We start from the raw sequence: 221155 nt of genomic DNA, 5'->3' as shown, positions 1-221155 counted from the left end.
GCAATCTTTCTGAGTCACGCTCATCTTCGGGTGAAGGAGGGTGTGACAATGATGATTCAGCAAAATAGTCCAATGATCACAGCATCTTTGCTCATGGCGCAATCCGATGCGGCCCGCGCCGAAGTCACCCGGCAGCAGGACGACGGGCCCAGCACCACAAGCACCGTGGAGGCTCTGCGCCGCGAGAAGGCTGTGGCCCAGAAAGATTACATGGCCGACCGCGATGAGCGGTATGAGGCCCGTGAGATCATAACCAACGATCATGTGGACGATTCGGTCAATCTGGTCGCCGAGCGGTACCGCCAAAAGGCGCTGGAGCTGATGAAGGCTTTGGTCAAACTGTCCGGCCAAGACGACAGCGCGGCACCCATTGACCCGCAAAACACCGAGGAGCCGGATATCGGGACCACCATGGCCGACTTTGTTCGGGCGAACATCGACACCATCAGCCGCGCGGATGCCAGGCTCACGCTCGAAACCGAATATGTCGAATATGCCACCGGTGACGGCAATGACGCTGTCGCGGTCACCGATGACACCGTGAGCGGGATGCGCACCGGTGATGGCAGCGACGCCGTCAGCATCAGCGCCGATCGGGTCTACAGCGTGCACACGGACGCGGATCGGGCCACGATGGCGCATATTGTCGGCGATGGCTTCGGTGGCGGCCATGGCGGCCAGCGCCGGTACAGCAACGCCGACAGTCTTTCGATCCAAGCGCGTGATGTGCAGGATATCTGGACCGGCGGCGGCGCGGATTCCATCGCGGTCCAGTCCCGGCTGGTCAACGGCGTGCACGCGGGCGCGGGCAATGACGCCGTGGCGATCAACGGCGGCCTGGTGGAATATGTGAATGGGGATGAGGGCCATGACAGTATTGCCGTGAAGGCGGTGCTGGCCACCCGGATCGACGGGGGCGCGGGCGACGACGTCATCTCGGTGGACGTCGAGCAGGGCAATCGACCGCTCGACACCATTTACACGCCGCGCGCCGAGGGATCGGGTCGCGAGCTGAGGTTCTCCTCACTGAGCAACGCTGATGTGCAGGGCGGTGCGGGCAATGACACCCTGAACATCCGTGCCGACCGACATATCTCTGTCGACGGCGGCCTCGGTGACGACCGGATGCACCTCGAGAGCGGGACCGTCGCACTCAAGTACCGCAGCGGTGACGGACAGGATCATGTCTCGCTTGGCAAGGGCGTGTCTGTCCTGGTCGATCTCGACAGTTCCGCCCGCTACACCGTCGACAAGACCGACGGGCTTCTGACGCTCAGTTTCGAGGATGGGGGCGCCATCACCTTCGAAGGGGTCGACGACGCGGCCAATCTGATTGTGCGCAATGGCGACGGCACGCGGTTTTTCCAGCAGGACGGAACGTTTGACGCCCCCGGCCAGCAGACCGCCCCGATGCGCAGTATAGACCTGCGCGCCTAGCGCTCAGTTGACCGGCGATGTTCAAGACAGGGGCACGTCGCCAGCGCGCGGGCTATTCGACCGTCTCGATGTACAGCTTCACGGCTGCGTACCAATCCGCATAGGCGCGGATCTCTGCGTCGGTCAGTTCCGCGGCAATGCCGCTCATGACCTCATGGGTCCGCTTGCCCGACCGGAAGGCCTTGAGCTGCGTGTCGATGTAGATGTTGGTCTCGCCCGCGAGATTGGGAACATCGTCGGCCAGATGCATCCCGTCCGCGCCGTGACAGGCCACGCAGAGCTCCGGCGCGCCAGCCGGGTCTGCCGTCAACTCCGCCCGCGCCTCATGACCCCCATACCAGGCTGCCAGATCAGCGATCTGCTGATCGCTCAGGTTCGCGGCGACAATCGTCATCATCTCATGTTCGCGCGTCCCGTCGCGAAAGGCGGTGAGCTGGTCGCGCAGATAGCTCTCGGGCTCGCCACCGATATGCGGCGCAATTGGGATCGCCGCGTAGCCATCCGCGCCGTGACAGGTGCGGCATTGGCCGGAAATCTTGCGGCCTGCATCGCGGTCGCCCACGATCTCGGCGGCGAGGGGTCCGGCGCATAAAAGCGCGCCGGACAGGGCCATCACAAACCTCACCGCGTGTAGGCGATGCGCCAGATCGCACCGGCGAAATCATCTGAGACGAGCATGGAGCCGTCCTTCAAGAAGGCGATATCCATCGGGCGCCCGCGGTATTCGCCAGTCTCTTCGTTGAGCCAGCCATCGGCAAAGACCTGCGCCTCGACCGCATCGCCCGTCTCGGGATCAAGGGCGGTGAACATCACCCGCGCGCCCACTGGCGTGGTGCGGTTCCACGAGCCGTGCTGCGCCCAGAAGATGCCGCCGTGATACGCCTCGGGAAAGCTCGACCCTTCGTAGAACTTCATGCCGAGGTCTGCCGCATGGGCGGTCAGCTCCAGCTGTGGCTCGATGAAGCTCACGCCCTCGGGGCGTGGGTGCTCGCTTTCGGACATGATCTCGACACGGCTGTTGGTCCAGGGAAAGCCGAAGTGCTGGCCCGCTTCGGTCTGGCGGTTCAGCTCACCCGGTGGGATGTCATCGCCCATGCCGTCGACCTGATTGTCGGTCCACCACAACTCACCTGTCTCGGGGTGGAAGTCCTGGCCCACCGAATTGCGCACCCCCCGGGTGAAGACCTCGCGGCCCGTGCCGTCCGTGTTGATGCGGATGATGCCACCGATGCCGATCTTGTCATACATGTCGACCTTCTCTGCCGGCTGCACGTTGTAGGGCTGGCCCAGCGAGATATAGAGCTTGCCGTCCGGGCCCACGTCACAGACCCGCGCCGTGTGGTTGAAGCTTTCCTCTTCCACGGGCACCAGATCGCCCTGTTCGACCACAACGGCCACGGCCGGGTCGGGCCCTTCAAAGAAGAACTCCGCGGCGGGGAAATTCAGCACCCGGTTGCGCTCGGCAATGAAGAGAAAGCCATCCTTCGAGAAACACGGTCCGTTCGGAATGTCGAAGGTGATCGACGGCGCGAAATCCTTCACCTCATCCGCCACACGATTGCGATCCCGGTCCACGACCGACCAGACCTTGTCCTTCCGCGTGCCCACAAAGGTCACCGTGCCCTGCGGCGCAACCGCCATCGAGCGGGCATCGGGCACGACCGCATAGAGGCTGACCTCGAAACCATCGGGCACATTGATATGCGGGATGATCTCCTTCAGGGCGTCGGCGCGCGCACCGGTCTGTTCGATGTGGGTAAAGGTCGCATCTGTGCGCTGCATGTTGGACAGCTTGTCCATATTGTCCTGCGCAACAGCCGCACCGGCTATTGCGGCGCCAAGAACGGCGCCCGTGGTGATTTGCATCACTGTCATGAAATTCCTCCCAGATTTCGAGTGTCAGAGTTGCTGCTCGGTCAGGTTGAGCCTCCCTTTTGGACCGCCGTTCGAATATGACAGCAACAAAGGTTAACGCTGTCAACAACCGCCACGTGTGACTGACGCCGGCGAAGTGCAGACTTTGGTCGCACTGGCGCAGGCGGATCTGCGCGCTAATGGCTGCGAAAAAACGACCTGTCTAAGCGAAAGGGCGCGCCTTTGTGCAGGGCCCGCGATGTCATGGCCCAGCGTCACGAATGGCGCTGCGGCTGCGGTCGCCTTATTCCGCCGCGTAGGTGCCGTCGTAGATCGGGCTGAGCGTCTCGGCTTCGAAGAGGGAGGAGACCGAGGTGCCGCTCCAGATGTTCAGGATCGCCTGGGCGAAGACCGGTGCGGTGGGCACGATACGGATGTTACGGGCTTTCTGAACGGCCTCGGTGGGCGCGATCGAATCCGTGACAACGAGGGATTTCATGACAGAGTTGGTGACACGCTCGACCGCCGGACCAGAGAGCACGCCATGCGTGATGTACGAGTGGACCTCCTTCGCCCCGTTCTCCATCAGCACCTCGGCCGCTTTGCAAAGCGTGCCGGCGGTGTCGCAGATGTCGTCCACGATCAAGCAGGTCTTTCCTTTCACATCGCCGATCACCGTCATTTCCGCGATTTCGCCGGGTTTTTCGCGGCGTTTGTCCACGATGGCCAGCGGGGAATTGATCCGCTTCGCAAGTTCCCGCGCGCGCGCCACGCCGCCAACGTCCGGCGAGACGATCATCAATTCATTCATACGCTTCTTGAAGGTCGTCTGGATATCCAGCGCAAAGATCGGCGAGGCATAGAGGTTGTCGACGGGAATGTCGAAAAACCCCTGGATCTGGGCGGCGTGCAGGTCCATTGTCAGAACCCGCTCGATCCCCGTGCCGACCAGCATATTGGCCACCAGCTTGGCGGTGATGGGCGTGCGCGCCTTGGTGCGCCGGTCCTGCCGCGCATAGCCGAAATAGGGCAGTACCGCCGTCACGCGCGCCGCTGACGAGCGCCGTAGCGCGTCCGCCATGATCAGCAGCTCCATCAGGTTGTCGTTGGCCGGGTTCGACGTGGACTGAAGGATGAACATGTCCTCCCCGCGCACATTCTCGAACACCTCGACGAAGATCTCGCCGTCGTTGAATCGCTCGACCCGAACATCCACCAGACCGACCTGTCTGCCCCGGTGCATCGACATCCGCCGCGCGATGGCGTTCGCCAGGGGCATGTTGGAATTGCCTGCGATCAGTTTGGGTTCTTGCAGTTGAGGCATGGGGGATTTCCTGGAGCGCAGCGGGAACGGAATTGTGACAGATTCGTGATGTTGACTCCCCCTACCACGGCCTTACCAATCGGCAAAGAACCCACACCTGTCAGGAGCCGCAAAATGGCGCATATCGATCTCTTTTTCTCCACTCTGTCGCCCTATGCCTACCTGGCCGGGAACCGGGCCGAGGAGGTCGCGGCCAAACATGGCGCCACATTGACCTACAAACCCTTCGACATCTTGGCGCTTTTCCCACGCACCGGCGGGACACCGCCCAAGGATCGGCATGTCTCCCGCATCGAGTACCGCGCGCAGGAGCTGCCGCGACAGGCGAAGAAACTGAAGATGCCCTTCAACCTCAAGCCCGCGCATTGGCCGACCAACGGCGCGCCGTCGTCTTACGCCTTCATTGCTGCACAGAACACGGGCGGAGGCGATCTGGGCAAGCTGATGCACAGCATTTGCCGCGCGGTCTGGGCCGAGGACAAGGACATCGCCGAGGATGCGGTTGTCCGCGCCTGCCTGGAAGAGGCGGGCTTTGATCCGGGCCTTGCCGACAGCGGGCTGCTGCAAGGGGCCGAGACCTATGCGGCCAATCTGGAAGAAGCGGTGGAGCGCGGCGTCTTCGGCTCACCTTTCTACATCACCGATGACGGGCAGCGCTTCTGGGGCCAGGACCGCATCGAGGATCTGGACCTGCACCTCTCCGGAGCTCTGTGACCGCTGCCTGTCACACCCATGTCCGGAGGTTTGGGGCGGGGCGGCTGCCGGCACTCGCCCTGCATTGCACGCTGGCGCATTCCGGCGCGTGGCGTGCTCTCGGGGCGGCGCTTGCGGGTGATCTGACCCTGCATGCCATCGATTTGCCGGGGCACGGTCAAAGCGACGATTGGGATCCGGCGGGGGACTTGCATGACCAATGCACCGAAGCGGCGCTGGCGCATCTTGACGCGCCGATGCACCTCATCGGCCACTCTTTCGGCGCAACCGTCGCTTTGCGGGTCGCCGTCGAGCACACCGCTCTGGTGCGCAGCCTGACGCTGATCGAACCGGTCTTCTTTGCGGCGGCTATGGCGGATGCGCCGGACAAGATGCGGGCGCATGAGCGCGAGGCGAAACCCTATTTCGATGCGCTCGCGCGCGGCGACCACCCGCGCGCTGCGCGTCTCTTCAACCGGTTCTGGGGGGACGGGACGCGGTGGGACGATATGCCCGCTGGCACAAGGGAGTATCTGGCCCGGAGAGTTCACCTGGTGCCCGCGCAGGCCTCCGCGATTGTCGAGGACCGGGCAGGTCTTCTGGCCCCCGGTGCGCTGGCGCGGATTGAGGTGCCCAGCCTGCTGATCCAGGGGGATCAGACGGCGGAGATCATTGATGTAATCAGCGCCAGCTTGGCGGCGCGCCTGCCGCACGCCCGCCGTGCCTGGATTGCGGGTGCAGGGCATATGTCTCCGCTCACCCACCCGGCGCAGGTCGCGGCCGAGATCAGATCACTCGTCGAAATGGCTGAGAAATAGGTCGATCTGCGCAGCCTCGGTCGACCAGTCGCAGACCAGCCGGGCCGTCAGCCTCTCGTCTGGGTCGTCGCCCTCGAGCGCCCCCTCCCAGATGTAGTAGACGGCGCCTGCATCATGCAGGCGCTGGTGAATGCGGCGGGGGAAGCGCGCGAAAATCATGTTGGCCTGAGGCGGATGGATCATCTCGGCCGTCCGGGCGCGCAACCCCTCGGCAAGCTGCGCGCAGCTGCCATTGGCCGCCCGGGCGGCCTCCAGCCAGGTGTCGCCCTCCAGGTAGCCCGCCATCTGCGCCGACAGGTAGCGGTGCTTTGAGAAGAGATGTGCTGCGCGCTTGCGTCGAAGCTCGAACTCCCAGGCCTTGGCAGGGTCGAAGAAGATCACCGCCTCAACGCCGAGGCAGCCGTTCTTGGTGCCGCCGAAACACACCACATCGACACCCGCCTTCCAGGTCATCTCTGCCGGGCTGCACCCCAGCGCAACCTGCGCATTGGCAAAGCGCGCACCGTCCAGATGGACGGGCAGGGCGAAACCCCGCGCGACCTCTGTGAGATCACGCAATTCATCCAAGGTGTAGACCTGACCGCGCTCGGTCACCTGCGTGATCGAAACGGGCCCGCGCTGCGGCCCATGCACACCACGCCTTTCCTCGGCGTCGATCCGGGCGCGCAGTGCATCAGGGGTCATCTTGTCGCCGCCCTCCACGAGGCTGAGCTTGGCGCCCCCGGTGTAGAACTCCGGCGCGTTGCATTCATCCTCCTGGATATGCGCCACGTGCGTACAGAACACCGTCTGCCAGGGTTGGGTATAGCAGGCCAGAGCCAGCGCATTGGCTGCCGTCCCGGTGGCGACCAGATAGACCGCCGCCTCGGGCGCCTCGAAAACCTCGCGCAACTGATTGCGTACCTGCTCCATGATCGGATCCGCGCCGTAGGAGGCCATGTAGCCCGCATTGGCCCGCTCAAGGTGCCGCATGACGTTGGGGTGGGCGGGTCCGGCATTGTCCGAGGCAAACAACATCAGACCGGCTCCTCGATGACATGCTCTTCCCAGTCGTCTTCGGGCACGTCGAACTCGCTCAGCGTCCAGCCTTGCACCGAGACGCCGGCGTCATGCACCGACTGCGCCGTGCCGCTGATGAGCGGGTGCCAGTCGTAGAGCGGCTTGCCCTCCCACAGCAACCGATAGGCACAGGTCGCGGGCATCCAATAGGCGTGCGTGTCGAGGTTGTCGGGCTTCAGCACGATGCAGTCGGGCACGAATTGATGCCGGTTCTCGTAATGCGCACAGCGGCATGTGGAATCGTCGAGCAAACGACAGGCGATGCGCGTCAGAGCGACGGTCCCGCTGTCCTCGTCCTCGAGCTTGTTGAGACAGCATTTGCCACAGCCGTCGCAGAGCGCCTCCCACTCACGTTGGCTCATCTTCGCAAGCGGTTTGCGTTCCCAATACCTCGGCGCAAGCCCGTCTCGGTCAATGGGATCGCTCACAGCGCCTCCAGGATCTGGCGGGCCTCAGCGCTGTCCGCATCCATCTGGGAAATCAACGCATCCAGCCCCTCAAACTTGGCTTCCGGGCGCAGGTGGTCGACCAGGCCGACCGACAGTGGCGTGCCATAGAGGTCGCCCTGGAAGTCGAAGAGGAAGGTTTCAAGGTTCGGCCGGTTTTCCCCGAACATCGGGCGCACGCCCAGCGAGGCAACCCCGTGATAGCTGCCTCTGTGCGGGCCTTCGAGCACATCGACCAGCACCGCATAGACGCCGAAGGCCGGTGGATGCAGCCCCTCGATCGACATATTGGCCGTGGGATAGCCCAGCTCGCGGCCGCGCTGCTCGCCGCCGATCACAGGGCCCTCGATGCGGTGCCAGTGGCCCAGCATCTCGGCCGCAAGCCGCGGGTCGCCATCGCTCAGCGCCTGCCGGATCGCCGTGGACGAGACGGTCTTGTTTGTATGCGCCATCAGCGGGGCGATGGTCACGCCGAAGCCCATGCGTTGCCCGAAGTCCTGCATATCTTGCGCCGTGCCCGCCCGGCCCTTGCCGAAGCAGAAGTCAGCCCCCACCACCACGTGACGCAGCCCGAAGCCGTCCGCAATGACCTTCTGCGCGAAGGCTTCGGGCGACAGGGCGGCAAGGGCTGCGTTGAAGTTCAGCTCGTAAAGCCGCTCGACACCGAGTTTTTCCAACCGGTGCGCGCGGGCCGCCCGCCCCATCAGGCGAAAGGCAGGGGCGCCGGGTGCAAAATAGCTGCGCGGGTGCGGCTCAAAGGTGACGATCCCGAGCGGCGCATCCGGTGCCGCACGGCGGGCCAGGTCGATGACCGATTGATGCCCCAGGTGCACGCCATCGAAATTCCCGATCGCGGCGCTGGCGCCTCGGTGCTCCGGTGCCACGAACTGGTAGTCACGGATGGTTTCCATGCCGCCTTGCGTAGCGTTCGTGCGCGCAACACGCAAGCGGCGTGGGCGGGCTCAAACCGCTCGGTGCGGCTTTGGCAGGATCAGTCGAACTTGCGCGAAGGCGCCATAACCATGGCTTCGCCGACCAGAACCTTCTTGCCGTCCACTTCGCAATGGCAGTCCAGCTTCACGCGGCGTTTGGAAACGTCGATGTCAATCACCTTGACCTCCGCATGCACCAGATCACCGGGGCGGACGGGGGCGAGAAATTTCAGCGACTGCCCCATGTAGACGGTGCCGTGGCCCGGAAGCTGTTCGCCGATCACCGCCGAGATCAGTCCCGCGGTGAGCATGCCGTGCGCGATGCGCCCTTCGAAGATCGTGTCGCGGGCATAATCGTCGTCGAGATGCACCGGATTCCGGTCGGTCGAGATCTGCGCGAACATCTCGATATCCTCATCGGTCACCACCTTTTGCAGGTAGCGCGACATCCCCATCTCGATATCTTCGATGCAGATGGTTCCGCGCGGCAGATTGTCCAACATGATGACCCTTCCGGTAATTTTCTAATCATTACGACACAGCTGTTGAAACTTAATTACTTCGCAATTGCAGAAAATCAAGCGAAAAATAGGTCAGCGCAGGTGCCCTATCACATAGGTCGGACTGGACATTTCCTTTTGAAGATAGGCGCTTAGAGCATCCGGGTCGGGCTGTGTCGAGGTCTTCGTTTCCGCCGCAGCCAGACCGCCCGAAATGAAAAGCGAATCGATGTCTTCGCCCATGGCGCCTGCGATGTCGGTCAGCACCCCGTCGCCAATCGCCAGAATCCGGCTGTCCGGCACATCCACGCCAAGTGCAGAGAGCCGCCGCCGCGCCAGATCGTAGATTGGCGGATGCGGCTTGCCGAAGTAGAGGCTCTCCCCGCCCATCTCGGTGTAGAGCTTCGCCAAAGCCCCTGCGCACCATTCGCGCTGCTCTCCGCGGTCGACGATGATGTCGGGGTTGGCACACAGCAGTTTCAGTCCGCGCTGCTTGGCCATCAGGAATTCAGGTCGCATCACCGACGGGTCGGCCAGCGGGTCGCGCGGGCCGGTACAGACGATGCCTTCCGCTTGATCCAGCGGCACCGATTGCACGTTGACCGGGTTCTGCACCACACCAATGGGCTCGAAGAATCGCTCGTCACCCGGATAGCCGATGTGCCACACCTTCTCACCTACCACACCGCGGAACATGGCCGAGCGCGCGCTGTCACCGGAGGTGGCGATGGTGTCCCAGCTGTTGTCAGGTACGTTGAAGGCCTTCAGCTGTTTCTCGACACCAAGGCGCGGGCGCGGCGAGTTGGTGACCAGCACCACCTTGCCGCCGCTCTCGCGATAGGCTTGCAACGCGGCGACCGCCTCGGGCAGGGCACTGACGCCGTTGTGCACGCAGCCCCACAGATCGACAAAGAGCGCGTCGTATTGGGTCGCGATCTCCGCAAGATGGGTGATGATCCGGGTCATGGAGGCTCCTTCAGAAACAGCAGACGGGCCCATGGGCCGGTGGTGCCCGCCGCATGTCTCAGCGGGCCGAGGCGCTCAGACCTTGAGGTTCGGGATGATCTGCTTCTTGCGGCTCATGATGCCGGGTAGCACCACGGTGTCGCCGGCGACTGAGGCGCCAAAGCTCTTCTCAGCCACGGATTTCACAAGGTCGTTCGGCACGAGCAGCGTGGCCTCCTCGTTCAGAATATCGACGACGAAGAGCAAGACCTGATCGGCCCCATCGTCTTCTGCCACGCCGGGCATCGCGGCCATCAGCGCATCCTTGCGGTCGAGCACCTGCGCGGGCGACGTGGTTTCGAGCACCGAGACGCGGAACTGCTTGCCGCCGACTTCATATTCCTTGCTGTCCATGCGCAGAAGCTCGGTTTCGGAAAAGGCGGACACATCGGATTTCGCCGCGAACATCTCGGCGGCGTATTCGGCGATATCGACGCCCAGATCCTTGGCCAGATCATGCGCGATGGCGGTGTCTTCCTGCGTGGTGGTGGGGCTGCGGAACTCCAGCGTGTCGCTCAGGATGCAGGAGAGCATGGCGCCTTTGATTTCGGTGGGCGCCTGCGCCATGTCCTTGCCGATCATCTTCCACATGATGGTCGCCGTACACGCCAGTGGCTCGATCCGGATATCGATGGGGCCCTTGGTTTCCAGCCCGCCCACCAGCTTGTGGTGATCGATGATGCCCTGGATGTCGGCGTCGTTGATACCGGCGGGCAGCTCGGCGGGGTTATTGGTGTCCACAATCACCACGGGCGTGTCGGCAGCCACCTCCGAGATGATCTCGGGCTTTTCCAGCGACCAGCGCTTCAGCACGAAGAGCGCCTCGGTATTGGGTTCCCCCAGCAGCACGGGCTTGGCCTCGACGCCCCTGATCTGGTTGAGGTACCACGACCAGATGATCGGCGATCCGGTGCTGTCGGTGTCGGGAGATTTGTGGCCAAAAACGAGCGTCGTCATACGGTGTTCCTGCGATCTGAAGGGTCGATTTGGGCGCCTTATAGGAGCGCGGACGGGGGTTGTCACGCCCTGCGCGTGGCTGGTCTGGCCCGCGTTGCCGCTTGGCGCGGCGTGTTGCGCGGTGTTAGGCTGCGCGCATGTCGAAGCTGCGTGAAACGGACCTCTACCCGCCGATCAAAACCTTCCTGCAGGACCAGGGCTATGTGGTGAAATCCGAGGTCGGTGCGGCGGACGTGGTTGCGCTACGCGGGGCAGAACCGCCCGTGGTTGTCGAGCTCAAGCTCGGGTTCTCGCTGTCGCTCTTTCATCAGGGCACCGCGCGCCAGTCCTTGACCGATGCTGTCTACCTCGCGGTCCCGCATCAGCCGGGCAAGCGGTTTGCAAAGGCTATCAAGGACAACCTGAAGCTGGCGCGTCGCCTTGGCCTTGGGCTGATCACGGTGCGGCTGTCGGACGGGCTGGTGCAGGTGCATTGCGACCCCGGCCCCTACCGGCCGCGGATTGCCAAGGCCCGGCAAGGCGCGCTGCTGCGGGAGTTCGCTCGGCGCCAAGGGGACCCGAACGAGGGCGGTCAGACGCGCTCCGGGCTGGTCACCGCCTACCGTCAGGATGCGCTCAAGCTCGCGCTCTATCTGTTTGAGGCGGGTGCCACGAAGGGCGCCGAAGTGGCGCGCGAAACCGGCGTGGACAAGGCGACGCGGATGATGGCGGACGACCACTACGGCTGGTTCGAACGCGTGGACACCGGCGTCTACGGCCTGACCCCCGAGGGGGCCGCGGCTGCGCGCGACAGTGCAGCTTTTCTTGGGGCAGACTAGGTCGCGCGCCGATGCTGCACAGCAGCGGAAAAAAATCGCGCAAAGCCCCGAATTTTCACAAAACCATCGGTTGACAGAGCGCCGGGACTTCCCTAGCTATGCGCCGTTAGCACTCAGAAGTGTTGAGTGCTAACGATCCGGGTCACGGGAATCGGCGGCCCGGATCAAACGGGAGTAACTTTGAGCTTAGGGAGCTGCAAAGATGGCATTCAAACCACTTCATGACCGGGTGCTGGTGCGCCGTGTTGAAAGCGAAGAAAAAACCGCTGGCGGGCTGATCATCCCCGATAGCGCTAAGGAAAAACCATCCGAAGGTGAAGTCGTTGCTGTTGGCGCTGGCGCGCGGAAAGACAGCGGCGAGCTGATCGAGATGGCCGTCAAGGCCGGTGACAAGATCCTCTTCGGCAAGTGGTCGGGCACTGAAGTCACCCTCGACGGCGAAGAGCTGCTGATCATGAAAGAGAGCGACATCCTTGGGATCATCGAAGCGTCGGCGGCGGCGAAAGCGGCCTGAACGCCCCGGATCGTCTGATCTTATCTGAAATTTTCAAAGAACGGAGAGACAAACATGTCTGCAAAAGACGTCAAGTTTGATGCCGATGCCCGCAACCGGATGATGAAGGGTGTCAACATCCTCGCCGACGCGGTCAAAGTCACGCTGGGCCCCAAGGGCCGCAACGTGGTTCTCGACAAATCCTTCGGCGCACCGCGCATCACCAAGGACGGTGTGTCCGTGGCCAAGGAAATCGAACTGGAAGACAAGTTCGAGAACATGGGTGCGCAGATGGTCAAGGAAGTGGCCCAGCGTACCAATGACGAAGCCGGCGACGGCACCACAACCGCGACCGTGCTGGCCCAAGCCATTGTCAAGGAAGGCATGAAGTCGGTTGCTGCGGGTATGAACCCGATGGATCTCAAGCGCGGTATCGACCTGGCAACCACCAAGGTCGTCGAGGCTATCAAGGCAGCGGCCCGCGATGTCAGCGATAGCGCCGAAGTCGCCCAGGTTGGCACCATTTCCGCCAACGGCGAAGCTGAAATCGGCCGGCAAATCGCAGACGCGATGCAAAAAGTCGGCAACGAGGGTGTGATCACCGTCGAAGAGAACAAAGGCCTGGAAACAGAGACCGACGTCGTCGAAGGCATGCAGTTCGACCGTGGCTACCTCAGCCCTTATTTCGTGACCAACTCCGACAAGATGACCGTCGAGCTGGAAGATGCCGTTGTGCTGCTGCACGAGAAGAAGCTGTCTTCGCTTCAGCCGATGGTGCCGCTGCTCGAGCAGGTGATCCAGTCGCAAAAGCCGCTGCTGATCGTCGCCGAAGACGTCGAGGGCGAAGCACTGGCGACCCTCGTGGTCAACAAGCTGCGCGGTGGTCTGAAGATTGCCGCCGTGAAGGCACCCGGCTTCGGCGATCGCCGCAAGGCGATGCTGCAGGACCTCGCGATCCTGACCGGCGGTCAGGTCATCTCGGAAGATCTGGGCATGAAGCTCGAGTCCGTCACTATGGACATGCTGGGTTCGGCCAAGAAGGTGCAGATCACCAAGGACGAGACCACCATCGTGGACGGTGCGGGTGAGAAAGCCGAGATCGAAGCGCGTGTCGCTCAGATCCGGACTCAGATCGAAGAGACCACTTCCGACTACGACCGTGAGAAGCTCCAGGAGCGCGTTGCGAAACTCGCGGGCGGCGTTGCAGTGATCCGCGTTGGCGGTATGACCGAGGTCGAAGTGAAAGAGCGCAAAGACCGTGTGGACGATGCTCTGAACGCGACCCGTGCAGCGGTGCAGGAAGGCATCGTTGTCGGCGGTGGTGTTGCATTGGTGCAGGCGGGCAAGGCGCTCGACGCACTGAAAGGTGCCAACAACGATCAGAACGTCGGCATCGGTATCGTGCGCAAGGCGCTGGAATCGCCTCTGCGTCAGATCGCCGAGAACGCAGGCGTCGACGGGTCGGTGGTCGCGGGCAAGATTCGCGAAAGCGACGACATGAAGTTCGGCTTCAACGCGCAGACCGAAGAGTACGGCGACATGTTCGCCTTCGGTGTGATCGACCCGGCCAAAGTGGTGCGGACCGCGCTGCAGGACGCCGCCTCGATCGCAGGACTTCTGATCACAACCGAAGCCATGGTTGCGGACAAGCCCGCCAAAGAGGGCGCAGCCGCCGGTGGCGGCATGCCCGACATGGGCGGCATGGGCGGCATGATGTAAGCTCGGCCGGTCCGATTGACACAGCGGGGGCGTACCATCCGGTGCGCCCCTTCTTCCTTCGTCAGCCCCGAACCGCTCCGGCGTTGAAGCAATTCGGCCAAAACCTGCATCATCTAGCATTGCCTGACTTCAATGAAATCAACGCAATAGGTGAGACACGCTGTTTCAGCTCAAAGGCGAAACGCTCTAGGCGGGCAGTTCGACGATCCGCGAGTAGCTGCCCAGCATCTCCAGCGCCTTGGCGAAGGTCTCTCCGGGATTGTCTTTGACGAGATAGCCGGCCACGTTCTTGCTATAGGCTGACCGAATGTCGCCCGGCATGTCCGAGGTCGTGAAGACGAAGACCACAAGGCGATGGAGCCGCGGGTCGGCCCGGACGGCTTCGAGGAATTCGAGCCCGTTCATCCGCGGCATGTTGAGATCGAGCGTGACGATGAAGGGTGGCAGCCTGTTGCCGGCGACCTCCGCGGCGGCGCGCAGGATGTCGAGAGCCTCCTGGCCATCCTTCGCGACCAATGTCTCGTTCACGATCTTCAGTTTCTTCAGCGCGCGTTTCATGGCCATGATGCTGATGGCATCATCGTCGACGAGCAGAAATGTCGCGGCCTCCGTGATGTCCTGCGTCACTCTCTGTGTGCTCCTCGATCCGGTTCCGTCAGGCCGCATTGGCCTGCGCGGTGGCGTCTTCGTCGATGATCTCTTCGGCCGGTAGATCGAAGCGGAAGGTGGCGCCGCGGGCAGTCTCCGGGTTTGATTGCAGCGTAAGCTCGGAGCGATACCGGTCGAGGATCTTGCGGATGATTGCGAGGCCAAGGCCGCTGCCCTCGACCTCATCGCGCGGTTTCAGTGTTTGGAAAAGCTCGTAGATCCGATCTTGATAAGCCAGGGGAATGCCGGGCCCGTCATCGGTGACTTCGACCATCAGGCGCCCGCCCTGAAAGGCAGCTGACACGGTGATCGAGCCGGTGGCCCGATCATGATGCTTGATCGCGTTCGAAATCAGGTTGATCAGGATCTGCTTCAGTGGCGTGGCGTAGGTTCGGGCGCCGCGCGCGGGCCCCGTAAACCTCACGGTCAGTCCGTGGGGCGGCGCAAGCATATGTGTCACTTGCTCCACGAGGGCGGCGAGATCGACCTCACCCAGATCTTGCTGCTCCTGCCCGGCACGTGCGTAGTCCAACAGATCGACCAGCAGCCGGTCGAGCCGGTCTGTCCTCGCCTGCATCATCAGCAAATAAGACCGGCTTTCATCGGTCAGCACGTTTTGATCGTCCTCGAGCGTCCATTCGCTGAGGTCGTGAACTGCGCGCAGGGGGGCGCGCAGATCATGCGCGGCCACATAGGCAAATCTTTCAAGATCAGTGTTCGACCGCCTCAATTCCTCCGCATTCTGCTTAAAGACATGCAGCGCCCGGGCGATGTCGCCGAACTCGTCATTGCCGCTGACGTCGATCGGATGGTCCAAATCACCATTCGCGATGGCCTTGACGGCATCGTTCAGGCGCGCCACCCGACGGTTGATCTGCTGCTCGATGATGACGGTGTGTCCGATCAGCGTCGTTGTGGCCGCGAGGAAGAGGCAAACCATGAGGATGATAGAGAGCAGCCGCGTGGCCTCATCGAGATTGCGCGACCGCTCCGCGACCGAACTCAGCGCATCGGAAAGCATCTCGTCAATGAATTGAGACACGTCGCCAGACATCTCGAGCTTCGACTGGCGGAGCGCCAGCACGTCGTTCGCCTGACGCAGCCGCGCTTCCGCAATCGCGATCAGCCCGTCCTGCTGCAGAACCAATTGCTTCAAGTCACCCATCAGACCCGCAAGATCGGCGCTGGGGTCGAGTCGAGCGAGCAATTCTGCCGTTCCGGTCAGACGGGCTTCGACCTCATCGCGCATCTCGTTAAAATCGCCTGAGGTTTGAAGCTGTTGGTCACTGCGTGACAGGGTCAAGATGGCATCGATTTCGGCTGAGAGACCTGTCAGGCTGCGTGCGGCCAGAAAGAGATCCGAGAACGGCTGCCTGCTACCTCCGGCCCCAGGCCCCGTGCCGGATCGCAGCTCGCCCATCACTGCCTCGATCTGCGCTTCTGTAGCAACGCGCAGCCCTTCCAGCGCGTCCCGAGCGGCAGCACCGGCGCGCATCAGGTCCGCGTCGAGCGCTGCGATCCGGTCTTCGGCTTCAAAGAGAAGGTTCTGGTGCGCAAGCAATTGCCCGACGGAGGCGTCCAGTCGCGCAAGTTCGGCCTGCATCCGCAGGCTCACCCCTGCGCCGCGTTCGGTTCGCGTCACGCCGATGACGCGCTCGCGCACGGTCTCGATCTGCTCGATCAGATTGTGCTTTGCCACGATCAATTGTGCTGCGCCCTGCGCCGAGTTTGCCCGCTCAAGCGCGATAGACAGGTCGCTGAGATCACGCTCGACCGATTGCGTCTGGATGAGAACCGGCAGCGCGTCCTGTGTCAGGGCGCCATGGGCGGAGGAGATCTCGCGCAGCTGTGTGAATCCGGCGAAACAGGCCGCAACAGTCACCCCGCCGGCCACCAGCAAGAGCAGCCGCAAGCGGGCGACGATCCCGGAAAGCGGGCTGCGTTTTGCAGAAAGGAGTGTCCTTGGCTCAATCACACGCCACAAATAAGCCCTAAGAATTAAGTCCAGCTTAAGTGCAGCCCGCCGGACTCAGGGTTGTCGGGCAGGACCCAGTGGCCATCCCGTGCCCTGATACAGTCCTGCCGCTGAAGCCCGGCAAGCGGAAGGTCTCTAGGGCCCTGCGCTGCGTCGAGGATTGCATTGATACGCCCGGCGCGCAGTCTCTTCGCACGCTTTTCTCGGTGAGCGCTGACGCGTCGAGCCGGGCGGCCGTGCCGCGCAGATCGAGCCATGACACGAGTTCCGCGACACCCATCCGCTGCCCATACCTCAGAACCTCCGAGACCAGCGCCCCCGACTGCGACTGATCTTAACGCTGTCTTCAAGGGTCGCCGATAGTCTTCCGGCGATGCAGTCAGATCAGGATATAGTTGCATGACATTCACCGCTCGTCCGACCAGCAACGCCGCAGTGGCCGATCATGACCCCGCCGCGCCGGTCTCCGGTGATTTCGAGGAGTTCATCTATCTGATCAGCCACGATGTGCGCAACTCCGTGCGCGCGTTGATCGAGTTGCCGCAGTGGATTTCCGAAGATCTGGCTGAAGCCGGTGTGCCGCTCGACGGGTCCGTGGGCGAGAGCATCGAGTTGATGAACCGCCACACCGGACGGCTCGATCGGATGCTGGTCGATTTGCTGACGTTTTCGCGCGTCGGACGGATGCAAGCCATCGTCGAGGTCGATCTGCAGCAGGCGCTCGACGAGGTGCTCGACGAGATTGCAGTTCCCGCCGGGTTCACCGTCGAACGCGATCTGTCTTGCGACCGCTTCCGGCTGGGAGAGCGGGACGTTCTCACGCTGCTGACCGCGCTGTTGTCCAACGCGATCAAGCACAATGACCGGACGGTTGGAAAGATCGCCGTGAGCTGCAGGACGGAGGGGGCCGAGGTGGTTCTATCCGTGGAAGACAACGGACCGGGGATACCGCCCAAGTTTCACGATCGCATCTTCGGCGCGATGACCACCTTGCGGCCGCGCGATGAAGTCGAGGGCAGCGGAATGGGGCTCGCCATCACCCGCAAGATCGCCCAGCTTTACGGCGGCGATGTGGCGATCCTCGACACGGGGTCTGCCCGCGGCAGCACCTTCGAGGTGCGCTGGCCGGTCTGAGCTGCATCACCGACGATCGAACGCATCGCGTGTTGTCTCTCGCAAATCCGGGTCTGAAGATCTTGTCTCTTGTTGTCCCGCTTCGGAAGGGCGATCCCTTGATCGCCAAAAGGTCATGCGGGATGGCCTCCGCGACAGGAAGACCATGACGAGATATATCGCTTTGCCGCATCCGTCAGCAGACCTTGGCGGAGGATCCTGATCGCGCTGGGGGCCAAGCCGATCGGTTCCGTTTGAGACGGGCTCGACAGCAAGGGTTGGCGCGCTTCATCAGACAGGATATGGCGCGTCAATGCAGCTCTTTTTGCTCACCACCGTGACGATGATGGCTTTTGCCTCCAATTCGCTTTTGACGCGCCTCGCGGTGGATGGCGGCCATATGGATCCCAACAGCTTTGCGATCGTTCGCGTTCTCGCAGGCGCCGTGACGCTCGCGTTGATCCTGAAGGCCAGGGGCGGGCAGATCGAAATTGGTCAAGGCCGCCGGGTCATCGGTGCGATCAGCCTCGCCATCTACATGGCCGGCTTTTCGCTGGCCTATCTGACGCTCGATGCGGGGCTGGGCGCCCTGATCCTCTTCGGTGTGGTGCAGATCTCGATGTTCGGCCATGCGGCAGCAACCAAGATGCAGCCGAGCGCGCGGCAGATTTTCGGGGCGAGCATCGCGTTCGTCGGGCTGCTGCTCGCGCTCTGGCCCGGTCCCGGCGGCCAGTCCGACATCCTGGGGGCGGGCTTCATGACACTGGCCGGACTGGGCTGGGCCGCCTACACCGTGTCGGGCCGTGCCGAGGCCGACCCGCTCGCCGCGACCACAGGGAACTTCATCCTCTGCCTGCCGATCGTCGTTGTTCTGCTGCTTGCCTTCGCAACCCAGACAAGCGTGACCGGATGGGCTTTGGCGGTGCTGTGCGGTGGTGTGACGTCGGGGCTGGGGTATGCCATGTGGTACACGGTTCTGCCGCGACTGCCGCAGAACGTCGCCCCGGTCGTGCAGCTCAGCGTGCCGATCATCGCTCTGGTCGCCGGCGCCCTTCTGCTGGGCGAGGAGATCAGCCTGCTTGTCGCCGGTGCCGCGGCTCTCGTGATCTGCGGGATTGCTCTGGCCATCACCACTGGTGCCCGCTCCAAGCGCACGCCCTGATCGGGCGCCTCGGGTGACCTGCAGTCTCAGACGGGCGCTGCAGGTCTCATCGTTCTGCGAACCCTGAGCCTCAAACGGCCGGGCCCATCCCTCAAAACCGTGCCAAGCCGGATCTTTTGCCGCTTGGGCGTGACGTTATGCTTTTGTCAGGCCGACAATGCCACTATCTCCGAAGATATGAACACGCTGTCGAGGACACTCCTGGCCGCTCTGGCCTTCGCCTTCTGGGCAGGTGCAGCCGATGCGCGCTGCGCGGTGCTGCTGCACGGCCTGGCACGAACGGAGTTCTCCTTTGCGCTGATGGAGGCCGCGCTCAATGCCGAAGGCTACACGGTTGTGCGCCCCGGCTACCCCTCAACCCAGGCGCCAGTCGCAGAGCTTGCTGCACAGGCGCTGCCGAAGGCTGTCGCGCGCTGCGGCCCCCGCGAGACTATCGATTTTGTCACCCACTCGATGGGCGGCATCCTCCTGCGGCAGTGGGTCGCTGAAACCTCGCCGGACCGGGTGGGCCGGGTGGTCATGCTCGCGCCGCCAAACCAGGGCAGCGAGGTGGTGGACGCCCTTGACAACATCGAGGCCTTCGACTGGATCAGCGGGCCAGCGGGAGCGCAGCTTGGTACGGGCCCGGACGATCTGCCGCGCAGCCTGCCGGCGGTCACCTTCGATCTTGGGGTGATCGCGGGCGATCAGTCTCTGAACCCTTACTTTTCGTCGCTCATCCCGGGCCGGGACGACGGCAAGGTCTCGGTCGCCTCGACGCGGGTCGCTGGCATGAACGACCATATCGTTCTGCCCGTGACACATACCTTCATGATGAACAACCCGCGGGTCATCGCGCAGACCGTCGCCTTTCTGAACACCGGCCGGTTCGATCGCTCGCTGACGTGGTTCGATGCGGTGCTGTCCCAGCTCGGCTGCCCCGCCGGCAGCTGTGTGCTCAGCATGGGTGAGATGATTGGCCGACCTTGATCTGCAAGGCGCGCAGGTGCTGGGACCGGAAGGGCTCGACCGGCAGGCGCTGCACATTGTCGGTGGTCTGATCAGCGACGCGCCGGCGGGACGACCTGTGTCGCTTGAAGGTTATCTCGTGTTACCGGGGATCGTCGATGCGCATGGCGACGGATTTGAGCGGCACCTTGCACCGCGACGGGGCGCCATGAAGCAGATGGGTGAAGGGCTGATCGCGGTCGAAGCGGAGCTCGCCGCGAATGGCATCACAACGGCCGTGCTGGCTCAGTTCATCAGTTGGGAAGGCGGGCTGCGCGGGCTCGAGTTCGCGGACGAGGTCTTCCAGGCGATTGCCGAAACGGCGCCGACGCTGGTGACGGACCTGCGGCCTCAGCTGCGATTCGAGACCCATCTGCTCGACCTCTACGACAGCTTGCCCGAGCGTCTTGCGCGCTGGGGCGTCGATTACATCGTGTTCAACGATCACCTGCCGCATGCCCGGTTGGCCGACGGTCGCACACCGCCGCGTATGGTGGGGCAGGCCCTGAAAGCGGGCCGCAACCCGGAGGATCACTTCGCCCTGATGCAGCGCCTGCATGCGCAGCGACACAAGGTGCCGGGGGCGCTCGACGCACTCTGCACACAGCTTGGGTCACGCGGGCTGCGCCTGGGCAGCCACGACGATACCACCGCGGCGGAGCGTTTCGAATGGCACGAACGCGGTGCGACCATCGCCGAGTTCCCCGAGACCCAGGAGGCGGCAGAGGCCGCCCGGACCCATGGCGACGGTATCGTGCTGGGCGCGCCGAACGTGGTGCGGGGTGGGTCGCATAATGGCAATGTGTCGGCTCTGGACCTCATTGCGATGGGGTTTTGCGATGCGCTGGCTTCCGATTACCACTACCCGAGCCCACGGCGGGCCGCGCTGATGCTGGCGGACAGCGGGGTGGTTGACTTCGCCACCGCCTGGCGGCTTGTGTCCGAAGGGCCCGCGCGGCTCCTTGGGCTGGAAGACCGCGGCACGCTCGTCCCGGGGCAATGCGCCGACATCGTGGTGCTCGACGCCACGACATACCGCGTGGCGGCCACCATGGTGCGCGGACGGTTCAGCTATCTTTCGGGTGACATTGCAGAGCGCGTCTTCGCCGCCTAGAGCGTTTTGCCTTTGCGCGAAGTCCGGCGCACCAGGTTTTCAAGGTCAAGGCGAGGTGTTTCAGCTGCTGGGCGATCCGGTGATCCGGTTCACATGCCCCATCTTCCGGCCCGGCTTGGCCTCGGCCTTGCCGTAGAGATGCAGCGCCGCATCGGACTCTTTCGCCAATGCGGCGACGTTCTCGACATCGGCGCCGATCAGGTTTTCCATCGTCACATCGGCATAGCGGCTGCCGTCGCCCAAGGGCCACCCCGCCACGGCACGGATATGCTGCTCGAACTGATCCACGGCGCAGCCATTCTGCGTCCAGTGCCCGGAATTGTGCACGCGCGGGGCAATCTCGTTCACGATCTGGCCCCCGTCCGTCACGAAGAGCTCAACCCCGAGGACCCCCACATAGTCGAGCGCGTTCAGGATTTTCGCCGCAATCAGGACCGCATCGGTCCTTTGCGCAGCGCTCAGCCGAGCGGGCACAGTCGTTTTGTGCAGGATCCCATTGCGGTGCAGGTTTTCGCCGGGGTCGAAGCAGGCGACCTCACCCTGCGCGCTGCGCGCCGCGATGACCGAAACCTCCCGCGTGAAATCGACAAAGCCTTCGAGGATGGCGGGTTGGGCCGCCATCTGCGCCCAGGCGTGGTCGATATTGTCCGCGGATGTCAGCCGCGCCTGGCCCTTTCCGTCATAGCCGAAGCGGCGCGTCTTCAGGATGGATGGCACCCCGATGCGTGCCACAGCTTCGGTCAGCATGGCCTGGTTCGTCACATCGGCGAAGGGGGCGACCGCAAGGTCAAGATCTTGGAGGAATGTCTTTTCGGTCAGCCGGTCCTGGCTCACCCGCAGCGCCTCCCGCCCCGGGCGGATCGGCACAATCGCCTCGATCACATCCAGGGCGCTCGTGGGGATGTTCTCGAACTCATAGGTCACCACATCGACGCTTTGCGCGAAACCGGTCAGCGCGGCCGTGTCGTCGTAGTGCGCGGTTGTCAGTGCTTGGGCGACATGACTCGCCGGCGGGTCCGCGCCGGGCTCGAAGATATGGGTCTTGAGACCGAGCCGCGCGGCCGCCACCGACAGCATGCGCCCCAGTTGGCCGCCGCCGAGGATCCCGATGGTTGCGCCCATCGGCAGGGCTTCAGTCATCGCTGGGCTCCTCCGGAATGGAGGCGGAGAGGGCGGCGCGCCAGGCCTCCAGCCGCGTCGCAAGATCGGCATCCTGCAGGGCGAGGATACCGGCAGCCATCAGCCCGGCATTGGCCGCGCCTGCGCTGCCGATGGCCATGGTCGCCACCGGGTAACCCTTTGGCATCTGTACGATGGAGTACAGCGAGTCGACACCAGAGAGCGCTTTGGTTTGAACCGGGACGCCGATGACGGGGAGCCGTGTCTTGGATGCCATCATGCCCGGCAAATGCGCCGCGCCGCCCGCACCTGCAATGATGACCTTCAGGCCCCGCTCTACGGCCGAACGCCCGTAGTCCCAAAGGCGGTCTGGCGTGCGATGCGCGGAAACGATGCGTTTTTCGTGGGGAATCCCGAGGTCGTCCAGGACTTTGGCCGCCTCCGACAGCGTGGGCCAGTCCGATTGGCTGCCCATGATGATCCCAACGGGGGGTGTGGTCATTTCAAAGGCTCCCTCGGCCCGACGTCTGGAAGCGGCACTATAGCCAAACGCCGCGCATGGGCAATGCGCCCGCCTGTGCTTTGTCGGGGATCTCAGGCGATGATGTCAGGGGTCAGACGGTCTTCGATCTGGGCGATGATGTCTTTCAGACGAAGCTTGCGCTTCTTGAGCCTCTGGAGGGTCAGCTGATCGCCCATGCCCTTCTCGGCCAGGGCCTGGATCGCCTCGTCCAGATCCCGATGCTCGCGCTTGAACACCGCGAGCTCCACGCGCAGCACGTCGTCGGTTTTCATCGACAGGTCGGTGGGGGCGTTCATGCGATCATGATTCCGTTGCTCTCTTCCCCCTATAATAAGCATTCACCTTCGCACCGCAAAGCCCTTGCGTCCGGTGCCTTTGCTTCCCATATTTGCTGTGCGGGCCGCCGAAACGGGACCCGCAAGAGACTGTCGCTTGACTGATAAGGACGTGTCGCATGACGAAAATGACCCTGGCTTCCTACCCCCATATGTTGGGGTTCGAGCAGCTTGAACGCCTACTGGAACGTACGGCCAAGTCCGGCAACGAGGGCTATCCGCCCTTTAACATCGAACAGACCTCTGACTACTCCTACCGGATCACCCTGGCCGTGGCTGGCTTTGGTGAGGATGATCTGTCCATCACCGTGGAGGACCGCCAATTGGTGATCAGGGGGCGACAGTCCGAAGACACCGAAGGACGCGTCTTTTTGCATCGCGGCATCGCTGCGCGGCAATTCCAGCGCAGCTTCGTGCTGGCCGATGGTGTCGATGTCGGCGAGGCGATCATGGAGAACGGCTTGCTGCACGTGGATCTGAGCCGCGCCAAACCGCAAACCGTCGTTCAGACGATCAACATCAAGAAGGGGTAAGCATATGCGAGAACAGTTCGAAACAATGCCCGCGGAAAACCGCATCGTTTACGTCAAGGCCGTTGATGTGACCGATTTGCCAAGCCAGGTGCGCGATCAGGCCGGCGATCTGAGCCAGCTTTACGCTGTCCACGATAGCGACGGTCAGCAATTGGCGCTGGTGGCCGACCGAAATCTGGCCTTCCGTTTGGCGCGGCAGCACGACTATGCGCCGGTCCCGGTTCATTGACGCGGGCCTGACAAACAGCGATCCTGATCAGGGGCCGCGCCGGGGTGCGGCCTTTCGTGTCTGAGGAGGCCGCGTTTGAAGTTCGATTTCGATTGGGTGGATGCCTTTTCCGACCGCGCCTTTGGCGGAAATGGATGCGCCGTTGTCCATGGCGGTGCCGGGGTGCCGGAGGACGTCTGCATGGCCTATGTCCGCGAGACGTCACTGGTCGAGTGCACCTTTACCGGCCCGTCGGACTCCGCCGATCTGCGCGTGCGGTACTTCCTCGCCAGCCGGGAAATTCCGTTTGCAGGTCATCCGACGGTCGCAACCGCCGTCGCGGCCCGCGCCCGCGGTCTGATTGAGGACGGTCCGCTGACGCTGGAGACAGGCGCGGGCATCATCCAGGTCGAGGTGTCCGGGACAACCGTCAAGATGACGCAGATAGCGCCCGTGTTCGGGCCCACCGTTCCTGCCGACATCGTAGCGGCAGTGGGCAGCATCACCGCATCGGACATCGTTGCGCCGCCACAGGTTGTCTCGACCGGGCTGCCGTTCTGCATCACCGTCTTGAAGGATCGCGCGGCGCTGGAGCGTCTGCGCCTCGACGTCGAGGCCCTCGCGGCGTTCGGTGCCCACCTCGCGCAACCCGACCTCAACATGCTGGAGCCCTTCTGGGTGACGCTGGACGGCGCGACCGCCGCGGGCGACACCTACAGCCGCCTGCTGCTTGCGCCGCCCAGCCCGGCCGAAGATGCCTTCACCGGCTCGGCCACCGGCGCGATGGCGGCCTATCTGTGGCGTCACGGCCTGATCGACACGCCCGAGGTCGTGGCCGAACAGGGGCATGGGATGGGCCGTCCGGGGCAGGCGCAGGTCCGCGTGCTCGGCCCGCGCGATGCCATTACAGGCGTCGAGGTGTCCGGTCAGGGCGTGATCGTGATGTCCGGCACGGTTGATCTGCCTGACGCGGTCTGACGCGCCCGGCGAAGGCCTGTTTGGTTGGCGATGCAGGTCTCAGGCGCGGCCGGCGATCAGCCCCATGCTTTCGAGCTTCAGCAAGACCTGATGCGCGCAGCTGTCGACATCGACATTCTCTGTCTCCACACGCAACTCCGGGTCCTTCGGAATATCGTAGGGGTCGGAGATCCCTGTGAATTCCTTGATCTTGCCTTCCCGCGCCAGCTTGTAGAGACCCTTGCGGTCGCGCCGCTCGCATTCCTCGATGGAGGTCGCCACATGGACCTCGACGAAAGCGCCGAAGGCTTCGATCTCCTCGCGCACCGCACGCCGGGTCGTCGCATAAGGCGCGATGGGTGCGCAGATTGCGATACCGCCATTCTTGGTAATCTCGGAGGCCACATAGCCGATGCGCCGGATGTTGAGATCGCGGTGGGCCTTGGAAAATCCGAGTTCCGAGCTGAGGTTCTTGCGCACGATGTCCCCATCAAGCAGCGTGACCGGACGCCCGCCCATTTCCATAAGCTTGACCATGAGCGCATTTGCGATGGTCGATTTGCCCGACCCGGAAAAGCCGGTGAAGAAGACGGTGAAACCCTGCTGGCTCCGCGGCGGGCGGGTGCGGCGCAACTCGGCCACCACTTCGGGGAAGGAGAACCATTCGGGGATCTCCAGACCTTCAGCGAGACGCCGGCGCAGCTCCGTGCCTGAAATGTTCAGGATGGTGACCGTGTCCTTGTCCATGATCTCGTCAGAGGGCTCGTACTGCGCGCGCTCCTGGACCCACACCATATGTTTGAAGTCCACCATCTCGATGCCCATTTCCTCCTGATGCTCGCGGAAGAGGTCCTGTGCGTCGTATGGCCCGTAGAAGTCTTCACCGGCCGAGTTCTTGCCGGGGCCCGCGTGATCCCGGCCGACGATGAAATGGGTGCAACCGTGGTTCTTGCGGATGAGCCCGTGCCAAACCGCCTCACGTGGGCCGGCCATGCGCATCGCCAGGTTCAGCAGCGACATCGACGTGGTGGCCGCCGGGTACTTGTCGAGCACCGCCTCATAGCAGCGCACGCGCGTGAAATGATCGACATCTCCCGGCTTGGTCATGCCGACGACAGGGTGGATCAACAGGTTCGCCTGGGCCTCGCGGGCGGCGCGGAAGGTCAGCTCCTGATGCGCGCGATGCAGCGGGTTGCGCGTCTGGAAGGCCACGACGCGCTTCCAACCCACCTTGCGAAAGAAGGCCCTGAGCTCGTTCGGAGTGTCACGGCGGGCGCGGAAATCATAATGCACCGGCTGCTGAATGCCTGTGATCGGGCCGCCCAGATAGACAGGGCCAGCCTGATTGTGCAGGTAGTTCACGGCCGGGTGGGCGTCGTCATCTGCGCCAAAGACTTTTTCGGCCTCGCGCGCCTTGTCGGGCGTCCACCGGTCCGTGACGGTCAGTGTCGCGAGGATCACGCCCTCCTGATCGCGCAGCGCGATGTCCTGCCCGATCTCGAGGGTTTCGGCGAAGTCCTCACTGACGTCGAGCGTGATCGGCATCGGCCACAGCGTGCCGTCCGCCAGGCGCATGCTCTCGACGACGCTGGTGTAGTCGGCCTCGGACAGGAAGCCCTTGAGCGGGTTGAAGCCGCCGTTCATCAGCAGTTCGAGGTCGCAAATCTGGCGTGGGGTCAGATCCCAGCTGACGAGGTCGCCGGCTTCCGCCTTGAGCTTTTGCGCGGACTCATACGAGACGTAGAGTTCGGGGATCGGAGAGAGATTGGCAGTGGTCATCACGTCACTCGCTTAAAGACTGGCGCGGCAGCTCCCCCCAAGATGTCGCCCGCTGGCCTTTACCGCGTGTCACGCGGTTCTTTCAAGCACAGAGTGCCCCGGTCCTGCGCGATTCCCGGTCCGTGTGCCGCAATCTGCCGACCCGGCACCGGCTCAGAGCGGCTGAAGCGTGATATGCAAGCCGCCTTTCGGTTTCGGGATCGGCATCCGCTGCCATTGCGGGGCAGGGCCTGCCAGTTGGACCCGGTGCTTCCGCAACAGCGTCGCAACAAAGAGTTTCACCTGGAGGGTCGAAAAATGCATGCCAATGCATTTATGCGCGCCGCCGCCAAAAGGGGTCCAGGCGAACTTGTGGCTCTTGTCCTCGGCACGATGTGGCGCGAAGCGATCAGGGTCGAAGGCCGTGGGGTCGCTGAAGTATTCGGGCGAGAGCATCGTCACGCCCGGGTTCAGCGCGATAGAGGTTCCGGCCGGAATGTCGTAGCCCCTCCAGTGGAAGTCGCGCGTGGCCTGGCGCGGGATGAACGGCACCGGCGGAACCAGGCGCAGGGCTTCGCGGAAGACGTTGTTGGTCTGGCCCATCTTCCCAAGAGCGTCGTCATCGAGAGCGCTTTCGCCAAGGCCCGCCACTTCCGAGATCAAGCGCTCCTGCCAGTCGGGGTGCGAAGCCAGCGCCTCGACCATTACCGACAGCGCGGTTGCCGTGGTGTCATGCGCGGCCATGATCAGCAGGTTGAACTGGTTCAGGATTTCGTCTTCGGTCCATCCTCGGCCGTCTTCGTCACGGGCCAGGCACATTTGTGAAAAGAAGTCGTCCCCGCCCTTGGCGCGTCGCTCGGGGATCAAGGCGCGGAAGGTCTCGCGCAGAAAGTCCCGACCGCGCACGCCGCGCCACATCGGCGTCAGCGGGATCGGCCAGCGGATCACGGCAAGCGAGGCGCGGATCTCGTCCTGGATGGCCTGATTGACGCGCTTTGCCAGCGGCCCATCCAGCGGCAGCCCCATGAACACCGCGCCGCCCAGGCGCAGCGTCAGATCCTTGATGGCTGCGTAGAAGTCGAAAGCTTGATTCGCGGGCCAGCTCGCGAACAGCTCCGCCATGGCGCCGGTCATACGCAGGCGATAGTCCCGGATGGCCGAGGCCCGGAAGGCCGCCTGCATGATCCGGCGGTTGGCGCGATGCGCGTCGAAGTCCTGAAGCAGCAAGCCTCCGGGATAGATGCGCTTCAGCGCGTCCCATCCCCCTTCGGAGGAGAACAGATTTTCCCGGTCCAGAAGGACCCGCTCCATCGCATCCGCACCGCAGAGATTGACCCGCCAGACGCCGAGCATATTGGTCTTGTAGACCGGGCCGTACTGGCGGATGTACTCCTGCTGGGTCCCATAGCTGTCGCGCGCGATCGTGAGCGTATGACCGATCAGCGGCAAGGCGGGAGGGCCGGGAATATGCGCAAGCGCGGCTTTGGTGGGCATGAAGAGACCTCGCGGACTGTTGGGCAATGCGCCAGGCACGGCGCAGACCGACTTATCCCGTTCCGAGGTTTGGGGCTCCTTAACCCACCGCGCGCACGCAACACCCACGCCCGGGCGTGGCATCGTGCAGCGCGAATATGCGTTTCATCTCAAAGGGCTGTCGCGGCGCCGCTATTCAGCCGCGCTGTTGGCAACCTCTGCGCCATAGCCCAGTGGCAGGGAGGTTTCACCCTCGCCCTGTTCTGCGAGAAATCGCTCCGCCTCCAGGGCAGCCATGCACCCCATCCCGGCCGAAGTCACCGCCTGCCGGTATTTGTGATCCGTCAGATCACCGGCCGCAAATACGCCGGGGATCGACGTTTCAGTGCTGTCGGGTTTGGTCACCACATAGCCGCCCATATGCGTCTCCAGCACATCCTTGACCAACTCGTTGGCCGGCGCGTGGCCGATGGCCACGAAGACGCCCTTGGCCGGGATTTCCGTGATCTCGCCGGTCTTGCTGTGCCGCAGGCGCACGGCCTCGACGCCCAGCGGGTTCTCGGTTCCGACGACCTCTTCGAGTTCGTGGAACCACATGGGCTCAATCTTGGGGTTCTTCATCAGGCGGTCGATCAAGATCTTCTCGGCGCGCAGCTCGTCCCGGCGGTGCACCAGCGTCACCTTCGAGGCGAAGTTGGTGAGAAACAGCGCCTCTTCCACTGCGGTGTTGCCGCCGCCGATCACCACGATTTCCTGCCCGCGATAGAAGAACCCGTCGCAGGTCGCACAGGCGGAGACGCCGAAGCCCTTGAATTTCTCTTCCGACGGCAGGCCAAGCCACTTGGCGCGCGCGCCCGTCGCCAGTATGACCGCATCGGCGATATAGGTGGTTCCGCTGTCACCCTTGGCCGTGAAGGGGCGCTTTGTGAGGTCAAGGTCGGTGATGATGTCCCCGATGATCTCGGTCCCCATCGCCTTCGCGTGGGCCTCCATGCGGACCATCAGGTCGGGGCCTTGCACTTCGGTGTCGCCGGGCCAGTTTTCGACCTCGGTCGTGGTTGTCAGCTGCCCGCCGGGTTCGATCCCCTGCACGAGGATGGGGTTCAACATCGCGCGGCTGGCATAGACACCGGCGGTATAGCCCGCAGGACCCGAGCCGATAATCAGCACGCGTGTTTCTCTCGTCTCGGCCATGGCACTCCCCAATCCTTTTCAAAGCAGCGTTTGAGATATAGAGCGTCAGCGCGCGCGCTGAAACCCCCGTCGTTGCGGCAGTGCGTGCAAGTCCGGGTTGTGCGTGCGTGAGGACTTAGAAAGAATCTTGCGCCCAGGCGAAATATTATTGCGCGTGCTGCGGCGGGTGGTATAACAACCGAAAAATCCGGGGGCGAAATGGCTATAACGCGACTAGATCTGATTGACCGAAAGATCCTGGCAGAGCTGCAAGCCGACGGGCGGATGACCAATGTGGAACTGGCCAAACGGGTCGGAATCTCTGCGCCGCCCTGTCTGCGGCGCGTCCGGACCCTTGAGGAAGCGGGCTACATCAAAGGCTACCATGCGGAGGTCGATGCGCGCGAGTTGGGGTTCGAGGTTCAGGTTTTCGCCATGGTCGGGCTGGCCAGCCAGGCCGAAGCAGATCTGACGGCATTCGAGAATCGCTGCCGCGCCTGGCCCTTGGTGCGTGAGTGCCACATGCTCAACGGCGAGGTGGATTTCATCCTGAAATGCGCAGCCCCGGACTTGTCCAGCTTCCAGCGGTTCCTCACCGGCGAGCTTCTGACCACACCAAACGTCGCGAGTGTGAAGACCTCGCTGGTGATCCGCTGCGCGAAGGATGAGCCCGGCGTCCCCTTCGAAGTTCTGGAGGAACGCCTCAGCACCTCGGCCTAAGCCGCGTCCATGTTTGCAGCCTCAGCTGTGCGCTCGTAGCGCAGCGGACCGAAGTCGCGCAGATCGGTCAGTTGGGGAAAGACGGAGAGCAGCACGGGCTTCAGGGTGTCCGAGAGGTGCCGTTCAAGATCCGAACCAGGGTGAAAGCTTTCGACCTCCAGCCCACCGGCGATCACCGCCGCATGCTCTGCCAGGCAGAGGTGAAACATCTGCACTGGCATCTGCGGCAGGACATTGATCGCGTTGACCCCATCGACGAATGCACTTGCCGGGGTCATGATGCGGCGTTGGCCCGGTACGGCGCGCCGATCTGGTGGTGTCTGCAGCACCCGTGCCGCGGGACCAAGGGTCAGAAGACGCCCCGGCCGCTCGACACCGAAGCTGTCGGGCACGACCCGCGTCAACAGACGACCGTCCCTGACATCGGCCCGTGAAAACGTGGCTGAGCCGATCCAGACGATCTGACAGGGTGGACCGTCGACCGTCAACACCAGATTGCCCGGCCTGAGGTCTTCGATGGCCACCGGCCCTTGCGGTGTCTGCAACGGCGTGCCGCGAGCCAGAGCCGAAAAGGCACTGTCAAAGAGCGGCAGCGCCGGAACCTTGCGCTGGCCGATCGCGAGGCTGCCGTCGGGCCGCACGGCGGCGACATCAACCGTCCGGATCCGTGGGGCGCGCCGCGGTGTGGGCCGGGGACCCGCAAGCAGGGGGGCAGGCGGTCTGCTGCCGTTCGGCGGGATCGTCATGTGGGCCTCTTTCGGTCGGCCGCAATCCGTGTCGGCCCCCACCGACGATCACGGAAAGGGCAGGTCTGCGCTTTCCTGGAGTGATGCCGCCACCCTGGCGCGACAAAGCCGCAGCTGTCAAAGAATGTGGTCGATTGATGCGGATCTCGCGCCAAACGATCAGAATAGCCGGGCATTGTTTCCGCAATTGTGACCGAGCGAACAGTCCCTTCCGAGAGCTCGTCCGGCAAGCACCGAATCATTTTGCGGATTGCGTCAGCGTGCGGCCAACCGACGGCGGCGCGCCCGGCGCGACCACGGCATGATGATCCTGGCGTCTCGCGAGGCGCGCACTATTGACCGAATGAAGTGCGATTGAGGTTCCATATCTTGCCGCCAAGTAACGTTGCATAGGTATCGGTTTGGATTGCCAGCATGGGCGAGCAATCTGGCGGCATTCGGGCCGTTCGAGGGAAAACGGAAGAAACTCCGTTCCATTTTCGTCAAAAGCAAGGAGTTTGCTGCAGCCGCCGCCGACTATGGATTTCGAGGGTCAATTGATCGCGCTGCTGGTGTCAATGTGCCCACGTGCCGCTTGTCGGGCCGATAGTGGGTCGGCATTGGGCCGCCTCGAGATCGCCAGCGCCTCATTCCCGCCTAAGGGCGGCAGCGTCACAACGCAATGGCAGCGATAAGGCGCCCGTAGTCGGCCTCCTTGGCGTGGGTGGCGCGGCGGTAGGAGTAGAAGCGCGCGGCGTCCGTGTAGGTGCAATGCCGGGTCCACTCGGCAACACCGACACCGGCTGCGCGCAGACGGTGCAACCCGAAGGCGGGCAGATCGAAAAACATGCGATCGCCTTCGCCCCCTGCGAAGAAGCGGGCATTCTGCGGATCATCCATCATGAAGGTATCGAAGAATTCGGGGCCTACTTCGTAGGCGCGCTGCGAAATCGAAGGGCCGATGGCAACCGCGATGCGCTCGCGCTGGGCGCTCAAGGCGCACATGGCATCGATGGTGGCCTCAAGCACGCCCTCCAGCGTGCCCCGCCACCCGGCATGGGCGGCCCCGATCACCCCGGCCTCGGCATCGGCAAAGAGCACCGGCTGGCAGTCGGCGGTCAGAACCGACAGCGCGAACCCCGGCTTGTCGGTGACAAGGGCGTCTGCCTTCGGCTTGTCCGTAAACGGTTCGGTGACGGTGACGACGGTTGGCGAATGCACCTGATGCACTCCGACGAGGTGGTTCGGCGCGACACCCATGGCCTGGGCCGCGCGGGCGCGGTTGATCGCGACGATCTCTGTCTGATCCGAACTGCCATGCCCGCAGTTCAGTCCGGAGAATACGCCGGACGAAGCGCCGCCGCGACGCGTGAAAAAGCCGTGACGCACACGAGAGAGGACATCCGATGTGAGTATTTCAAGCGTCATGCTTCCAATCCCGGCGGTGGGGTGCCGTCGGTCGGAAACAACCCCATCACTTTGAACAGGTTTCCCATTTCGTCCGGGTGCGTCAAGCGCCGATGCGCGGCGATATGCGCCTCAAGCGCCGATCCGCGAAGACCTGCCGCGAGCGTCTGCGCCCGGTGCGTAATCCCCAGCCGCTCGAGGAAGACGCCCTGGGGGGTCAGACGGCTGTGGGCACAGGGGCAGGCCGCAGCGAGGGCCTCGAAATCCACATGCGCGGTGAGGTCGGCCTGACCGGGATTGGCCAGCGGATCGACCGCCTGATGTCCCTGGACCGCCTGAAAGGTGTCGCCCAGACTGCGCCAATCCCCGTAGTCGATGATCAGCGCCGCGCCGCCGTATGTCTCGATGCGCCGCCCGATTGCGTCGATGATCGGCGCGGCTCCCGGTGCGTATTCGATGACGTCGCCGGGCTCGGTCTCTGCCCGGCGCGCCTCGAGGGCCGGTTGCGGCAGATCGGGGCCGAGCCCGCGGACCAGGCTGCCGGAGGCCAGGCTGATGTGCGTCTCACGCCAGTGACGCGGCCCGCGCGTGAACTGCCGGATCGGAAGCGCGTCGAAAAACTCGTTTGCCAGGAGGAGAAGCGGTTGCTCGGGAAGCTCTTCCACTGTCGTGCAATGGGTGACCTCGAACCCTGCAAGCGTGTCACTTTGCTGCTGGCGCAGCGAATCCGACGCCTCGATCAGGATGATCTCTGCTGCCTCGTGAAAGCCCGGAACAGCGCGCGTTGCGCGCAGCGCATCGGCCATGAGCGTACCGCGCCCGGGCCCAAGCTCGGCCAGGGTGACTGGCGCGGTTGCGCCTTGGTCCATCCAGCTCTGCGCCAGACAGAGGCCCAGCAGCTCACCGAACATCTGGCTGATCTCGGGCGCGGTGGTGAAGTCGCCATCGGCGCCGAAAGGCGCGCGGTTGGTGTAATAGCCCTCGGTTGGATGCAGCAGACACTCGGCCATATACTCGGCGAGCGAGATAGGCCCGGTCTGCGCGATCCGCGTGCAGAGACGGCCCCGCAGACTCATGCGCGTCGGCGCGCCTGTGCCATCAGCCACACCCCGAGCGCGATCATCGGCAGGCTGAGGATCTGCCCCATGGTCAGGCCCCAGCCCCCGACATGCCAGGCGAGACCGAGCGGATTGCCGTCGCTGATGAACTGCGCATCCGGCTGGCGGACGAATTCGACAAGGAAGCGCGCTGCGCCGTATCCGGCAAAAAACATGCCCGCGACCCGTCCAGGTGTCTTCAGCGCGCCGAGACGCCAGACCATCCAGATCAGCACGGCGCCCAGCAACAGCCCCTCGAGACCCGCCTCATAAAGCTGCGAGGGGTGACGCCCGCAGATGCCCACGACATCTGGACAGGTCTGCGCGGCTTCGGTCGGGAAGGCCACGGCCCAGGGCAGATCGGTTGGCCGGCCCCACAGCTCGGCGTTGATGAAATTGGCGATGCGCCCCAGAAGCAGCCCGGGCGGGACGCCAAGCGCCATGATGTCTGCGGCGCTGAGCCGCGGGATCGCATGACGCCAGGTGTAGACCAGACCGGCCACGACCACGCCGAGCAGACCCCCGTGAAAAGCCATGCCACCTTGCCAGACCGCCAGGACTTCGCCGGGGTTCTGCAGGTAGTAGGCGGGCTGGTAGAACGCAACATATCCCAGCCGCCCGCCAAGGATCACACCGATGATCACCCAGGTCAGCAGATCTTCGATCTGCGCCTTCGTCATCACCGGCGTCTCGCCCGGCCAGAGCCGTGGGGTCTGCACCGCCAGGACGACCAGCCGCCAGCCGAGAACGATGCCGACAATGTAGGCCAGCGCATACCAGCGGAGTGCCAATTCGACCCCGAACAAAGAGATGGAGAAGATCTCGGGCGAGATGTCCGGGAAGGGAAGGAGCGCGTGCATGCCGCATCCTTTCCAGCGCGGGGCGGGGGAAGTCAACCTTGCAGCAGGCGGTCTTTCGCACCATATGTGTGCTAGGACTAGCCGGAGGCGACCAATGCAAACGCGAAACAAGATCTTCGATGACATCTCCCAGCTGATGACCAACGCAATGGGCGTGGCACAGGGCGCGCGTGATGAAGCCGAGACGGCGATCAAAGGCATGATGGACCGCTGGCTGGCGGATCGTGATTTTGTCACCCGCGAGGAGTTCGATGCCGTCCGCGCCATGGCCCAGAAGGCCCGCGAGGAGAACGAGGCACTGAAAGCGCGACTCGACGCGCTCGACGCCAAGGACTGACGCCTCCGACAGCCAACCGGGGCAGCGGCGCGGGACTGCTTTCGCGCCTTTTTCTATTAACATTCAGTTAATTCCGCTCACCAATGGTTACGATTGGTGGTATTTTGCGGCGTATCTCCTCTGATCCACAACTTATTGCGGCCCTACACAAGAATAGGGGTTGCCACAGGCGGTTTCACACCGCACCATATCTTGTATAGGCGCGGGGGCTCGCCCCGGTCTGTAGAGCAGGCACCTAGCTTTGGGGGCCATACGTGGCCCGGCCGCTAGTGCAAAACAAGAGGTGGTACCATGGCCCTGTCCGAGCAGTTTCTTGAAGACGACATTCACCCCATCGACATCGTTGAGCATCTGGCAAATCACCACGAGTGGGATTTCGACCGGATCTCGGACGAACAGATTGCGATGGCCGTGGAAGGCCAGTGGCGGACCTACTCGCTGACCTTGGCGTGGTCTGCTTTCGACGAAACGCTGCGCATGATCTGCACCTTCGATATGGAGCCTCCAGAAGAGAAAAAATCCGAGCTCTACGAGTTGCTGAACCATGTGAACGATCAGTGCTGGGCCGGCTCCTTCACCTATTGGGATGAGCAAAAGCTCATGGTGTATCGGTATGGCCTGGTTCTGGCCGGTGGGCATGTGGCCAGCGCCGATCAGATCGACACGATGATCGGTGCCGCCGTGATGAGTGCCGAGCGCTACTATCCCGCGATGCAACTGCTGGCCTGGGGCAACCAGACCCCGGCCGAGGCGCTGCAGGTCGCCATTGCAGAGGCGTACGGTCGCGCGTAAACCTTCCCCCCGAAGCAACTGAGTTTCGGGGGGACAGGCATCATGCAGGACAGCCGCATCGCGCGAGACGGCCTCGTTCTCCTGGGCTGCGGTAAGATGGGCTCTGCGATGCTGGCCGGCTGGCTGGCGCAGGGGCTGCCCGCGTCGTCCGTCTGGGTGCAAGATCCCAAGCCGTCGGAGTGGCTCGCAACCACAGGCGTGCGCCTGAACGAAGAGCTGCCGACAGCGCCGGCGGTTGTTCTGATTGCCGTGAAGCCACAGATGATGGCCGAGGCGCTGCCGACGCTGGCGGCCATGGGCAACGCAACAACCGTTTTTATAAGTGTTGCCGCCGGGATCACGCTCGCCCGGCTGGCCGAGATCGTCGGCACCCGGACACCTATCGTCCGCGCGATGCCCAATACGCCCGCCGCCATTTCACAGGGCATCACCGCAATCGTGGGCAATGCCCATGCCGATGCTGCCGCTCTGGATGAGGCCCAGGCGCTTCTGGCCGCGGTCGGCGAGGTGGTGCGCCTGACCGATGAGGCGCAGATGGATGCTGTGACGGGCGTCAGCGGGTCGGGTCCGGCCTATGTCTTTCATATGATCGAAACGCTGGCCGCGGCCGGCGCGGCGCAAGGGCTTGCGCCCGAGCTGGCGATGCAGCTGGCGAAGGCGACCGTCGCCGGGGCCGGAGCCTTGGCGCAGGCGGCGGAAGAAGACCCCGCGCAACTGCGGATCAACGTCACCTCGCCCAATGGCACCACGCAGGCGGCCCTCGAGGTGCTCATGGATGCCGAACAGGGGTTTCCGGCCCTGCTGAAGCGCGCCGTGGCCGCCGCAACGCACCGATCGAAAGAGCTCGCCGATGGATAACATCAGTTTTGACCACTTCAAGAAGGTGGATGTGCGCTGCGGCACCGTGCTGCGGGCCGAACCCTTCCCCGAGGCACGCACGCCAGCAATCAAGATGTGGATCGACTTCGGGCCGGAGATCGGCGAACGGAAGACCTCGGCGCAGATTACGGCGCACTATGATCCGGAGGCCCTGATCGGCAAGCAGGTTCTGGCGGTGGTGAATTTCCCATCGCGGCAGATCGGGCCGTTCATGTCCGAAGTCCTGGTTCTGGGATTGCCGGATGAGACCGGCGCGATCGTCCTGATCAGCCCGGATCGACCCGTGCCGCAGGGAGGGCGGATGCATTGACCAAAGTTCTCATGACACGCCCGCTGCCGGACAAGGTCCAGGCAGCGGCGCGCGACAGTTTCGATCTGACCGTACGGCCCATGACATCGCCGTTGACGGTCGAGGAGATGCGCAGCGCCCTCAGCGAGTATGACGGGGTCGTCCCGACGCTGGGCGATCTGTTCTCTGCCGAGATTTTCGCGGCGGAAGAGAGCTGGCGCTGCCAGATCCTTGCGAACTTCGGCGTCGGCTACAATCACATCGACGTGCAGGCGGCACAGGCGTCGGGGATCAGTGTCACCAACACACCCGGAGCGGTCACCGACGCCACCGCGGACGTCGCCCTGACCCTCATGCTGATGAGCGCCCGCCGGGCCGGCGAGGGCGAGCGGCTCGTCCGTGCCGGTCAGTGGGAGGGTTGGCATCCCACACAGCTTCTGGGCATGCACCTCGGCGGCAAGACCGTCGGTATCGTGGGCATGGGTCGCATCGGCCAGGCCATTGCGCGGCGCTGCCACTTCGGCTTTGGCATGACGGTCGCCTATCACAGCCGGTCGCCCAAAACCCTGGATTTTCCCGCCGCGCGCAAGGACAGCCTCCTCGATCTGGCGGCGGCAGTCGATGTCCTGGTGCTGGCGGTGCCGGGTGGCGACGAGACCCATCACCTGATCGACGCGCAGGTCCTGGAGGCCATGGCGCCGCACGCGCATCTGATCAACATCGCACGCGGGAACGTGGTGGAAGAAGCGGCTCTCATCCGCGCTCTTCGCGAGGGCCGGATCGGTGGTGCGGGGCTGGATGTCTACGAGTTCGAACCGGCGGTGCCCGAAGCGCTCTGTGCCATGGAAAACGTCGTGCTGTTGCCCCACATCGGCACCGCTGCGCTTGAGGTGCGTGAGGACATGGGGTTGATGTCGGTGCGCAACCTGCAAGCGTTCTTTGCCGGCGAGACGCCTCCGAACCTCGTCTAGAGCGGAGGTCGACCTCATTGCGGTTCAGGCGGCCTCAACTCTCGCCGCTTACCGGTCGCCGACGGCCTCACGCCAGTGGCGACGGCACAGCGAGACGTAGGTTTCATTCCCCCCGATCTGCACCTGCGCACCGTCGAGAAGGACGGCGCCGCTGGCGTCCTGCCGAACGACCATCGTCGCCTTCTTGCCGCAGTGGCAGATGGTGCGCACCTCCCGCATCTCATCGGCCAGCGCCAGCAGGATGGCGGACCCGGGAAAGAGCTGCCCCCGGAAGTCGACGCGCAGCCCGAAACACATGATCGGCACCCCCAGATCGTCGACAGCGCGGGCCAGTTGCCACACCTGATCTTCTGTCAGGAACTGCGCCTCATCGATAAAGACGCAGGCCACCGGGCCGTCATCGAGCCGTGCAGCGATCATGGCAAAGAGGTCGTCATCGGCCGTGAAGGTTTCTGCCGGTTCGCCGATGCCGATCCGTGAGGCGATCACGCCGTCGCCGGCGCGATCATCGAGTGCGGCTGTCAGCAAATAGGGCACCATGCCCCGCTCGCGGTAATTGTGCGCGGCCTGAAGCAGCACGGTCGACTTGCCCGCGTTCATCGTGGAGTAGTGGAAATAGAGCTTCGCCATGCCCGTGTCTTAGGCGCACCGCTATGTCGCTGCAAGCGCGGTGTCGGAGCGAAACAAGAGCCTGTGCGCGACTGCTGACGCGCGCGTCAACCTGCCGGTCCCAACCCGGCAGAGCGCACAAAGGCTCGTACCCGAAACCGGCTTTGGGACAGCCGGCCACTCACTAGACTCCCGAACACTGGGAATGCTTTTATAAATGACATTTCCCTGACATCCGATTAATGGGAGACCATTGAGAAAACCGGTGTTTCACGACGGTGGGCGACCCCTGTTTTGGGAAGGATGACTATGACGGCAATCGGCAGGTATCTGAAAAAACATACCGAAGCGCTGGTGAAAGATGTCGGCATCGAACAGGCCTGCGGGTTGACCGGCAAATCGAAGGCGACGCTGGGCCGCTATTATTCGGATCATGACGAGCACGCCGACCGTTTCATGCCCATCGAAGCGGTGGCCCTGCTGGAACAGGCGGCGAGCTATCCGCATGTCACAGGTGCTCTGGCCGAGCTCTCGGGGACCTCGCTTCAGTATGACGAGCGCCGTCCAAATGCCGACCGTCCGGGTGGGGTCAATGCCGACGTCATCGCGCTCAGCCAGCGCTTCGCCATGCTCATGGCCGAGTACCAGCAGTCGATGGAAGACGGAAAGATCACGGTCAATGAGGCAAAGCGGCTGTTGAAGGAAACGACGCTCCTGCAGCAGGTGCTGATCGACATGAAGCTGCATCTGGAGAACGACCACGGCGCCGGTTGAGGTCAGCCCTTCCGCTCGACGAGGACGGAGCCCACGGAATAGCCCGCGCCGAAAGAGCAGATCAGGCCCTTGTCGCCCGGGCGCAAATCATCGGAATATTTCGAGAATGCGATGATCGACCCGGCCGAGGACGTATTCGCGTAGTCCTGCAGGATATTGGGTTGCTCGGAGGGCTCCGGCGTGCGGCCAAGCACCTTCTTGCCGATGAAATCGTTCATCGTCTTGTTCGCCTGATGCAGCCAGAGCCGTTTCAGATCGCCAGCCTCCACACCCTCGTCCGCCATATGTCGCGCGATATGGTCCGAGACCATCGGCAGCACTTCCTTGAAAACCTTTCGTCCGTTCTGCATGAACTGCATGTCGCGACGGTCGGCCATGCCGGCTGGCCGCGACCGGCGCAGGTATCCGTTGTTGTTTCGGATATTGTTGGAAAACTCCGTCGCACAGCGCGTCGAGATGACCTCGAACCGCGCGCCTTCCGCCGCCTCGGCCCGCTCGAGCAGCGCCGCGGTGGCGACATCCCCGAAGATGAAGTGGCAATCGCGGTCGCGCCACTCCAGATGCGCCGAGCAGATCTCCGGGCTGACGACCAAAGCGCTGCGGATACTGCCCGAGCGGATCATGTCAGCTGCGGCCTGAATGCCGAAGGTCGCTGATGAGCAGGCCACGTTCATATCAAAGGCGAAGCCGCCAGAGCCGAGGAGCGTCTGGATTTCGATGGCGATGGCCGGGTAGGCCCGCTCCATGTTGGAGGCCGCGCAGATCACGAGATCCACATCTTCAGCGGATTTTCCCGCCTGATCGAGCGCATCCCGGGCCGCTTTCACACCGATCTCCGCCATCAGCGATGGTTCGTCGTCGCTCCTCTGTCGCAGGAGCGGGTGCATCACCTTCGGATTCAGAATCCCCGATTTGTCGATCACATGGCGCTGTTCGATGCCGGACGCTTTGATGATGAACTCTTCGGAGGAATACTCCTTGGCCGGCAGGGCGCCGGACGCGATCTCTTCTGCATGTTCAGCATTATGGAGATCGACGTAAGCGTTGAACGCGGCGACCAGTTCGGCGTTCGTGATGACCTCTGACGGTGTAAACACACCGGTGCCGGTGATTGCGGGGGTAGCCATGACCTTCACTCCAAGCGGTCAATCACCTTGTCCGAATTCTCGGCGCGAGGTCAAGACGGGCAACGCGGCGTTTCCGCGTCGTGTGCCCATCTGATCCGCATCGACACTCCGCGCATACTGATCCGAACCTGCCCTAGCGGATGGGCACCGAGTAGAGCACATAGCCGTCGCGGCGCGCGACCTCCTGTGCGCCGGTGTCGATCACGAAGACCCCGAGGTTTTCGGCATCTTCCGGACAGGCCACGAGGTCCGCCGCGTCATCGAGGAATTGATTGGTGAAATCGTCTTCGCCCACGCGGCGGCAGATGTCGCCCTTGAAGCGGTAACCATCGCCGAAAAGCGGCAAAGACCCCGTGACCGGCTCGGGCGCAGGCGCGCAGGCGACGAGCACAAGAGCAGAAAAAACAGCAAAGCCACGCATATCAGAACTCCTTTGAGTTGAACAAATTGATGCTACTATAGATCCCAGCTTAGCATTTTTGGGTGAGCGAAAGTCGATACAGACTTTGAGACAGTAGGAGCTGCCGCATTTCGCCCCTTGAAAGGGCATGTTTTGATCGGCGGGTTTTGGACGGGGAAACAGGCGTGAGCGGCGGTGTCGGGCAAAATCCCGTCTCATGGGTTTGGCGGCGGCTGCATGCGGGGGCCGCGGAGGCGGCTGCGGCGGTGACCTCGCGCAATATCCCCTGGATCGGGAATGTCGCCGGGCTGGCCGGGATCCTCAGTTTTCTGGGCGGGCTCTCGCTTTACGCGGTTTCACTGCTCGACCGTCCCAGCTTCATACCGGATGGCCCGCAAGACCGGCTGAACCAGGCGGAGTTCCCGCCTGGAGCACCGGCACTGCCTTCCGATCCGGCGCGCACGCCGCTCCTTGACCCATCGCCTTTGCATCTGGCTCCGATCAGACGGCTTGCGGGCCTGCCTCACATGCCGGGGGAGGCTCCGTCGGCCCGTCCGTTCGAATCTGCGGCGCTAGAGGTGCCGGTCGGGTCGCCTTTGGTGCGCGCCGAAGCACCGCCGACACGGGTCAGGCTGACGCAGGGCATCCCCCGCCCCTTTCCGCGCCTTCCCTTTACCGTCGAGTCCTGTAGCGGCGGCCCCAAGGTGCAGATCGATCGGGCGGATCTCGACAGTGCGGCGCGCGGTGGGCTGAAAGTCTTCGGTACAATCGCCGGCACCCTGCCTGTGAAGGTCGCCGAGAACTGCTGGATCAGTGGCATCATCTATACGGACGACAAGCGCCACGACTCCGGTGGCACAATCACATTCAGCCGAGAGGAAATGTAAGACGATGGGACATATGTTTGGCGGGGCGCTCTGCGCTCTTGGTCTTTTGGCCTCGGGTGCGGTGGCATGCGACGACCGCGTCGGCGACCGTATTGCAACCAATTCGGATGCGTTCAAGTCGTCAGCCGACGTCTTTTACGGCGATGCGATCATGCCGCTGCGTGTCGCGGCCTATGAGACGCTCCTGCGCACGAACGAGCCGGTTTTCGGGGCGATGGTCGAAGAGGGCAAGGCTTCGCAGGTGACGGCACTTTTCAACACCGCGGTCTTCTGCGAGATGTTCCGGGCCAATGGCTTCTTTGTCCGCGTGACGGGCCTGCCGCCGGATGCGGGTGCGCTGACTGAACCGCAGAAGGCGCAGATCCTCGGACGGGCCTATCAGCTCCCCGTTGTCGAGCGGCATTACGACGAGGGCTGTATCAGCACCTACGCAAATCGTGAGGCGGGCTGCCACCCCAGCTATTTCGTCTCGGCTTCTGGCGGGGTGATCCGCTTTGCTCGGGACCGTGAATCAGGCGAGTTCCGCTGGGTTGACGGGGAGTATATCGGCACCATGAACGTCTGGACCGGATCGGGATATGTGGCGACACCGGCGAGCCTGCAACTGCAATAGGTGTTGCTCAGATCAGTGGCCGCTGCTTGACGGGTTCGAGCTCCATGTTGGCCACCGTGGCGAGATCGGCCAGATCGTGGATCTTCAACTCACCATCGCTCCAGGCCAGCAGTTGGCGTTCGCGCAGGCGGGCGAGCGTCTTGTTGGTGTGCACCAGAGACAGGCCGAGCGCGTCCGCCACATCCTGCTGCTTGAACGGAAAGGGCATGGTGCCATTTCGCACCATCCCCAGCGTCTCACCGCGCTGGAAGATCCGCACGAAAGCCCACGCGATGGCTGAGGTTGCGTCGCGCTGGCCGACAGTGGCCAGCGTGTCGCCCAGAAAATGCTCCTCTGTCGCGGCCAGCCAGGTGATGTCGAAGGCACGGGCCGTCGAGCTTTTGAAGAAGTCAAAGAAGTCGCTGCGGTCGAACACGCAGAGTGTCATATGCGTGGTCGCTTCGACCGAGTGACCCATCTCGCCCAACATGCCGGCTTGCAGGCCGATGAAGTCGCCCGGGAAGATGAAGTTGATGACCTGACGGTTGCCATCCGGCAGCGTCTTGTACCGCAGTCCCATGCCGCGCAGCGCGGTGTAAAGCTGCGGTGCGTTTGATCCTTCCATGAGGATTGGCGTTCCCGGATCGACGGCGAGTTCCCCGGATTTGAAGCGCCGGGTCTTCTCGAGCTCGTCCTGAGTCATATCATCAAAGATGGGTTGGCTGCGGAGGGGGCAAGCCTTGCAGTCGGTCGTCATTATCTACTCCTTGCTATGTCTTAGTTTAATGCAAAGCCCCGCGCTGGGTTCCATAATCGGCTCTCAAAGCGAGGACCGAGCGTGGACAAAACCCTATTCATCGCCATCGTGATCAGCGACCCGCTGGTCTCGCAGGACGCGGCCGGAATCTTTGCCTATTGGCACCCCGGAACCGTGAGCCGCGTCTTCGAGACGGTCGCTGAGGCGCGCGCCGTGCCGCAAGAGGAGTTCAACGCAACACTGGTCTTCGTGGCTGCGCAGAACGGGGCGCTGACACTCGACGGCGCTGACTTCCATTGGTTGGAGCAGCGTCGTGTCATAACGCTCGACTTGCGCGATCGGTTGCATTTCCCGCATTGGCAGCACCTCGTGCGGCCGTTTACGCAGGCGCAGGTGATCGAGGCGGCGCACCGGCTGCTCGATGACAGCGGCCCGAAGCCGGTGGAGGCGGAGTAGCGGCCTTGCCTTGCCTCTTGCGCCTCCCGTCGATGTGGCAAGCTCCACAGTCGTGACAAATATGCACCGCTTGGCTGGGAAGCGCGGGCGCTCATGGTCGAGACCCAAGTTCGCCTTGACACAAATCCGGTCAATTCCGACAAGTAAGTGGGCAACTTATTGAGGCAAATATGAAAAGGATGCAATTCCTTGGCGCGATCGCGCTGGCAACGGCGCTGCCGTTTGCTGTGCAGGCGGAGGGCTTTTATCTTGGCATTCAGGCGGCAACCTTTGATGTGAGCACCGGAACCGTCGACGGCGATGGCAACGGCATAGGTGTTCTGGCCGGGTATCGATTCCAGCTAACGAGCGACTACTATGCCGAAGCGGAGATCGGGTATTCGAAACTCAATGGCGATACCGAGACGGGTCTGTCCGAGTATGACAGCCAGACCTTTCTCGACTTTGGTGTGGGGCGGTATCTGACTGACACAACGTCGCTTTCCGTCCATCTCGGCTATACCGAGATCGACTTCGAGAACAGTGGGTCAGACCTGAGCAGCGACGGTGCAATCATTGGCGTGCAACTGGGCTATGACTTCTCGCCTGTTGATACGATTGCCATCCGAGCCAGCTATTCGGACACCAACGAGAGTACGTTCGACCAGGACAGTGACGGTCGAGTCCTGTCTGTACGCTATGTGCGGCGGTTCTGATCTAAGCACAATAATCGAGACAAGGCGGACCCGAAGGTCCGCCTTTTTGTGTCCGATGTAGCAGACAAGGAGCGTGCCTTCTTTGGGGGCTCTGCCCGCTCACGGCGGGATCTCTTCTTCGGAAACTGCGGCAACTGAGGTCCTTTCAGGGCTCCGACCTTTCGGCGCACAAACTATCCGCTGGACATTCTGCCAGGCAGCGCCCGGACCGTGCCTCACCCCTGAAGCGCTTTAACGCCAACGTCTCCCTCCGCCTGGGCGCGGATGGCGAGGGCGGCGGCGTGGCTGCCGGCGGCGGTGGTGAAGTAGGGAATCTTGTCGTAAAGCGCGATGGAGCGGATCGACTTGGAATCCTCGACCGCCTGGGCGCCCTCGGTTGTGTTCATCACCAGATGGATCTGGTCGTTCTTCATCATGTCGGTCACATCGGGCCGGCCCTCGTAGACCTTGTTGACCGTGTCGCAGTCCATGCCGTGCTCGGTGAGCCAGGCGGCGGTGCCGCGCGTGGCAACGAGGGTAAACCCCTGATCCAGAAGGATGCGCGCGGTGTCGAGCATCTCGTCCGTCTTGTCCATGTCCTTGATCGAGATGAAGGCGCAGCCTGCGGTCGGCAGGGTCATGCCCGCGCCCATCTGCGCCTTGAGAAAGGCGCGGGGGAAGTCGCGGTCCCAGCCCATGACTTCGCCGGTGGAGCGCATCTCGGGGCCGAGGATCGTATCGACGCCGGGGAAGCGCGCAAAGGGCATCACCGCTTCCTTGACCGAGAACCAGGGCATCATCGGGTCGGCCAGTGTCATCGGGTCGGCCAGCGGCAGCACCGTGTCATAGGACGCGGTCGCATCGTAGGGCGGACGGAGCGGGAAGCTTGAGAGCGGCTCACCCGCCATGATCCGCGCAGCGATGGAGGCGATGGCACTGTCGGTTGCCTTGGCGACGAAAGGCACGGTGCGCGAGGCGCGGGGGTTGACCTCAATCAGGTAAATCTCGCCGTTTTGCACCGCGAATTGCACGTTCATCAGGCCCACGACATTGAGCGCGCGGGCCAGCGCGTGGGTCTGCGTTTCGATCTCGGCGATGATCTCGCGCGGGAGCGAGTAGGGCGGCAGGGAGCAGGCGCTGTCGCCGGAGTGCACGCCCGCCTCTTCGATATGCTGCATGATGCCGGCCACATGCACGTCGGTGCCGTCGCAGAGCGCGTCCACGTCCAGCTCCACCGCGCCTGCGAGGTAGCTGTCAAGCAGCACAGGGCTGTCGCCCGAGACAACGACGGCGGAGGTGATGTAGCGCTCCAGGCCGGCTTGATCGCGCACGATCTCCATCGCGCGGCCGCCCAGCACGTAGGATGGGCGGATGACCAGCGGGAAGCCGATATCGGACGCGATGTCCAAGGCTTCGGCATCGGAATGGGCGATGCCGTTCTTGGGCTGCTTGAGGCCGAGGGATTGCACCAGCTGCTGGAACCGTTCGCGGTCTTCGGCCAGGTCAATCGCGTCGGGCGTGGTGCCCAGGATCGGGATGCCTTCGTTTGCCAGCGCCTGGGCGATCTTTAGCGGCGTCTGGCCGCCGAACTGCACGATGACACCGTGCAGCGTGCCGTTCTCCTGCTCGACGCGCAGGATTTCCATGACGTGTTCGAAAGTCAGCGGTTCGAAATAGAGGCGATCCGAGGTGTCGTAGTCGGTGCTGACCGTCTCGGGGTTGCAGTTGACCATGATCGTCTCATAGCCCGCGTCCGTCAGCGCATAGCAGGCGTGGCAGCAGCAGTAGTCAAACTCAATCCCTTGCCCGATCCGATTGGGGCCGCCGCCGAGGATCACGACCTTTTTGCGGTCCGACGGCCGCGCCTCACATTCCACCTCGCCGAAGACGGGGGATTCGTAGGTCGAGTACATATAGGGCGTCTGCGCTTCGAATTCCGCCGCGCAGGTGTCGATGCGTTTGAAGACGGCGGTGACGCCTTCTGCGTGGCGCAGGCTGCGCACCTCGGCCTCGGTCTTGCTGGTGAGCTCAGCCAGGCGCGCGTCGGTGAAGCCCATCATTTTTAGGTGCCGCAGTGCGGTAGCCTCGCGCGGCAGGCCGTTCATGTGCACCTCGGCCTCGGCCTGCACAATCTCGCGGATGCGGGCGAGGAACCAAGGATCGAACATCGTGACGGCATGGATTTCATCGTCGCTCATGCCGTGGCGCATAGCTTGCGCGATGGTGCGCAGCCGGTCGGGTGTCTGCTGGCTGATCGCTTTCACAATGGCGGCCTTGTCCGGCGCGCCCGGAATGTCGATCTCGTTGAAACCGGTCAGGCCCTGCTCCATGGAGGCGAGCGCTTTTTGCATGGACTCGTGTATGGTGCGCCCGATGGACATCACTTCGCCCACCGACTTCATCGCGGTGGTCAGATCGGGCGTGGCCCCGGGGAATTTCTCGAAAGCGAATTTCGGGATCTTGGTGACCACATAGTCTATGGTGGGCTCGAAGCTCGCGGGCGTGACCTTGGTGATATCGTTGTCGAGCTCATCAAGCGTGAAGCCCACGGCAAGCTTGGCGGCAATCTTGGCGATGGGGAAACCTGTCGCCTTGGACGCCAGCGCCGAGGAGCGGCTGACGCGGGGGTTCATCTCGATCACCACCATGCGGCCATCTTCGGGGTTCACCGCCCATTGCACATTGGAGCCGCCCGTCTCCACCCCGATCTCGCGCAGCACCGCGATGGAGTGGTTGCGCATGATCTGGTATTCTTTGTCGGTCAGCGTGAGGGCAGGGGCCACAGTGATCGAGTCGCCCGTGTGCACGCCCATCGGGTCCACGTTTTCGATGGAGCAGACGATGATGGCGTTGTCGGCGGTGTCGCGCACCACCTCCATCTCGTATTCTTTCCAGCCGAGCAGAGACTCGTCCACCAGAATCTGGCCAACAGGGGATGCATCCATGCCCGAGCGGCAGATCGCCTCATAGTCGTCGCGGTTGTAGGCCACGCCGCCGCCGGTGCCGCCCATGGTGAAAGCGGGGCGAATGATCGCGGGCAGGCCCACCTCTTCCAGAGCTTCAAGTGCTACTTGAACTCCGGCTTGTAAGTCTTTCTTTCCATTTGCATCTGTAGGGGCCGTCACAATGGTAGCTCGCGGGTTTTCGATGCCGAGCCGATCCATCGCCTCGCGGAAGAGCTTGCGGTCTTCCGCCATCTCAATGGCGGCGCGCTTGGCCCCGATCATCTCGACACCAAACTTTTCCAGCACGCCCATCTCTTCCAGCGCGAGGGAGGTGTTCAGACCGGTCTGCCCGCCCATGGTGGGCAGCAACGCGTCGGGACGCTCCTTTTCAATGATCTTGGCAACCATCTCGGGCGTGATGGGCTCAATATAGGTGGCGTCGGCCAGGCCAGGGTCGGTCATGATCGTCGCGGGGTTGGAGTTCACCAAGATGACCCGGTAGCCTTCTTCCTTGAGCGCCTTGCAGGCTTGCGCGCCGGAATAGTCGAACTCGCAGGCCTGCCCAATCACGATGGGCCCCGCGCCGATGATCATGATCGATTTGATATCGGTTCTCTTTGGCATGGCGCGACCCCCGGGCAGACGGGCACGCGGGTGTGCCCAAATTGTCCTGCGTTATAGGCAAGCGCGGGCGGGGCGCAAGGGGCGATCGTCGGCAAAACCGGACAATTCGGCTGTGCGAAAGTCAGTCGGAAAGACGTGTGATGGCAGAGCGCAGATGCACCGCTATTCAGACCGCTATTGGCGGGCTTTCCGGCGACGCAGGGCGCCCATCCCCAGCAGCGCAGTCCCGAGCAGAAGGACAGAGGCAGGAACGGGCACGGCTGCGACCGCGGTCACATCGAGATCATCGAGAGACACGGCTCCACTGCCACCCGTTCCACTGCCGCCGTTGTCGAGAGCGAGACGCGATGCGCCCGCAGAGCCGCCGGAGCCGCCAGAGGCCCCCGAGCTGAAGCGCAGCAGGTCGATCGGCGTTCCGGCAAAGGCAACCGGGTCAAAGACTGTCGGTGTCGGGCCCGCTTGGAAGACCTGAGAGGTCACCTCGGCGCCATCACGAAAGCCAACCGCCAGCAGGCTCGCGCCAAGCGGGTCGTCCGTGCTCAATTCAAAAGCGTTCAGCTCGAAAGGATCGCCTAGTGAGCGCACCTCGAAAAAAGAGACGGTCACGTCGGATGTCTTCGGGATGTTGACCGACACGTCGCCTGCATCCGCCTCGAAGGTCACGTTCTGGCCGCCAAACTCCAGCCCATCTACGGTCGATCCTACCACGCTGTCGGCCGCCGAGAAGCTGTTGAAGTTCACGGAGCTCGCACCCACGGCAGCGGCAAGGCCGAGGCCGGCGGAAAATACAAATGTGAACAGGTTTTTCATGGCATCCCGATGATTCGCTCTGCACGGCAGAAATCCGCGCATCATTGATTAAGGCGAAAATGCGCCGAATGGCAAGCAGTATGCTGATATTGCGCGTTAAAAGCGCCCACTACGCGACGTTTCCGATGCAGTATTGGCCGTTGCTGCCCATTGTTTCTGGCTGGGCAACGCTGCTCAGTGGTGAGTCAGGAAAAGCCGCACCGCCGATTCGAATTCGCGCGGCTTGTCTGCGTGAAGCCAGTGGCCGGCACCCGGCAGTTTGGCGAAGCGCGCCTTGGGGAAGAGCGACTTGATCTGCGGACGGTCTGCAGGTGTGACATAATCCGACTCCGCGCCCGAAAGAAAGAGCGTGGGGCCGCTGAAGGCGTCACTCAGCGCGGGAAAGCCGAGGATCTTGTCCATTTCGGCGGCCAGCGCATCGAGGTTCAACCGCCAGCGCTTCTCGACGACATCGAGCGACTGGGTGAAGAAGCTCTGCAGCGCGGGTTCAACTCCTTGCGCCGCAAGCTGTGCTTCAGCATCCGCACGCCGGTTCACGGTGCTCAGGTCGACGGCGCGCATGGCGGTGATGAACTGCATCTGGCTATGGCTGTAAGCAACGGGCGCGATGTCGGCCACGATGAGCCGGTCAACCAGGTCGGGATACCGGCTGGCAAGGACCATCGCGGCCTTTCCGCCCATGGAGTGGCCGACCACATGCGCCGGGCCCCCAAGGTGTTTGATGACCTCGGCCAAATCCTCGGCCATGTCGTCATAGCTATGGCTGTCGCTCCAGGGGCTCTGGCCATGGTTGCGTAGATCAGGCGTGATCACGTGCAGCGCGTTGCTGAGCCGCTTGGCGATCACGCCCCAGTTGCGGCCCGAGCCGTAAAGGCCATGTACGATCAGCGTGGTCGGGGCATCCGCGGTGCCAAATTCGGAATAGCTCAGCATGGGGTCGGGCTAGCGGATTTCGGAAACCCGCACCAGCCCTATTGCGCAGCCCGCGGGCCTGTGGATACGGTCCGGCGCATGTATGAGATCGAGACAGACATGCGCGCTCTGAAGGAGGCTGTGGAAAAGCATCTGGGGATCAAGGGCGCTTCGCTGGGGCAGCAACTCCGACGGGCCGGGCGGCGTCTGCCTCGACACCTGAGAGCGCAGGCCGGACTGCTGGCCGAGGCAGAGGTGCTGGTGGGCAATCCGCGGCTGTTGCGCCAGCTGGACGAGGCGCGCGTTGCGCGGGCGCTGGACGATGTCGGCACCTATCTCCGCGGGATCGACCGGGCAGAGGCGCGGCGCACGCGCCTGCTGTCGATTGCCGCGGTGATCGCATTCAATCTGATTCTGCTCTTTACGGCTGTTGTGGTTGTGCTGCGGTTGCGGGGGCTGATCTGAGCGGGTCGATCTGGGCCGCAGTGCTGCCGGGACAGGTCACGGTCTCTGCGTCGGCCAGCTTGGCCGAGACCAGTGCGGCGATGACAACCAGCACCATCAGAACGGTCGGGGGAGCCTGGAAGGGCAATCGCATGGGAAACTCTCCTGTCGGTCGCGAACATCTCTTGTACGCAGAGGACGAACGTTTCCGTCGCAGAGTTATTCCATGTGATCGGGGGCCCCGGGGCAAAAGGTGGCCTGAAGCCCACCCGACCTGTTAGGAGACCCCGCCGTGCCCGGATGACAAACAGCACGGCAGGCAGGTGGGGTGGGCCTTGGGCCACCCCTCGTTCCGCGGCTCAAAGATCCGGATAGATCGGGAAGCGCGCGCAGAGCTCGGCGACCTCGGCCTTCACCTTGGCTTCGACCGCGCCGTTACCTTCTTCGCCGTTTGCCGCCAGCCCGTCGACCACCTCGATGATCCAATCGGCAATCTGGCGGAATTCCGGCTCTCCGAAACCCCGGGTCGTGCCCGCGGGGGAGCCGAGGCGGATGCCGGAGGTCACGGTTGGTTTCTCGGGGTCGAAGGGCACGCCGTTCTTGTTGCAGGTGATATGCGCGCGGCCCAGAGCTTTCTCGGTCGCGTTGCCCTTCACGCCTTTCGGACGCAGATCGACCAGCAGCACATGGGTATCGGTGCCATGGGTCACCGTGTCGAGCCCGCCCTTGATCAGCTGATCGGAGAGCGCCTGCGCATTCGCGATGACTTGGCTGATATAGCTCTTGAATTCGGGCCGCAGCGCTTCCCCGAACGCCACAGCCTTGGCGGCGATCACATGCATCAGCGGCCCGCCCTGGATGCCGGGGAAGATCGCCGAGTTGAACTTCTTCGCCAGCACTTCGTCATTGGTCAGGATCATCCCGCCGCGTGGGCCGCGCAGGGTCTTGTGGGTTGTTGTGGTCGCGACATGCGCATGCGGGAAGGGTGAGGGATGCTCACCCGCCGCCACCAGCCCTGCAAAATGTGCCATGTCCACATGCAGATAGGCGCCCACGCTGTCGGCGATCTCGCGCATCCTGGCAAAGTCGATCTGGCGCGGGATGGCCGAGCCCCCGGCGATGATCATCTTCGGCTGATGCTCCTTGGCAAGGGCCGCGACCTGATCATAGTCCAGCATGTTGTCCTGCTTGCGCACGCCGTACTGCACCGCGTTGAACCACTTGCCGGACTGGTTCGGCTTGGCGCCATGGGTCAGGTGGCCGCCCGCATCGAGGCTCATGCCCAAAATCGTGTCGCCCGGTTGCAGCACCGCCTGGAACACCCCCTGGTTCGCCTGGCTGCCGGAGTTCGGCTGCACGTTGGCGAAACCGCACCCAAAGAGTTTGCAGGCGCGCTCGATCGCCAACTCCTCGGCGATGTCGACGAATTGGCAGCCGCCGTAATAGCGCCGCCCTGGGTAGCCTTCGGCGTATTTGTTCGTCATGACCGAGCCCTGCGCCTCCATCACCGCGGCTGAGACGATGTTTTCGGAGGCAATAAGCTCGATCTCGTCGCGCTGGCGGCCCAGCTCTTGGCGGATGGCGCCGAAAATCTCGGGGTCGCTCTCGGCCAGCGGTTGCGTGAAGAAGCCAGGGGCACGGTGCGGGGCGTTCATGGGGCGGTCTCCCTCTCGAGTGAACATGTGATGCGGTGCCCTATCGGACACTGAGGCGCCGGAAAAGGCAGGACAGCGACCTGTCGACCGATCGCTGCCGCCGTCATAAGGGCTTGGGCCGGATCGTGCAATCGTGCGGGGCGCGCCATTTCGGCGCGATGCCGGCGATACTGGTCAGCGCGCGGGATATGTGATTGTTTCGGATCGATAAGTCCCGGATCGGAAACATCCATGCCTGACAAGATCGCTTTCACCGCCGCCCATGCCGAGGTTGCGCAGACCGCCCGGGCGGCTCTGATTACGCGTTACGGCAATGTCCCGCTGGAGGACGCGGACGTGATCGTCGCACTGGGCGGCGACGGCTTCATGCTGCAGACGCTGCACGCAGCTCAGCATCTGAGCGCACCGGTCTACGGCATGAACCGCGGCACGATCGGATTTCTGATGAACACCTACTCCGAGACCGATCTGCCCGCGCGGCTCGCCGCCGCCGAGGAGGCCGAGCTCAACCCCCTCAGCATGGTCGCCACCGGTGCCGACGGCACGGTGACGCATGCGCTCGCGATCAACGAGGTGTCCCTCCTGCGCGCAGGGCCACAGGCCGCGAAGCTGAAGATCACCGTGGACGGGCGGTTGCGCATGGCGGAGTTGGTGTGCGACGGCGCGCTGGTCAGTACGCCCGCAGGCTCGACGGCCTACAACTACTCCGCCCACGGCCCGATCCTGCCGATCGGGTCGGAGGTGCTGGCCCTGACGGCGATGAGCGCCTTCCGCCCCCGCCGCTGGCGTGGGGCGCTGCTGCCCAAGACTGCCGTTGTTGAAATCGAAGTGCTGGAGCCGGAAAAGCGCCCGGTCATGGCCGAGGCCGACGCGAATTCGGTCACCGACGTGATCCGCGTAAAGATCCAGTCGGACGCTTCGGTGGTGCACCGCATCCTCTTCGATCCGGGCCATGGGCTGGAAGAGCGGCTGATCAACGAGCAGTTCACATGATCCTGACGCCTGAGGTCGGCCCGGCGGCCACCCGCGGGCTCTGCACAGATTGCGGCGTCTCACGCATGACAAACGCGAAGGCCTGCGGCCACGCCTGCCAGTTCATCGCGCCGGATTATCCCGGGCTGGAGGCCCGCGTGCACGGGCGCGCGCGCGGCGCGGGCGACGAGCTTTTCTTCGGCCCGTTTCAGGCCATGTATCGCGCCGAGATGGTGGCACCCCGAGACGGCGCGCAATGGACCGGCATCACCACAGCGCTCGGCGCACGGCTGTTGGAGCAGGGCGCGGTGCAGGCGGTTCTGACCATGGTGCCCGATGCCGAGGACCGCTGGCGCCCGCGGCCCGCGTTGATCACGGAGGCCGCGGATATGGCGCAGGCCCGGGGAATGCGCATGGGCTATGCGCCGCTGCTGGCCCTGCTCGAAGACGCGCAGGCGCAGGGCTTGACCCGGCTGGCGGTGATCGGCATCCCCTGCCAGATCTACGCGCTGCGCTGCCTCGAAGCCGAGCTGGGGTTCGAACGGCTCTACGTGATCGGCACACCGTGTTCGGACAATACGAGCACGGAGAACTTTCATCAGTTTCTCGGCCTGTTGGACGAGGACCCGGGCAGCATCACCTATCTGGAGTTCCGCGCGGACTATAAGGTGGAGCTGCGTTTTGCCGACGGGCGCCAGCGGCTGATCCCCTTTCTGTCGCTGCCCATTTCGGACCTGCCGTCCGACTTCTTCCCCCTGACCTGCCGCACCTGCGTCGACTACACCAATGTGCTTGCGGATATCACTGTCGGTTACATGGGCGGCGAAGGCCAGCAATGGCTGCTGGTGCGCAATGACCAGGGCGCCGAGATGCTGGCAGGCCTGGGCGACGCTATCCGTTTGAGCGCGCCAGGCAGCGCGGGCAAGCGCGCAGGTGCCGTGAAAGGCTTTGTCGCCAACACCGAACGCGCCGCCGGTGGCCTGCCGCTCAGACGCATGCCGCGCTGGCTGCGCCCACTGGTCAGCTGGCTGCAACCCCGCCTCGGCCCGCGGGGGCTGGAATTCGCCCGCGCGCGCTTGGAGATGAAAGCGGCCGAAACCATCCTTCACCTGCGCCGCGCGGCGCCCGCGAAGATGAAGAACATGGTGCCCCAGCATGTCTGGGACATCGCCGCGCCCTACGGGCTGACGCCCACAGCGGACGAACGGCCGTCTTCTTCTGGCCAGAAATATCCCGGGGGAGACTGAGCCGAAAGGCTCAGGCGGGGGCTGGCCCCCTTACCCGCGCGGGGTCAGATAGCCCCGGACGATGTCGGCGGCCCGTTCCGCATCCAGCACCGGCGGCATCAGCGTCAGCATCTCACCCTGCCCGTCGAGCAGGTAGATGAAACTGCCATGCGCGTAGACCCAGCCATGCTCGGGGTCCTGAAAGAGCGGCTCCACCTCGACGGCAAAGGCGTCATAGGCTTTCTGCAAATCCGCCGCGCCACCGGTCAAGCCTATGAAATCCGGATGAATGTCAGCCAAGAGCGCCCCCATGGTCTCGACCCGGTCCTGCTCGGGTGCGACGGTGATCATCACCGGCGTGACAGCGATCTTCTCCGCTGCCAGCACCTCTGCCACCTCCGCCATCAGCGGCAGGGCGGCGGAGCAGATGTTGAGGCAATTGGCATAACCGAAAAACAGCAGCTGCGCATGGCCGCCTGGGTCGGCCTCAGTCCGCGTCTCACCATGCTGGTTGGTGAGCGCATAGGCCCCGCCCAGATCGAAGGGCAGGGGCGCCTCGGCCGAAGCGCTGCCCGCCAGAGTGATCGCCAGCGCCAGCGCCCGCAGCATCAGAAGTTCTCTTCGGCGTAGGTCTCGTCGGCCTCAAGGCCGAGGCCAAGATAGCCTTCGGTTGCGATGATCTCCTTGATGCGCGGATCGCGGCGGAACCACGGACCCTTGCCCGCGGCCTCGGGGTGCGCCTCGGCCCATTTTTTTGTCCAGGTGTTGGCCTTGATCCAATCAGCGTCCCCCGCATTGATCCGCTGCACCAGGTAGATGTTGCGGGCACCCAACTCCTCGTCTTCGATCATCAGACCATCGACTTCGATCACCTGTCCGCAGAAGGGCGCAAGCTCGGCCACAGCACCCGTAAAGGCAGGTTGCGAGTTCTTCATGGGCAGCACCATCACATCGTCGGCAGTGCGGATCAGCCCCAACTGACGCGCCCCGTCGCCGCAATTCTCGGGGCAGTCGCCGCTCAGCTCACAGAGCACATCGACAACCGTCGCCTCGAAGCGCGCGGGCACTTCCGCATAGAGGTTCCAGGACTGCGCCTCGGATCCTTCGGAGAAATCCTGTGCAGCGAGGGGGGTGGCGACGAGGGCGATGAGAGAAAGGAACTTGCGCATCAGTCGGGCTCCGGAAACGAGAAGGGCGGCACGGTGCCATAGTCTTCATGGGTGGGGTTCACGATATCCATATCGGTGACAACCTCGCTGACAACGATGTAGTTGAGCCCGTCGCGCTCGTAGAACATGCCATCCGCGGTCACAGTATGTGCCGCGAGGCTGAGCTGGGTGTCGCCACTCGCGGACCCCGCATCCTGCGCGATCTTCAGCACCATGTAGACAGTGCCATCCTCGGCCAGCAGACCGACCGGGATGCCGCCCGCGGAGCACCACAGCGCGCAGGTGTGATGCGCCGAGCCCACCACCGCGTCGGGCCCGCCCATGACACCGGAGTAGTAACACCAGGTATCGATGATCTCTCCGGTCACCTGGATCCGGGTGCCCTCGGCAGCGCTGGCCGGCAGGGCCAAGCCGCAAAAGAGCAGCGGCAACAGTCTTCGCATAGGTCATCTCCTGTCTGACGTTGCGGAAAGACTAGGACGCGCCGGGTCGTCACGCAATGCGCGAAAACCGGCCGGTCGATCACGATTTCCTCGGAACTATTCGGGAGCCTCGGCGTTCGGACTACAAGAGCATGTGATGCGCATGTGCTTGGTTCAACGAGATCAACTGCAAAGGAGAGACCAATGAACTGGGACATTATCAAAGGCAACTGGAAACAGATGAAAGGTCAGATCCAATCCAAGTGGGGTGAACTGACGGACGATGAGATCGAGCAGGCCGAGGGCGACCGTGAGCGCCTCGCCGGGCTCATCCAGGAGCGTTACGGGGTGGCCAAGGACGAGGCAGAACGCCAGATTGACGCCTTCATCGCAGAGCATAAGTCAGCCGCGTAATTACCTCGTCGCGACTGATTTCTTAAAGGGCGGTCCCGTTGGGACCGTCCTTTTACGTTTCAGCTGCCGCTCTGGCGCAACGGTTGAGCCGGGAGCGCGCCCACCGGGCCGGGCGGCGCCAGCGCCGCCCGGCCCGGTGGGCGCGCCGCCCCGCGGCGCCGTCAACTGGCGTAGCCGACGGTTTGCAGCGCGGCCCGGATTTCATCGAGGATAGCCGGGTCGTCGATGGTGGCGGGTATCTTGAACGCCTGGTTGTCGGCGATCTTCACCACCGTGCCGCGCAGGATCTTGCCCGAGCGGGTCTTGGGCAGGCGGTCGACAACCACCGCCGTCTTGAAGGCCGCGACGGGACCGATCTGCTCGCGCACGAGCCTGACGCACTCGGCCGTGATCTCGTCATGCGGCCGGTTCACGCCGGTGGTCAGGCACAACAAGCCCAGCGGAGACTGACCCTTGAGCGCATCGGCCACGCCCACGACGGCGCATTCCGCCACATCCGGGTGGGAGGCCAGCACCTCTTCCATCGCGCCGGTCGACAGGCGATGGCCCGCCACGTTGATCACATCATCTGTGCGCGCCATGATATAGAGGTAGCCATCATCGTCGATCATGCCGGCATCCCCGGTTTCATAGTACCCCGGGAAGGTCGTCAGATAGCTCTTGCGGAAGCGATCGGTCGCGTTCCAGAGCGTCGGCAGCGTCCCCGGTGGCAGTGGCAGTTTGATCGCGATGGCCCCCAGCTCTCCGGGCTTTTGCGGGTGACCGGCTTCGTCGAGGATCTGCACGTCGTAGCCCGGCATCGCGACCGTCGGCGAGCCGATCTTGACCGGGAGCGCTTCGAGGCCTGCCGGGTTGCCCGCGATGGTGTAGCCCGTTTCCGTCTGCCACCAGTGGTCGTAGACCGGGACTTGGAGCAGCTCTTGCGCCCACTCGATGGTGTCAGGATCGGCCCGCTCGCCCGCAAGGTAAAGCGCCCGCAGGCCCGAGAGGTCGTATTTCTGCTTATAGGTGCCTTTGGGATCCTCCCGCTTTACGGCCCGGATGGCGGTGGGCGCGGTGAAGAAGCTGCGCACGTTGTGCTCGGCAATGACGCGCCAGAAGGTGCCCGCATCCGGGGTTCCGACGGGCTTTCCCTCGAAGACCACCGTGGTGTTGCCATGGATGAGCGGGGCGTAGCAGATATAGCTGTGGCCGACGACCCAGCCCACGTCCGATGCCGCCCAGAAGACGTCGCCCGGATCGCACTGGTAGATGTTCTTCATCGTCCAGTTCAGCGCCACGAGATGCCCGCCCGTCGGGCGCACGACACCCTTGGGCGCCCCCGTGGTGCCGGAGGTGTAAAGAATGTAGGCCGGGTGATTGCCTTCGACGGGCACGCAGTCCGCCGGCGTCACACCCTCTTGCGCTTCGTGCCAGTCGAGATCGCGGCCCGGGATCAACTCGGCCCGCTCCTGGTCCCGCTGCAGAATGATGCAGACGTCGGGTGTATGCGCGGCCAGGTCGATGGCGCCGTCCAGCAGCGGCTTGTAGTGGATCACCCGGCCCGGCTCGAGCCCGCAGGAGGCGGCGATGATCGCCTTGGGCTGGCAGTCATCGATGCGCACCGCGAGCTCATGCGCGGCAAAGCCGCCGAAGACAACGGAGTGGATCGCCCCGATGCGCGCGCAGGCGAGCATCGCTTCGAGTGCCTCGGGCACCATCGGCATGTAGACGATGACCCGGTCGCCCTTGCGGACGCCTTGGGCGACCAGGGCTCCCGCAAGACTTGCGACGCGCGCTTGCAGCTCGGCATAGGTGAGAGTGCTCTTGGTCCCGGTGATCGGGCTGTCGTGGATAATCGCCGGCTGATCGCCGCGCCCTTGCTCGACATGCCGATCGACCGCATTGTAGCAGCCGTTCGTCAGCCCGTCGGCGAACCACTCGTAGAGATCGTCGCCGCGGTCGAACAGCGCCTTGCTTGGGGGTCTTGTCCAGTGGATGGCCTCCGCCGCCTGCATCCAGAACCCTTCGGGATCGGCCATGCTGCTCTCGTAAGTGGCACGGTAGGTCATGGCCACATCTCCCCCTTTTAGGTCCTCGGCGCTATGGTTAAGCGCAAGCTGCGGGGGCGTGCAAGACTGTGAGGGCTAACGGCGGCCGATAATCTCGCGGATCGGGCTGGCCGCCACACCGCCGTTGACGCTGATCGAATCCGCATTGAGCACGCGCTGCACCACCGCTTCGCAATCGCCCGCCTCAAGCGGGTTGCAGCCCCAACTGCGGTTGTAGACGCGCACCTCGCCGGTCAACACGGTGCTGCCGCGCTGCTGGAATTCGCGAATGATGGTTTCATAATCGCGGCCATGTACTGTCACAGTGGCGGATGTCGGAGCGGCAAAAGCGGCGGTGGCATTGAGCGCCACGGCGGCGCAGAGGATGAGGGCGGAACGCGGATTCCATGTCATGCAGGTTCTCCTGTTTTGAGATCATCTGCATCCGATGTAGGGGACCCCGAGGCATGGTGCGCGGAATGTGTCACCCGCTCCGGGGCATGTGATGCCACGTGACCCCGTCGCCGTTATTCACGGTCAGCCGGGAAGTAGTCACGCCCGAAGCGCACGGCGGCGGCACAGTCGCCGGGACTGTCGAGTTTGCACGGGTAATACGTGTTGCGCACCCGGGCGCTGGTCGTCTCATAGGGGCCGTTCGGCCCCTCGATGATGCGGGTGCGCAGAGTGTAGGGCTCACCATCCACGACAATGGTGCGCAGTTGCGTGTCGGCGACGCTGTCCGCGCAGGCGGTGAGTGTAAGCACGGAGAGGGCTGCCAGAATGGTGCGCAGGGGTGCCATGACGAGATCGCTCGGAGTTAGTTGCTGTCGAAAAGGCTGCTCTCGCGGCCCTGGCGCACGGCAGCTTCGCAATCGCCGGGGCTGTCGATGATGCATATGAAATGCTTGCCCCGCACGCGCGCGCTGGTGGTCTCGTAGGTGCCGGTCGGGCCGTCGATCGTGCGGGTTCGGAGCGTGTATTCGCGACCATCTACGACAATTGTGCTCAGCCGTTCGTCGGCAACGGTTGCGCAGGCCCCGACAGCCAGCACAGCGAGAACGGGAAAGACGAATGAAAGACGCAGCACGGGGGACAGATCCTTCTGGACTAAGATGGCCGGCCGCGTTCTGCGCCGATGCTGTTAAGATTTGATCACGCAGCGTGAAATCAACGGGCTGCGGTGCGAAGAAGCACAGCGGGTTTCCGCGCGCTCCGGATGGTGCCGGGACCGGCGTTCTGATGGCGACCTAACCGTAATGGGCGACGGGGGTACCTGCGATGGCGGACATGTTCAGCAGCCCGCGCGCGGTGATCGAGGGCGAGACGATATGCGCGCGGTTGCCCATGCCCATCAGGATCGGGCCGACTTCGAGCCCGCCGCCCTTCATCTTGAGAATATTGCGCACGCCCGAGGCGGCATCGGCGTGGGCGAAGATCAGAACGTTGGCGGCCCCCTCCGGCATGCGGTTCCCTGGCAGGATCCGGGCGCGCAACTCGGGGTCGAGGGCGGTGTCGATGTTCATCTCGCCCTCGTAGCAGAAGTCGTGGCCGCCCGCATCGAGCAGCTTGAGGGCCGCGCGTAGCCGCCCACCGGTGCCGTCGCCGCGGTTGCCGAACTGCGACTGCGAACAGAAGGCGATGCGCGGTTCGATCCCGAAGCGGCGCACGTGGCGCGCGCAGCCAATGGCGATCTCGGCGATCTCGTTGGGGTCGGGGTGCAGGTGCACCTGCGTGTCCGCCACGAAGAGCGGCCCGTCTTCGAGGATCATCATCGACAGCGCGCCGACGGGGTGCAACTCGTTCTGGCCGAGGATCTGGGTGATATAGTTCAGGTGCCAGCTGAACTCGCCGAAGGTGCCGCAGATCAGGCTGTCGGCCTCGCCCCGGTGGACCATGACCGCGCCGATGGCGGTGGTGTTCGTGCGCATGATCGCGCGGGCGATGTCGGGCGTTCCGCCGCGCCGGGCCATAAGTTCGTGATAGGTCTCCCAGTAGTCGCGGTAGCGGGCGTCGTTTTCGGGGTTCACCAGATCGAAGTGTTCGCCGAGTTTGATCGTGAGGCCCGCGCGGGCGATCCGGGTTTCAATCACCTCGGGCCGGCCGATGATGATCGGGCGTTCGGTCGTCTCCTCCAGCATCGCTTGCGCACAGCGCAGCACGCGCTCGTCCTCGCCTTCGGCGAAAACGATGCGGCGCGGGGCCATGCGCGCGGCCTGGAACACCGGGCGCATGAGCAGGGCGGATTTGAAGACGGACCCGTCGAGTTTCTGGCGATAGGCCTCGAGGTCTTCGATGGGGCGGGTGGCGACACCGGTTTCCATGGCGGCCTGCGCGACGGAGGAGGAGACGACGCCCACGAGGCGCGGATCGAAGGGCTTCGGGATCAGGTAGTCGGCCCCGAAGGTGAGCTGTTCGCCCTGGTAGGCGGCAGCGGCTTCGGCGGAGGTGGTGGCGCGGGCCAGTTCGGCGATGCCGTCGATGCAGGCGAGTTGCATCTCGTCGTTGATCGTGGTCGCGCCGACGTCCAGGGCACCTCGGAAGATGAACGGAAAGCAGAGCACGTTGTTGACCTGATTGGGAAAATCACTGCGGCCGGTGGCGATGATTGCATCGGGGGCGACCTCGCGCGCGAGGTCGGGCAGGATTTCCGGCGTCGGGTTCGCGAGCGCGAAGATGATCGGTCGGTCTTTCATCTTGCCGACCATTTCGGGGCTGAGCACGCGGGGGCCGGAGAGGCCGAGGAACATGTCGGCCTCCGGGATCACATCGTCGAGCGTGCGCAGGTCCGAGGCCTGCGCGAATTCGGCCTTGGAGGGGTTCATGTCGACCTCGCGGCCCTCGTAGACCAGCCCGTGGATGTCGCAGAGCCAGACGTTTTCGCGTCTCACGCCGAGCTTCAGCAGCATGTTGAGGCAGGCGATGCCCGCTGCCCCGCCGCCGGTGGAGACGATCTTGATGTCTTCGAAGCGCTTTCCGGCGACGTGCAGGGCGTTCTTGGCGGCAGCCCCCACGACGATGGCTGTGCCGTGCTGGTCGTCGTGAAAGACCGGGATGTTCATGCGTTCGCGGCAGATTCGCTCGACGGTGAAGCAATCGGGCGCCTTGATGTCTTCGAGGTTGATCGCGCCGAAGGTGGGACCGAGGGCGCAGACGATATCGGCGAGCTTTTCGGGGTCGGTTTCATCCACTTCGATGTCGAAACAATCGATGCTGGCGAATTTCTTGAAGAGCACCGCCTTGCCTTCCATCACCGGTTTGGAGGCAAGCGCGCCGATGTTGCCCAAGCCCAGCACGGCCGAGCCGTTGGAGACGACGGCGACGAGGTTACCACGGGCCGTGTAGCGGGCCGCAGCGGCGGGGTCGTCCTTGATCTCAAGGCAGGCTTCTGCCACGCCAGGCGAGTAGGCGCGCGCGAGATCGCGCCCGTTGGCCAGCGGCTTGGTGGCGCGGATCTCCAGCTTTCCGGGCTTGGGGAATTCGTGGTAGTCGAGCGCGGCCTGCCGCAGGTTCGTGGTGTCACTCATGGTCTGGCTGCCTCCTGCCCCCGGGATAGTTTAGTGTTAAACCACTGAGAGAGGAGGGCCAAGGTGTTGATTTGATGAGGGGCGCTGCCCCTCACACTCCCCGGGATATTTGAGGCCAGAAGAAGCGACGGAGGCTTGCCAAATCGGGGCGGGCGACGCAGGTTGCTGGTGCGATTGTGGGGGTGAGATGGGCGAGATCCGAGCCGAAGTGCTGTTGCCGACGCAGGAGTTGCGGGACGATATTCCGTTCTTTACCAAGGTTCTGGGCATGCGGATGGACATGATCTATCCCGCCGACGACCCCTCGGTTGCGGTGTTTTCCGGCCATGGTCTGCGGCTGCGTGTAGAGAAGGGGGCGGCCGCGGCGCCCGGGGTGTTGCGGCTGCTGACCGAAGCGCCCGAGGAGGTTGCCGAAGGGCGACGCGATCTGACCGCACCCAACGGCACGCGGATCGAGGTGCGGCCTCTGCACGAGCCTTTGGTGATGCCCGAGACGGTGCACAGTTTCGTGGTGCGGCGTCTGGCAGACCAGGCGCCCTGGATCATCGGACGGGCGGGGATGCATTACCGCGATCTGATCCCGGACCGGTTGGGCGGCTCGATCATTGCCAGCCACATCCGCATCCCCGATGGCGGGCCGGTGCCCGACGTGGTGCATTACCATACGGTCGGGTTCCAGCTGATCTTTTGTTACCGGGGCTGGGTCGATCTGGTCTATGAGGATCAGGGGGAGCCTTTCCGGCTGCATGCGGGGAACTGCGTGATCCAGCCACCCGAGATCCGGCACCGGGTGCTCTATGCCTCCGACAACATCGAGGTGATCGAGATCGGCGTGCCGGCGGAGCATGTCACGACGATCGATCATGAGATGGAGCTTCCGAATGGTCCGGCGAATCCCGGTCGGGTGTTCCAGGGGCAGCGGTTCGTGCATCACAAGGCGGAGGGGGCGGTCTGGACGCCGTTTCGGGTGCCCGGGTTTCGGAGCCGTGACACCACGATTGCCGAGCACACCGGCGATGTGGCCGGGGTTCATGTCGTACGGCCTGAGGGGGCCGCGAGCCCCTGGACGCAGCACGGAAGCGACATCCTGTTCACCTTCGTGATGGAGGGCGGCATGGTGCTGGAAGGCGAAGGGCGCGCGCCGTGCCAATTGGAGGCGGGCGACGCCTTCGTGATCCCGCCGGGGATGCCGGTGCGCTATGCCAAGGCGACGCAGGATCTGGAGTTTTTGGAGGTGTCGCTGCCCGGGGTCTTCCGGACCGAGACGGTGGCGCGCTAGTCGAGATCGTGCAGCTCGCGCAGCGCCGCGATGCGCTTTTGCGCCTGCGCTTCGGTGAGGCTCGCGTCGAAGGGTTCGGATGTTGCGTCGCAGATCGCGCGCAGGCGCGCCGCGGTTTCTTCGGTCATCTGCGCATCGGCCCCGGCATCGGTGTCTAGGTCGATGGATTGCGGGCCTGCGATGATATCACCGCCGGTTTTGGGGTCCATGGTCGGTCTCCTTGACGATTGATGTAGGCGGAACGCGCGGCTAAGACTAAAGGTTCCGAAGCGGGTCAGGTGAGAGGGCGATGTCCGAGCAATTGAAAGAGGCCGCCACAGCGGTGCGCGGAAACGCCCATGCGCCCTATTCTAACTTCAAGGTTGGTGCTGCAATCCGCGGGGCATCGGGCGCGATCTACGTGGGCTGCAACGTTGAGAACGTGGCCTATCCCGAAGGGACGTGCGCGGAGGCAGGTGCCATCGCCGCGATGGTCGCAGCCGGAGAGACCACGCTGACAGAGGCCTATGTGATCGCGGGGTCGCCCATGCCGGTCACACCCTGCGGCGGTTGCCGTCAGAAGCTGGCCGAGTTCGCAAGCGGTGACGTGCGCGTGACCATGGCGACAACCGGGGGCGTCGCGCAGGTGACCACCGTGGCCGAGCTGCTGCCCGGGGTCTTCAACGCAGCCCATATGGCGCCATGAGCGAGGTCACGGCGCGCGCGGTTCTGGCCCGCTTGCGGCACGGCGAGGCGCTGGAGCCGGGGCAGCTTGCCTGGTTTGCCGCCGGGCTCGCCGACGGTACCGTGAGCGACGCGCAGGCAGGCGCCTTCGCCATGGGCATCTGCGCGCGGGGCCTGAGCGACGACGGACGGGTGGCGCTGACGCGGGCGATGCGCGACAGCGGGCGCGTTCTTCACTGGGATCTGGACGGTCCGGTGCTCGACAAGCATTCCACCGGCGGGATCGGTGATTGTGTCTCGCTGGTGCTTGCACCAGCGCTGGCGGCCTGCGGTGCATATGTGCCGATGGTCTCCGGGCGCGGGCTCGGTCACACCGGCGGGACGCTCGACAAGCTCGATGCGATCCCGGGCCTTGCAACTGCGCTGGACGAGACGCGGTTTCGTGCGGTGGTTGGACAGGCCGGCTGCGCCATTGTGGGAGCCACGGCGGATATCGCGCCTGCGGACAAGCGGCTCTATGCGGTGCGCGATGTGACCTCCACCGTGGACAGTCTGGAGCTCATCACCGCCTCGATCCTGTCGAAAAAGCTGGCAGTGGGGCTTGAGGGGCTGGTGCTGGACGTGAAGACCGGCAGCGGCGCCTTCATGAAGGATATGGAGGCGGCGCGGGCCCTGGCCCGGGCGCTGGTCGAGACGGCGAATGCCGCCGGATGCAAGACCACCGCCGTGATCAGCGACATGAACCAGCCCCTGGCGCCGAGCCTTGGCAACGCGCTTGAGGTCGCGGAGGTGATGCGGGTGCTTTGCGGCGATGCGCGTGGGCCGCTGCTCGACATCACGGCGGCCCTGGGCGGCGTGCTGCTGGCTGATGCAGGGCTTGCGGCTGATGCGCAGGCCGGCACCGATACCATCACCAGATCAGTGCAGGACGGGCGCGCGGCCGAGCGGTTCGGGCGCATGGTGGCGGCGATGGGCGGGCCGGTGCGTTTCGTCGAGACCTGGGCACGGTTTTTGCCCGAGGCGACCGTGATCCGCGAGGTCAAGGCGCTGCGATCCGGCTATGTGGGCGCCATAGACGGAGAACGCCTGGGTCTGGCCGTAGTCACGCTCGGAGGCGGGCGGGTTGTCGAGAGCGATACGGTCGACCCGGCGGTTGGGCTGGCGCAGGTGGTGCGCCTCGGCGCGCATGTCGAGGCCGGGCAGCCGCTGGCGGTGGTGCATGCGGCGCGTCCGGATGCGGCAGACCGGGCCGCCGAGGCCGTTCGCGCCGCGATCTCGATCGTCGAGGCCGATCCAGGGTCAGAGCCGGAGTTGATCAAGGAGCATGTGAGCTGATGGCGCGGGCGTTTCTTGTCGTTATGGATTCCGTAGGAATCGGCGGTGCGCCCGATGCGCTGCTCTATCACAACGGCCACGTTCCGGACGAGGGCGCCAATACCGTCGCGCATATCGCCCGCGCCTGCGCGCAGGGGCAGGCGCAGGAGGGGCGTGTCGGCCCTCTGAGGCTCCCCACCCTTGACGCGCTCGGATTGGGTCGCGCGGTGCAATTGGCCAGCGGCGAGATCGCGCTGGGGCTTGGTCAGGAGCCGTCGGGCACCTGGGGCGTGGCGACGGAAGTGTCGCGGGGCAAGGACACACCCTCGGGCCACTGGGAGCTCGCCGGCGTGCCCGTGCCCTGGGACTGGCACTATTTCCCCGACACCACACCAGCCTTTCCGCAAGACCTGTCTGCAGCGGTGGCGGAGCTGGCGGGGACCGATGGGATCCTTGGCGATTGCCATGCCTCCGGCACCGCGATCATCGAAGCCTGTGGCGCCGAGCACATGCAAAGCGGCAAGCCGATCTGCTACACGTCGGCGGATTCCGTATTCCAGATTGCGGCGCATGAGGAAAGCTTTGGCCTCGACAGGCTGCTGGAGCTTTGCCGGGCGCTTGCTCCGCGTCTGCATGAGATGAAGGTGGGCCGGGTCATTGCACGCCCCTTTGTCGGCAGCCCCGAAACCGGGTTTCAGCGGACCGCGAACCGGCGCGACTATGCCATCGCTCCGCCCCATCCGGTGCTGACCAACTGGGTTCAGGATGCCGGGCGCCGGGTCTATGGTGTGGGCAAGATCGGCGACATCTTCTCGATGCAGGGGATCGACAGGGTCCGCAAGGGGCCGGACCAGGTGCTGATGCTGCATCTGCGCAACCTGATCGATACGGCCGAGGACGGCAGTCTCACCTTCGCCAATTTCGTGGAATTCGACAGCCTCTACGGTCACCGACGTGATGTGTCGGGCTATGCACGGGCGCTTGAGTGGTTCGATGCGGAAATCGGTAAGCTCATCCCCCGGCTTTGCTCCGGCGATATCATGGTGCTGACGGCGGATCACGGCAATGACCCCACTTGGGTCGGCACCGACCACACGCGCGAGCGGGTGCCGGTGCTGATCGCCGGAACGGGACCGCGCGCGCTGGGGCACATCGGCTTTCAGGATGTTGCGGCCATCGTGGCGCGGCATCTCGGGGTGCCCGTGCCAGAGGCGTAACCCGGCGCCTGCGCGATCGCCTTGCGGCCCACTGTGCTCCGGGTCTAAACGGGAGGCAGGTTAAAAAGGGGTGTCTCATGTCCGATCACGTGACCGTCGTCGATCATCCGCTGGTTCAGCACAAGCTCACCATCATGCGCGACAAGGAGACGCCGACGGCCGTGTTCCGGCAACTTCTGCGCGAGATCAGCCAGCTGCTGGCGTATGAGGTCACGCGCGGTCTGCCGATGACGACGAAGACCATCGAGACCCCGATGCGCGCCATGGACGCACCGACGCTCGACGGCAAGAAGCTCGCGCTGATCTCGATCCTGCGGGCGGGCAACGGGCTCCTCGACGGGGTGCTGGAGCTGATCCCCTCGGCGCGCGTGGGCTTTGTGGGGCTCTATCGCGACGAAGAGACGCTGCAGCCGGTGCAGTACTATTTCAAGGTGCCCGAGGGGCTGGATGACCGGCTGGTGATTGCGGTCGATCCGATGCTGGCGACGGGAAATTCCTCTGTTGCTGCGATCGATCTTCTAAAGGATGCAGGCGCCACAAATATCCGTTTCCTGTGTCTGCTGGCAGCGCCCGAGGGCATCGCCCGGATGACGGAGGCACATCCCGATGTGCCGATCGTCACCGCCTCCATCGATGAGAAGCTGAACGACATCGGCTATATCGTCCCCGGCCTCGGCGATGCGGGCGACCGGATGTTCGGCACCAAGTAAGGCCGCGGCCCTCATCGTCCCGCTTGATCTGAGCGGGGTCTTCGTGCATCGTCCGCACTCAACCTTTTGGGGTATCAGATGACGGTCACAAGGATTTTCGCGATAGTTGCCACTGTTTCGTCGCTGGGGATCGCAGCGCAGCGGACCGCGGCACAGACAAGCGTCGTGCCCCGCGAACTGCCGCCGGCGAGCTACGCGGGCCGCCAGTATGTGGACAGCAGAGGCTGCGCGTTCATTCGTGCAGGCCTCGATGGCGCGGTGCGTTGGGTGCCGCGGGTCACACGCGATCGCAGGCTGGTCTGCGGGCTGCAACCCACCTTCGCCGCAGGCGCACCGGCGCCGCAGCAGGCGCCCGATGCGCAGGCACCGGGTGTCCTTGTGCTCAGCCCCGCCACCCTGGTGGCGCGCCCTGGCGTGCCCAATCGCAACCCCGGCGCGGGCCGCATCACCGAGCGGCGCGCCGAGCCCGGGCTGGTGGGCACGGTCGTCACGCCTGCCAACGCCGCGGCGAAGGGCGTCAGCCAGACCACGCGTGTGATGCCGCGCCATGTGTATGAACGGCGCGGCCAGACGCTCGACGTGAAGGTCCCCGAAGGCTACCGCTCGGTCTGGGAGGATGATCGGCTCAACCCGCGCCGCACCGAGCAGACGCTCGCGGGCCATGCCCGCATGAAGCGCATCTGGACTCAGACGACCCCGCGCGACCTGGTCGACTGACGGACCGCTGCGAGGCGTGCCGCATTGTCTCTGCGGTAGACGCCCTTCTTGCGGCCTGTCGACCGGACGCCAACGGCCATCAGGTTGTTTCAGAGACAGATCGAACCGCTCCAAAGCAATCCGCCTCAAGCTCGAACCACCTATCGCTACCTGATTTCAATGAACTCAACGCAAGAGGTGATACATCTTGTCTCAGGCCAAAGGCGAAACGCTCTAGCTGCCGCAGATGCTCTGAAGACGCAGCCAGTCCGCATCGCTGAGCAGCGCCTTGGGCGCCTTGCCGCGCATCGGGTCGGCTTCGATGAGCGGCAGCACCGCCTCGCCGGTGATGTCGCGGGCGTAGGCATAGGGCGTGCTGCGCAGTTGGGCCGCGGTGAACACCGGCAGCAGGCTCTCCGGATCAGGCAAGGTGCTGTCGCGCGTCAACAGATGTTCGGCGTAGCTGTCCAGCATCTCGCTGTCGAGCTCACCGGTGGTCAGAAGCTGGAAGCTGGCCCATGTGCCATTGACCGCTAGCAGGTCGCGCAGCGGGTCCTGCGCGCGCGCCAGGCTCTGTTCGACCATCGCAAACCCGGCAGCCACATCCGGCTCTTCGAAGTCCTCGACCAGAGCGCGATTCAGCAGGATCTGCCCACCGGGCAGATGCAGGCTGGTCTGCCGCATGCCGGGCAGGATGACGATGCGATCGGCCCCGAGACGCGCGCGCAGCGTGCTCAGCGCGCGTTGCCCGGCGGTGTCGCGGCAGGCCGGGCCGGTCATCCGCTCGATCCGTCGCAAGAGCGCATCCCCGATCTCGGCCCGCTTGACCTGCGGCACCACGGCGACGGTGTGATCGGTCAGCGCCTGTGGTACCCAGAAAACGCCCGCCGCCACGACCGCACCAACGGAGAGAGCCATGCCAAGCCAGCGCAAGCGTCCGGGATGCGGCCGGCTGCGTTCGACCGCGCGCCGCAGCTTCTCGATCGCGTCGATCATCTGTGCCTCGCCGTTGCCCAGTTCCAGCGTTTCCCCGGGATCGCCATCGGGGTAGTAGAGCGCAGGTCGCTTGCCGGGATTGGCGCGCTGTACCGCCGCCAGTGACCAATGGGTCAGCGCCCTGTCACGGGTGTCGGAGATCATCAGCGTCGCATCTCCGATAGAGACGATCACCTCGCGCCGCTGGTCCTCCGGCGTTGCGCGCCAAAGGCCGCTGGCTTCCAGCCGGGCGTATTTTTTCAGGGCCGTCATGGCGGATGCGACTGCTCGTTTAGGCTTTGCCGTAACCTATCATCGGTGCGGCAAGCCGGGCAACCGGCAGGTACGGTGGGCTTTCAGGCCACCGCCTCCCCGTCATTCCATCCCGCGCGCCCGCTTGCGCAGCTCAAACTTCTGGATCTTGCCTGTCGAGGTCTTGGGCAGCTCTTCGAAGATCACATGTTTCGGTGTCTTGAAACCGGCGAGCGTCTGCCGGGCGAAGGCGATCAGGGCCGCAGCATCCGGCGTGGCACCGGGTTTCAGTTCCACAAAGGCGCAGGGCACTTCGCCCCACGTCTCGTCTGGCTTTGCAACAACTGCGGCGAGCAGCACGTCGTCATGGCCCATCAGGACGCCCTCGACTTCCACCGAAGAGATGTTCTCGCCACCCGAGATGATGATGTCCTTGGCGCGGTCGGCGATCTGCATATAGCCGTCACCGTGCTGCACGGCGATGTCACCGGAGTGGAAATAGCCGCCCGCAAAGGCCTCCTGCGTGGCCCGCGGGTTCTTGTAATACCCTTTCATGACCGAATTGCCGCGGATCATGATCTCACCCTGCGCCACGCCGTCCTTGGGCACCTGTGCCATGCCGGCATCCAGCACCGCGATGTCTTCCATCATCGGGAAGGCCACGCCCTGTCGCGCCTTGATCGCCGCGCGGTCGGGGCCCTCCAGCTCGTCCCAGTCCGCGCCCCGCCACAGGCATTCCGTGACATGGCCGTAGGTCTCGGTCAGGCCGTAGACTTGGGTGACATTGAAGCCGAGCTTTTCGATCTTGGCGAGCGTGGCAGGCGCCGGCGGGGCGCCTGCGGTAAAGACTTGCACCTCGTGGGTGAAGCTGCGCCGCTCGCCCTCGGGCGCATTGACCAGCATGTTGAGCACGATGGGCGCGCCGCCCAGGTGGGTCACCCCTTCCTCCGCAATGGCGCCGAAGATCGCAGCAGCGGTGATGTCGCGGCAGCAGACAATCGTGCCGCCCACCAGCGGCATCATCCAGGTGTGGTTCCAGCCATTGCAGTGAAAAAGCGGCACGATGGTCAGATAGACAGGGTGCAGCACCATCCGCCAGCTCACCACCGTGCCCATGGTCATCAGATACGCCCCGCGGTGATGATAGACCACGCCCTTGGGCCGCCCCGTGGTGCCGGAGGTGTAGTTGAGCGCGAGGCTCTCCCACTCATCCTGCGGCAGTACCCAGTCGAAGCTGGGGTCCGCGCCCTCCAGCATCTCCTCATAGGTGTCGTGCTGGCCCGAGGCGGCATGCCCCGCGCCTGCGTCCGGCACTTCGATCAGCTTGGGCGCGGGCCCGTCCATCTGCGCACAGGCGGCTTCGGCGAGCGCCAGAAACTGGCTGTCGACGAGCGCGATCTTGGCCTCGCCGTGATCGAAGATATACGCCACCGTATCCACGTCGAGCCGCGTGTTGATCGTGTTGAGCACCGCCCCGCTGGCGGGCACGCCAAAGCTCGCTTCGACTTGCGCCGGCACGTTGGGCAGAAGCGTCGCCACCACGTCGCCGGGGGTCACGCCGCGCGCCGCCAGCGCCGAGGCGAGCCGGGTGCAGCGCGCGTGATACTGGGTGTAGGTGACGCGATGCGCGCCGTAGATCACGGCCGGGTAGTCAGCAAAGACATGCGCGGCCCGCCGCAGATGCGACAGCGGGGTCAGCGGCACGTAATTTGCGGCGCATTTTTCCAGCCCGGTTTCGTCATTCATCCAGCCCATGTCTATTGTCCTCCCGTTTGCCGTTGGCACGCCGCGCCCGGCCCGGCTATGACGATAGTGGTATCGCGTCTTTTGGAAAGTCAATTGTCTTACATTTGGAAAATGCTCAGAGCCAATCGACCGGGCGACGGGACGCGGCCGTGATCATCTCGCGCGGGCGGCGCTATATCTTCGTTCATATTCCGAAAACCGGTGGCACCTCGCTGGCAACGGCCCTGGAGGCGCGGGCGATGAAAGACGATCTGCTGATCGGCGACACACCGAAAGCCCGCCGCCGGAGGCGGCGGCTCACGGATCTGCGCCCCAGCGGACGTCTTTGGAAACACGCGACGCTGGCGGACATCGACGGGGTCGTCAGCCCGGACGAGATCGCGCAGATGTTCACCTTCACGCTGGTGCGCAACCCCTGGGATCGGCTCGTCAGCTACTACCACTGGCTGCGGGTGCAAAGCTTCGATCATCCGGCGGTGGCTGTGGCCAAGTCCCGCGGTTTTGCCGAGTTTCTCGCCGAGCCACTGATCCAGACCAGCCTGCGCCAGTCGCCGGCCCGCAGCTACATGCAGGACGCCACAGGTGCGGAGCGCTGCGACCTTTACATCCGGCTCGAGCATTTCGACGCGGATGCGCAGCCGCTGATCGAGCATTTGGGGTTTGCGCTGGTGCTGCCGCATGTGAATGCCTCCACCAGACCCGCCGACTATCGCACGGTCTATGACGCGAAAAGCCGGGACCTTGTCCAGGATATTTGCGCGGAAGACATCGTGCGATTCGGGTACGCCTTCGATCCTGCGCCGAGGCTCCCGCCAGACACGAAGGTGTAAGCGGGCGCACAATCATAGCGTCGCAAACCCCTATTTTTCTTGATGTTCGCGCGCGTTCAGCGTCATTCGGCTGTGGCAAACCCGGCTGTTTTCTGGGAACACTGCCGGGCATGGAAGGGGCGAACAGGGCCCGGCCGTGACGCCGCTTGCGTTGCACATCGCGCGGGCAAGGTCGCGATCGTCCGTCCGCCGTCACCGATCATTGGGGCAGATCGTCATGTATGGATGGAGCGTCAATCTCAGCATACGGCCATCCCGATCCGAAACACCTGCGGAGGCCGAGGCCACTGCCCGGGCCAGCTCCGTTCAAGGGATCATGCCCGGTACGCGGGTTGCGGCGAAATCAGGCTGGCGGCTGGTCGAGGAGTTGGAGATCGGCGAGGAACTCCTCACCTTCGACAACGGATATCAGAGGGTCGCGGGGGTGGTGCGAACACCTGTCTGGTCGGACGCGCTGCAGGTCGCGGACAGGGCTCTGCCTGTGGTCGTTCCGACCGGCGCGCTCGGAAATCGCGATGCCATCGTTTTGCCACCTGCTCAGGGTGTTATGCTGGAGTGCGATGCGGTTCGGGACCCTATGGGCGACCCCTTTGCCATTCTGTCCGCCCGCGCCCTAGAGGGGTTCTGCGGTTTGGCCCGACAGCCGCCTCCCCAGCCTGTTGACCTGATTTCGCTGCAATTCGCGACCGAGGAGGTGATCTACGTCGATGGCGGCTTGCGGCTTCACTGCCGGCCCACGCCGCTGCCGCCTCAAGGGTCCGACCCAGCAGAGCTGTTGTATTCGGTGATGCCGAATGCCGAGGCCAGAGCGCTTCTTGCGGGTATATCGGACGTCCGGGCCGCGCTGACGCGCGGCGCCGACTATGTCTTGAGAGCCACCGCGCTTCGGCATATCGCCTCAGCGCCCCGCACACCTTAGCTGCGCGTCACGCAGCCGCTGCCGTGGTCCCGAAGCGGCCATAGAAGCTCTGCCCCTTGGCGGCCATCTCGCGCAGCAGATCGGGGCAGGCGAAACGGTCCCCGAAAGCGGCCGTGAGCTGGTCGCAGCGCTCGGCGGCATAGGGCGCGCCGATCATGTCGAGCCAGCTCAGCGGGCCGCCGGACCAGGGCGCAAAGCCCCAGCCGAGGATCGCGCCGACATCGCCTTCGCGGATGTCCATGAGCACGCCTTCCTCCAGCGCGCGCACCGCTTCAAGCGATTGCGCGAAGAGCAGGCGGTGCTGTACGTCCGTCAGCTCCGGTTGCTCCTCAGACACGGGGTACTTGGCCCCGAGACCTTCCCAGAGCCCCTGGCGTTTGCCCTTTTCGTCATAGGAATAGAAGCCTGCGGCAGACTTGCGCCCCAGGCGGCCTTCGCCTTCCATCCAGAAGATCACCTCATCTACGGTCGCATCGGGATAGGCGTCGCCCATGGCCGCCTTTGTCGCACGGGCGATCTTGGCGCCGAGGTCGATGGAGGTCTCATCCACCAGTTGCAGTGGGCCCAGCGGCATTCCGACCAGACGCGCGGCATTCTCGACCAGCGCAGGCTCCACCCCTTCGGCGACCATGCGGATCCCTTCGTTGATGTAGGGGATGATGCAGCGGTTGGCGTAAAAGAAGCGGGCATCATTCACGACAATGGGCGTCTTGCGGATCTGGCGCACGAAGTCGAGCGCCTTGGCCACGGCCCGGTCACCCGTGCCTTTGCCCTTGATGATCTCCACCAGCAGCATCTTCTCGACCGGCGAGAAGAAGTGGATGCCGATGAACTGCTCGGGCCGCGCGCTGGCCTTGGCCAGCTCGGTGATCGGCAGAGTGGAGGTGTTGGAGGCAAAGATGCAATCCTCTGGGATCACCGCCTCGACGCGTCGTGTCATCTCGGCCTTGACCTTCGGGTCCTCGAAGACCGCCTCGATGATCAGGTCACAGCCTTGCAGGGCTTCGAGATCGGTGGTCGCCGTGATCAGCGAAAGCAACTGTTCCTTCTTCTCGGGCGTGGTCTTCTTGCGCTGGATACCCTTGTCTGCGAATTTCGCGGTGTAGTCCTTGCCGCGGTCGGCGGCCTCCTGCGTCTGGTCGATCAGCACCACCTCGATGCCCGCCTGCGCGGAGACGAGGGCGATGCCCGCGCCCATCATGCCTGCGCCGAGCACACCCAGTTTTTTGACTCGCTGGTCGGCCACGTCCTGCGGGCGCACGGCACCCTTCTCCAGCGCTTCCTTGTTGATGAAGAGCGAGCGGATCATCGCCTCGGACGACGGGTCCATCAATACGCTCGTGAACCAGCGCGCTTCGATCTTCAGGGCCGTGTCGAAAGGCACCAGCGCGCCTTCATAGACCGCCGAAAGCAGCGCCTTGGCCGCCGGGTAGACCCCTTGGGTCTTGCCGTTGACCATGGCCGAGGCGCCCACGAAGGTCATGAACCCCGCCGGATGATAGGGCGCACCGCCGGGCATCTTGTAGCCCTTGGCATCCCAGGGTTTGACCAAATCGGCGTCCTTGGCGCTGAGCACCCAGTCGCGGGCCGCGGCCATCGGATCGTCAGAAACTTCGTCGATGAGACCTGCGCCCTTGGCCTTGACCGGGTCGACCAGCTTGCCCTCCAGCAGGAACGGCGAGGCGGCCATGGCGCCCATCTTGCGCACCAGCCGTGTGGTGCCGCCAGCGCCGGGGAAGATACCCACCATGATCTCGGGCAGACCGATCTTGGCCTTGGGATTGTTCGCCGCAAAGATGCGGTGGCAGGAGAGCGGTAGCTCCAGCCCGATCCCGAGCGCCGTGCCCGGCAGGACACAGGCAATCGGCTTGCCGCCCTTCTGGGTCTTGGGGTCCATGCCCGCCAACTCGATCTTGCGCAGCAGGCGGTGCATGTCCATCACGCCGTCAAAGAGCCCCTTGGCCGGATTCTCGCCCGCGTCCGCCTTCATCTTGGCGATGAGGTTCAGGTCCATCCCGCCCGCGAAAGAGCCCTCTTTGCCGGAGGTCAGAATGATGCCCTTCACGGCCTCATCGGCGATGGCTTCGTCCATCAGCTTGTCGATCTGCGCGAGCCCCTCGTAGGACATCACATTCATGGATTTTCCGGGCACATCCCAGGTAATCGTGGCGATGCCGTCGCTGTCGGTCTTGCTTGTAAACTCGGTCATGTCCGGGTCCTTTCTTGGATCGTTCTGAGGGTCACCAAGGCCTTTCCGGGCTTGGGGACGTTGTAGGGAAACCTGTTGTTAGACAGGGAGTTCGTGACGGATTTCAGGTGCCAGGTGGTGCCTTGACGCTTGAGTACCATGCGGGATTTGATCGGGCCGAAGACGCTGACCTCTCCGGCGTAGAAGTCGGTTGCGTGATAGCCGCAGATGAGATCGCTGGAGATGAACTCGGCCCGCTCTGCGCGCCGTTCCAGCCGATCCGCACCCCTGTCCCGCATCTCCTGGCGCAGCATGTCGAAGAACGGGCGCACCTCGTCTGGCGTCGAAATGATCGTATCCAGCGATTCCGTGTGCGAGCTGTAGGGGAAGAGTAGACAGTTGCAGTAGGCCTCGAAATCATCTTCGGTATTGGCCTCGGACATTTCGTCGATGAAACTCTGATAAATCGTCAGCGGGTCGACGGATTGGCGGCGTGCGTCATTCTCGGGCGATTTGAGCGCGTCAGGCCGGGCGCCTTCGCGGTGCACGTGGGGGATGTGGATGGGCCAATGCGGGTTGTCGAGCATACATTCCACTTCGAGCACCTTCCAAAGCCCGTCTTCCCGCAAAAGCACCATGCGGTTGGCATAGCTCTCCACCACCGGCACCGCATTGTTCAGTGTGTGGGTGACGTGATGACCGGAAAGGTAGTTCTCGCTCATGAATTCCGCGTCCGTGGCCAGCCGCACCAGATGTGTGGCCCCGCGCCCCAGCAGGGCATCGCGGAAGGCCGTGAGGCCGATGATCAGGTCTTCGGCGGTTTCCACGACGATCTCGATGCTCTGCGTGCGTTGCAGATGCGGTAGCTTGATCCGCGCCTGCGCCACCTCCCAATCCCCCTCCATCAGGGCGCGGGACAGGATGTCCAGCGTCTCCTGATAGACGGTGAGGGCGGTGACGCCGGCCATGTGGGTTACACCCGCTCGATAATGGTGGCTGCCCCCATGCCCGAGGCGATGCAGAGCGTGGCGAGGCCCACTTCCTTGTCCGCGCGCTCCATCTCGTCGAGCAGGGTGCCGATGATCATCGCGCCCGTGGCCCCCAGCGGATGGCCCATGGCGATGGAGCCGCCGTTCACGTTGACCCTGCCGTGGTCCACATCGAAGGCCTGCATGAAGCGCAGGACAACCGAGGCGAAGGCCTCGTTGACCTCGAAGAGGTCGATGTCTTTGATATCCATGCCATTATCGGCGAGGATCTTCTCGGTCACGGGCACCGGGCCGGTGAGCATGATGGTGGGGTCGGTGCCGATTTTTGCCGTGGCCTTGATGCGGGCGCGGGCCTTTAGCCCGTGCTTTTCGCCGAACTCTTTCGAACCGATCAGCAGGGCCGCTGCCCCATCCACGATCCCGCTGGAATTGCCCGCGTGGTGAATGTGGTTGATCTTCTCCAGATGCGGGTATTTCATGATCGCGACCTTGTCGAAGCCTGGCATCACCTCGCCCATGGCCTGGAACGCCGGGTTCAACCCGCCCAGGCTCTGCATGTCGGTCTGCGGGCGCATGTACTCGTCGTGATCGAGGATCGACAGACCGTTCTGGTCCTTGATTTCAATGACGGATTTGGCAAAGCGCTTCTCATCCCAGGCCTGTTTTGCCCGGCGCTGGGACTCCACCGCCAGCTGGTCCGCGTCGTCACGGGAAAATCCGTATTCCGTGGCGATGATATCGGCGCTGATGCCTTGCGGCACGAAGTACTGCTCCATGGCGATCGACGGATCGACGGCAATCGCAGCCCCATCGGAGCCCATGGCGACACGCCCCATCATCTCCACGCCACCCGCGATGTAGCCGTCGCCCGCGCCGCCTTTCACCTGATTGGCCGCGAGGTTCACGGCCTCCATGCCGGACGCGCAGAAGCGGTTGATCGCAAGCCCAGGGATGCGTTCATCAAGATCGGAGGCGAGCACGGCCGAGCGCGCCAGGCAGCCGCCTTGCTCCATAACCTGGGTCACGTTGCCCCAGATCACGTCTTCGACGGCGTGACCCTCGAGGTTGTTGCGCTCCTTGACGGCGTTCAGCGTCTGAGCCGAAAGGCGCAGGGCGGTCACCTCGTGCAGGCTGCCGTCCTTGCGACCCTTGCCGCGCGGGGTGCGCAGCGCATCGTAGATATAGGCGTCGGTCATCTTGTCTCTCCTCTTCGTGCAAAACTGCACGGTGTTCTGATCAGGCGCGGTCAGCCGGGCTGCCGGGCATCAAGTCGTAAGGGGCTTTCCAGCCGGGCGTTTCGGAAACCCGCGTGAGCCATGTGTCGATATGCGGCCAATCCGCACGGTCGAAGCCGAAAGGCTCGGGGTAGTAGAGATATCCGCAGCAGCTGATATCGGCATTGGTCAGACCGTCTCCCACAACCCAGTCGCGGTTCGCCAGATGGTCGTTCAGCACGGCATAGGCCGCCTTGAGACGCCCCTGCATGAAGGCAATAACCTCTGCGGGGCGCTTGTCTTCGGGCAGGAAGTTCATCAGAAACCGCGTCATCCCGGCGGCCGAGCTGAGTTTGTGATTGTCCCACAGCACCCAGCGTAGGATCTCGCGCTTCTCGTCCGCGTTCTTGCCGCCCAGCTTACCGGACTTCTCCGACACGTAATCCTGGATCGCACCCGATTGTGTGAGCCGTATGTCTCCATCGATCATCACCGGCGCTTCGCCCATGACGTTGACGGTCTCCCGGTATTCGGGCGTGCGGGTCTCTCCGTTGAAGAAGTCAACCTTGACCGGTGTCCAGTCAAGGCCCGAGAGTTCCAGCGCGAGCGCCGCCTTGTAGGAGTTGCCGCTTTCGCCGAAACAGTGGAGCTGGATGGTCATATGTGATCGTCTTTCAGTGCTGGAGGAGAGCTTGGGATTTGAGTATTTGGAGACGGGTGAAGCAGCCAAGTCCGAGAGCTTGAACGGTTTCTTAACCTTGAGCGCATCAGACTGACTTCACGGTACAGGCTGGAGAGCCGATGACCGTGACGGGTGAAGGCGCATCGGTCAGGATGGCCAACGCCCGAAGACCGGAGCGCCTTTGCTTCTTCACCCGTCGATAAATACTCCCGCCGGAGGCGGCACGGCTTGTCGGCCCAAGCTGCCGTCCGTCCGCTCATAGTGCCCTCGCAATCAGCTCTTTCATGATCTCATTCGTACCGCCGTAGATGCGCTGCACCCGTGCGTCGGCCCACATTTCGGCCACTGCGTATTCCTGCATAAACCCGTAGCCACCGTGCAGCTGCACGCAGTCGTCCAGCACCGCACATTGGGTATCGGTGAGCCAGTATTTTGCCATTGCCGCCTTCTCGACGGACAGCGCGCCGCGCAGGTGCTCTTCGATGCACTGATCGAGGAAGGCGCGCGCGACGGTGGTGCGCGTCTGGCACTCCGCGAGTTTGAAGCGGGTGTTCTGGAACTGTGTGAGCGGCCCACCAAAGGCCTCACGTTCCTTGCAATAGGCGATGGTGCGTTCAACCGCCCCCTGCATTGCCCCCACGGCCCCACAGGCGATGATCAGCCGCTCCTGCGGGAGCTGCTGCATCATCTGGTAGAACCCCCGACCCTCTTCGTCGCCCAGGATATTCTCCGGCGGGATGGTGACCTCATCGAAGAAGAGCTCCGAGGTGTCGTTGGCGTGCAACCCCACCTTTTCCAGATTGCGGCCGCGGGAGAAGCCCTGCGCACCGTCGGTTTCCAGCATCACCAGGGAGATCCCCTTGGAGCCTTCGCCTGGGTCCGTCTTGGCGGCCACAACAATCAGGTTCGCGTGCTGCCCGTTGGTGATGAAGGTCTTCTGCCCGGAGAGACGATACAGGTTTCCGTCCCGCAGCGCCTTTGTCTTGATCGCTTGCACATCTGACCCGGTCGAGGGCTCGGTCATTGCAAGTGCGCCTACCAACTCGCCCGAGATCATCTTGGGCAGCCAGCGCTTCTTCTGATCCTCGGTGCCATAGGCCAGTACGTAATGCGCCACGATACCGGAATGGATGCCGTGGCCCCAGCTGGCCAGATTGGCGCGCGCCGTTTCGATCAGGATTGCTGCCTCATGGCCGAAATCGCCCCCGGGCCCGCCATATTCCTCGGGTATCGAAGGGCACAGAAGACCGAGCTCACCCGCTTGGGTCCAGGTCTCCCGGTCCATCTGACCCTGCTTGCGCCAGCGCTCGAAGTGCGGCGCCCACTCCGTCGTGATGAACTGCGCCGTCATCTCCGCAATCATGCGGTGTTCGTCGGTCATCCAACCGGAGGTGGTGTCTGGTCCATCTTTCATGCGGCGCCCTCCCCAAAAGCGCTCATCTCCCGCGGTCGCTCTGCTCCGCGTCTGAAGCCCTCGACCAGTGGTCGACACTCTTCTCACCGATCACACTATCGAAATTCTCGGAGAGAAAAGACAGTGCCTCGCCGTTGCCGAGCTCCGCATCAGCGGAAAACCGTTTCAGCCTGTGCTGCACGCCCCCGGCCACGGCGACCGGGCGACGGCGGATCAGGCGAAACGGTTTTGGCATCAGCGGATCCTCACAAATGACAGGTGGGGTGGGCTTTCAGGCCACCCCTCCCAAGATCAGAAGTTGGCCGCATCCAGGGCCATGACCGTATCCGCGCCGGTCTCGATCCGGCTCAGATGCAGCGCGGTCGCGGGAAGTTGCCGCGCCATGTAGTAGCGGCCCGTGTGCAGCTTGGTCTCGTAGAAATCGACGTCGGACGTCCCGTTTGCGAGCGCGTCTTTCGCGGCCTTGCCCATCTTCGCCCACATCAGACCCAGGCACACATGACCGAACATATGCATGAAATCATAGGAGCCCGAGAGCGCGTTGTTGGGGTTCTTCATGCCGTTCTGCATGAAATACATGCCCGCCGCCTGGAGGTCCTTGCTGGCCGCCTTGAGTGGTTCCAGGAATTGCGCGTCGAACTCGGCGTCTTGGCCAGCGGTCTCCTTGATGAAGCCTTTGACGAGTTCGAAGAAAGCCATCACATGCTTGCCGCCGTCCTGTGCGAGCTTGCGGCCCACCAGATCCAGCGCCTGCACGCCATTGGCGCCTTCGTAGATCATCGCGATCCGGGCATCGCGGGCGAACTGCGACATGCCCCATTCCTCAATATAGCCGTGTCCGCCATAGACCTGCTGGGCCTTGATGGTCATGTCATAGCCCTGATCGGTCAGGAAGCCCTTGATCACCGGGGTCAGCAGCGACACGAGGCCATCCGCGTCCTTGTCCTCCGACCGATGCGCCGCATCGATCATCGTGGCGCCCCAGAGGATGAAGGCCCGCGCGCCTTCGGTGAAGCTCTTCTGATCCATCAGGCTGCGGCGGATATCGGGATGCACGATCAGCGGATCGGCCGGGCCTTCGGGATTCTTCGCACCTGTCACGTCGCGGCCCTGAAGCCGGTCCTTGGCGTAGTCCAGCGCGTTTTGATAGGCGACCTCGGCTTGGGACATGCCCTGCATGCCCACGCCCAGGCGCGCCTCGTTCATCATGGTGAACATCGCCCGCATGCCCTTGTGCTCTTCGCCGAGCAGGTAGCCGGTGGCGCCGTCGTAGTTCATCACGCAAGTGGAGTTGCCGTGGATCCCCATCTTCTCTTCGATCTTGCCCACGGCCACGCCATTGCGCGCGCCCAGAGAGCCGTCCTCGTTCACCAGGAATTTCGGCACGATGAAGAGCGACACACCCTTGATGCCTTCTGGTGCGCCGGTGATCTTGGCCAGCACCAGGTGGATGATGTTCTCGGACATGTCGTGCTCACCGGCCGAGATGAAGATCTTCTGTCCGGTGATCTTGTAGCTGCCGTCACCCTGTGGCTCGGCCTTGGTGCGCATCAACCCCAGATCGGTGCCGCAGTGCGGTTCGGTCAGGTTCATCGTCCCGGTCCAGTCGCAGGCGACCATCTTGGGCAGGTACATGTCCTTCTGCGCGTCCGTGCCATGGGCGAGGATCGCCGAGGCCGCACCGTGGGTCAGGCCCTGGTACATGGTGAAGGCCATGTTCGCCGAGGAGAACATCTCGCCCACCGCCGTGCCGATCACGTAGGGCATGTTCTGCCCGCCGTATTCCTCGGGCATATCCAGCCCCGGCCAGCCGCCTTCCTTGACCTGATCGAAGGCTGCCTTGAACCCGGTCGGCGTGCGCACCACGCCGTTCTCCAGCACGCAGCCCTCGGTGTCGCCGACAACGTTCAGCGGCGCCAGCAGTTCGGAGGTCAGCTTGCCTGCCTCTTCGAGAATGGCGGAGGTGAAGTCGGCCTCCAGCTCGTCATAGCCGGGAATGCTCTGCTCGGTCACCTTCAGCACATCGTGCAGCACGAATTGCAGATCTTTGGTCGGGGCGGTGTAGCGGGGCATCTGGTCTCTCTCCCTGAAAGCGTGATGTCGGGTCGATTATTCGGCGGCGCTGCGGGGCGCCCGCAGGGAGGTCAGCATGTCTTCCCCCCATTTCAGTTGTTCGGTCAACTCGGCGATGGCTTCGTTCAGCGCGTCACGCTGGCTGACCAGATCGTCGAGCCGTTCGCGCGCCACCTCATAGGTGCGCTCCAGCTGCGTCTGCTGCTGATCGCCCATATCGTAGAGGTCCAGCAGCTGGCGGATTTCCTCCAGGCTGAAGCCGAATTTCTTGCCGCGCAGGATGAGCTTGAGTCGCGCCCGGTCGCGTCGGGTGAAGAGACGCTTCTGCCCCTCTCGGACCGGGAACAGCAGCTCTTTCGACTCGTAAAACCGCAAGGTACGAGGCGTCACCTCGAAGGCGTTGCACATCTCGCGGATGGTCATGATATCGTCGGTCATTGTCTTTACTTTTCTCACATCGGAACGCGGCACAGATAAGAACTGAAGACCGGGCTACAACAGGAGCTGACGTTTACGTAACCCGAACGTCACGTCACTTTGGCACCTGTCGCTCAGGAAGCCCAGAGGCACGTCGCGTCACATCGCGCCGAGGCGCCATCGACCGGGTATCATTTGCAAATATCCGCCTGCCGAGGCGGGTGATCAGCTCTTGCCGATTTCGCTGGCCACAGAATCGCGCAGATCCTTGAGCTCGTCCATTGCCTCGTCGAGCTGGCGGCGCTGCTCGGCCAGCTCCTTCAGCTGTCCATCGGCCAGATCGACCCAGGCCGCCATCTGCGCCGAAGTGCCCTCGTTCTCATAGATCAGCAGCCACTGTCGGATATCTTCGAGCTGGAAGCCGAACTTGCGGCCGCGCAGGATCAGCTTCATCCGGGCCCGTTCGCGGGGGCCATAGAAGCGCGCGCGGCCTTCGCGGTCAGGTTGCAGCAATTCGATGTACTCGTAGTAGCGTAAGGTGCGCGGTGTCACGTCGAATTCAGCGCACATTTCCTTGAACGTCAGGCGTTGGTCTGCCATACGAAATCTCTCCCTGTCTCCCAAGCTAGGCCGCGTCCTCTCCAAGCGCAACCACCGCTCTTGCCCTCGGGCAGGCGATGCGTTGATAAAGGAGGCGACGGAAGCACGGGCGTCGCCCGATGGAGACGCACCCATGGCCACCAAGACGGACATCGCCCGACAATTCATTGAAGCCATTCCGCACAGCAAGGCCCTGGGCATGCGCCTGACCGAGATGGGCGAAGGCGAGGCGGTGATTGAGATGCCCTATGATGAGAAGCTGGTGGGCGATCCCGAAACGGGTGTGCTGCACGGCGGGGCCGTCTCGGCGCTGATGGACACTTGTTGCGGGGCGGCGGTGATGAGCCATCCCGCAGCCCCGGGCGGCACGGCGACGATCGACCTGCGCATCGACTATATGCGGGCTGCGACCCCGGGGCAGGCCATCACCGCGCGCGCCACCTGCTATCACGTCACACGCACCGTGGCCTTTGTGCGCGCCACGGCCACGGATGACGATGCGGACAACCCGGTGGCCGCGGCCGCGGGCGCCTTCACCGTGGAGGGCACGCGATGAGGCAGCCGCGCCGCAAGCCCGAACCGGTGCAGGTGATCAAGCAGCGCCGCGACGCGACCCTGCGCGCACTGGTCGAGGGCGTGCCCTACATCCAGTATCTCGGCATGCAGTTCGAGCGCAAAGGCGACGAGCTCACCGGCGTCCTACCCTTCGATCAGAAGCTCATCGGCAACCCGATGCTGCCGGCGATCCACGGCGGGGTGACGGCGGCCTTCCTGGAGGTCACTGCGATTATCACCTTAAGCTGGACGTATCTTTGGGAAGATGTGGAGTCGGGAGCCATCGACACGGCGACATTGGAGGCCGGTGGCCTACCGCGCCTGCCAAAAACCATCGACATCTCGACCGACTACCTGCGGTCGGGCCTGCCGCGTGATGCCTATGCGCGGGCGCGGATCAACCGCTCGGGCCGCCGCTATGCCAGCGTGCATGTGGAGGCCTGGCAGGACAACCGCAACCGGCTCTTTGCGCAGGCGACCGGGCACTTCCTGATGCCCCAGCGGCGTGAGTGATACCGTCCAGGGCGCGGCCGTCGGGGTCACCCATACCCGCGTTCTGAAAATCGCCCTGCCGATCGTTCTGTCCAATGCCACGGTGCCGATCCTCGGCGCGGTCGACGTGGGCGTGGTGGGCCAGATGGGCGAGGCCGCCCCCATCGGAGCCGTCGCACTTGGCGCCATCATCCTCTCAACGGTCTACTGGATCTTCGGATTTCTGCGCATGGGCACCGTGGGTCTTGTGGGCCAGGCAGAAGGGGCAGGGGACAGCGACGAGGTCTCCGCTTGGCTCACCCGCGCGCTGCTGGTCGCCCTTGCAGGTGGCGGGGCGCTGATCCTGCTGCAGCCCCTGATCTTCTGGGCCGCACTGGCGCTGGCGGATGCCAGCGAGGAGGTTACGAGCCTCGCCTGGTCCTACCTGACCATCCGCATCTGGACGGCGCCGGCGGCCATCGCAGTCTATGCGCTGACCGGCTGGCTGGTGGCGATGGAGCGGACCGCAGGCGTCTTCTGGGTGCAGCTGGTGATGAACGGGGTCAACATCCTGCTCGATTTTCTCTTCGTTTTGGTGTTCGAGTGGGGTGTGCCGGGGGTCGCCGTGGCGACCGTCATTGCCGAGCTGACCGGCGCCGCCCTCGGCCTGTGGTTCTGCCGCGGCGCCTTTGCCCGCCCCGCCTGGCGCGAGTGGCCGCGCATCTTCGACCGCGCCAAGCTCATCCGGATGGCGCTTCTGAACACCGATATCCTGCTGCGCTCGGCCATGCTGATGATCATCTTTTCGTCCTTCGTCTTCATCGGCGCGCGCTTTGGCGATGTGATCCTCGCGGCGAACGAGGTGCTGATCCAGTTCATGTATATCACGGCCTACGCGATGGACGGCTTTGCCTTTGCCGCCGAGACGCTGATCGCCCGCGCATTTGGCCAGGGCGACCGCGCCTATGTGCGGCGCGCAGCGCTGGTGACCTCGCTCTGGGGTCTGGTGATCTGCGTGACCACGGCGGCGGCCTTCGCGCTCTCGGGCGGCTGGATCATCGACCTCATGGCGAAGAACGCCGAGGTGCAACAGACCGCGCGGGCCTTCCTGCCCTATATGGTCGCGGCGCCTCTGCTGGGCTGTGCGGCCTGGATGTTCGACGGCATCTTCATCGGTGCGACACGCAGCAAGGACATGCGCAACATGATGGCGCTGAGCTTTGCGGTCTACTGGGTGGCGATTGCGGTGCTGTTGCCGACGCTTGGCAATCACGGGCTTTGGCTCGCGCTGCTTATCTCCTTCGTGGCGCGGGGGGTGACGCTGGGCCTGCGCTATCCCGCGCTGGAAGCCGCGGCGGAGACGCGCTAGAGCCAGTCGGCGCGGCTCGTGCCCACGGCTTCGGCGGCATTGCCGAACCCGTCGCGTGCGAGCAGCTCGTCGAGGCCCTCGGCAATCTCGCGCACCAGCGACAGCCCGCCATAGACCAGCGCGGTATAGAGCTGCACGGCGGAGGCGCCCGCGCGGATCTTGGCATAGGCCTGCGCGGCGGAGCCCACGCCGCCCACGCCGATCAGCGGGATATCCGTTTGTGCCGAGAGCTGCGCCAGAACGCGAGTCGACCGGTCAAAGAGCGGCTGGCCGGAGAGCCCGCCCGCCTCCCGCGCATGGGCGCTCTTGAGGCCATCGCGCGCCAGCGTCGTATTGGTTGCGATGATCGCATCCACCCCCGCCTGCCGTGCGACCGCGGCGATATCGGAAATCTCTGCCTCCGAGAGGTCTGGCGCGATCTTCAGGAAAACCGGCGTGTCGCTCCGCACCTGCATCACCCCGTCGAGCAGGGCCGCCAGTGCCGCCGGCCCTTGCAGATCGCGCAGCTTCTCGGTGTTGGGCGAGGAGACATTGACCGTTGCGAAATCGACGACCGTTTGGAGGTGGTCCATCACCTGCGCAAAATCCGCGGCGCGGTCCGGGCTGGTCTTGTTGGCGCCGAGGTTCACGCCGACGGGAATGGCCGCCCGCACGGCCCCGAGGCGCGTGGCAATCCCTTCCATACCGTCGTTATTGAACCCGAAGCGATTGATGGCGGCCGCGTCCTCGCGCAGCCGAAAGAGCCGGGGCCTCGGGTTGCCCGGCTGAGGCAATGGCGTCGCGGCGCCCACTTCGAGAAAGCCGAAGCCCGCCCGAGCCAGCGGCGCGATGGCCTCCGCGTTCTTGTCGAAGCCCGCGGCAAGGCCGACGGGATTGGGCAGGTCAAGCCCGGCGAGGCGGGTCTTTAGCCGGTCGGAGGTCACAGGCCCGGGTGCCAGCCCCAGTCCGGCGCGCAAGGCCTTGAGTGCCAGGCCATGGGCGGTTTCCGGGTCGATCCGACCGAGGGCGATCAGCCCCAACCGCTCCAACGCCACGCTCAACCGCTGGCCTCGCTCAATCCGGCGGGGAAGCGATGCACGCCGTTCTCGAGCGGCAGGGGCATTGCCCAGACCACATCCTCCATCCGGAGTGCGCGGTAGAGGTGCGGGAAGAGCGCGCCGCCCCGCGACACCTCCCACTTCAGATCGTCGCCGAGCCGGTCGGCCTCGACAGCCAGCAGCGTCAGGTTGTGTTCACCCGCGAAATGCTTGACCGCGGTTTCAGCGGCTTGGGCGGCAGTCGAGAAATGCACGTAGCCATCAGCCAGATCGATGGGCGCGCCCGCGGTCTCGCCGGCCGCTTGAAGCGACGCCCATTCCTCGGCCCGGAAAATCTTGAAAATCAGCATGGGGCGCTCATGCCCGCTGGCGCGCGGGGCGTCAAGCGGGGGTGGCCTGAAAGCCCACCCCACCTGCCTGTTCCGCTGTCGCGTTTTTGGGCGCCGTCCGGCGTTGACGCATCGGCAGGATTGGCTGTGCGCAGAGAGGCTTTGACACGCCCTCAGAGCGGCGTCACGATACCGCCACAAAACTCAAAAAGGGGAGATATGATGAACCGATTCCTCACCGCGACGGCCCTGCTTGCGCTGAGTGCTGGCGTGGCGTCCGCGGAGTATACGCTGCACATTCTGCACACCAACGACATGCACAGCCGCATTGAATCGATCAACAAATTCGATTCGACCTGCGATGCCGAAGGCGAGGCCGAGGGCAGCTGCTTCGGCGGTGTGGCCCGTGTCAAAGCCGCCGTGGATCAGAAGCGCGCCGAGCTCGACGGACAGAACGTGCTGCTGCTCGACGCGGGCGATCCATTCCAGGGCTCGCTCTTCTACTCCACCTACAAGGGTGCAGCCGAAGCCGAGTTCATGCAGGCCATCGGCTATGACGCCATGGCCGTCGGCAACCACGAATTCGACGACGGACCCCAGGGCCTTGCGGATTTCATCGAGAAGGTGAGCTTCCCCGTGGTCTCAGGCAACCTCGATCTCTCCGGTGAAGCGCTGCTCGACGGCAAGGTGGCCGATCACCTGACGCTGGAGGTTGGTGGCAAGACCATCGGCATCGTCTCGGCGCTGGCCACCGACACTGTCGAAACCTCCAGCCCGGGTGACGGTGTCGTCTTTCAGGACGAGATCGAAGCGCTGACAGCGGATGTGGCCGCGCTCGAAGCCGAGGGCGTCGATATCATCATCGCATTGAACCACGTCGGTCTGCGCAAGGACCGCGACATCGCTGCAAACGTGCCGGGCATCGACGTGGTGATTGGCGGGCACAGCCACACGCTGATGAGCAATGACGACGATGACACGCCGGCATACCCGGAGATGGTCGAAGGCACACCAGTGGCGCAGGCCTATGCCTACACGAAATACCTCGGTCACCTCGCGGTGACGTTCGACGATGCGGGTGCGGTCACCGCGGTCACGGGTGAGCCGATGCTGCTCGACGCCTCCGTGATCCCGGATGAGTCCGTCCTCGCGCGCATTGCCGAGATGGGCGCACCCATAGAAGAGCTGAAGCAGAAAGTCGTGGCCGAGACCGCCGCCGAGATCATCGGTGCGCGCGAGACCTGCCGGGCGCAGGAATGCGCCATGGGCAACCTCATAGCCGATGCGATGCTGGACCGCGTGAAGGATCAGGGCGTCGAGATCGCCATCCAGAACGGTGGCGGCATCCGCGCGAGCATTGACGCAGGCGAGGTGACCATGGGCGAGGTGCTGACCGTTCTGCCGTTCCAGAACACGCTCAGCACCTTCCAGGTCACCGGCGCCAGCATTGTCGCAGCCCTCGAAAACGGTGTGAGCCAGATCGAGGATGGTGCCGGGCGCTTCCCGCAGGTGGCAGGCATGAGCTATGCCTTTGACGCCAGCCAGCCCGCCGGCAGCCGGATCAGCGACGTGATGGTCGGCGGCGCGCCGATCGATCCCGAGAAGCTGTATTCGGTGGTCTCCAACAACTACGTGCGCAATGGCGGCGATGGCTACGCGATGTTCAAGGACGCGCAGAATGCCTATGACTTCGGGCCCGATCTCGCGGATGTGACGGCGGAGTTTCTCGCTGCCAACGGACCCTACACGCCCTATACGGACGGTCGCATCACGGCGAAGTAAACCGCATAGTGAAGAGCTTCGGCGCGCGCAGGTCAGGCTTGCGCGCGCGTTTTTTTGTCATGCGGCCACTGAGATGTCCGAGGTCTTTCAAGCGCATCGCTCGGGCCCATATCATGCCTGATTTTGGCGCTCGGCCGGGGCGCTCTGGCCGGCGAGCCAGTCCCGAAACGAAGATAAGGCCGACGGTTCTGCACGCTCCGCGGGCCAGACCAGGTAGTAGCTGCCGATGCTTTGGGAGGTCTGTTCAGAGGCGAGGACAAGCTGCCCGCTCGTCAGGTAAGGCTCAGCGAAAAAGGTCGGCAGCAAGGCGATGCCGAGCCCGTGAATCGCCGCCTGTGCCATGGTGGAAAACTGGTCGAAGACCATGCCCGGCGGCGGCTCGACGTGGTGTCCAACAGCGTGAAGCCAGCGCGCCCATCCACGCGGGCGCGTATCCAGATGCAGAAGATCGTAGTCCAGGATCTGCCCCGGATCGTCAAGCGGCCTGGGGATCAGTGCGGGCGCGCAGACAGGCACCACGGTCTCCGGCAGCAGCGGCAGATAGCGCACGCCGGGCCAGTCCTCGCGCCCAAAGTGGATCGCTGCATCAAAGCTGGTGCCGCGGAAGTCGAATGGGGCGAAACGGGTTGAGAGGTTGACCGTAACCTCCGGATGCCGCCGCGCGAAGTCGCGCAGGCGTGGCGCGAGCCAGTGCATGCCGAAGGCCGGCAGGATCGCGAGGTTCAGCGGCCCGCCCTCCGCCTCGGTCTGCACCGACACCGTCGCTTGCGCCAGTCGTTGCAGCATGCCGCGGACTTCGCGCACATAATCCTGACCCCTGGGCGTGAGCACCAGCCCGCGCCCGGCACGGGTCAGGAGCGCAACACCGAGTTGGTCTTCGAGCGCTTTCAGCTGGCGGCTCACCGCACTCTGGGTCAGCGACAGCTCCGCAGCCGCCTGTGTCGCACTTCCCAGCCGCGCGGTCGCCTCGAAGGCCAGGAGCGCAGACATTGACGGCAGGTAGCGGCGCGGCAGGAACATATGAGTTTTTCTCATGACTGACAGGACAAAGGATCGTTAGTCATTTGCGCGCGCTTTTGCAATAATGGGTGCGAATGCCCGCCCGGAACAGGAGGAGATCAGATGAACGTCGAGACACCAATCCTGAACGCCAAGGACGCCCCCGATCTGGGCGCGTTCGACTGGTCGGATCCGTTCCGGCTGAACGATCAACTGGCAGAAGACGAGCGCATGATCCGCGACAGCGCGCAGGCCTATGCGCAGGAAAAGCTTCAGCCGCGCATCATCGAGGCCTTCGAGAAGGAACTCACCGACCCCGAGATTTTCCGCGACATGGGTGAGATGGGGCTTCTGGGGGTCACCTGCCCCGAGACCTACGGCGGTCTGGGCGGCTCTTACGTCTCCTATGGTCTCGTGGCGCGAGAGATCGAACGTGTGGACAGCGGGTACCGCTCGATGATGTCGGTGCAGTCGAGCCTCGTGATCTACCCGATCTATGCCTATGGCTCCGAGGCGCAGCGGGAGAAGTATCTGCCGAAGCTCTGTGCCGGCGAATGGATTGGATGTTTCGGCCTGACCGAGCCCGATGCGGGCTCTGATCCTGCGGGCATGAAGACGCGCGCCGAGAAGACGGCCACGGGGTATCGTCTGACGGGCTCGAAGATGTGGATCTCGAATGCGCCCATCGCCGATGTTTTCGTGGTCTGGGCAAAGTCCGAGGCCCATGACGGCAAGATCCGCGGTTTCGTTCTGGACAAGGGACTGAAAGGGTTGTCGGCGCCGAAGGTGGGCAACAAACTCTCCTTACGCGCCTCCGTGACCGGCGAAATTGTCATGGATGGCGTTGAGGTCGGTGAAGAGGCCCTGCTGCCGAACGTTCAGGGGCTGAAAGGGCCGTTCGGGTGCCTGAACCGTGCGCGTTATGGCATCAGCTGGGGCACGATGGGGGCTGCGGAGTTCTGCTGGCACGCGGCGCGTCAATACGGGCTCGACCGCAAGCAGTTCGGCAAACCGATCGCCGGCACACAACTTTACCAGAAGAAGCTGGCGGATATGCAGACCGAGATCGCTTTGGGTTTGCAGGCCTCGCTGCAGGTCGGCCGGTTGATGGATCGGGCCGAGGCCGCGCCCGAGATGATTTCGATTGTCAAGCGCAACAACTGCGGCAAGGCGCTGGAGATTGCGCGGATGGCGCGGGACATGCATGGCGGCAACGGCATTTCAGGCGAGTTCCAAGTGATCCGCCACATGATGAACCTCGAGACGGTGAATACCTACGAGGGCACCCATGATGTGCACGCGCTGATCCTGGGGCGTGCGCAGACCGGCCTGCAGGCGTTTTTCTGATCGGTTGAGGGGGCTGTCTGCCCCCGCCCGCCTGCGGCGGACTCCCCCGAGGATATTTTTGGCCAGAAGAAGCCGGCGCGCAGCAGACCGGGTGCAAAGAGAGAGGCAGGGATGGACCGCGTCGAGATCGTCCACACCAATTTTCTCAGGCGAGTTGCGGCGGAGGATTTTCCGGACGGGGCCGCGCCCGCGGGTCCGCTGCGTCCGGATGAGGCGCTGCGGCTCTACCGGGCGCAGGTGACGAGCCGTGCGCTCGATATTCAGAGCCGTGCGATGCAGAAGGCAGGGCAGGGGTTCTATACCATCGGCTCCTCGGGACATGAGGGCATGGCCGCTGTCGCCCATGCCCTGCGGGTCGATGACATCGCCTTCCTGCACTACCGCGATGCGGCCTTTCAGCTCGCGCGCGCCGATCAGGCGGGGCAGCCTGGCATGATGCGCGACATGCTGCTGAGCTTCGCCTGTTCCTCGGATGACCCCACCAGCGGCGGGCGACACAAGGTCTTGGGCAGCAAGCCGCTGATGATCCCGCCGCAGACCTCGACCATCGCCAGCCATCTGCCGAAGGCGCTGGGGGCGGCCTATAGCCTGGGGCTCGCGCGGCGGCAGGCGCCGGAACATCGGGCCCTGCCCGAGGACGGCATTGCGATGGTCAGCTTCGGCGATGCCTCCGTCAACCACTCCACTGCGCAGGGGACGATCAATGCCGCGGGCTGGACATCGGTGCAGGGGGCGGCTCTGCCTCTGCTGATGGTGTGCGAGGACAATGGCATCGGCATCTCCACCAAGACGCCCCCGGGGTGGATCAAGGCCTCGCTGCAGCATCGGCCCGGGTTGCGGTATTTCGAGGCCAACGCGCTCGATCTCTTCGAGACCTATGCCGTCGCATCCGAGGCCGCCGACTACGTCCGGCGTCAGCGCAAGCCCGCACTCCTGCACCTGCGGATGGTCCGGCTCTATGGTCATGCGGGGGCGGATGTCGCCACCAGCTATCTGCCACGGGCGGAGGTCGAGGCGGAGGAGGCGAACGACCCGCTGCTGCATTCTGCCCGTCTTTTGGTGCAAGCGGGCGCGGCCTCGCCGGACGATCTGGCCCGGATCTACGACGAGACGCTGACGGCGGTTGCGGTCGAGGCTGCCAAGGTGGCGGAGCGGCCGCATCTCACCACCGCGCAGGACGTGATGGCCAGCCTGGTCCCGCCGCGCCGCCCCTGTGCTGCCACAAACGGTCCGGATCCGGAGACGCGTGCCGCGACCTTCGGCAGTGACATGGGCCAGATGGACAGCCCCCAGCCGATGTCGCGCATCATCAACTGGGCGCTGCATGATCTGATGCTGACCCATCCCGAGACGCTGATCATGGGCGAGGATGTGGGCCGCAAGGGCGGGGTCTACGGCGTCACGCAGAAGCTGCAGAGCCGCTTTGGCGCCACCCGTGTCATCGACACGCTGCTCGATGAGCAATCGATCCTCGGGCTGGCCATCGGCACCGCGCATAACGGCTTTGTCCCGATGCCTGAGATCCAGTTCCTCGCCTATCTGCACAATGCCGAGGACCAGCTGCGCGGCGAGGCGGCGACGCTGCCCTTCTTCAGCCGCGGGCAGTGGACCAACCCGATGGTGCTGCGCATCGCCGGGCTCGGGTACCAGAAAGGCTTTGGCGGGCATTTCCACAACGATAACTCGCTTGCGGTGCTGCGCGATATTCCGGGGCTGGTGATTGCCTGCCCGTCGAGCGGCGCCGAGGCTGCCATGATGCTGCGCGAATGCCACCGCCTCGCGCGCGACGAACAACGCGTCTGCGTGGTGGTCGAGCCCATTGCGCTCTACCCCATGCGCGATCTGCATGATCCGGGCGATGGGGCCTGGATGACGCGCTACCCCGCGCCTGACCAGCGCGCAGCGCTTGGGGAGGTCGGGGTTCATGGGCAGGGGGGCGATGTGGCCATCGTGACCTACGGGAACGGGTATTACTTGGCGCGCCAGGGGCAAAAGCTGTTGCAGCAAGACGGGATCGCCACCCGTGTCATCGACCTGCGCTGGCTGGCGCCACTGCCCGAAGCCGCGCTGCTTGAGGCGATCAAACCCTGCGCCCATGTGCTGATCGTGGATGAATGCCGCCGCACCGGCGGGCAGGCGGAGGCGCTGATGGCGCTGATGTCCGAGCATGGTCGGACCGCTACACGCTATACCGCCGAGGACAGCTTCATCGCCACGGGCCCGGCCTATGCCGCCACGCTGCCCTCGCGCGATGGGATTGTCGCTGCCGTGAGGGCCTTAAGCTGACATCGCGTTGGACCGGGCGATCAGATCCACCCCCATCTGATCCATCAGGTCCATGTAATCGAGCAGCACCCAGTTCTCGGCGATCTTGCCGCCGGCGCAGCGGTAGAAATCCATCACCCGCAGCGTGAGCCGCTGGCCCGTCGGCGGCACGCCCAGATAGGACCCCTGATGCGTCATCGTCATCGACGGCCAGCCCGAGATGGCGGCGTAGTTCCCATCTCCGATCCGACAGTAGTGGTTGCCGCCCTTCCGGTCGGGGAAGGCGCTCAGAAACGGCGCGCGGTGATCCTTCACGAACCCCTCCCAGCGGTAGTTCGAGCCGATGCCGCAGGGCCCGTACCACATCATATCCTCTGCCCAATAGCCGTCTGGGCCGGTCTGGCCACGCGATGCCCCGGTTGTGGGGTCATAGAGGTGCAGATCACCCAGCATCGCCTCCACCAGATCAAGGCTCGCGCTGCCATCTCCTGTCTGCGGCAGCACCCCGTCGTGGGTCGCGGGGCCCGGGAACAGTGTCTCCAGCCCGAGCAACCCGCCAAAAGGATCGCGCCCCGCTTGCCGCATCAGATCCGGCAAATCGAGGATGATTCGCGCCTGGGTTATGCGCCCGTTCGCCACTCTGTAGAATTCGCCGGCGCGCAAAAACGCCAGCCGGCCGGAGGGATTCATGCCAAAAAATGCAGCATCGAAGGTGCCGACGTAGTGCGTGACGGTCGCGATCCACTGCCCGCCTGCGGCACGGCGGTTGGCCCCTCCGATGAATATTTCGTCCCTTCGGTAGACGTGCCGCAACGCAGCGCGCAGAGGGTCGTAGAAGCCCTGAATGATGTCGTCGAGCCCCTCCAGACGACCCAAGGGATGCGAGATTTCAAAGACGCAGGCCGGGTCCAGCACACCCGCGCAGGCCCGCCGCAGCGCGGCATCGTTACCGGCAAGAACAGTGTTTAAGATATCATGAATCTCGTGTCGCAGATCGGGCATTCTAAGGGATCCTGGAGGTCGTCATCGGGGTTTGCACACGTGTGCAAAAAATCCTTGCCAAGCGCCGTCGGTGATGTCTAGCGTGATTTCAATCCGACAAAATCGGGTCTGCGACAGTGGGGGACACATGGCCGAAATCCAGTTGCGCAACGTCAACAAGCGATGGGGCAGCTTCGTTGGTGTCGACAATTTCGACCTCACCATTGCCGATCAGGAGTTTCTCGTGCTGTTGGGTCCGTCAGGCTGCGGCAAGACGACCACGATGCGCATGATCGCAGGGCTCGAGGATGCGACCGAGGGCGAAATCGTGATTGACGGGCGCGTCGTGAACGACCTCGACCCCAAGGATCGCGACGTCGCAATGGTGTTCCAGTCCTACGGGCTTTACCCCAACATGAACGTCTACGAGAACATCCGCTTCCCGCTCAAGGTCCGCAAGGTGCCCGAGGCCGAACATGATGAGCGGGTGCGCCGGGCCTCGGCCATGGTGGAGCTCGACGATTTCCTGCATCGCAAACCCGCCGAGCTGTCGGGCGGTCAACGTCAGCGCGTGGCGCTCGCCCGGGCGATCGTGCGCGAGCCGAACGTCTTCCTGATGGACGAGCCGCTGTCGAACCTCGACGCCAAGCTTCGGGTGTCGACCCGCGCGCAGATCAAGAACCTCAGTCACGAGCTGAAGGTCACCACCGTCTACGTGACCCACGACCAGATCGAGGCGATGACGCTGGCGGATCGTGTGGTGGTGATGAAGCAGGGCAAGGTCCAGCAGGTCGGCACGCCGACCGAGATCTACGACCACCCCGCGAACACCTTCGTGGCGAGCTTCATCGGCAGCCCCGCGATGAACCTGATGGACGGCGAGATGCGCGACGGCACGTTCATCGGCGACAAGGTTTCGATCTCGGGTCTCTCGGGTCCCGATGGTCCGGTCACCCTGGGGTTCCGCGCCGAGGACGCGACGCTCGCGGAAGATGCAGGCGGACAGATCACCGCGCCGATCTACACCATCGAGCTTCTGGGCGACGCGACGATGCTCACGGTGCGCGCGGGCGGCCAGCTTGTCTCGGTGAAAGCGCACAAGGAATTCCGGGCGGAGATCGGCGAGACGGTGTCTTTCAACGTGCCGGTCGGTATCTGCCACCTCTTCGACACCGATACAGGCATGCGCGCGGAACGAGATGAGCACCACCGCGCGCAGAGCGCCTGACCCGATACGCCCCTGCTCAGGGGGCCAACCAACGGGTGCAGCCTTGCAAGATGCACCCCGCAAAACTGCAAAAGGGAGTTTGCAAATGTTTTTGAAAAAAATCGCACTGGCGGGTGTTGTCTCGCTGATGGGGAGCGCGGCGCTGGCCTGCTCCTATCAAAACGAGGTGCCGATCAAGTCGCTCAGCGCGGGCTTTGAAGCCTGGAAAGCGGTGACGGACGCCATGGCCGAATGCGGAAATTTCCAGGCCGAGCTGGATCAGGAGTTCCGGACCAAGCAGCCCGCGGCGTTTGAGGCGAACCCCTCGCTCTACCACATCGGCGGCGTCTCCAACGGCACCATCACGCCGCTCCTGAACGCGGGTACCATTCGTCCGCTCGATGATCTGGTCGAAAAATACGGGGCAAACCTCAGCCCCAACCAGCTGATCCGGATCAACGGTCAGATCATGGCCGTGGCGATGATGGTGAACACGCAGCACCTGATGTACCGATCCGACATTCTGGCCGATCTGGGCATCGAGACACCCACCACGTGGGACGAGGTCTATGCCGCCGCCGAGAAGATCAAGGAGGCAGGTGTGGTCGAATATCCGCTAGGGGCCACGATGAAATCCGGCTGGAACCTCGCGCAGGAGTTCGTCAACCTCTACCCCGGCCACGGCGGCACCTTCTTCAACGACGACAACACCACCGCGGTGAACTCGGAGGCTGGCCTGGCGTCCCTCGAGACGATGAAGAAGGCGCTGGAATTCACCGACCCCGAGGTGCTGGTCAGCGACTCGACCTATGTGCAGCAGCAGTTCCAACAGGGCAAGATTGCCATGGCGAACCTCTGGGCCAGCCGGGCAGGTGCCATGAACGATGAAGCGGAAAGCCAGGTGGTGGGCAAGGTCGCGATGGCGGCGGCGCCCAAGGCCACGGCCGATGGGGCGCCTGCCACCACGCTGTGGTGGGACGGCATCGTGATCGCCAAGAACATCTCCGATGAGGAAGCGGAGGCCGCCTTCCGTCTGGCCATGGAAGGGCTGGACACGGAGATGGTGCAGGGGGCCAACGATGCGGCCATCTGGCTGGTAGGCGGCTACGAGCCGACCGAGATCGCCGCCGGTGCAATCGCCACGGCGACGGCCAATCCGGCGCCGCCGGCATACCCCTCGACCACCCAGATGGGCCTGCTGCATACCGCACTTGGCAACGAGCTGCCGGCCTTCCTGACCGGCGAGCGCGACGCGGCTGCGACCCTTGCGGCCGTCGAAGAGGCCTACACGACCTCCGCCAAGGAAGCGGGCGTGCTCGAGTAAGCGGGCGCTGGCCGGGTGCGCCCGGCCAGCCCTTTTGCCAGTGGGTCGGTCAGCATCGCCGGACGGGCGTTTTGCAGATCCCCACGGCCCCTTTGCAAACCGGTTTGCCGCAAGGAGAACAGCGTGAAATTCAAGACATTTGCAGCCTTCGTCGGGCCATCCGTCTTCATGATGCTGCTCTTCATCGCGGCCCCGCTGGTCAGCGTTTTCATTCAGAGTTTTCAGGTCACCCAGCCGATCCTCGAACGGGTCGAGGTCGAGACCTGTACACCAGGTTTCCTGACGCAGACCTGCACGACCGAGGTCAAGACGGTCCCGGTGCTGGATGAGACCGGCAAGACGGTGACCGAAACGCGGTGGGTCGGTTTGCAAAGCTACAAAAACGTCCTGCAAATGGACAAGTTCTGGGACGCGGTCGGCCAGGGAAGCTGGAATGACATGATGCAGGTCGACTTCTGGCGCGCCCTGCGCTTCACGCTGACCTACACGCTGCTGACCCTGCCTCTGGTGCTCGGCGTCGGCCTCGCGATCGCCATTGCGGTCAACAACGCCACACGTTCGATCCGCGGGCCGATCATCTTCATCTCGCTCCTGCCCTTTATCATCACTCCGGTGATCGGCGCCCTCTCGATCTACTGGCTCTTCGTCGGCGACGGCATTCTGACCGCGCTGATGGAGCGCTGGTCCGGCCAGAACATCTCCATGTTCGCCCAAGCCTGGACCATCGAGCTGCTGATGTATTTCTACAAGGTCTGGAGTTCCGCGCCCTTCGCCTTCGTGATCTTCTATGCCGGCCTGCAGACCGTGAACATGGACACGCTGGAATCCGCCGTGATCGACGGCGCCAGCCGGTGGGAGCGTCTGCGCCATGTGATCATCCCGCATCTGATGCCGCTGATCGTCTTCATCGCGCTGATCCATCTGATGGACACCTACCGCGAATTCGAAGCGATTGTCGGCTTCCGCAGCCAGGCGCATGTGATCTCGCTGCAGTGGCTGACCTACGACTTCATGACACCGGATGACGCCGGCAACCGGGCGATGAGCCGCGCCTCCGCCTCGGCCATGCTGACCATGATCGGGATCGTTCTCCTGCTGATCCTGCCACTGCGCCGCACCTGGCGCGACCACAAAGGGAGCGCGCACTGATGTCGACGTCCAAGGCCATGCAGCAGTCCGCCGCGCTGCGCCTCTCCTCCGGTGCCTTCCTCGCCTTCTGGTGCCTGCTCGCCGCCTTCCCGATCTTCTGGATCGCGGTGATGAGCTTCAAATCTCCCGTGGACGCCTTCGCCGACAGCCCCTGGGACGTGATTTTTGGCCCGGTCACCCGCGCGGGCGGCGATGGGCTCTCGGTGCTCGACATCCTCCTCGGCCTGGTCGTGCTCTTCTTCGCGATACGCTGGGCCTTCACGCGTCTGCCCGGCCTGGTGCAGCAGTACTGCCCGCCCGGCCTGATCGTGCTTGGCTGGCTTGTCGGCGCGCTGGTCTATGCCATTGCCTTTATCCTGGTCTTCTTCGGTCTCCTGCCGATCATCCTCGGCCCGCTCAACAGCCTCCTCGGCCCGCTCGGCACGCCGGTCATCGGCCTCACAACCGACCATTACGTCGCCGTCTGGGCCGAGAACGAATTTTACCGCAACTTCCTCAACTCCATGCTGGTGACGGCGGGCGTTGTCACCATCTCGCTCACGGTAGGCACGCTTGCGGGCTACGGGCTCGCCCGCTCCGGCTCCGACCTGGCGTTCTGGCTCCTGATCCTCGCCCTGATCTTCCGCGCGCTGCCGCACTCAGTGCTCGTCGCGGGTTACCTGCCGGTCTTCATCAACTCCTCTGAAATCCTGCGGCCTATCTTCGGCGAAGGCGCGCCCACGCTCTACGGCCAGCCCTGGGCGGTGATCGCGGTTCTCGTCTCGATCAACCAGCCCTTCACCATCTGGATGCTGCGCAGCTTCTTCCAGAACATTCCCGCCGAGCTGGACGAGGCCGCCCGGGTCGATGGCTGTTCGCATTTCCAGGCCTTCCGCCGGGTGATCATGCCGGTCATGTGGCCGGGCGTCATTACCACCGGGCTCTTCTCGTTCCTGCTGGGGTACAACGACTTCCTCGTCACCTCGCTGCTGCTCGATGCGCAGAACCAGACGATGGTTCCGGCCATCGCCGGGTACTTCAACCGCGAGACCACCACGACCGACCAGGTGGAGGCCGTGGCCGCCGCAGTCTCCATCACCGCGCCATTGTTCCTGCTGGTCATGGTCTTCCAGCGTCAGATCGTGTCGGGGCTCACAGCGGGGGCGGTCAAGGGATGAGCGTTCGCGTGCGACCTGTCGAGGGCTCCGCTCCTGCGCGGCTTGGACGCGCGACAAGCGCGGTCTCCTTCTGCGAGGATCCGCCTTTCACCCGTCTTCAAATACTCAAATCCCGAGGCCAGCCATGAAGGGCAGCCGCCCCGAACAGGCCGCGCTCAGCCGCAACACGGACATGAGCCAGACCGACGCGACCCGCGCCGTGATCGAAGCTATGGTCGACGGGCTGAACGACCACCGCATCGACGACATCGGTGCCTTCTTTGCCGAGACTTTCCGCTGGAGGGGCAACCAAGGCTGTGGCACGAAAAACGGGCTGCGGGAGTTCCAGGACAACTGGCAACGCCCCTTCCAGGCGGCGTTTTCCGACAAGGTCTGTGTCGATGAGGCGCGGCTCTACATGGGCGAATGGGCGGCGGCCTTCGGGCGACAGGAGGCGACGCACTCCGGCCCGTTCATGGGGGTGGCCCCCACCGGCAAGCGCGTGGACATTCGGTACATGGACTTCTGGAAGGTCGAGGACGGCAGGATCACCGACAATTGGGTGATGGTCGATTTCCCGCATGTTCTGGCCCAGCTCGGCGTCGATGTTTTCGGCGGTGAGGGCTGGGAAGCCTTTGACCGGGGCGAGAAACGCCCGCCCCGGCCCGATCAATGAGGTGAGTGATGGCAATTGAGTATCTCAAACGCGGCAAGCCCGAGGCCGAGCGCGCTGAGGAGGATGCCAAGACGCGGGCGGCGGTCGAGGCGACGCTCGCCGATATCGAGGCGCGCGGCGATGCGGCGGTCCGCGCGCTGAGCGAGAAGTTCGACAGCTACACCCCGGCCTCCTTCCGGCTGAGCCCGTCCGAGATCGACGATCTGATCGCGCAACTCTCCCCGCGCGAACTCGCAGACATCACCTTCGCCCAGGAGCAGGTGCGCAACTTCGCGCAAGCGCAACGCGACTCGATGTTGGACATTGAAGTGGAGACGATGCCGGGCGTGATCCTCGGGCACAAGAACATCCCCGTGCAGTCTGTGGGCTGCTACGTGCCCGGCGGCAAGTTTCCGATGGTGGCCTCGGCGCATATGTCTGTGGCGACGGCCAGCGTGGCCAAGGTCCCGCGCATCATCGCCTGTACGCCGCCGTTCCAGGGGAAGCCGAACCCGGGGGTGATCGCCGCCATGCATCTGGGGGGCGCGCATGAGATTTACGTGATGGGCGGCATCCAGGCGGTGGGCGCGATGGCGCTGGGGACGGAGACGATTGACCCCGTGCACATGATCGTCGGCCCCGGCAACGCCTTCGTCGCCGAGGCCAAGCGTCAGCTCTTCGGCCGGGTCGGCATCGACCTTTTCGCAGGCCCCACGGAGACCATGGTGATCGCCGACGCCACCGTCGATGCGGAGATGTGCGCGACGGATCTGCTGGGGCAAGCCGAGCATGGCTACAACTCACCCGCGGTGCTGCTCACGAACTCGCGCAAACTGGCGCAGGAGACGCTCGCGGAGATTGAGCGCATCCTCGAGATCCTGCCCACAGCCGAGACCGCGCGGGTGAGCTGGAAAGAATATGGCGAAGTCATCCTCTGTGACAGCTATGACGAGATGCTGTGGGTCGCCGATGACGTGGCCTCGGAGCACGTGCAGGTCATGACGGACCGCGACGACTGGTTCCTCGAGCATATGACCTGTTATGGCGCGCTGTTCCTGGGTCCGCGCACCAATGTCGCCAATGGCGACAAGGTGATCGGCACCAACCACACGCTGCCGACCAAGAAGGCGGGGCGCTATACAGGCGGGCTCTGGGTTGGCAAGTTCCTGAAAACGCACAGCTATCAGAAGGTCACGACGGATGCGGCAGCCGCCGAGATCGGCGCTTACGGTTCTCGGCTCTGCATGTTGGAGGGTTTTGTCGGTCATGCGGAGCAGTGCAACCTGCGGGTCCGCCGGTATGGCGGGGTGAATGTGCCTTACGGTGAGGGTGCGCCGGCGCTGGACGCCGCCGAATAGCGGGGGCTCTGCCCCCGGCGCGCTGCGCCTCCCCCGGGATATTTTTGGCCAGAAGAAGACATGGACGCACATTCCTATCATAAAGAGTTTCTCGCGCCGCTGCGGGCGGCAATGTACGACTTCGATCTCGGCGAGCTTCGCACCGTGCTGCGTGGCCTCTGCGTGCCGGATGCGGTGTTTCGTCTGGCTTTTCCGTTTGAGACGGTCGAAGGCATCGACGCTTATGTGGAGGCTGCCTATGCACCGCTTCTGCGCGCGGTCCCCGATATGGAGCGGCGCGATCACATCGTGATGGCGGGGCCGACGCCTGAAGGGGTCGATTGGGTCGGCTGCGGCGGGTTCTATACCGGCACCTTCCGCGCGCCCTGGCTGGATATTCCCCCTACCGGGCATCTGGTGCACATGCGGTTCCACGAATTCTATCGCTTCGAGGACGGCAAGATCGTCGAGATGCAGGCACTCTGGGATCTGCCGGAGGTGATGATGCAGGCGGGGGCCTGGCCGATGGTGCCATCTTTGGGGCGGGAGTGGCATGTGCCGGGGCCTGCCACCTGCGACGGGCTGGTGCCGGGGCCTTACGACGCGGAGCAGGGCGCTGCCACCTGCCGGCACATCGTCGACATGCTGGCGCATCTGAAACGCCACCCGTCGCAGGGCGGGCCCGAGGTCATGGAGATGGAGCGCTTCTGGCATCCGCGCATGACCTGGTATGGACCCTGCGGCATAGGCACCGGGCGCGGCATCGAAGGCTTCCGCAAGTGGCACCAGATCCCCTTCCTGAACGGGATGCCGGATCGGGGGCAGTATCTCGACGAGGTCGAGTATCATTTCTTCGGCGATCGGAACTATGCGGCCGTGACCGGCTGGCCCGATATGGTCCAGTCGATCACCCACGGCGGCTGGCTGGGCATCGCGCCCACGGGCAAGAAAATCGAGATGCGCAGCTTGGATTTCTGGCGGGTGGAAAACGGGTTGATCCGCGAGAATTGGGTTATGGTCGACCTTTTGCACATGTACGACCAGATCGGTGTGGATGTGCTGGCGCGGATGCGCGAGTTCAACAAGGCCCGCGTTGGGTTTGATCAGGAGACAGGGGTTGCCTCGTGAGTGAACTGCCCCGGACGCCGAGCTTTGATTTGACGGGCAAGCGTGCCTTGGTCACTGGGGCGTCGTCGGGCATTGGCCTGGGGTGTGCTGTGGCGCTTGCGGAGGCGGGCGCCCATGTGGTCTGTGCCGCGCGGCGCGCGGAGCTGCTGCAGGAGGCGGTGGATGCGATGGCGGTCCAGGGGTGGTCCGCGCAAGCCCTGCCGCTCGACCAGAGCGACGTCAGCGCCCTCGCCGCAGCCTTCGACGCGCCCTTCGACATCGTGGTCAACTCCGCCGGGCTCGCGCGGCATTCCCCGGCCACGGAGACCACGCCCGAGGATTATGACGCGGTCATGAACCTCAACCTGCGCGGCGCCTACTTTCTCTCTGTCGAGGCTGCCAAAGCGCTGATCGCGCAGGGAAAACCCGGCTCCATCATCCATGTCTCCAGCCAGATGGGGCATGTGGGGGGCGTCGACCGTGCGGTCTATTGCGCGTCGAAACACGGGCTCGAAGGCATGGTCAAGGCCATGGCCATCGAATGGGGCAAGGCAGGCATTCGCATCAACACCATCTGCCCGACTTTCATCCGCACGCCACTCAGCCAGGTCACCTTCGACACTCCCGAGCGCCTCGCCTGGATCCTTGACAAGATCAAGCTGCCGCGCGTCGGCGAGGTCGAGGACATCATGGGGGCGGTCCTGTTTCTCGCCTCCGACGCCTCGGCGATGGTCACCGGCACCTCGATGCTCATTGACGGTGGCTGGACCGCGGGCTGATGAGCAAGGTGACCGCCCTCGATGTGGCCGAAAAGGCCGGGGTCAGCCGCTCTGCGGTGAGCCGGGTGTTCACGCCCGGCGCCTCCGTGAGCAAGGGCACGGCGGAGAAGGTGCGCAAGGCGGCTGACGCGCTTGGCTACCGCCCGAATGTGCTCGCCCGCTCGCTGATCACCGGGCGCAGCCGGATCATCGGGCTCGTCGTTGCCTACCTGGAAAACCAGTTCTACCCCGAGGCCATCGAGCGGCTCAGCAAAGCGCTGCAGGCCGAGGGCTATCACGTGCTTGTCTTCATGGCTTCGAACGACACCGCGGCCACGCAGACGGTCATCGACGAGTTGCTCGACTACCAGGTCGATGCGATCATCGCTGCCTCCGTGGGCCTGTCCAACGATCTCACCCAGCGCTGCGAGGGCCTCGGCATTCCCATCGTGCTCTTCAACCGGCACCAGTATGACGACCGGCTGACCTCCATCGCCTCGGACAATGAGGCCGGCGGGCGCAAGCTGGCAGACTTTCTGATCGCAGGCGGGCATAAACGCATCGCGCATATCGCCGGCTGGGAAGGCGCCTCGACCCAGATCGACCGCGAACGCGGCTTCATCGCCGGGCTGGAGGCGGCGGGGATGACCATGTATGCTCGCGGCTTGGGAAATTTCGACTTTGAGACGGCTAAAGAGGCCGCGCGTAAGATGTTCAAGCGGGCCAATCCCCCCGATGCCGTTTTCGTCGCCAATGATCACATGGCCTTCGCGGTGATGGATGTGCTGCGCTACGAGCTGGGCCTCAGCGTGCCGCAGGATGTCTCGGTCGTCGGCTATGACGATGTGAGCCTGTCGCACTGGCCCAGCTATGATCTGACCACCGTGCGGCAGCCCGCCGGGCGCATGGTCGCCGCCACGGTCGAGGTGCTGATGGCGCGCCTCAATGACGACGACATGGCTCCGCGTCGCATCACGCTCGATGGCCCGCTTATCATCCGCGGCTCCGCCCGCGCACCCAAAGGACAGACTTCATGAAAGGCTTCGATCCGAAGTTTCGCGATTTCCCCGACTACATCATCGGGATCACCAAGGAGATCTGGGAGGATCGCGGCATCGCGACCCTGCACCAGTATTACTCTGACGATATCGTGGTGCGCTCGCCCGCGTCCGTGGTGGTCGGCAATGCGAACGTCATTGGTGCCACCATGGCCACGCTCGCCGAGTTCCCCGACAGGACGCTTCTGGGTGAGGACGTGATCTGGTCCGGCACGCCGGAGGAGGGGATGCTGAGTTCGCACCGGCTGCTCAGCACCGCGACCCACGCGCATGACGGGGTCTATGGCACCGCGACGGGCAAGAAGCTGACCTACCGCATTCTTGCGGACTGCCACGCGATCGACAATCAGATCAACGATGAATGGCTGATCCGCGATCAGGGCGCCATCGTCCGCCAACTGGGGTGGGAGCCGAAAGCCTATGCCGCCGATCTCATCGCGCGCGAAGGCGGCCCCGAGGCCTGCGTGCCGCCGCTTACCCCCGCGACCGATCAGCCGGGCCCGTATAAGGGCCGGGGCAATGACAACGAATGGGGTGCCAGATACGCCGATCTCCTCACCCGGATCATGGGGGCGGATATGGCAGCGATCCCCGCCGAGTACGACCGCGCAGTTCAGGTGGAGTACCCCGGCGGGCACACGGGCCACAGCCACGGCGATGTGGATCAGTTCTGGATGGGTCTGCGCGCGGCCTTTCCCGATGCCACTTTCCAGATCGACCACCAGATCGGGCGCGAGGACCCGATGATGCCGCCGCGTGCCGCGCTGCGCTGGTCGCTGCATGGCACACACTCCGGCTGGGGCCGCTTTGGCGCGCCCACGGGGGCCGAGGTCTATTTACTCGGCATTAGCCATGCGGAATTCGGCCCTTGGGGTCTGCGCCGCGAATATGTCATCTTCGACGAGACCACGATCTGGAAACAGATTCTGCTGCAGACCGGAGAGCTCTGATGCCCCTCGCGATGGGCGAACCTTTACGACGGTATCACATCTGGCGGGCGTCTCTGCGCGCCCGCCGTCTGAACCTGCGTCCGCCGGGGATGGGGTGATCGCGCATCCCCAATTTCCCATTCAGACAAGGACCAGTGATATGACACCCCAAGAGATGGAAACCCGCATCGTCCGTTACGGCGATCTGAGGCCCTGCAAGACCGCCTTCATTGACGCGCATACGCCCGGTTCCGACCAGAAGGAGAACTTCACGATCATCGGCGGCGGCGTCTCCGAAAGCCCCGACCAGCACGTGCATATCTCCATCCCGCATGGCTTCAACATCGGCGCCGCGGGCCAGCCGCCCAAATGCCGCAACTCGCTGCACAGCCACCGCACGGCGGAGGTGTTCTTTGTGCTCAAGGGCCGCTGGCGCTTCTTCTGGGGCCGATGGGGCGACGCGGGCGAGGTGATGCTGGAGGAAGGCGACATCTTCAACATTCCCACCGGCATTTTCCGCGGCTTCGAGAACATCGGCGATGACTACGGGATGATCATGGCGATCCTCGGCGGGGACGACGCGGGCGGCGGTGTGATCTGGGCCCCGCAGGTGATCGAGGATGCGGCGGATCACGGGCTGGTGCTTTCTGAGGAGGGCAAGCTCTACGACACGAAGAAGGGCGAGGCGCTGCCCGAGGGGGTGAAGCTCATGCCGCTGCTCTCCGAGGAGGAGCTGAAAACCTACCCCGAGCCCACCACGGCGGAAGTGGTGCCCGGCTATGTGGCGCGCTACTGGGATATGGTGGCGCTGGCCGACCGCACACCGGCCAAGGTCATCGGCCCGGATGCGATGCTGCGCGACCGCCCCGGCTTCGAGGTGGCGCTGCTGACGCGCGGTTCCGCGACCGAAGAGATGCACCAGCATGACCGCCCCTCGGTACTGATGCCAGTCACTGGCCACTGGCGGGTCACCTGGGAGGGCGGCAGCGCTACCCTGGCGCCCGGCGATACGATGTCAGTGCCCGAAGGCCTCATGCACACAGCGGTGCCCTCGATGACCGGCGCGGCCGCGCTCTACCATATCATCGGCACCGACGATCCCGCAGGATCCACATGGCACGGCTGATCGCAGCCCTGCTGATCGCGCTGCTGCCGCTCCCGGCGGCGGGGCAACAGGTCTGGACGCCGGGGAGCTACGACAACGGTGATTTCTTCTTCGGCACCGCCACGCTGCCCGATTTTTCCGTGGCGCTCTCCTGCGGCGAGCGCTCGCCCATGCGCCCGGATTGGCAGGGCCCGCAGGACATGCACGCGACTGTGACCGCACCGGGGGCTCTCCAGATGCGGTTTTCCAAACAAGTCCTCGGCCCCCCGCGCGATGAGCTCGGCAATGAAACCCGCGACGTCAAGATCATCGCAGGTGGCACCACGTTTCAGCTTCCGCCAGTGAGCTTCGACTACTTTGATGATGCGTGGACAGTGGCTCTCTCGGCATCCGACCCATTCTTTCCGGCACTCATGCAGGCGAACGGCTTTCAGGTGGAGAGTTTTCTGGGGCGCGTCAACATTCCGACCACCGGACTGCAAAGCGCCTGGCTGCAGCTCATTGATTTCTGCGCGGGTAAATTCCGCGACATCGGTCTGGGCTGGGCGCCAAGCCCGCCGGGGGCTGCGGGGCTTGCCCCGCAGCCCCCGGCGGGCTCCCCGGCTCAACCGCCTGCGCCCACACCGGCAAACGATGCGATGGTGGATGTCGCCTACACCCACGTCACGCGGGTCTGTGGTCGCCAGCCGGTGACACGGGGCCCGGGCCATCTGCTCATCGGCAACATCGACGGAGATGGCCGCAACGACGTGGTCATCTGGTGGGATGCGATCGACTGCGGCCCGCCGCTTGCGCGACCCGTCTGCGGCGCGGCTCAGTGCCTCGTCGAAACTTTTCTCACTGCCGCCTGGACCGGCACGCCCGAGCAATTCTATGCCGCCTCCGCCTCCGTCGTGCGCGGCTCGAATGGGCTCGATCTTCTGCAGACCACCGGCCGGCTCGCTGTCTGCAACGACCCTGCCGCCCCACCCGACTGCATTTTTTACCACGGCTGGTCGGGCGGTCGGTTTCAACGGCTGAATTGAAGCATGTTGCATCAGCCGAACATCAACAAACGACGAAACCCGCGCTCAAACGCACCGAGCGGCAGCGGTCTTTCGCTTCCAACCAAACGCGACATGCCGAAGAAGGACGCTTATGCCCATTCTCACCACACATGCAGGTTCCCTGCCACGCAGCCAGAAGGTCGTGGATTTCATCTTCGCCCGTGAGCACGGCACACCCTATGATGCCGCCGAGTTCGACGCGGCGATGACCGAAGCCGTCTCCGACACCGTCGCCAAGCAGGTCGCCGCAGGCGTCGGCGTGGTCTCCGACGGCGAGACCTCCAAGATCTCCTACGCCACCTACGTCAAGGACCGCTACACCGGCTTCTCCGGCGACAGCCCGCGCAACGCGCCTGCCGATTTGAAGAAATTTCCAACCTTCCTCAAACGTCTGGCCGATGACGGTGGCACACCTCAATACGCGCGGCCCATGTGCACCGGGGAGGTGCGCTCGAAGGGCCAAGGCGAGCTGCAGAAAGACATCGCGAACCTCAAGGCGGCAATGGCCGAGCACGGCGCGCAGCGCGGCTTCATGAACGCCGCGTCCCCCGGCGTCATCTCGCTCTTTCTGCAGAACGATTTCTACCCCACGCGCGACGCCTATCTCGCCGCGCTTGCGGATGTTATGCGCGAGGAATACCGCACCATCGTCGACGCCGGGCTCGATCTGCAACTCGACTGCCCGGATCTGGCCCTCTCGCGTCACATGCTCTTCAACGATCTCTCCGACGATGACTTCCTCAAGATCGCGGCCACCCATGTCGACGCGCTGAACCACGCGCTGGCGGACATCCCGCAGGAGCGCGTGCGTGTGCACATCTGCTGGGGCAACTACGAGGGCCCGCATGTCTGCGACATCGGCATGGAGAAGGTCTTCGACACCTTCATGTCGATCAAGGCGCGCTATCTGCTGTTCGAGACGTCGAACCCGCGTCACGCCCATGAGTGGGTTGTCTTCCGCGATCGCAAGGCAGACATTCCCGATGACCGCGTTCTCGTTCCGGGCGTGGTGGATACAACGACGAACTTCGTCGAACACCCCGAACTGGTGGCCCAGCGGCTGGAGAGGTTCATGCAGATCGTCGGCAAGGAGCGTGTGATCGCGGGGTCGGATTGCGGGTTCGGCACATTTGCAGGATTTGGCGCGGTCGACCCCGAGATCGCCTACGCCAAGCTGGAAGCGCTGCGTGACGGGGCTGCGCTGGCCGGAGCACGGTGATGGAGGATGCGCTGCTGGACCTTCTGCGTCGCGTGGACACACCCACGGTCTGCAACGCCATCGAGGTGGCGCAGGGCAAACGCGGCTTCAACGCCTTCACCCGCGGCACGATGCTCTGTTCCGCGACGGGCGAGGCGATGGTTGGCTATGCGCGCACGGCCCGGATCCGGGCGGTCAGCCCGCCGCAGGAGCCTCCCGACGTCATCAAGACCCGCCGAATGGCCTACTACGCCTATATGGCGAGCGGCCCGCGCCCCGGTGTGACGGTTGTGCAGGACATGGATGGCGCAGAGGCCATCGGGGCCTTCTGGGGCGAGGTGAATACCAACATTCACAAGGCCTTCGGCCTGGCGGGCGCGCTGACGAATGGTGTCATGCGTGATCTGGGCGATCTGCCAGAGGGGTTCCCGGTGGTCGCCGGCTCCATCGGTCCGAGCCACGGGTTCGTGCATGTGCTCGATTTCGGCGTGGAGGTGGAGATCTTCGGGATGCAGGTGGCCCCCGGCGCGTTGGTGCACGCGGATCGTCACGGTGCGGTGGTGATCCCGGATGACATTGTGCCGCGGCTCAGCGAAGCCATTGCCACGCTGATGCGATCCGAGAAGATTGTCTTCGATGCGGTGAAGGGCAAGACGCTGGGGTTCGAAGAGTTCGAGGCCGTCTGGGCCGCCTTCGAAGCGGCGCGAACCTAGGCAGGTCGTTTCCGACGTCCTTGGGGGCCGACAGGGAGACGTGAAGCGCCTAACGCATCGCTCGACCCTTGGGGGAGTAACGCGTCTTCTGAGTGGTCCGTTGGAAGTGGGCTTTCCTCTGTGCGGTTGGCAAAATTGTCCTTCAGGAGGAGGTGTGGCGACTGTCTCCCGCAGTTGTCAATGGATGCGCCACCTCATCCAGCCTCGTTGGTGGCCGCGCGAGATGGCGACCGATGCCGTGCCGGTCACCCGGGGCGGGACATCTTTGCCGTGCATGGCCTCATGTCCGATCTCCGGCCTGTTGTCTTCAGAGCGCAAAAATTGCCCTTGGAGTGCCGAGCCAGACAAGCTTTGGGAAAAATGGCATGTTTTGCCCGTTTGATCCTCAAAGCCGGCCGCGCTATCGGCCAAACACCGATGCACTGCCGACGTGGATTTTCCAAGAAAACACGGGCTCCCGCGCGGTCGGTCCATCGGCGACATTTTCGCTTTGTACTACTCCGCAGCTTGTACGTTCAGTCGCGGGGCGCCGGTGCACCGCCTTCGAAGGCGTTCCCCTGCACGTAGTCGCAGGGCGCCTCCTGCATTTCCAGATGCAGGCCGTCGCCGGTGTAGGGGTGCGCGCGGGCAAGATCTTCGTCCACTTCGATACCGAGACCCGGCGTTTCGGGTGCGGTGACGAATCCCTCCTCGACGCGGATGCTGGAACGGATCAGCGCGTCATGGAATGGGGTTTCGATGGTTTCGGCCATCAGCAGGTTGGGAATGCAGGCCGCGAGCTGGATATTGGCCGCCCATTCCACCGGCCCGGCATAGAGGTGCGGGGCCATCTGCGCAGTGTAGGCCTCGGCCATCGCGGCGATCTTCCGACATTCCCAGATGCCGCCGGCGCGGCCCAAGGCCGGTTGCAGGATGCTCGCAGCCCCGCTGCGCAAAACCGGGGCGAACTCGGCCCGGGTGGTCAGACGCTCGCCGGTGGCAACGGGGATGCGGACGGCTCGGGCGACCTTCGCCATTTCCTCGACCGTGTCCGGCGGGATCGGCTCCTCGAACCAGAGCGGATCGTAAGGCTCCAGCGCGCGGCCCAGCCGGATCGCACCCGCTGTGCTGAACTGCCCGTGCGTGCCAAAGAGCAGATCGGCCCGGTTGCCGACCGCCTCGCGGATCGCCTTGCAGAAGGCCACTGATTGCGCGATGTCGCGCATCCCCGGCATATGCCCGCCGCGCATCGTGTAAGGCCCGGCGGGGTCGAACTTGATGGCCGTATATCCCCGCGAGACGCAGTCGCGCGCGGCTTCCGCCGCCATCACCGGCGCCGTCCAGAAGGCGGTCACGTCATGATGCGGCAGCGGATAGAGGTAGGTGTAAGCGCGGATGCGGTCGTTCATCTTGCCGCCCAAGAGCGCCCAGACAGGACGCCCGCGCGCCTTTCCGAGAATGTCCCAGCAGGCGATTTCGAGCCCCGAGAAGGCACCCATGACTGTCAGGTCCGGACGTTGCGTGAAGCCCGAGGAATAGACGCGGCGGAACATCTTCTCGATGTTTTCGGGGTTCTCCCCCGCCATGTGGCGCGCAAAGACATCGCGGATGACAGCCTGCATCGCCTCCAGGCCCACGGAGGCGGCGTAGCATTCGCCCCAGCCCGTGATCCCGTTGTCTGTCGTGAGCTTGACGAGGATCCAGTAGCGCCCGCCCCAGCCCGGCGCGGGAGGTGCTGTGACGATGATGTCCAGATCTGTGAGTTTCATCCCGGTTCTCCCCACGCGGTGGCCCGAAGGCCCACCGTACCTGTCAGTTGCGGCTATTGGTCGAAGACAATCACGTTGCGCCGTGCGGCACCCGATTTGGTATTCGCAATCGCCTCGTTGATCTGATCGAGCCGCCAGCGGCCAGAAATGAGCTCGTCAAGCTTCAGCCGCCCCTGGGCGTAGAGGTCGACCATCCAGGGGATGTCCCGCTGGATCACCACGTCTCCCATCTTGGAGCCCACCATGCCCTGGCCAACCGCGGCAAAGATCACCGGCTCGTAGGTGGAGGTGGCACCGGAATGCGGCATGCCCACCATCACGACCTTGCCGCCGTAACCGAGATAGCGCGGCGCTTGATCATAGGCGGGAATGGCGCCTACGGTCACAATCGCCGCATCGGCGCCGCGCCCCCCCAGTGCTGCAAAGGCGGCCTGCCAGGGTTTGGGCTCGGTGGCGAGGACGCCATGGGTGGCGCCGAAATCCTTAGCGATCTCGAGCTTCTCGGCGCTCATGTCCACGGCGACGACGCGCCGTGCGCCCGCGATCCGTGCGCCCTGTATGGCGTTGAGGCCGACACCGCCCGCGCCGATCACAACGACGTCCTGGCCCGCCCGCAGGCCTGCTGCGTTGACGACGGCCCCAACCCCGGTGATCACCCCGCAGGCGATCAGGCTGGCCGCGTCTTTCGGGATCTCGGGGTCGATGCGCACGACCTGGCTTTGCGACACAACCACTTTCTCGGCAAAGGCGCCGCAGGCCATCGCCTGATGCAGCTTCCCGCCCGCGACCGTGGTGATTGGCCCGGCATCGCCGTCATACGGTGTCTGGCAGAGTGTCGGCTTCCCGCCGGCGCAGTTTCCGCATGTGCCGCAGGCCCGGATCAGCGTGACAACAACACTGTCGCCGAGGGCCAAACCGGTGACCCCGCTGCCGAGGCCGCTGATCACACCCGCCGCCTCGTGGCCGTAGACGGCGGGCAACGACCCCCCCCAGGCGCCATCGGCGTAGGAGATATCGGAATGGCAGATCGCCACTGCGCCAAGGGTCACTTCCACCTCATCTGTCTCTGGCGCGCGCAGGTGAATATCCTCGATCTCGAGCGGTGCGCCGAAGGCGTGGCATACTGCGGCTTTGATGGTCTGCATGGCGAAGCGATCTTCCTGGTCAGCGCTGTTCGGCGCAGGGTGCCTGCATCTGTCGCCGAGACGCAAGGCGCAAACCGACATTGCGTGTCGCTGTCATCCGATGCCCCCGACTGACCGTCGCCTGCGCGGCGCGCGCAGGAAGACGGTGAGACCGGCCAGGATCAGCAACGCGGACAACACGAAGGGCGCACCTGGCAGGTAGAGTGGTGCATCGGCGTCGGTGAAAGCGGCGAATGTGCCGGTCATCATCATCGGCGACAGGATCATCGCAAGCGCCATGATCGAGGTCAGCGCCCCTTGCAACTCGCCCTGCGCGTCGCGCCCCACGGCTTTCGACATGATGCCCTGAAGGGCTGGCGTGATGACCGCGGCAAGTGCCGCGAGCGGCGTCAGGATCAACGCCAGGGTGCCGCTGGTCACGAAGGCGAGCGCGAGAAAGGCAGCCGTGTCGAAAAGATGGCCATAGATGACCGTGCCACGCTCGCCCAGGATACGCAGCACCGGGCGGATCAGCCCGCCCTGGACCACGGCCATCATGATCCCGAAGAGCGCAAGGCTGAGCCCGATGGTCGCCGGGTCCCAGCCAAAGCGTTCCTTGCCGAAGTAGGCCCAGATCGCCGGGTAGACCATGAAGGCCACCTGGTAGAGGAAGAAGACGATCAGAAGCGGCCCGACGCCCGGCAGGCGGCCCAGCTGGCGGAAGCTGCCGAAGGGGTTTGCGCGGGTCCAGCGAAACGGGCGGCGGATCTCGTCGGTGACCGTTTCCTTCAGCACCACGTAGCCGAAGAGCGCGTTAAGCGCGGCGAGGCCGGCGGCGGCGTAGAAGGGCGCGCGCGTGCCGTATTCGCCCAGCAGACCGCCAAGGAGCGGGCCCAGCACAAAGCCCATCCCGAAAGCCGCGCCGATCAGGCCGAAGTTTGCTGCGCGTTCCTCTGGGTCGGAGATGTCCGCCATATAGGCGTTCGCGGTGGCTTGGGTCGCGGCGGTGATGCCGCCGACAATGCGGCCCAGCAGCAAAAGCAGGATGCTGCCGGCGACGGCCATTACCAGATAGTCCAGCGCCATGACGACCAGCGAGGTCAGCAGCACGGGCCGGCGGCCGAAGCGATCCGAGAGCCCGCCGATCACCGGGCCGAAGACAAACTGCATCACCGCAAAGGTCGTGGAGAGCACGCCGCCCCAGAGGGCCGCTGTGCCCAGATCGGCACCACGTACCTCCTGGATGAGATCGGGCATGACCGGAATGATCAGGCCGATGCCCATCGAATCGATCATCACGGTGAGCAGGATAAACAGAACCGCTGGGCGCATGGGGTTCAGAGCGCCCGGACGCGGGCTGTGAACGCCCGTGCGTCTGCGGGCGCCTGGCCAAGCTGTGCCTCGGCCTTGAAGAGTCCGGCGGGCAGATCGGCATGCTGCCGCGCCGCGACTTTAGCCAAGGGTGTGCGCGTCTCGACGGCCTCACGGCACAGTGCTTTCGTTGCCGCCTGCGCCTCGGCCCGGGGCATCCGTTCGGCCAAGGCAAAGCTCAGTGCTTCGGCGTGGGCCAGCCCCAAGCCGCCTTCGATGTTCTCGGCCATACGTCTGGGTACGGGCTGAAGGTCTTTCACAACCGCGATCGCCTGTTGGAGGGAGGCGGCAGCGCTCAGTGCAATCTGCGGCACCAGCATCCATTCCGCGAACCATGCAGCGCCATCGCGCTGGTGGTTGTGCACCGAGGCGGTCTGAAGGCCACTCATAAACCCACCCGTCTGATGCGACAGGGCCACCAGCACCGATGCCGCGACTGGGTTCTGTTTTTGCGGCATCGTGGAGGAAGCACCAGCCATACCAAGTGTGACCTCACCCGTATCGCTCGCCGCAAGTCCGATCAGGCTCTGTCCCATCGTCGCGAGTGCGGCGGTGATCTGCGCCATCCAGGCTGCGATGCGCAGCAGTGGTGCGCGATCCGTGTGCCAGCTGCGGCCAGGGTCGTGCAGGCCAAGCCCCTCCGCCAGTGCGGCGCGCAGGGCAGGGGCCCGATCGCCCAGAGCGGCGCTCGTGCCTGCCGCGCCGGACAGCGACACCCAAAGGCTGCTGGCCCGCAGCGCGTCGAGCGCGATGAGCGCGTCCAGCAAAGGTCCGCCCCAGCTTGCCAGAACGGCCCCCCAACTGGTTGGGGTTGCGTGTTGTCCATAGGTGCGGGCTGCCATTGGCAAAGCGGCATGGGCCTCGGCCTGATCCGCGAGCGCGCCAAGCAGGCGCTTCAGATCGGCCTCGGCCAGCGCCAGCACCTGGCGCAGCCGCAGCATCAGCCCGGTGTCGATGATGTCCTGCGATGTTGCGCCCCAATGCACATATTGCGCGTGCTCCGGAGCACTCATCTCGGCGCGGACGGCGGCGACCATGCCGGGCACGCTCACCCCGTTCTGGCCGGTGGCCTCGGCCAGCGCGCCAGGGTCGATCTGGATCTCCAGGCTTGCGCGATGGATGGCGGCCGCGCTGATGTCGGGGATGATGCCCATTTCGCCCTGCGCCTTGGCCAGCGCCCCCTCGACCAACAGCATCGCCCGCAGCGCGGCACTGTCGGAGAACAGCCGGCCGGTCTCTCCTGTCGGGAAGAGCTGCGCATGTAGCGGGCTGTCGAAAACGCTGGCGGCCACGGATCAGCGCACCCTAGACATGGCCGGTATCGCGCAGGAACTGTGTCAGCACCGCAGCGTACTCCTGCGGCTGCTCGACACAAGGCAGATGCCCGGCCTTTCGGATCACATGGCAGTGGCTGCCGGGGATCAGATCCGTCGTCTCGCGCACCAGGTCGGGCGGGGTCGAGCCATCTTCGGCCCCGGCAATCCCCAACGTCGGCAAGCGCAGGCTGGCCGTCGTGGTGTAGAAGTCGGTGCCCGAGATCGCGGCAGAACAGCCGATGTAGCCTGCGTCCTCCTGCCGGGTCAGCATGTTGCGCCAGAGCTCCAGCTCGGTCGTGGCCCGGAAGTCCTTGGAGAACCACCGCTCCATCACCGCATCGGCCAGAGCCTCGATACCGCCCTGTCGCACCGCCTCGATCCGCTCCGACCACATCTCGGGCGTGCCGATCTTCGCTGCCGTGTTGGAGAGCACCATCGCCCGGATCAGATCGAGCCGTTTGACCGCGAGCCCCTGAGCGATCATGCCGCCGATGGAGAGCCCGACAAAGACGCAGTCGCGCACGCCCAGATGATCAAGCAGCGCTTCGGTGTCGGTGATCAGCGCGCCCATCGTGTAGGGGGCGGGGGGGCAGGTCGAGAGGCCATGCCCGCGCTTGTCGAAGCGGATCAGGCGCAGCCCGTCCGGCAACAACGGCAGGACCGGATCCCAGAGCCGCATGTCGGTGCCCAGCGAATTGGCAAAGACCACCGGCGGCGCGTCCGCGGGCCCTTCATCGCGGTAGTGCAGGCGGATATCTCCGAGGTCGAGCATCCTCATGCGGCATCTCCCCGGGTCTGCTGGCTCTGAGGCTGCATCGCCAGCGCGCGCTGGAACACATCCGGATCCACATTGCCGCCCGAGATGGTGACAATCACGTCCGCGCCGGCGATCTTGTCGGCGTGAAACAGCGCGGCGGCCAGCGCCACGGCCCCACCGGGCTCCGCCACGAGTTTCAGCCGGTCGAAGGCCAGCGCCATGGCGCGCAGCGCTTCGTCTTCGGTCACCGCAAAGCCGGGCCCGGCGAGCCGCTTCAGGATCGGGAAGGTCAGCACCCCGGGCTCCGGTGTGATGATCGCGTCGCAGAGGCTGCCGGACAGCCGGGCATTGCGCTGGACCTCACCAGCGTCCAAGGAGCGTGCCACATCGTCGAAATGCTCCGGCTCGGCGGTGCGGACGCGAAGGCCCGGGGCTGCCTCTTCGAGGGCCAGCGCGATCCCGGAGGAGAAGCCGCCCCCGCCGCAGCAGACGATCACATCGGCCTCGGTGACGCCAACCTCGCTGGCCTGCGCGGCGATCTCCAGGCCGGTGGTGCCTTGCCCGGCGATGACTTGCGGTTCGTCGTAGGGCTTGATGAGCGTGAGGCCGCGGTCGGCGACGATCTCGGCGCCGATGGCGTCGCGGTCCTCTCCGCCGGCGCGGTCGTAGAGCACGACTTCGGCGCCCAAAGCCCGCGTATTGCCGATTTTCACGGCAGGCGCGTCCTGCGGCATGATGATGACGGCAGCCACGCCGTGGGCCCTGGCCGCCAGCGCCACCCCTTGCGCGTGATTGCCGCTGGAAAAGGCGATCACACCGTGGGCGCGCTCTGCCTCTGACAGCGCGGAGACGGCCGACCAGGCGCCGCGAAACTTGAAGCTGCCGGTATGTTGCAGACACTCTGGCTTGATCCAGACCCGGCGCCCCGCAATCTCATCCAGAAACGGTGACGACAGCAGGGGGGTCCGGCGAGCATGGCCCTCGAGGCGGGTGGCGGCGGCTCTGATCATGTCGATGTTCATCACTGCTCCCTCATCGCATCGCGTCGATCCAGGTCTGCAACGCGGCCACCGCCTCGGGTTCGTCGAGGAAGGGGATATGCCCGCGCCCGTGCACTGTGACCGCGATCATGTCGGGGCGCCGGCGCTGCATCTCCAGAAAGGTGGCTTCACTCAACAGGTCGGAGGTTTCACCGCGGATACCAGCCAGCGGCAGGCCCTCGAGCGCATCGAAATAGGGCCAGAGGTCAGGGGCGGCTTGCGCCCCGCCCGCCTCCACCGCCGAGCGTAGATGCGGATCATAGGTGATCTCGAGGCCCGCTTTGGTCTGGGTGAAATGCTTCTCGGCCTCCTCCATCCAGCGGGAGAACGGTACGTCATGAAACCCGGTATAGGTCTTCTCCATGGCGCGCGCGGCATCCACAAGCGTCTTGGCCACCGGGGCGCGACCAAGATAGCCGGAGATGAAGGCAAGCCCGGCTGGCTCGATCACCGGGCCGATGTCGTTCAGGGCGACGCCCAGCAGCCGCTCCTTCGCCGCCATGGCAAGCCCCATCGCGTTCAGCCCGCCCCGCGACGTGCCGAGGACCGCCACCTGATCGAGCCCCAGATGATCGAGCAGTTCGAGGACGTCGCGGCCCTCAACGGGCAGGCTGTAGTTTTTCCAGTCCTTGTCCCAATCCGACTTGCCGCGCCCGCGGTAGTCGAGCTTGATCAGCCGCACATCGCCCAGATGCGGCGTCACATAATCGAAATCGCGGGTGGTGCGCGTCAGCCCGGCCAGGCACAGAACGGGCAACCCGTTGCCTTCGTCAGTGTAGTGGAGCGACAGCTTGTCGGAGGTGCGGAATTTGCTCATGCGCCCCCCACCAGGTCCGGGATGCCCGTGAGATCACTGAGGATGTGTTCGGGTGTCCATGGCAGGCGATCAACCGGATCGCCGCCGCGGTTCACCCAGGCCGTGGTGAACCCGTAGCCTGTCGCACAGCCCGCGTCCCAGCCATTCGACGAAATGAAAAGCACCTCCTCCGGGTCAGTTCCGAACCGCTTGCCAACCAGATCATAGACCCGGGCGTGAGGCTTGAAGACGCCGACGCTCTCGACCGACAGCGTGTCATCCAGCAGCGTCTCGATCCCGGCCGATGCGACAGCGCTCCGCAGCATGTCAGGCGATCCGTTCGAGAGGATCGCGGTGGCCAGCCCCTGCGCCTTGATCCGCTCCAGCATCTGCGGCACTTCCGGGTAGCATTGCAGTTCGCGGTAGAGGGCGAGCAGCCGGTCGCGCAGTGCCGGATCGCCGTGCAGCCCGGTTTTCTCCAGGGCCCAGTCGAGGCCGTCCTGCGTGACCTGCCAGAAGTCGCAGTGATCGTCGGTAACGGCGCGCAACCAGGTGTATTGCAACTGCTTCAGCCGCCAATGCTCGGCGAGGGCCGGCCAGCTCTCCGCCAGCTGTGCGAACTCCGGCGCACCGGCGGCTTGGCGGGCGGCCGCGGCCACGTCGAAGAGTGTGCCATATGCGTCAAAGACACAGGTCGTGATCGGCATAGGCGGCCCTTTCTGAAACCTCTTGCGTCAAGACTGTCACGCCCGCGTCCGGGCGAAAAGGCCCAATCGCAGAGATTTTCAGCTTTACTTGGGCAGGCACCCCGGGCAGGTTGGCGCGGTCTCAGGAGTACCTGCGCGGAGCGCGCGGCCTCGCACATCCATTCCCAAATTGATGATCGGAGCTTTTATGACCCAGGTGAAAACGGGCGATACGGTGGGCATTCACTATACCGGAACGTTGGCCGACGGCACCACGTTCGACAGCTCCGAGGGGCGGGACCCCTTGCAGTTCGTGGTCGGTTCGGGGCAGGTGCTCTCGGGGCTCGATGCGGCCCTGCCGGGTATGGGGCTGGGCGAGAAGAAGACCGTCGAGGTGGCCTGTGCCGACGCCTATGGCCCGATCAACCCGCAGATGCGGCAGGCGGTGCCACGCGAAGGCATCCCCGACGATGTACCGCTCGACATCGGCACGCTCTTGAACGTTGAGACACCGGAAGGGCAGGCCATGCAGGTCATGGTCGTTGCGGCGGATGACGCCACGGTCACGATCGATGCGAACCACCCGCTCGCGGGCCAGGATCTGAGCTTCGATATCGAGGTGATGTCGATTTCGGAAGAGTGAACGCGCAGGTCAGCCGCCGCTGTCGTCGGGGCGGTTGATCGGGGTGCGCGCCACAGGCAGGCCAGCGAGCTTGGCATTCAGCTCCGCCGCTTTCTGCAAGGCCGCGTCTTGCAGTTGCTGGGCGTCCTCCGCCCGGAAATCGCCAGCCATCATCGCAGAGACAATCGGCGTGATCTCGTCGAGCCCGCTTTGCAGCTTGGGTTGCAGCGCCGGGTCGGACCACATGGCCGCGGCGAAGGCGGCACCGGTCACCGGCATCAGCAGCCAGGCATAGAGACGGGCGCGGGCCGCCCGCCGGATGTAGCGCGCCTGACGCAGCGTGCGGGAATCGACGTAAGTAAACATGCCTCCCTGCTAGCGGTGGAATATGGCATCAGTGGGGCGCGGTGCGGGCTCTGCCGCGTCAGAGATGCTCGACCTGCGGCATGCCAAGCACGTGATAGCCGCCGTCGACGCGGATGATCTCGCCGGTTGTGCACGCCCCTGCATCCGAGACCAGATAGACGGCTGTCCCACCGACGGCCTCCAATGTCGCGTTCGAGCGCAGCGGGGCGTTCTGGTCAGTGAACTTGTAGGTCCGTCGCGCGCCGCCGATGGCGGCTCCGGCCAGCGTCTTCATGGGCCCGGGCGAGATCGCGTTCACGCGAATGCCCTCGGGGCCGAGATCGTTCGCCAGATACCGCGTTGCACTCTCCAGCGCGGCTTTGGCCACGCCCATCACGTTGTAATTCGGCACAACCGTGTTGCTGCCCTGATACGTGAGGGTCAGCACCGTGCCACCGTTCTCGACCATCAGCGGATGCGCGCGCCGCGTGACCTCGACCAGCGAATAGGCGCTGATGTCCATCGTCCGCTTGAAGTTCTCGCGACTGGTATTGAGGAACCGGCCGGTGAGTTCGGCCTTGTCGGAGAAGGCGATCGCATGCACGAGAAAATCGATGGTGGGCCAGCGCGCGCCCAGCTGCTCGAACGCGGCGCTGAGCGAGGCATCGTCGGTGACATCCACATCGACCATGAAATCCGAGCCAACGGACTCGGCGAGCGGCTTCAACCGCGAGCCGAAAGCGTCGCCCTGGTAGGTGAAGGCCAGCTCCGCACCGGCCTCGGCCATGGCCTTTGCGATGCCCCAGGCGATGGAGCGGTCGTTTGCCACGCCCATGACGAGCCCGCGCTTTCCGTTCAATATTCCAGACATGAGCCCTCTTACCCGAGATACTTCGACAGGATCATCGACCCGTTGGTGCCGCCAAAACCGAAGGAGTTCGTCATCACGGAGTCGAGCCCCGCGTTCTCAACCAGGTCCGTTGCGATCTCCGACGCTTCGAACGCCGGGTCGAGCGTCTCGACGTTGATCGAAGGTGCGATGAAATCCTCCTTGAGCATCAGCAGGCAGTAGATCGCCTCCTGTGCGCCTGCCGCGCCCTGGCTGTGGCCGGTCATGGATTTGGTGGAGCTGACCGGCGGCTGCGCCTGGCCTTGAAAGGCGCGGCGCACGGCCTCGATCTCCGGCTGGTCGCCTGCCGGGGTCGACGTGCCATGCGCATTGATGTAGCTGACACTGCGGCCCTCGGGCAGGGTGTCGAGCGCCAGTTTCATTGCTCGCTCGCCGCCTTCGCCGGAGGGGGCCACCATGTCGTGACCATCCGAGGTCGCGGCGTAGCCGGTGACTTCTGCGTAGATCTGGGCGCCTCGTGCCAGCGCGTGATCGAGCGCCTCCAGCACCACGATGCCCCCGCCGCCCGAGATGACGAAGCCGTCACGGTTCTCATCGAAGGCGCGCGAGGCCTTGTCCGGCGTGTCATTGTACTTCGACGACATCGCGCCCATGGCATCGAAGAGGCAGGAGAGCGTCCAGTCGAGCTCTTCTCCGCCGCCTGCGAACATCACATCCTGTTTGCCCAGCATGATCTGCTCTGCCGCGTTGCCGATGCAGTGCAGCGAGGTCGAGCAGGCCGAGGTGATCGAATAGTTGATGCCCTTGATCTTGAAGGCCGTCGAGAGGTTGGCGCTCACGGTCGATGACATGCACTTCGGCACCGCGAAGGGCCCGATGCGCTTGGTGGCGCCGCTACTCTTCACGACCTCATGCGCGGTCAGCATCGCGCTTGTCGAGGGCCCGCCCGATCCCGCCACAAGCCCGGTGCGCGGGTGCGATATCACATCCTCACCCAGCCCTGCATCCGCAATCGCCTGGCTCATCGCGATGTAGGCATAGGCCGCGCCTGGCCCCATGAAGCGGAGGGTGCGCTTGTCGATATGCTCTTTCACGTCGAGCTTGAGCGTGCCGGCCACCTGGCTGCGAAACCCGTGCTCCGCCATCTCCGGGCTCGCCACGATCCCGCTGGTGCCGGATTTCAGTGACGCCAGAACCTCTTCGGCGGTGTTCCCGATGGATGAGACGATGCCCAACCCTGTCACGACGACGCGGCGCATGGCGCTCTCCTTCATGTTCTCAGTTCACCTGCCGAGCGTTAGCTTTCGGAAAGGGCAACCTTCATATCCGTGACCTGATAGATGGTTTCCCCATCCGCTTCCACCCGGCCATTCGCGACCCCCATTGTCAAGCGCCGGGTCTGCACGGCTTTTGTGAAATCCACGTAGTAGGTTAGCATCTTGCGGTCGGGTCGCACCATGCCGGTGAGCTTCACTTCGCCGACGCCGAGCGCATAGCCGCGTCCCTGCCAGCCGCGCCAGCCCAGATTGAAGCCCGTGAGCTGCCACAGACCGTCGAGGCCCAGGCAGCCCGGCATGATCGGATTGCCGGGGAAGTGGCAGTCGAAGAACCACAGATCCGGCGTGATATCGAATTCGGCCACCACATGCCCCTTGCCATTTGGCCCGCCGTCTTCTGAGATGTCGGTGATCCGGTCCATCATCAGCATCGGCGGCTCGGGAAGCTGCGCGTTCCCCGGCCCGAACAGCTCGCCGCGCGCGCATTTCAGCAGGTCGTCCTTGTCGAATGTGGTGGCGTACTGGCCCATATCGGCGCCTCTCCTGCTCGGCATTCTTTTTCGTCAAACTCCTCTAGCATCGCGTTCGCGGCCTTCGCAAGAGCGTGGGCCACGGCGGCCGCAGCCGCGCAATCCGGCACGTGCGCGTGACCAAATCGCCGAAATCCAATTGAAAACACCCCCTCTTGCGCCTTATATGACTAGAAAGACGTAACAAGAGCGTGCCATGATACCTGCGCAACAGACCATTGGGTCAAGCTGGCTTGCCAAAGCCGGCCTCAGGCCAACCCGGCAGCGCGTCGCCCTCGCGACGCTGCTCATTGGTGACGGTCAGCACCGCCATGTGACCGCTGAAAGCCTCTTTGAGGCGGCCAAGAAGCAGGGCGAGGCGGTCTCGCTCGCGACCGTCTACAACACGTTGCGCGCCTTCTGCGACGCCGGGTTGATGCAGGAGGTCACGGTCGACGGCGCCAAAAGCTACTTCGACACGAACACCCACGATCATCCGCATTTTTTCTGGGAAGACGAAGACAAGCTGACCGATGCGCCTTCCGACCAGCTTGTGATTGCCCAGCTGCCGGACGCGCCGGAAGGGGCGGAGATTGCCTCGGTCGATGTGGTGATCCGCTTGCGCCGCAAGCCCTGAGCGCCGTCTCTGGCGATTCGTTCTCAGATGGCGCAGTCCCCGCTCTCCCAAGATGATGTCGAGACCTACGCGCGGGACGGTGTGGTGATGATCCCCGGCCTTTTCGCGCAACACGTCGAGACCCTGCGGGCCGGTGTGGCGCGGAACCTCGCAGAGCCCGGCCCTTACGCCGCCGAGAACCTGCACACGCACGAGGCGGGCCGTTTCTTCGACGACTACTGCAACTGGCAGCGGATCCCGGAGTTTGAAACCGTCATTCGAGACCGCGCGGTGGCGGAGGTGGCGGCCGAACTGATGCAAAGCCGGACGGTGCAGCTCTTCCACGACCACGTCCTGGTGAAAGAGCCCGGCACGACAAAACCAACCCCGTGGCATCAGGACAGCCCCTACTACTTCGTCGAGGGGCAGCAGACGGTCAGCTTCTGGGCGCCGCTCGACCCGGTGACCGACGCCACGCTGCGCTGTGTCGCGGGCTCGCACCTCTGGCCCAAACCCGTGCTGCCAACCCGCTGGCTGGCCGAGACCAATTTCTATCCTGACAGCGATACCTATATCGCGGTTCCTGATCCGGATGCAGAGGGCATGGAGATCCGCGAATTCGCGATGGAACCGGGCGATGCCGTTGCCTTCCACTATCGCGTGCTGCATGGCGCACGTGGCAATACCGCGTCCCGGCGCCGGCGCGCCTTCTCGTTGCGACTGCTGGGCGACGATGCGCGCTACGTGGAGCGCCCCGGCCCGACGTCGCCGCCGTTTCCGGGCCACGGGATGACAGCGGGCATGCGCCTGCGAACCGACTGGTTTCCGATGCTGCTCTAGCCTGTCGCGGCGAACGTGAAGCGCCGATCCCTGCCCAATTTCGGGTGAGCCAACGCGATGGGCGACGATTGCTGTCCGATCGAGGGGACAAAAGGCTCCCGATTGCGGAGCAGGCAGGTCAGGTGGGCTTCAGGCCACCTCTCGCATCCTCAGAACCACTGCCCCGGCTCCATCAGCCCCAGGTCGAGCAGCTGACGCGAGTGCCATTCGAAGGGTGCCGAGTTGTGCCACTTGAACGTCTCGATCCGATGCCGGCTGCCGGCGTTCGATTTCAGGGCCTTCGCGGTTCGGAACGAACAGATCGCCGCTGTGATGTTGTGATGCCAGGGGCAGGCGAAGGTGTTGTACTCTTCATCCGAGAAGGTGTGGTCGCTGCGCAGTTCGAGACCGGGCTTGGCGCGAAACAGGGCGATCCGGTCGATCTTGCGCCGGTGATAGGGCACATGTTCCTCGAAACGCCAGCGCAGCCCGCCGAAGAAATCCAGCTGCCGCTCTTTGGGCGCCCAGTTCTCTGAAGGATCCTTGCGGGCAAGCGCATAGTAGCCCGAGCGGTCCAGATGCGCCCGGTCGAGCGAAACCGCATCAGGGTGCGCGCCAAGGTCGTCCGCGTACAGATCCACCACATAGGTGAGCATCGCATCCCGGCGCTCTTCGGTGTGGAAGGCCAGCATCTCGCCAACCGTCCGGGTTTCGCAGAAGGGGAAGAAAAGGTATTCTGCGTTGTAGCAGTAATACATCCACGTGCCCGGAGCCGCCGCCGCGACGCTGTTGACCGCAGCCTCCACCGCGCCGTCTGCGGTTGCATCGAAATCGATCCGGTGCGCCGTGTCCTGCAGATCGCGCGGCAGCGTCAGCGCATCAGGCATGAAGACGACGATCGTCGCGAAGCCGATTTGCTGATGGTGGCGCAGGGTCGATGCAACCTCGGCCGCGTCTTCCACGAACACCATCGCCACGGCCCCCCCTTGCAGGGAGTTCCGGGCTGAGCTCAGGAAGTCGGTCAGGGTTTTGTGCTGCATGGATGCTCCGCGTGGCTCTCTGCCGCAGAATCGGTTAAGTCGGGGTTTATTGCAAGCTGCGGCGCCCGCTGATAAGCACCGCCGCAACCCTCTCCTGACCCGGACAGATCCCATGACCGCACCCAAGAAGCTCTTCGTGAAGACCTATGGTTGCCAGATGAACGTCTATGACAGCGAACGCATGGCCGAAGCGCTGGGCGGGCAGGGCTACGAGCAGACCGATGTGGCCGAAGAGGCGGATATGATCCTGCTCAACACCTGTCACATCCGCGAAAAGGCGGCTGAGAAGGTCTACTCCGAACTCGGGCGCCTGAAGCCCTTGAAAGCCGCCAACCCCGACTTGAAGATCGGCGTTGCGGGCTGTGTCGCGCAAGCCGAAGGCGAAGAGATCATGCGCCGTCAACCGGCTGTCGATCTGGTCGTCGGGCCCCAGTCCTACCACCGCCTGCCGCAGATGGAGGCCCGGGTGCGGCAAGGTCAAAAGGCGCTGGACACGGATTTTCCCGAGGAGGACAAGTTCGACCGCCTCAAGACGCGGCCCAAGGCGCGGCGTGCCCCTTCCGCCTTTCTGACCGTACAGGAGGGCTGCGACAAGTTCTGCGCGTTCTGCGTGGTGCCCTACACCCGGGGCGCCGAGACCAGCCGCCCGGTCGCCCGCGTGCTCGACGAAGCCCGGGACCTGGTAGAGCGCGGCGTGCGCGAAATCACCCTGCTGGGCCAGAATGTGAACGCTTATCATGGCGTGGGTCCCGACGGATCGGAGCAGAGCCTTGCGCAGCTGATCTGGGCGCTCAACGAGATCGACGGGCTCGAACGTATCCGCTTCACCACCTCGCATCCCAACGATATGACCGACGATCTGATCGAGGCCCACGGCGCCTGCGAGAAGCTCATGCCCTATCTGCATCTGCCGGTGCAGTCCGGCTCCGACCGGATCCTCAAACGCATGAACCGCAGCCACACCGCCGAAAGCTATCTGCGCCTGATCGAGCGGATCCGCGCGGCGCGGCCCGACATCCTCATGTCGGGTGATTTCATCGTGGGGTTCCCGGAGGAGACGGAAGAGGATTTCCGGGCCACGCTCGATCTGATCGAAGCGGTGAACTACGGCTATGCCTATTCCTTCAAGTACTCCACGCGCCCGGGCACCCCGGCAGCAGAGCGTCCGCACGTGGACCCCGAGGTGGCGGACGAGCGTCTGCAACGTCTTCAGGCGCTCATCACGCGGCAGCAGCAGCAGATCCAGGCCGATATGGTGGGCCGCCGCGCCCATGTGCTGGTCGAAAAGGAAGGGCGCGTGCCGGGTCAGATGGTCGGCAAATCGGAATACCTGCATGCGGTGCACATCGAAAAGTCCGATGCGGACATCGGCGAGATCGTCCCGGTCAGAATCACCGAAGCCAAGCGCAATTCCTTGGCCGCGATCCGGCACGCATAAAGGTTAACCTTCCACAATTCAGCCGAAATAGGGCCTTTTAGGGCACAGTGGTGCGCGGATCTGGACAATATCGGCCCATTCTTGCGCGAAGACACTTTCGAATTTAGACAAAGTGACGCAAGTTTTTTGTTCTCTGCGGCGCTGATCGTCGGAGTTCGGGTGCGTGAAGAATGAAGGAAGAGACCGTGAAGTTCAGTTTTTCCAACCCCTGCGGTATCGCCGCGGCCGCCGCCTTCAGCGCGGTTCTGGCACTCCAGGGCAGCATGGTCGCTGCCCAAAGCGACTCGCAGCAGGGTCTTGATCGCGGCCAATATGTGCCCAGCATCTGGGTCGATCCGGACGGATGCGAGCATTGGGTGATGGACGACGGCGCGGAAGGATACATGACGCCGCATGTGACCCGTCAGGGCATTCCGGTCTGCCGCGAAGGCACGGTCTGCGCGCTGGTCCGCTCGGACCAGTTCTTCGACACCGACAGCGCCAGCATCAACGCCGAAGGCCGGGCCAGCTTGCTCGAGTTCTTCCGGCAATCCGATGCGCTCGCCTTCATTATCACCGGTCACACGGACAGTGACGCATCGGATGCCTACAACATGCGGCTGTCGCTTGCGCGCGCCAACACGGTCGCTGACATCGCCCGGACCGCGGGTGCTGCGATTTCGGATGTGCGTGGCTTGGGCGAACGCAGTCCGATCGCAAGCAACACCACCGCAGAAGGCAAGGCGCGCAACCGCCGTGTCGAAATCACCTGTATCAAGTAACGAGGATTGATGATGACACGTTTCACGCTTGTTGCGCTGACCTGCGGGGCTCTGACGCTCTCCGCCTGTGGCGAGTTGAGTTCCGAGAAAGGTGTCGACCGCGGCCCCGACTCCAAGGACCTCCTCGATCTGCAGGCCGGCATCTGGGTGGATCCCAACGGCTGCGACCACTGGATCATCGATGACGGCATCGAAGGCTATCTCTCGGCTCGCCTCGACCGCCGAACCGGCAAGCCGGTCTGTTCCGGCATCGCGGCGCCGACCCAGACTGTCGGCGACTTCAAGGGCGGCGGAACCCAGATCATCGGCGACCCGTTCTGACCCGCCAGGACCCATACGTGGTGCCCGCATGAGCGCCCTATGCGTGCCCGGCCCTTTTTTGTTTCAAAGTTGTAAAATACGCAGGGTTGCGCTTGCACGCGCGCTGTGGAATTGGCACCGTCGAGCGAACCCCCTCGTGCAAGGAAAAGCGATTGGCCGTTAGCGACCAAAGCCCGACAGACGCATTGACCGCCACGCCCGGCAGTACTGTCGAATTCCCCGACAATCGGCTCCTCATCGATCTCTGCGGTCCTTATGACGTGAATCTTGCCCAGATCGAAAAAGCGCTCGGCGTGCAGATCGTGCGGCGCGGCAACCAACTCGGCGTGGCCGGCGACACGGATGCGCAGACCGATGCGATGCGGGTCCTGCACGCCCTCTATGCCCGGCTGGAAAGCGGGCGCGCGGTCGAGCCGGGCGATGTGGACCGGGAGCTGCGCATGGGCCCCTTTGAGGATGCGACGGTCCTGCAGGACGGCGACCAGATGGAAATGCCCATTGGGGACCGTATCGAGATCCAGACCCGCAAGAAGCGGGTCGAGCCGCGCACCGATGCGCAGAAAGCCTATGTGCAGTCACTCTTCGAGAACGAGCTGGCCTTCGGGATCGGCCCGGCCGGTACGGGCAAGACCTACCTGGCCGTCGCCGTCGGCGTATCGATGTTCATCTCCGGGCACGTGGACAAGATCATCCTGTCGCGCCCGGCTGTCGAGGCGGGTGAGCGGCTCGGGTTTCTCCCCGGCGACATGAAGGACAAGGTCGATCCCTACATGCAGCCGCTCTATGATGCTTTGGGCGATTTTCTGCCCGGAAAGCAGCTCGCCAAGCTGATCGAGGAAAAACAGATCGAGATCGCACCGCTCGCCTTCATGCGCGGGCGTACGCTCAGCAATGCCTTTGTGGTGCTCGACGAGGCGCAGAACGCCACCTCCATGCAGATGAAGATGTTCCTCACGCGGCTGGGCGAGGGATCGCGCATGGTGGTCACCGGCGACCGCACGCAGATCGATCTGCCGCGTGGCGTGTCCTCGGGTCTGGCGGATGCCGAGCGGCTGCTGAAGAGCATCCCGAAGATCAGCTTCAACTACTTCACGTCGAAGGACGTGGTGCGGCACCCGCTGGTCGCCGCGATCATCGAGGCCTATGAAGCCGACACCCCGCCCGCCTGATGCTGGAGGTTCTGATCGAGGCGCGCGGCTGGGCCGGTATCCCATTGGAAACACTGGCTCATCGGGCCGCAGCGGCGACGCTGCGCCACCTCGATATCCCGGTCGAAGAGTCGAATATCTCGCTCATGGCCTGCGACGATGATCGCATCGAAGTGCTGAATGCGAGCTTTCGTGAAAAGCCGGTCCCGACGAATGTGCTCAGCTGGCCATCGGATACGCTTGCGGCGGGCGAGGCCGGGCAGCGCCCGCGCGCGCCGGTGCCCGACTTCGACGGCACATATGAGCTGGGCGACATCGCCATGGCCTATGAGACTTGCGCGCGCGAGGCCGAAGAACTGGGCAAATCGCTGGAAGATCACGCCACGCATCTCATTGTTCACGGAATCTTGCATCTTTTGGGTTATGATCACATCCGCGACCGCGACGCCGTGCTGATGCAGGCGCTCGAGGTTGAAATACTTGGCAAACTGGGTCTTGATGACCCATATAGGATCTGATCGGCCCGCGCGCCGAGCCACGCTTGAACAGGACCCAATGGGCGACAACGACGGACAATCTGACGCAGCGCAGCGCGCGCATGTCGGACCAGACACCCCCCCAGAACCGGAGGCTTCGAGACCAGGCGGATTTTTCAGCCGCGTGATCGGTGCGCTCAGCCCGGGCGAAGCCGATACCGATGCCCCCGCAACCGAGATAGCGCCTGCGCGTCCTCAGACCCACGGCATGATCAACCTGCGCCGGATGCGGGTCGAGGACGTCTCGGTGCCGAAGGCGGACATCACGGCCATCCCTTCCACTGCGAGCCTCGAAGAGGTTGTGACCATCTTCAAGGACAGCGGGCTCACGCGTCTGCCGGTCTACGAAGGCACGCTCGACACGCCGATTGGGCTTTTGCACCTGAAGGATCTCGCACTCACCCATGGGTTCAATGGCGACAGCCACACCTTGGATATGCGCGCAATGCTCCGGCCGCTTCTGTTTGTGCCCCCGTCGATGACCATCGGCGTGCTGCTCACCAAGATGCAGGCCGAGCGGCGTCACATGGCGCTGGTGATCGACGAATATGGCGGGGTCGACGGGCTGGTGACCATCGAGGACCTGATCGAACAGGTCATCGGCGAGATCGAGGACGAACATGATGTCGACGAGGACCAGTTCTGGACCGAAGAAAAGCCCGGCTGCTACTTGGCTTTGGCCAAGACGCCGCTTGAAGACTTCGAGGCGGAGATCGGCCAGTCGCTGACAGATCACGACGAGGTGGACGAGGAAGAGATCGACACACTCGGCGGGCTGGTCTTCATGCTGTCGGGCCGGGTGCCCGCACGCGGTGAGGTCGTGGTGCATCCCGACGGTCCGGAATTCGAAGTGCTCGATGCCGATCCGCGTCGGATCAAACGGTTGAGAGTGCGCACACCGACCTCCACGCCCGGATGACCCCGGGCGCATTCGGGGTCGAAAAACCGCTCAGGTGGTATGCCGGCTTGCCCCGCTGGGGCCGCATGGGCCTCGCGGCTCTTGTGGGCGGCGTGGGGGCGCTGGGGCAGGCGCCCTATGATCAGCCGCTCGCATTGCTGCTGGTGCTGTCGCTTGGGTTTCTCATGTTCGGGTGCCACACGCGCGCGGGCGAGGCGGCTCTGATCGGCTGGTCTTTCGGGGTTGGTTACTTCTGCGCCACTCTGGTGTGGATTCTGCAGCCCTTCCAGATCGACCCCGACAAGCACGCCTGGATGGCGCCCTTCGCGCTCTTCTTCATGAGCACCGGGCTGGCACTGTTCTGGGGGGCGGCGTTTTGGGCGGCACGGCGGGTGTCGCACACGGGCTGGCCCCTGATCCTGACGTGGACCACAGCAGAGCTTCTGCGGGCCTATGTGCTCACCGGATTTCCCTGGGCGAGCCCGGCGCAGGCACTGGTCAACGGTGCGGCGGGGCAGGCCCTGGCCTGGGTGGGGCCGCACGGCCTCACCCTGTGGCTGATGTCGCTGGCCTGGGCCGTGTCGCTCCGCCAGTGCTATGGGCGTCGGCGCCTGATGCGGGGGGGCCAGGTGATTGTGTTTGTCTGCGCCGTCGTGCTCCTCTACCTGCCGCCGTCGGCGCCCGATGCGCCGCTCACACCCCATGTGGTGCGCCTGGTTCAGCCCAACGCGGCGCAGCATCTCAAATGGCAGCCGGACTTCGCGCAGGTCTTCTTCGATCGGCAACTGGAGTTCACCGCCGCACCAGCCGAGCCGGGCGGCGCGAAGCCCGCCTTGACGGTCTGGCCCGAGACCGCGATCGCCTGGGCCTATGAGGATGCGGGCCGCGCGCTTGAGATGATCTCGGGCGCGGCGCAGGGCGGCCCGGTCGCACTTGGGCTTTTGCGCCGCACGCCCGCTGCGCTCTTCAACAGCATGGCGGTGCTGGGTGCTGCCGGTGTTCCAGCGCAGATCTACGACAAGCACCATCTGGTGCCTTTTGGCGAATACATTCCGCTGGCACCTGTCGCCAACAGTCTCGGGCTGACCGGGCTGGCGCAGGTCTCGGCGATCGGATTCGGCCGCGGGCCGGGCCCACAAACGCTGGATTTTGGGGCCCTTGGCCGTGGCCTGCCGCTGATCTGCTACGAGGCTGTCTTTGCCCATGACGTGAATGCGGTGCCTCAGCGCCCGGATTTCATAGTCCAGATCACCAATGACGCCTGGTTCGGCCGCGACATCGGCCCCTACCAGCATCTTGCTCAGGCCCGGATGCGCGCGATCGAACAGGGGCTGCCGCTGATGCGCGCCGCGAACACCGGCGTCTCGGCGATGATCGACCCGCATGGCCGGATCCTGGCCAGCCTGCCCATGGGTGCTGCGGGGTTCATCGATGCGCCGCTGCCCAGGCCGCAGGCGCCGACGCTCTACAGCCGCACCGGCGATTTGCCGCTTGTCCTGTTGGTGCTCGCCGGTCTCGGGATCGCGCTCTTCCGACGCAGACCTGTCAGATAGCGATTGACGCTCCTCACCCGGCCACGTATGCAGCGCCGACGGCGTTACAACGGCTTCCTGGCGTGACGTCATTGTAATGTAATGGAGCATTTCATGTCCCGCAAAAACTATGTTTTCACCTCCGAGTCCGTGTCGGAGGGTCACCCCGACAAGGTGTGCGATCGTATCTCAGACGCGGTCCTCGATGCGTTCCTTGCCGCCGAGCCCGAGGCGCGGGTTGCGGCCGAGACCTTCGCCACGACCAACCGCGTCGTGATCGGCGGTGAAGTGGGGCTGTCCGACCGCGACGCGCTCAAGGACCACATGGGCCGGATCGAAGAGATCGCGCGCGCCTGCATCAAGGACATAGGCTACGAGCAGGACAAGTTCCACCACTCGACCTGCGAGGTGACGAACCTGCTGCACGAGCAATCCGCGCATATCGCCCAAGGTGTGGATGCGCGCGACAACAAGGACGAGGGCGCGGGAGACCAGGGCATCATGTTCGGGTTTGCAACCGACGAGACCTCCGAGCTCATGCCAGCTCCGATCCATTACGCGCACGCGGTGCTGCGGCGCTTGGCCGAGGCGCGCAAGGATGGCAGTGAGCCGACCCTGCGGCCCGATGCGAAAAGCCAGCTGTCCGTGCGCTATGAAAACGGCAAACCCGTTGGGGTGACCTCCATCGTGTTGTCGACGCAGCACGCGCATGAAAGCCAGACCTCCGATGACATCCGCGCGATTGTCGAGCCCTACATCCGCGAGGTTCTGCCGGAGGGCTGGATCACTGCCGAGACGGAGTGGTGGGTCAACCCCACCGGCACCTTCGTTATCGGTGGTCCGGACGGCGATGCGGGCCTTACCGGGCGCAAGATCATCGTGGACACATACGGGGGTGCGGCACCGCATGGCGGCGGCGCCTTTTCGGGCAAGGACCCAACCAAGGTCGACCGTTCCGCAGCCTACGCAGCCCGCTATCTGGCCAAGAACGTGGTTGCCTCCGGCATGGCGCGGAAGTGCACCATTCAGCTCAGCTACGCCATCGGGGTCAGCAAACCTCTCTCGATCTACTGCGACACCTTCGGCACCGGTGAGGTGAACGATGCCGCCATCGAGAAGGCGATTGGCGCGACCATGGACCTGACACCCCGGGGCATACGCGAGCATTTGCAGCTGAACAGACCGATCTATGCCCGCACCGCCGCTTACGGCCATTTCGGGCGCACGCCGGATACTGATGGCGGTTTCAGTTGGGAGCAGACCGATCTGGTCGATGCGCTGAAGGCGGAAGTCTGACCCCATAGGTCGAGCGGTCTGCCTCCACCGTCCGAGGAGAGTCATGGAAAGGGGTGCCCGCGGCTTCTGGGTTGCAGCCTCACCTCGAGGCGGACGCCCGTCGGGCGTTCCGATCTCGACCATGCTGGCCTTTTCTCTCGCACCGGTGCGCATCGTGACTGTGCGCAGAAGTTCGGAAGCGTGAGGTCACGCCGTTGCATGACCTGACCGTCCGGGCTAAAGCGCGCCGCATGAAACGCCCCCGCAGAAACTTCTATGGTCGCCTCAAGGGCAAATCGCTGAAAGCCTCGCAAAAGGGCTATCTCGATGAGGACCTCGATGCGCTCTCGCCCGGTCCTGTCTCCTGGGAGGCCAACCCCCAGCGCAGGCCGCTCGATCTGGCTGCCCTCTTTGACGGCAAGCCGGTCTGGCTGGAAGTCGGCTTCGGCGGGGGCGAGCATCTGGTGCATCAGGCCGCACGGAACCCAAGGGTCGGCCTTATCGGGGCAGAGCCCTACATCAACGGTGTGGCGATGCTGCTGGGCAAGATCCGTCGGGCAGGGGTCACGAACCTTGCCGTGCATCCCGGGGATGTGCGCGACCTCTTCGACGTGCTGCCGGATGGCTCCATTGATCGCGCGTTCCTGCTCTACCCCGATCCCTGGCCCAAGACGCGGCACCATCGCCGTCGCTTTGTCACGCCGGAGCATCTGGAGCCGCTGGCGCGCGTGCTTAAACCGGGTGCGATCTTCCGGGTGGCCACGGACATCGAAGACTACGTGCGCCAGACGCTGGAGCAGGTGCCGCGGCACGGGTTTGAGTGGCTGGCCGAGCGTCCTGCTGACTGGCGTGAGCCGTGGGACGACTGGCTCTCCACCCGTTATGAACAAAAGGCGCTGCGGGAAGGGCGGAGGCCGCACTACCTGACCTTCCGTAAACTCTAGATCATAGGGCTTGAAACCTGAGCTGGCTGCCCTCGGTCCAAAGCGGCGACGTTCCTGTTTCTGGTCAAACAACGTCGCTGCCTTGGGGCTGGACCCTGGCCCGCGCAGCCGCTAAGCCTGCGCCGAAATTCGACCGACCCCGAGAGCGCCCATGTCCAGCCACGGCACCCCCATTCCGATGACTTCCCGCCCCTGTGGCCCGCTGAAAGGCGCGGCGCGGGTGCCGGGCGACAAGTCGATCTCGCACCGCGCGCTGATCCTAGGCGCACTTTGCGTTGGTGAGACCCAGATCACCGGGCTGCTCGAAGGGCAGGACGTGCTGGACACCGCGAAGGCCATGCGCGCCTTCGGGGCGGAGGTCACGGATCACGGCGGCGGCAACTGGTCGGTGCATGGCGTCGGCGTGGGCGGTTTTGCCGAGCCGGATCAGGTGATCGACTGCGGCAACTCCGGCACTGGCGTGCGGCTGATCATGGGGGCGATGGCGACCTCACCCATCACCGCGACCTTCACCGGCGATGCCTCTCTGAACGGGCGCCCGATGGCGCGGGTGACCGACCCGTTGGCGCTCTTCGGCACACAGGCCGTGGGCCGCGCGGGCGGGCGGCTGCCGATGACGCTGGTCGGGGCGGCTGACCCTGTCCCTGTCGAATACACCGTGCCGGTGCCGTCGGCGCAGGTGAAGTCCGCCGTGCTGCTGGCAGGTCTGAACGCCCCCGGCAAGACCGTGGTGATCGAGGCCGAAGCCACGCGTGACCACACGGAACGCATGCTCGCAGGCTTCGGCGCCGAGATCGCCGTCGAAGAGACCGAAAAGGGCCGCGTCATCACGCTGACCGGGCAGCCGGAGCTCACACCGCAGAAGATCGACGTGCCGCGCGATCCGTCCTCCGCTGCTTTCCCGGTCTGTGCTGCGCTGATCGTGCCGGGCTCGGACGTGCTGGTCCCCGGCATCGGGCTCAACCCCACGCGGGCCGGGCTTTACACCACGCTGCGCGAGATGGGTGCGGATCTGACCTACGAGAATGAGCGTGTTGAAGGCGGCGAGCCGGTTGCGGACCTGCGCGCGCGCTTCTCGCCGGATCTGAAGGGCATCGAAGTGCCGCCCGAGCGCGCAGCCAGCATGATCGATGAGTACCCGGTGCTCTCGGTCGTCGCGAGTTTTGCTGACGGCCAGACGGTGATGCGCGGTGTGAAAGAGCTGCGCGTGAAGGAAAGCGACCGGATTGACGCCATGGCCACGGGCCTGCGCGCCAACGGCATCACCGTCGACGAGGGCCCCGATTGGTGGACGGTCACGGGCCTCGGCCACGGCAATGTCCCGGGCGGGGCGACCTGCGCCAGCCACCTCGATCACCGCATCGCCATGTCCTTCCTGATCCTCGGGATGGCCGCACAAAGGCCGGTGAGCGTGGATGACGGCGGCCCGATCGCCACCTCTTTCCCGATCTTCGAGCCGCTGATGCGCGATCTCGGCGCGCATCTCGCCCGCAGCAACGCATGAGCGCACCCTTCACCATCGCCATCGACGGCCCGGCTGCCGCCGGCAAGGGCACGATTTCCAAGGCGGTGGCCGCGCATTTCGGCTTTGCGCATCTCGACACCGGGTTGCTCTACCGTGCGGTGGGCGCAAAGGTCCTGCTCGGGGTGGACCCGGCGCGCGCGGCGCGGGAGCTGACGGCCGATGATCTGGCCGGCGAAGAGTTGCGCAGCCCCGAAGTGGCGCAGGCCGCCAGCAAGGTTGCCGTGATCCCCGAGGTGCGCGCCGCCTTGCGCGACTTCCAGCGGAGCTTCGCACAGCGGGCCGGGGGCGCCGTGCTGGACGGGCGCGACATCGGCACGGTGATCTGTCCCGAGGCCGAGGCCAAGCTCTTCATCACCGCCAGCCCCGAGGTGCGTGCCGACCGCCGCTTTGCCGAGCTCAGCGCAAGCGGGGCCGCGACCAGCCGCGCGCAGGTGCTCGCGGATGTGAAAGAGCGTGATGCCCGCGACCGCAACCGCGCCGAAGCACCGCTTCTGCCCGCGCGCGATGCGGTCGAAATCGACACCTCCGACATGAGCATCGAGGCCGCGATTGCTGCTGCAATTGCCATCATAGAGGCCCGCTTGCCTTAAGTGTTGCAGGCTCCTCACCAAAGGGTGCTTGGCGTTTGAGGCGGCAAGCGCGTAGCCTGACGTCATAGATTGGACGAAAGGGCATTCCCATGGCACGGTTTTTTCTGGCGCTCACATTGATTGTCTTTGGCACGTTGAGCCTCGCACAAGAGAGTGAGACACCTGCGCCAGAGGTCGTGCCGGAACCCGCGATGACGCTGGAGCGCCTGGCGAGCATCATCAAGATCATTGACGAAGACGCGCAGATGCGCGGGGCCACCATCCAGTTCACGGTGCAGGATATCCCGGTCATGGTGGTGGCCGACCCGCGCGCTGATCGGATGCGCGCCATGGTGCCGATCCGCTCGGCGGACAGCCTCGACGCAGCCGAGTTGATGCGGCTGATGCAGGCCAATTTCGACACCGCGCTCGATGCGCGCTATGCGGTCGCCCAGGGCCGGCTCTGGGGGGTCTTCATCCATCCGCTCTCGCCGCTGGAGCAGGACCAGTTCCTGTCCGCCATCGCGCAGACCGTGAATGTGGCGCGCACCTATGGCCAGACCTATTCGGGCGGCGCGCAGGTCTTCGGCGGGGGCGATTCCAACGGGATCTACCAGAACCTGCTGGACGAGCTGCGCAAAGGCCAGGCGCTCTGACGCGCCACCCCAAGGGGGCGTATCAATCCAGCTTATGCCTGAGCGGCTGCCTTTGATTGGTCAGTGCGCAGCAATCCCGTCAGAGTGGTCGGGCGACGCAGGGACCCTGCGCGACCATCATCGACCGTGACACCTCAGGATCGCGCCCCTAGCGTCCCGGGGCTGGACGGCCCCAGACGCTGAATCGCGGTTTTTTCTTCGTTTTTCGGCCGCTGGTTTGGACCTACGCAAGGAGACTGGCCTTGTCGGGTCGTCCAGAGGTGATGCTGCTCGGGGTCCCTGTTTCGCGTCTGTGTCATTGATCAACGCGAGTATTCAAATGCGACCTTCATTCAAATCAACGCTGCTGTCAGCGGTGCTTTTCGCCTGCGCGACGCCACTTGCCAGCAAGACCATCGGCTTCACCGGAACGCTGGATTTTTACAACTACGAAGGCCCCGATACACCATTTTCAGACACGCCCGGCTTCATAGATGTCTTCATCGAGGTCGAGGAGGTCGCAGCACCCGATATCGTAAACGACAGCGGGATCGGCCAGACCGGGACCTATCTCACCGCTGTCCAGTCGTTCAGCTACGAGATTTTCGACGTTGTCGGCGATAAGTTGGGACAGTGGTCCGCTTTCGATGTCCAGCTGCAGATGGCGAATTATGTGCTGGGCGATGGGGTGCAGCTGTTCTCTAATGCCATCAGTGGGCCCGATCCCTTCAACCGTATGCAGATGCTCCTAGAAGGCGGAGCGGACAGCTGGTCCAGCCTCAGCCTCGATGAGCTCACCCAAGATACCTTGCGGGCGATGCCCACGGGATGGCTCGACATCAACCTCATGATCGGCGAGAGCACCTTTGGCGCGCGCTTCGCGATCACATCCGAGAGCATTGTGGTGACCGATCCACCGGGCCCGCGCCCGTCTCCCGTGCCGCTTCCCGCGGGCTTGCCGCTTTTGGTGGCCGGGCTGGGTGCCCTGGCGCTGGTCGGGCGTGCCCGCCGCTTCACCGGGCGGTTCCACCTATGAAATGCCGTCTCAAAGCCGCGATGATTGCTGCAGCGCTGCTCGCATTTGCTGGGCCGCTGCCGGCAAAAACGATCAGTTTTAGCGCTGTTCTGGAATCAGAGAACTACGACGGTCAGCCCAACCCTTTCCCGGAACAGCCCGCACGCCTCGATGTGGTGATCGAGATCGACGAGAGCGTGCCGCCGGTTTCGCAGCAGGATGAGCCGGACAATGGCTCGTCCTCCAACCACGCAAACGCGATCACGTCGCTGAGCTACGAGGCCATCGGAGTGGGGGGCGGCTCTCTGGGTCTGTGGTCTGCTGATGTTGCCTGGTTCGGGATTTCGGATCTGCCGTCGCTCAACCGGGATCAGGTCATCGTCTATGCAAACCCGATTGGCGGGCCCGCCCCGCTCGACACGTTGTTGATCGGCTTCCAGGGGGAGAGCAGCATATTTTCCGGCAGCGATCTTGGGGTGATCTCGGATTCCACCCTTGGGTCAATGACCACAGGCTTTCTGCAGCTTTTGTCCGATGTGGAGAACGGCGGCATGAACCTTGCCTACAGCATCGACTTCGCCACGCTCGATGTGACCGGGGGGTCGCCTGGCGCGCCCGATGGCCCTGCGGCCATACCGCTCCCGGCCAGCGCGATCCTTTTGCTCTTCGCGTTCGCGATGCTCTGCGGCCTGCGCCGCAGCCCTGCATCTTCTGCGCTTGCGCCCATGGGTCATCTTGGGTATAGACGCGGCGTCGAAGCAGCGGTGACGGCTGTATGACAAGTGGCGAGCAGGGTCGGTCCTTCACCGGCCCTTCGTTTTTTGTCTGGAGTTGCCACAACTGACCAACCCGCCGCACCAAAGGTGCGCATCATCAAAGACCGGCGGAGACAACCGCGCGGCCAGAAACATCAACGTTAGGAAACACGCGCCATATGGCAAACATGATGGAAGAGTTTGAAGCACTCCTTGAAGAAAGCTTCGAAATGGACACGCCCCAGGAAGGGTCGGTTGTCAAAGGCAAGGTGATCGCGATTGAAGCGGGCCAGGCCATTATCGATGTCGGCTACAAGATGGAAGGCCGCGTCGAGCTCAAAGAATTCGCAGATCCCGGCGAAGCGCCGAAAATCGACGTGGGCGACGAAGTGGAAGTCTTCCTGCGCCAGGTCGAAAGCTCGCGCGGCGAAGCGGTCATCTCCCGCGAGATGGCGCGCCGCGAAGAAGCCTGGGATCGTCTCGAAAAAGCCTATGCGGATGAAGAGCGCGTCGAAGGCGCCATCTTCGGCCGTGTCAAAGGCGGCTTTACCGTTGATCTCGGCGGTGCCGTGGCCTTCCTGCCCGGCAGCCAGGTTGACGTGCGTCCCGTTCGCGACGCGGGCCCGCTGATGGGTCTCAAGCAGCCGTTCCAGATCCTGAAAATGGATCGTCGTCGGGGCAATATCGTGGTCTCGCGCCGTGCGATCCTTGAAGAATCCCGTGCCGAGCAGCGCGCCGAGGTCATCGGCAACCTCTCCGAAGGGCAGACCGTGGATGGCGTGGTCAAGAACATCACCGAATACGGGGCCTTCGTGGACCTGGGCGGTGTCGACGGCCTGCTGCACGTGACCGATATGGCGTGGCGCCGGGTCAACCACCCGTCGGAAATCCTGTCGATCGGCGAGACGATCAAGGTGCAGGTCATCAAGATCAACAAGGAAACCCACCGCATCAGCCTCGGCATGAAGCAGCTGCAGGAAGATCCCTGGGATCTGGTGGGGGCAAAGTATCCGCTCGATTCCGTGCACACAGGCCGTGTGACCAACATCACCGATTACGGCGCCTTTGTGGAGCTGGAAGCCGGTGTCGAAGGCCTCGTGCACGTCTCCGAGATGTCCTGGACCAAGAAGAACGTGCATCCCGGCAAGATCGTCTCCACCTCTCAGGAAGTGGAAGTCATGGTGCTGGAGATCGACAGCGCCAAGCGCCGCGTGTCGCTGGGCCTCAAGCAGACCATGCGCAACCCCTGGGAAGTCTTTGCCGAGACGCACCCCGAGGGCACAGAGGTCGAAGGCGAGGTCAAGAACATCACCGAATTCGGTCTGTTCGTGGGTCTCGACGGCGACATCGACGGCATGGTGCACCTCTCCGACCTCAGCTGGGACCAGCGTGGCGAAGAGGCCATCCAGGACTACCGCAAGGGCGACGTGGTTCAGGCCGTGGTCTCCGAAGTGGATGTCGAGAAAGAGCGTATCTCGCTCTCGATCAAGGCCGTGGGTGGCGACAAGTTCGCCGAAGCGGTTGGCGGCGTGAAGCGCGGCTCGATCGTGACCGTGACCGTGACCGCGATCGAAGACGGCGGCATCGAAGTGGAATACGAGGGCATGAAGTCCTTCATCCGCCGGTCCGATCTGTCGCGTGACCGCGCCGAACAGCGCCCCGAGCGTTTCTCGGTTGGCGACAAGGTCGACGTGCGCGTCACCAACGTCGACAGCAAGGCGCGTCGCCTTGGCGTATCGATCAAGGCGCGTGAGATTGCCGAAGAGAAAGAGGCCGTGGAACAGTATGGCTCTTCCGACTCCGGCGCATCGCTCGGCGATATTCTGGGTGCCGCACTCAACAAGGGCGACAACTAAGTTCCCCGCCGAACATTGAAATGACAAAGCCCCGCGGTGCGATCCGCGGGGCTTTTTTCGTGGCCGAGAAGGTCGTTACTCGGCGGCGGTTTGTGCCGCTGCGGGCGTCTGGCCGATGCCCTGCGCGGCAAGAAACGCGCTGATCTGGCGGCGGGCCACCTCAGATGGCGCGAGTGTCTCACCGGCATCCTGGAAGGTCATGCGCAGCACGGTGGCGATGTCGTCGCCGCGGTCCTCGCGCGGCCGCCAATCGGCATCCAGATGATCGGCCAGATGCACCTCGCCCACCTGCACACCGTCTCGGATGTGCCGGATCACCGGGTGAATGAAGGCATCGGGCGTATCGCCGAATACATTATGCTGCCGCTTCACATGCATCGAGTCTCCGCCGAAATCGCCGTACTCAAGCGTAATCCGCAGATGATCACGCCCGACCGTGTCGGTCTCCTGCACCCAGGCCACGGGGACATCGTGGAAGCTGCGCCCCGGTTGGGGGCCCGCCACCTCGATCACATCGCAGAGAAAGCCTGGCTGAAGGAACATGCCCGAGCAGGTGCTGATGCGCTCGATAATGGCGGTGGTCAGCGTCTCGGCATCCAGCGGTGTCTGCGTGTTGGGGTAGGGGGTGCCCTGTACCCGGCCCGCCACGAACTCGGCAAGGCATTTCACGTTGTGCCGGAACCCATGCACAAAGCCTGACATTGTCTTGCGATAGTCGCGCGACTGCATGATCGTGCCGGCAAAGAACAGCCCTTCGACGCTCTCGCTTTCCCACTCCGCCGTCATGGCGGGGAATTTTCCGAAGTGGCACAACGCCGGGCGGATATTCTCGGCGAAGATATCCGCGTCAAAGCGGAACCCGGTGCAGGCGATCACCCGGTCGTAGGTGAGCACGATCTCATGCCCCGTGGCCGCGCTCATCTTCGCCGTCACCGTATAGGCGCCGTCTTTGCGCTCGATCTTGGTGGCCGTGGCGTCGATCACCGCGTTCTGGGATTTCAGCTGATAGGTGTCGAGGAAGTTGTTGTTCACCGCCCTCAGGTGCCCGACGAAGTGCGTCTGCCAAGCAAAGCGCACGGGGTTCGGGCTCATCACATGGATCGAGGCGGCATATTCCACCAGCGCGTCCGCTGTCTCGAAGGCCGAGTTGCCCTTGCCGAGGATCAGCACGCGCTCGTTCTCGAACTGCTCGGGGTCCGGGTCGAAATCGAAGTAGTTGTCGACCAGATCGAACCCCTCGATACCCGGATCCCACGGCTGCGAGACACCCGTCGCCACGATCACATGACGCGCGCGATGGACCATGCCGTTGGCGCAGCGCAGATCGAAGACGCCATCGGTCTTCGAGATCTCCACCACGTTGCTGTCGCAGAAGATGCGATCCTGCAGCTGCGCTGCGAAGGTTTCCGCATAGGCCACGAAATCATCCGCCGCGGGGAAGTATTTGCGGCTCCAGTCCTTGAAGAGCAGGCCTTCGTCGTTCAGCAGCGAGTTCCAGTCATGCCGCAGCCGCGTTTCGGCATTCGACAGCCCGGTGTGCACCTTGTTGATGGAAATGAACTGGCGGTGGCGCGGGAAGGCTCGGAAAAAGCTGCACACCTCCGATCCGCGCTCGAGAATAATGAAATCGATCCCCTTCTTCTTGAAAAAGTACCCAGCCTGAAGCCCGGCCGGACCGGACCCGATCACGCAAACATCGCGTGTCTCGTTTTGCATTGGCATCAAACGCTCCCCTTGTATTCGCACATCTGTGTCGGCGCCGTTTCCTTTGCGGAAATCTTTGCGGCTCCCCATGGTCCGACCTAAGCAGATTCCGTGATTTCACGCAATGCGCGAGCGGCGCGATCCGGGCTCTCCCCAGCCGGTAGATCAGCGGTGCCGCAAGCTTGGGCAGAGTGGGCAATGGGACCCGGTGCCGCGCCCGACACGGGCCCGCGAACCCCCCGCCGGCAAATCCCGAAGCCGCGTCGCGAATCAGAGCGTCGTGCTGCACTGCGGCATCGCGATTGCGCTCTGCGTCGGGTAGGGGCGGGACCGTCACATCGCGAAAAAGCGCCGGAATACAGCGTGTTCCGCGGCAAAAAACTTCAATGCCGCCCAAAGGCTGACTTTCCGAAAGCCGGCTTTGTTTCTATAGTTGCGCAAACAAGCGCGACAAATGCGCCGACACACAACAAGGGATGCTGCCATGATCCGTTCCGAGCTGATCCAAAAGATCGCAGATGAAAACCCCCATCTCTATCAGCGTGATGTCGAGCGGATCGTGAACACCATTTTCGAAGAAGTGACAGGCGCCATGGCGCGCGGAGATCGCGTCGAGCTACGGGGCTTCGGAGCCTTCTCCGTAAAGAAGCGCGACGCCCGGATCGGGCGCAACCCGCGCACCGGCGAGACGGTGCATGTGGAAGAGAAATACGTGCCGTTCTTCAAGACCGGCAAGCTGCTGCGTGACCGTCTGAACGGGAAATCCTGATGCGCTACATCCGCTATGCCTGCATCGCCACGTTCGGCATCGCGCTGATCGCCGTCGCGATCGCGAACCGCGGCCTGGTGTCGTTGCAGTTGATCCCCTCGGAAGTGGCGGGATGGTTTTCGGTCAACCCGCAGATCGAACTGCCGCTTTTCATCGTGATCTTCGGCGGTATTGTAGTGGGTCTGCTGGTCGGCTTTGTGTGGGAGTGGGTGCGTGAGCATGGCCAGCGCGCCGAGGCCGCTCGACAGGCGCGCGAGATGCGCCGGCTCGAACGGGAGATCGCAAGGCTGAAGGACGAAAAGCACGCCGGCAAGGACGAGGTGCTTGCGCTGCTCGAAGAGGCGAGCTGAGCGCGCAGCACTTGTGTCCCGCCGCTGCCCATGATCAAACCCGGCCATGGCTGACAGGATTTCCGTCAAGATCTGCGGGCTGCGCACCGCTGACGAGGTCGCCGCTGTGGCGGCCGCCGGCGCATCCTATTGCGGGTTTACGTTCTTCGGCAAATCTCCCCGCTGCGTGACCCCGGCCACGGCCCGAGAGCTCGCGCTCGGCGCGCCTGTCGGTCTGGCAAAGGTCGCGCTCACCGTGAACGCAGATGACGCCTTTCTCGATGCGCTGACGGCGCACGTGCCGCTGGACATGCTGCAATTGCATGGGAGCGAGCCGCCCGAGCGCGTGGCGGAGGTCAAGGCGCGCTACGGGCTTCCGGTCATGAAGGCGGTGGGTGTCGCGGAGGCGGCGGATCTCGCGACGGTCGAGCGCTACGTCCCCGTCGCCGACCAGATCCTTGTGGACGCCAAACCGCCGAAAGGCGGTGAGCTTCCGGGCGGCAACGGGCTTACCTTCGACTGGCGCCTGATTGCGGGGCGCCGCTGGCCGGTGCCCTGGATGCTCGCCGGTGGGCTGACCCCGGAGAACGTCGGTGAAGCCATCGCGATGACCGGGGCCCGGCAGGTCGATGTCGCCTCCGGTGTCGAGCGCGCGCCGGGCGTCAAGGACCTCGCACGCGTCCGGAGTTTTGTCACCGCGGCGCACGCATGAGCCTCACCTTCCGCCCTGCGACCCGCGAGGAGGTGGCCGATGTTATCGCCCTTCTGCAAGACGATGTGCTGGGTGCTGCGCGCGAGGGGCTCGACCTGGCCGAGTACGAGGCCGCGTTCGACCGCATGTACCAAGAGGCTGCCAACCACCTGATCGTCGGGCTGCAGGCAGGGCGGATCGTGGCCACCTACCAGCTTACCTTCATCTCCGGCCTCTCCTTGCGCGCCGCGCGCCGGGCGCAGATCGAAAGCGTGCGCGTCGCCTCCGATCAGCGCGGGCAGGGCATCGGACAGGCAATGATCGAGGATGCGGTGACCCGCGCCAAGGATGCCGGCTGCAGCCTCATCCAACTGACCATGAACAAAAGTCGCACCGATAGCGCCCGGTTCTACGAAGGCCTCGGCTTTACCCCTTCGCACATCGGGTATAAACGCAGTCTGATCTGACAGGAGTGCGTGGGATGGCAAACGATCTTTTCAATTCCTTCATGACCGGCCCGGACGAGAACGGGCGGTTCGGTGACTTCGGCGGGCGCTTTGTGTCCGAGACGCTGATGCCGCTGATCCTGGAGCTGGAAGCGCAATACGAGAAGGCCAAGACCGACGACAGCTTCTGGGCGGAGATGACCCACCTCTGGACCCATTACGTGGGTCGCCCCAGCCCTCTGTATCTCGCGGAACGCCTGACCGATCATTTGGGCGGCGCCAAGGTCTACATGAAGCGGGACGAACTCAACCACACCGGCGCGCATAAGATCAACAATGTGCTGGGTCAGATCATCCTCGCCCGCCGCATGGGCAAGACCCGCATCATCGCCGAGACCGGCGCGGGCCAGCATGGGGTCGCCACCGCCACCGTCTGTGCGAAGTTCGGGCTGAAATGCGTGGTCTACATGGGTGCCCATGACGTCGAACGCCAGGCGCCCAATGTCTTCCGCATGCGGCTTCTCGGCGCCGAGGTGGTGCCCGTGACCTCCGGGCGCGGCACGCTGAAAGACGCGATGAACGACGCGCTGCGCGACTGGGTCACCAATGTGCGCGACACTTTCTACTGCATCGGCACGGTCGCGGGGCCGCACCCCTATCCGGCCATGGTGCGTGATTTCCAGTCGATCATCGGCAAAGAAGTCCGCGAGCAGATGGTCGCCGCCGAGGGCCGTTTCCCCGACACCGTGATTGCGGCGATTGGCGGCGGCTCCAACGCCATGGGGCTCTTTTATCCGTTCCTGGATGACAAGGAGGTCGGCATCATCGGCGTCGAAGCGGGCGGCAAGGGCGTGAACGAGAAGATGGAGCACTGCGCCTCACTGACCGGCGGGCGCCCCGGCGTGCTGCACGGCAACCGGACGTACCTCTTGCAAGACGACGATGGCCAGATCCTCGAAGGCTTCTCGATCTCCGCGGGGCTTGATTACCCGGGTATCGGGCCCGAGCATGCGTGGCTGCACGAGATCGGACGCGCGGAGTATGTGGCGATTACCGACAAAGAAGCCCTGGAGGCCTTCCAGCTCTGCTGCGAGCTTGAGGGTATCATTCCGGCGCTTGAGCCCAGCCACGCGCTGGCCCATGTTATGAAGATCGCACCGGATCTGCCGAAGGACCACATCATCTGCATGAACATGTGCGGTCGAGGCGACAAGGACATCTTCACCGTCGCGAAGGCGCTCGGCTTCGAAATGGGCGAATTCGCCTGAGGCCCGCTTGATTGCCTCCTTGCCCTCGCTACACTGGGTCAGGGAAGGGTCAGGTATGCTGCGACGTGTCACCGTCACACTTGCGCTGTTTTTGTTCGGGCTGCCCGCGACGGCACAAAGCCCGGAGGAGATCGTGCGCTGGATCTATGCGTCGCTGAGTGGCCCGGGCCCGGCGTTGCAGCAGGGGCTCGACTACCTGTCGTCGCCTGATCAGCGAAGCAACTACTTCAGCCGCCGCATGGTGATGTTTTTCGATGCCAACGACAGCTACGGCGACGATCTTGCGCAGGCCTGTGTCGATTTCGGCTTTGCGATCCCTGGCAACGATTTCGATGCCGCAGAGGTGGCCCGCAGCTTGGAGCTGAGCACTCAGCCGGGGCCGGAGGGTATGACCATCGTGGCGCGGTTCACCAACTTCGGCAGCCCCGCGCAAGTCACGTATGATTTTGCGCAGGAGGACGGCTTCTGGAAGATCGACGACGTCGCGGGTGAGGGCTTCCGGGTGTCGCAGATTCCCTGCACGCCGAAAGCGGCTGCCCCGGTTACGGCCTTCTGCTACCGGCAGGGCGAAGACGGGCTGCGGCTCGACCTCGCAGCCGGCGGCGGTGGCGCGCGCGTCGAGTTCTGGAGCTGGCAGGCCAACGGTCACAGCTGCTCTGGCGAGATGGTGGGGCAGGCGGTTGCCGGCGGCTGGGATTTCCCGGCGACGGGCGGTTGTCTGTTGCAGCTGCGTGCCGCATCCGACGGGAGCCTGCAACTGGCCGATCCGGACTGGGCGTGCAAGCGCAGCCTGTGCGGCCAGCGGGCCGTGCTGGATGGCCTCAGCTTTCCTCGCAGCAGTCAGATCGATTGCGCCGGCTGGCAGCGCGCGTCCAACTAACGCGTTTCAACTTGGGCGGTTTCTTTGCTTTCTAGCCTCAGCCGGGACCTGCCGCAGCCCCTAAGGCGGAAGCCTAAAGCAATTCGCCTTGAACCTGCATGACCTTATCGCTGCCTGATTTCAATGAAATCAACGCACTAGGTGATGTATCCGTCGCGGGTTGACGACGAAACGATCTAGACGGGCCCTCAGGCTTTCAGCGCGTGCTGTTCCAGCACTTTCAGCGGCACGATCTCCAAGGCGCGTTTGTGGGTTGCGGCCAGATGCACCTTCGGTGCGCAGCCTTCATCATGCGCCTGAAGAAAGCGCCCGGCACAGAGGCACCAGCTGTCGCCGGCCTTCAGGCCCTGGAACCCGAACTCGGGCCGCGGTGTGCTGAGATCATTTCCGACGTATTTGGAGAAGGCCAGAAACTCGTCCGTCATCACGGCGCAGACGGTATGGCTGCCCTGATCGGCCGCGCAGGTGTTGCAATGCCCGTCTCGAAAGAATCCCGTGACCGGAGCGGTGCTGCACATCGTCAGTGCACCGCCCAGCACGTTGACGCTCTTGTCTTTTTCCATCCGGGCCTCCTTTCGGCAGGTCTGCTACCTTAACATAGGGTACCGGGCGCCGAGCGCCACTGGCGGGTTCAGGCGGCGCCTTGCCAGCGGATCCATCGGCCATGAAAATCGGCGCGTCCAAGGGTCAGGTGTACATCACCCGGCCAGAGCCGCAGGGAGAGGACCGCCCCGACCGCCCCTGTCTTGTCGCCGTCGCTTTCCATCGACAGCCAGGCGAGCGGCCGCTCCGGTGTGGCGCGCGCGCCCATGGCCTCGATCAGCGCGGTGCCGCGCGCCTGCGCCTCGGCCGGGAAGTACTGCCAGGCCACCGTATGCTGAATGAGGTGGAGATGGCCCTCCGGAGCCTCGACCAGCCGCTGCTCCAGCCAGTCGATCGCATCGGCGCGGTAGAGCGGCGCATCCATAACCGCCACCGCCGCGCGGGTCAGTTCCAGCCGCTCGGGCTGGTCGGGCCAGAGATAGGCCATGAGGCGCAGAAGGTCAGCCGGGTCAGCCGGGTTGAGCGGGTTCAGATCGACACCGGCGCGTGCGGTGACATGGGGCAACCTCTGCGGCGGCATTGGGCCGTCCCAGTCCGGGGTCAGCGTCAGCACCGGATCGGAGGAGGCGACCACCCCACGGCCCAGCACCAGCGCATAGCGGTCCCACATCAGGTTCAGCCCGCCGCTGGCGCCCAATTCCGACAGGACCACAGGCATGTCGACACGCGCCGCAGCCACTGCCGCACCGGCCATCAGCGCCGCTGATCGCCGCACCTCGTTGGTCTGCGGCGGGCTCTCTACCCAGTCCAGCAGGAAGTTTTCATGTGTGGTCAGCGCCTCCAAGACGCCGGCGAGAAGCTCTGGATCCGTTGCCTTTTCCGGCGGATAGAGCGCGGCGAGGTCCGGCGCGCGCCCGCTCAGCACCAGCGCATGCAGCCCACCCGCGATCCGCAACGGCAGCGAATGGCCCGAGGGACCGATATCGCCTTGGAACCGGTCGAACCGCTGTGCCAGAGCGCTCTCCTCCGGCCAGTGTTCGGACAGCAAGCCAAGCAGCTGTCCCATGAACGGCGAGCCCATCGCCGCACAGCTGATCGACTGGTAGCGGAAGGCCTCGGCGAGGCTCATCGAAAGCGCTCCATCAGCTTTTGCAGCGGCGAGCGTGTGTCGGGTTCGGGCTCTGGTGCAGGTGCGGGCGCCGAGGTTTTGGCGGCCACCTTCTGACCGGTCCCTGACCGGGGCGGGTTGATCCGCAGCGCCACCGCGTTCATGAACTTCGCCGCGTCCCCGGTGGCAAGGAATGGCGCGCCGTCGCTCACCCCGCGCAGGACATCATCGAGCCAGGCATCATCGGATTTTGCGAAGTCGTTCAGCACATAGGCCGGTACCGCGTCCTTGTGGCCCGGGTGGCCCACACCAAGACGGACCCGCGCATAGTCGGGCCCGATATGCGCGTGCAGCGAACGGAGCCCGTTGTGCCCCGCATGTCCGCCTCCGATCTTGTGCTTGACCTTGCCGGGCGCGAGGTCGATCTCGTCATGCAGCACCACGACATCGGCAGGCTCCAGCTTGTGAAATCGCATCGCCGCCTGCACGGATTGGCCAGAGTTGTTCATGAATGTCTCTGGCTTCAACAGCACGGCGCGGTCGGCACCAAAGCGTCCCTCGCTCAGGCTGCCCTGATGCTTGCTCTTCCACGCGGGAAACCCGTGATCCGCGGCGATCCTATCCAGCGCCATGAAACCGATATTGTGCCGATTCTTGCTGTATTTCGCGCCAGGGTTGCCCAGACCTACAATCAGCTTCATCGCGATGCTCCTTCATGTTGCGCTGCAGCATATCAAAGCGCGCACCCAAACGAAATACGGGGCCGCAAAGGGCCCCGCATCGCATATCCATCAGTCGAATATGTCTTATTCTTCGGTGGCTTCGGCGTCTGCCTCTGCGTCCGGTGCCTCTTCGCCCTCGGCGGCCTCTTCGTCTTCGTCCTCGGAGGAGGCGAGGCCTGCCGGTGCGGCGATCTGGGCGATCACGAAGTCGCGGTCGATCGTGGGCTTTGCCCCTTCAGGCAGCGTCACGGACGAGATCGTGATATTGTCGCCGATCTCCAGTTCGGAGATGTCTATGGTGATGTGATCGGGGATATCGCCCGCAGTCACGATCAATTCCACTTCCGGGCGGATCAGCGTCAGCACGCCGCCCTTGCGCAGGCCCGGTGCCACATCATCGCCGATCACCTCGACCGAAATGAAGAGGTTGATCTGGGTGGTGCGCTTGAGGCGCATGAAGTCCACATGGGTCGGCAGGTCCTTGACCACGTGGCGCTGCACGTCACGGCAGATCACCCGGACGTCCTCATGCCCGTCCACCTTCATGTTGAAGAGCGTCGATTTGAACCGCCCTTCCTTCAGCTTCTTCAGCAGCACGTTGAACGGAATGTTGATCGGCAGCGGGTCCGTGTCACCGCCGAATACGATCCCAGGAACCATGCCATCGCGGCGGGCCTGACGAGCGGCGCCCTTGCCTGTCCCCGTCCGTTCCTGAGCCACAAGATCCGGAATTTCTCCAGCCATCTTAAGTCTCCAATATGTCTAAGGCGGGGCTCCTCCAAGGCTGTAGCCCCACGTGAAGCCGCGCGTATAGACCGGTTCGTTGCCCAAGAAAAGAGGTTTTTCGCCGATGCGGACTTGCAGGCGCCTCATCCCCGTGTCACCGCTGCCACATGCGTCTGATGAGTGACCTCTGGCTCTCCCGAAAATCCCTGGCAGGCTTCGTCATCGTAGGCGCGGCCTGGTCGAGCTATTTTGCCCAGATGCCCGTCATCAAGGCGGCCATTGGTGCCTCCGACGGCGTCTATGGCGCGGTCATGCTGCTGGCCTCGCTGGGGGCGCTGGCGGCCATGTGGCTTGCCCCGCTTGCGCACAGGCTTGCGGGCCGCTGGGCCCTGCCGCTGGGTGCCATGCTGATGTCGCTGGGCATGTTCGGCGCGGGGCTCTCGGCGGAGATCGTCGCCTTCGGTATCGCGATGACGCTCGCTTCGGTGGGTGCGGGTGTCACCGATGTGCTCGCCAATGTGCGGGTCTCCGAGGTAGAGGCACGCTCGGGGCGGCATCTGATGAACCTCAACCACGCGATGTTTTCCTTCACATATGCCGGCTGCGCGCTTGCCACGGGGCTGATGCGCGAGGCGGGTTGGTCGCCGGCGCAGGTGTTTACCCTGCTCATCGCTCTCGCGCTTGGCGCAGGCTGGGTCATGCTGGAGAGCCGCACAAGGGCGTTGCCTGAGGAAGATACCACCCCCGATGCGCCCTTGCCGCATCTGATTGTCTGGGGCACCGGGGCGATCGTGCTTGTGGCTTTCCTGACCGAAGCCGCCGCCGAAGGCTGGTCCGCCCTGCATCTGGAGCGTACGCTGGGCGGAGGCCCGACGGAAGGGGCGCTAGGGCCCGCGCTTTTGGGGCTGTCGATGGGGATCGGGCGGCTGTCGGGGCACTTCCTGTCCGACCGACTGCCGACGCTGCCGTTCATCACGGTGGCCTCCGTCGTGGCGGCGGGCGGGCTGATCCTCGTGGGGGCAGCGCCGACGCTGATGATCGCCTATGTGGGTTTTGCGCTCACAGGGTTGGGGATTTCGGTCGTGGCCCCGCTGGCGCTCGCGCTGATCGGGCGGATCGTGCCGCCGAAAGCGCGGCTGGCCGCCATCAGCCGCGCTTCGGCGCTGGGATACGCGGCCTTTTTCGTCAGCCCGCCGCTGATGGGCTTCACCTCGGAAGCTTTCGGCCTGCGCGCGGGCTTCTGGGTGGTGGCCGCGCTGCTGATGCTTTGTATTGCCGCGCTGGTGCCCGTGCTTGCCGCCCGCATCGCGGCGCGACCGCAGACGTTTTAAAGCCCCGCCTAAGTCCATACCAGCTTGGGCATTCTGGGCGCACAACTCTCAGATGTTCCGCCCGGCTGACAGGCCGGGCATCGCCCGACCTCCCCCCGGAGGGCGATTTTGTAAGTCTCAAATCGCAAAACGTCAGCGCCTCTGAATATGATCTGCACCAAGGAGCCGTTGCAAACGCCCTCCAGGTCGGGCGATGCCCTCATCGCCCCTTGGATTCCAAAGGCAACTTACGCCTGCCAGCGCCCCTCGAAATCGTCCGGGATCAGGAGGTTATGCCGCCCGAGGTCTCCCACCTTCGTCTCGCCGCAGAGCGCCATCGTCGTGTCCAGCTCCTTATGGATCACCTCCAGCGCCTGCGTCACCCCCTGCTGGCCCATCGCACCCAGCCCGTAGATGAACGCGCGTCCGATGTAGGTGCCCTTGGCCCCCAGCGCCAGCGCCTTCAGCACGTCCTGGCCCGAGCGGATACCGCCGTCCATATGCACCTCGATCTGATCCCCCACCGCATCGAGGATGGAAGGCAGCACCCGGATCGAACTCAAGGCACCATCCAGCTGCCGCCCGCCGTGGTTGCTCACGATAATCGCATCTGCGCCGACCTTCAGCGCCATCTTTGCGTCTTCGGCATCGAGGATGCCTTTCAGAATCACCTTGCCGCCCCAGTCCTCCTTGAGCTTCGCAATCTTGGTCCAGTCGAGCGAGGGGTCGAACTGTTCCGCCGTCCAGGTGCTCAGCGAAGAGGTGTCCGAGATTCCATGCACATGACCCACGATGTTACCGAACTCGCGGCGCTTGGCGGTCAGCATCTCGATACCCCAGGCCCATTTCGTCATCAGATTGGCGATGCTCTTCGGCGTCAGCTTCGGCGGGGCCGAAAGGCCGTTCTTGATGTCCTTGTGCCGCTGTCCGAGGATCTGCAGATCGAGCGTGATCACCAGTGCCGAACACTTTGCGTCCTTTGCCCGCTGAATGAGGCGGCTCACGTAATCCGTGTCCCGCATCGTGTAGAGCTGGAACCAGAACGGCTTCGAGGTGAAGCCCGCCACGTCTTCGATGGAATTGATCGACATGGTGGAGAGCGTGAACGGAACGCCGAACTTCTCCGCCGCCCGCGCGGCCTTCATCTCGCCATCGGCGTGTTGCATGCCCGTCAGCCCAACCGGGGCCAGCGCCACGGGCATGGCGACCTTTTCGCCGATCATCTCGCTTTCCGTCGTGCGCCCGGTCATATCGACGGCCACGCGCTGGCGCAGGCGGATCTTCTCGAAATCGGATGAGTTCTCGCGGAAGGTCTGTTCGGTCCAGCTGCCCGATTCCGCATAATCGTAGAACATCCGGGGCACGCGGCGTTCGTGCAGCCTCTTGAGATCCTCAATGTTGGTGATGATTGGCATAGCGGCCCCCGTATTGGTCAGTTTTGGTTACCAATTCGGGCGAGGAAGATCAATCTGCAATCACCACTTGATTGGTACGAAGTTGCACTATATAGAAAGTACGAAATCGTACCATATCACAGGAGACGACCATGCCGATGCCCCGCCGTAAAGCGCTGACCCTGATCGGAGGCGGTACTGTCCTCGCCGCAACTGCCTCTGCTGGAGGGTTTCTCGCCACCCGCACACCCCACGCCGCTCTTGCCCCTTGGGAGGGGGCGGGAGACTATGACGATCCGCGTCTGAACGCGCTCAGCTACGCCCTGCTTGCGCCCAATCCGCACAACCTCCAGCCTTGGCAGATTGATCTTGAAGGCGCCGATGCCGTGCTCATCTATCGCGATCCTGCACGCCGGCTGCCCGAGACCGACCCTTTCGATCGGCAGATCACCATCGGGCTTGGCTGTTTCATCGAGCAGATGATTCTGGCGGCCGGCGCAGCAGACCATAGGGTCGACCTCAAGCTCTACCCCGAAGGCGAGGACGGTCCTGTCGCCCGCGCCACCTTCACCGAGGGGGGCGAGGCAGACCCGCTCAGCGCCCAGATCTTGGCGCGCCGCTCGTGCAAGGAGCCTTTCGCAGAGACGCCGCTCAGCCCGGCCCATGCCAACGAACTGGAGCTTTACGCCGATGTCTATACCGACATCCCCACTGTCGCGGCGCTGAAGAAGCTTACCTGGGCGGCGTGGGAGGTCGAGGCGATGACCCCGCACACAATGCGGGAATCGGTGGACCTCATGCGCTTTGGCAAGGCCGAGATCGAGGCGAACCCCGACGGCATCGACCTTGGCGGCCCGATGCTCGAAAGCCTGATGCTCGCGGGCGTGCTCAGTCGCGAGGCCCAATCGGACCCGGAGAGCCGGGGCTTCCAGCAGGGCGTCGAGATTTACCGCGAGATGCTGCATGCCACCCCCGCCTATGCCGCACTGACAAGCCCCACCAACACCCGCGCCGATCAGATCGAGGCCGGCCGCCGCTGGCTGCGGCTCAATCTCAAATGCACCACGCTCGGCGTGGCCCTGCATCCGGTCAGTCAGTGCCTGCAGGAATACCCCGAGATGGCCGATCACTACACCGCAGCGCACAAACGTCTCGCGGGCCCGGGGCAGACCGTTCAAATGCTCGGCCGTTTGGGCTACGGTCCGGATGTGCCGCGCACGCCGCGCTGGCCGCTGGAGACCAAACTGCTGAATGCCTAAGCCCGCGCCTGCCACCTATTTCGAAGTCTTCAACGAGATCGCGATCATTGAACAGCTCAGCCGCACGCTCTTGGAGGCGCGCCTGCCCGACGGGCTGATCGCGCCGCATTTCACGGTGCTCAACCACCTCATCCGGCTCGGCGACGGGCGCGCGCTCATCGACATGGCGCGGGCCTTCCAGGTGCCGAAGACCTCGATGACCCATACCATCAAGGTTCTTGTGGCGCATGAGCTCGTCGAAGTGCGGCCCAACCCCGAGGACGGACGCTCCAAGCTCGTCTGGCTCACCGACAAGGGCAGGGCGGTGCGCCATCAGGCCATCGCCGATCTCGCGCCGGATTTCGAACGGCTGGCCCGCGGCTTCGACACCGCGCGCCTGCTTGAAGCGCTGCCCGTGTTGCGCGATCTGCGCATCTACCTCGATGAAGACCGCAACAGCGCTGAGTGGCCTCAATCCGGTACATCCAATGCCGCATCAGCCCGCTGATAAGCCAGGCTTAGCGCCGACGCGGTCAGCAAGATCGCGAAGAAACCCACCAGTTCGAACAGGATCTGAAACGCGCCATCGATGACGATGACGCCAGTCGTCGGGATCAGCCAGAGTAACACCCCGTTTGCAATCACAAAGAACAGGATATTGCCGCCCCAAATTCGTCCGAGCGTGCGCCAGAAGGTCTGACGCCCTCGCCGCCATGCAGCCGCCAAGCGGTCATCCCCGCCGACCGCCGCCGCCGGAAGAACGGTTCCCAGAGCAGCGAGCACGGGAAGTGTAACGATGACCGTGGGGATCAATGAAATAATGACAGCTCCGGCAAACTCATCGGAGGTCAAGCCCTTGAAAGAGGGCAGAAACAACCACCGCAGGATCAGGAAGGAACACAACCAGATTGTTCCCGCGAACAGCCACCAACCGAACATGCGCCAGAGAAAGGGTCCGAACTTGGCTGGCGTTGCGTCGCTCTTTGCGCGCTTGAAGCTGTCGCGCCACCGCATGGTTTCACCAAGAAGGATAGCTCGGTGCGCGTAGAGGGCGATCATGGCGTAGACAACGAGCGCGCCTCCGAGCGTGGATGTGCCCTCATCGAGAATTGTCTTAAGGCCTGCAAGGCAGACCGCTGCCGTCAGCAACGCCGGCCAGATTGCGACGAACGCATCCGCCGCGACCCGGTACATCCGGGTCACGCCTGATGCGCCCCGTCCGAGAGGGTTTTCACAAAGGCCAGCACATCCGCCACCGGCTCCCTCGCGCCGATCTTGCTGACGATGGCCGAGCCCACGACCACGCCGTCGGCCACCTCCGCAATCGCGCGGGATTTCTCGGGCGTGTTCACGCCGAACCCCACGACGAGCGGCAGGTTGGTCGCCGATTTGATGCGCGCAACCTCCGGGCCCACTTCAGCCGCCTGGGCCTCCGCCGCCCCGGTGATCCCGGTGATCGAGACATAGTAGACAAAGCCGGAGGTGTTCTGCAGCACCCGCGGCAGGCGCTTGTCATCCGTCGTCGGCGTGGCCAGCCGGATGAAGTTCAACCCGGCGTCCTGCGCGGGCAGGCACAGCTCGCTGTCCTCTTCGGGGGGCAGGTCCACCACGATCAGCCCATCGATGCCCGCGGCCTGCGCTTCTTCCAGAAAGCGCTTCACCCCGCGGCTGTAGATGGGGTTGTAATAGCCCATCAGCACAATCGGCGTCTGCTGATCCTCCTCGCGGAAGGTCCGCGCCAGCTCCAGCGTGCGCTCCAGCGTCATGCCGCCTTCCAGCGCGCGCTGCCCGGCAAGCTGGATCGTTGGACCGTCGGCCATCGGGTCGGTGAAGGGCAAGCCGAGCTCGATCACATCGACGCCTGCGCCCGGCAACCCCCGGACCACCTCCAGCGAGGTCTCGTAGTCCGGATCGCCCGCCATCACATAAGCCACAAAGGCCTTCTTGCCGGCCTTGGACAACTCTGCAAATTTCGCGTCAATACGGCTCATCGACCGGTCCCCTTTGTCATGTCGGACCCGCAATGCCCAAAAGAGGGGCGGAAATCAATGCACCAAAAGCCGCGCCAACAAGGGGGAAAGAATTTTTTGCTTCCCTCTCAACCGCGGGGCGTGCCACCCTATATCCAGCCCATGAACTATCTTCTCGCCATCCTCCTGCCGCCCCTGTCGATCCTGCTGACGGGCCGCCCCATCATCGCGATCCTCGTCTTTCTGATCTGGATCCCGGCGCTGATCTTCTCCGGCGGGCTCACACATCCGATGTTCATCCTGCTCGCCTGGGCGCTGATCTTCCATGCGCGCGAGGACAGGCGGCAGCGCGGGGACTTGTCTTGACCCCAGAGAGGCCCTAGGACAGCGCCAATTCAGGAAAGGACGCTGACATGGGTTTCAAGATGGGCATCGTGGGCCTGCCGAATGTGGGTAAATCCACGCTTTTCAATGCGCTGACCCGCACCGCGGCGGCGCAGGCGGCGAACTTTCCCTTTTGCACCATCGAACCCAATGTGGGCGAGGTCGCCGTGCCCGATGCGCGGCTGGACACGCTCGCCGACATCGCGAAGTCCAAGCAGATCATTCCCACCCGCATGACCTTCGTGGACATCGCGGGGCTGGTGAAGGGTGCGTCCAAGGGCGAGGGCCTCGGCAACCAGTTCCTCGCCAACATCCGCGAAGTCGACGCCATCGCCCATGTCCTGCGCTGTTTCGATGATGGCGATGTGACCCACGTGGAAGGCCGTGTCGATCCGGTGGCCGACGCCGAGACCATCGAGACGGAGCTGATGCTGGCCGATATCGAAAGCATCGAGAAGCGGCTGCAGACCATCGTCCGCAAGGTGCGCGGCGGCGACAAGGAGGCGGTGCAGCAGGAGCGTCTGATGAAGGCGGCACTCGCTGCACTTGAGCAGGGGAAACCCGCTCGCGTCGTCGAGGTCGATGACGAAGATGCGAAGGCCTGGACCATGCTGCAGCTTCTGACCACCAAGCCCGTACTCTACGTCTGCAATGTGGGTGAGGCCGAGGCGGCGGAGGGCAATGAACACTCCGCCAAGGTGGCCGAGATGGCGGCGGCTGAGGGCAATGCCCATGTCATCATCTCCGCCCAGATCGAGGAAGAGATCAGCCAGCTGGAACCGGAGGAGGCGGCGATGTTCCTCGAAGAGATGGGGCTCGCCGAGGCGGGGCTCGACCGGCTGATCCGGGCGGGCTATGACCTGCTGCATCTGGAAACCTATTTTACCGTGGGTCCCAAGGAAGCGCGGGCCTGGACGATCCGCACCGGCACCTCGGCGCCCAAGGCCGCTGGCGTGATCCACGGCGATTTCGAGAAGGGATTCATCCGCGCCGAGACCATCGCCTATGACGATTTCGTCAGCTTGGGCGGAGAGCAGGCCGCGAAGGAGGCCGGCAAGATGCGCGCTGAGGGCAAATCCTACGTCGTCAAGGATGGCGACGTATTGCATTTCCTGTTCAACACCTGATCGCTGACGCGGCTGCCCCCGGGTTGGCCGGGACCCGGCGTCAAACACCAGGCCCGGCCCGGCTGCATGTCCAAGCGCTGACTGCACAGCGTCGCGGTCCTTGCGCTGTGACGGCGCCAATTGTCCGCATGGGCTGCTTGGCATCAGCCACTTCTGCTGACAAGGCCACCGCACGTTCAGCAATCGCATCCCGCGTGCGGCGGCGAACCCGCTGACGTCGCGGCTGATCTGGTGGACGGTCTGCGCAACACTTTCGGCTGAGGCCTCGGCCGCCACGGCCGCTGCAAAGCTCGTCGCCCCGGTTGCGCCGATCCCGCTTTCGGGGTCCGTTTTGGCGGGAATAGTATCCAGGTTCTGCGAAGTCTCCTCCGGTGCGTCGGCCGTGGTATCCCGCAGCTTCGCGCTGCTGACCGCCAGCGCATCGCTGACACGGGCAAGTTCCCGCGGGTCGCGGGCGAGGGCGGTCTCCATGGACGCCGCGAAGGCCGACGTTACCGCCGTGTCGAGAGTGACCTGCTGGCGGATCCGTGCGGCCTCTTCGTCCATCAGGCCGCAGACGCCGTCTTTGCATCATCGCTGTTGATCACGAGCTCAAAGCAGAGATCGTCGGGAGCACCGTGTCGATCTCTGGGCGCAGAGAGAGGATGCGGTCCGACTGCAACGTCAGGGTGCCACGGTCGATGGTCGGGCCGAATGCGCCGCTGACCGTCTCGGCGAACTCCGCCAGCCGGACCGGGCTTTGGGACTCCTCGATCAACGGGGCCAACTGAGTGAGCTGGTCTTTGGTGGTGTCGACCAGATCGCCGCGGATGGCGCGCAGCGCGGTGCCGACGGCCCCGGCGAGGCTCTCGACGCTGCTGAACTGTTCCAGCCGCGCATCCATCGACGTCAGCAGCGCGCGTTCGACCTGTGCGACGCTTGGGGGCGAGGGTCGGCTTTCGGACGGCGCCCAGGCCTTTGCTGCCCACGCCGACGTCGGCGATGACAAGCGACGTGCGCGCTTGGAGCTGCTGGAGCGCCTCTGCGATTAGACTGTCGCAGAGCACCCCCTTGGCGCGATCCGCGGGTGTCTTGACACGAGCGCTTTTGCGCAACTCCGGCACGCGCTCACAGGCCTGCGTTTCGGCATCGTAGGTCGCGCCTACGTCAATCAGGGTCTGCTGTGCGGCGTCCCGCAGGACTCCCGCGCCGGTGAAGGGCGCCATCATCGGCATGCTGGCGCCAGTGGCAATCGGATGCGTGGCCTTGGGTGTCGGCGTACCGACCGGACCCGCCTGGGCCAAGCAAATACGGCTGTCGATGACGCCGCGGTTCCGGGTGATCGACAATCTGGCACGTAGCCGTCGCCCATGCTGGTCAGGGTAACGGCGCGCCCATGGAGCCCACCCGCACGGGCCGCCTCTTCGGAAGCGGCCATCGGGCCTTGGCGCATCCCGATACCAAGCCCAGAGGCCAGGCCTTCAAGGGCCGCCACCTTTCTAAACTGAGACTGGCGTCGCTTGCGCCGTGATGCATGGCCGGAGGGGCGGCGGCCAAGGTCAAGGCAGGAAATGCTGCGACGTGCGAGAGATTGAGGATGGGGAAACCCTGACCACTGTTGTCACTGCTGCGACATTATTGCGCGGAGACCTTAACAAGGCTTTCGCAGGAAACCAGCTACAGCGCCGTCAGGCTCGTCTGACACTTCGCGGGCGGCAGCGCCCATGATGGCCCGCAGAGGCCTTCATTCATCGAAACCCTTGTGCAACGGGGTTCTGACACGTTCATGCGCAAATTGCCCGCGATGCACGTCGCGCCAAAAACCACCCTGACAAAGCTTGTTCGAATTTGAGAGATGCCTCGGCGCGGTTGGAAAATCGGGAGCGGTCTTGCCCTTTCGGGGCGACTCAGGTGCCGCCTTTGCTCAGCCTGTCGGCTTTCTTCCGCACCAGAACCGACCGCAGGTCATGCATCGCAAGCAGCAGCGTGTCGGTGATCTCGTCCAACTGCTCGGGTGTCGCCTTCGACTGGGCCCATTGCGTCGTCAGGTTCATGTGATCCACGGCGCGGTGAATGTCGTCCATGTCGCGGCGGGACAGCACTGCGCGGCGCTGGTCCATCCACTCGCGGATCACGCGCATGTCTTCCTCCGACAGCACACGGTCGCCCTGCGGCTTGATCTCACCGTTGCGGACGTTCAGCACTGCGATCTGATCCATCTCGATCCGGCGCTGGCGGTTTTCGGTATCGACGCGAAAGACCGCCGCGCCGTTCTCGCGGACGCGAAAGTAGTACTCCGGCAAGGCGGCGGTCATCGGGTGTCCCTCGTCTATGTCAGGCCGGCGCAGAAGCCCTGGATGCGGGTGCAGGCCTCTTTCAGAGCCGCATCCGACGTAGCGTAGCTGACCCGGAAGTTCGGCGAAAGTCCGAAGGCGGCGCCGAAGACCACGGCCACCCCGGTCTCTTCCAGCAGCGCTGTGGCGAAGGCTTCGTCGTCCACGATCATGGTGCCACCCGCGGAGGTCTTGCCGATGCAGCCCGCAATCGAGGGGTAGACGTAGAAGGCGCCATCCGGCACCGGGCAGCGGACGCCCTCTGCGGCGTTCAGCATCTCCACCACCAGATCGCGGCGGCGTACGAACATCTCGTTATGGGGCGCGATGAAGTCCTGCGTGCCGTTGAGTGCTTCCACCGCCGCCCACTGGCTGATCGAGCAGGGGTTGGAGGTCGATTGCGACTGCACCTTGCGCATCGCCTTGATCAACTCTTCGGGCCCCGCCGCATAGCCGATGCGCCAGCCGGTCATGGCATAGGCCTTGCTGACCCCGTTTACGGTCAGCGTGCGGTCGTAGAGCCCCGGCTCCACCTGTGCTGGCGTGCAGAACTTGAAGTCGCCGTAGACCAGATGCTCATACATATCATCGGTCATCACCCAGACATGGGGGTGCCGCATCAGCACATCGGTCAGCTGCTTCAGCTCGTCCCAGGTATAGCCCGCGCCTGTGGGATTCGAGGGTGAGTTGAAAATGAGCCACTTGGTCTTGTCGGTGATCGCCGCCTCCAGCTGGTCCGCCGTTAGCTTGAAGCCGGTCTGCAACGAGGCCTCTGCGATCACCGGCGTACCGCCCGCCAGCAGCACCATATCCGGGTAGCTCACCCAGTAAGGCGCGGGGATCACCACCTCGTCGCCCTCGTTCAGCGTTGCCATCAGGGCGTTGTAAAGGATTTGTTTACCACCAGTGCCCACACTGACCTGAGATGGCTCATAGCTCAGATCGTTGTCACGCTTCAGTTTATCGCAGATCGCGCGCTTCAGCTCTGGAATTCCGTCCACGGCGGTGTATTTGGTCTTACCATCGGCGATGGCGGCCACGGCGGCGTCCTTGATGTTCTGAGGCGTGTCGAAATCCGGCTCGCCCGCGCCCAGCCCGATCACGTCGCGTCCCGCCGCCTTCAACTCCGCGGCCTTCGTGGTCACCGCGATGGTGGGAGACGGTTTGACGCGGGCAAGTGTCGTAGACAGGAATTCCATTTCGGCCTCGGGTTGATATGACATGAGCCGAGTAGTAGGGGGCGTGCTGCCCCCGTTCAAGCGCGATCATCGCACAGGAGATCACAGCATGCACGATACGACAGATTGGTACGGCCCCGAAACCGCAACCTTCGGCGATCGCCTGGCAGCGGCGCGCGAGACCTCCGAGATGACGCAGGCGCAGCTGGCCCGGCGGTTGGGCGTGCGGGTCTCTACCTTACGCGCCTGGGAAAACGACCTGAGTGAGCCGCGCGCCAATCGCTTGTCGATGATGGCGGGTCTGCTCAATGTTTCGATGATGTGGCTGATCAATGGGCAAGGCGAGGGGCTGGATGCGCCCATGGAAGAGGCGAGCTTGCCCGCATCCGCGCAGGATATCCTCAATGAGATGCGCGATCTGCGCATCGACATGATCGCGCGGGCCGAGCAGATGGCCCGGCTGGAGAAGAAGCTGCGGGCGGCCCTGAAAGAAGAGCAGCATGAGCGAGCCGCGTGAACATCGCATCAAACGGCTGAAAATGCGCTCGATGCGGCGTGGGATCAAGGAAATGGACGTGATCCTGCACCCCTTCGCCGAGGCCAATCTGGCCGGCATGGATGAGGCGGAGCTTGGCCTCTATGACGAGATGCTCAGCGAGAACGATCACGACCTCTATCAATGGGTCAGCGGGCAGGTGGCGCCGCCGCCGCGATACGCGGCGCTGATGGCGCAGATTATCGGTGGGCTGCCGCGCGTCGGGGCCTGACACCCACCGTACGGCGCATTTGCTCCCTTTTAACGAATTATTGGCGTTTCTCGCGCAAATTCCGACCAAATTGGAACGAGTCGGAGCGCGGAGATGAGCATTCAAGATCAAATTCCATCGGAGACATCTGGCATGAACCGGACGCAAGGGTTCATGGTCAGCTATCTCGAAGCCCTGTCACTGGTCGAGCGGTTGCACCGCCTGCTGCTGGACGTCATCAAGGATGAATTCGAGCGTGTGGGCGTGCTGGAGATCAACGCGGTTCAGGCGCTGCTGCTCTTCAATATCGGCGACAATGAAGTCACCGCGGGCGAGTTGAAAAGCCGCGGCTACTACCAGGGCAGCAACGTCAGCTACAACCTGAAGAAGCTCGTTGACGCGGGGTACATGCACCACCAGCGCTGCGAGATCGACCGCCGCTCGGTGCGCGTGCGCCTGACCGACAAGGGGCAGAAGATCCGCCATGTCGTGTCCGACCTGTTCTCGCGCCATGCCGATGGTCTGGAAGCCAAAGGTGTTCTGGGGCCAGACGGTATCGATGATATCACGCGGTCGCTCAAGCGGATGGAGCGCTACTGGTCGGATCAGATCCGCTACATCTACTGAAGCCCGCTGATTGCGAGGCCGTCAAGTTCGCGCTTCAGCTTCGCGGTCATCGCAGCGGCATAATCCTCGAAGCCCAAGGCCGTCTGCACGAAGGCATCCCGACCTGTGATCACATGTGTCCGAAAGTAGGAGGACAGCTCGGTGATCTCGGTCTGACGCAGATCGCCGCTTGCCGGCGCATCCGCCCCGATTACCAGCGCGTTGATGGTAATGCCCCGCGCGCCAATGGCGTCACGCACGTTTCGCGGCTCTGGCCCCAGGTTCGACCGTCCGTCTCCAGAGATATCCAGCGTGCGCTTCCAGCAACCCTGTTGCTGGTCGAGAAAGTCCGCGCCTGTCTTCATGGCGACTCCCAGGGCCGTGCCGGGGGTTGCATCCCGCCGCTCCGCATCAGCCAGCATTGCGCTGATGCCCGCCAGCGCCTCGCGGTCGGTCACTTTCGTCCAAGGCACCAGAATGGCCTGATCCGCAGGACCGCTCCACTCGAACACCAGGAGCGCCACCGGAGCTTGTGGCGCCGACATCAGGATACGCACGACCTCCGGATCGTTGAGCGCAGTAATCAGCCCGTCGATTTGCAGCCGGTATTCGCGCAGATCGACCGAGCCTGACACGTCGAGCCCCAACGCCAGGGCCTGCCGGCAGTCACCGGCATGAACAGCGCCCGTCATCGCAGCAAGAACGCTCGATAAAAGGAGCGCGGCCAAACGTGTCATCCCTTCGGTTCCGTTACGACTCCGGGGGGCAGGGCACCGATCACGGGTGGCGACAACTCGCGTTCCAGCTTGCGCCGCATTGCCCGCTCGTAGTCCTCGAACCCTTGTGCAATCTCCAGAAATGCCCCGGGTCCATGCAGAACCTGGCTCTGATAGAACGCGATCAGCCCTGTCTCGGCCTCGTAATCCGCCCCGTTGACCACCAGACCGTTCACCGTCACGCCGTCGAAGGGGAACTCGGCATAGGCCAGTGCCGGGCTGAACCCCTCGTTGTTCTGCCCGTCGCCGGCCATATCCAGCGTCCGATGGAGACAGGACGGCGCCCGTTCCAGCAACCGCGACCCGTACCCCAGCGCGTAGCCCATGGCCGTGGGAAAATCGTTGTGGCTTCGGATGCTGCGGGCCAGCGTCTCCGCCACGTGATGCAGCCGCGCGCGGCTGTCGATCAGCGTCCAGTCAAGCAGCAGTTCCTGGTTGTAGCGTCCCGACCACTCGTAGACCGCAAGCGCCACCGGGTCGTCACTGGCAAAGAACGCCGCCTCCACCTCAGGGGCAGTGAGAGCGGCGACCAGACCGCCGCGCTGCAAGGCGTCCTCTGCCGCATCGACTGAACTGGACACATCGAGCGCCAGCACCAGCGCCAGCCGGCACTCCGCCGCGGCCGGCGCCGCCAGCACAGCACCCGCGCAGAGGGCGGCGCGGATCACCAGTGCCCTGTGTTTTCCATGCTCGCCCACGGCTCGGCGGGCGGAAGGTGATCGCCCTCCTGCAAGAGCTCGATCGAGATGTTGTCGGGCGAGCGGACAAAGGCCATATGCCCGTCGCGCGGCGGCCGGTTGATCGTCACCCCATTGTCCATCAGATGCTGGCACACCTCGTAGATATTGCCCACGCGGTAGGCCAGATGCCCGAAATGCCGGCTGTCGCTCGGCAGCCCCTCGTCGCCATCCCAGTTATAGGTCAGCTCCACCGGGCACTCTTCCTGCCCCGGCGGCGCCATGAAGACCAGCGTGAAGCGCCCGCCCTCGCTGTCCATCCGCCGCGTCTCCTTCAGCCCCAACAGCTCGTAAAACGCGATCGATTTCTCCAGATCCTTCACCCGGACCATTGTGTGCAGATACTTCAGGCTCATGCCGCCCCTCCATCACTCCATTGATTTGACGCAACACTAGCACGCCCGCCCGGCGATACCAGTCACATCGCGCTGAGCATCGCGAGGCGAAATCCGTCGCCAAAATACAGCATATAGCTGTTCCGCGACGCCCCGCGCCCAGATATAGTCGTAGCCGACTCACGCCCTCGAAAGGATGCCCCCATGCCGCTCACCCCCGAGCACCAAGCCGAAATCGACGAACAACGCCAGCAAACCACGCCCACCCTGCGCGCCACCGCCCCCGGCATGGAAAAGCACCTCTACACCGCGCAGCCCGTGCTCGACCACGGCTTTGTCCGCGTGATCGACTACATGGGCGACGACGCCGCGATCTGCCAGGCCGCCCGCGTCTCCTATGGGCGTGGCACCAAATCCGTGCAGAATGACGAGGGGCTCATCCGCTACCTCATGCGCCACTGGCACTCCACACCCTTCGAGATGTGCGAGATCAAGCTGCACGTGAAACTGCCGGTCTTCGTGGCGCGCCAGTGGATCCGCCACCGCACCGCCAACGTCAACGAATACTCCGCCCGCTACTCGATCCTCGACCGTGAATTCTACATCCCCGCGCCCGATGATCTGGCCGCGCAGTCGGTCGTCAACAACCAGGGCCGGGGGGAAGCGCTCACCGGGGAGGAGGCCGAACGCGTCCTGCGCTACCTGCAACAGGACGCCATGCGCTGCTATGACCACTACGAGGAGATGATCAGCCAGGAGGGTCAACAGGGCCTCGCGCGCGAGCTTGCCCGCATGAACCTGCCCGCCAACGTCTACACCCAATGGTACTGGAAGGTGGACCTGCACAACCTCTTCCACTTCCTGCGCCTGCGCGCCGACGCCCATGCGCAATATGAAATCCGCGTCTACGCCGAGGCCATCTGCGCGATGGTCAAGGACTGGGTCCCGGCCGCCTACGGCGCCTTCGAGGACTACCGCCTGGGCGGAGCCACCCTCTCAGGCCGCGCGCTGGAGTGCATCCGCAAGATGCTCGCCGGAGAGGAGGTCACGCAGGAGACCTCCGGTATGAGCAAGGGCGAATGGCGGGAGTTTCAGGGAGTGATTGGGTAGATTATGGGTAAGTTCGACTATTCAGCATCGCGAAAACTTCTCCATGAGATAGCCTACGAAAGTGCTTGCGAAAGCCTAAGTCAGCAGCGTGCCGACTTGCGCGCCCTACGGTCTCAAGCTTCAGTCGTTGCTGCGGTTAGTGGCCTTACCGGAACCCTCTTTTCACGCCTCGTATTTGAAGCCGCTGAATCGCATGGCGGCAGTATTTTTGATGCCTCCAGCTTCATGTTGGGATTACCGTTTTCGGTTGCAATGGCGATCTTTTCTTTTTCAACCTCAATTGTTTTTGCATTGAGAATTTTGAGTCCAAGCAAGGGCTGGAGATTTGAAGACTCACCCAAAGCTCTCATCGAGAAGCTGGAAAAAAAAGGACCTTCTTTCTCCGATCCGGAATTACTGAGAACCTTGTCAATGAGCAAGGAAAGTCGTTTCGATAGGAATGAGGTTTTGCTCGGGCGTGCGCAACGTGATATGTTCACGGCAATTGTGTTCACATTTCTACAGCTACCATTTTGGGGCTTAACCTTTTTTATTTTCGGAGGATCGTAGTGAGCGAAGACAAAGAGAAGAGAAAAAGCCAAATAGCTGAAAATATTAGAGAAATCGAAATAATTAGAGAAATCGAAAGAATTAAGGAGCTTGAAGAGTCCGTTCAACATGAACGAGTTCGTCGAGGGTATGATTTTCCTGGCGATGATAGAAGGCGAAGATCGACTAGAATAATCGGCGATGATGACGAAGACGACGATTTTTCAAAGCCGACCAACCGCCTGGGTCAACCGGACAGTGAGTGATAGTCGCTTCTATGAGTTCACTAATTTATGTGTTTCACAGCGCCTCGATCTAGGAATGCAGGCCGGGCGGACGCCCGGCCTACGACTTTCATCTATGCCTTCGGCACGCCCGCGGCACCCGCCGCACATCGCGGCGCCCTTAGGGCATTGTTAAGCCTCTTTTGGTAGCACCCGCTTGTTTTTCAAGCGATCTGGACCCTGACACATGCAACACTGGCGCAAGACGCGCGCGCCGACACGCTATTCGGCCAGCCTTCTGGTGGGCGGCGTCGCACACCGGATCACGGTCGTGAACGTGCATGAGGAGGGTGCCGGGGTTGAGGGCGTGCCACCCCTGCCGGCGGGGGCCGCGGTCACGCTGCAGGTGATGCATCACCGTCTGCCCGCGCGGATCGCCTGGATGGAGGGCGGGGCCACGGGCCTCACGTTCCAGGCGCGCATCGGGGTGCAGTTGCTGAACACCTTGCGCCGGCTCGTCCGCCGCTGAGCCTATCCCCCGCCGGCCCGCGCCGCCCGCGGACCCCCTTTGCCCGCCTGCGCGGCCGATATAGGCTCTTGCAATGACCGACCCGCGCGCTGCCCTCTCCGCCCGCCTCGACGCCCTCGATGCCGAGGACGCGGCCGGCCTCGATGGGCAGAAGACCGTGACGCTCGATCAGCAGGCGGTGGGGCGACTCTCACGCATGGATGCGCTGCAGAACCAGGCCATGGCGCAGGCGCAGGCCCGGCGGCGACAGGCCGAGCGCCAGCGCATCCGCGCCGCCCTGCAACGGCTCGAGGATGGAGAGTACGGCTATTGCACCGACTGCGGTGAGGAGATCGCCCCCGCGCGTCTTGTCTCCGACCCGGCGACGCCGCGGTGCCTTGACTGCACGCGTGGCGGATGACCTATGCGATGCTTGCTCAGGGACACCTCCGCCTGCCCAAGGGCTGCTGAACGCCCCGTCATCAGATAAGCTTCGTCCTTGAACCTGTGCTGCGGCGCGCATCTGCGATCTGTTCTTCCGGGGATCGGGGCCCCCCGTGCCGGTCCATTGACAAGCCGCTTGATGGGCGCAGACTGCGCGCATGTTCAATCTCGCAGCGCCCCCTGCCGATTTCGTTGAGAGCCCGTTTCCCTATTACGATGCGCTCCTGCGCGAAGCCCCGGTCTGCCCTCAGCCGGACGGGTCGGTCCTGCTGTCGCGCCACGCCGATCTCAGCGCGATCTATCGGGATGTGAGCCTTTTCAAATCGGATAAGAAAGCGGCGTTCGCACCGAAGTTCGGTGAGGGGTCGCCGCTCTTCGAGCACCACACCACCAGCCTCGTTTTCAACGACCCGCCGCTGCACACGCGGGTGCGGCGTATCATGACCTCCGCGCTGACGCCGAAAGCGCTGCGGCGCATGGAGCCGGGGCTTGTCGCCACGATTTACGCATTGTTGGAGGCCATGCCGTCAGCGCCCGACCTGATCGCGGATTTCGCCGCTTCGATCCCGATCCAGGTGATCGGCAACCTGCTCGATGTGCCGATGGAGGAGCGCGGGCCGCTGCGGGCGTGGTCGCTGGCCATCCTCGGCGCGCTGGAGCCGACGCTGACCGAGACGCAACTGGCCCGCGGGCATCAGGCCGTCCTCGCGTTCAAGGCGTATTTGCAGGATCTGATCGCGCGTCGGCGGGCCGACCCGGGCGATCCCGAAACCGACGTTCTGACGCGTCTGATCCAGGGCGACGAGGATGGACAGCTGTCAGACATCGAGCTGATCCAGAATTGCATCTTCATTCTGAACGCCGGCCATGAGACGACGACGAACCTGATCGGCAATGCGCTGTGCTTGTTGTCTGATCATCCGGATCAGCGTCAGCGTCTGCTTCAGGATCCGGATCTCATGGAGAAGGCGATTGAAGAGGTGCTGCGCTTCCGCGCGCCCAACCAGTTCGGCAATCGCGAGACAGCGGCAGATGTGACCGTCGGTGACCACCGCATTCCCAAGGGCACCAACTTGCATCTCTGCATCGGGGCGGCCAATCGCGATCCGGAGGTCTTTGAGCGGCCCGAGGTCTTCGATATCACCCGGCATCCGAACCGGCATCTTGCCTTCGCGGCGGGGCCGCATGTTTGCGTCGGGCTGACGCTGGCCCGTATGGAAGGCCGGATTGCCCTTGCGCGCTTTCTCGAAAGCTATCCGCATTACCGGATCACCGCGCGCAGGGCAGGTGGCCGGATTCGGTTTCGCGGCTATGCAGCGCTTCACGCAGAGATCTAGTGGAGATCCGGGCGTGGGGGGCCACGTCCTGGTCAGGCCCTTTGCTGCGATATGCGCATTCCGACTGTGGACTTACGGCTTGGCGATCTCGCTCTCTCTTTGGAGAGATCATCCGCATCCCGTGGACGTTCTCAGCCATTGGGGTTGGAGTGCATCGGCCCCACCCTTACCCGCCCAAATCGGCGTAGTTGGTCGATGAGCCGCGGAGCCGAGCGACAACACCAGGGTGATCCCGCTCCCAGGCCTTGAAGGCCAGGAAGGCTTCGCGCGACGATGCAGGGCGCTGGTCTTCCGAGCTCATGAAATGCACCTTAACACGATCATAGTAGGCCATGCACTGCATGGCCTCTTCGCGGCTCGAGGCCTCCACGCGGGCGGCTGCGTCCCATGCGTCGTAGAGCGCCAATATGGATAAGAAATCTGCCACGGCCGTTTACCGACACGATGATGCTATGTCGGTTCAGCGAATAAGACGTAAACGTACCCTCTGCACGGCCGACGCGTTGGTCGCCCGTTTGATCGCACGGCCTGTTGGTGTTGCGATTATAGCAGTTTCAGGTCGCTGGCCATTTGCCGGCCGTCGCGGCCCTCTGCCAGTTCGAAGCTCACTTTCTGATCGTCGGCCAGACCGGTCAGACCCGATCTTTCAACCGCCGAGATGTGAACGAACACATCCGAGCCGCCCCCTTCCGGAGCGATAAAGCCGTAGCCTTTTGTGGTGTTGAACCACTTCACGGTGCCATTTGGCATTCCTTCCGTGCCTCCTTTTGTCTTACTGGACCGCCCCAAAAGCACTGGGGCGGCGTCTGCATGCAATTCATACGATGTCAATCGTATGTTCTGCCCTTTAAGAGATTGCCCTTCCTCTGTAAAAATCAAGCTAAACGGGAAGAAAGCTGCTGATTTCAGCCCCAAATTTTCGGAATTGTGAGTAAATGATGCGACTATATGGACTGAAGACATGCGACACATGCAGAAAGGCGCTGAAGGCCTTGCCCGAGGCCAGTTTCGCGGACGTTCGGGCCGATGGCGTGCCGGATGACGTGCTGACCGCCGCACTCGAACAGTTTGGCCGGGCTTTGGTGAACACGCGGTCGACAACATGGCGCGGACTTGACGAAGATCAGCGCGCGGCCGACCCGCGCGACCTGCTCAAGGCCCATCCAAGCCTGATGAAGCGGCCGCTGATTGTGTCAGGCACCGATATGTATCTGGGGTGGGGCGCGGACACACAAAGGGCGCTCGGCGTGTCCTGACGCGGCTCACTCGGCAGAGGCGCGCCGGCGCAACGCGGCGTCGAGCGAAAGCGGCCCTGCGCCCTTGATGACCAGCACCAGCAGGATGAAGATCCAGAAGGCACGCTGATCGAGGATCGCGCTGTCGGGAAAGCGGTCGAACCAGGCGCCAAAAGTCTCCTTGTGCTCCAACCCGCCATGACCGATCAGATCCGTCAGGGACTGGACGATGACAAAGCCGATCATCCCCAGCGCAGAGAGGCGCGTCAGAAGGCCCAGGACGATCAGCGCCGGCAGGATGAACTCGGCCCAGGTGCCCGCGACGACGACCGCCCAATGAAACATCGACAGCTGCGTCACGTCATAGGTGACAGCCTCCATCGCCTTGGGAAAGATCTGGGCGTAGGCACCCACGGACGGGCTGAACAGGCCGCCGATCCCGTCGCCCAGCTTGGTCAGCCCCGAGACCCAGAAATACATCAGCAGCGTGGCGGCAAAGACAAAACGCGCGAGCGTGGCAAGCAGCCAATCCGCCTGCGAGAGACGGTTGGTCGCCGAAGCATAGAGAGAGATCATTTAATCGTCCTTTGTCTTGTCGTCCGTCAGGGCGCTGGTTTGCAGCGCAAGGGTCAGAGCCTGCGCCAGATCGAAGTCGGGAACCGCGGCCAGAGCGGTGTCATGCGCCGCGCCAAATGTTTGACCCGAAGCGAGGCTTTCAAGCCAGAGAGCGCCACCCTCGGGCAGCAGATGCGGGCTTGGGTCGAACTCCGGCCGGGTGATGAGCACGTCCTGCGCCACCGCGCGCGGCTTCGGTGCGTCAGCCTCGTTGTTCAGCCGCCAGATATCGTAGAGCGGCCAGCGCGACCGGACGATCCGCGTTGCAGGGTGCAGAGCAAGGCTCATGCCGACGAGCGCCTCAGGTGCGCATTGCAGCCGTTCGGGCGCCAGCGCCGGGGCGTCGGCGGCGTGATAGGCGGCCCGCAGGGCCAGATCGAGCCGCGCACAATCGGCCAGGTAGCCCAGATGTGCCAGCGGTTCGAAGGTCTCCAGAAAGCCGGGCAGCGCCGCGCCATAGTGCATCATCAGCGGCGAGCTCGGCGGGTGCGCGCGGACGTAAATGCCAGCCAGCCTGGCAAATGTCTGCGCGCCCAGGAGTTTGTAGACCAGCGGAAAGGCCACTTGCAGCGCCTCGGTCAGCGAGACGACCACATTGTTCCGGTAGACAGCGAAGCGGCGGCCCGCGGGCTGATCCGCACCATCCAGCAAGCCCTCCGGCACCGCCTGAGTCGGATCCAGCAAGGCGCCGCGAAATCTTGTTTGAGTGACGATCATCGGACCGGCGACAGCGCCTTCGCTGCGCGGTCTGCCTCGCTCCGCAAGGTCGGCCAGTCCGGGACATCCGTATCCCACTCGACCAGAATCGGGCGGGGGCCGGACTTTGCCAGCGTGATCTCAAGCAGCGACCAGACCGGATCGACGACCGGCGCGCCGTGGCTGTCGATGAGCAAGGGTGTGCCATGCTCGTCGGTCTCTTCGTCATGACCGCCGACGTGGATTTCCCCAACCGCATGCAGCGGGAAGGCATCGATGTAGTCGCGGGCCGAGAGACCGAGGTTGGTGGCCGATACAAAGACGTTGTTGACGTCGAGCAGCAGGCCGCACCCGGTGCGGCGGACCAGCTCGCTCAGAAAGTCGGTCTCGGACCACGTGCTTTCGGCAAAGGCGAGGTAGCTCGACGGGTTTTCCAGAAGCATCTGACAGCCGAGGGTGGACTGGACCTGATCGATGTGATCGGCCACGCGCGCAAGCGTTTCGTCGGTGTAGGGCAGCGGCAGCAGGTCGTTGAGGAATTCGGCTCCGTGGGTCGACCAGGCCAGATGCTCCGAGAAGCTCGCGGGCTGCAACCAGCCCACCAAGTGTTTCAGACGGGCCAGATGCGCGGGATCAAGCGGGCCCTCACCGCCGATGCTGAGACCGACACCATGCACCGACACTGCGAATTGTTCGGAGAGCGCGCGCAGCTGTGCGATCGGCCGTCCGCCGTCACCCATGTAGTTCTCGGCATGAATCTCGAGCCATGCAACAGGGCCCGGCTCTGCGCGCAATTCGTCGAAATGCTGCGGCTTGTAGCCGACGCCGGGGGCTGCGGGCAGGTGGTCGAAACGGGGAGAATTGTCCAGCATTTTGGCCCTCTGACGGACGTTGGGGTCTCGGGTATCTTCAGATGAGAGAGGTCCGGCGACCAGTTGTCGCCGAACGCAAGTCTTTCAGATCCGGCCTTATGCAGGCAGGTCGCGGTCCAGTTCTTCCAGCGAGCCTTGGCGCGGTGTGCCGTCGGCCATTGCCGGCAGTTCGATCTCTGTGCACGTGCCTGCGTCCACAAGGGTCCAAGCGTTGCCTTGATAGTCAACCGTAGATGTGCCGGCGCAGGTTGTACCCGGGCCCGCAGCACAGTCATTGGCACCGGCCAACGAAATGCCATAGCATTTCTCCTTGGCGGCCGCCTGAGCTGTGGTCACCTGAGCGGTCATCGCCGCAGCAACAGCTCCAACGATTGCGACTGTTTTCATCGTATTCGACATGATTTCATTCCCTATTTGAGGACCATGGTGGCCAATGATAGGGCAAAAGCTAAAGGCTGGGAAACCGACATTCCACTCACGAGCCTGTGCCTCACGCAGCCGTCAGCAGATGTTGGCTCTCTGCGCGGAAATCTTGGCGAAGATTACGGAATGTTACAGGAATCACGCCTCACACCGACGGTTTTACGGCGTGAGGCGGGCAATTGTTACAGCAGATCCGGGGGCGTCGCGTCACGTCCCAGAGCCTCTGCTACAGCCCCAAGCGCCTCGACGGTGGTCTGTTTTTCGCCAAGCCGGCGGACCGTCACGGTGCGCTCGTCCACTTCGCGTGCGCCGACGGCGAGGATCACAGGTACCTTGCCCACCGAGTGTTCGCGGACCTTGTAGTTGATCTTCTCGTTGCGCACGTCGGCTTCGGCGCGCACGCCGGCCGCCTTCAGCGTGTCCACGACGTCCTGCACATATTCATCTGCATCCGAGATGATCGAAGCTACAACCACCTGACGCGGGGCCAGCCAGAAGGGCAGCTTGCCGGCGGAGTTCTCGATCAGGATCCCGATGAACCGCTCGAAGGATCCCAGACAGGCGCGGTGCAGCATGTAGGGCCGGTGCTTGGCGCCGTCCTCGCCGATATAGGTGGCCCCCAGCCGTTCGGGCAGGTTCGGGTCCACCTGGAAGGTGCCGCACTGCCAGACCCGGCCAATGGCGTCGGTCAGGTAGAAGTCGAGCTTGGGGCCATAGAAGGCGCCGTCGCCCGGCTCCAGCGTGAAGTCACGCCCGGTTGCCTTGATGGCGGCTTCCAGCGCCCCTTCCACGTGATCCCAGCTCTCGTCACTGCCCACGCGTTTTTCGGGCCGGGTGGCGAATTTGATCTCGAATTTCTCGAAGCCCAGATCGGTGTAGATATCTGCAAGGAAGTTGATGAACTTCGCGCACTCCGCCTCGATCTGCGCTTCGGTGCAGAAGATATGCGCGTCGTCCTGGGTGAAGCCGCGCACGCGCATGATGCCGTGCAGCGCGCCGGAGGGCTCATATCGGGTGCAGGCGCCGAACTCGGCCAGGCGCAGCGGCAGGTCGCGATAGGACTTGAGGCCCTGATTGAACACCTGCACGTGGCAGGGGCAGTTCATCGGTTTCAGCGCGTTCACGGCTTTCTCAGCCGCGTGCTCCTCCTCCACCTCAACGATGAACATGTGCTCCTGGTATTTCTCCCAGTGACCCGAGGCTTCCCAGAGCTTGCGGTTCACGACCTGCGGGGTGTTGATCTCGCGATAGCCGCCTGCGCGCTGCTTGCGGCGCATGTAGTCCTGCAGAGTGGTGTAGATGGTCCAGCCGTTGGGGTGCCAGAAGACCTGGCCCGGCGCCTCCTCCTGCATGTGGTAGAGGTCCATCTCGCGGCCCAGCTTGCGGTGGTCGCGCTTGGCGGCCTCTTCCAGCATGTTGAGATGGGCGCGCAGCTTCTCCTTGCCGGTGAAGGCGACGCCGTAAATGCGCTGTAGCATCGCGCGATCGCTGTCGCCGCGCCAATAGGCGCCCGCGATGGACATCAGTTTGAAGGCATCGCCGGGCACCTGTCCGGTGTGCTGCAGGTGCGGACCACGGCAGAGGTCCTGCCAGTCGCCATGCCAGTACATGCGCAGCGGTTCGTCACCCGGGATCGCCTCGATCAGTTCGACTTTGTAAGGTTCACCGTTGTCTTCATAATGCTTGATCGCGCGCGCGCGGTCCCAGACCTCGGTGCGCACCGGGTCACGCTTGTTGATGATCTCCTTCATCTTCTTCTCGATGAGGCCGAGGTCTTCGGGGGTGAAGGGGTCCGCCCGGTCGAAGTCGTAATACCAGCCGTTCTCGATCACCGGACCGATGGTGACCTTGGTGTCGGGCCAGATCTCCTGCACCGCGCGGGCCATGATATGGGCAAGGTCATGGCGCACCAGCTCGTTGGCCTGCTCTTCATCCGCCATGGTGTGAATCGCGATGGTGGCATCTTCCTCGATGGGCCAGGCCAGATCGTAATGCGCGCCATTCACCGTGGCGGAGATGGCCTTCTTGCGCAGCGAGGTGGAGATGCTGGCCGCCACATCGCCAGCGGTCACGCCAGCCTCGAAGCTGCGTGCGTTGCCATCGGGAAAAGTGAGAGAGATCGCGGTGTCTTTCGGAGCCATCGGCTGGCACTCCTCGTCGGTTTGGCGCCTACGAGACGCCCGGTTGCGGGTTATGTGGCGTGCTGATCGCGCCTGCGCCGGGCAGAGTCAAGCGGTATACCTATGAATACGTTGACTGCGACCGTTGATGTGTTAAATCCGACATGTTTCCAATCGGAAACTCAGCGCCAAAAAGGGGACGCCATGCCACGCTATAACAAGACGTTCGAGTTGAGCATCCAAGACGTCGATCTGATTGAAGAAGCGCTGCGCGCGCGGGGCCGGGAGCTGTGCAAGATGCGGCGTGCGTTGGCCGATGACAACCCGGCGGACATGCAGTCGATTGCGGTGATCGAGGCGGACCAGCGTGAGACCGAAGAGCTGCTTGGCCGACTTCACAATCAGAAGATATTCTATCGGCCCGGCGCGACCCCCTACGTGAGCGGGTAGCCGCACCGGACCTTCGATTTGTCACGCCGTATAGGCCGCGTAACCCATCACAAGGCAGCAGAGCCACCCGCCCGTGAACAGGATCGGCCTTAGCGGGAAGCGCGCGAGGCCCGAGATCATCCCGATGGCATGGGCGACCCGCAGGCATAGAAAGATGATCGCGGTCCACTGCGTGAGTGCAGAAAAGCCATCGAGCCGGTCCACGACGAGGACCAAGACCGCGAACGGGACCAGCTGTTCCAGAAGATTGAGATGTGCGCGATGCGCACGGTGCACCCACTCCGGGAACCCCACAAGAGGCGGCGGGCGCGCAAAGTCGTCCACGCCTTGTTGCGGGTGCATGTTCACCCCGACGATGTAGGGGATCCAGAGCGAGGCTGCGAAGAGCGCCAGCCAGATGACGACGCTCAACTCCGCGGGAAGCGCTGAAATCTCCATCGCTTAACCCGCCATCGCATGATCGTTGAACTTGACGGTCTCGCCGGTTTCCAGCCAGCTCTTCAGACCCGAGGCAAAGCGGGCCCAGCCGTCATGAATGCCCTCGCCCGGAACGACGGGGTGGGTCAGATCGTAGTGTTCGATGACGAGCTTCATGTGATCACCCTCCGGGACCAGCAGAAAGACCTGCCGCGAGGGTTGCAGCGTTTCGTCCCATCCAGGTTCGAAGGTGGCAGCGATGCGGGACTTCGGCGTGATCTCCAGCGTCTTGCAGGTCAGCATTCTGCTGCCATCGGCGTGCTCGTAGACGTAAGTGTCACCCTGCTTGACGACGCGCGCGGCGAGAAAGTGATAGGCGCTCATCTGCTCGGGGTCGGTCAGCGCGTCCCATAGGGCGTCATGGGTACAGCGAATGAAGGTTTGCATCATGAAGTCGGGCTTGGCATCGCGCATCGGCGTGGTTCCTTCCAGTTTGGATTTGAGGTCGAGAGCTGCTCGTGCCGCCGGTTTGACCCGGTAGGGGTCGATCCAGCGGTCAATCGCATCCTGCAAGGGCAGGGCGTTCAGGTAATGATGTTTGAACCGTCCCACTTTCTTGGTGACGATCAGGTTCGCTTCTTCAAGAACGCCCAGATGTTTCATCACGCCAAATCGCGACATCTCAAGCTGGCCTTGCAGGTCCAGCAGGCTCTGCCCGGGTTTGGCGCGCAAACTGTCAAGCAGCTTGCGGCGGGTGGGGTCGGCCAAGGCTTTGAAGATCGAATCCATGGGAGATCTTATACGTTACTATATAGTCACGTGACAACATGGTAACGTAAAAAATCTCTTGTGAGGGGATTGCGGGTGCGGTCGCTGCGCCACATGATCGCGGACAAAAGGACCGTGTGCATGACCTCTCCCACTTTCTTCGACGGCCCGGATGGCCGACGGCTCGCCTATCACCAGACCGATGGTGCCGGGCCCTGGGTCGTGTTTCTCGGCGGGCTGAAGTCGGACATGAAGGGAACGAAGGCGCTGCATCTGGAGGCCTGGGCCCAGCAGGAAGGCCGCGCCTTCCTGCGGTTCGACTACTCGGGACACGGCGAGTCCTCGGGAAGTTTCGAAGAAGGCGCGATCGGTGACTGGGCGGAGGACACCGCCGCCATCGTTGCGGGGCTGACCGAGGGCCCGATTGTCCCGGTGGGCTCTTCCATGGGGGGCTGGCAGGCCCTGCTGCTGGCACGGCGAATGCCCGAGAGGCTGGCTGGCCTCGTCACGATCGCGGCCGCTCCAGACTTCACCGAAGACAGCTATTGGGCGGGCTTCTCCGAGGCGCAACGCGCGCAAGTCACAACCGAGGGGCGCGTCGAACTGCCGTCCGATTACATGGAGCCCTACGTGATCACGCGCCGCATGATCGAGGATGGGCGGGCCAATCTCGTCCTGCGCAGCCCCTTGGTTCTGCCGTGCCCCGTGCGCTGCTTGCAGGGCACCGCCGATACTGCGGTCACGACCGAAACGGCGCTGCGGCTTCTGGATCACGCCACATGCGACGACATGCGCCTGACGCTGGTGAAGGATGCCGACCATCGCTTTTCCGATGACCGCTGTCTTGCCTTGATCGAAGCGGCTCTCACCGAGGTCCTGACAGTAGCGGCGGAGACGGTCTGATGGAGCAGCGCATCAGCCTGATCACGCTCGGCGCCCGCGACATAGAGCGGCTGTCGGCCTTCTACGATGCGCTCGGCTGGTCGCGCACGCCCTCGCCGGACGGCGTGATCGCCTATGACCTGATCGGTCAGACGCTGGGGCTTTACCCGCTCGACAAGCTGGTCGAAGACATCGGCCTGCCGGTGGACGCCCTGGGGTGCGGCGCGAGCACGCTTGCCCATAATCTGAGGGATCGGGCCGAGGTCGGCGAAGTCCTGAGCCGCGCAGAGATCGCGGGCGCGCGCATTCTCAAACCGGCACAGGAGGTGTTCTGGGGAGGATACCACGGCTATTTCGCCGATCCCGAAGGCCACATCTGGGAGATCGCGTACAACCCGTTTTCCCCGCTGCGTGAAGATGGCGCCTTTCGCTGGATGGGCTACGGGGAGGCCTGATGCTCAGTCCGAAGTCCATGTGGAGCCTGGAGACGCTGGGTCGGGTCCGCCTGTCGAGACATTTCTACATGCGCGACTTCCTTTATTCCGAGATCGGCAACATGCATCAGGTCCGGAATGTGCCGCCCGACCCGGACCTCGCGATTGAGACGGGTCGGATGCTCTGCACGCAGTTGCTCGATCCGCTGGAAGAGACCTTCGGGCGCCTCGCCATCCGCTCCGGCTATCGCTCGCCCGAGCTCAACGGGTACGGCAACCGCAATCGCCTGAATTGCGCGGCCAACGACAATCCGATCGAATGCCATATCTGGGATCGTGGCCGCGGAGCCGCTGCAATCGCAGGCACTTCGCTGGCGATCCCCTGGTTCGCAGATCAGTATCAGGCCGGGCGGGACTGGCGCGATCTGGCCTGGTGGCTGCATGATCATCTGCCCTATTCGGAGATTTGGTTCTTTCCGAAGCTTGCCGCGTTCAACCTGGTCTGGCGGCCCGAGCCGCGGCGCACCATATCGAGCTACATCGCGCCCAAGGGCATGCTGCTGCGCGCTGGTGACGAACCGGGCGAGGCTCTTGCGGCGCGCCGGGTGCGCTACGCAGATTTCCCAGCGTTCCGCGGGATCGACTATCCCGAGGCCATTGCGCCAACGCCCTGAGGCGGAAGCCCACCCCTATGTTCCCGCGGGGCTTGTGGTTGCGACCATAGCGGGTAACACTCCGCATAATGTGTTGGGGGCAGCAAGGCATCAGATGAGCAGCGGGCACGGTCGATCTTCGGGGCGGGCGGCGCATGGCTGAACCGCTGGTTCTCTTGCCCGGGCTGATGTGCGACGCGCGACTTTTCGGCCCGCAGATTGCCGAACTGTCCGCCGATACCGCCGTCATGGTGGCGCCGATCACGCAAGGCGAACGGATCGAGGAGATCGCATCGGGGCTGCTCGACCAACTCCCTGTACGCTTTGCCCTCGCAGGCCTCAGCATGGGCGGGATCGTCGCCATGGAGATCCTGCGCCGCGCACCGGATCGCGTCAGCCGGATCGCGCTGATGGACACGAACCCGCTGGCCGAGACCCCGCAGGTCGCCGCCGCGCGCGAACCGCAGATCGTGGCAGCGCGGACCGGGCGCATGCTCGATGTGATGCGGGACGAGATGAAGCCCAACTACCTCGCGCCGGGACCCTATCGGCAGGAGGTGCTCGATCTGGTGATGGATATGGCGGACGCCTTGGGGCCGGAGGTCTTCGTGCGGCAGTCGCGCGCGCTGCAACGTCGCCGCGATCAGCAGAGCACGCTGCGCAAGTGCAAGGTGCCCGCGCTGGTCCTGTGCGGTGCGCATGATGCACTCTGTCCGGTGAAGCGGCACGAGGCGATGTCAGAGCTCATACCCTATGCGACGCTGCGTGTTCTGGAGCAGTCGGGCCACCTGCCCACGCTCGAGCAGCCGGGCGAGACCACGCAGGCGCTGCGGGACTGGATGCAGCAACCGCTGGTTCTGCGCTGATCGCCTTGGTTCAGGCGGCGGCGTTCTTGTTCGCGGCCTTGCGGGTCTTCTTCGGGGGATGTCCGCTGTTTGCGTCGATGAAATCGAGCACCAGCGGTCGGATGTTGCGCCGCCAGCTCTTGCCAGCGAAGATACCGTAGTGGCCCGCGCCTTCTTCGAGGTGGCTGGCCTTCTTCTCGTCCGGCAGGCCGGTGCAAAGATCCAGCGCGGCGACGCATTGGCCGGGCGCGGAAATATCATCCTTGGAGCCTTCCACCGTCTTGACCGCGACCGTTGTGATCTTGCCGATGTCCACGGGCTTGCCGGCAACCGAGAACATGTTCTTCGCAATCTCGCCATTCTTGAAGATGCGCTCGACGGTGCTGAGGTAGAATTCCGCGGTCATATCCATCACGGCGAGATACTCGTCGTAGAACTTGTTGTGCTTGTCGTGATCGGCCGCCTCGCCGCGCGCCACGCGCGAGATCTGGTCGGTGAAGGCCTTGGCATGGGTTTCGGCATTCATCGAGATGAAGGAGGACAGCTGCAGCAGGCCGGGATAGACCATGCGGCCGACGCCCGGGTATTTGAAGCCGACGCGCTGGATCATCAGCTCTTCGAGCTGGCCCATCGTCATCCGATGTCCGAAGTCGGTCACGTCCGTGGGCGTAGCATCGGGGTCGATGGGGCCACCGATCAGGGTCAGGCTGCGCGGCTGCGCTGCGGGGTCTTCCTCGGCCAGATAGGCGGTTGCGGCAAGGGCGAGCGGGGCGGGCTGGCAGACCGCGATCACATGGGTGTCGGGGCCCAGCTCCTTCATGAAATCGACAAGGTAGAGGGTGTAATCTTCGACATCGAACTTGCCGGCGCTGACGGGGATGTCGCGCGCATTATGCCAATCCGTGATATAGAGATCCGCATCCGGCAGCAGGCTGATCACCGTTGACCGCAGGAGGGTCGCATAGTGGCCGGACATCGGGGCGACCAGAAGCACCTTGCGGTCGGGCACGTCCCGGCCCGGCACCTCGAAATGCACGAGATCGCCAAACGCACGCTGTACCACGACTTCGGTGTGAACGAGATGATCGCGCCCATCCTTTGTGGGCACCGCGGGGATGTTCCAGTCCGGCTTGACCACCATGCGCTGGAAGGTCCGTTCGGTCACCTCGCCCCAGGCGCGCATCCAGGCGACACTTGGGTTGGGAATCAACGCGAACGCTGGGTAAGCTGCCATGGCGTGGGCCGTTGCACCGAGCCATTGGTTGGTATTGCGGAGGCTTTCCATCAAGTCGTAAGTCGCCATATAGCGCATAAGGGGTCTCCTTGTTACACTCCGGTCGCACCGGCACCGAACAGTCGCTTCGCCCCCTGAAAGCCTACGACGTGATGCTGCAGGTGCAAACATACGAGGGAATGATTAACATGACAATATCTTCTGACGGCGGCGTGGTTCCCTCCGGTGAAACCCTTGAGAAGATGACCGAAAACCTGAAGAAGGTCGAGGAGCTGTCAGAGCGGTTGCAGCGGGTTCTGACCAACCGGCAGTCGCACAATCCGGCTCTGGACGCGCCGAATCAAGAGCTTTTCGGCCGTGCAGCACAAGCCTATTGGGCCGAGGCAGTCAAGAATCCGGCCAAGATCTTCGAGCACCAGATGAGCTATTGGTCGGACACGATGAAGCAATTCGTCGCGGCGCAGCATGAGTTGACAAAGGGCAAGTTCAGCGCGCCGGAAGATCCGGGCCCTTCGGATCGGCGGTTCTCGAACCCGCTCTGGGACACGCATCCGTACTTCAACTACGTGAAGAAACAGTATCTCATCAACGCCGAAGCACTGCAGGCCGCAGTGCAGGGCGTCACACATCTGGAGCCGAAGGAAAAGAACCGCCTGGAGTACTTTGCCCGTCAGATCGTCGACATGATGTCGCCGACCAATTTCCTCGCGACCAATCCCGACGCGCTGGAGCGAGCATTGGAAACCGAGGGCCAGAGCCTCGTCAAGGGGCTTGAAAACCTGATCAGCGATCTGGAAGCGAACAAGGGTGAGCTCGTCGTAAAGCTGGCAGACGAGGGCGCTTTCGAACTGGGGCGCAATATCGCGACGACACCCGGCAAGGTCGTGTTCCGAAACAGGATGATGGAGTTGATCCAGTACAGCCCCAGCACCGATGAGGTCTACAAGACCCCGCTGATCATCTTCCCGCCCTGGATCAACAAATACTACATCCTTGATCTAAAGGAGCAGAACAGTCTGGTGAAATGGGTCGTGGATCAGGGCCATACCGTCTTTGTGGTCTCCTGGGTCAATCCCGACCCGACCTATCGCGACGTCGGGATGGAAGACTATATCGAGGATGGATACCTGACCGCGATCAACGAGGTGAAGGCCATCACCAAGGAGCGCCAGGTGAACGTGATCGGCTATTGTATCGCGGGCACCACCCTTGCCTTGACACTGTCACTGCTGAAACAGCGTAAAGACAAATCGGTCAAATCGGCCACCTTCTTCACCGCGCTCACGGACTTCTCGGATCAGGGGGAGTTCGCGCCGTTCCTGACCGACGATTTCATCGACGGTATCGAGGAGGAGGTGGAGGACAAGGGGGTTCTGCCGTCGGTCATCATGGCCCGGACCTTTTCCTTCCTGCGCTCGAACGATCTCATCTATGGCCCCGCGATCAAGAGCTACATGATGGGGGAAACGCCGCCCGCCTTCGATCTGCTCTACTGGAATGGCGACGGCGCCAACCTGCCCGCGAAGATGGCGATGCAGTATCTGCGCGGTCTGTGCCAGCGGGACGAGCTGGCCCAGGGCGGGTTCGACCTGCTGGGCCACAAGCTGACACTGGGCGATGTCGACGTGCCGCTCTGCGCCATTGCCTGCGAGACCGATCACATCGCCGCGTGGAAGGACAGCTATCGCGGCATCCAGCAGATGGGGTCGAAGGACAAGACCTTCATCATGACCCAGTCGGGTCACATTGCCGGCATCGTGAATCCGCCCACACGCATCAAGTACGGCCATTACACCAACCCCGACCTCTCGCTGCCCCACGAGGAGTGGCAGGCGCAGGCGGAGTTCCATGAAGGCTCATGGTGGCCGCGCTGGGAGACCTGGCTGAATGCGCGGGCGGGCAAACTGATTCCCGCACGCGAACCCGGTGCATCGACGCACCCGGCGCTCTGCGATGCGCCCGGCACCTACGTGGCCAAGAAGGCAACTCTCTGATTCCAGCGGCGCTTTCCTTAACGTCAAGAAAGATGCTGCACCGCAGAAAAAAAGACTTGAAATGCCGCGGTGCAGCATGTATATCTTTTGCAGACGCAGAGAAGCGGGATGCTCCCGCAGGCGCAAGAGGAATTGAAGATATGACCAAGACACCTGACCTGACCGCGATGCTCAAAGACGTCATGGGTGCGTTCCCGATCGACACTTCAGCGATGGAAGACGCATTCAAGACAACCGCATCGCTGAACGAGAAGCTTTCTGGCGTGGCGCTGACCGCTGCCGAGAAGTCGACCGAGATTTCCAGCAAATGGACCCAAGAGACCCTGGCCAAACTGGCCGAGATGTCGAAAGCGAAAGACGAGCCGGTCGACTACGCGAAAGCAATGACCGACTTCGCCTCGGCCTACTCGGAAACCGCCGCCGAGCATATGGCCGCTTTCGCCGAAGTCGCGAAAAAAGCACAGATGGAAACCGTTGAGTTGATGATGGCTGCCGGCAAGGACATGAGCGAAGACGCGTCCGCCGCCGTTAAGAAAGCCACCAAAGAGGCAACTGCTGCGGTCAAGAAAGCAGCAACTGCAAAGTAACCAGTTCCTGGTTCGCGCCTGTTTCCTCCCTGAATGGCGCTTAATTCGAGGGCGGGCTTTTTCGGAAGCCCGCCCTTTCTTTTTGCAAAACCCTGTCCTAAGCTGCAATGCAGCGCCGGATGAGGGAGAAGTCTCATGGCAGAAAAAGACAAACCGTTGCTGATCAAGCGCTATGCCAGCCGTCGCCTCTACAATACCGAGACCAGCGACTACGTGACTTTGGAAGATATCGCGACCCTGATCCGGGAGGGCCGCGAGGTTCAGATTGTCGATCTGAAGTCAGGCGATGACCTGACACGGCAGTACCTCTTGCAGATCATCGCCGAGCATGAAAGCCGGGGGGAAAGCGTTCTGCCGGTCGATGTTCTGAACGACTTGGTGCGCAGCTACATGTCTCCGACCGCGAGCATCGTTCCGCAGTTCCTGCAGGCCTCCTTTGAGATGCTGCGCGACGGCCAAAGCCAGATGATGGACAAGATGACCGCGATGAACCCGATGGCCAAGATGCCCGGCTTCGAACTGATGCAGGCGCAGCAAAAGGCGTTCCTGAAAGCCATGACCGGCGGTCTGGGAACGACAAGTGGATGGAGCGCGCCGGACGCGGAGGACGAGGACGCGGGCGGTGAAAGCGGCGAAGACCTCGACGCGATCAAGAAGCAGCTCGCCGACCTTCAGGACAAGCTTTCGAAGCTGAAATAGCCCGCTATGCCACGGCCGGCCGGCTTGCGTCGGTGGCCTGCGCCATCGCGGCCAACAACACCTCGACAACCGCATCCAATGCGCTCTGGCTCAGCTGCACCGGCAGCCGGACATCGCAGGCGCGCATCAGCATGGCGCGCGTACGCGGCAGCTCTGGCAAGTCCTCGATGAACTGCCAGTTCCAGAAGGCCCGCGCGTTGTCGGTGCTCTGTCCGAACACCTGGACCTTCACGCCTGCCGCCTCTGTTGCGGCTGCGAAAGCCGCGATGGTCGGCTCATCGAGCCTAACGAGGTTAAACTGAATGCTGTCGGGCGCGCGCTCTTCTCCGTCGAGGGGGGCGGGCACGTCGATGAAGGGCGAGGCATTGAGCTTTTCGGCCACGTAGTCATGGTTCCGCCGCCCGTTGCGCACCCGTTGCGGCAGAGCGTCGAGCTGCGGGCGGATCAGGGCCGCTGACAGGTTGCCCAAGCGCAGATTGTAGAGCGGCAGCTTGTTCTGGTGCCGCGAGAAGGCCTCTTGCAGCACCGGATGCTTCTTCCAATTGTGCTCGTAGGCGCCCGACATGATGATTGCGCGCGCGACGAGGTCAGCATCATCGGTGATCAGAATCCCGCCTTCGCCGGCGTTGACCATTTTGTAGGACTGGAAGGAAAAGCAGCCGACGCGCCCGATCGTGCCGATCTTCCGCCCGCGCCAGACCGTGCCGAGCGAGTGGGCGGCATCCTCGATCACCGGCACGTTCGCTGCATCGCAGAGCGCCATGATTGCATCCATATCCGAGGTGTGACCCCGCATGTGACTGATGATCACCGCATCGGCCTGTGGCAGTCGCGCGGCAAAATCCTCGAGGTCGACACGATAATTCTCACCCACCTCGCAGAGCAGCGGCGCGCAGTCCGCATGGACCACCGAGGAGGGGACCGCCGCGAAGGTGAAACCCGGGATCAACACCTTTGCGCCTTTGGGCAGGTCAAGCGCCTTGAGCGATAGGAACAGGGCCGCTGAGCAGGACGAGACAGCCAGCGCATACTTGCGGCCCATCAGAGCGGCGAACTCTGCTTCCAGAAGAGCCACCGGTGAACCAGACGGTGCCGTATAGCGAAAGAGATCGCCGCTCAGCAGCAGCCGGTCGATTTCCGCCCGCGCCGCCTCTGGGATGGGCTCGGCCGCATGCATGTCGGGAAGCGTCATATTCGCATTTCCTTAATTTGATTTTCGGAAATACTAAATCTAAGCGGCGTGATCGCCAAGTGAATAGTTTGTGACGCGGGCCGAGGGGTCAGAAGCCGAGGCGGTCCCGCAGGGCATACCAGCTCATCGCAAGCACGAGCAGCGGGCTGCGCAGCGCGCCACCGCCCGGAAAGGCAGGGGTCGGCACGCAGCCCATGGTGTCGAACCCATCGGCCTCCCCCGCGATGGCATCGGCCATCAGCTTGCCCGCATGTGTCGCGGTGCCAACGCCGTGACCGGAATAGCCCGAGGCCGACAGAACGTTCGGCGCGACGCGGGCAAGGTAGGGGAATCGTTTCATGGTGATCCCGAGTGTGCCGCCCCAGGCGTAATCAATCTTGACGCCCTTGAGATGGGGAAACACCACCTCCAACGGTTTGCGGACCGTGGCTGCAATGTCGTTTGGAAACCTGTAGCCATAGCTCTCACCGCCGCCAAAGAGCAGCCGCCCGTCATGGCTCAGCCGGAAGTAATTGACCACAAACCGGCTGTCCGCGACGGCGACATCCCGCGTCAGCACCTTCTGAGCGCCTTCGCCCAGGGGCTCTGTGGCGACGATAAAGTTGTTGATCGGCATCACCCGGGCCGAGACCATCGGCGCAAGCGACGACAGGTAGCCATTGCAGGCCAGGATCACGTGATCGGCGCGGACACGCCCGGCTTCGGTGCGGACGGTGGCGGGTGATCCATGATCGAGGCGGCGGACGCAGGAGCGTTCGAATATCGTCACACCGGCCTCCTGTGCGGCCCGTGCGAGACCAAGCGCGAAGGCCAGGGGATGCAGATGCGCCGCGCCCATGTCGAGGATCCCGCCCTTGTAGTCGGGCGAGGGGCAGAGGGCATGGCAGGCCTGGGCGTCCAAAGCCTCCACCTTCGCATAACCATATGCGTCGGCCAGATGGGCCGCATAGGCGTGCAGGTCGCTGACATCGGACGTGCGGGAGGCGGTGTAGGCGATGCCCGGTTTCAGGTGGCAGTCGATCCGGTGCTCCGCAACCAGGGATTTCACCAGCGCCTTGGCGTCTTCTGCAAGCTCCCACAAGGCCCGCGCGCGGGTTTTGCCTACCATGCGCTCCAGCGCGTCCTGTTCGACCCGCTGACCGCTGCCCAACTGGCCGCCATTGCGTCCCGATGCGCCAAAGCCGACCCGATGCGCCTCGAGCACCACCACCCTGCGGCCGGCTTGCGCCAGATGCAGTGCGGCCGAGAGCCCGGTGTAGCCCGCACCGATCACGCAGACATCCGCCGTGACCTCGCCGTCCAGGCTGGCGAAGGGGGCAAGCGCATCGGTGCTGGCCGCATACCAGCTCTTGGGGTACGCACCCACTTCATCATTGGCATAGAGCAGGTCTACCATACGGACCGGCCACCCTCCCGAAATCGCACCCTTGCGCGGCGCCGCGCCGTCTGACCCAGCTCAGACGTTCAGCAGCAGATGCTCCCTTTCCCAAGGCGAGATCACTTGTAGGAACTCGTCGTACTCCGCACGCTTCACGATGGAGTAAACTCGCGAGAATTCCTTGCCCAGCACATCGTGCAGCTCGGTCGCCCCCTCGAAGAGATCGAGGGCCGAGCCCAGAACCCGCGGGATGTCGCCTTCGCCGTCATAGGCATCGCCCTTGAACTCGGGCGCGGGGTCCTGCTGCTCGATGAGTCCGAGATAGCCGCAGGCGAGGCTCGCCGCGATGCCGAGGTAAGGGTTGCAGTCCATCCCTGCGAGGCGGTTCTCGACGCGCCGCGCCTCCGGTCTCGACAGCGGAATGCGGATACCCGTGGTGCGGTTGTCGCGCCCCCACTGCAGATTGATCGGGGCCGCCTGATCTTTCACGTAACGGCGATAGCTGTTCACGTAAGGGGCGATCACCGCCATGGCGGCGGGCATGTGGCGCTGCAAACCGGAAATGAAGTGCTGGAATGCCTCGGTCTCCTCCGCGTCCTCGCCCGAGAAGATGTTGGCGCCCGTTTCCAGGTCGAGCACGGAATGGTGGATATGCATCGCGCTGCCGGGCTCGTCGGCAATCGGTTTCGCCATGAAGGTCGCAAAGCAGTCGTGGCGCAGCGCCGCCTCCCGGATCAGCCGCTTGAAGTAGAAGACCTCATCGGCCAGCTTCACCGGATCACCATGGCGCAGGTTGATCTCGAGCTGTCCCGCGCCGCCCTCTTGGGTGATGCCGTCGATCTCGAAGCCCTGCGCCTCGGCGAAATCGTAGATGTCGTCGATCACCGGGCCGAACTCATCCACCGCCGTCATCGAATAGGCCTGGCGCGCGGCCGCCGGTCGGCCAGAGCGCCCGACCATCGGTTCGATGTCTTTCGCGGGGTCGAGATTGCGCGCGATCAGGAAGAACTCCATCTCGGGGGCGACGACCGGCTTCCATCCCTTGTCGCGATAGAGCTGGCAGACGCGTTTCAGTACATTGCGCGGGCTGAAGGGCACCGGGACATCGGCCCTGTCATAGGCGTCATGGATGACCTGCAAGGTCCAGTCGCCGGTCCAGGGTGCCGCGGTCGCGGTGCTCATGTCCGGCTTCAGGATCATGTCCTTCTCTATAAACCCGTCCTCTCCGGCGGCCTCGCCCCAATCGCCCGTGATGGTCTGGAAAAAGATGCTGTCGGGCAGGTGGAAGTAGTCCTGCCGCGCGAATTTCGACGCGGGCACCGCCTTGCCGCGTGCAATCCCCGGCAGGTCGGAGATGATGCACTCCACCTCGTCCAGCCGGCGCCCCTCCAGATAGACCTGCGCGGCCGCAGGAAGGTTGCTTGTCCAGTCGGCCATCAGGCCCTCTCTTTCTTGAAAAACGCCGCCATCATGTCGGCGACCGCCATCCGGTCGGTGGGCTGATCGAGGCGTTGGCATGCGTCCTCCAGCAGCGCCGGCGGCACCAGAGCCTTGCCGCGGGTGCGGATCAGCCCGTCGATGAAGTCGGACCCGTACTCGGGATGCGGCTGGATCGTCCACATCCGGTCGCCGTAGACGAGGCCCGCATTTTCGCAGAAGGCATTGCTGGCGAAGACCTCGGCGCTGTCCGGTTTCATCACGACCTGGTCCTGATGCCAGGCATTTACGGCCATGGTCTGACCGGCGATGTTGTATTCGGTGCGTCCGATGGCCCAGCCGCCTGCGAATTTCTCCACGCGGCCCCCCATGGCCTGCGCGATGATCTGGTGGCCAAAACAGACGCCGATCATCGGCCGCCGTGCCGCATGGGCCGCGCGGATAAAGTCCTCAAGCGGCGGGATCCAGTCGTGATCCTCATAAGCGCCGTGTTTCGAGCCGGTGATCAGCCAGCCGTCCGCAGCCTCGACCGTGTCCGGGAAGATGCCGTCGCAGACCGGCCAGCCCTCGAAGCCGAACCCGTGCCCGTCCAGCAGACGTTCAAAGTAGGTGTCGTAGAGCCCGTCTTCCAGCAGCGTGTCCGGCGGATGGCCCGTCATCAGTATGCCAATTTTCATGCGTGCCTCATACCGTATCGAGGTAGATAGTGACCTGCTCGGCAGGGGACAACTCCTGCATGTAGTGCAACTCCTGCCGCTTGGTCAGAACAAGGTTGCGGATGAGGTCAGGCGCGAAGATGCGCGCGACCTGCGGGCTCTGCTCAAAGGCGTCGATCGCGGATTTCCAATCGCGCGGGATCTGCGGCAGATCGAGATCATAGGCGTTGCCGGTGATCGGGGCGGGCGGTTCAGCCGCATCCTCGATCCCCGCAATGGCGGCGCCCAACACCGCCGCCAACATGAGATACGGGTTCACGTCGCCACCGGCGACCCGGTGCTCGATGCGCCGGGCCGCCGGCGCCCCCGACGGGATGCGGATGGCCGAGGTGCGGTTCTCATAGGCCCAGCTGATGCCCGTGGGCGCATGGGCGCCTGGCACCATCCGGTCAAAGCTGTTGGCATGCGGCGCAAAGATCAGCGCCGAGCCCGGCATCGCATCGAGGCAGCCCGCCACCGCGTGGCGCAAAAGGTCGCTGCCCTCGGGCCCGCCGTTGTCAAAGACATTGTTGCGCTCTGCATCCAGCACCGAGAAATGCACATGCAGCCCCGAGCCCGAATAGTCTTCATAGGGTTTCGCCATGAAGCTGGCCGCAAACCCATGCTTGCGCGCCATGCCCTTGACCAGCATCTTGAAGAGCCATGCGTCATCCGCCGTGCGCAGCGCATCATCGCAGTGCATCAGGTTAATCTCGAACTGCCCCAGACCGGATTCGGAAATCGCTGTATCGGCGGGAATGTCCATCTCCTCGCAGGCGTCGTAGAGATCGGTGAAGAACGTGTCGAACTGATCGAGCGCGCGCAAGGACAGGATCTCGCCCGCCACACGGCGCTTGCCGGAGCGCGGCGAAGGCGGCACCTGCAGGGTCCGGCCGGAATCGTCGATCAGGAAGAATTCGAGCTCGACCGCGCAAACAGGGGTCAGCCCGCGCGCGGCGTATCGGTCGAGCACGGTTTTCAGCGCATGGCGGGGATCGCCGTCGTAAGGCCGCCCGTCTTCATGGAACATCCAGATCGGCAGCAGGGCGGTCGGTGCATCGAGCCAGGGCATGGGCATGAATCCCCGCTCCGTCGGCTTCAGCACCCCGTCGCGGTCGCCATGCTCGAAGACCAGCGGGCTGTCGTCGATGTCCTCGCCCCAGATGTCGAGGTTGAGCACCGACATGGGAAAGCGTGTGCCGCCTTCGATGGCCTTGTCAGCGAAGCGGGCCGGGATGCGCTTGCCGCGTGCCTGCCCATTCAGATCGGAGGCGGCCACACGGATGGTGCGCACCTGAGGATTTTTGCGAAGCCAGTTCTTCATGTTTCACCAGGGGGCGGGTGGCGACGGCCAGCGCCTGACAATTTGATCAAATTGACGGATACTACCGGATCAAGTTCGGGCGCAACCTCATTCTGGGCCGGACGTCTTGCGGCAAATGCCGGTTCAGGCGCGCGTTGACCAAGCCGAAGAGGGCGATCACCACGAGTGTCAGCAAAATGAAATAGAAAGCGAGGATCGGGTAGGGCACGAAGGGGTTGAAGGTCTTGTCCGCAAAGTAATTGGCATAGTAGAGGGCGTCGCCGCGCTGTTGCCAGGCCGGAAAGCCCGAGAAGAACACCAGCGCCGTTGCATGAAAGAGGAAGATGGCCTCATTGGTATAGGCGGGCCAGGCGAGCCGCAGCATCGTTGGCCAGATGATCCGCCGAAACCGCATCCAACCGGAGAGACCGTAGGCATCGGCGGCTTCGGTGTCGCCCTTGGGGATCGACTGGAGCGCGCCGAAGAAGATCTCGCCCGAATAGGCGGCGGTGTTGAAGAAGAGCACGATCAGCGCGCCGAGCCAGGCTGCCGTGAAGGGGTCAAAGATCGGCGAGACGGACTTCAGGTTAAGGAACAGGAAGTAGGCAAAGAAGAACTGAATAAAGAGCGGTGAGCCGCGGAACAGAAAGATGAACCACTCCGCCGGTTTGCGCAGCACCGCGCGCGAGGACGCCTTTCCCATCGCAAGGGCCGTGGCGAGAAAGAACCCCATCAGCAGCGCGAAGAGGCCGAAGTAGATGTTCCAGATCATACCGGACCCGATCAGCGTGAATTGCTGACACAGGGTGAAGTCGTCGCGCGGCAGCAGGCGTTCACCGATGCCGATGGCCCTCAGACCGTAATCCTGGATCGTCTGCAAGCAGCTCACGCCACCGCCGCCTTGCGTTGTGCTTCGCCCGCCGCCGTCGCCTGCCCATGGGTCAGCCGCGCCATGATGCGCGCCAGAACGACCTCGGAGACGCGGGTGAAGAGCAGATAGAAGACCAGGAGCGCCAGGAAGTACCACATGCGCCAGTCACCGTGCGGATAGTCGGTGAACCGGGGGGTCTTGGTGCCGCCCAGCTCGCGGGCCCAATAGACGATGTCTTCCACGCCCAGCAGAAACAGAAGCGGCGTGGCCTTGATCAGCACCATCCAGAGGTTGCTGAGGCCGGGCAGCGCATAGACCCACATCTGCGGCACCAGCACGCGCCAGAAGGTCTGGCGCTGCGTCATGCCGTAGGCTTCGGCGGTCTCCAACTGTGCCCGCGGGACGGCGCGCATCGCACCGAAGAGCACATTGGCCGCAAAGGCCCCGAAGACGATGGCGAAGGTCAGGACGGCGAGTGCGAACCCATAGGTCTCATGCACCCACTGCGGCGCGCTGCCCAGAGGCATTTTCGCGGCCTGGCATACGACGAAGTCATTGCCCTGCCGGATCGGCTCGGACCAGTCGGGGCAGAGCACCTTGTGGCGCAGATACTCGATGCCCTGATCGAGCGCGATCACGAAAAACAGAAAAAAGGCGATGTCGGGGACGCCCCTGACAACAGCGATGTAGCCCTTGCCGAACCACCGCAGCGGCGCGATCTGCGAGCGGGCCGCCGACGCGCCACCGAACCCGAAGAGCAGAGCGATGGGCGCCGTGATCGCAAGCAGAACCAGCACCGTGATGACGGAGAAGTAGATGGACATATGCTTGCCCGTGGTCAGGTAGCACGCCATCCACTGCCAGTCCGGCAGAACGCTGGGATCTGTACAAAAGCTAAAAATATCGCCCCCACAAAGTCACGGGGGGCAGCCGATGGCCGCCCCCTGCTATCCTATCAGAACTGACCGGAAATTTCCCACTTGGTCAAAAGCGCGTTCAGCGAGCCATCGTCCTTCATGGACGTGATTGCGGCGTTGAACTTCTCTTTCAGCTCCGTGTCGCTTTCGCGCAGGCCCAGCCCGATACCACCGCCGATCAGCTCTTCCTGCTCCAGCATCATCAGGTCCGGATCGGCATCCGCGATCGGTGTCAGGAAGGCCTTGTCGGCCAGCACAGCGTCCGCTTCGCCGTTTTTCACGGCCGCGATGGTCTCTTCGGGTGTCGCAAATTCGACCAGCGTTGCCCCGCTTTCAGCGATAAAGGCGGCCTGGATGGTGTTGGTCTGTGCCGCCAGAACGCCGTTCTCCAGATCCACGTCTGCCGAGGCGGCCACATAGGCCGATGGGTCGGGCAGCGTGTAGTTCTGGGTGAAGTCGATCACCTCGTCCCGCTCGTCCGTGATCGACATGCCCGCGATGATGACATCGTAGTTGCCCGAGACGAGGTTGGGGATGATGCTGTCCCACTCATTGGTGACCCATTCGCAGGTCAGCTCGGCGCGCGCGCAAAGCTCGTCGCCCAGATCGCGCTCGAACCCGGCAACTTCGCCTGCGTCATTCAGAAAGTTGTACGGAGGGTAGGCGCCTTCGGTGCCAAGGCGCACGGTCTTGCCGTGACCGTCGGCCAGCGCCAACCCGGCCGAGAGCGCCAGGGCCGCTGTCGAAAGAATGAGGTGTTTCATGAGAGTACTCCCTTGTTTTTGATTAGTTTACGCCGCGTGGGTTGCAGAAAGAAACCCGCGCAATCGTTCGGATTTGGGCGCGCCAAAGAGCGTCTCGGGCGGCCCTTGTTCTTCGATGACCCCCTGATGCAGAAAGACCACGTGGTCCGACACATCAGCGGCCAGTTTCATGTCATGGGTGACGATGATCATCGTCCGTCCCTCGGCGGCGAGGTCCTTGATCACCTTCACAACCTCCTGCTCCAGTTCCGGGTCGAGCGCCGAGGTCGGCTCGTCAAAGAGCAGCGCTTCGGGTTCCATGCAGAGCCCGCGCGCGATCGCCGCGCGCTGCTGCTGGCCGCCGGAGAGCTGGGCCGGGTAGACGTCGCATTTGTCGCCGATGCCCACCTTGTCGAGATAGGCGCGCGCGGCCTGTTCCACCTCGTCCCGGTCGCGGCGCAGCACCGTGAGCGGCGCCTCCATCACATTCTGCAGGATCGACATATGGGCCCAGAGATTGAACTGTTGGAACACCATGGACAGATTGGTGCGGATGCGCAGCACCTGTGCAGGATCCGCGGGGCGGCGGTGATGGCCCTCACCTTTCCACGATACCGGCTCGCCCTTGAATATGATTTCGCCCTGCTGGCTGTCTTCGAGCAGATTGCAGCATCGCAGCAGCGTGGACTTGCCGGAACCCGACGATCCGATCAGGGAGATCACATGGCCTTTCGGCGCGGAAATGCTGACCCCCTTGAGCACCTCCAGCGCGCCATACGCCTTGTGCAGGTCTTTGATTTCAATAACCGGTTGCTCAACAGCCAAGATGCCAGCCCTACGCATGATTCAAGGCGGTATAAGGGGTCAATTTTGCGCATTTTGCAATGTGGAATGCGGGAATCGTCGCCTTCCGCAGGGTCAGGTGCGGAAAATTACCAGGCGCGCCGATGATTTCAGCGCGGTGGCAGCGGCTCGGCCAGATAGGCGGAGGCTGGGATCTTCACGACCCCCTGCAGCATGAGCCGCGCGCGGTCGGGGGGGCTGAGGGCCTTGATGGCCTGATCGACGGCGTCGAACAGGCGTGCCGTCTCATCCCGCTTTGCCGAGATCAGGGGCAGTCCGGGCGTGGGCCGGGTCGATACCAGCACCCGCAGATCCGTCGCGACCTCGGTGTCGCGCGACAGCAGGCGCCAGGTCACCGCGTCGATTGCGGCGAGATCGGCGCGGCCCTCTGCCACCGCCTGCGCGGAGGCGGCGTGGCTGCCTGTGTCCAGCGTGCGGCCGAGGAAGCTGTACCTATGCCCGTTTTCCGACAGATGCCCTTCCATGGCCGCCCAGCCGGATTGCGAGCGGGCATCGTTGCGGGCCAAGACGGCACCCTCGAAAGCGGCGAGAGCGTCGCGCGGGTCGGTCTTGCGGATCACGACGACCGAACGATAGAAGCCGGGCGGGCACCCCTCGACGCCATAATCAGGCGTTCCCACCAAGGCGACGCGCTCATGCAGACCGCTGCGGTAGGGCAAGCCGCAGGTTTGCGACAGCAGCAGATCCGGGTTGTTCCAAGTGTCATGCGGATCGGTCTGGCGGTCCAGAACCTCGGGGCCGGATCCGTGGGCGGAGCGGATCAACGCCCACAGCCGATCGTTTGCCGCTCGTGTGCTGGCGGTGTCGTACATCGGCAGGCTGGCCGTCATCCGCTATTGTCGACAGCCTGCCGGGCCAGTGCGGAATCGCGGTCGCTGATGCCCAGAAAATTGGCCGCCATGCGAACCAGCGCGTCCTCTTCCTGTGCCCGCGCGCCGTCGGCCAGCACCACCTGCCAGAGCGCCTGCACCACGGCGCGGCGTTCTTCGTAGGGCACGGCATCCTTGATGGCGCGGGTGAATCGCACGGTATCGGGCGCTTCGGCCTCCAGGGCTTCCGCCTCGGCCCGCAGGGCAGCCGTTGCACCCGGGCCCAGCCCGTAGCGGCGCGCGGTGATCTGGTCGATCCGCTCCCTTTCACCGGCGCTGTAGTCGTTGTCGGAGCGTGCGATGCGCACAAGCAGGGCGGTGAGCGCGAGGCGCGCATCCTCATCAGGCAGCGGCTCCGGGGTCGGTTGCGTAAGGCGTTTCACGAAATCAGCAAACATGACCGCGATATAGTCGGGTTTTTGCGGGCTGCCAATGTCACTCCTGCCGCAAAGCCGCCTGTCGTGCCGCGGCGATGTCCTCATCGCTGAGGCCAAGTGCGGTTTCGATCGCCAGAAGCTGCACCTCTTCATCTGCGTCGCGCTCGCCATCGGCCAGAGCCACGCTCCACATCGCATCCGCAAGCGCCTTGCGCGCCTCGTAGTCGACCTCGTCGCGCAGGATCCGGGCGAACTCCGGCGTGCCCGGGGCGTGCCGCTCCAGTGCCTCGCAGGTGGCGCGCAGCTTGGCGGCCTCGAGCGGTTTGAGCCCGAAGGTGGCGGAGAGGATGCGGTCGATCTGTCCGACTTCAGTGGCCTGATAACTGCGGTCGGCCATGGCCACACGCACCAGTAGGGCGCCCAGTGCGAGTTGCGCATTGGGTTGCGGCAGGGGCGTCGGGTCAGGCTTTCGACGGGGAAAAAGGCGTTCGAACATAAAAACTTAGCTGAGGTCTGGGGATTTTCCGAAGCGCAGGTTGTCCAGGGCGAGGCCCTCCGGATCGGTATTGGTGATCAAGACGCCTGCGATATCTGCCTCGCCCGTCGCCCGCAGAAACCCGAAGGCGAACTCCCCCACCGGCGGCAGCTCCACCGTCATGATCTCCTGCCCGCCGCGCCGGTAGAACACCGCCGTGGCCGCGCCGTCTTCACCGCCGCGCAGCTGAAAGGACAGGGCGGACTGGTCCACATCGAAAAGAACCGCAATCGCGCCTTCGCCCTGCGCATGCCGCTTCGGATACCCGGCAACCCCATAGCCGTTCAGCACATGATTGCCCCCGAAGTAGACAACCGAAAGGTTTTCGCCCTCCGCGCCCGGCATCAGGGTCAGCGGGGGCAGGACGGCACCGGTGACAACATCGTGATTGCCGTTGGCGGACAGGACCTGCCCCGCGAAGCGTTCGGCGAAACTCGCGCCATCGAGGGCGAGCACATCCGGGATCGCATGGCCTGGGCCATAGCTGGCGCGGGTTTCTTCAAAGGTGATGACCTGCGTCAACGCCAGGGCTTCGGGATCGACGAGGCAAACCGGCGCGCCACAGGCGGCGGCGACGCGGCTGGCGCAGACAAGACAGAGAGCAAGGGTCAAACGCATGGCAATACCTTGGCACGCAAACCGGTATCTGCCTAGTGCACAAAAGGATCAGGCTGGCATCAGCGATCTGAACAGGGCCGCGAGTCGCGCGGCCTCATCCGACAGGCCATAAGGCGGCATGATCACGAAGAGCCCCGAGCCGACCATACCATGCCCGGGCCTCGCCGGCGGAAAGCGAACCTCGTGCCGCAGGGCTGCGGGGTGGGCCGTTTCCAGTTGCGCCACCATCTGTTCGTGGGCCGCTCGCGCGAGGATCGGATACCACAGGCAGATTGTGCCGACATTCCACGCCCGCACGATCTTGGCGATGTGGCGCGGGATCTCGGTATAGTCGGTCTTTATCTCGTAGCTCGGGTCGATCAGCATCAGCCCGCGCCGGGGCGTTGGCGGGGTGAGCGCATGGGCCAGGGCAAAGCCGTCCTGCCGGTAGCACTTGGCCGAGGTCCGCGCGAGCGCTGCCGAGAGCGCGCTGTGTTCCTGGGGGTGCAACTCGGCGAAATGTACCGCATCGGTCGGGCGCAAAAGCTCCGCAGCGATGAGCGGCGAGCCGGGATAGCAACGCGGCCCATGGGCCGAACGCACGGATCGCAGAGCGCGGCTCAGGGGATGATCGGCGTCGAACCAGGTGCCGACCTTCTCGATCCCTTCTGCGGCTTCGCCGGTCTTGCGGGCGGCCGGGTCATCAAGATCGTAGAGGCCGCGTCCTGCATGCGTTTCGATGTAGGTGACCGGTTTGTCTTTTCGCGTCAGGTAATCGAGCATCCACGCCAGAAGGGCGTGTTTGTGCACATCGGCGAGATTGCCCGCATGATAGATGTGTTGATAGCTGAGCATGCCGCGGGTTTACCGCAAAGCGGACAGGGCGCAATCGCCAATGTGGCGCGGGGCAATAGCCGCCCCGCACGTCCCGAGGGCCTCAGGGCCGTTTTGCGCGGCTGAAACCGGCCAAGGACGCCAGGCCAAACAGCGCAAAGACCATCGACGCGTTCAGCGGAATAGGAGTGACGTGCCCGTCAGGGTCTTCGCTGATTTCGGACGTCAGTTCAAAGCTCGCCTGGTATCCGAAGAAACCGCAGTACCCATCCGGCAACTCCAGAGCGGCACCATCCGCAGCTGTACATCCTGCCGGCAGGAAATCACCCGCCGCGCCAAAGAAGTCCACGGTGTCGGCCTCGGTGTCGATCCGCAGGTCATAATCGCCAGCGGCATCGAAGACTTCGAGCTCGCTCAATTCACCGGAGGCCGTTCTGGTCTCGTCATAGCTGGTTCCCACCCGGCAGTCGAACGCGTCGCCGAGCGCGCAGTCGGCGTCCGAGGTCGGCATCAGCTCAAACTCGAACGGAAGCTCCTCTCCGACGGCCAAACCCGCAAACGGCGCCAGGTACGATTGGACGGCGCTGCTTGGGCTGAAGTCGGACGGATAGCAACTGTCGTCTCCGGCAAAGCAGGTGTCGCCGTCTTCGGTCTGTAGCTCGGACAGACGATCCCCAGAAAAACTGGCCATGAAACTGACGGTGCCCGCCGACGCCCCGCCGGATACCGCGCAGAACGCGACAGCAATCGGTAAAATTTTATGTATCAAGGTAGAAACTCCCCAAAATCAATCCCCAATTCGGCGACACGTTATGCGCGAGATTCATCGTGAGAAAAGGGGCTAAAGGCTTGATCGGCCTATGTTCGCCGGAAAGGCGCGATAAGCCGCCGACCGGCGCGCGGATCGTCGCTCACCGAGATTTCAGACCAGGCGAGAAATATCTTTCGCTGCGCGCACGAAGTCTTTGAACAGCGGATGCGGATCGAAGGGCTTCGACTTCAGCTCGGGGTGAAACTGGACACCGATGAACCAAGGATGATCGGGCCACTCGACGATTTCGGGCAGCTTGCCGTCGGGAGACATGCCGGAAAAGCACAGGCCGGCGTCCTCAAGCTTGTCGCGATATTTGATATCGACCTCATAGCGGTGACGGTGGCGCTCGTCGATGGTGGTGGTGCCGTAGACCTCGGCGACCCGCGATCCGCCGGTCAGAACGGCGTCATAGGCGCCGAGACGCATGGTGCCGCCCTTGTCATCCTCGACCTTGCGCGAGACCTTGGCATTGCCCTGGACCCACTCCTTGAGGTGATAGACCACGGGTTCGAACCGTTTCTTGCCGGCTTCGTGGTCGAACTCTTCCGAGCCCGCGGCCGTGATTCCGGCCACATTGCGCGCCGCCTCGATCACGGCCATCTGCATCCCCAGACAAATGCCCAGGTAAGGCACCTTCCGGGTCCGGGCGAACTCGGCGGCCTTGATCTTTCCTTCGGTTCCGCGTTCCCCGAAGCCGCCCGGCACGAGGATCGCGTGGAACCCTTCCAAATGTGGGGCAACATCGTCGGATTGATCGAACACCTCGGCATCGACCCATTCGACGTTGACCTTAACGCGATTGGCCATGCCGCCGTGGGTGAGCGCTTCGGCAATGGATTTATAGGCGTCCTCGAGTTGGGTGTACTTGCCGACGATGGCGACCTTAACTTCGCCTTCGGGGTGATGCACCCGGTCGGAGACATCCTGCCAGACGGTCAGATCGGGGCGCGGAGCGGGGGAGATATCGAAGGCGTCGAGCACCGCCTGGTCGAGCCCCTGCTCGTGATAGGCGAGGGGGGCGTCGTAGATCGTTTTCAGATCATAAGCGGCGACCACCGCCTCCTTGCGCACGTTACAGAAGAGCGCGATCTTGGCGCGTTCCTTCTCCGGGATCGGCTGCTCGGACCTGCAGACGAGGATGTCCGGTGCGATGCCGATGCTCTGCAGCTCTTTCACCGAGTGCTGGGTCGGCTTGGTCTTCAGCTCGCCCGAGGCCGCGAGATACGGCAAAAGTGTCAGATGCATGAAGATGCACTGTCCGCGCGGCTTGTCATGACTGTATTGGCGAATAGCCTCGAAAAATGGCAGGCCCTCAATGTCGCCAACGGTGCCGCCGATTTCGCAGAGCATGAAATCGACCTCGTCCGCACCGATGTCGAGGAATGCTTTGATCTCGTCGGTCACATGCGGAACGACCTGGATCGTCTTGCCGAGATAGTCGCCGCGCCGCTCCTTCTCGAGCACGTTGGAATAGATCCGCCCGGACGAGACGGAATCGCTGCTGCGGGCGGGCACGCCGGTGAAGCGTTCGTAGTGCCCAAGGTCGAGGTCGGTCTCAGCACCGTCATCCGTCACGAAGACTTCGCCATGCTCAAACGGCGACATGGTGCCGGGATCGACGTTGAGATAGGGATCGAGCTTGCGCAGCCGCACCGAGAAGCCACGCGCCTGCAGCAACGCACCCAGAGCCGCCGATGCGAGCCCCTTACCGAGCGAAGAGACCACACCGCCGGTGATGAAGATGTAACGTGCCATGGCCTGAACTGCTCCCGTGCCTTTGTGCGGTCAAAAATCCGCTTGGATCGGCTGCGAACGTCACAGCTCCACGGGACTTAAGCCTAACAGGATTCGGAGGTGGAAGGCAAGACGGCACGCAACATGATGTTGCAAAACATCTCACATCCGCAAGGGGTTGTAGTTAGAGATTAATCTAGGGTGGGCACCAGCGGCGCGTTGTCGTCCGGGCTCGGCGGCAGCAAAAGGTCGCTCTCGGGCACCGCGGGGGCCTCGGCGTCGGCCTGCGCGGGTGGCGTGACACCAAGCCGGTCGACAACCGACGACCCGGTGGCATTCTCGGCGGCAAAGATCGTCAGCGTGATCGATGTGCAGATGAAGGCGATCGCCAAAAGCCAGGTGACCTTGCCCAGGGCGGTGGCCGCTGCGCGACCCGTCATGGCGCCGCCTCCGCCGCCTCCGCCCATACCCAAACCGCCCCCTTCCGAGCGCTGCATCAGCACGACGGCGATCAGGCTCAGCGCGAGGATAAGGTGCACGATCAGGATGACGTTTTCCATGAATGACCCAATGCGGTTCGGTTGGCTTTCGGGCTATCTAGGCAAGTTTGCTGCCGCTCGCAAGGGAGGATTGCCGCAACGCTGTCACCCGGTCACACAGCAAGACCGCCGCCGGATGTTTCCGCCAGGCGGCGGTCTGTCGAAGCTACTCTCTCATGCGCGCAACTAAGAGGAAATTCCTGGAATTGAGGCGCTGCAGACTCGCTTCACGTAAAAAGTGTATCACATCCGGTGCCAGAAATCGCGTTCAAATGTGCGCCTGTGGATAAGTCCGGCATCGCAGCGCTGGACAAGTCGCGCGCCGCGCCGCACAGTCGCGTCATGCCCCATGATGATCCAGATCATCCGCATACGCTGCTACCGCCTGATCCTGCGTTGCGGGTCAAGGCGCTCGAAACCATCCTTACCCGCAAGGGGCTCGTTGATCCGGCAGCGCTGGATGCGATCATCGATACCTATGAACACAAAATCGGCCCGCGCAACGGGGCGCATGTGGTTGCGAAGGCCTGGTCCGATGCGGGGTTCAGGGCCGCGCTTCTGGAGGACGCGACCGCAGCGGTCAGCGATTTGGGTTATTTCGGCCGGCAGGGCGAACATATCGTGGCGGCAGAGAACACGCCCGAGGTGCACAACATGGTCGTCTGCACCTTGTGCAGCTGTTACCCATGGCCGCTGCTGGGTGTCCCGCCGGGGTGGTACAAATCCGACGCCTATCGCGCACGGGCGGTGCGCGCGCCGCGGGCTGTGCTGGCGGAGTTCGGGGTCACGCTGCCCGAGGAGACGGCCGTGCGGGTCTGGGATTCGACCGCAGAGGTGCGGTATCTCGTGATCCCCCGGCGTCCGGCAGGGACCGAAGGATGGAGCGAGACGGCGCTTATGGATCTGGTCACACGCGACAGCATGATCGGGACCGGGCTGGCGCTGGCTCCCGAGCAGACGGCGTCATGACGCGGCCGCATGACATGGGGGGCCGATACGGCGACGGGCCGGTGGTGCCGGAGCCTGAGACACTGCTGTTTCACGCCGAGTGGCACAAGCGGGCGCTTGCGATCACGCTGGCTGCGGGGGCACACGGCAAATGGAACCTCGATGTGTCGCGCCATGCCCGCGAGGGGCTTGCACCGGCGGACTATGCGCGGTTCTCTTATTATGAGAAATGGATCGCCGCGCTGGCCGATCTGCTGATCGAGAGCGACCTGGTCAGCCGGGATGAGTTGGCCGGCGCGGCGGCCGCCGCAGCACCCATGGCCGAGACCACCCTGCGCGCCGAGGCGGTTGCGGATGTGCTCGCCAAGGGCGGGCCGGCGACACGGCCCAGCAATGTGGAACAGCGCTTTCAACCCGGAGACCCGGTGCGAACGCGCCGGATCGCGGCCAACACGCTGGTCGATGGCGGGCACACGCGCCTGCCGCAATATGCTGCCGGTGCAACCGGCCGGGTGATCCGCTATCACGGCACGCATGTGCTGCCCGACAGCTCGGCACACCGTCTGGGCGATGCGGCCGAGCCGCTCTACGCGGTGGCCTTTCCCGCCACAGAGCTCTGGAGCCACCCGGAGCATCCGCGCGACGAGGTGATCCTCGATCTGTGGCAAAGCTATCTGGAGCCCGCATGAGCGGAGCACCCGAGCCGGTGTTCAATGAGCCGTGGCACGCTCAGGTCTTTGCCCTGACGGTGCATCTGCACGAGGCGGGGCACTTCGACTGGCCGGACTGGGCGCGCCGGTTCGGGGCGACCTTGGAACGCCACGGGCTTCACAAGGACCTCGACGGAGGCGATGACTATTTCACCGCCTGGATCGAAACGCTCGAAGCGCTTCTCGCCGGTCTGGACCTTGCGCAGGCGGATCAGGTGGCCGCGGTCAAGGCAGATTGGGAAGCGGCCTATCTCGGCACACCCCACGGTGAGCCGGTGACCCTGGCCGGCTATTCGTCGACGTCATCCACGTCGGACTGACCGGACAGCGCGCGTCGCACGTGGCTCCAGCTCAGCCCGATGCCGAGGACAAGCGACAGGGCAACGAGACCCAGCCAGACGTTGAAGCTGGAGTTGTCCAGCCGCAGGATGCCCAGATCGTAGAGCACCCAGATCAGCGCGCCAACGACGGCAAGCACCAGGATCATCCCGCCCGCCCCGATTGAACGCAGCGTGGCACGCAGATAGATGATATAGCCGATCGCCAGCAGCAGCCCCAGCAGGACAGCGATCGATAGGTTCATGTCGCCGTAGTCGCGGACCCAGTTGAGATAGTTGTACTGCGTGGGATTGAACGTCAGCGTGAGCAGCCCAAACGCGAAGAACCACCGTGTCAGAAACCCCATGTCTGCCTGCCTTTTCCGCGATCTTTCGGCAAACCTATGCTTGCGCCGCGGCGCTTGTCCATGGGCAATCTCGGGCCGCTTTTTCGCTTTCGCCGGTCGGGCGGTGCCGCTATACCGGCGCGGGTTTGAACGACATCGGAAGGGACCAGCCATGGCAAATGTCGTCGTCGTCGGTGCGCAATGGGGCGATGAGGGAAAGGGCAAGATCGTGGACTGGCTCAGCGAGCGCGCGGATGTGATCGCCCGCTTTCAGGGCGGACACAACGCGGGCCACACGTTGGTCATCGACGGTGAGGTCTACAAGCTGAACGCGCTGCCCTCGGGCGTCGTGCGCGGCGGCAAGCTTTCGATCATCGGCAACGGCGTCGTCCTCGACCCCTGGCATCTGCTGAAGGAGATCGAGATGATCCGGGAGCAGGGGGTTGAGATCACGCCGCAGACGCTGATGATTGCAGAGAATACCCCGCTGATCTTGCCGATCCACGGTGAGCTGGACCGCGCCCGGGAGGATGCGGCCAGCGCGGGCACCAAGATCGGCACAACCGGGCGCGGGATCGGTCCGGCCTATGAGGATAAGGTGGGGCGGCGTTCGGTGCGCGTGGCGGATCTCGCCGACCCGGCGACGCTGGAAGCGCGCGTGGACAGGGCGTTGCAGCATCACGACCCGTTGCGTCGCGGTCTGGGCATCGAGCCCGTGAGCCGCGACGCGCTGCTGGCGCAGCTGCGCGAGATTGCCGCCGATATCCTGCAATATGCCGCCCCGGTCTGGAAGGTGCTGAACGAGGAACGCAAGGCCGGCAAGCGCATTCTCTTCGAAGGCGCGCAGGGCGCGCTGCTCGACATCGATTTCGGGACCTATCCTTTTGTCACCTCGTCGAACGTGATTGCCGGGCAGGCCGCGACTGGCGTGGGGATCGGGCCGGGATCGATCAACTATGTGCTGGGGATCGTGAAAGCCTATACGACCCGCGTTGGCGAGGGTCCGTTCCCGACGGAGCTGGAAGATGCGGACGGTCAGCGGCTCGGCGAGCGTGGCCGCGAGTTCGGGACCGTGACCGGGCGGAAGCGGCGCTGCGGTTGGTTCGATGCCGTGCTTGTGCGCCAGACCTGCGCCACCTCGGGAGTGACAGGCATTGCGCTGACGAAGCTCGATGTGCTGGATGGGTTCGACACACTGAAGATCTGCGTCGGCTATGAGCTCGACGGGATACGGATGGACTACCTGCCCACGGCCGCGGATCATCAGGCGCGGTGCACGCCGATCTACGAGGACATGCCGGGCTGGTCCGAATCCACTGAAGGCGCGCGGAGCTGGGCCGATCTGCCTGCCAACGCCATCAAATATGTCCGCCGGGTCGAAGAGTTGATCAACTGTCCTGTCGCCCTACTCTCCACCTCACCGGAGCGGGACGACACCATCCTCGTGACGGATCCGTTTGCCGACTGAGAGAGCCGATGCCCGTCAGCTACAAAAACCGTCGCCGTTTGTCGTTGTTGATCCTGCTGGTGGGGCTGCCCGCCTATATCGTCATTGCCGTTACGGTGATCAACTGGCTTGAGCGCCCCTCGTTGCTGGTGGAACTGCTGGTCTACCTTCTGTTGGGAGTTCTTTGGGCGCTGCCGTTCAAGTTCATCTTCAAGGGCATCGGCCAAGCCGACCCGGACCGGTCCGAACCCTAGGCGGCCCGTCGACAACGCGCGGCAACTCAATGGGCCTTCAGATCAACTTGCAGCGCGGTTGTCCGGCTTGAACCCGATGGTGTCGGATGCGGTGAACCGCCCGCCCTCGATCTTCTCGATCTTGCCGGCACGCAGCAACTGGCCAAACGCGCGCAGACCGTCTTCACGGCTGAAGTCCCCACAGTCGACCTGGCGCACCCGGCTCATCAGCTGGGGCCGCGAGAATTGCTCGTACTCCTCCACGAAGCTGAGATAGGCGGCCGCCGCTTCGAGAACTTCGGGTAGGGCGCTCGCACCCATTTGCTCTGCAAACGCGGCAAACCCGGTGTCTTGGGTGAGCTCGTGGTCGTTCTCCAAAGTGGCAGCTACGCGGCGCGGCGTGACCGGGTCTCCGCCGGGTTGCGCTGTGGTGTCGATCCGCTGCTCGGCCACGAGCTTCAGCGGTGCGGGACGCGCGTCCGCGGGACGTTCGGTGCGCGCACGAGAGGCCAGGGGACGCCGCGGTTTGACGGCCTGCGCCAGATCCCTGCGATAGGGGTTGGTGCCGTCTGCGTGGGTTGCGTCCTTTTGCATGGTCTTGTCGGCAAACCTTGCAGCGACGGCTGCCCGCAGATGCGCAAAGGCGCTGCGCCGGGTCGCGCCTTCCGGCTCTTCCATATGCTGATCTGCGGCGGCCATCAGGCGTGAAAGATCGTCCGCCGCGTCACCGTCGATAGATGGCAGGCCGTGCCCCTCTGCCGAGGCCGGGTCCTCGGCGCCGGTGGCCTCGGCCGCGACCGCATCGAGTTCGCGCTGAAGCTCCTCTTCCTCCGCTGCCGAGAGCGTCGTGGCAGTCTCCGTTGCGAATTCCTCAAGCTCGCCGCTGTCGAGTGCGGCTTCCAGATCGGCCCGGTCGACCTTCAACACCCGACCCTTGGCGGCAGGCCGCTCGTCCTGCGCCTCTGCGGCCTCCGATTCCGCGTGTTGCTCATGCTCGGCGATCGTCTCCAGACGCTGCGACTCGACCTCATAGAGAGCGTCATAGGTTGCCATCTCATCGGTGAAATCGGGCATATGGCCGTCATGCACGTTTGCTGCCGCGTCGATCCGTGTCAGAAGGGCTGCAAGCTCCTCGTCCTCGTCACGCTGTTGTGCATCGTCCGCACCTTGATTCTCGGCATCAGGCGCCGTGTCCTTGTCACCCACATCGGCGACAGGCTCGGAGACAGAGGTCTGATCCTCCGCATGTTCGGGCTCGGTCTCCACGGTGATCTCTTCGTCACCCAAGTCAGTTTCGTCTTGCGCCACCGGGGCGTTGTCGTCCGTCTTCAAGGCGGACCCATAGGCAAAGGCATAGTCCCTTGCGGATTGGGGCTCGGGCTCGAGCTCGGTTTGTTCGTCCGCAGGATTGGTCACCACTTCGGTGGATGAGATCTCGTCGTCCGGGTTGGCGTCGGTTTCATCCGTGGCGGCGGCGAAGGTGTGATCCTCGGGCTGTTCGGGTTCCGCTTTCACGTCCGTCTCTTGGTCGCCGCACGATGTTTCTTCTTGCGCGATGGGGGTGTCTTCTTCGGCACCGTCGTCGATGTCTTCCGCTTTTGAGGCAGACCCATAGGCGAAGGCATAGTCTCTGGCGGATTGAGGCTCGACCTCAGTGTTTTCGTTCGTTGGTTCGCTCGCCATTTCAGCAGATGACACGTCGTCGTCCCGGCTCGGGTCGACCTCGTCCAAGGCAACGGCGAGGGCCTGGCCCTCCGCATGGTCTGCGTCCGGCTCGATGTTGGCCTGTTCTTCGTTGGGGCCTCCCGTCTCGTCAACTAAGGCGACATCGTTCTGTGGATCGGCGCTAGGCGTCTCCGCCTCGAAGGCGGGCCCAAGGACGAAAGGCCGGTTCTCCGCATTGTCCGACTGCGGTTCCACCTCTTTCCGGCCCTCGCGGGGCTCGGCGGCCTCGTCGGCTGAGGAGATGGTGTCGCCCGGGCTCGGGTCGGTGTCTTGTTGGGACACGACATCGCGGATCCTCTGCAGCTTTGCGGCAAGGCTTGCGGATATCGCGGGCGGTGAGCGGTCTGGTCCGGCGACCTGTGCAGACGTGTCATTTTCAGGTGTCTGTGCAGCGGTCTCGATCGTCTCATTGCCGTCGGCATCTTCGACCTCTGCGCCGGGATCGCCCGCAGAGGAAACCTCGGGTTCCGCTATGCTGTTTTCCGCGAGAGTCGAGGCATGTGCGATCGCGGGCGCTGTGGTATCGGTCTCGTCGCCTGTTACCACTTCTGGGCGTTCGTCCGATTTTGTTGCCGGAACATTGGGGTCTGAACCGGTCTCGCCTGCGTCTTCAACCGCGGCAGGCAGATCGGTGGCCCCCCTCTGATCGTCCGCGAGCGGTGCATCGACGGCCCCGGGCTCTGCCGCGGTCGAGACAGGCTCCACGACGTCGTCCTGATCCATTGCTGCTTCGGAGGCCTCTTTCTCGACCGGTGCAGCGTCGATGGCAGCGGTTTGGCCGTCCTGATGTTGTGCAACTATGGCGGGAGGTGACGGGGGTGTCGCGTCGGCATTATCCGGCGCATCGGCGTCACGCGCCTTCAGCAAGATCTTTCCGCCGTCAGCGCGCGCCTCGACCTTGCGGGAGACGTCGCGTTCGGCGATGCGGGTGAGCATCTCCGCATCCGGTTGCGGTGGCTCGGCCCCAAAGAACCGATCATCTGCCGCGAGGTCACGAAAGTACTCGGCAATATCCTTCATCGTCCCGAAAGAATCGTCGAAGCCTTCCAGCGTGCACGAGAACGTCCCGTAGGAAACAGTCAGAATCGTATTGTTGTTGTTCGTCATCGGATGCACATCCTCAGCGTAGTCGCAACAAACTGTTTACCATATGAGGAAAGTCCGAACCGGCGCGAATCTGTGCTCATTACGGTATCATTTTGTGGCGACAATATGTTCTGTTTCCAAAATGGGCGTTAAACTTAGGTGAACACTAAAATTGTTACTAAATCGAAACCAGTGACCCTTGTGGGCGCGGGGGCGGTCGCCGACGGGGATCTCGCGGCCGCTCTTGCACTTGCGCCGACCTGTGTTGCCGCCGACAGCGGGGCCGAAACGGTCCTGGCTGCGGGCGTCCCGCTTGAGGCGGTGATCGGCGATATGGATTCGATCTCGGAGGCGGCGCGGGCGCAGATCCCACCAGAGCGTCAGCATCGGATCGCGGAACAGGACAGCACGGATTTCGACAAGGCGCTGCGTCACATCTTGGCCCCGCTGGTGATCGCTGTGGGCTTCTCCGGGCGTCGGATCGACCATCAACTGGCCGCGCTGCACACGCTCGTGATGCGTCCGGATCTCCCTTGCGTGATGCTCGGCGCCGAAGACATCATCTTCCTCTGCCCGCGCGACCTGCATCTCCCGATGTCTCCGGGCACGCGGGTGTCGCTCTTTCCGATGGGGGCGGTGACGGGACGCTCGGAGGGGCTGGAGTGGCCCATCTCGGGGCTGGATTTTGCGCCTGATGGCCGGTCGGGCACGTCGAACCGGGCGACCGGTGATCTGACGCTTCAGATCGACGCGCCTGCGATGCTCTGCATCTTGCCGCGCCGTTTCATGGCAGAGGTTGCGGAGATTTTGCAGGCGATACCAGTGCCCGCGCGGTGGCCCGCTCGCGCAGCACCACATAGAGCCCCGCCAGGATCGTGATCAGAATGCCGAGGCTGGCCAGCGGGTTCGGCAGGTCGCCGAAGACGATGAACCCGATCACGGTGGCAAATGGGATCTCCAGATACTGCATTGGTGCGACGGTGGCCGAGGGCGCATAGCGCAACGACCACGTCATCAGCAGATGCGCAATCGTTCCCAAGAGCCCGATGCTCAGGAGCAGCTGCCATTCGTGGGAGCTGGCTGCAATCAGCTGCAAATCCCACACGCCCGACCCTTGGAACGCGATCAGGACGGGTACCATGACGCAGATTGCCATGACGCCGCTGACCGCCTGCAGGCCGATGGGGTCCGTTTCGCGGGCGATCTGGCGGGTCACCAGCATGAAAAGCGCGAAGTTCACCGCGACGCCAACTGGCAGAAGCGCGGGCCAGCCCACCTCCTGAAAGCTGGGTTGAACCACAAGCAGCGTGCCGATGAACCCGACGAGGCAGGCCAGAAGCCGCCGCGAGCCGACCTCCTCGTTCAGTGCGAATTTGCCCAGAACCAGCATGATGAACGGCATCACGAAAGCGATGGCCACTGCGTCTGCCAGCGGCAGGTACTTCAGCGCGGTGACCATCGCACCGATTCCGAGGATATGCAGCAGGGTGCGTATGAATGTGAGGATCGCGACCCGTCTGCGCATTTGCCACGCGCGGCCCGTCCACCAGACCAGCGGGATCAGAACGACGGCCTGAACGGCGAAGCGCACGAGAACGAGTTGGCCAACGGGCACCGTCTGCCCGAGGATCTTCGCGACCGCATCGCCCACAGGTGCCAGGACGCAAAAGCCAAGCATCAACATGATACCAAGAAGGGGGCGGTCGGGGGACATTTCCGGACCGTAGGCGCGCGTCTCAATCAATGCAAGAAAAGCTTACCGGGCGACTCAACTTTCAGCAGTTTGGCACATTCACAGCCAAGCCGCCGAGCGAGGTCTCCTTGTATTTCTCGGACATGTCTGCGCCCGTCTGCCGCATGGTCTCGATACAGGCGTCGAGCGGCACCAGATGCGTGCCGTCCCCGCGCAGGGCAAGCGAGGCGGCCGACACCGCCTTGATCGCGCCGAGGCCGTTGCGCTCGATGCAAGGCACCTGCACGAGGCCCTTCACCGGATCGCAGGTCATGCCGAGGTGGTGTTCCAGCGCGATCTCGGCGGCGTTTTCCACCTGTTCCGGCGTGCCGCCCATGACCGCGCAGAGCCCTGCGGCGGCCATGGCGGCAGCAGAGCCCACCTCCGCCTGACAGCCCGCTTCCGCGCCGGAGATCGAGGCGTTGTACTTCACCAGTCCGCCGATGGCGGCGGCGGTGAGCAGTAAATCCTCGATATGTGCCTCCGAGGCGCCGGGCACGTGGTCGAGGTAGTAGCGCAGCGTGGCCGGCAGAACCCCCGCGGCCCCATTGGTCGGCGCCGTGACCACCTGACCTCCGGCAGCGTTCTCCTCGTTCACCGCCATGGCATAGACGCTCATCCAGTCGTTGATCGTATGCGGCGCGGTCAGGTTCATCCCGCGTTCGGCCATCAGCTTGTCGTGGATCCCCTTGGCGCGCCGTTTGACCATCAGACCGCCGGGAAGCGTGCCTTCGGTCGTGAGTCCGCGGTCGATGCAGTCGTTCATCACCTGCCAGAGCCGTCTGGTGCCGCTCCTGAGGTTGTCCGCGCCACCGCGCGCCGTCTCATTGGCGCGCTTCATCTCGGCGATGGAGCGGCCCGAGGCGCTGGCCATCTCCAGCATCTGTGCGGCGGTCTTGAAGGGGAAGGGCACCGGAGCGCCTTCGTCCGTATCCTTGCCGGCGGCAAGCTCGGCTTCGGTCATCACGAAACCGCCGCCGATGGAATAGTAGACCTCGCGCAGGATCACATCGCCCTGCGCGTCCGTTGCCATCAGCATCATGCCGTTGGCGTGGCCGGTCAGTGGCGTGTCGAAATCGAAGATCAGATCCGACCCAGGGTCGAAAGCAAGCTGCGGCAGACCTTCCGGCTGGAGGGTCTTTTGAGCCTTGATCGTGGCCAGCGCTGCATCCGCCTTCTCGCGGTCATAGGTGTCCGGTACGAAGCCCGCGAGCCCCAGGATCGTGGCGCGATCGGTGGCGTGGCCCACCCCGGTGAAGGCGAGCGATCCGTGCAGCGAGGCCCGCACCCCGTGAAAGGCGAAGGGGGAGGCGCGCATGAGGTCAAGAAAGCGCGCCGCGGCCACCATCGGGCCCATCGTGTGCGACGAAGAGGGGCCGATGCCGATCTTGAACATCTCGAAGACGGAGAGGAACATCAGGTTGCGGTCCCTTCGGGAGGCTGGGGCGCCTGCGGCGCGGTGAATGGTGTGGGGCCCAGGCCCTCGGCGGTTTGGGCAGCGTGAGTGCTGGCGCGCCCTTCGAGCATGAGAGCCATGTGGTGCAGCTTTGCAAAAGACGCAAGCTCAAACCAGCTGCGATCGCTCTCGCGCGGGTAGAGTTGCAGCCATCGCAGCATCGGAGCCAGGTAGAGATCGAGCACCGAAGGCGTGCCGCGCGGGTCGCAATCCGCCTCCAGGATCGCGACATGCCGCAGGATATTCGCACGGGTCTGTGCCCGCAATTGCGCCTGATGCGCTGCGTCCGGGCCCACATAGAGCGAAGGGTAGAACAGCATCCGCAGCGCCGGGTGCAGCGTGTTCGACAGGTAAAACAACCACTTGAGCGCGTCGGTGCGCGCAGGGTCCCTGGGAGGTGGTATCAGGTCACCGTGCCGGTCCGCCAGCCAGAGCAGAATGGCACCGGTTTCGAAGATGGGACCGTCCGGGGTCTCCAAGGCGGGGATCAACCCGGCGGGGTTCAAGGCCAGGTGGGCCGGCGCGCGTTGTGCCGCCCGGCGCCGGTCGACCAGCCGGGTCCGATAGGGCAGGCCCAGCTCCTCGAGCGCCAGTCGCACGATCAGCGAGGCATTGTCGGGGGCGTAGTGCAAGGTATAGGCGGGCTCGGTCATGGGGCGACCATGGGGCGATTCCCGCGGCCGCGGCCTGCGAAAAACGACCCTTTTCCCCTTGCTGGCGCGCTGGCCGTCGGGCCCCGGGCCATGGGTTGCGAAATCAGCTCTCGCACTGCATGCACGAGTTTCCTATAAGGCGGCAAACGCCTGCTCGAAGGACCCTGCCATGCCGCCTGAACTCTCGCCCATCGATAAGGCCAAATTCGTCGCTGCCAAACGGGCAGCGCAGATGGTGGAAAGCGGCATGCGGGTGGGGCTTGGCACAGGCTCCACCGCGGCCTGGCTGGTCCGCTGCCTCGGCGAGATGGTGCGTCAGGACGGGCTGCACATCACCGGCGTGCCGACGTCGACGCGGACGGCCGAGCTGGCCCGCGAGGTCGGGATCGAGGTCACGACACTCGATGACGCGAAGTGGCTCGATCTGACCATCGACGGCGCGGACGAGTTCGACGGGCGGCTCAATCTGATCAAAGGCGGCGGCGGCGCGCTCTTGCAGGAAAAGATCGTGGCCACCGCCTCCGACCAGATGGTGGTGATCGCGGATGCAGGCAAGGAGGTCGAGACACTCGGCGCCTTTCCCCTGCCCATCGAGGTGATCCCCTTCGGCTGGCAGACCACGAAAGCGCTGGTGGAGGAAACCCTGGTCTCGATGGATGTGCTGGGGCGCGACAGCACGCTGCGGAGGGACGGCGATGCGCCGTTCCGGACCGACGAGGGCAATTACATCATCGATCTGCACCTCAAGCGGATTGGGAATGCCCAGCACCTGGCGCTGGCGATGAACCAGCTGCCGGGGGTGGTGGAAAACGGCCTCTTCATCGACATCTGCGACCGGGTGATCGTCGGCTATGGCGATGGCCGGGTCGAGATGCGCGACATCGAGACCGGCACGGTCGAAACCGGCCAGCTCGACTTTGTGGAAAGTGACAACCTCTTCGCCGATTTGTCGGATTGAGACTGCCGCGCGCTTAACGGCGAGGTGATGTGGCAATGGTTGGCCACCCGCTTATATAGAGGTCTCCAAGACCGAAAGACCCTGAAAGGCGCCCAGAATGAGCCAATTCGACTACGATCTCTTTGTAATTGGCGGCGGGTCGGGCGGTGTGCGGGCGGCCCGGGTGGCGGCCGGTGAAGCCGGCGCCAAGGTCGCGCTGGCCGAAGAGGACCGCTATGGCGGCACCTGCGTGATCCGGGGCTGCGTGCCCAAAAAGCTGATGGTCTTTGCCAGCGAATACGCGGGTGTCGTGGAGGACGCCGCCTCCTACGGATGGGATCTGAAACAGGGCCCGTTCGATTGGCACTCGTTCCAGACACGCCTGAACACCGAGTTGGACCGGCTCGAACAGGTCTACCGGAACCTGCTCAAGGGCTCTGGTGTCGACACCTTCGATACGCGGGCAACCGTGGCGGGGCCGCATGAGGTCAAGCTCGCGACCGGCGAGACCAAGAGCGCCAAACACATTCTCATCGCCACAGGCGGTCATCCGGTACGGCCCGACACGGTCAATGCGCAGTTGGGCATCGTCTCGGACGATATCTTTCACCTTGAATCCCTGCCGAAGTCGCTTCTGATCGTCGGCGGCGGCTACATCGCGTGTGAGTTCGCGGGCATCATGAACGGGTTGGGTGTCGAGGTGACGCAGTACTATCGCGGCGCCCAGATCCTGCGGGGCTTCGACGACGAAGCCCGCGGCCTCGTGGCCGAATCCATGCGCGAACGCGGCATCGACCTGCGCGTGGGCACCAACATCGTGGAAATGGCCCCGGCGGGCGATGACCATACCGCCAGCTGGACCGGTACGGCCTCCGATGCCGCGATGGGTGCGGACGTGAAGCAAAGGCGCGAGATGCAGACCGAGGCGAAGGATGCCAACGGCCCGATCTGGGTGAAGTCGACCAACGGTGGTGAGCGCGTCTTCGACATGGTTCTCTTCGCCACCGGGCGTGATCCCAACACCAAGGACATGGGCCTTGAAGAGGTCGGGGTGAAACTGGGCCGCCGCGGGCAGATCGAGGTCGATGCCTACAGTCAGACCGCCGTACCGTCGATCTATGCCATCGGCGATGTCACCGACCGGGTGAACCTCACGCCGGTCGCGATCCGGGAAGGCATGGCCTTCGTGGAGACGGTCTTCAAAGGTAATCCGACGCCGGTGGATCACGATCTGATCCCCTCCGCAATCTTCACGCAGCCCGAGATGGGCACCGTGGGCCTGAGCGAGGAGGATGCCCGTGATCAGGAGCCTGTGGAGATCTATTGCACGTCGTTCCGTCCGATGCAGACCGCATTTGCCGGACGACCGGATCGCGTTTTGATGAAACTTGTGGTATCCAAAGAGACCCGCAAGGTTCTGGGTTGTCACATCGTCGCACCGCATGCGGGCGAAATGATCCAGTTGGCGGGTATCGCGATCAAGATGGGCACGACCAAAGAGGATTTCGACCGCACTGTTGCGGTCCATCCGACTATGTCCGAAGAGATCGTGACGATGCGGACACCGATCCGGACGGCTTGAATTCCGCGCAACCTTGCGTACCTATGGCATGATTTTCAATCGCATATGAGGCGATTTAGGAGGGAAAGAGACTGAATGGCTGGGAATAATGGCGGCCCTTGGGGCGGCGGTGGAAATTCTGGTGACGATGGACCGCGCAGGCCGAACCGTGGGAACAATGGCGGCGGGTCGCGCGGCCCGGGCGGAGAGGGCCCGCAGATCCCGGAAATCGACGAGCTGGTCAAGAAAGGCCAGGAACGCCTGCGTGTTCTGATGGGCGGAAAGGGCGGCAGCGGCGGACAGGGCGGACAGGGCGGCGGCAGCGGCGGCCCGGCCTTCACGCGTGGCACCGTTGGGCTCGGCGTCGTCGGCGCTGTGTTGGCCTGGGGGCTGGCCAGTTTCTACACAGTGGCACCGGAAGAACAGTCGGTCGAACTCTTTCTTGGAGAGTATTACGCCACTGGCGACCCAGGTCTGAACTTCGCGCCCTGGCCGCTGGTCACCGCAGAGGTGCTGCCGGTGACACGCGAACAGACCGAGGACATCGGCGCGCGCGTGGACAGCGGGCTGATGCTGACCACGGACGAGAATATCATCGACATCGACTTCCAGGTGGTCTGGAATATCAGCGATCCGGCCAAATTCCTCTTTAATCTGGCGGAGGCGCAGGAGACGATCCGCGCCGTGTCGGAATCGGCCATGCGCGAAGTGATTGCGCGCAACCAGCTGGCCCCGATCCTCAACCGCGATCGTCAGGTCATCGCCGATGAAGCGGAGCAGCTGATCCAGGGTACGCTCGATGCCTACGACAGTGGCGTGAACATCATCCGTCTCAACCTCGACAAGGCCGACCCGCCGCGCGAGGTGATCGACAGCTTCCGCGAAGTGCAGGCGGCCGAGCAGGAACGCGACCGGCTGGAGCGTCAGGCGGATGCCTATGCCAACCGGGTAACGGCGGGCGCGCGGGGTGAGGCCGCAGCCCTGCTGGAGCAGGCCGAGGCCTATCGCGCCCAGCAGGTGAACGAGGCCCAGGGTGAGGCCGCGCGCTTTGTCTCGGTGTTGGAAGAATATGCGAAGGCGCCGGAGGTGACCCGCAAACGTCTCTACCTGGAGACCATGGAGCGGGTGTTTGGCGATGTGGACAAGATTATTCTCGAGAACGATCTGGGCGGCGGCGGCGGACAGGGGGTCGTGCCCTACCTGCCGCTGAATGAGCTGCGCCGCGGGACTGTGGCAGGAGGAACAAACTGATGCGTGCTGGCAAGTTCTTGTTGCCGATTGTCGTGATTGCGATTGTCGGCCTACTGAGCTCGGTCTTCATCGTGGATGAACGTGAGAAGGCCCTGGTTCTGCAATTCGGACAGATCAAGTCGATCAAGGAAGACCCGGGTCTGGCGTTCAAGATCCCCCTGATCCAGGAGGTCGTGCGCTACGACGATCGGATACTGTCGCTCGACACCGAAGTGACGGAAGTCACACCATCGGATGACCGTCGCCTGGTCGTCGACGCCTTCGCGCGGTACCGGATTTCCGATGTGACGCGGTTCCGCCAGGCGGTGGGTGTTGGCGGCCTGCGGGCTGCTGAAGACCGGCTTGAAGGGATCCTGAACCCCACGATCCGGGCGGTGCTGGGCTCCGATGGCGTGACCTCGAATACCATTCTCTCGGCGGATCGGGCCGGGTTGATGGCGCGGATCACCGAACAGGCGCGGCTGCGCGCCCTGCCGCTGGGCCTTGAGGTGGTCGATGTGCGCCTGAAACAGACAAACCTGCCCGAGCAGAACCTCGACGCGACCTTCGCCCGGATGCGGGCCGAGCGGGAGCGGGAAGCGGCGGATGAGATCGCGCGGGGGGAAGAGGCTGCACAAAGAGTGCGCGCACTTGCCGACCGGACGGTGGTTGAGCTGACGTCTGATGCGACCCGTGAAGCCGATATCATTCGCGGCCAGGCCGATGCGGAGCGCAATGCCATCTTTGCGGCCGCCTTTGGCGCGGATCCTGAGTTCTTTGAATTCTACCGGTCGCTGACGGCTTACGAGCGGGCCCTGAAAGGCAGCAACTCGACGATGGTTTTGTCGCCGGACAGCGAGTTCTTCAACTACCTGCGCTCTGATCAGGGCGTGCGGTCCGAAGAGGGCGAGTCGCGGTGAGCACGCTGCTGCTGGCGCTTGGTCTTGTGATGATCATCGAGGGGCTGGCCTATGCGCTGGCCCCTTCGCTTATTGAGCGTATGCTGGAAGCGCTGCGCGCGCTGCCCGAGAGCGCCGTGCGGCAATTGGGGCTTCTGATCGTGGTCAGCGGCTTCATTCTGGTGTGGTTCGCAACGCAACTCGGGGCCGGTCTGGGGTAATCCGCAAGGGGCGGTTGCAGGCAAGCCTGCCTCACGCGACGGTCACGTACAGTTGAAACTGTGGCAGACTGATACATCTTTGATGTTGCGTGACGGTCACCCTAAATGCACTCTAGTGATCAAATCACGCAGTCAAAGAGCACAACACGGCCGCAAGGCCGGACAGAGATTTTCAGGAGACGACGTATGCAGCCCAAGGCCGTATCCATGTCCAACATCAGCCTCATCCCCATCCAGATGCGGCTGTTGCTCTTGGCGGTCCTGACGCTGGCGTTCATGCTGGTTCAGCCGCTGAGCGCATTGGCCCAGCAACAAAGCCTCGCGCCACTGGCCGAGAAGATCAGCCCGTCGGTGGTCAATATCACCACATCGACCGTCGTCGCCGGCCGCACCGGTCCGCAGGGCATCGTGCCAGAGGGATCGCCGTTCGAGGACTTTTTCCGAGAATTCCAGGATCGCAACAATGGCGATGGCAACCGCCCGCGCCGTTCGTCCGCGCTGGGGTCCGGTTTCGTGATCTCCGAGGATGGCTATGTGGTGACCAACAACCACGTGATCGAAGGCGCCGACGAGATCCTGGTCGAGTTTTTCAACGGCAGCGAGCTCAAGGCCGAGGTGATCGGCACCGACCCCAACACCGATATCGCGCTGCTGAAGGTGGAGGCGGAAGGGCCGCTGCCCTTTGTGTCCTTTGCGGACAGCGATCTGGCGCGGGTTGGGGATTGGGTGGTGGCCATGGGCAACCCGCTGGGGCAGGGGTTCTCTGTCAGCGCCGGGATCGTCTCGGCCCGCAACCGGGCGCTGAGCGGCACCTATGACGATTACATCCAGACCGATGCGGCGATCAACCGCGGCAACTCGGGCGGGCCGCTGTTCAACATGGATGGCGAGGTGATCGGCGTGAACACCGCGATCCTGTCGCCCAACGGCGGCTCCATCGGTATCGGGTTTTCGATGGCGTCGAACGTTGTGACCCGAGTTGTGGATCAGCTCAAGGAATTCGGCGAAACGCGCCGCGGCTGGTTGGGCGTGCGCATCCAGGATCTGACCGACGATCTGGCGGAATCGATGGGGCTTGAGTCGACCGCGGGCGCGTTGGTGACGGATGTGCCCGAAGGGCCTGCGCGTGAGGCCGGGATGGAAGCGGGCGATGTGATCATCAGCTTCGCTGGCAAGGATGTCGAAGACACCCGTGGTCTGGTGCGTGAGGTGGGCAACAGCCCGGTCGGTGAGACCGTGCGTGTGACCGTCCTGCGCGAAGGTGCGACGCAAACCCTGCGGGTGACGCTGGGCCGCCGCGAAGAGGCTGAAGGGGCCGTGCCAGCGGTGGCCGCAGGCCCGGATGGCGAGGACGAGCCGACCACGAAGGATGTGCTGGGCCTCAGCCTCACAACGCTGACGGATGAGATCCGCGAAGAGCTGGGCGTCGACGACAAGACGCAAGGTCTCGCGGTCACCGAGGTCGACGAGACGACGGAAGCCTTCGAGAAGGGCCTGCGCGCCGGGGATATCATCACCGAGGCGGGACAGCAGAAGGTGACCAGCATCTCAGAGTTGGAAGAGCGCATCGCGGCCGCGAAGGACGCGGGCCGCAAGTCGCTGCTGCTGCTGGTGCGCCGCGCCGGTGATCCGCGTTTCGTGGCGTTGTCGCTGACGGAGTGACGCTGAGGCGCATCCAAGAGATGAAATGAGAGGGCGCCCGGTTCGGGCGCTCTTTTTTTGCGACAGGCGCGGCTGAACAGCGGGGGGTGAGAGCGTCCCGATTGCCCAGACCAGCCACCCTGTCGACAGCTGTCTCGATGCGACAAAGGCTGCGCCTGCTTTCGGGGTCGCAAAAGGGACTGGTGCGTCCTATATCGCCCCGGTAGACAAACGCAAATTGACCAGGAAGGGAAGCAGCGACGTGGCCAAGATCACCTACATCGAACACGGCGGGAAGGAACATGTGGTGGAGGTCGCCAATGGCCTGACCGTCATGGAAGGTGCCCGGGACAACAACATCCCCGGAATCGAGGCGGATTGCGGCGGTGCCTGCGCGTGCTCGACCTGCCACGTCTATGTGGATCCGGCCTGGACCGACAAGCTGCCGCCGAAGGAAGACATGGAAGAGGACATGCTGGATTTCGCCTACGAGCCCGATCCTGCCCGCTCGCGCCTGACCTGTCAGCTGAAGGTGACCGACGCGCTGGACGGGCTGGTGGTGCAGATGCCGGAAAAGCAGATCTAGAGCGTGTCACGGCTGATCCGAAACATCCAATACACTGTCTTGCGGCCGAGCCTCTGGTGGATGGCCGCAGGCCTGAGGGCGCTTTGACGAGACATGCTCTGATGGGACCCAAGGCGCGGCGTCTGCCCGCGCGCGGGTGGCGCGGTTTCGCGCGCCGCGCACTGCTGGCCGCGTGCCTGTGGCACGGGGAGGCAGTGGCCGCCGGCGAGATAACGGCAGCCGCCTACGACGGACCGACGGAGCGCTACGCCCATGCGGTTCTGGGGGATGCGATCGAGTACACGACCCTTGCGGTGTCGCTGGCGGATGGCGGCGAACGCCGCTTCGGACTGCCGGATGATCTGGTCTTTGAAGACACGGCGCCGCGGGTCGCCGACCTTGATGGCGACGGTGAGGCAGAGGTGATCGTGGTGGAGAGCAGCCAGAGCGACGGCGCGCGGTTGGCCATCTATGGGCCGGACGGCCGCATCACCGCGACGCCCTTCATCGGCACCCGCTTTCGCTGGCTGGCACCGGTTGGGGCTGCGGATCTGGACGGCGACGGCAGGATGGAACTGGCCTACATCGACCGCCCGCACCTGGCGAAGACCTTGCGACTCTGGCGCTATGAGGCGCGGCAATTGACACCGCTGGCGGATCTGCCGGGGCTGACCAATCACCGGATCGGAGAGACGGACATCGCAGGCGGGATTCGCACGTGTGGTGGTGCGCCGGAAATGATCCTGGCACGTGCCGATTGGGCCGAGCTGGTCGCCGTCCGGTTCGATGCGTCAGGGTTTTCGACGCGGCGCTTGGGGGACGACACCAGCCGCCCGGCCTTTGCGCGCGCACTCGCCTGCGATCTCTGAGGCGCGGGATCAGCTGCGCTTGAGCGCCCGCCAGCCTATGTCACGGCGGCAGAACCCTTCGGGCCAGTCGATCTGATCCACCATCGCGTAGGCGGCGTCGCGGGCGGCCTGCAGGCTATCGGCACGGGTGGTCACGGCCAGAACACGGCCGCCTGTGGCGGTGAACTGCCCCGCATCACGGCCCGTGCCGGCGTGGAAGACCATGTGGCGGCTGTCTTCCGGCAGCCTGTCGAGGCCGCGGATGATGGAGCCTTTCTCATAAGCGCCGGGGTAGCCTTGGGATGCCAGCACCACGGTCATGGCGTGGTCTGCAGCCCAATTCACCCGGGCTTCGGCCAGCCGCCCTTCGACGCAGGCCTGCATGAGGTCCAGCACCTGCGCGCCGAGGCGCAGCATCAGCACCTGGCACTCCGGATCGCCGAAGCGGACGTTGTATTCGACGAGGCGCGGCTGACCGTCTTCGATCATCAGCCCGACGAAGAGGACGCCCTGGTAGGGGGTGCCTAGCCGCACCATCTCGGCCATGGTCGGGCGCACAATCTGGTCGAGCGCGGCCTGGATCACGGTGTCCGTCATCACTGGAGCCGGGGAGTACGCGCCCATCCCACCGGTGTTTGGGCCGGTGTCGGCCTCGCCCACGCGCTTGTGGTCCTGCGCGGTGCCGATGGGCAGCACGGTCTCGCCATCGCAGAGCACGAAGAAGGAGGCCTCTTCGCCTTGCATGACCTCTTCGATGACGACCTCCGCGCCCGCGTCGCCGAAGGCACCGCCGAACATATCGTCGATGGCGGCGAGCGCCTCTGCCTCAGTCTCGGCGATGATCACCCCCTTGCCCGCAGCGAGACCGTCGGCCTTGATCACGATGGGCGCGCCTTGTTCTCGCACATAGGTCTTGGCGGAAGTGGCGTCGGTGAAATGGCCGTAAGCCGCCGTGGGCGCGCCTGCGGCATCGCAGATCTGCTTGGTGAAGGCCTTCGAGGCTTCGAGCCGCGCAGCCGCCCCGCTGGGCCCGAAGACCGGCACGCCCGCGGCGCGCAGCCGGTCCGAGACACCGGCGGCCAGCGGCGCTTCGGGCCCGACGATCACGAAATCCACCGCCATTTCCTCGGCGAAGGTGACCACCGCGCTGCCATCTTCAATGTCGAGCGCGGCACATTCGGCAATCTCGGCGATGCCGGCATTGCCGGGCGCCACGATCAGCCGGTCGCATTTTGGGTTCTGCATCACCGCCCAGGCGAGGCTGTGCTCGCGCCCGCCGCTGCCAAGGATGAGAATGTTCATGGGCGCTCCTGATCTGCTTGGCCTCGCATCTCGGGCGTTCTATGCTGCGGGCACCCCCGTGACAAGCCGGAGCCGAAATGGACCTGATCGACGCGCCCGACGAAGGCCTGAACAGCCCCGAGTTCACCGTTACCGAGATCTCGGGCGCCATCAAACGGGTGATCGAGGGCGAGTTCGGCCATGTGCGGATCAGGGGAGAAGTTGGGCGCGTGTCGCGCCCGCGGTCGGGCCACATCTACCTCGATCTGAAGGACGACCGGTCGGTGATCTCAGGGGTGATCTGGAAAGGCGTCTCTGCCCGGTTGCAGACCCAGCCCGAGGAAGGCATGGAGGTGGTGGCCACGGGCCGTGTGACCACCTTTGGCGGGCAGTCGAAATACCAGATCGTCATCGAGGACATCAAACCGGCGGGCATGGGCGCGCTCATGGCGCTTCTGGAAAAGCGCAAGAAGACGCTGGAGGCGGAGGGGCTGTTCGATCCCGCCCGCAAGCGGCCGCTGCCCTATCTGCCGGAGGTGATCGGTGTGGTGACCTCGCCGTCCGGCGCCGTGATCCGCGACATTCTGCACCGGCTGCGCGATCGGTTCCCGCGCAAGGTTCTGATCTGGCCCGTCGCTGTCCAAGGCGAGAAATGCGCGCCTGAAGTCACGCGGGCCATCGCAGGCTTCAACGCGCTCACGCCCGGCGGCGCACTGCCTCGACCCGATCTGCTGATCGTGGCGCGAGGCGGCGGGTCGGTCGAAGACCTCTGGGGCTTCAACGAGGAGAGCGTGGCGCGCGCCGCTGCCGCCTCGGAGATCCCGCTGATCTCCGCGGTCGGGCATGAGACGGATACAACGCTGATCGATTATGTCTCGGACAAGCGCGCGCCCACGCCCACGGCGGCAGCGGAGCTGGCGGTGCCGGTGCGGCACGAGCTGATCGCCTGGCTTGATGGTCAGGACGCGCGGATGCGGCAGGCGCTGAGCCAGGGGCTGACCCGCCGCGATCAGCGCCTGCGCGACATGGCGCGGGCCTTGCCGCGCGCAGAGGCGTTGCTCGACACCCCGCGCCAGCGGCTCGACATGGTCTCGACCCGTCTGGGCCCGGCGCTGATCGCCGGTGTCCAGCGGCGCAAGGTGCGTTTGGCGGATATCAGCGGATCGCTGCGTCCGTCGACCCTGCGCCGCGGCCTCAGCACAGAGGCGCGGCGGCTGTCCGACACCTCGGCGCGGCTCGGACCTGCCTTGCACCGCGCGATTGCGCGCAACAGGGAGAAATTGGTCGCGACGACGCGGCGGTTTCGCCCCGCGGCCCTGCAGCAGGAGCGCCACCGGAAGCTGCGGGAGTTTGCCCAGCTGTCGCAGCGGCTCTCCGACGCGGGCCAGCGCAACGTCGCGGCCTGGCGCACGCGGCTTGAGGCCGCCGAACGGCTGCGCCGGACGCTTGGCTATGAGGCGACGCTGGAGCGCGGGTTTGCGGTGGTGCGCAGCGCAGGCGCGGTTGTCACCGACAGCAAGACGGCCAAGACCGCGCAGACGCTTGAGATTCAATTCGCCGATGGCAGGGTCACCGTGGGCGGCAAGACCGCTCCGCGCAAATCCTCTGCCAAACCGCCCGAGCAGGGCTCGCTGTTCTGACGCGGCGGCTGTTCACCTTCGCTGTGCGCGCCTCGCGCCGCTCAAACGCAAAGGGCGCTCCGATGTTTCGGGGAAACGTCGCGTCGGTCGGCCTCAGACACCGACGTCGGGGCCGAGGCAGACCATCTCCTCGTTCAGATCACCGGCCTCGTACAGCTCCGTCGCGCCGGGCGCGTTCTGGAACCGCGCGATCAGTCGCCCGTCCTGTTTGTGAAAGGTCCAGCACTGCGGGGCGGGGTTGTCTTCATAGACAAAACAGATCTGGTCCGCCTGCTCGTACCAGGTGCCCGATTTGCACTCGCCATCGAGGAAGGACCAGATGACCCTGCGGTTGTCGAGGTACTCCTCCGCGCCGTAGGCCACGCCGTTCTCGCCGTAGAACAGCGTCTTGCCGCGGGTGTAGTCGTCGAATTCCTGCGCGCTCATGGGCGGTTGCGCGGCGAGCGGCAGGGCGATCAGGCAGAAGACGCCAGCAAGAACACATGTGAGTTTGGAAACAGATACCATGGGATTACTCTGACAGAAGGGTGGGTCGAGAGCCAGTCTGCGGCTCGGGTTTCGGCATGAAGGTGCCGTGATTTGATGGGGTGTGGCGCATATGGGTGCGCACCTTTGGGTCCATCACCTTGCGCCACAGCGGTGGCACAAGCGCCAGCGCGCCCATGACCGGGACAGACCGGGGCAGGGTCGGCATCTGGGCCGCATCGTGCCGCAGGTTCGAAAACCGCCGCGCGGGGTTCATGTGATGATCGGAATGCAGGGGCGCATTCAGCATCAGCGCGGCGGAAAACCCGCGCGGCGCGTTCCAGCTGTGCTGCGGACCCATCGGTTCGGGGCGGCCATCCGCATCGATGCGCCGCCGCAGGCCATAATGTTGCAGGTAGTCCGACAGCATCAGTTGCAGGTGCGCGTGCAGTGCAAAGACCAGCACCAGGGCGAAGCCCATCAGACCGCCGAGCGCATACCCCGCACCCACTGTCACCAGACCACCCGCGACGTAGAGCGCATAGGGATGCCAGATCGGACGGTTCTGCAGGCGGCGGGCCTCGGCCTGAAACCCGGCCACGAATTCGCCCACGATGACCTGCCCGAAAAACCGCCAGAAGCCCTGACCCAGCGGAGCCGAGTTCGGATCCTTTGCCGTTCCCGCATGCACGTGATGCACAAGCAGATGCGCCGAGACATGGTGGCCGTTGAGCATCGAACAGTAGATCGCGGTCCCCAGCGCGCGGAGCCTGCGGTTGCCGCGGTGGATGAGCTCATGCGCGCAGGCGTTCGAGACCTGTCCGAGATAGAGGCCGATGCCGAGCGCCAGGGCGAGCTTTTGGGCGATACCCAGATGCGTGCCGGCGCCCACGGCCCAGACCCCGGCACCCAGCAGCGCAAAATGCAGCGTGCCGACGGTCACGGGCAGCCAGCTGTCCTGTCCGGCGCCCGCTGCAAGCTCGATGCCAGTGCGATCCAGCACCGCGATCCCTGCGGTGATGCTCAGCAGCCCGATCACGGGCCAGCTTCCCCCCAGAGTTGCGCCGAGCAGCAGCAGGACCGCGGGACCAAGGCTTGCGGAGGCAAAGAGAAGAGAAGACACACGCTCAGTCATGTTAGCGATCTGTTTACCGTGATCCGGCCCCTGCTCCAAGCGCGCTGCACTGTGTCAGTTAATGCCGGAAGTTTCTGATCAGACACAGAGTGTCGTTTCTGGAGTGTGGGCAGGGCGGCTTTCGCAGTACCCTATGCGCAGCCGGGCTGATAGGGTCCGGCCAATTGAATGCACTGACATACACCCGGCTGGCCCGGGACGGGAGAGACCGCACAATGGCACTGGACACGGCTGACAAATCCCCGCGCAAGGGCGTCTGGAAGTCCGGCAAGGGCAAGGGCCGCCGCCACACCAAGGGCCGTCAGCTGCAGGATGACGCCTGGGGCGAGGTGCGCGCGCTGCTGGGCGACGCCCCCCGCCGTGCGGACCTTCTGATCGAGCACCTGCACAAGATCCAGGATGCCTATGGCCATCTTTCTGCCGCGCATCTGCGCGCATTGGCCGAGGAAATGCGGATGTCGATGGCTGAGGTTTATGAGGTCGCGACCTTCTATGCGCATTTCGACGTGGTGAAGGAAGGTGAGACACCGCCGCCTGCGCTGACCATCCGGGTCTGCGACTCGCTCTCCTGCGAGTTGGCAGGGGCCCAGCAGCTGAAGGCGGCGCTGGAGGAGGGCCTGGACCCCGCCGAGGTGCGGGTGCTGCGTGCCCCCTGCATGGGCCGCTGCGACACGGCGCCTGTTCTGGAGCTCGGCCACGCGCATATCGACCACGCGACGCCGCAGAAGGTGCAGGCCGCGATTGCCGCAGGTGACACCCATGCGCATATCCCCGACTATCAGGATTATGCGGCCTATGTGGCAGAGGGCGGCTATGCCGCACTGAAAGAGCTGCGGGCAAACGGCGACTGGGACGTCGTGCAGGACAAGGTGCTCGCCTCCGGTCTGCGGGGCTTGGGTGGTGCAGGCTTCCCCTCGGGCAAGAAATGGGGCTTCGTGCGGGCGAACGCCGGCCCACGCTATCTCGCGGTGAACGGTGACGAGGGTGAGCCGGGTACGTTCAAGGATCGCTACTATCTCGAGCGCGTCCCGCATCTCTTCCTCGAAGGCATGCTGATCGCGGCCTGGGCGGTTGAGGCCGAGACGGCCTTTATCTACATGCGCGACGAGTATCCCGCCGTGCTCGAAATCCTGCGCCGCGAGATCGCGGCACTGGAACAGGCCGGGATCGTCGAGCCGGGCTACATCGACCTGCGTCGCGGCGCGGGGGCCTATATTTGCGGCGAAGAAAGCGCGATGATCGAGAGCATCGAGGGCAAGCGCGGGATGCCGCGTCACCGCCCGCCATTCGTGGCACAGGTGGGCGTCTTTGGTCGTCCGACGCTGGTGCATAACGTGGAAACGCTGCACTGGGTTGCGCGGGTCTGCCGCGAAGGGCCGGAGGTGCTCTCGGGCACCGAGAAGAACGGGCGCAAGGGGCTGCGGAGCTATTCCGTCTCGGGCCGCGTGGCGCAGCCGGGCGTGTACCTGCTGCCCGCAGGCTCCACGATCATGGACATCATCGAGGCCGCAGGCGGCATGGCCGAAGCGCATGTGTTCAAGGCGTACCAGCCGGGCGGCCCGTCCTCGGGGCTCTTGCCCGCCTCGATCAACGACGTGCCGCTTGATTTCGATACGCTGCAGCCGCTGGGCAGTTTCATCGGCTCCGCGGCCGTGGTTGTGCTCTCCGAACAGGACTCGGCAAAGGCCGCCGCGCTCAACATGCTGCGGTTCTTCGAGGATGAAAGCTGCGGGCAATGCACGCCCTGCCGGGTCGGCTGTGAGAAGGCAGTGAAGCTGATGCAGGCCGACCGCTGGGACCAGGGGCTTCTGGAAGAGCTCAGCACCGCGATGGTCGATGCCTCGATCTGCGGGTTGGGGCAGGCGGCACCAAACCCCATTCGCTTGACCATGAAGCACTTCCCCGACGAGATCTGAGCCCGCGCGCGGCAGAGCGGTTTCAATCACTCTCGCGGCCTGCTAAACGTCGCGCGTTTTGACGGTTCGGGGGCACGATGACAGTGGGAGCAACAAAAACCCAACTTGCCAGTATGTGGTTTGATGGGCCGTTGCGACTGGTCGACAGGGTCTGCCTGTCGTCCATGGTCGCGACAGGCATGCCGGTGACACTCTACACCTTCGGCGACGTCGCCAACGTCCCGGCGGGCGTGACGGTGAAAGATGGCAATGCTATCCTGGACCGCGCCCTGCTGGAGCGCCTCGTGCCGGTGGCCAAAAAGGATCAGGTGTCGTGGTTGCCGACGGTCCAGTTCAGTGATTTTTTCCGCGTCTTCCTGCAAAAGGCCGGCGGCGGGCTTTGGCTCGATACCGATGTGCTGATGTTCAAGCCCTTCGAGTATGCGGCGGACAAGGTCTACTTCGTACGCGAGAGCAACGGCGGGATCGGAGCATCGGTGTTCTACCTGCCTCCAGACAGCCCGATCATTGACGAATACGTGCGGCTGATCATGCAGGATGACCTCACACCGGACTGGCTGGAGTTCAAGCGCCGCGTCCTGCGTCCGATGGTCTACCGGCTGACGCGAACCGCCTTTTCACCATCCGATCTGGGTATTACCATGTATGGCAATGAAGCGTTTCGGCAATTGGCGCGCCGTCACGGTGTGTTTGGTCAGGCGCATCCGCAAGATCGGTTTTATCACTGGTCGGATGCCCGCAACGAAGATGTATTCAAGCCCGTGCCCTGGGCGTTCTTCTATGACGATCCTGACTACATCGGACTGCACATTCACAAGAAGACGGAGGCGGCGCATGCACCTGAGCCAGGCAGCTTGTGGCAGGATGCGCTGGAACGATATGCCTAAAACAAGGGATTGCAGCAGGCACGGCTTGGGACGATGATCTGATGGCATTTTTCAAGAAACTCAAAGATCGGCTGTTCAAATCCTCATCGAAGATCGACGAGGGGCTGGAAGCGATCGTCGAGGAGGGCGGTGTCGAGGAGGTCGTTGCGCCCGACCCCCGGCCCCAGCCCGCGGCTTCACCAGCCGAGGAGGCTGTTCAGGCGCCCGTTGATGAGGTCATGGCAAGCCCAGCAGAAGCGGCTGAAGCGGCGCCGGAGCCTGTCGAACCCGAGCAACAGCTCACGCCTGACAAACCGCTTGACCCGGGGCCTGATCCGGAGCTTTTTCAACCCGAACCCGAACCCGAACCCGAACCCGAACCCGAACCCGAACCCGAACCCGAACCCGAACCCGAACCCGAACCCGAACCC

At 63.9% G+C, this 221155-nt stretch carries 235 protein-coding genes, 2 pseudogenes and 1 riboswitch; of the genes and pseudogenes, 121 read left to right on the top strand and 116 right to left on the bottom strand.

Annotated features, from left to right (window positions below):
* Positions 1 to 72: 72 nt before the first annotated feature.
* On the top strand, positions 73 to 1437 hold the full coding sequence (locus MUB52_RS04190) for a hypothetical protein (protein WP_263842939.1): 1365 nt from the start codon (positions 73 to 75) through the stop codon (positions 1435 to 1437).
* A 52-nt stretch (positions 1438 to 1489) separates the two neighbouring features.
* Here the strand turns inward: MUB52_RS04190 and MUB52_RS04185 are convergent, their stop codons facing one another.
* The 3 genes from MUB52_RS04185 to MUB52_RS04175 form a co-directional block, all read right to left on the bottom strand.
* Complete coding sequence (locus tag MUB52_RS04185; protein ID WP_263842938.1) at positions 1490 to 2050, bottom strand: c-type cytochrome; 561 nt, start codon at positions 2048 to 2050, stop codon at positions 1490 to 1492.
* 8 nt (positions 2051 to 2058) lie between these two features.
* A complete protein-coding gene (locus tag MUB52_RS04180; RefSeq protein ID WP_404818183.1) occupies positions 2059 to 3312 on the bottom strand; it encodes a PQQ-dependent sugar dehydrogenase in 1254 nt (417 codons plus the stop codon).
* Between the two features lie 283 nt (positions 3313 to 3595).
* Positions 3596 to 4615: a ribose-phosphate pyrophosphokinase gene (locus MUB52_RS04175; RefSeq protein WP_263842937.1), complete on the bottom strand. Its 1020-nt coding sequence runs from the start codon at positions 4613 to 4615 to the stop codon at positions 3596 to 3598.
* 114 nt (positions 4616 to 4729) lie between these two features.
* On the opposite strand from MUB52_RS04175, the gene MUB52_RS04170 reads away from it, so the two are divergent.
* On the top strand, positions 4730 to 5329 hold the full coding sequence (locus MUB52_RS04170) for a 2-hydroxychromene-2-carboxylate isomerase (RefSeq protein ID WP_263842936.1): 600 nt from the start codon (positions 4730 to 4732) through the stop codon (positions 5327 to 5329).
* Positions 5326 to 6126 (top strand): alpha/beta fold hydrolase, encoded by an 801-nt coding sequence (locus tag MUB52_RS04165; protein ID WP_263842935.1) that lies wholly within the window; start codon positions 5326 to 5328, stop codon positions 6124 to 6126. The genes MUB52_RS04170 and MUB52_RS04165 overlap by 4 nt, the downstream gene beginning before the upstream one ends.
* Here MUB52_RS04165 and MUB52_RS04160 read toward each other — a convergent pair.
* The 6 genes from MUB52_RS04160 to MUB52_RS04135 all read right to left on the bottom strand — a co-directional run bounded on the left by MUB52_RS04160 (position 6100) and on the right by MUB52_RS04135 (position 11025).
* A complete protein-coding gene (locus tag MUB52_RS04160) occupies positions 6100 to 7143 on the bottom strand; it encodes a threonine aldolase family protein (RefSeq protein ID WP_263842934.1) in 1044 nt (347 codons plus the stop codon). The two genes, MUB52_RS04165 and MUB52_RS04160, sit on opposite strands and share 27 nt — an antisense overlap.
* Positions 7143 to 7613, bottom strand: a complete 471-nt coding sequence (locus MUB52_RS04155; RefSeq protein ID WP_263842933.1) for a YcgN family cysteine cluster protein — start codon at positions 7611 to 7613, stop codon at positions 7143 to 7145. Before MUB52_RS04155 ends, MUB52_RS04160 begins: the two co-directional genes overlap by 1 nt.
* Positions 7610 to 8542, bottom strand: a complete 933-nt coding sequence (locus MUB52_RS04150; protein ID WP_263842932.1) for a bifunctional riboflavin kinase/FAD synthetase — start codon at positions 8540 to 8542, stop codon at positions 7610 to 7612. The genes MUB52_RS04155 and MUB52_RS04150 overlap by 4 nt, the downstream gene beginning before the upstream one ends.
* An 80-nt stretch (positions 8543 to 8622) precedes the next feature.
* Positions 8623 to 9066 (bottom strand): MaoC family dehydratase, encoded by a 444-nt coding sequence (locus MUB52_RS04145; RefSeq protein ID WP_263842931.1) that lies wholly within the window; start codon positions 9064 to 9066, stop codon positions 8623 to 8625.
* A gap of 90 nt (positions 9067 to 9156) precedes the next feature.
* Entirely contained in the window at positions 9157 to 10029 is an 873-nt protein-coding gene (locus MUB52_RS04140) for a TIGR01459 family HAD-type hydrolase (protein ID WP_263842930.1), read from the bottom strand.
* Between the two features lie 75 nt (positions 10030 to 10104).
* Positions 10105 to 11025, bottom strand: coding sequence for a manganese-dependent inorganic pyrophosphatase (locus MUB52_RS04135; protein ID WP_263842929.1), 921 nt, complete (start codon positions 11023 to 11025; stop codon positions 10105 to 10107).
* Positions 11026 to 11162: 137 nt separating this feature from the next.
* Between MUB52_RS04135 and MUB52_RS04130 the strand changes: the two genes are divergently transcribed.
* The 3 genes from MUB52_RS04130 to groL all read left to right on the top strand — a co-directional run bounded on the left by MUB52_RS04130 (position 11163) and on the right by groL (position 14055).
* Entirely contained in the window at positions 11163 to 11843 is a 681-nt protein-coding gene (locus MUB52_RS04130) for a DUF2161 domain-containing phosphodiesterase (RefSeq protein WP_263842928.1), read from the top strand.
* A gap of 202 nt (positions 11844 to 12045) precedes the next feature.
* Positions 12046 to 12357 carry a co-chaperone GroES gene (groES, locus tag MUB52_RS04125; protein WP_263842927.1) on the top strand — a complete coding sequence of 104 codons (312 nt, stop codon included), beginning with the start codon at positions 12046 to 12048 and terminating at the stop codon, positions 12355 to 12357.
* A gap of 54 nt (positions 12358 to 12411) precedes the next feature.
* Positions 12412 to 14055: a chaperonin GroEL gene (groL, locus tag MUB52_RS04120; RefSeq protein ID WP_263842926.1), complete on the top strand. Its 1644-nt coding sequence runs from the start codon at positions 12412 to 12414 to the stop codon at positions 14053 to 14055.
* Positions 14056 to 14241: 186 nt separating this feature from the next.
* Here groL and MUB52_RS04115 read toward each other — a convergent pair whose 3' ends face one another.
* Together MUB52_RS04115 and MUB52_RS04110 are read right to left on the bottom strand one after the other, a co-directional pair.
* Positions 14242 to 14682, bottom strand: coding sequence for a response regulator (locus tag MUB52_RS04115; RefSeq protein ID WP_263842925.1), 441 nt, complete (start codon positions 14680 to 14682; stop codon positions 14242 to 14244).
* Positions 14683 to 14710: 28 nt separating this feature from the next.
* Positions 14711 to 16615 (bottom strand): sensor histidine kinase, encoded by a 1905-nt coding sequence (locus MUB52_RS04110; protein ID WP_263842924.1) that lies wholly within the window; start codon positions 16613 to 16615, stop codon positions 14711 to 14713.
* Positions 16616 to 17077: 462 nt separating this feature from the next.
* Between MUB52_RS04110 and MUB52_RS04105 the strand changes: the two genes are divergently transcribed.
* From MUB52_RS04105 to MUB52_RS04090, 4 genes are all read left to right on the top strand, one after another.
* The gene (locus tag MUB52_RS04105; protein ID WP_263842923.1) at positions 17078 to 17812 is read left to right on the top strand and encodes a sensor histidine kinase; all 735 of its coding nucleotides are present in this window, start codon (positions 17078 to 17080) and stop codon (positions 17810 to 17812) included.
* Positions 17813 to 18104: 292 nt separating this feature from the next.
* The gene (locus tag MUB52_RS04100; RefSeq protein ID WP_263842922.1) at positions 18105 to 18953 is read left to right on the top strand and encodes a DMT family transporter; all 849 of its coding nucleotides are present in this window, start codon (positions 18105 to 18107) and stop codon (positions 18951 to 18953) included.
* 177 nt (positions 18954 to 19130) lie between these two features.
* Positions 19131 to 19922, top strand: coding sequence for an alpha/beta fold hydrolase (locus tag MUB52_RS04095; RefSeq protein WP_263842921.1), 792 nt, complete (start codon positions 19131 to 19133; stop codon positions 19920 to 19922).
* The gene (locus tag MUB52_RS04090; RefSeq protein ID WP_263842920.1) at positions 19909 to 21054 is read left to right on the top strand and encodes an alpha-D-ribose 1-methylphosphonate 5-triphosphate diphosphatase; all 1146 of its coding nucleotides are present in this window, start codon (positions 19909 to 19911) and stop codon (positions 21052 to 21054) included. The genes MUB52_RS04095 and MUB52_RS04090 overlap by 14 nt, the downstream gene beginning before the upstream one ends.
* A 60-nt stretch (positions 21055 to 21114) precedes the next feature.
* Here the strand turns inward: MUB52_RS04090 and MUB52_RS04085 are convergent, their stop codons facing one another.
* The 3 genes from MUB52_RS04085 to MUB52_RS04075 all read right to left on the bottom strand — a co-directional run bounded on the left by MUB52_RS04085 (position 21115) and on the right by MUB52_RS04075 (position 22992).
* Positions 21115 to 22194, bottom strand: a complete 1080-nt coding sequence (locus MUB52_RS04085; protein ID WP_263842919.1) for a 5-(carboxyamino)imidazole ribonucleotide synthase — start codon at positions 22192 to 22194, stop codon at positions 21115 to 21117.
* Positions 22187 to 22675, bottom strand: coding sequence for a 5-(carboxyamino)imidazole ribonucleotide mutase (gene purE / locus MUB52_RS04080; RefSeq protein ID WP_263842918.1), 489 nt, complete (start codon positions 22673 to 22675; stop codon positions 22187 to 22189). Before purE ends, MUB52_RS04085 begins: the two co-directional genes overlap by 8 nt.
* A 92-nt stretch (positions 22676 to 22767) precedes the next feature.
* Positions 22768 to 22992, bottom strand: coding sequence for a YdcH family protein (locus MUB52_RS04075; protein ID WP_159980519.1), 225 nt, complete (start codon positions 22990 to 22992; stop codon positions 22768 to 22770).
* Between the two features lie 158 nt (positions 22993 to 23150).
* Here MUB52_RS04075 and MUB52_RS04070 point away from each other — a divergent pair, with 158 nt between their 5' ends.
* From MUB52_RS04070 to MUB52_RS04060, 3 genes are all read left to right on the top strand, one after another.
* Positions 23151 to 23564 (top strand): Hsp20 family protein, encoded by a 414-nt coding sequence (locus MUB52_RS04070; RefSeq protein ID WP_263842917.1) that lies wholly within the window; start codon positions 23151 to 23153, stop codon positions 23562 to 23564.
* 4 nt (positions 23565 to 23568) lie between these two features.
* A complete protein-coding gene (locus tag MUB52_RS04065; protein WP_263842916.1) occupies positions 23569 to 23793 on the top strand; it encodes a DUF1150 domain-containing protein in 225 nt (74 codons plus the stop codon).
* Between the two features lie 75 nt (positions 23794 to 23868).
* Positions 23869 to 24750 (top strand): PhzF family phenazine biosynthesis protein, encoded by an 882-nt coding sequence (locus MUB52_RS04060; RefSeq protein ID WP_263842915.1) that lies wholly within the window; start codon positions 23869 to 23871, stop codon positions 24748 to 24750.
* 39 nt (positions 24751 to 24789) lie between these two features.
* Here MUB52_RS04060 and MUB52_RS04055 read toward each other — a convergent pair whose 3' ends face one another.
* From MUB52_RS04055 to trxB, 3 genes are all read right to left on the bottom strand, one after another.
* Entirely contained in the window at positions 24790 to 26508 is a 1719-nt protein-coding gene (locus MUB52_RS04055) for a bifunctional sulfate adenylyltransferase/adenylylsulfate kinase (protein ID WP_263842914.1), read from the bottom strand.
* 153 nt (positions 26509 to 26661) lie between these two features.
* A complete protein-coding gene (locus tag MUB52_RS04050) occupies positions 26662 to 27981 on the bottom strand; it encodes a cytochrome P450 (RefSeq protein WP_263842913.1) in 1320 nt (439 codons plus the stop codon).
* A gap of 171 nt (positions 27982 to 28152) precedes the next feature.
* On the bottom strand, positions 28153 to 29154 hold the full coding sequence (gene trxB / locus MUB52_RS04045) for a thioredoxin-disulfide reductase (protein ID WP_263842912.1): 1002 nt from the start codon (positions 29152 to 29154) through the stop codon (positions 28153 to 28155).
* 198 nt (positions 29155 to 29352) lie between these two features.
* Here trxB and MUB52_RS04040 point away from each other — a divergent pair, with 198 nt between their 5' ends.
* Positions 29353 to 29853 (top strand): Lrp/AsnC family transcriptional regulator, encoded by a 501-nt coding sequence (locus tag MUB52_RS04040; protein ID WP_263842911.1) that lies wholly within the window; start codon positions 29353 to 29355, stop codon positions 29851 to 29853.
* Here the strand turns inward: MUB52_RS04040 and MUB52_RS04035 are convergent.
* The 4 genes from MUB52_RS04035 to lgt all read right to left on the bottom strand — a co-directional run bounded on the left by MUB52_RS04035 (position 29850) and on the right by lgt (position 33942).
* Positions 29850 to 30599, bottom strand: coding sequence for a Hint domain-containing protein (locus tag MUB52_RS04035; protein WP_263842910.1), 750 nt, complete (start codon positions 30597 to 30599; stop codon positions 29850 to 29852). The genes MUB52_RS04040 and MUB52_RS04035 overlap by 4 nt on opposite strands.
* A 651-nt stretch (positions 30600 to 31250) precedes the next feature.
* On the bottom strand, positions 31251 to 32006 hold the full coding sequence (gene pgeF / locus MUB52_RS04030) for a peptidoglycan editing factor PgeF (RefSeq protein WP_263842909.1): 756 nt from the start codon (positions 32004 to 32006) through the stop codon (positions 31251 to 31253).
* Positions 32003 to 33061, bottom strand: coding sequence for a class I SAM-dependent methyltransferase (locus MUB52_RS04025; RefSeq protein ID WP_263842908.1), 1059 nt, complete (start codon positions 33059 to 33061; stop codon positions 32003 to 32005). The genes pgeF and MUB52_RS04025 overlap by 4 nt, the downstream gene beginning before the upstream one ends.
* A complete protein-coding gene (gene lgt / locus MUB52_RS04020; RefSeq protein ID WP_263842907.1) occupies positions 33058 to 33942 on the bottom strand; it encodes a prolipoprotein diacylglyceryl transferase in 885 nt (294 codons plus the stop codon). The genes MUB52_RS04025 and lgt overlap by 4 nt, the downstream gene beginning before the upstream one ends.
* Before the next feature lie 94 nt (positions 33943 to 34036).
* Here lgt and MUB52_RS04015 point away from each other — a divergent pair, with 94 nt between their 5' ends.
* From MUB52_RS04015 to MUB52_RS03995, 5 genes are all read left to right on the top strand, one after another.
* Positions 34037 to 34279 (top strand): accessory factor UbiK family protein, encoded by a 243-nt coding sequence (locus MUB52_RS04015; protein ID WP_263842906.1) that lies wholly within the window; start codon positions 34037 to 34039, stop codon positions 34277 to 34279.
* Positions 34280 to 34570: 291 nt separating this feature from the next.
* Positions 34571 to 35071: a type III secretion system chaperone family protein gene (locus MUB52_RS04010; RefSeq protein ID WP_263842905.1), complete on the top strand. Its 501-nt coding sequence runs from the start codon at positions 34571 to 34573 to the stop codon at positions 35069 to 35071.
* Between the two features lie 42 nt (positions 35072 to 35113).
* Positions 35114 to 35929 carry a pyrroline-5-carboxylate reductase gene (gene proC, locus MUB52_RS04005; protein ID WP_263842904.1) on the top strand — a complete coding sequence of 272 codons (816 nt, stop codon included), beginning with the start codon at positions 35114 to 35116 and terminating at the stop codon, positions 35927 to 35929.
* Positions 35922 to 36260, top strand: coding sequence for a tRNA-binding protein (locus tag MUB52_RS04000; RefSeq protein WP_263842903.1), 339 nt, complete (start codon positions 35922 to 35924; stop codon positions 36258 to 36260). Before proC ends, MUB52_RS04000 begins: the two co-directional genes overlap by 8 nt.
* Positions 36257 to 37210: a 2-hydroxyacid dehydrogenase gene (locus MUB52_RS03995; RefSeq protein WP_263842902.1), complete on the top strand. Its 954-nt coding sequence runs from the start codon at positions 36257 to 36259 to the stop codon at positions 37208 to 37210. The genes MUB52_RS04000 and MUB52_RS03995 overlap by 4 nt, the downstream gene beginning before the upstream one ends.
* 48 nt (positions 37211 to 37258) lie before the next feature.
* Here MUB52_RS03995 and MUB52_RS03990 read toward each other — a convergent pair whose 3' ends face one another.
* Positions 37259 to 37840 (bottom strand): thymidine kinase, encoded by a 582-nt coding sequence (locus MUB52_RS03990; RefSeq protein WP_263842901.1) that lies wholly within the window; start codon positions 37838 to 37840, stop codon positions 37259 to 37261.
* 288 nt (positions 37841 to 38128) lie between these two features.
* Here MUB52_RS03990 and MUB52_RS03985 point away from each other — a divergent pair, with 288 nt between their 5' ends.
* A complete protein-coding gene (locus tag MUB52_RS03985) occupies positions 38129 to 38593 on the top strand; it encodes a hypothetical protein (protein ID WP_263843145.1) in 465 nt (154 codons plus the stop codon).
* A gap of 2 nt (positions 38594 to 38595) precedes the next feature.
* Here MUB52_RS03985 and MUB52_RS03980 read toward each other — a convergent pair whose 3' ends face one another.
* Both MUB52_RS03980 and MUB52_RS03975 read right to left on the bottom strand, forming a co-directional pair.
* On the bottom strand, positions 38596 to 39720 hold the full coding sequence (locus MUB52_RS03980) for a beta-ketoacyl-ACP synthase III (RefSeq protein WP_263842900.1): 1125 nt from the start codon (positions 39718 to 39720) through the stop codon (positions 38596 to 38598).
* Positions 39721 to 39853: 133 nt separating this feature from the next.
* The gene (locus tag MUB52_RS03975; protein WP_263842899.1) at positions 39854 to 40141 is read right to left on the bottom strand and encodes a hypothetical protein; all 288 of its coding nucleotides are present in this window, start codon (positions 40139 to 40141) and stop codon (positions 39854 to 39856) included.
* Positions 40142 to 40305: 164 nt separating this feature from the next.
* On the opposite strand from MUB52_RS03975, the gene MUB52_RS03970 reads away from it, so the two are divergent.
* On the top strand, positions 40306 to 41007 hold the full coding sequence (locus tag MUB52_RS03970) for a hypothetical protein (RefSeq protein ID WP_263842898.1): 702 nt from the start codon (positions 40306 to 40308) through the stop codon (positions 41005 to 41007).
* A 4-nt stretch (positions 41008 to 41011) separates the two neighbouring features.
* Positions 41012 to 41620 (top strand): hypothetical protein, encoded by a 609-nt coding sequence (locus MUB52_RS03965; RefSeq protein ID WP_263842897.1) that lies wholly within the window; start codon positions 41012 to 41014, stop codon positions 41618 to 41620.
* Between the two features lie 7 nt (positions 41621 to 41627).
* On the opposite strand, the gene MUB52_RS03960 is transcribed toward MUB52_RS03965, so the two are convergent.
* Positions 41628 to 42356, bottom strand: a complete 729-nt coding sequence (locus MUB52_RS03960; protein WP_263842896.1) for a Crp/Fnr family transcriptional regulator — start codon at positions 42354 to 42356, stop codon at positions 41628 to 41630.
* An 81-nt stretch (positions 42357 to 42437) separates the two neighbouring features.
* Here MUB52_RS03960 and MUB52_RS03955 point away from each other — a divergent pair, with 81 nt between their 5' ends.
* Positions 42438 to 42812, top strand: a complete 375-nt coding sequence (locus tag MUB52_RS03955) for a hypothetical protein (protein WP_263842895.1) — start codon at positions 42438 to 42440, stop codon at positions 42810 to 42812.
* A 170-nt stretch (positions 42813 to 42982) separates the two neighbouring features.
* A complete protein-coding gene (locus tag MUB52_RS03950) occupies positions 42983 to 43507 on the top strand; it encodes a porin family protein (protein WP_263842894.1) in 525 nt (174 codons plus the stop codon).
* Positions 43508 to 43722: 215 nt separating this feature from the next.
* Here MUB52_RS03950 and carB read toward each other — a convergent pair whose 3' ends face one another.
* From carB to MUB52_RS03935, 3 genes are all read right to left on the bottom strand, one after another.
* Positions 43723 to 47055, bottom strand: a complete 3333-nt coding sequence (gene carB, locus MUB52_RS03945; RefSeq protein ID WP_263842893.1) for a carbamoyl-phosphate synthase large subunit — start codon at positions 47053 to 47055, stop codon at positions 43723 to 43725.
* A gap of 174 nt (positions 47056 to 47229) precedes the next feature.
* Entirely contained in the window at positions 47230 to 47865 is a 636-nt protein-coding gene (locus MUB52_RS03940) for a VPLPA-CTERM sorting domain-containing protein (RefSeq protein WP_263842892.1), read from the bottom strand.
* A gap of 174 nt (positions 47866 to 48039) precedes the next feature.
* Positions 48040 to 48798: an alpha/beta fold hydrolase gene (locus tag MUB52_RS03935; RefSeq protein WP_263842891.1), complete on the bottom strand. Its 759-nt coding sequence runs from the start codon at positions 48796 to 48798 to the stop codon at positions 48040 to 48042.
* A gap of 78 nt (positions 48799 to 48876) precedes the next feature.
* Here MUB52_RS03935 and MUB52_RS03930 point away from each other — a divergent pair, with 78 nt between their 5' ends.
* A complete protein-coding gene (locus MUB52_RS03930; RefSeq protein WP_263842890.1) occupies positions 48877 to 49242 on the top strand; it encodes a hypothetical protein in 366 nt (121 codons plus the stop codon).
* Here MUB52_RS03930 and MUB52_RS03925 read toward each other — a convergent pair.
* Together MUB52_RS03925 and glyA are read right to left on the bottom strand one after the other, a co-directional pair.
* Complete coding sequence (locus tag MUB52_RS03925; protein WP_263842889.1) at positions 49199 to 49375, bottom strand: hypothetical protein; 177 nt, start codon at positions 49373 to 49375, stop codon at positions 49199 to 49201. The genes MUB52_RS03930 and MUB52_RS03925 overlap by 44 nt on opposite strands.
* Before the next feature lie 205 nt (positions 49376 to 49580).
* Entirely contained in the window at positions 49581 to 50876 is a 1296-nt protein-coding gene (glyA, locus tag MUB52_RS03920; protein WP_263842888.1) for a serine hydroxymethyltransferase, read from the bottom strand.
* Between the two features lie 231 nt (positions 50877 to 51107).
* Here glyA and MUB52_RS03915 point away from each other — a divergent pair, with 231 nt between their 5' ends.
* Together MUB52_RS03915 and MUB52_RS03910 are read left to right on the top strand one after the other, a co-directional pair.
* Positions 51108 to 51869: an NAD kinase gene (locus MUB52_RS03915; RefSeq protein WP_263842887.1), complete on the top strand. Its 762-nt coding sequence runs from the start codon at positions 51108 to 51110 to the stop codon at positions 51867 to 51869.
* Positions 51866 to 53095, top strand: a complete 1230-nt coding sequence (locus MUB52_RS03910) for a Coenzyme F420 hydrogenase/dehydrogenase, beta subunit C-terminal domain (protein ID WP_263842886.1) — start codon at positions 51866 to 51868, stop codon at positions 53093 to 53095. Before MUB52_RS03915 ends, MUB52_RS03910 begins: the two co-directional genes overlap by 4 nt.
* 30 nt (positions 53096 to 53125) lie before the next feature.
* Here MUB52_RS03910 and MUB52_RS03905 read toward each other — a convergent pair whose 3' ends face one another.
* From MUB52_RS03905 to MUB52_RS03895, 3 genes are read right to left on the bottom strand one after another with little or no spacing between them, the layout of a single operon-like run.
* Positions 53126 to 53683 carry an SCO family protein gene (locus MUB52_RS03905; RefSeq protein WP_263842885.1) on the bottom strand — a complete coding sequence of 186 codons (558 nt, stop codon included), beginning with the start codon at positions 53681 to 53683 and terminating at the stop codon, positions 53126 to 53128.
* The gene (locus MUB52_RS03900) at positions 53683 to 54243 is read right to left on the bottom strand and encodes a hypothetical protein (protein ID WP_263842884.1); all 561 of its coding nucleotides are present in this window, start codon (positions 54241 to 54243) and stop codon (positions 53683 to 53685) included. The genes MUB52_RS03905 and MUB52_RS03900 overlap by 1 nt, the downstream gene beginning before the upstream one ends.
* Complete coding sequence (locus tag MUB52_RS03895; protein ID WP_263842883.1) at positions 54243 to 54686, bottom strand: hypothetical protein; 444 nt, start codon at positions 54684 to 54686, stop codon at positions 54243 to 54245. Before MUB52_RS03895 ends, MUB52_RS03900 begins: the two co-directional genes overlap by 1 nt.
* A gap of 183 nt (positions 54687 to 54869) precedes the next feature.
* On the opposite strand from MUB52_RS03895, the gene MUB52_RS03890 reads away from it, so the two are divergent.
* On the top strand, positions 54870 to 55079 hold the full coding sequence (locus MUB52_RS03890; protein ID WP_263842882.1) for a CsbD family protein: 210 nt from the start codon (positions 54870 to 54872) through the stop codon (positions 55077 to 55079).
* 161 nt (positions 55080 to 55240) lie between these two features.
* Here MUB52_RS03890 and MUB52_RS03885 read toward each other — a convergent pair whose 3' ends face one another.
* The 5 genes from MUB52_RS03885 to MUB52_RS03865 all read right to left on the bottom strand — a co-directional run bounded on the left by MUB52_RS03885 (position 55241) and on the right by MUB52_RS03865 (position 60633).
* Positions 55241 to 57130 carry a propionyl-CoA synthetase gene (locus MUB52_RS03885; protein WP_263842881.1) on the bottom strand — a complete coding sequence of 630 codons (1890 nt, stop codon included), beginning with the start codon at positions 57128 to 57130 and terminating at the stop codon, positions 55241 to 55243.
* A 75-nt stretch (positions 57131 to 57205) separates the two neighbouring features.
* Positions 57206 to 57523: a hypothetical protein gene (locus tag MUB52_RS03880; RefSeq protein ID WP_263842880.1), complete on the bottom strand. Its 318-nt coding sequence runs from the start codon at positions 57521 to 57523 to the stop codon at positions 57206 to 57208.
* Between the two features lie 113 nt (positions 57524 to 57636).
* Positions 57637 to 57909 (bottom strand): YgdI/YgdR family lipoprotein, encoded by a 273-nt coding sequence (locus MUB52_RS03875; RefSeq protein WP_263842879.1) that lies wholly within the window; start codon positions 57907 to 57909, stop codon positions 57637 to 57639.
* 17 nt (positions 57910 to 57926) lie between these two features.
* A complete protein-coding gene (locus MUB52_RS03870) occupies positions 57927 to 58196 on the bottom strand; it encodes a hypothetical protein (protein WP_263842878.1) in 270 nt (89 codons plus the stop codon).
* 160 nt (positions 58197 to 58356) lie between these two features.
* Complete coding sequence (locus MUB52_RS03865) at positions 58357 to 60633, bottom strand: NADP-dependent malic enzyme (protein ID WP_263842877.1); 2277 nt, start codon at positions 60631 to 60633, stop codon at positions 58357 to 58359.
* A 187-nt stretch (positions 60634 to 60820) separates the two neighbouring features.
* Between MUB52_RS03865 and MUB52_RS03860 the strand changes: the two genes are divergently transcribed.
* Positions 60821 to 61912: a cupin domain-containing protein gene (locus tag MUB52_RS03860; RefSeq protein WP_263842876.1), complete on the top strand. Its 1092-nt coding sequence runs from the start codon at positions 60821 to 60823 to the stop codon at positions 61910 to 61912.
* Here MUB52_RS03860 and MUB52_RS03855 read toward each other — a convergent pair.
* On the bottom strand, positions 61909 to 62121 hold the full coding sequence (locus MUB52_RS03855; RefSeq protein WP_263842875.1) for a DUF3072 domain-containing protein: 213 nt from the start codon (positions 62119 to 62121) through the stop codon (positions 61909 to 61911). The genes MUB52_RS03860 and MUB52_RS03855 overlap by 4 nt on opposite strands.
* 80 nt (positions 62122 to 62201) lie before the next feature.
* Here MUB52_RS03855 and MUB52_RS03850 point away from each other — a divergent pair, with 80 nt between their 5' ends.
* From MUB52_RS03850 to MUB52_RS03830, 5 genes are all read left to right on the top strand, one after another.
* Positions 62202 to 62597 (top strand): cytidine deaminase, encoded by a 396-nt coding sequence (locus MUB52_RS03850; RefSeq protein ID WP_263842874.1) that lies wholly within the window; start codon positions 62202 to 62204, stop codon positions 62595 to 62597.
* Positions 62594 to 63910 (top strand): thymidine phosphorylase, encoded by a 1317-nt coding sequence (locus tag MUB52_RS03845; protein WP_263842873.1) that lies wholly within the window; start codon positions 62594 to 62596, stop codon positions 63908 to 63910. The genes MUB52_RS03850 and MUB52_RS03845 overlap by 4 nt, the downstream gene beginning before the upstream one ends.
* Positions 63910 to 65106, top strand: a complete 1197-nt coding sequence (locus MUB52_RS03840) for a phosphopentomutase (protein WP_263842872.1) — start codon at positions 63910 to 63912, stop codon at positions 65104 to 65106. Before MUB52_RS03845 ends, MUB52_RS03840 begins: the two co-directional genes overlap by 1 nt.
* Positions 65107 to 65183: 77 nt before the next feature.
* Positions 65184 to 65816, top strand: coding sequence for a uracil phosphoribosyltransferase (upp, locus tag MUB52_RS03835; protein ID WP_263842871.1), 633 nt, complete (start codon positions 65184 to 65186; stop codon positions 65814 to 65816).
* Between the two features lie 78 nt (positions 65817 to 65894).
* Complete coding sequence (locus MUB52_RS03830; protein WP_263842870.1) at positions 65895 to 66533, top strand: hypothetical protein; 639 nt, start codon at positions 65895 to 65897, stop codon at positions 66531 to 66533.
* Positions 66534 to 66746: 213 nt separating this feature from the next.
* Here the strand turns inward: MUB52_RS03830 and MUB52_RS03825 are convergent, their stop codons facing one another.
* Positions 66747 to 67760: a hypothetical protein gene (locus MUB52_RS03825; RefSeq protein WP_263842869.1), complete on the bottom strand. Its 1014-nt coding sequence runs from the start codon at positions 67758 to 67760 to the stop codon at positions 66747 to 66749.
* Positions 67761 to 67862: 102 nt separating this feature from the next.
* Positions 67863 to 69494, bottom strand: a complete 1632-nt coding sequence (locus MUB52_RS03820; RefSeq protein WP_263842868.1) for an AMP-binding protein — start codon at positions 69492 to 69494, stop codon at positions 67863 to 67865.
* A 140-nt stretch (positions 69495 to 69634) separates the two neighbouring features.
* Here MUB52_RS03820 and MUB52_RS03815 point away from each other — a divergent pair, with 140 nt between their 5' ends.
* Positions 69635 to 70315: a sulfotransferase family protein gene (locus MUB52_RS03815; RefSeq protein WP_263842867.1), complete on the top strand. Its 681-nt coding sequence runs from the start codon at positions 69635 to 69637 to the stop codon at positions 70313 to 70315.
* A 217-nt stretch (positions 70316 to 70532) separates the two neighbouring features.
* Entirely contained in the window at positions 70533 to 71234 is a 702-nt protein-coding gene (locus MUB52_RS03810; RefSeq protein ID WP_263842866.1) for a Hint domain-containing protein, read from the top strand.
* A 7-nt stretch (positions 71235 to 71241) separates the two neighbouring features.
* Here MUB52_RS03810 and MUB52_RS03805 read toward each other — a convergent pair whose 3' ends face one another.
* The 9 genes from MUB52_RS03805 to MUB52_RS03765 all read right to left on the bottom strand — a co-directional run bounded on the left by MUB52_RS03805 (position 71242) and on the right by MUB52_RS03765 (position 80811).
* Positions 71242 to 73443 (bottom strand): 3-hydroxyacyl-CoA dehydrogenase NAD-binding domain-containing protein, encoded by a 2202-nt coding sequence (locus MUB52_RS03805; protein ID WP_263842865.1) that lies wholly within the window; start codon positions 73441 to 73443, stop codon positions 71242 to 71244.
* Positions 73440 to 74390, bottom strand: a complete 951-nt coding sequence (locus MUB52_RS03800; protein WP_263842864.1) for a hypothetical protein — start codon at positions 74388 to 74390, stop codon at positions 73440 to 73442. The genes MUB52_RS03805 and MUB52_RS03800 overlap by 4 nt, the downstream gene beginning before the upstream one ends.
* A gap of 5 nt (positions 74391 to 74395) precedes the next feature.
* Positions 74396 to 75607 (bottom strand): acetyl-CoA C-acetyltransferase, encoded by a 1212-nt coding sequence (locus tag MUB52_RS03795; RefSeq protein WP_263842863.1) that lies wholly within the window; start codon positions 75605 to 75607, stop codon positions 74396 to 74398.
* A gap of 40 nt (positions 75608 to 75647) precedes the next feature.
* Positions 75648 to 76286 carry a glutathione S-transferase family protein gene (locus tag MUB52_RS03790; RefSeq protein WP_263842862.1) on the bottom strand — a complete coding sequence of 213 codons (639 nt, stop codon included), beginning with the start codon at positions 76284 to 76286 and terminating at the stop codon, positions 75648 to 75650.
* A gap of 277 nt (positions 76287 to 76563) precedes the next feature.
* Entirely contained in the window at positions 76564 to 77721 is a 1158-nt protein-coding gene (locus MUB52_RS03785; protein WP_263842861.1) for an acyl-CoA dehydrogenase family protein, read from the bottom strand.
* Between the two features lie 22 nt (positions 77722 to 77743).
* The gene (locus tag MUB52_RS03780) at positions 77744 to 77956 is read right to left on the bottom strand and encodes a hypothetical protein (protein ID WP_263842860.1); all 213 of its coding nucleotides are present in this window, start codon (positions 77954 to 77956) and stop codon (positions 77744 to 77746) included.
* Between the two features lie 56 nt (positions 77957 to 78012).
* A complete protein-coding gene (locus MUB52_RS03775; RefSeq protein ID WP_263842859.1) occupies positions 78013 to 79794 on the bottom strand; it encodes an acyl-CoA dehydrogenase C-terminal domain-containing protein in 1782 nt (593 codons plus the stop codon).
* A 36-nt stretch (positions 79795 to 79830) separates the two neighbouring features.
* Positions 79831 to 80232 carry a MerR family transcriptional regulator gene (locus MUB52_RS03770; protein WP_263842858.1) on the bottom strand — a complete coding sequence of 134 codons (402 nt, stop codon included), beginning with the start codon at positions 80230 to 80232 and terminating at the stop codon, positions 79831 to 79833.
* 204 nt (positions 80233 to 80436) lie between these two features.
* Positions 80437 to 80811, bottom strand: coding sequence for a MerR family transcriptional regulator (locus MUB52_RS03765; RefSeq protein WP_263842857.1), 375 nt, complete (start codon positions 80809 to 80811; stop codon positions 80437 to 80439).
* Positions 80812 to 80944: 133 nt separating this feature from the next.
* Between MUB52_RS03765 and MUB52_RS03760 the strand changes: the two genes are divergently transcribed.
* Genes MUB52_RS03760 through MUB52_RS03750 form a run of 3 tightly spaced genes read left to right on the top strand, consistent with a single transcriptional unit; the run spans position 80945 to position 83206 of the window.
* A complete protein-coding gene (locus MUB52_RS03760) occupies positions 80945 to 81367 on the top strand; it encodes a PaaI family thioesterase (RefSeq protein ID WP_263842856.1) in 423 nt (140 codons plus the stop codon).
* Entirely contained in the window at positions 81364 to 81879 is a 516-nt protein-coding gene (locus MUB52_RS03755; protein WP_263842855.1) for a PaaI family thioesterase, read from the top strand. Before MUB52_RS03760 ends, MUB52_RS03755 begins: the two co-directional genes overlap by 4 nt.
* Positions 81872 to 83206: an MATE family efflux transporter gene (locus MUB52_RS03750; RefSeq protein WP_263842854.1), complete on the top strand. Its 1335-nt coding sequence runs from the start codon at positions 81872 to 81874 to the stop codon at positions 83204 to 83206. Before MUB52_RS03755 ends, MUB52_RS03750 begins: the two co-directional genes overlap by 8 nt.
* Here the strand turns inward: MUB52_RS03750 and MUB52_RS03745 are convergent.
* Together MUB52_RS03745 and MUB52_RS03740 are read right to left on the bottom strand one after the other, a co-directional pair.
* Positions 83203 to 84246 (bottom strand): quinone-dependent dihydroorotate dehydrogenase, encoded by a 1044-nt coding sequence (locus MUB52_RS03745; RefSeq protein ID WP_263842853.1) that lies wholly within the window; start codon positions 84244 to 84246, stop codon positions 83203 to 83205. The two genes, MUB52_RS03750 and MUB52_RS03745, sit on opposite strands and share 4 nt — an antisense overlap.
* Positions 84243 to 84593 (bottom strand): DUF952 domain-containing protein, encoded by a 351-nt coding sequence (locus MUB52_RS03740; RefSeq protein ID WP_263842852.1) that lies wholly within the window; start codon positions 84591 to 84593, stop codon positions 84243 to 84245. The genes MUB52_RS03745 and MUB52_RS03740 overlap by 4 nt, the downstream gene beginning before the upstream one ends.
* 198 nt (positions 84594 to 84791) lie before the next feature.
* Between MUB52_RS03740 and MUB52_RS03735 the strand changes: the two genes are divergently transcribed.
* Positions 84792 to 86354, top strand: coding sequence for a bifunctional metallophosphatase/5'-nucleotidase (locus MUB52_RS03735; protein ID WP_263842851.1), 1563 nt, complete (start codon positions 84792 to 84794; stop codon positions 86352 to 86354).
* 111 nt (positions 86355 to 86465) lie between these two features.
* On the opposite strand, the gene MUB52_RS03730 is transcribed toward MUB52_RS03735, so the two are convergent.
* Positions 86466 to 87374 carry a LysR substrate-binding domain-containing protein gene (locus tag MUB52_RS03730; protein ID WP_263842850.1) on the bottom strand — a complete coding sequence of 303 codons (909 nt, stop codon included), beginning with the start codon at positions 87372 to 87374 and terminating at the stop codon, positions 86466 to 86468.
* 102 nt (positions 87375 to 87476) lie between these two features.
* On the opposite strand from MUB52_RS03730, the gene MUB52_RS03725 reads away from it, so the two are divergent.
* Positions 87477 to 88700 (top strand): acyl-CoA dehydrogenase, encoded by a 1224-nt coding sequence (locus MUB52_RS03725; protein ID WP_263842849.1) that lies wholly within the window; start codon positions 87477 to 87479, stop codon positions 88698 to 88700.
* Between the two features lie 111 nt (positions 88701 to 88811).
* On the top strand, positions 88812 to 90986 hold the full coding sequence (locus tag MUB52_RS03720; RefSeq protein WP_263842848.1) for a thiamine pyrophosphate-dependent enzyme: 2175 nt from the start codon (positions 88812 to 88814) through the stop codon (positions 90984 to 90986).
* Here the strand turns inward: MUB52_RS03720 and MUB52_RS03715 are convergent.
* Positions 90978 to 91967: a nuclear transport factor 2 family protein gene (locus MUB52_RS03715; protein WP_263842847.1), complete on the bottom strand. Its 990-nt coding sequence runs from the start codon at positions 91965 to 91967 to the stop codon at positions 90978 to 90980. The two genes, MUB52_RS03720 and MUB52_RS03715, sit on opposite strands and share 9 nt — an antisense overlap.
* 127 nt (positions 91968 to 92094) lie before the next feature.
* Between MUB52_RS03715 and MUB52_RS03710 the strand changes: the two genes are divergently transcribed.
* From MUB52_RS03710 to MUB52_RS03645, 14 genes are all read left to right on the top strand, one after another.
* Complete coding sequence (locus MUB52_RS03710; RefSeq protein WP_263842846.1) at positions 92095 to 93174, top strand: ABC transporter ATP-binding protein; 1080 nt, start codon at positions 92095 to 92097, stop codon at positions 93172 to 93174.
* Positions 93175 to 93259: 85 nt separating this feature from the next.
* Positions 93260 to 94477: an ABC transporter substrate-binding protein gene (locus tag MUB52_RS03705; RefSeq protein ID WP_263842845.1), complete on the top strand. Its 1218-nt coding sequence runs from the start codon at positions 93260 to 93262 to the stop codon at positions 94475 to 94477.
* Positions 94478 to 94600: 123 nt separating this feature from the next.
* Positions 94601 to 95626, top strand: a complete 1026-nt coding sequence (locus MUB52_RS03700) for a carbohydrate ABC transporter permease (protein WP_263842844.1) — start codon at positions 94601 to 94603, stop codon at positions 95624 to 95626.
* Positions 95626 to 96783 (top strand): carbohydrate ABC transporter permease, encoded by a 1158-nt coding sequence (locus tag MUB52_RS03695; RefSeq protein ID WP_263842843.1) that lies wholly within the window; start codon positions 95626 to 95628, stop codon positions 96781 to 96783. The genes MUB52_RS03700 and MUB52_RS03695 overlap by 1 nt, the downstream gene beginning before the upstream one ends.
* Positions 96784 to 96907: 124 nt before the next feature.
* On the top strand, positions 96908 to 97438 hold the full coding sequence (locus MUB52_RS03690) for an ester cyclase (protein ID WP_263842842.1): 531 nt from the start codon (positions 96908 to 96910) through the stop codon (positions 97436 to 97438).
* An 8-nt stretch (positions 97439 to 97446) separates the two neighbouring features.
* A complete protein-coding gene (gene hisD, locus MUB52_RS03685) occupies positions 97447 to 98775 on the top strand; it encodes a histidinol dehydrogenase (RefSeq protein WP_263842841.1) in 1329 nt (442 codons plus the stop codon).
* 60 nt (positions 98776 to 98835) lie between these two features.
* Positions 98836 to 99882 (top strand): ester cyclase, encoded by a 1047-nt coding sequence (locus MUB52_RS03680; protein ID WP_263842840.1) that lies wholly within the window; start codon positions 98836 to 98838, stop codon positions 99880 to 99882.
* Entirely contained in the window at positions 99879 to 100640 is a 762-nt protein-coding gene (locus MUB52_RS03675) for an SDR family NAD(P)-dependent oxidoreductase (protein ID WP_263842839.1), read from the top strand. The genes MUB52_RS03680 and MUB52_RS03675 overlap by 4 nt, the downstream gene beginning before the upstream one ends.
* Positions 100640 to 101656 (top strand): LacI family DNA-binding transcriptional regulator, encoded by a 1017-nt coding sequence (locus MUB52_RS03670; RefSeq protein ID WP_263842838.1) that lies wholly within the window; start codon positions 100640 to 100642, stop codon positions 101654 to 101656. The genes MUB52_RS03675 and MUB52_RS03670 overlap by 1 nt, the downstream gene beginning before the upstream one ends.
* Positions 101653 to 102627, top strand: coding sequence for a nuclear transport factor 2 family protein (locus MUB52_RS03665; RefSeq protein WP_263842837.1), 975 nt, complete (start codon positions 101653 to 101655; stop codon positions 102625 to 102627). The genes MUB52_RS03670 and MUB52_RS03665 overlap by 4 nt, the downstream gene beginning before the upstream one ends.
* Before the next feature lie 139 nt (positions 102628 to 102766).
* The gene (locus MUB52_RS03660; RefSeq protein ID WP_263842836.1) at positions 102767 to 103732 is read left to right on the top strand and encodes a cupin domain-containing protein; all 966 of its coding nucleotides are present in this window, start codon (positions 102767 to 102769) and stop codon (positions 103730 to 103732) included.
* Positions 103720 to 104736 (top strand): hypothetical protein, encoded by a 1017-nt coding sequence (locus tag MUB52_RS03655; RefSeq protein ID WP_263842835.1) that lies wholly within the window; start codon positions 103720 to 103722, stop codon positions 104734 to 104736. The genes MUB52_RS03660 and MUB52_RS03655 overlap by 13 nt, the downstream gene beginning before the upstream one ends.
* Positions 104737 to 104848: 112 nt before the next feature.
* Positions 104849 to 105976: a cobalamin-independent methionine synthase II family protein gene (locus MUB52_RS03650; protein ID WP_263842834.1), complete on the top strand. Its 1128-nt coding sequence runs from the start codon at positions 104849 to 104851 to the stop codon at positions 105974 to 105976.
* Positions 105976 to 106668: an RraA family protein gene (locus MUB52_RS03645; RefSeq protein WP_263842833.1), complete on the top strand. Its 693-nt coding sequence runs from the start codon at positions 105976 to 105978 to the stop codon at positions 106666 to 106668. Before MUB52_RS03650 ends, MUB52_RS03645 begins: the two co-directional genes overlap by 1 nt.
* Positions 106669 to 107183: 515 nt before the next feature.
* On the opposite strand, the gene MUB52_RS03640 is transcribed toward MUB52_RS03645, so the two are convergent.
* From MUB52_RS03640 to MUB52_RS03605, 8 genes are all read right to left on the bottom strand, one after another.
* Positions 107184 to 108416, bottom strand: a complete 1233-nt coding sequence (locus MUB52_RS03640) for a mandelate racemase/muconate lactonizing enzyme family protein (RefSeq protein ID WP_263842832.1) — start codon at positions 108414 to 108416, stop codon at positions 107184 to 107186.
* A 53-nt stretch (positions 108417 to 108469) separates the two neighbouring features.
* Positions 108470 to 109561: a zinc-binding dehydrogenase gene (locus MUB52_RS03635; RefSeq protein WP_263842831.1), complete on the bottom strand. Its 1092-nt coding sequence runs from the start codon at positions 109559 to 109561 to the stop codon at positions 108470 to 108472.
* Between the two features lie 93 nt (positions 109562 to 109654).
* Positions 109655 to 110872 (bottom strand): TCR/Tet family MFS transporter, encoded by a 1218-nt coding sequence (locus tag MUB52_RS03630; protein ID WP_263842830.1) that lies wholly within the window; start codon positions 110870 to 110872, stop codon positions 109655 to 109657.
* 5 nt (positions 110873 to 110877) lie between these two features.
* Positions 110878 to 112203 carry a lyase family protein gene (locus tag MUB52_RS03625; RefSeq protein ID WP_263842829.1) on the bottom strand — a complete coding sequence of 442 codons (1326 nt, stop codon included), beginning with the start codon at positions 112201 to 112203 and terminating at the stop codon, positions 110878 to 110880.
* Positions 112204 to 112216: 13 nt separating this feature from the next.
* The gene (pcaD, locus tag MUB52_RS03620; protein ID WP_263842828.1) at positions 112217 to 113005 is read right to left on the bottom strand and encodes a 3-oxoadipate enol-lactonase; all 789 of its coding nucleotides are present in this window, start codon (positions 113003 to 113005) and stop codon (positions 112217 to 112219) included.
* The gene (locus tag MUB52_RS03615) at positions 113002 to 114006 is read right to left on the bottom strand and encodes a threonine ammonia-lyase (protein WP_263842827.1); all 1005 of its coding nucleotides are present in this window, start codon (positions 114004 to 114006) and stop codon (positions 113002 to 113004) included. Before MUB52_RS03615 ends, pcaD begins: the two co-directional genes overlap by 4 nt.
* A 10-nt stretch (positions 114007 to 114016) precedes the next feature.
* Complete coding sequence (locus tag MUB52_RS03610) at positions 114017 to 114841, bottom strand: alpha/beta fold hydrolase (protein WP_263842826.1); 825 nt, start codon at positions 114839 to 114841, stop codon at positions 114017 to 114019.
* Positions 114838 to 115527, bottom strand: coding sequence for a haloacid dehalogenase type II (locus tag MUB52_RS03605; protein ID WP_263842825.1), 690 nt, complete (start codon positions 115525 to 115527; stop codon positions 114838 to 114840). Before MUB52_RS03605 ends, MUB52_RS03610 begins: the two co-directional genes overlap by 4 nt.
* A 187-nt stretch (positions 115528 to 115714) precedes the next feature.
* Between MUB52_RS03605 and MUB52_RS03600 the strand changes: the two genes are divergently transcribed.
* Positions 115715 to 116149 (top strand): FKBP-type peptidyl-prolyl cis-trans isomerase, encoded by a 435-nt coding sequence (locus MUB52_RS03600; RefSeq protein ID WP_263842824.1) that lies wholly within the window; start codon positions 115715 to 115717, stop codon positions 116147 to 116149.
* Between the two features lie 9 nt (positions 116150 to 116158).
* Here MUB52_RS03600 and MUB52_RS03595 read toward each other — a convergent pair whose 3' ends face one another.
* Genes MUB52_RS03595 through fabA form a run of 4 tightly spaced genes read right to left on the bottom strand, consistent with a single transcriptional unit; the run spans position 116159 to position 119130 of the window.
* Positions 116159 to 116494, bottom strand: coding sequence for a hypothetical protein (locus MUB52_RS03595; RefSeq protein WP_263842823.1), 336 nt, complete (start codon positions 116492 to 116494; stop codon positions 116159 to 116161).
* Between the two features lie 58 nt (positions 116495 to 116552).
* Complete coding sequence (locus MUB52_RS03590) at positions 116553 to 117344, bottom strand: enoyl-ACP reductase FabI (RefSeq protein ID WP_263842822.1); 792 nt, start codon at positions 117342 to 117344, stop codon at positions 116553 to 116555.
* A gap of 8 nt (positions 117345 to 117352) precedes the next feature.
* Complete coding sequence (gene fabB / locus MUB52_RS03585) at positions 117353 to 118582, bottom strand: beta-ketoacyl-ACP synthase I (protein ID WP_263842821.1); 1230 nt, start codon at positions 118580 to 118582, stop codon at positions 117353 to 117355.
* Positions 118583 to 118620: 38 nt separating this feature from the next.
* Positions 118621 to 119130 carry a bifunctional 3-hydroxydecanoyl-ACP dehydratase/trans-2-decenoyl-ACP isomerase gene (fabA, locus tag MUB52_RS03580; protein WP_263842820.1) on the bottom strand — a complete coding sequence of 170 codons (510 nt, stop codon included), beginning with the start codon at positions 119128 to 119130 and terminating at the stop codon, positions 118621 to 118623.
* 196 nt (positions 119131 to 119326) lie between these two features.
* Between fabA and irr the strand changes: the two genes are divergently transcribed.
* A complete protein-coding gene (gene irr, locus MUB52_RS03575) occupies positions 119327 to 119746 on the top strand; it encodes a Fur family transcriptional regulator Irr (RefSeq protein WP_263842819.1) in 420 nt (139 codons plus the stop codon).
* Positions 119747 to 119773: 27 nt separating this feature from the next.
* Positions 119774 to 120565 (top strand): phytanoyl-CoA dioxygenase family protein, encoded by a 792-nt coding sequence (locus tag MUB52_RS03570; RefSeq protein WP_263842818.1) that lies wholly within the window; start codon positions 119774 to 119776, stop codon positions 120563 to 120565.
* A gap of 149 nt (positions 120566 to 120714) precedes the next feature.
* Here MUB52_RS03570 and MUB52_RS03565 read toward each other — a convergent pair whose 3' ends face one another.
* Positions 120715 to 121584 carry a glycosyltransferase family 2 protein gene (locus tag MUB52_RS03565; protein WP_263842817.1) on the bottom strand — a complete coding sequence of 290 codons (870 nt, stop codon included), beginning with the start codon at positions 121582 to 121584 and terminating at the stop codon, positions 120715 to 120717.
* 112 nt (positions 121585 to 121696) lie between these two features.
* Here MUB52_RS03565 and miaB point away from each other — a divergent pair, with 112 nt between their 5' ends.
* From miaB to rpsA, 15 genes and pseudogenes are all read left to right on the top strand, one after another.
* Complete coding sequence (gene miaB, locus MUB52_RS03560) at positions 121697 to 123022, top strand: tRNA (N6-isopentenyl adenosine(37)-C2)-methylthiotransferase MiaB (protein ID WP_263842816.1); 1326 nt, start codon at positions 121697 to 121699, stop codon at positions 123020 to 123022.
* A 170-nt stretch (positions 123023 to 123192) separates the two neighbouring features.
* On the top strand, positions 123193 to 123783 hold the full coding sequence (locus MUB52_RS03555; protein WP_404818181.1) for an OmpA family protein: 591 nt from the start codon (positions 123193 to 123195) through the stop codon (positions 123781 to 123783).
* 12 nt (positions 123784 to 123795) lie between these two features.
* Positions 123796 to 124104 (top strand): hypothetical protein, encoded by a 309-nt coding sequence (locus MUB52_RS03550; RefSeq protein ID WP_263842815.1) that lies wholly within the window; start codon positions 123796 to 123798, stop codon positions 124102 to 124104.
* A gap of 152 nt (positions 124105 to 124256) precedes the next feature.
* Positions 124257 to 125273 carry a PhoH family protein gene (locus tag MUB52_RS03545; protein WP_263842814.1) on the top strand — a complete coding sequence of 339 codons (1017 nt, stop codon included), beginning with the start codon at positions 124257 to 124259 and terminating at the stop codon, positions 125271 to 125273.
* Positions 125273 to 125770, top strand: a complete 498-nt coding sequence (gene ybeY, locus MUB52_RS03540; RefSeq protein ID WP_263842813.1) for an rRNA maturation RNase YbeY — start codon at positions 125273 to 125275, stop codon at positions 125768 to 125770. The genes MUB52_RS03545 and ybeY overlap by 1 nt, the downstream gene beginning before the upstream one ends.
* Positions 125771 to 125807: 37 nt before the next feature.
* Entirely contained in the window at positions 125808 to 126707 is a 900-nt protein-coding gene (locus tag MUB52_RS03535) for a hemolysin family protein (RefSeq protein ID WP_263842812.1), read from the top strand.
* A 47-nt stretch (positions 126708 to 126754) separates the two neighbouring features.
* Entirely contained in the window at positions 126755 to 128239 is a 1485-nt protein-coding gene (gene lnt, locus MUB52_RS03530) for an apolipoprotein N-acyltransferase (protein WP_263842811.1), read from the top strand.
* A 38-nt stretch (positions 128240 to 128277) separates the two neighbouring features.
* Positions 128278 to 128328: riboswitch (SAM-SAH riboswitch) on the top strand.
* Between the two features lie 4 nt (positions 128329 to 128332).
* The gene (gene metK / locus MUB52_RS03525) at positions 128333 to 129514 is read left to right on the top strand and encodes a methionine adenosyltransferase (protein WP_263842810.1); all 1182 of its coding nucleotides are present in this window, start codon (positions 128333 to 128335) and stop codon (positions 129512 to 129514) included.
* 230 nt (positions 129515 to 129744) lie between these two features.
* The gene (gene trmB, locus MUB52_RS03520; RefSeq protein WP_263842809.1) at positions 129745 to 130437 is read left to right on the top strand and encodes a tRNA (guanine(46)-N(7))-methyltransferase TrmB; all 693 of its coding nucleotides are present in this window, start codon (positions 129745 to 129747) and stop codon (positions 130435 to 130437) included.
* 151 nt (positions 130438 to 130588) lie between these two features.
* Complete coding sequence (aroA, locus tag MUB52_RS03515; protein WP_263842808.1) at positions 130589 to 131941, top strand: 3-phosphoshikimate 1-carboxyvinyltransferase; 1353 nt, start codon at positions 130589 to 130591, stop codon at positions 131939 to 131941.
* Positions 131938 to 132552, top strand: a complete 615-nt coding sequence (locus tag MUB52_RS03510; RefSeq protein ID WP_263842807.1) for a (d)CMP kinase — start codon at positions 131938 to 131940, stop codon at positions 132550 to 132552. The genes aroA and MUB52_RS03510 overlap by 4 nt, the downstream gene beginning before the upstream one ends.
* Before the next feature lie 89 nt (positions 132553 to 132641).
* Positions 132642 to 133187, top strand: coding sequence for a polysaccharide deacetylase family protein (locus MUB52_RS03505; RefSeq protein WP_263842806.1), 546 nt, complete (start codon positions 132642 to 132644; stop codon positions 133185 to 133187).
* Positions 133188 to 133506: 319 nt separating this feature from the next.
* Positions 133507 to 134202, top strand: a complete 696-nt coding sequence (locus MUB52_RS03500) for a VPLPA-CTERM sorting domain-containing protein (protein WP_263842805.1) — start codon at positions 133507 to 133509, stop codon at positions 134200 to 134202.
* Positions 134199 to 134960 (top strand): hypothetical protein, encoded by a 762-nt coding sequence (locus tag MUB52_RS03495; protein ID WP_263842804.1) that lies wholly within the window; start codon positions 134199 to 134201, stop codon positions 134958 to 134960. Before MUB52_RS03500 ends, MUB52_RS03495 begins: the two co-directional genes overlap by 4 nt.
* Before the next feature lie 152 nt (positions 134961 to 135112).
* Positions 135113 to 136792: pseudogene (gene rpsA, locus MUB52_RS03490) on the top strand (30S ribosomal protein S1); the annotation flags it as partial.
* A gap of 75 nt (positions 136793 to 136867) precedes the next feature.
* On the opposite strand, the gene MUB52_RS03485 reads toward rpsA, so the two are convergent.
* On the bottom strand, positions 136868 to 138514 hold the full coding sequence (locus tag MUB52_RS03485; protein ID WP_263842803.1) for an NAD(P)-binding domain-containing protein: 1647 nt from the start codon (positions 138512 to 138514) through the stop codon (positions 136868 to 136870).
* A gap of 466 nt (positions 138515 to 138980) precedes the next feature.
* On the opposite strand from MUB52_RS03485, the gene ihfB reads away from it, so the two are divergent.
* The 6 genes from ihfB to MUB52_RS03455 are packed head-to-tail and all read left to right on the top strand — an operon-like array spanning position 138981 to position 142879.
* Positions 138981 to 139265: an integration host factor subunit beta gene (ihfB, locus tag MUB52_RS03480; RefSeq protein ID WP_263842802.1), complete on the top strand. Its 285-nt coding sequence runs from the start codon at positions 138981 to 138983 to the stop codon at positions 139263 to 139265.
* Positions 139265 to 139615 carry a LapA family protein gene (locus MUB52_RS03475; protein WP_263842801.1) on the top strand — a complete coding sequence of 117 codons (351 nt, stop codon included), beginning with the start codon at positions 139265 to 139267 and terminating at the stop codon, positions 139613 to 139615. The genes ihfB and MUB52_RS03475 overlap by 1 nt, the downstream gene beginning before the upstream one ends.
* A 46-nt stretch (positions 139616 to 139661) precedes the next feature.
* On the top strand, positions 139662 to 140306 hold the full coding sequence (locus MUB52_RS03470; protein ID WP_263842800.1) for a phosphoribosylanthranilate isomerase: 645 nt from the start codon (positions 139662 to 139664) through the stop codon (positions 140304 to 140306).
* Positions 140303 to 140752, top strand: coding sequence for a GNAT family N-acetyltransferase (locus tag MUB52_RS03465; protein ID WP_263842799.1), 450 nt, complete (start codon positions 140303 to 140305; stop codon positions 140750 to 140752). Before MUB52_RS03470 ends, MUB52_RS03465 begins: the two co-directional genes overlap by 4 nt.
* Before the next feature lie 14 nt (positions 140753 to 140766).
* On the top strand, positions 140767 to 141999 hold the full coding sequence (gene trpB / locus MUB52_RS03460; RefSeq protein WP_263842798.1) for a tryptophan synthase subunit beta: 1233 nt from the start codon (positions 140767 to 140769) through the stop codon (positions 141997 to 141999).
* 55 nt (positions 142000 to 142054) lie between these two features.
* The gene (locus MUB52_RS03455; protein ID WP_263842797.1) at positions 142055 to 142879 is read left to right on the top strand and encodes a hypothetical protein; all 825 of its coding nucleotides are present in this window, start codon (positions 142055 to 142057) and stop codon (positions 142877 to 142879) included.
* 188 nt (positions 142880 to 143067) lie between these two features.
* Here MUB52_RS03455 and MUB52_RS03450 read toward each other — a convergent pair whose 3' ends face one another.
* The 4 genes from MUB52_RS03450 to MUB52_RS03435 all read right to left on the bottom strand — a co-directional run bounded on the left by MUB52_RS03450 (position 143068) and on the right by MUB52_RS03435 (position 145996).
* A complete protein-coding gene (locus tag MUB52_RS03450; RefSeq protein WP_263842796.1) occupies positions 143068 to 143442 on the bottom strand; it encodes a DUF2237 family protein in 375 nt (124 codons plus the stop codon).
* Positions 143443 to 143510: 68 nt separating this feature from the next.
* The gene (locus MUB52_RS03445) at positions 143511 to 144551 is read right to left on the bottom strand and encodes a DUF2332 domain-containing protein (RefSeq protein WP_263842795.1); all 1041 of its coding nucleotides are present in this window, start codon (positions 144549 to 144551) and stop codon (positions 143511 to 143513) included.
* A complete protein-coding gene (gene pth / locus MUB52_RS03440) occupies positions 144548 to 145231 on the bottom strand; it encodes an aminoacyl-tRNA hydrolase (RefSeq protein ID WP_263842794.1) in 684 nt (227 codons plus the stop codon). The genes MUB52_RS03445 and pth overlap by 4 nt, the downstream gene beginning before the upstream one ends.
* 105 nt (positions 145232 to 145336) lie before the next feature.
* Positions 145337 to 145996: a 50S ribosomal protein L25/general stress protein Ctc gene (locus MUB52_RS03435; RefSeq protein WP_263842793.1), complete on the bottom strand. Its 660-nt coding sequence runs from the start codon at positions 145994 to 145996 to the stop codon at positions 145337 to 145339.
* A 158-nt stretch (positions 145997 to 146154) separates the two neighbouring features.
* Here MUB52_RS03435 and MUB52_RS03430 point away from each other — a divergent pair, with 158 nt between their 5' ends.
* Entirely contained in the window at positions 146155 to 147309 is a 1155-nt protein-coding gene (locus MUB52_RS03430; RefSeq protein WP_263842792.1) for an MFS transporter, read from the top strand.
* A gap of 227 nt (positions 147310 to 147536) precedes the next feature.
* On the opposite strand, the gene MUB52_RS03425 is transcribed toward MUB52_RS03430, so the two are convergent.
* Positions 147537 to 148703, bottom strand: coding sequence for an alpha-hydroxy acid oxidase (locus MUB52_RS03425; protein ID WP_263842791.1), 1167 nt, complete (start codon positions 148701 to 148703; stop codon positions 147537 to 147539).
* A gap of 131 nt (positions 148704 to 148834) precedes the next feature.
* Between MUB52_RS03425 and MUB52_RS03420 the strand changes: the two genes are divergently transcribed.
* Together MUB52_RS03420 and MUB52_RS03415 are read left to right on the top strand one after the other, a co-directional pair.
* Complete coding sequence (locus tag MUB52_RS03420; RefSeq protein WP_263842790.1) at positions 148835 to 149941, top strand: Acg family FMN-binding oxidoreductase; 1107 nt, start codon at positions 148835 to 148837, stop codon at positions 149939 to 149941.
* Positions 149934 to 150428: a MarR family winged helix-turn-helix transcriptional regulator gene (locus MUB52_RS03415; RefSeq protein ID WP_263842789.1), complete on the top strand. Its 495-nt coding sequence runs from the start codon at positions 149934 to 149936 to the stop codon at positions 150426 to 150428. Before MUB52_RS03420 ends, MUB52_RS03415 begins: the two co-directional genes overlap by 8 nt.
* Here MUB52_RS03415 and MUB52_RS03410 read toward each other — a convergent pair.
* On the bottom strand, positions 150392 to 151123 hold the full coding sequence (locus tag MUB52_RS03410; RefSeq protein ID WP_263842788.1) for a hypothetical protein: 732 nt from the start codon (positions 151121 to 151123) through the stop codon (positions 150392 to 150394). The two genes, MUB52_RS03415 and MUB52_RS03410, sit on opposite strands and share 37 nt — an antisense overlap.
* Entirely contained in the window at positions 151120 to 151911 is a 792-nt protein-coding gene (trpA, locus tag MUB52_RS03405; protein ID WP_263842787.1) for a tryptophan synthase subunit alpha, read from the bottom strand. Before trpA ends, MUB52_RS03410 begins: the two co-directional genes overlap by 4 nt.
* A gap of 141 nt (positions 151912 to 152052) precedes the next feature.
* Here trpA and MUB52_RS03400 point away from each other — a divergent pair, with 141 nt between their 5' ends.
* Positions 152053 to 152256 (top strand): hypothetical protein, encoded by a 204-nt coding sequence (locus MUB52_RS03400; RefSeq protein ID WP_159979005.1) that lies wholly within the window; start codon positions 152053 to 152055, stop codon positions 152254 to 152256.
* 47 nt (positions 152257 to 152303) lie between these two features.
* Positions 152304 to 153401 (top strand): redox-regulated ATPase YchF, encoded by a 1098-nt coding sequence (ychF, locus tag MUB52_RS03395; RefSeq protein WP_263842786.1) that lies wholly within the window; start codon positions 152304 to 152306, stop codon positions 153399 to 153401.
* A gap of 583 nt (positions 153402 to 153984) precedes the next feature.
* On the opposite strand, the gene MUB52_RS03390 is transcribed toward ychF, so the two are convergent.
* The 3 genes from MUB52_RS03390 to MUB52_RS03380 form a co-directional block, all read right to left on the bottom strand.
* Entirely contained in the window at positions 153985 to 154389 is a 405-nt protein-coding gene (locus tag MUB52_RS03390; RefSeq protein ID WP_263842785.1) for a hypothetical protein, read from the bottom strand.
* A gap of 898 nt (positions 154390 to 155287) precedes the next feature.
* Positions 155288 to 155695, bottom strand: a complete 408-nt coding sequence (locus MUB52_RS03385; RefSeq protein ID WP_263842784.1) for a hypothetical protein — start codon at positions 155693 to 155695, stop codon at positions 155288 to 155290.
* Between the two features lie 14 nt (positions 155696 to 155709).
* Positions 155710 to 156912: a pyridoxal phosphate-dependent aminotransferase gene (locus MUB52_RS03380; RefSeq protein WP_263842783.1), complete on the bottom strand. Its 1203-nt coding sequence runs from the start codon at positions 156910 to 156912 to the stop codon at positions 155710 to 155712.
* An 88-nt stretch (positions 156913 to 157000) separates the two neighbouring features.
* On the opposite strand from MUB52_RS03380, the gene MUB52_RS03375 reads away from it, so the two are divergent.
* The 3 genes from MUB52_RS03375 (at position 157001) to MUB52_RS03365 (ending at position 158264) form a co-directional block, all read left to right on the top strand.
* Positions 157001 to 157408, top strand: a complete 408-nt coding sequence (locus tag MUB52_RS03375) for a helix-turn-helix domain-containing protein (RefSeq protein ID WP_263842782.1) — start codon at positions 157001 to 157003, stop codon at positions 157406 to 157408.
* A complete protein-coding gene (locus MUB52_RS03370; RefSeq protein ID WP_263842781.1) occupies positions 157392 to 157658 on the top strand; it encodes a succinate dehydrogenase assembly factor 2 in 267 nt (88 codons plus the stop codon). The genes MUB52_RS03375 and MUB52_RS03370 overlap by 17 nt, the downstream gene beginning before the upstream one ends.
* 93 nt (positions 157659 to 157751) lie before the next feature.
* Positions 157752 to 158264, top strand: a complete 513-nt coding sequence (locus MUB52_RS03365) for a MarR family winged helix-turn-helix transcriptional regulator (RefSeq protein WP_404818180.1) — start codon at positions 157752 to 157754, stop codon at positions 158262 to 158264.
* On the opposite strand, the gene MUB52_RS03360 is transcribed toward MUB52_RS03365, so the two are convergent.
* From MUB52_RS03360 to MUB52_RS03350, 3 genes are read right to left on the bottom strand one after another with little or no spacing between them, the layout of a single operon-like run.
* Positions 158258 to 158980 carry a DUF1194 domain-containing protein gene (locus MUB52_RS03360; protein ID WP_263842779.1) on the bottom strand — a complete coding sequence of 241 codons (723 nt, stop codon included), beginning with the start codon at positions 158978 to 158980 and terminating at the stop codon, positions 158258 to 158260. The genes MUB52_RS03365 and MUB52_RS03360 overlap by 7 nt on opposite strands.
* Positions 158977 to 159687, bottom strand: coding sequence for a DUF1194 domain-containing protein (locus MUB52_RS03355; RefSeq protein WP_263842778.1), 711 nt, complete (start codon positions 159685 to 159687; stop codon positions 158977 to 158979). The genes MUB52_RS03360 and MUB52_RS03355 overlap by 4 nt, the downstream gene beginning before the upstream one ends.
* Positions 159684 to 160112, bottom strand: coding sequence for a VOC family protein (locus MUB52_RS03350; protein ID WP_263842777.1), 429 nt, complete (start codon positions 160110 to 160112; stop codon positions 159684 to 159686). The genes MUB52_RS03355 and MUB52_RS03350 overlap by 4 nt, the downstream gene beginning before the upstream one ends.
* Before the next feature lie 183 nt (positions 160113 to 160295).
* On the opposite strand from MUB52_RS03350, the gene thyX reads away from it, so the two are divergent.
* The 6 genes from thyX (at position 160296) to MUB52_RS03320 (ending at position 164242) form a co-directional block, all read left to right on the top strand.
* Positions 160296 to 161201, top strand: coding sequence for an FAD-dependent thymidylate synthase (gene thyX / locus MUB52_RS03345; RefSeq protein WP_263842776.1), 906 nt, complete (start codon positions 160296 to 160298; stop codon positions 161199 to 161201).
* A gap of 3 nt (positions 161202 to 161204) precedes the next feature.
* Complete coding sequence (locus MUB52_RS03340) at positions 161205 to 161750, top strand: hypothetical protein (protein ID WP_263842775.1); 546 nt, start codon at positions 161205 to 161207, stop codon at positions 161748 to 161750.
* Positions 161750 to 161995 (top strand): hypothetical protein, encoded by a 246-nt coding sequence (locus tag MUB52_RS03335; protein ID WP_263842774.1) that lies wholly within the window; start codon positions 161750 to 161752, stop codon positions 161993 to 161995. Before MUB52_RS03340 ends, MUB52_RS03335 begins: the two co-directional genes overlap by 1 nt.
* Before the next feature lie 205 nt (positions 161996 to 162200).
* On the top strand, positions 162201 to 162482 hold the full coding sequence (locus MUB52_RS03330) for a PilZ domain-containing protein (RefSeq protein WP_263842773.1): 282 nt from the start codon (positions 162201 to 162203) through the stop codon (positions 162480 to 162482).
* Between the two features lie 73 nt (positions 162483 to 162555).
* Positions 162556 to 162882, top strand: a complete 327-nt coding sequence (locus MUB52_RS03325; RefSeq protein WP_263842772.1) for a TraR/DksA family transcriptional regulator — start codon at positions 162556 to 162558, stop codon at positions 162880 to 162882.
* 181 nt (positions 162883 to 163063) lie between these two features.
* Positions 163064 to 164242 carry a cytochrome P450 gene (locus MUB52_RS03320; protein ID WP_263842771.1) on the top strand — a complete coding sequence of 393 codons (1179 nt, stop codon included), beginning with the start codon at positions 163064 to 163066 and terminating at the stop codon, positions 164240 to 164242.
* A gap of 166 nt (positions 164243 to 164408) precedes the next feature.
* Here the strand turns inward: MUB52_RS03320 and MUB52_RS03315 are convergent, their stop codons facing one another.
* A complete protein-coding gene (locus MUB52_RS03315; RefSeq protein WP_263842770.1) occupies positions 164409 to 164669 on the bottom strand; it encodes a hypothetical protein in 261 nt (86 codons plus the stop codon).
* Positions 164670 to 164785: 116 nt separating this feature from the next.
* Positions 164786 to 164992, bottom strand: coding sequence for a cold-shock protein (locus MUB52_RS03310; RefSeq protein WP_263842769.1), 207 nt, complete (start codon positions 164990 to 164992; stop codon positions 164786 to 164788).
* Positions 164993 to 165180: 188 nt separating this feature from the next.
* Here MUB52_RS03310 and MUB52_RS03305 point away from each other — a divergent pair, with 188 nt between their 5' ends.
* Positions 165181 to 165498, top strand: a complete 318-nt coding sequence (locus MUB52_RS03305; RefSeq protein WP_263843143.1) for an arsenate reductase family protein — start codon at positions 165181 to 165183, stop codon at positions 165496 to 165498.
* A 6-nt stretch (positions 165499 to 165504) separates the two neighbouring features.
* On the opposite strand, the gene MUB52_RS03300 is transcribed toward MUB52_RS03305, so the two are convergent.
* The 5 genes from MUB52_RS03300 to thrS form a co-directional block, all read right to left on the bottom strand.
* Positions 165505 to 166053: a DoxX family protein gene (locus MUB52_RS03300; RefSeq protein WP_263842768.1), complete on the bottom strand. Its 549-nt coding sequence runs from the start codon at positions 166051 to 166053 to the stop codon at positions 165505 to 165507.
* Entirely contained in the window at positions 166054 to 166809 is a 756-nt protein-coding gene (locus tag MUB52_RS03295; protein ID WP_263842767.1) for an HvfC/BufC N-terminal domain-containing protein, read from the bottom strand.
* Positions 166806 to 167660 carry an MNIO family bufferin maturase gene (gene bufB, locus MUB52_RS03290; RefSeq protein ID WP_263842766.1) on the bottom strand — a complete coding sequence of 285 codons (855 nt, stop codon included), beginning with the start codon at positions 167658 to 167660 and terminating at the stop codon, positions 166806 to 166808. The genes MUB52_RS03295 and bufB overlap by 4 nt, the downstream gene beginning before the upstream one ends.
* 96 nt (positions 167661 to 167756) lie before the next feature.
* Complete coding sequence (locus MUB52_RS03285; protein ID WP_263842765.1) at positions 167757 to 168059, bottom strand: BufA1 family periplasmic bufferin-type metallophore; 303 nt, start codon at positions 168057 to 168059, stop codon at positions 167757 to 167759.
* Between the two features lie 206 nt (positions 168060 to 168265).
* Entirely contained in the window at positions 168266 to 170224 is a 1959-nt protein-coding gene (gene thrS, locus MUB52_RS03280) for a threonine--tRNA ligase (RefSeq protein ID WP_263842764.1), read from the bottom strand.
* Positions 170225 to 170407: 183 nt separating this feature from the next.
* Between thrS and MUB52_RS03275 the strand changes: the two genes are divergently transcribed.
* Positions 170408 to 170653 carry a hypothetical protein gene (locus tag MUB52_RS03275; protein WP_263842763.1) on the top strand — a complete coding sequence of 82 codons (246 nt, stop codon included), beginning with the start codon at positions 170408 to 170410 and terminating at the stop codon, positions 170651 to 170653.
* Positions 170654 to 170674: 21 nt separating this feature from the next.
* On the opposite strand, the gene MUB52_RS03270 is transcribed toward MUB52_RS03275, so the two are convergent.
* Positions 170675 to 171091: an MAPEG family protein gene (locus MUB52_RS03270; RefSeq protein ID WP_263842762.1), complete on the bottom strand. Its 417-nt coding sequence runs from the start codon at positions 171089 to 171091 to the stop codon at positions 170675 to 170677.
* A 3-nt stretch (positions 171092 to 171094) separates the two neighbouring features.
* On the bottom strand, positions 171095 to 171859 hold the full coding sequence (locus MUB52_RS03265) for an ArsR/SmtB family transcription factor (protein ID WP_263842761.1): 765 nt from the start codon (positions 171857 to 171859) through the stop codon (positions 171095 to 171097).
* 120 nt (positions 171860 to 171979) lie between these two features.
* On the opposite strand from MUB52_RS03265, the gene MUB52_RS03260 reads away from it, so the two are divergent.
* From MUB52_RS03260 to MUB52_RS03245, 4 genes are all read left to right on the top strand, one after another.
* A complete protein-coding gene (locus tag MUB52_RS03260) occupies positions 171980 to 172741 on the top strand; it encodes an alpha/beta fold hydrolase (protein WP_263842760.1) in 762 nt (253 codons plus the stop codon).
* On the top strand, positions 172741 to 173175 hold the full coding sequence (locus MUB52_RS03255; protein WP_263842759.1) for a VOC family protein: 435 nt from the start codon (positions 172741 to 172743) through the stop codon (positions 173173 to 173175). The genes MUB52_RS03260 and MUB52_RS03255 overlap by 1 nt, the downstream gene beginning before the upstream one ends.
* A gap of 17 nt (positions 173176 to 173192) precedes the next feature.
* Positions 173193 to 173828 carry a hypothetical protein gene (locus MUB52_RS03250; RefSeq protein ID WP_263843142.1) on the top strand — a complete coding sequence of 212 codons (636 nt, stop codon included), beginning with the start codon at positions 173193 to 173195 and terminating at the stop codon, positions 173826 to 173828.
* A 134-nt stretch (positions 173829 to 173962) separates the two neighbouring features.
* Positions 173963 to 174673, top strand: coding sequence for an alpha/beta fold hydrolase (locus MUB52_RS03245; protein WP_263842758.1), 711 nt, complete (start codon positions 173963 to 173965; stop codon positions 174671 to 174673).
* Between the two features lie 10 nt (positions 174674 to 174683).
* Here MUB52_RS03245 and phaZ read toward each other — a convergent pair whose 3' ends face one another.
* Entirely contained in the window at positions 174684 to 175964 is a 1281-nt protein-coding gene (gene phaZ, locus MUB52_RS03240) for a polyhydroxyalkanoate depolymerase (protein ID WP_263842757.1), read from the bottom strand.
* A 110-nt stretch (positions 175965 to 176074) separates the two neighbouring features.
* Here phaZ and MUB52_RS03235 point away from each other — a divergent pair, with 110 nt between their 5' ends.
* From MUB52_RS03235 to phaR, 3 genes are all read left to right on the top strand, one after another.
* Entirely contained in the window at positions 176075 to 177880 is a 1806-nt protein-coding gene (locus MUB52_RS03235) for a PHA/PHB synthase family protein (protein WP_263842756.1), read from the top strand.
* 140 nt (positions 177881 to 178020) lie between these two features.
* A complete protein-coding gene (locus tag MUB52_RS03230; RefSeq protein ID WP_263842755.1) occupies positions 178021 to 178467 on the top strand; it encodes a phasin family protein in 447 nt (148 codons plus the stop codon).
* Positions 178468 to 178602: 135 nt separating this feature from the next.
* Positions 178603 to 179166, top strand: a complete 564-nt coding sequence (phaR, locus tag MUB52_RS03225; RefSeq protein ID WP_263842754.1) for a polyhydroxyalkanoate synthesis repressor PhaR — start codon at positions 178603 to 178605, stop codon at positions 179164 to 179166.
* 4 nt (positions 179167 to 179170) lie between these two features.
* Here the strand turns inward: phaR and MUB52_RS03220 are convergent, their stop codons facing one another.
* From MUB52_RS03220 to secG, 17 genes are all read right to left on the bottom strand, one after another.
* Positions 179171 to 180358 carry a DegT/DnrJ/EryC1/StrS family aminotransferase gene (locus MUB52_RS03220; protein ID WP_263842753.1) on the bottom strand — a complete coding sequence of 396 codons (1188 nt, stop codon included), beginning with the start codon at positions 180356 to 180358 and terminating at the stop codon, positions 179171 to 179173.
* Positions 180359 to 180446: 88 nt separating this feature from the next.
* Positions 180447 to 181754: an NAD(P)/FAD-dependent oxidoreductase gene (locus MUB52_RS03215; RefSeq protein ID WP_263842752.1), complete on the bottom strand. Its 1308-nt coding sequence runs from the start codon at positions 181752 to 181754 to the stop codon at positions 180447 to 180449.
* A gap of 60 nt (positions 181755 to 181814) precedes the next feature.
* On the bottom strand, positions 181815 to 183173 hold the full coding sequence (locus tag MUB52_RS03210; protein ID WP_263842751.1) for a glutamine synthetase family protein: 1359 nt from the start codon (positions 183171 to 183173) through the stop codon (positions 181815 to 181817).
* Positions 183173 to 183850, bottom strand: coding sequence for a type 1 glutamine amidotransferase (locus MUB52_RS03205; RefSeq protein WP_263842750.1), 678 nt, complete (start codon positions 183848 to 183850; stop codon positions 183173 to 183175). The genes MUB52_RS03210 and MUB52_RS03205 overlap by 1 nt, the downstream gene beginning before the upstream one ends.
* Positions 183851 to 183857: 7 nt before the next feature.
* Entirely contained in the window at positions 183858 to 185192 is a 1335-nt protein-coding gene (locus MUB52_RS03200; protein WP_263842749.1) for a glutamine synthetase family protein, read from the bottom strand.
* A gap of 61 nt (positions 185193 to 185253) precedes the next feature.
* Positions 185254 to 186060: an ABC transporter permease gene (locus tag MUB52_RS03195; RefSeq protein WP_263842748.1), complete on the bottom strand. Its 807-nt coding sequence runs from the start codon at positions 186058 to 186060 to the stop codon at positions 185254 to 185256.
* Entirely contained in the window at positions 186057 to 186944 is an 888-nt protein-coding gene (locus MUB52_RS03190; RefSeq protein WP_263843141.1) for an ABC transporter permease, read from the bottom strand. The genes MUB52_RS03195 and MUB52_RS03190 overlap by 4 nt, the downstream gene beginning before the upstream one ends.
* A 53-nt stretch (positions 186945 to 186997) precedes the next feature.
* A complete protein-coding gene (locus tag MUB52_RS03185; protein WP_263842747.1) occupies positions 186998 to 187723 on the bottom strand; it encodes a transporter substrate-binding domain-containing protein in 726 nt (241 codons plus the stop codon).
* A 27-nt stretch (positions 187724 to 187750) separates the two neighbouring features.
* Positions 187751 to 188527 carry an ABC transporter ATP-binding protein gene (locus tag MUB52_RS03180; RefSeq protein ID WP_404818179.1) on the bottom strand — a complete coding sequence of 259 codons (777 nt, stop codon included), beginning with the start codon at positions 188525 to 188527 and terminating at the stop codon, positions 187751 to 187753.
* 128 nt (positions 188528 to 188655) lie between these two features.
* A complete protein-coding gene (locus tag MUB52_RS03175; RefSeq protein ID WP_263842745.1) occupies positions 188656 to 189396 on the bottom strand; it encodes a phosphate/phosphite/phosphonate ABC transporter substrate-binding protein in 741 nt (246 codons plus the stop codon).
* On the bottom strand, positions 189393 to 189833 hold the full coding sequence (locus MUB52_RS03170; protein WP_263842744.1) for a tellurite resistance TerB family protein: 441 nt from the start codon (positions 189831 to 189833) through the stop codon (positions 189393 to 189395). The genes MUB52_RS03175 and MUB52_RS03170 overlap by 4 nt, the downstream gene beginning before the upstream one ends.
* A gap of 37 nt (positions 189834 to 189870) precedes the next feature.
* Positions 189871 to 190308, bottom strand: a complete 438-nt coding sequence (locus tag MUB52_RS03165; RefSeq protein WP_263842743.1) for a tellurite resistance TerB family protein — start codon at positions 190306 to 190308, stop codon at positions 189871 to 189873.
* Between the two features lie 6 nt (positions 190309 to 190314).
* On the bottom strand, positions 190315 to 190965 hold the full coding sequence (locus MUB52_RS03160) for a hypothetical protein (RefSeq protein WP_263842742.1): 651 nt from the start codon (positions 190963 to 190965) through the stop codon (positions 190315 to 190317).
* 48 nt (positions 190966 to 191013) lie between these two features.
* Positions 191014 to 191799: a 23S rRNA (adenine(2030)-N(6))-methyltransferase RlmJ gene (locus MUB52_RS03155; protein WP_263842741.1), complete on the bottom strand. Its 786-nt coding sequence runs from the start codon at positions 191797 to 191799 to the stop codon at positions 191014 to 191016.
* An 82-nt stretch (positions 191800 to 191881) separates the two neighbouring features.
* On the bottom strand, positions 191882 to 192469 hold the full coding sequence (locus tag MUB52_RS03150) for a hypothetical protein (RefSeq protein WP_263842740.1): 588 nt from the start codon (positions 192467 to 192469) through the stop codon (positions 191882 to 191884).
* Positions 192470 to 192700: 231 nt separating this feature from the next.
* A complete protein-coding gene (locus tag MUB52_RS03145) occupies positions 192701 to 194347 on the bottom strand; it encodes a CTP synthase (RefSeq protein WP_263842739.1) in 1647 nt (548 codons plus the stop codon).
* Positions 194348 to 194517: 170 nt separating this feature from the next.
* On the bottom strand, positions 194518 to 194886 hold the full coding sequence (gene secG, locus MUB52_RS03140; RefSeq protein ID WP_263842738.1) for a preprotein translocase subunit SecG: 369 nt from the start codon (positions 194884 to 194886) through the stop codon (positions 194518 to 194520).
* A gap of 321 nt (positions 194887 to 195207) precedes the next feature.
* Here secG and nthA point away from each other — a divergent pair, with 321 nt between their 5' ends.
* Genes nthA through MUB52_RS03125 form a run of 3 tightly spaced genes read left to right on the top strand, consistent with a single transcriptional unit; the run spans position 195208 to position 196843 of the window.
* Complete coding sequence (gene nthA / locus MUB52_RS03135) at positions 195208 to 195834, top strand: nitrile hydratase subunit alpha (protein ID WP_263843140.1); 627 nt, start codon at positions 195208 to 195210, stop codon at positions 195832 to 195834.
* On the top strand, positions 195831 to 196502 hold the full coding sequence (gene nthB, locus MUB52_RS03130; protein ID WP_263842737.1) for a nitrile hydratase subunit beta: 672 nt from the start codon (positions 195831 to 195833) through the stop codon (positions 196500 to 196502). Before nthA ends, nthB begins: the two co-directional genes overlap by 4 nt.
* Positions 196499 to 196843, top strand: a complete 345-nt coding sequence (locus MUB52_RS03125; protein ID WP_263842736.1) for a nitrile hydratase accessory protein — start codon at positions 196499 to 196501, stop codon at positions 196841 to 196843. The genes nthB and MUB52_RS03125 overlap by 4 nt, the downstream gene beginning before the upstream one ends.
* Here MUB52_RS03125 and MUB52_RS03120 read toward each other — a convergent pair.
* Complete coding sequence (locus tag MUB52_RS03120) at positions 196813 to 197208, bottom strand: DUF6524 family protein (protein WP_263842735.1); 396 nt, start codon at positions 197206 to 197208, stop codon at positions 196813 to 196815. The genes MUB52_RS03125 and MUB52_RS03120 overlap by 31 nt on opposite strands.
* Positions 197209 to 197359: 151 nt before the next feature.
* Between MUB52_RS03120 and MUB52_RS03115 the strand changes: the two genes are divergently transcribed.
* Together MUB52_RS03115 and MUB52_RS03110 are read left to right on the top strand one after the other, a co-directional pair.
* Positions 197360 to 198655, top strand: a complete 1296-nt coding sequence (locus tag MUB52_RS03115) for an adenylosuccinate synthase (RefSeq protein ID WP_263842734.1) — start codon at positions 197360 to 197362, stop codon at positions 198653 to 198655.
* A gap of 8 nt (positions 198656 to 198663) precedes the next feature.
* The gene (locus MUB52_RS03110; protein WP_263842733.1) at positions 198664 to 198888 is read left to right on the top strand and encodes a DUF2842 domain-containing protein; all 225 of its coding nucleotides are present in this window, start codon (positions 198664 to 198666) and stop codon (positions 198886 to 198888) included.
* Positions 198889 to 198930: 42 nt separating this feature from the next.
* On the opposite strand, the gene MUB52_RS03105 is transcribed toward MUB52_RS03110, so the two are convergent.
* A complete protein-coding gene (locus tag MUB52_RS03105; RefSeq protein ID WP_263842732.1) occupies positions 198931 to 201699 on the bottom strand; it encodes a midas domain-containing protein in 2769 nt (922 codons plus the stop codon).
* 171 nt (positions 201700 to 201870) lie between these two features.
* On the opposite strand from MUB52_RS03105, the gene MUB52_RS03100 reads away from it, so the two are divergent.
* Positions 201871 to 202557, top strand: coding sequence for a thiamine diphosphokinase (locus tag MUB52_RS03100; RefSeq protein ID WP_263842731.1), 687 nt, complete (start codon positions 201871 to 201873; stop codon positions 202555 to 202557).
* Here the strand turns inward: MUB52_RS03100 and MUB52_RS03095 are convergent.
* The 3 genes from MUB52_RS03095 to MUB52_RS03085 all read right to left on the bottom strand — a co-directional run bounded on the left by MUB52_RS03095 (position 202463) and on the right by MUB52_RS03085 (position 205519).
* A complete protein-coding gene (locus MUB52_RS03095; protein ID WP_263842730.1) occupies positions 202463 to 203392 on the bottom strand; it encodes a DMT family transporter in 930 nt (309 codons plus the stop codon). The genes MUB52_RS03100 and MUB52_RS03095 overlap by 95 nt on opposite strands.
* Positions 203393 to 203453: 61 nt before the next feature.
* Complete coding sequence (locus tag MUB52_RS03090; protein ID WP_263842729.1) at positions 203454 to 204827, bottom strand: L-serine ammonia-lyase; 1374 nt, start codon at positions 204825 to 204827, stop codon at positions 203454 to 203456.
* The gene (locus MUB52_RS03085; RefSeq protein WP_263842728.1) at positions 204827 to 205519 is read right to left on the bottom strand and encodes a glutathione S-transferase family protein; all 693 of its coding nucleotides are present in this window, start codon (positions 205517 to 205519) and stop codon (positions 204827 to 204829) included. Before MUB52_RS03085 ends, MUB52_RS03090 begins: the two co-directional genes overlap by 1 nt.
* 169 nt (positions 205520 to 205688) lie before the next feature.
* On the opposite strand from MUB52_RS03085, the gene rpiA reads away from it, so the two are divergent.
* The 8 genes from rpiA to MUB52_RS03045 all read left to right on the top strand — a co-directional run bounded on the left by rpiA (position 205689) and on the right by MUB52_RS03045 (position 213442).
* Positions 205689 to 206477, top strand: a complete 789-nt coding sequence (rpiA, locus tag MUB52_RS03080; RefSeq protein ID WP_263842727.1) for a ribose-5-phosphate isomerase RpiA — start codon at positions 205689 to 205691, stop codon at positions 206475 to 206477.
* A gap of 97 nt (positions 206478 to 206574) precedes the next feature.
* Positions 206575 to 208038 carry an FAD-dependent oxidoreductase gene (locus MUB52_RS03075; RefSeq protein ID WP_263842726.1) on the top strand — a complete coding sequence of 488 codons (1464 nt, stop codon included), beginning with the start codon at positions 206575 to 206577 and terminating at the stop codon, positions 208036 to 208038.
* A 75-nt stretch (positions 208039 to 208113) separates the two neighbouring features.
* Positions 208114 to 209268: an FtsH protease activity modulator HflK gene (hflK, locus tag MUB52_RS03070; RefSeq protein WP_263842725.1), complete on the top strand. Its 1155-nt coding sequence runs from the start codon at positions 208114 to 208116 to the stop codon at positions 209266 to 209268.
* Positions 209268 to 210167 (top strand): protease modulator HflC, encoded by a 900-nt coding sequence (gene hflC / locus MUB52_RS03065; RefSeq protein ID WP_263842724.1) that lies wholly within the window; start codon positions 209268 to 209270, stop codon positions 210165 to 210167. The genes hflK and hflC overlap by 1 nt, the downstream gene beginning before the upstream one ends.
* A complete protein-coding gene (locus MUB52_RS03060) occupies positions 210164 to 210367 on the top strand; it encodes a DUF2065 domain-containing protein (RefSeq protein ID WP_263842723.1) in 204 nt (67 codons plus the stop codon). The genes hflC and MUB52_RS03060 overlap by 4 nt, the downstream gene beginning before the upstream one ends.
* 186 nt (positions 210368 to 210553) lie before the next feature.
* The gene (locus MUB52_RS03055) at positions 210554 to 212029 is read left to right on the top strand and encodes a DegQ family serine endoprotease (protein WP_263842722.1); all 1476 of its coding nucleotides are present in this window, start codon (positions 210554 to 210556) and stop codon (positions 212027 to 212029) included.
* Positions 212030 to 212270: 241 nt separating this feature from the next.
* On the top strand, positions 212271 to 212594 hold the full coding sequence (locus MUB52_RS03050) for a 2Fe-2S iron-sulfur cluster-binding protein (RefSeq protein WP_263842721.1): 324 nt from the start codon (positions 212271 to 212273) through the stop codon (positions 212592 to 212594).
* 101 nt (positions 212595 to 212695) lie between these two features.
* A complete protein-coding gene (locus MUB52_RS03045) occupies positions 212696 to 213442 on the top strand; it encodes an FG-GAP repeat domain-containing protein (protein ID WP_263842720.1) in 747 nt (248 codons plus the stop codon).
* Between the two features lie 9 nt (positions 213443 to 213451).
* Here MUB52_RS03045 and purD read toward each other — a convergent pair whose 3' ends face one another.
* Positions 213452 to 214723 carry a phosphoribosylamine--glycine ligase gene (purD, locus tag MUB52_RS03040; RefSeq protein WP_263842719.1) on the bottom strand — a complete coding sequence of 424 codons (1272 nt, stop codon included), beginning with the start codon at positions 214721 to 214723 and terminating at the stop codon, positions 213452 to 213454.
* 77 nt (positions 214724 to 214800) lie between these two features.
* On the opposite strand from purD, the gene xseA reads away from it, so the two are divergent.
* Positions 214801 to 216342, top strand: a complete 1542-nt coding sequence (gene xseA / locus MUB52_RS03035) for an exodeoxyribonuclease VII large subunit (RefSeq protein WP_263842718.1) — start codon at positions 214801 to 214803, stop codon at positions 216340 to 216342.
* 93 nt (positions 216343 to 216435) lie between these two features.
* Here xseA and MUB52_RS03030 read toward each other — a convergent pair whose 3' ends face one another.
* Positions 216436 to 216849: a hypothetical protein gene (locus MUB52_RS03030; RefSeq protein ID WP_263842717.1), complete on the bottom strand. Its 414-nt coding sequence runs from the start codon at positions 216847 to 216849 to the stop codon at positions 216436 to 216438.
* Between the two features lie 4 nt (positions 216850 to 216853).
* The gene (locus tag MUB52_RS03025) at positions 216854 to 217942 is read right to left on the bottom strand and encodes an alkane 1-monooxygenase (RefSeq protein ID WP_263842716.1); all 1089 of its coding nucleotides are present in this window, start codon (positions 217940 to 217942) and stop codon (positions 216854 to 216856) included.
* 215 nt (positions 217943 to 218157) lie between these two features.
* Between MUB52_RS03025 and MUB52_RS03020 the strand changes: the two genes are divergently transcribed.
* The 3 genes and pseudogenes from MUB52_RS03020 to MUB52_RS03010 form a co-directional block, all read left to right on the top strand.
* Positions 218158 to 219858, top strand: a complete 1701-nt coding sequence (locus MUB52_RS03020; RefSeq protein WP_263842715.1) for an NAD(P)H-dependent oxidoreductase subunit E — start codon at positions 218158 to 218160, stop codon at positions 219856 to 219858.
* Between the two features lie 77 nt (positions 219859 to 219935).
* The gene (locus MUB52_RS03015) at positions 219936 to 220745 is read left to right on the top strand and encodes a glycosyltransferase family 32 protein (RefSeq protein WP_263842714.1); all 810 of its coding nucleotides are present in this window, start codon (positions 219936 to 219938) and stop codon (positions 220743 to 220745) included.
* Between the two features lie 41 nt (positions 220746 to 220786).
* A pseudogene (locus MUB52_RS03010) lies at positions 220787 to 221155 on the top strand (signal recognition particle-docking protein FtsY); the annotation flags it as partial.

It is taken from the genome of Roseobacter sinensis, assembly GCF_025755255.1.
In the GTDB taxonomy this organism is placed as follows: domain Bacteria; phylum Pseudomonadota; class Alphaproteobacteria; order Rhodobacterales; family Rhodobacteraceae; genus Roseobacter; species Roseobacter sinensis.
The sequence above is the reverse complement of the archived record's forward strand: the minus strand, read 5'-3'. Positions and strand labels throughout refer to the sequence as shown.

Coding starts and splice junctions, on each gene's coding strand:
- MUB52_RS03535 (WP_263842812.1), top strand. CDS start 125,808: ATGGGCGACAACGACGGACAATCTGACGCAGCGCAGCGCGCGCATGTC.
- MUB52_RS03015 (WP_263842714.1), top strand. CDS start 219,936: ATGACAGTGGGAGCAACAAAAACCCAACTTGCCAGTATGTGGTTTGAT.
- glyA (WP_263842888.1), bottom strand. CDS start 50,876: ATGAACGCCCCGCACCGTGCCCCTGGCTTCTTCACGCAACCGCTGGCC.
- MUB52_RS03145 (WP_263842739.1), bottom strand. CDS start 194,347: ATGGCACGTTACATCTTCATCACCGGCGGTGTGGTCTCTTCGCTCGGT.
- MUB52_RS03470 (WP_263842800.1), top strand. CDS start 139,662: ATGGCTGACAGGATTTCCGTCAAGATCTGCGGGCTGCGCACCGCTGAC.
- MUB52_RS03270 (WP_263842762.1), bottom strand. CDS start 171,091: ATGGAGATTTCAGCGCTTCCCGCGGAGTTGAGCGTCGTCATCTGGCTG.
- MUB52_RS04140 (WP_263842930.1), bottom strand. CDS start 10,029: ATGACCCGGATCATCACCCATCTTGCGGAGATCGCGACCCAATACGAC.
- MUB52_RS03645 (WP_263842833.1), top strand. CDS start 105,976: ATGGAGGATGCGCTGCTGGACCTTCTGCGTCGCGTGGACACACCCACG.
- MUB52_RS03590 (WP_263842822.1), bottom strand. CDS start 117,344: ATGTCTGGAATATTGAACGGAAAGCGCGGGCTCGTCATGGGCGTGGCA.
- MUB52_RS03200 (WP_263842749.1), bottom strand. CDS start 185,192: ATGAAGAACTGGCTTCGCAAAAATCCTCAGGTGCGCACCATCCGTGTG.
- MUB52_RS03895 (WP_263842883.1), bottom strand. CDS start 54,686: ATGCGAAGACTGTTGCCGCTGCTCTTTTGCGGCTTGGCCCTGCCGGCC.
- MUB52_RS03660 (WP_263842836.1), top strand. CDS start 102,767: ATGACACCCCAAGAGATGGAAACCCGCATCGTCCGTTACGGCGATCTG.
- MUB52_RS04065 (WP_263842916.1), top strand. CDS start 23,569: ATGCGAGAACAGTTCGAAACAATGCCCGCGGAAAACCGCATCGTTTAC.
- upp (WP_263842871.1), top strand. CDS start 65,184: ATGTCCGATCACGTGACCGTCGTCGATCATCCGCTGGTTCAGCACAAG.
- ybeY (WP_263842813.1), top strand. CDS start 125,273: ATGCTGGAGGTTCTGATCGAGGCGCGCGGCTGGGCCGGTATCCCATTG.
- MUB52_RS03600 (WP_263842824.1), top strand. CDS start 115,715: ATGACCCAGGTGAAAACGGGCGATACGGTGGGCATTCACTATACCGGA.
- MUB52_RS03565 (WP_263842817.1), bottom strand. CDS start 121,584: ATGCAGCACAAAACCCTGACCGACTTCCTGAGCTCAGCCCGGAACTCC.
- MUB52_RS03495 (WP_263842804.1), top strand. CDS start 134,199: ATGAAATGCCGTCTCAAAGCCGCGATGATTGCTGCAGCGCTGCTCGCA.
- trpB (WP_263842798.1), top strand. CDS start 140,767: ATGGCAAACGATCTTTTCAATTCCTTCATGACCGGCCCGGACGAGAAC.
- MUB52_RS03265 (WP_263842761.1), bottom strand. CDS start 171,859: ATGGATTCGATCTTCAAAGCCTTGGCCGACCCCACCCGCCGCAAGCTG.
- MUB52_RS03115 (WP_263842734.1), top strand. CDS start 197,360: ATGGCAAATGTCGTCGTCGTCGGTGCGCAATGGGGCGATGAGGGAAAG.
- MUB52_RS03245 (WP_263842758.1), top strand. CDS start 173,963: ATGGCTGAACCGCTGGTTCTCTTGCCCGGGCTGATGTGCGACGCGCGA.
- MUB52_RS03150 (WP_263842740.1), bottom strand. CDS start 192,469: ATGGCCAGTTTTTCTGGGGATCGTCTGTCCGAGCTACAGACCGAAGAC.
- MUB52_RS04175 (WP_263842937.1), bottom strand. CDS start 4,615: ATGCCTCAACTGCAAGAACCCAAACTGATCGCAGGCAATTCCAACATG.
- MUB52_RS03605 (WP_263842825.1), bottom strand. CDS start 115,527: ATGCCGATCACGACCTGTGTCTTTGACGCATATGGCACACTCTTCGAC.
- MUB52_RS03510 (WP_263842807.1), top strand. CDS start 131,938: ATGAGCGCACCCTTCACCATCGCCATCGACGGCCCGGCTGCCGCCGGC.
- MUB52_RS04105 (WP_263842923.1), top strand. CDS start 17,078: ATGACATTCACCGCTCGTCCGACCAGCAACGCCGCAGTGGCCGATCAT.
- MUB52_RS03830 (WP_263842870.1), top strand. CDS start 65,895: ATGACGGTCACAAGGATTTTCGCGATAGTTGCCACTGTTTCGTCGCTG.
- MUB52_RS03740 (WP_263842852.1), bottom strand. CDS start 84,593: ATGCTGATTTTCAAGATTTTCCGGGCCGAGGAATGGGCGTCGCTTCAA.
- MUB52_RS03415 (WP_263842789.1), top strand. CDS start 149,934: ATGCCTAAGCCCGCGCCTGCCACCTATTTCGAAGTCTTCAACGAGATC.
- MUB52_RS03595 (WP_263842823.1), bottom strand. CDS start 116,494: ATGTTTACTTACGTCGATTCCCGCACGCTGCGTCAGGCGCGCTACATC.
- groES (WP_263842927.1), top strand. CDS start 12,046: ATGGCATTCAAACCACTTCATGACCGGGTGCTGGTGCGCCGTGTTGAA.
- MUB52_RS03400 (WP_159979005.1), top strand. CDS start 152,053: ATGAACTATCTTCTCGCCATCCTCCTGCCGCCCCTGTCGATCCTGCTG.
- MUB52_RS03765 (WP_263842857.1), bottom strand. CDS start 80,811: ATGGCAGACCAACGCCTGACGTTCAAGGAAATGTGCGCTGAATTCGAC.
- MUB52_RS03705 (WP_263842845.1), top strand. CDS start 93,260: ATGTTTTTGAAAAAAATCGCACTGGCGGGTGTTGTCTCGCTGATGGGG.
- MUB52_RS03360 (WP_263842779.1), bottom strand. CDS start 158,980: ATGACACGTTTGGCCGCGCTCCTTTTATCGAGCGTTCTTGCTGCGATG.
- MUB52_RS04185 (WP_263842938.1), bottom strand. CDS start 2,050: ATGGCCCTGTCCGGCGCGCTTTTATGCGCCGGACCCCTCGCCGCCGAG.
- MUB52_RS03165 (WP_263842743.1), bottom strand. CDS start 190,308: ATGTTCGAACGCCTTTTTCCCCGTCGAAAGCCTGACCCGACGCCCCTG.
- MUB52_RS03185 (WP_263842747.1), bottom strand. CDS start 187,723: ATGAAACACCTCATTCTTTCGACAGCGGCCCTGGCGCTCTCGGCCGGG.
- MUB52_RS03950 (WP_263842894.1), top strand. CDS start 42,983: ATGAAAAGGATGCAATTCCTTGGCGCGATCGCGCTGGCAACGGCGCTG.
- MUB52_RS04160 (WP_263842934.1), bottom strand. CDS start 7,143: ATGTTGTTTGCCTCGGACAATGCCGGACCCGCCCACCCCAACGTCATG.
- MUB52_RS03755 (WP_263842855.1), top strand. CDS start 81,364: ATGAGGCAGCCGCGCCGCAAGCCCGAACCGGTGCAGGTGATCAAGCAG.
- MUB52_RS03915 (WP_263842887.1), top strand. CDS start 51,108: ATGCCTGACAAGATCGCTTTCACCGCCGCCCATGCCGAGGTTGCGCAG.
- MUB52_RS04145 (WP_263842931.1), bottom strand. CDS start 9,066: ATGTTGGACAATCTGCCGCGCGGAACCATCTGCATCGAAGATATCGAG.
- pcaD (WP_263842828.1), bottom strand. CDS start 113,005: ATGAGGATGCTCGACCTCGGAGATATCCGCCTGCACTACCGCGATGAA.
- MUB52_RS03615 (WP_263842827.1), bottom strand. CDS start 114,006: ATGAACATCGACATGATCAGAGCCGCCGCCACCCGCCTCGAGGGCCAT.
- MUB52_RS04085 (WP_263842919.1), bottom strand. CDS start 22,194: ATGACTGAAGCCCTGCCGATGGGCGCAACCATCGGGATCCTCGGCGGC.
- MUB52_RS04050 (WP_263842913.1), bottom strand. CDS start 27,981: ATGCCCACCAAAGCCGCGCTTGCGCATATTCCCGGCCCTCCCGCCTTG.
- MUB52_RS04070 (WP_263842917.1), top strand. CDS start 23,151: ATGACGAAAATGACCCTGGCTTCCTACCCCCATATGTTGGGGTTCGAG.
- MUB52_RS03720 (WP_263842848.1), top strand. CDS start 88,812: ATGGACCGCGTCGAGATCGTCCACACCAATTTTCTCAGGCGAGTTGCG.
- MUB52_RS03885 (WP_263842881.1), bottom strand. CDS start 57,130: ATGACCTACCGTGCCACTTACGAGAGCAGCATGGCCGATCCCGAAGGG.
- MUB52_RS03090 (WP_263842729.1), bottom strand. CDS start 204,827: ATGTTCCTCTCCGTCTTCGAGATGTTCAAGATCGGCATCGGCCCCTCT.
- bufB (WP_263842766.1), bottom strand. CDS start 167,660: ATGCTGGACAATTCTCCCCGTTTCGACCACCTGCCCGCAGCCCCCGGC.
- MUB52_RS03305 (WP_263843143.1), top strand. CDS start 165,181: ATGCGACTATATGGACTGAAGACATGCGACACATGCAGAAAGGCGCTG.
- MUB52_RS03075 (WP_263842726.1), top strand. CDS start 206,575: ATGAGCCAATTCGACTACGATCTCTTTGTAATTGGCGGCGGGTCGGGC.
- MUB52_RS03420 (WP_263842790.1), top strand. CDS start 148,835: ATGCCGATGCCCCGCCGTAAAGCGCTGACCCTGATCGGAGGCGGTACT.
- MUB52_RS03105 (WP_263842732.1), bottom strand. CDS start 201,699: ATGACGAACAACAACAATACGATTCTGACTGTTTCCTACGGGACGTTC.
- nthB (WP_263842737.1), top strand. CDS start 195,831: ATGACGCGGCCGCATGACATGGGGGGCCGATACGGCGACGGGCCGGTG.
- MUB52_RS03175 (WP_263842745.1), bottom strand. CDS start 189,396: ATGACGGCCAGCCTGCCGATGTACGACACCGCCAGCACACGAGCGGCA.
- trpA (WP_263842787.1), bottom strand. CDS start 151,911: ATGAGCCGTATTGACGCGAAATTTGCAGAGTTGTCCAAGGCCGGCAAG.
- MUB52_RS03275 (WP_263842763.1), top strand. CDS start 170,408: ATGCCACGCTATAACAAGACGTTCGAGTTGAGCATCCAAGACGTCGAT.
- MUB52_RS03025 (WP_263842716.1), bottom strand. CDS start 217,942: ATGACTGAGCGTGTGTCTTCTCTTCTCTTTGCCTCCGCAAGCCTTGGT.
- MUB52_RS03800 (WP_263842864.1), bottom strand. CDS start 74,390: ATGGCCGGCGTCACCGCCCTCACCGTCTATCAGGAGACGCTGGACATC.
- nthA (WP_263843140.1), top strand. CDS start 195,208: ATGCCCCATGATGATCCAGATCATCCGCATACGCTGCTACCGCCTGAT.
- MUB52_RS03880 (WP_263842880.1), bottom strand. CDS start 57,523: ATGACATGGAATCCGCGTTCCGCCCTCATCCTCTGCGCCGCCGTGGCG.
- MUB52_RS03340 (WP_263842775.1), top strand. CDS start 161,205: ATGGGTAAGTTCGACTATTCAGCATCGCGAAAACTTCTCCATGAGATA.
- MUB52_RS04170 (WP_263842936.1), top strand. CDS start 4,730: ATGGCGCATATCGATCTCTTTTTCTCCACTCTGTCGCCCTATGCCTAC.
- MUB52_RS03810 (WP_263842866.1), top strand. CDS start 70,533: ATGTATGGATGGAGCGTCAATCTCAGCATACGGCCATCCCGATCCGAA.
- MUB52_RS03790 (WP_263842862.1), bottom strand. CDS start 76,286: ATGACCATCCAGCTCCACTGTTTCGGCGAAAGCGGCAACTCCTACAAG.
- MUB52_RS03220 (WP_263842753.1), bottom strand. CDS start 180,358: ATGACGCTTCCCGACATGCATGCGGCCGAGCCCATCCCAGAGGCGGCG.
- MUB52_RS03210 (WP_263842751.1), bottom strand. CDS start 183,173: ATGGCCGACTGGACAAGCAACCTTCCTGCGGCCGCGCAGGTCTATCTG.
- MUB52_RS04055 (WP_263842914.1), bottom strand. CDS start 26,508: ATGACCACTGCCAATCTCTCTCCGATCCCCGAACTCTACGTCTCGTAT.
- ychF (WP_263842786.1), top strand. CDS start 152,304: ATGGGTTTCAAGATGGGCATCGTGGGCCTGCCGAATGTGGGTAAATCC.
- fabA (WP_263842820.1), bottom strand. CDS start 119,130: ATGGGCCAGTACGCCACCACATTCGACAAGGACGACCTGCTGAAATGC.
- MUB52_RS03820 (WP_263842868.1), bottom strand. CDS start 69,494: ATGGGCTGGATGAATGACGAAACCGGGCTGGAAAAATGCGCCGCAAAT.
- MUB52_RS03380 (WP_263842783.1), bottom strand. CDS start 156,912: ATGGAATTCCTGTCTACGACACTTGCCCGCGTCAAACCGTCTCCCACC.
- MUB52_RS04095 (WP_263842921.1), top strand. CDS start 19,131: ATGAACACGCTGTCGAGGACACTCCTGGCCGCTCTGGCCTTCGCCTTC.
- MUB52_RS03805 (WP_263842865.1), bottom strand. CDS start 73,443: ATGACCGAGTTTACAAGCAAGACCGACAGCGACGGCATCGCCACGATT.
- MUB52_RS03320 (WP_263842771.1), top strand. CDS start 163,064: ATGTTCAATCTCGCAGCGCCCCCTGCCGATTTCGTTGAGAGCCCGTTT.
- MUB52_RS03235 (WP_263842756.1), top strand. CDS start 176,075: ATGACAATATCTTCTGACGGCGGCGTGGTTCCCTCCGGTGAAACCCTT.
- thyX (WP_263842776.1), top strand. CDS start 160,296: ATGCCGCTCACCCCCGAGCACCAAGCCGAAATCGACGAACAACGCCAG.
- MUB52_RS03160 (WP_263842742.1), bottom strand. CDS start 190,965: ATGCGTTTGACCCTTGCTCTCTGTCTTGTCTGCGCCAGCCGCGTCGCC.
- MUB52_RS03960 (WP_263842896.1), bottom strand. CDS start 42,356: ATGACGACCGACTGCAAGGCTTGCCCCCTCCGCAGCCAACCCATCTTT.
- MUB52_RS03875 (WP_263842879.1), bottom strand. CDS start 57,909: ATGGCACCCCTGCGCACCATTCTGGCAGCCCTCTCCGTGCTTACACTC.
- MUB52_RS03910 (WP_263842886.1), top strand. CDS start 51,866: ATGATCCTGACGCCTGAGGTCGGCCCGGCGGCCACCCGCGGGCTCTGC.
- MUB52_RS03505 (WP_263842806.1), top strand. CDS start 132,642: ATGGCACGGTTTTTTCTGGCGCTCACATTGATTGTCTTTGGCACGTTG.
- MUB52_RS03475 (WP_263842801.1), top strand. CDS start 139,265: ATGCGCTACATCCGCTATGCCTGCATCGCCACGTTCGGCATCGCGCTG.
- ihfB (WP_263842802.1), top strand. CDS start 138,981: ATGATCCGTTCCGAGCTGATCCAAAAGATCGCAGATGAAAACCCCCAT.
- MUB52_RS03850 (WP_263842874.1), top strand. CDS start 62,202: ATGTCCGAGCAATTGAAAGAGGCCGCCACAGCGGTGCGCGGAAACGCC.
- MUB52_RS03890 (WP_263842882.1), top strand. CDS start 54,870: ATGAACTGGGACATTATCAAAGGCAACTGGAAACAGATGAAAGGTCAG.
- MUB52_RS03330 (WP_263842773.1), top strand. CDS start 162,201: ATGCAACACTGGCGCAAGACGCGCGCGCCGACACGCTATTCGGCCAGC.
- metK (WP_263842810.1), top strand. CDS start 128,333: ATGTCCCGCAAAAACTATGTTTTCACCTCCGAGTCCGTGTCGGAGGGT.
- MUB52_RS03085 (WP_263842728.1), bottom strand. CDS start 205,519: ATGACCGAGCCCGCCTATACCTTGCACTACGCCCCCGACAATGCCTCG.
- MUB52_RS03125 (WP_263842736.1), top strand. CDS start 196,499: ATGAGCGGAGCACCCGAGCCGGTGTTCAATGAGCCGTGGCACGCTCAG.
- MUB52_RS03940 (WP_263842892.1), bottom strand. CDS start 47,865: ATGAAAAACCTGTTCACATTTGTATTTTCCGCCGGCCTCGGCCTTGCC.
- MUB52_RS03030 (WP_263842717.1), bottom strand. CDS start 216,849: ATGGTATCTGTTTCCAAACTCACATGTGTTCTTGCTGGCGTCTTCTGC.
- MUB52_RS03430 (WP_263842792.1), top strand. CDS start 146,155: ATGAGTGACCTCTGGCTCTCCCGAAAATCCCTGGCAGGCTTCGTCATC.
- MUB52_RS03285 (WP_263842765.1), bottom strand. CDS start 168,059: ATGTCGAATACGATGAAAACAGTCGCAATCGTTGGAGCTGTTGCTGCG.
- MUB52_RS03205 (WP_263842750.1), bottom strand. CDS start 183,850: ATGAAAATTGGCATACTGATGACGGGCCATCCGCCGGACACGCTGCTG.
- MUB52_RS03825 (WP_263842869.1), bottom strand. CDS start 67,760: ATGACGGCCCTGAAAAAATACGCCCGGCTGGAAGCCAGCGGCCTTTGG.
- MUB52_RS03905 (WP_263842885.1), bottom strand. CDS start 53,683: ATGCTGCGGGCGCTGGCGCTGGCGATCACTCTGGCGGGCAGCGCTTCG.
- MUB52_RS03795 (WP_263842863.1), bottom strand. CDS start 75,607: ATGACCGACGCCTATATCTACGATGCGCTGCGCACCCCGCGCGGCAAG.
- MUB52_RS03770 (WP_263842858.1), bottom strand. CDS start 80,232: ATGACCGACGATATCATGACCATCCGCGAGATGTGCAACGCCTTCGAG.
- MUB52_RS03965 (WP_263842897.1), top strand. CDS start 41,012: ATGGGACATATGTTTGGCGGGGCGCTCTGCGCTCTTGGTCTTTTGGCC.
- pth (WP_263842794.1), bottom strand. CDS start 145,231: ATGAAGCTGATTGTAGGTCTGGGCAACCCTGGCGCGAAATACAGCAAG.
- MUB52_RS03445 (WP_263842795.1), bottom strand. CDS start 144,551: ATGAGCCTCGCCGAGGCCTTCCGCTACCAGTCGATCAGCTGTGCGGCG.
- MUB52_RS03640 (WP_263842832.1), bottom strand. CDS start 108,416: ATGAAACTCACAGATCTGGACATCATCGTCACAGCACCTCCCGCGCCG.
- MUB52_RS03975 (WP_263842899.1), bottom strand. CDS start 40,141: ATGCGTGGCTTTGCTGTTTTTTCTGCTCTTGTGCTCGTCGCCTGCGCG.
- MUB52_RS03110 (WP_263842733.1), top strand. CDS start 198,664: ATGCCCGTCAGCTACAAAAACCGTCGCCGTTTGTCGTTGTTGATCCTG.
- MUB52_RS03650 (WP_263842834.1), top strand. CDS start 104,849: ATGCCCATTCTCACCACACATGCAGGTTCCCTGCCACGCAGCCAGAAG.
- MUB52_RS04190 (WP_263842939.1), top strand. CDS start 73: ATGATCACAGCATCTTTGCTCATGGCGCAATCCGATGCGGCCCGCGCC.
- purE (WP_263842918.1), bottom strand. CDS start 22,675: ATGACCACACCCCCCGTTGGGATCATCATGGGCAGCCAATCGGACTGG.
- MUB52_RS03300 (WP_263842768.1), bottom strand. CDS start 166,053: ATGATCTCTCTCTATGCTTCGGCGACCAACCGTCTCTCGCAGGCGGAT.
- MUB52_RS03385 (WP_263842784.1), bottom strand. CDS start 155,695: ATGACCGCCGCCTTGCCGGAGTACTACTTTCGCGTCCGCGAGAACGGC.
- MUB52_RS03860 (WP_263842876.1), top strand. CDS start 60,821: ATGGGCGAGATCCGAGCCGAAGTGCTGTTGCCGACGCAGGAGTTGCGG.
- MUB52_RS03450 (WP_263842796.1), bottom strand. CDS start 143,442: ATGGAAAAAGACAAGAGCGTCAACGTGCTGGGCGGTGCACTGACGATG.
- MUB52_RS03370 (WP_263842781.1), top strand. CDS start 157,392: ATGAGCGAGCCGCGTGAACATCGCATCAAACGGCTGAAAATGCGCTCG.
- MUB52_RS03555 (WP_404818181.1), top strand. CDS start 123,193: ATGAAGGAAGAGACCGTGAAGTTCAGTTTTTCCAACCCCTGCGGTATC.
- MUB52_RS03550 (WP_263842815.1), top strand. CDS start 123,796: ATGACACGTTTCACGCTTGTTGCGCTGACCTGCGGGGCTCTGACGCTC.
- MUB52_RS03840 (WP_263842872.1), top strand. CDS start 63,910: ATGGCGCGGGCGTTTCTTGTCGTTATGGATTCCGTAGGAATCGGCGGT.
- hflC (WP_263842724.1), top strand. CDS start 209,268: ATGCGTGCTGGCAAGTTCTTGTTGCCGATTGTCGTGATTGCGATTGTC.
- MUB52_RS03310 (WP_263842769.1), bottom strand. CDS start 164,992: ATGCCAAATGGCACCGTGAAGTGGTTCAACACCACAAAAGGCTACGGC.
- MUB52_RS04150 (WP_263842932.1), bottom strand. CDS start 8,542: ATGGAAACCATCCGTGACTACCAGTTCGTGGCACCGGAGCACCGAGGC.
- MUB52_RS03170 (WP_263842744.1), bottom strand. CDS start 189,833: ATGTTTGCTGATTTCGTGAAACGCCTTACGCAACCGACCCCGGAGCCG.
- MUB52_RS03670 (WP_263842838.1), top strand. CDS start 100,640: ATGAGCAAGGTGACCGCCCTCGATGTGGCCGAAAAGGCCGGGGTCAGC.
- MUB52_RS03500 (WP_263842805.1), top strand. CDS start 133,507: ATGCGACCTTCATTCAAATCAACGCTGCTGTCAGCGGTGCTTTTCGCC.
- MUB52_RS03485 (WP_263842803.1), bottom strand. CDS start 138,514: ATGCCAATGCAAAACGAGACACGCGATGTTTGCGTGATCGGGTCCGGT.
- MUB52_RS03845 (WP_263842873.1), top strand. CDS start 62,594: ATGAGCGAGGTCACGGCGCGCGCGGTTCTGGCCCGCTTGCGGCACGGC.
- fabB (WP_263842821.1), bottom strand. CDS start 118,582: ATGCGCCGCGTCGTCGTGACAGGGTTGGGCATCGTCTCATCCATCGGG.
- MUB52_RS03375 (WP_263842782.1), top strand. CDS start 157,001: ATGCACGATACGACAGATTGGTACGGCCCCGAAACCGCAACCTTCGGC.
- MUB52_RS03760 (WP_263842856.1), top strand. CDS start 80,945: ATGGCCACCAAGACGGACATCGCCCGACAATTCATTGAAGCCATTCCG.
- MUB52_RS03095 (WP_263842730.1), bottom strand. CDS start 203,392: ATGTCCCCCGACCGCCCCCTTCTTGGTATCATGTTGATGCTTGGCTTT.
- MUB52_RS03465 (WP_263842799.1), top strand. CDS start 140,303: ATGAGCCTCACCTTCCGCCCTGCGACCCGCGAGGAGGTGGCCGATGTT.
- MUB52_RS03665 (WP_263842837.1), top strand. CDS start 101,653: ATGAAAGGCTTCGATCCGAAGTTTCGCGATTTCCCCGACTACATCATC.
- aroA (WP_263842808.1), top strand. CDS start 130,589: ATGTCCAGCCACGGCACCCCCATTCCGATGACTTCCCGCCCCTGTGGC.
- proC (WP_263842904.1), top strand. CDS start 35,114: ATGCAGGACAGCCGCATCGCGCGAGACGGCCTCGTTCTCCTGGGCTGC.
- trxB (WP_263842912.1), bottom strand. CDS start 29,154: ATGGCCGAGACGAGAGAAACACGCGTGCTGATTATCGGCTCGGGTCCT.
- MUB52_RS04180 (WP_404818183.1), bottom strand. CDS start 3,312: ATGACAGTGATGCAAATCACCACGGGCGCCGTTCTTGGCGCCGCAATA.
- MUB52_RS03690 (WP_263842842.1), top strand. CDS start 96,908: ATGAAGGGCAGCCGCCCCGAACAGGCCGCGCTCAGCCGCAACACGGAC.
- MUB52_RS03250 (WP_263843142.1), top strand. CDS start 173,193: ATGTGGAGCCTGGAGACGCTGGGTCGGGTCCGCCTGTCGAGACATTTC.
- phaZ (WP_263842757.1), bottom strand. CDS start 175,964: ATGCGCTATATGGCGACTTACGACTTGATGGAAAGCCTCCGCAATACC.
- MUB52_RS03325 (WP_263842772.1), top strand. CDS start 162,556: ATGACCGACCCGCGCGCTGCCCTCTCCGCCCGCCTCGACGCCCTCGAT.
- MUB52_RS03255 (WP_263842759.1), top strand. CDS start 172,741: ATGGAGCAGCGCATCAGCCTGATCACGCTCGGCGCCCGCGACATAGAG.
- MUB52_RS03365 (WP_404818180.1), top strand. CDS start 157,752: ATGAGCATTCAAGATCAAATTCCATCGGAGACATCTGGCATGAACCGG.
- MUB52_RS03350 (WP_263842777.1), bottom strand. CDS start 160,112: ATGAGCCTGAAGTATCTGCACACAATGGTCCGGGTGAAGGATCTGGAG.
- MUB52_RS03610 (WP_263842826.1), bottom strand. CDS start 114,841: ATGAGCAAATTCCGCACCTCCGACAAGCTGTCGCTCCACTACACTGAC.
- secG (WP_263842738.1), bottom strand. CDS start 194,886: ATGGAAAACGTCATCCTGATCGTGCACCTTATCCTCGCGCTGAGCCTG.
- MUB52_RS03775 (WP_263842859.1), bottom strand. CDS start 79,794: ATGCCCCGCTACACCGCCCCGACCAAAGATCTGCAATTCGTGCTGCAC.
- MUB52_RS03985 (WP_263843145.1), top strand. CDS start 38,129: ATGACGGCAATCGGCAGGTATCTGAAAAAACATACCGAAGCGCTGGTG.
- MUB52_RS03785 (WP_263842861.1), bottom strand. CDS start 77,721: ATGAAAGATGGACCAGACACCACCTCCGGTTGGATGACCGACGAACAC.
- MUB52_RS03865 (WP_263842877.1), bottom strand. CDS start 60,633: ATGAGTGACACCACGAACCTGCGGCAGGCCGCGCTCGACTACCACGAA.
- trmB (WP_263842809.1), top strand. CDS start 129,745: ATGAAACGCCCCCGCAGAAACTTCTATGGTCGCCTCAAGGGCAAATCG.
- MUB52_RS03630 (WP_263842830.1), bottom strand. CDS start 110,872: ATGCGCCCAGCGGTTCTGTTTATCCTGCTCACCGTGATGATCGATTCG.
- MUB52_RS04040 (WP_263842911.1), top strand. CDS start 29,353: ATGGCTATAACGCGACTAGATCTGATTGACCGAAAGATCCTGGCAGAG.
- hflK (WP_263842725.1), top strand. CDS start 208,114: ATGGCTGGGAATAATGGCGGCCCTTGGGGCGGCGGTGGAAATTCTGGT.
- MUB52_RS03715 (WP_263842847.1), bottom strand. CDS start 91,967: ATGCCCGATCTGCGACACGAGATTCATGATATCTTAAACACTGTTCTT.
- MUB52_RS04025 (WP_263842908.1), bottom strand. CDS start 33,061: ATGAGTCTGCGGGGCCGTCTCTGCACGCGGATCGCGCAGACCGGGCCT.
- phaR (WP_263842754.1), top strand. CDS start 178,603: ATGGCAGAAAAAGACAAACCGTTGCTGATCAAGCGCTATGCCAGCCGT.
- xseA (WP_263842718.1), top strand. CDS start 214,801: ATGGACCTGATCGACGCGCCCGACGAAGGCCTGAACAGCCCCGAGTTC.
- MUB52_RS03260 (WP_263842760.1), top strand. CDS start 171,980: ATGACCTCTCCCACTTTCTTCGACGGCCCGGATGGCCGACGGCTCGCC.
- MUB52_RS03930 (WP_263842890.1), top strand. CDS start 48,877: ATGTATGAGATCGAGACAGACATGCGCGCTCTGAAGGAGGCTGTGGAA.
- MUB52_RS03435 (WP_263842793.1), bottom strand. CDS start 145,996: ATGGCTGGAGAAATTCCGGATCTTGTGGCTCAGGAACGGACGGGGACA.
- MUB52_RS03695 (WP_263842843.1), top strand. CDS start 95,626: ATGTCGACGTCCAAGGCCATGCAGCAGTCCGCCGCGCTGCGCCTCTCC.
- MUB52_RS03780 (WP_263842860.1), bottom strand. CDS start 77,956: ATGCCAAAACCGTTTCGCCTGATCCGCCGTCGCCCGGTCGCCGTGGCC.
- purD (WP_263842719.1), bottom strand. CDS start 214,723: ATGAACATTCTCATCCTTGGCAGCGGCGGGCGCGAGCACAGCCTCGCC.
- MUB52_RS04000 (WP_263842903.1), top strand. CDS start 35,922: ATGGATAACATCAGTTTTGACCACTTCAAGAAGGTGGATGTGCGCTGC.
- MUB52_RS03570 (WP_263842818.1), top strand. CDS start 119,774: ATGGCGCAGTCCCCGCTCTCCCAAGATGATGTCGAGACCTACGCGCGG.
- MUB52_RS03120 (WP_263842735.1), bottom strand. CDS start 197,208: ATGGGGTTTCTGACACGGTGGTTCTTCGCGTTTGGGCTGCTCACGCTG.
- MUB52_RS03980 (WP_263842900.1), bottom strand. CDS start 39,720: ATGGCTACCCCCGCAATCACCGGCACCGGTGTGTTTACACCGTCAGAG.
- MUB52_RS03925 (WP_263842889.1), bottom strand. CDS start 49,375: ATGCGATTGCCCTTCCAGGCTCCCCCGACCGTTCTGATGGTGCTGGTT.
- MUB52_RS04015 (WP_263842906.1), top strand. CDS start 34,037: ATGCAAACGCGAAACAAGATCTTCGATGACATCTCCCAGCTGATGACC.
- miaB (WP_263842816.1), top strand. CDS start 121,697: ATGACCGCACCCAAGAAGCTCTTCGTGAAGACCTATGGTTGCCAGATG.
- MUB52_RS03735 (WP_263842851.1), top strand. CDS start 84,792: ATGATGAACCGATTCCTCACCGCGACGGCCCTGCTTGCGCTGAGTGCT.
- MUB52_RS03900 (WP_263842884.1), bottom strand. CDS start 54,243: ATGCGCAAGTTCCTTTCTCTCATCGCCCTCGTCGCCACCCCCCTCGCT.
- groL (WP_263842926.1), top strand. CDS start 12,412: ATGTCTGCAAAAGACGTCAAGTTTGATGCCGATGCCCGCAACCGGATG.
- MUB52_RS03935 (WP_263842891.1), bottom strand. CDS start 48,798: ATGCTGAGCTATTCCGAATTTGGCACCGCGGATGCCCCGACCACGCTG.
- MUB52_RS04135 (WP_263842929.1), bottom strand. CDS start 11,025: ATGACGACGCTCGTTTTTGGCCACAAATCTCCCGACACCGACAGCACC.
- MUB52_RS03655 (WP_263842835.1), top strand. CDS start 103,720: ATGGCACGGCTGATCGCAGCCCTGCTGATCGCGCTGCTGCCGCTCCCG.
- MUB52_RS04075 (WP_159980519.1), bottom strand. CDS start 22,992: ATGAACGCCCCCACCGACCTGTCGATGAAAACCGACGACGTGCTGCGC.
- rpiA (WP_263842727.1), top strand. CDS start 205,689: ATGCCGCCTGAACTCTCGCCCATCGATAAGGCCAAATTCGTCGCTGCC.
- lgt (WP_263842907.1), bottom strand. CDS start 33,942: ATGCACGCGCTCCTTCCCTTCCCGGACATCTCGCCCGAGATCTTCTCC.
- MUB52_RS03230 (WP_263842755.1), top strand. CDS start 178,021: ATGACCAAGACACCTGACCTGACCGCGATGCTCAAAGACGTCATGGGT.
- MUB52_RS03455 (WP_263842797.1), top strand. CDS start 142,055: ATGCTGCGACGTGTCACCGTCACACTTGCGCTGTTTTTGTTCGGGCTG.
- MUB52_RS03680 (WP_263842840.1), top strand. CDS start 98,836: ATGGACGCACATTCCTATCATAAAGAGTTTCTCGCGCCGCTGCGGGCG.
- MUB52_RS03055 (WP_263842722.1), top strand. CDS start 210,554: ATGCAGCCCAAGGCCGTATCCATGTCCAACATCAGCCTCATCCCCATC.
- MUB52_RS03855 (WP_263842875.1), bottom strand. CDS start 62,121: ATGGACCCCAAAACCGGCGGTGATATCATCGCAGGCCCGCAATCCATC.
- MUB52_RS04130 (WP_263842928.1), top strand. CDS start 11,163: ATGTCGAAGCTGCGTGAAACGGACCTCTACCCGCCGATCAAAACCTTC.
- MUB52_RS03710 (WP_263842846.1), top strand. CDS start 92,095: ATGGCCGAAATCCAGTTGCGCAACGTCAACAAGCGATGGGGCAGCTTC.
- pgeF (WP_263842909.1), bottom strand. CDS start 32,006: ATGACGCTTGAAATACTCACATCGGATGTCCTCTCTCGTGTGCGTCAC.
- MUB52_RS03635 (WP_263842831.1), bottom strand. CDS start 109,561: ATGCAGACCATCAAAGCCGCAGTATGCCACGCCTTCGGCGCACCGCTC.
- MUB52_RS03045 (WP_263842720.1), top strand. CDS start 212,696: ATGGGACCCAAGGCGCGGCGTCTGCCCGCGCGCGGGTGGCGCGGTTTC.
- carB (WP_263842893.1), bottom strand. CDS start 47,055: ATGCCAAAGAGAACCGATATCAAATCGATCATGATCATCGGCGCGGGG.
- hisD (WP_263842841.1), top strand. CDS start 97,447: ATGGCAATTGAGTATCTCAAACGCGGCAAGCCCGAGGCCGAGCGCGCT.
- MUB52_RS03020 (WP_263842715.1), top strand. CDS start 218,158: ATGGCACTGGACACGGCTGACAAATCCCCGCGCAAGGGCGTCTGGAAG.
- MUB52_RS04010 (WP_263842905.1), top strand. CDS start 34,571: ATGGCCCTGTCCGAGCAGTTTCTTGAAGACGACATTCACCCCATCGAC.
- MUB52_RS03155 (WP_263842741.1), bottom strand. CDS start 191,799: ATGCTCAGCTATCAACACATCTATCATGCGGGCAATCTCGCCGATGTG.
- MUB52_RS03215 (WP_263842752.1), bottom strand. CDS start 181,754: ATGGTAGACCTGCTCTATGCCAATGATGAAGTGGGTGCGTACCCCAAG.
- MUB52_RS03730 (WP_263842850.1), bottom strand. CDS start 87,374: ATGTTCCTGCCGCGCCGCTACCTGCCGTCAATGTCTGCGCTCCTGGCC.
- MUB52_RS03425 (WP_263842791.1), bottom strand. CDS start 148,703: ATGCCAATCATCACCAACATTGAGGATCTCAAGAGGCTGCACGAACGC.
- MUB52_RS03725 (WP_263842849.1), top strand. CDS start 87,477: ATGAACGTCGAGACACCAATCCTGAACGCCAAGGACGCCCCCGATCTG.
- MUB52_RS04100 (WP_263842922.1), top strand. CDS start 18,105: ATGCAGCTCTTTTTGCTCACCACCGTGACGATGATGGCTTTTGCCTCC.
- irr (WP_263842819.1), top strand. CDS start 119,327: ATGATACCTGCGCAACAGACCATTGGGTCAAGCTGGCTTGCCAAAGCC.
- MUB52_RS04035 (WP_263842910.1), bottom strand. CDS start 30,599: ATGACGATCCCGCCGAACGGCAGCAGACCGCCTGCCCCCCTGCTTGCG.
- MUB52_RS03295 (WP_263842767.1), bottom strand. CDS start 166,809: ATGATCGTCACTCAAACAAGATTTCGCGGCGCCTTGCTGGATCCGACT.
- MUB52_RS03990 (WP_263842901.1), bottom strand. CDS start 37,840: ATGGCGAAGCTCTATTTCCACTACTCCACGATGAACGCGGGCAAGTCG.
- thrS (WP_263842764.1), bottom strand. CDS start 170,224: ATGGCTCCGAAAGACACCGCGATCTCTCTCACTTTTCCCGATGGCAAC.